The organism is Kineococcus sp. NPDC059986 (genome assembly GCF_040702905.1).
Classification (GTDB): Bacteria; Actinomycetota; Actinomycetes; order Actinomycetales; family Kineococcaceae; genus Kineococcus.
Genome location: NZ_JBFBND010000003.1, coordinates 1 through 227,056, shown reverse-complemented (window position 1 = coordinate 227,056; position 227,056 = coordinate 1). Strand labels below are relative to the sequence as shown.

Genomic DNA, 227,056 nt, shown 5'->3' with positions numbered 1-227,056 from the left:
CGACGAGGACCGCGACGACCGTGGCCACCAGCAGGGCGACGATCCCCAGCCCGATGAGCGCCCACAGCGCCTGGCGGTAGCGCGTGGCCCCGAGGTCGGAGGTGCGGTTCGCGTTGTCCACCTCCGCCTTCTGGATCCGGTCGAGGGTGGTGTTCATGCGGGCGGCCAGCGGCAGCAGGTCGCGCTCGCGGACGGTCTGGAAGCCCTGGACGTCGCCGTTCTGGGCGGCCGTGACGCCCGGTCCGCGCAACTGCCGGAACGACGCGAGGTCCGCCTGGAAGGAGTCACGGTCGGCCTGCGTCGAGACCGGGAAAGTGTCGAGGTAGCCCTTCCAGTTCTGGTCGAGCGTCGCGTCGTCCGCCGCCATCGCGGTCTGCGCGCTCGCGCGGCCCGCGGCGTCCGTCGCCAGCCCCAGCGAGGTGAGGTCGAGCCGGGTCTGGGCGACGCCGTACTTCACGAGACCGCTGTACTTCACGCCCGGCACGACGACCTCGGACATCGACGAGACCGTCGCCTGCGAGGAGTGCAGGACCTGCAGTCCGAGGCCGATCGCTGCCACCAGCAGCAGGCAGACGGTGCCGAAGCCCAGCGCGAGCTTGCGGCTGACGGAGAGGTTGCGGAGACGTGTGGCCATGCACAAGGTTTCGGACCGACCCGGGGGAAGTTGAGGCCGCAACCATTACGGTACCGAGAGTTCCCTCGTCCGGCTGCTGGACGGGCGCTCCAGGGTGCGCTCCGACCGAGACGGTGCATCATCCGCGCTCAGAGCGAGGCGCCCCCGCACACGACGACGGACTGCCCCGTCACCGACCTCCCCGCCGGCCCCAGGAGGAACCCGACGAGCTCGGCGACGTCCCCCGGATCGACGAGGGCGCCGAGCGGCGGGACCCTCACGGGGGTGCCGGCGCGGCCGGGGTCGTGCGTCATGGCGGTCTCGGTGGGCCCGGGGGCCACGACGTTCACCGTGATGCGGCGCGGGGCGAGCTCCTGCGCCCAGCTGCGGGACAGTCCGGTCAGCGCGGGCGTCGGTGTCCGCGTAGCACTGCAACGCGGTGGCGACGTCCTGGACCGTGACGGGCGACCCGTCGGAGTAGCAGGCCTCCGGACGCAGCCGGACCGTCCACCGCGTCGGCTCGGTCAGCTCGAAGCTCTCCGCGAGGACCAGCGCGGGTTCCACGTCGGTGCCGATCTCCGTGAGGGCCTGGCGGACCGCGCGCTGCACGGTGACGGCCGCGTCGAACTGGTTGAGCTTGTTGTCGAGGCTGACCAGGGACCGGTTGAGCGCCAGCGTGAGGGTGTCCGGGCCGGGGGCGCCGGTGGGACCGGCACAGGCCGTGAGCCCGCCCAGACCGCCGCCGGCGAGGCCGAGGCCCGCCCCACCGGCGAGCAGCGTGCGGCGGCTGAGCGGAGAGCGACCGGGTGGTCGGGGTGGCGCGGCGGTCATCGGTGACCCCTCATCTCGGCGGGACGGGCGGGCTCGTCCTGTGCGGCTGGTGATCGGGTGCTGGTCGGTCTGCGGGCGCCGGTGCCGGGGGTGCCGGACGGCGTCGTCCGACGAGCACTGTGCCACCACTGCTCGAAACACGCAACGATCTGGCGCGAAACGCGCAGGCTGTGGAAGCATGGCCGACGAAGCGGCACCAGAGAGCCACGAGGAGGTGACCCGTGCCCGCGCCCTCCACCGTTCCCCCCGCCCCGACGAGCACTGCTCTGCGCCGTGTGGTGGCCGACGACCTCTCCGGGGCCGCCGAGGTCGCGGGCACCCTGCTCGCCCGTGGCCGGGACTGCGAGGTCGTCCTCGACGGCCGCGCCGTCACCCCCGCGCACGACGGCCTCACCACCGTCGTCGACACCGACCACCGGGCGGTCGACCCCGCGTCGGCCCGCAGCGCCGTCCGGGCCGCCTCGGCGGCCGCGGCCGGGCCCACGCTCGTCGTCGTCAAGCTGGACTCGCTGTGGCGCGGCAACGTCACGGCCACCGTGGAAGCCCTGCACGACAGCGGCTTCCAGGTCGTCGTGGCGGGCGCGCTGCCGTCGCTGGGCCGGACCGTGCGCGAGGGGCGGCCCTTCGTCGGGGACGTCCCGCTCGCCGACACCGCACTCTGGGCCCTCGAACCGCACCCCGCGCCGCGAGCCGTGGCGGACCTGCTGGACGGGCTGCTGGACGGGCCGGTCAGCACCGTCCCCCTCGCCGTCCTGCGCGCCGGCTGGGCACTCGGCGGGCAGGAGCTGTCGGTGCTCGACGGGGAGACCGACGCGGACCTGCGGGCGGCCGCGACCGTCGCCGTGGACGCCGTGGTCAGCGGCCGTCGCGTGGCCCTCGTCGGCAGCGCCGCCCTCGTCGCCGCCGTCGCCGACACCACCTCCGCGCCACCCTCGGGCACCTCCGCGCCCGCCGTGGCCCTCGGCCACCGGCCGGTGGTCCTGGCCGTCGGCAGCGGCTCGGCCGCAGCGACTGCGCAGACCGCGCACCTGCGCGCAGCCGCCCTCGTGGACGAGCACACCCACCTGCTGACGATCGACCCGGCGGAGCCGGTCGCCGACCTCGCCCGTCGCGTCGGGCGGACGCACCCCGCCGCCGACCTCGTCCTCACGGGCGGTCAGACCGCCCGCGCCGTCCTCGACCACCTCGGCGTGCGCCGGCTGCGGCCCGTCGCCCAGCCCGAGCACGGCATCGTCGTCAGCCTGACCGACGACGGTCGCCTCGTCGCCACCAAACCCGGCAGCTTCGGGCAGGACCCGACGCTCACCGACCTCGTCCGGCTGCTGCGCGCTCTGCGCAGCGGCGTCCCCACCGCACCCCAGGAGATCCCGTGACCCCCTCGACCGCCGTCATCGACGCCCGGCCCACGATCGCCGTCACGATGGGCGACGGCGCCGGGGTCGGCCCCGAGGTCACCGTCGGAGCCCTCCTCGACCCCGCCGCCTACCGGGACGGGCGCCCCGTCGTCGTCGGGGACGCCGGGCGGCTGCGCCAGGCCGCACGGGCCCTGGGCGTCGAGGCGGACGTGGTGGTCGTCGAGGACGTCGCCGCCGCCGAGTTCACCCCCGGCCGCATCAACGTCGTCGACCCGGGTCTGCTGCCCGCGGACCTGCCGTGGGGCGAACTGTCCGCGCAGGCCGGTCACGCCGCCCACGAGTACGTGCGCATCGCCTGCGAGCTCGCGATGGCCGGTGAGGTCCAGGCCATCTGCACCGCACCCCTCAACAAGGCCGCACTGCACGCGGCCGGTCACCTCTACCCGGGGCACACCGAACTGCTGGCGCACTTCTGCGGCGTCGAGGAGGTGTCGATGATGCTGACGACTCCCCGCATCAAGGTCATCCACGTCACGACCCACATCGGGCTCCTCGACGCGGTCGCGCGCATCGAACCCGGCCTCGTCGAGCGGACCATCCGTCGCGGTGCCGAGGCGCTGCGGCGCGCGGGGAACCCGAACCCCCGCATCGGCGTCTGCGCCATCAACCCGCACGCCGGGGAGAACGGGCTGTTCGGGTACGGCGAGGAGGCCGAGAAGATCACCCCGGGCGTCGAGGCCGCGCAGGCGGCAGGCGTCGACGCGGTCGGCCCGCTGCCCGCGGACACGGCGTTCTTCCTCGGCGGTCGCGGTGACTACGATCTGATCGTCGCGATGTACCACGACCAGGGCCACGGCCCCGTGAAGGTGCTCGGGATCGAGGCCGGGGTCAACATCACCGTGGGGTTGCCCGTCATCCGCACGTCGGTCGACCACGGCACGGCGTTCGACATCGCGGGAACCGGACGGGTGGAGGTCGGCAGCATGGTCGAGGCGTTGCGGCAGGCCACGGAACTCGCGGGTGCGCCCGCCCCGGCGGGGGCGTGACCCGGGCGTGAGCGAACCCGCCACCGCGTCGGGGACCGAGGCTCGCCGCCGGGAGATCCTGCACCTGGCCAGCACCTCCGGACTGGCCAGCGTCGAGGAGCTCTCGGCACGGCTCGGCGTGACGGCGTCCACGATCCGCCGCGACCTCGCGCGGTTGCGGGACGAGGGCCTCATCACCCGCACCTACGGCGGTGCCGCCCCCTCGATCGCGCACCCCGAGCAGTCGCTGCGGCAGCGCACCGGGGAGGCGTTCGAGGCCAAGCGCGGCATCGCCCGCTGGGCCGCAGGCCAGGTCCGGCCCGGTGAGACCGTGATGCTCGACGCGGGGACGACCGTCGGCGCCCTCGCCCACGAACTCCGCCGGTGCGCCCCGCTCACCGTCGTCACGACGGGCCTCACCGTCCTGGACGAACTCGCCGACGCCGACGACGTCGAGGTCGTCTCGCTCGGAGGTTCCCTGCGCCACCTCAGCCAGGGTTTCGTCGGGCCCCTCACCGAGGCCGCCCTCGAGCGCGTCACCGCTGACGCCGTGTTCCTCGGCGCCGACGGGGTGAGCGCCGAGGACGGGATCTGCGAGGCCGACCAGCAGCAGACCCGCCTGAAGGAACTCATGGCCCGACGCGCCGACCGCGTGCACGTCCTCGCCCACGCGGCCAAGCTCAGCCGCCGCCCGTTCCACGCGTGGGCGCCGATGCCCGCCGGGTGGACCCTCGTCACCGACGCGGGTGCCGACCCCTCCGCCCTCGCCCCGTTCCACGCGGCGGGGGTGCGGGTCGTGGTGACCGGGGCGGACGGCGCCGAGGTCCCCTGAGCGGGCACGTCCGCGCTGTCCCGCACCGCGGCCGGGACACCGGTGCCACGTCTGGTCCGACCCCCGCGCGGGGTCCCGGGTCCTGCCGCACCGTCACCACCCGTGGTGGGAGGACGCAGGGACCGCGGGTGTCAGTACGTCTCCGCCGTCACCGGCCACAGCACCCCGACGAGCCACTGCGCCAGCAGCACCAGCACGACGAGGACGAGCACCAGCAACGGCCCCAGCACGCGCAGGTCCCTCACGTGGTCCCCTCCCGACTCACCCCTGACGCCGGGGATCCTCCACCACGTCCCGCCAGGAGTGCTGCGGCTCGAACCCGAGCAGGTCGCGGGCCTTGTCGATGCAGTAGAACGTCTCGTCGCGCCCCATCTCGCGCCGCACCTCGACGCCGCCGTAGAACGTGTCGATGACCTCCTGGGTCGTCGCCGCGACCGACATGTCGGCGTTCGCGACGTTGAACACCTGGAACCCGAGACCGTCGGTCTGCATGGCCTTGAGCGTCGCCTGCCCGAGGTCGCGGGTGTCGATGTAGGCGAAGACGTTGCGGCGCCGCAGCGACGGGTCCTGCAGGAACGGCGGGAACTTCTCGGCGTACTCGTGGGGTTCGATGACGTTGTTGATGCGGAACCCGTAGACGTCCGCCCCGGTGCGGGCCTGGAACGACCGCGAGACCACCTCGCCGGCCACCTTGGACATCGCGTAGGAGTCCTCCGGCACGACGGGGTGCTCCTCGTCGACGGGGACGTAGAGGGGTTTGCGCTCCCCCTGGGCGAAGCAGATCCCGTACGTCGTCTCCGAGGAGGCGAACACCACCTTGCGGATGCCGAGGCGTGTCGCCGCCTCCAGCACGTTGTAGTGCGCACGGATGTTCGTCTCGAACGTCGTCGCGTCCGGGGCCCGCAGGATCGTAGGGATGGCGGCGAAGTGGACGACGGCGTCGTAGGCCGAACCCCCGGGCGTCCGCGCCGGACCGTCGAGGTCCGCGGTCGTGGGCATCCCCGCCAGCGCCGAGTACACCTGACCGGTGTCGGTGAGGTCCACGTGCAGGTCCGTGACGTCGGGGTGGCCCAGCGGGGTGAGGTCGGCGTTCGTGACGTGGTGCCCCTGGGAGGCCAGGTAGGGCGCGACGTGGTGGCCCGCCTTGCCGCTGCCGCCGGTGAAGAAGATGCGCATGCGACCAGCCAACCACCACCGCCGGAGTTCGCCAGGCCAGAGCGGCGGGACTACGGTCGCCCCGTGGACGCAGCCCCTCTCCGACTCGGCGTCGTCGGCACGGGATTCCGGACCGGGCTGTTCCTGGACCTCGCCGCCCGGGTCCCGCACCTCGTCGAGGTGACGGGCGTCCTGGGCCGCAGCCACGCCTCCGCCGAGGCCGCGGTCGCCGGCCGCGGGGTGCGCGCCGCCGACGACCTGACCGGGCTGCTGGGGACCTCACCGGAACTCGTCCTCGTGGCGGTGCCCGTCGCCGCGGCCCCGGCGGTCGTCACGGAACTCGTGGCCCACGGCGCGCGGGTCCTCACCGAGACGCCGCCGGCTCCCGACCTCGACGGGCTGCGGGCGCTGTGGGCCGCGGTCGGCGCCACCGGCCGCGTCCAGGTCGCCGAGCAGTACCTGCTGTTCCCCCACACCGCGGCCCGGCTGCAGGTCGCGCGGGACGGCCTCCTCGGGGACGTGACGTCGGTCCAGGTCTCCTCCACCCAGACGTACCACGCGACGTCGGTGCTCCGGGGTTTCCTCGGGGTGGGCGCCCAGACGGCCCGAGTCGTCGCGACCGCCACCACCACCCCGCTGGCGGACCCCGTCGCCCGCCCGGGCTGGACCGGCGACCCGGCCCCGCGGCCGCAGACCACGACGGTGGCGACGGTCGACTTCGGGGACGGGCGCACTGGGCTCTACGACTTCACGCAGACGCAGACGCGGAACCCGTTGCGCACGCGCCGGTTGGTGGTGCGCGGCAGCCTGGGGGAACTCGTCGAGGACCGGGTCGTGCGGCTGGCGGACGCGACGACCGTCCTCACGTCGTCGCTGGAACGCCGGCAGACCGGGCACCAGCAGGACGTCCAGGGGCTCGACCTGGACCAGATCTCCTTCGAGGGGCGGGTGGTGTTCCGCAACCCCTTCGTCGGGTCGCGGCTCTCGGACGAGGAGGTCGCGCTCGCCACGCTGCTGGTGCAGGCGCGGGACTGGGCCCGCGGCGCAGGGCCGGAGCCCTACGCGTTGGCCGCCGCCGCGCAGGACCACCTGCTCGGCCTCGCGATCACCGAGGCCGCGCGCACGGGGCAGCCGGTCACGACGACGCGCGAGGCGTGGGCGGACGCGGTCGCGTGAGGGCTGTCGTCCTGGGGGTGAACGGGATGACGGGCCGCGCCGTCGCCACGGAACTCGTCGAGGCGGGCCACCAGGTCGTGGGGACCGGCCGCTCCGGGGAGCGGTTCCCCGCCGCGCTGCGCGAGCGCGGGGTGGAGTTCCTGCGTTCGGACCGCGACGACCCGGCTCAGGTCCGCGCCGCGCTCGGGCCGGGGGCGGACGTGGTCGTCGACGTCGTCGCCTACACGGCGGCGCACGCCCGCAGCGTCCTGGCCGTCTCCGCGGGCATCGGGTCGGTCGTCGTCCTGTCGAGCAAGGCGGTGTACGTCGACGCCCTCGGGCGCCACTCCAACAGCGACGACCCACCGGACTTCGGGAGGCCCGTCGTCGAGGGGAACCCCGTCCTCGCCGCGGACTTCTCGGGGGAGTACGCCTCCCGCGAGGGTTACGGGCCCCACAAGGTGGCGGTGGAAGAGGTGTACCGGTCCGCCGACGTCCCGGTGTCGGTGCTGCGCCCCTCCCGCGTCCACGGCCCGGGAGCGGCGGAACCGCGGGAGGCGTGGGTCCTGGACCGGGTCCTGGCAGGCCGGCGGGTGTTCCGGCTGCCCCACGCCGCGGACGCCGGGAACCACCCGACGGCCGCGGCGAACCTCGCGCGCCTGGTGCTGCGGTGCACGGAACGTCCGGCGCACCGTGTGCTGAACTCCGCCGACCCGGGAAACCCCACCGCGGCCGAGGTCGTGGGTGCGGTCGCCGCGGCCGCGGGGATCGAGGTGGAGGTCGTCGACGACCCCGACGGCGAGCCGTCGCCGTGGAGTTCGTGGCCGCCCTTCTTCCTCGACACGAGCGCGGCCGAGGCCCTCGGGTACCGGCCGGTCGCGACCCACCGGGAAACGGTCGGCGCGTGCGTGGACGAGCTGCTCGCCCGGCGGGCGGCGACGTCCTGACGGGTCAGGCCGTCGGCACCCAGAACCTCAGCTTGACCCCGCGCCGGTCCTGGAACAACCCGCCGTTGGCCTCGATCACCCTGCGGGAGGCCACGTTGTCGTCGTCGCACGTGACGAGCACGCACTCCAGGCCCAGCGCGTTCGCGACCGGCAACGTGGCCGCGAGGATCGCCGTCGCGTGCCCGCGGCGCCGCACGGCGGGGGCGACCCAGTAGCCGACGTGACCGCCGAGGTCGCGCAACCGCGGGGTCAGCCGGTGCCGCACCTGCACCCGGCCGAGGAACTCCGTCCCGTCCACCCACCACAGGTTGGTGGAGGGGACGAAACCCTCCGGTCGCGGTGTGCCCTCGCGGGCATCGGCGACGAGCCGGTCGGTCCAGGCGTCGAACTGCCCGTCGTCCATCCGCGCGACCCCGGTGTAGGCCGGGTGGTCGTCCCACTGCCCCGACCGCGCCGCCCGCCGGACCGAGTCCGCCACGGACGAGCGCGGGACGACGAGGGCGGGCACCTCAGGACAGGCCCTGGAGCGCCGGCGCCCCGGGCGGGTAGTAGGAGCGCATCCAGCTCGGGAACTCCTGCAGGATCCGGTCGTACAACTCCGCGTCGTCCACGGCGTCGAGGTCGTCGAGGGCGAAGAACCCCGTGTTGTCGTACTGCCGGTCGGCGAGCGTGTCGAGCTTCTCGAGGATCCCGTAGTTGCTGCGGCCGATGCCGATGAACTGCCAGAACACCGGTTCGCGCTCGACGGCCCGCAGCGCCTTCTCGGTCCCCTTGTTGTCGGTGACCCCGCCGTCGTGGAAGAACAGGACGAGGGTGGGGATGTCGAGGGGTTCCCGGGCCACGTAGCGGGCGACGTCCTCGATGACGGCCTTCTCGTTGTTCCAGCCCTCGGCCTCGGTGTACCGCTTGGCGGTGTACGTCTGCAGCCACTGCGGGAGTCCGCCGATGGTGATGTCCTCCAGGCGCTTGGCCCGGCCGCCCATCGCCCAGGCCTGCATCTCCGCCCCGTCGTCGACCTGGGCCGCGACGGGCGCCACGCGTTCGACGGCGCGGGAGAACACGCCCTTGCGGTACAGGGAACTCGTGCTGCCGGAGACGTCGAGCACCACCACGACGCGGCAGCGCAACCCCGTCATCCGGTGCTTGGTGAGGACGATCGCGACCTGCTGCTTGCGCAGGTTCAGCGCCTTGCGCATGTCGACGGGCAGCTTCTCCTCGCCCTTGGTGAACGACACCGCGGGGGCCGCGGGCGCGGCGGCAGGTGGGGCGGCAGCGGGTTCGTCGACGTCCACCCCGAAGTCGGTCGCCAGCCCCGCGAGCCCGTTGTCGTACCCCTGGCCCACGGCGCGGACCTTCCACGCCCCGCCCCGCTGGTACACCTCCGCGAGCACGACGACCGTCTCGGCGCCGAGCCGGGACGGTGTGAAGTCCAGCGTCGAGGACCCGTCCTCGACGACCAGTCGCACGGTGGTGCCCGCGAACGTGGCGCCCTCGGACTCCGGACTGGCCACGACGACGACCCGGTCGGCGCCCGGGCGCAGTGCGGAGAGGTCGAGCGCGACCTCCCGCCCGGCCAACCGCACCCCGGGCGCGGACGGCTGGTTGAAGAACACCATGTCGGCGTCGCCGCCCACCTTGCCGTCGGGGTTCACGACGAGGGCGGTCACGTCGACCGGCCCCTCGACGCGCACCCGCAGGGACGAACCGGTGAGCGGGGCGTTGCCGCCCTCGGTGAGCGTGGTCACGTCTCTGTTCTACCCGACGGCACGGCCGGTCCGGGCAGACAGGGCGGGTGCCAGGTGACAGGGTGCGGGCATGTCCACCTGGTTCATCACCGGCTGTTCGACCGGTCTGGGGCGCTCGCTCGCCGAAGCGGTCCTCGCCCGCGGCCACCGCGCCGTCGTCACCGCCCGCGACGCCTCGAGGGTCGAGGACATCGCCGCCGGGCACCCCGACTCCGCCCTGGCCCTGTCCCTCGACGTCACCTCCCCCGAGCAGGTCACCGCGGCCGTGCGCGCGGCCGAGGAACGCTTCGGCGGCATCGACGTCGTCGTCAACAACGCCGGGTACGGCTACCGCGCCGCCGTCGAGGAGGGCGTCGACGCGGACGTCGAGACGCTCTTCGCGACCCACGTCTTCGGGGCGGCGTCCGTCCTCAAGGCGGTCCTGCCGGGGATGCGCGAGCGCCGCAGCGGCACCGTCCTCAACGTCTCCTCCATCGGCGCGCACGTCTGCCCGCCCGGGTCCGGCTACTACGCCGCGGCGAAGGCGGCGCTGGAGGCGATGTCCCGGTCGCTGCGCGCCGAACTGGCCCCGCTGGGCGTCCGTGTGAGCATCGTCGCCCCCGGCGGGTTCCGGACCGACTTCGCGGGCCGCTCGCTGACGCAGTCACCCGAGCCCATCGCCGACTACGCCGACACCGCCGGCAAGCGGCGCATCGAGAACGACACCGCCCACGGCACGCAGCCGGGCGACCCGGCCAAGGCCGCGGCGGCGATGATCGCGCTGGCGGAGGCGGAGAACCCGCCGTCGGCCGTCTTCCTCGGCTCGGACGCACTCTCGGCCATCGAGCAGGTGCTCGAGCAGCGGCGCTCGGAGGTCAACGTCTGGCGCGAGCTCAGCACCAGCACCGACTTCTGAGGCGCGTCCCGTCCGGATGTCGTCCACGGCGGCCTGTGGTTGCCTGACGGCATGACACGCATCGGGACCTCTGACCTCGACGTCCGCCCGCTGAACCTTGGCGGCAACGTCTTCGGCTGGACCGCCGACGAAGCCACCTCGCACGCCGTCCTCGACGCCTTCGTCGAGGGCGGCGGCGACTTCGTCGACACCGCCGACGTGTACTCCGCCTGGTCCGACGGCGGCGCCGGGATCTCCGAGACGATCATCGGGAACTGGCTGGCCAAGACCGGCAAGCGCGACCAGGTCGTCATCGCGACGAAGGTCGCGAGCAAGGCCGACCGCAAGGGCCTGGGCGCCGAGAACATCCGCAAGGCCGTCGACGAGTCGCTGCAGCGTCTGCAGACCGACCGCATCGACCTGTACTGGGCGCACCAGGACGACCGCGAGACCCCGCTGGCCGAGACCCTCGGGGCGTTCGACGAGCTCGTCACCGCCGGCAAGGTCCGCGCCATCGGCGCCTCGAACTACACGGGCGCCCGCCTCACCGAGGCCCTGGAGACGTCCCGGCGGGAGGGCTTCGCGAGCTACGTCGCCGTCCAGAACCACTACAACCTCGTCGAGCGCGAGGAGTACGAGCGCGACGCGCTGCCCGTCGTGGAGGCCAACGGCCTGGCCTCGCTGCCGTACTTCTCGCTCGCGTCGGGCTTCCTCACCGGCAAGTACCGCCCCGGGCAGCTGGCCGAGTCGCAGCGGCAGGCCTCCGCCGCGGCCTACCTCGACTCCCCCCGCGGGCCCCGCGTCCTCGAGGCGCTGGACGCCGCGGCCGCCGCGCACGGCGTCGACGTCGCCGCGGTCGCCCTGGCGTGGTTGCGGTCGCAGCCGACGGTCGTCGCCCCGATCGCGAGCGCCCGGACCGTCGAGCAGCTGCCCCCGCTGCTGGCCTCGATGGAGCTCGAGCTGAGCACCGAGGAGATCGCCGCCCTGGACCGCGCCTCCCGCTGAGCGGGGACGCCGCACAGGAACGACACGTTCCCTGCACGTGCTGGGGTACGCACCTGCCCGACGCGTGCCCCAGAGTGGAGGGGTGAGCACGACAGCCGCACACCAGCCCTGGAGCCCACCACGTCCCGCGTCCGCCCGGCGGACCTGGTCCGTGGTGGCGCTCGGGGCGGCGTGGTGGCAGCTCGTCGCCCTCGGCGTCCTCTACGTCGTGTGCGTCCGGACCGCCACGGGCCAGCTCCGGGAGAACCGGCTGCACACCCTGGCCCTGGAGAACCGGGGCTCGGAGACGGGCTGGCTGCGAACGGCGTTCGACCTCGTGGACCGGTTGCAGCCGCACCACCTCGTCCTGGGCGTCGCCCTCGTCGGGCTCGTCGGCCTGGTCCGCGGTCGGGTCGGCGCTGCGCTCAAGGGGGTCGTCGTCGCCGCGGGCACGCTCGGCCTCACGGAGCTGCTGAAGCTCGTGCTGCTGGAACGCCCGGACCTGCTCGAGCACGGCTCCTCGGCCAACAGCCTGCCCAGCGGCCACACGTCGGCGGTGCTCGGGCTGGCCCTGGGACTGCTCGTGGCCGGACCGCGCTGGGCGCGCCTGCCGCTGGCCCTCGCGGGCGCTGTCGCCGGCGGGGCGATGGGGACGTTCGTCATCGCCGACGGCTGGCACCGCGTGAGCGACGTCCTCGCCTCCGCGCTCGTCGGCTCCGTCGTGTTCTGCCTCGTGCAGGTCCTGCCCCAGCGCGAGCACCGGCGACGGGCCGCGCTGGTGCGCCTCTCGCTCGTCGTGCCGGCGGCCGCGGCCGCCGCTCTCGTCGTCGTCTACGCGGGCGACGCCTCGCTCACGACGTCCTACCTCGTGGCCGGGGCCGTGGTGACCCTGACGGTGCTCGCGGCGACCCAGGCGCTGCCGCGGGAGGTGGCGCGCAGGGGCTGAGGGCAGGATGGGGGCATGTCCGAGCACACCCACGGCCTGCCCGAGGACCCGACCCCACCCGACGCCCCGCGTGAGACGAGCGAGGGCCCGGACCCCCGCGTCGTCGTCGTGACGCCGCAGGGCATGGGCATCGCCGAACCGCCCGAGGACGGCGAACCGGGCCCGGCGGACATGGTCTCCCAGCCCGCGAAGGTCATGCGGATCGGCAGCATGGTCAAGCAGCTCCTGGAGGAGGTGCGGTCGGCGCCGCTGGACGAGGCGGGGCGCAACCGGCTCGCCGAGATCCACGAACGGTCCCTCAGCGAGCTCGAGGACGGCCTGTCCCCCGACCTCGTCGAGGAGCTGCGGCGCATCGCCCTCCCGTTCGCCGAGGGGCAGACGCCCTCCGAGAGCGAGCTGCGCATCGCCCAGGCCCAGCTCGTCGGCTGGCTCGAAGGCCTCTTCCACGGCATCCAGACCGCGCTCGTCGCCCAGCAGATGGCGGCCCAGGCGCAGCTGCAGGAGATGCGCCGCGCGCTGCCCGGCGGCATCGCGACGGCCGGTCCGCAGGGGCGTCCCGGCGGGGACGGCATGCCGCGCGTCCAGCCCGGTGGGACGGGGCAGTACCTCTGAAGCTCGCGTTCTGGCGCCGCACGCCCGACCCCCTCGGCGAGGGGGTCTGGGCGCGCGCGGCGCACTCCGCCGACCGGGCCGTGCGCCGCGTCGAGATGGTCGTCGACGGCACCCCGCCCGGACCGGCCCGCGACGCGCTGGAGGAGTTCCTGCCCCGCGTCGACCTCGTCGCCCGCGCCGTGCGGGCGCGGTGCCTGCGCGCCCAGCAGGAGGCGCCCTCCTCGGGTGACCTGCTGGTGCCCGGCGGCCCCGACGGGGAGCACCCCGAGGTCCACCGGCGCCTGACCCGGACCGCGACGGCGTGCGCCCAGGTGGCGGAGGCCGCGGCGATGGTGCGCGTCGCCGGCGGGGACGGCGCTCCCGTGGACCCCGCGCTGCTCGCCGCGGTGGAGCGTGCCGTCGTCAAGGCCGAGACGCTCGCCGACCTGCGCTGATCCCCTGGCGAGGGAGTGGAGGCACACACGCCTTGCCCCGACGTCGCCGCGCTGGAGACCTGGAACGACTGCCGGCCAGCGTGAGCGACAGCGCGTGCAGGAGGGGCCCTCAGGCCAGGCGTTCCCGCAGGACGGTGCCCACGGGGACACCGAGTCCCGTGCAGGCGTCCCACCCCGGACCGGCGGCGTAGTCGCCGTTGTCCCCCTCGGTGATGTCGCGGAAACCCTCCGGGGCCGTCCCGGCGGCCGCCCCCGCGTAGAGGCGGGGTTGCAGCAGACCCAGCCCTGAACCCCGCGCCGCCACGAGCCGAGCCACCAGCGCCGCCCACAACGGGGCCACCGCGCTCGTCCCGCCGATGACCTGGTCCGCGCCGTCGACCCGCACGCGGTACCCCGTCGCCGGGTCCGCCACCCCCGCCACGTCCGGGACACCGCGCCCCGTCCCGCCGCCACCGGCGCGGGTCGGCACCCCGACCCCGTCCTGCCACGCGGGCAGGGGGAACGCGGCGCTGACGCCACCACCCGTCGCGCCGCGGCCGTTCCAGACGACCTCGCTGGTCACCGTGCCGTCCGCGCGCGCGTGCAGACTCGTTCCCCCGCAGGCCAGTGCGTGCGGGCTGGCGGCGGGGAAGTCGGCGTGCGCGGCACCGTCCTGGACACCGTCCGCGCTGCCGTTGTCGCCGGCCGCCACTGTGACCGTCACGCCGAGGGCCGCGGCGTCGGCCAGGGCGTCGTCGAACGCCGTGCGCGCCTGCTCGGTCCACGAGTCCTCCGGACCACCCCAGCTGATGCTGACGACGGCGGGGGTCGGGTCGGCGTGGACGGCCTCGGACAACGCGTCGAGGAAACCCCGGTCGGTGTTCGGCGCGAAGTACACGACGAGCGCCGCCCCAGGGGCCATCGCCCCGGCCACCTCGAGATCGAGCATCACCTCACCGTCGGCGCCGTCGGCCGAACCGGGGGTGTTCGCCCCACCGTCGACGCCGACCGCGCGGACGGCGGGTGTCGCCAGCCCCAGCCCGGCGAAGTACGCGTCGAGGTCCTCGGTGCGGTACCCGCCGCCGAGTTCCAGGACGGCGATCTCCGTCCCGGCCCCGTCGCCCTCGGGGAACTCGTAGACGCGGGCCAGGTCCAGGGGCGAGTAGCTCGTCGTGGGCGACGCCGCGGGGGCGAGCCGGAACTGGGCGCGGGCGGTCGGGCGGTCGTCCAGGCCGAGCACCGCCGTGACGACCCCGTCGAGCCCCTCGGGCAACGACACCGTGCCCTCGCGCTGGCGGTGCCGCACCTCCGCACCGGACGGCGCCTGCGACGTCACCTCGCGCAGGTCCACGTCGAACAGCCGCGTGACGGCGTCGACCGGTCCGCTCACCTGCACCCGGCGGCTCGCAGCGTCGACCGACGCCACCGTCAACCCCGCCCCCTCGACGACCGAGCGCACGGTCTCCACGTCCGCCGGGTCGGCGCCGAAACGCTCGCCCAGGTCGGCGCGCGTCAGGTTCTCGGACGAGGTGACCACGTCGGCCGGCAGCCCGGCGCGGCGGCGCAGCACGAGCGTCACGTCGACGACGGCGTCCGCCGCGAGGGGGACGGCGTCACGGGCGCGGGGTGCGGCGGCGCGGGTACTTCCGGCCAGCGGCCGGTGCGCGCGCGACGGGTTTCCGGACGAGGTGTGTTCCGTCATGCGCGGCACTGTGCCACCGGGCTCCGACACCCGCGCGGCGTCGCGTCCGGGCGCGCTCGACCGAGCAGGGTTCCGCGGGGAGGGGGCGTCGTCAGGGGCGCCGAGAGCCGACGAGGAACTCCACGGCGGCGGCCGTCACCTCCGCGGTCACCTCGTGGCCGCCGTCGAACGGGAACGGGGTGCACACCCCGGGGGCGAACGCGGCGACGACCTCGTCGACACCGTCGGCCGGGAACAGGGGGTCGCCCGATCCCGCGGTCAGCAGCACGCGCTGACCGGTCAGCGTCGCGGCCAGCGCCGGCAGGTCACCGGCCGGCAGCAGCCCGGGCACGAACCAGGCGGGGTTGTGCGGGATCCGGTCGCGCACGAGGGAGGCGACGGTCGCCGCACCGCAGCTGACCACCCCGGCCGTGAGCCGTGGGTCGAACGCGAGGGAGAACAGCGCCACCTGTCCGCCCAGCGAGTGGCCGATGATCCCCAGGGGGACGTCCGGGCCGACCTCCTGCTCGAGGAACGAGGTGGCGACGGCGACGTCGCGGGTGTGCTGGGCCTGCAGGCAACTCCCCTGGGCCACGCGGTGGAACGCGTCGAGACGTTCGTCGGCCACGGGGTCCGCGGTCCACCCGCGGTGTCGTTCCTCGAACCCTGCGAGGTCCGGCGCCAGGACGACGGCGCCGGCCTGCGCGAGCCGCAACCCGTAGGCCAGGTGCGGTGCACCGGCGATCCCGGCGACCTCGCTCTTGCCGCGGTCGAACTCCCCGCCGTGCTGGTGGACGGCGACGACCGCGACGCCACACGGCCGCTGCGGGGTGAGGAGCCAGCAGGGCACCTCACCGTCCGCGGTGACGAGGACGACGTGCTCGACCGCGACGTCGTCGGCACCGGGGGGCGCGGGCGCCGGGCGGCGTCGCACGTCGAGCGGGGTGTGGGTCGGAGCGGGGGCGAGGCCGAGGAGCCGCTGCACCATCGCGCGGTCGGGGGTGTCCACCATCCCCCGAGCCTTCCGTGACCGGGTCCCGGGCGGTACACCGGGGTGCCGGGTGGGGTGTCAGGCGGGGCGGAACCCCGCCTTCGGCGCCAGCCGGGGAGCCACGGGCCCCGGGGTCACGACGGTGTCGGGGGTGAGCACGCCCCCCTCACCGCCGGGTCCGGCGGGCCCGAGGGTTCCGGACGGCGTCGGCGTGGGCACCCGGTAGAGGGGCGCCACGAACTCCCGCGGGGTGGTGCTCGCGGACTGCACCGCGGGAACGGCGGAGAACGCCGGCTCCGGCGCGGACGTCCCGGCGGAACTCCCCACGAGCAGCGTCCCGGCCAGGCCGACGAGAGCGGCCACGACAGGTCGACGGTGCTTCACGGGTTCCTCCTCGTGCCGGGCGGGTGGTCTCCCATCGGCGGGACGGGGCCGTCCCTTGAGCCGTCCGGGTGACGACGGACCCCAGCCCCGCTCCCAGCGCCAGGGCGACGAGGTGCCCGACCGCGGTGAAGTCCGGGTCCACCACCAGCGCCACCAGCAGCCCCCCGGCCACCACCGCGAGGCCGGGCCGGCGCCACCGCGACGGACCCGAGGCCACGAGCAGGCCGGCGACGCACGCGAGGCCGTAGCTCACCCCGACGTCCACGGCGCTCGCGACGGACGGGTCCACCCACCCGACCCGCACCCCCGTCAGGAGGAACCCCGCCACGACGAGCGTCGCCCCGACGTGACCGAGGGCGAAGGCGCCCACCGTCGCGCGCCGGCCGAACCGTCGCTGCGCCGCGGCGAGGACGGGCACGAGCGGCAGGAGCACCAGGAGCCCGGTCCCGGTCGGCACGACGAAGGCGCTGAGCAGCAGCACGCGGAACGGGTGGACGGCCAGGTTGTCCAGGTTCGTGCTGGCCGCCAGGACGGCCGCCGCCCGCTGCCCCGCCGGCAGGAACCGCAGCACCGCGGCCACGGCCAGGACGAGTCCGGCGTGCACGAAGCCGACGTCGGCCCCCCGCAGCCGTCCCCGCCACCGCACCAGGGCGCCCGTCGCGCCGAGGGGGCGGACCAGGACGGCGGGGGCGGTCGGCGCGAGGATCGTCACGGTCCGACCGTGCTCGGCGTGCCTGTGCGGGGGCCCGGTCCCGGCTGTCGGTGTCGTTCGACCCGTCGTCAGGACGCACAGCCGGCACCTAGCCCGCATCAGGCTGGCTTCAGGTTCCGTCACCGATGGTGGTCCGGTGAGCTCGCGCACTCCTGCGTCGAGCCCGGAGGAACCCGAGGTGACCAGATGAGGGCAGCGCCGTGAGCGTGGTGCTCCCCCCGTCGGCGCGGCCCAGCGCGACCGACCCGGCCGGGACCGGACTCCCGACGACGCGGGCCCGCCGCGACGGCACCGTCCGCGCGCTGGCCGGTGCCGCGCTGTGGGGGTCGCTGCTGCTCGTCACCTACTGGTGGACCGCCGGTCGCGGTCTGCAGGACCTCGGCGGCTGGGCCACGGGCCTCACGTCCCTCGGGCGGCTGACCGGGCTGCTGGCCTCGGTCCTGCTCCTGGCCCAGGTGGTCCTCATGGCGCGCGTCCCCCTGCTGGAGAGCGCGTTCGGGCAGGACCGGCTCGCGCGGATCCACCGCTGGGTCGGGTTCTGCTCCTTCGACCTGCTGCTCGCCCACCTCGTCACGATCACCTGGGGGTACGCGTCCGGGGAACTGCACCAGGTCCCGGCGACCGCCTGGGACCTCGTCGTGGACTACCCGGGGATGCTGCTGGCCACCGCCGGCACGGTGGCCCTCGTCCTCGTGGTCGTCACCAGCGTGAAGGCCGCCCGCCGCCGGCTGCGGTACGAGTCTTGGCACCTGCTGCACCTCTACGCCTACCTGGGCGCGGGTCTCGCTCTGCCGCACCAGCTGTGGACGGGCACCGAGTTCGTCTCCTCCCCCGTCCGCACGGTGTTCTGGTGGACCCTGTGGGCCGTCGCCGTGGCGGCCGTGCTCGTCTGGCGCGTGGGACTGCCCGTCGTCCGGAACCTGCGCCATCGGGTGCAGGTCACGCGCGTCGTCCCCGAGGCACCGGGTGTCGTCTCCGTGCACCTCACCGGCCGGGACCTGCACCGGTTGCCCGTCGAGGCCGGGCAGTTCCTCGGTTTCCGGTTCCTCGACGGCCCCGGCTGGACCCGCAACCACCCCTACTCCCTCTCAGCGGCCCCCACCCCGCACGCCCTGCGGATCACGGTCCGCACCGATGGCGACGGGGGTCGCCGGCTGGCCACCGTCCGTCCCGGGACGCGCGTCCTCGTCGAGGGCCCCTACGGCCGGCTCTCCGCCCGGACCCGCACCCGTCGGGGGGTCACGTTCATCGGTGCGGGGGTGGGCGTCACCCCGCTGCGCGCGCTGGCCGAGGCCCTGCCCTACGCCCCCGGTGAGGCCGTGCTGCTGCACCGCCACCGGGACCACCCGTTGTTCGCGGCCGAGTTCTCCCGGCTGGCCGCGACCCGCGGTCTGCGGGTCGTCGACCTGCCCGGTCCCCGCCGCGGCGCGGGTTCCTGGCTGGGCCGCGGCACCCCACCCGTCGACGACGTCACCGCCCTGCGCTGGCTCGTCCCCGACGTCGCCGGGCACGACGTCTTCGTCTGCGGCCTGGGCGGGTGGGCCGCCGACGTCCGGGCCGCCGCCCTCGGTGCGGGCGTGCCCGCCGACCGCATCCACGTCGAGGAGTTCGGATGGTGAACCCCGTGTCCCCCCAGTCGCCGCACGGCCTGCCCGCCGGGAGCGCGTTCGGAACCCCCACCGGCGGCGGGGGGTCGACCCGCCGCATCGTCGTGGCCGGGATGAGCACGCTCACCGTCCTCGTGCTCCTCTTCGGCTACCACACGTCCACCGAGGGCGTCGGCACCCCCGCGACGGTCGCCGTCGCCGCGGGGAGTTCCGTCGGCAGTTCCTCGGGGAGTTCCGCCGGGGGTTCCGCGGGCACCTCGACGGGGAGTTCCGCGAGCGGCAGTTCGACGGTGACGGGGTCGGCCGCCGACACCCGCTGGGGACCGGTGCAGGTCGAAGTGACCGTGACGGACGGCAAGATCAGCGCCGTCAAGATCCTGCAGCAGCCCGACGGGAACCGCCGCGACGAGGAGATCAACGCCCAGGCCCTTCCGGTCCTCGTGCAGGAGACGCTCAGCGCGCAGAGCGCGAACATCGACATGGTGTCCGGCGCCACCGTCACGAGCACCGGGTACGTCCAGTCGCTGCAGAGCGCCCTGGACCAGGTGCACGCGTGAGGACGACGGCCCCTCCGCCCGTCCGGCGCGTCGAGGTCGTCATGGGTTTCCCCGTCAGCCTGGCCGTCCGCGGACGCCACGCCGACGACGGACCGGGCCGTTCCGCGTGGGCCGCGGTCCTGGCCGACCTGCGCCGCGTCGAGGCGGAGTTCAGCACCCGCCTCCCGGGTTCCTGGACGAGCCGTCTGGACCGCGGCGCGGTGGAACCCGAGGACTGCCCGGAACACGTCCGCGAGGTCCTGGACCTCGCCGAACGGGCCCGCCGGGAGTCCGGTGGCGCGTTCGACGTCCGCCGCCGCACCGCGGACGGTTCCGTGCGCCTCGACACCGACGGCGTCGTCAAGGGGTGGGCCCTGGAACGTGCCGCCGCCCACCTGCTCGCACTCCCCGACACCGGGTTCTGCCTGTCCGGCGGTGGGGACATGCTCTGCCACAGCGGAGACGGCGGCCCCGCGTGGCGGATCGGGATCGAGGACCCCCGCGACCCCCACCGCGTCCTCGCGACCGTTCCCGTCCGCGACGGCGCGGTCGCCACCTCGGGGACGGCCCACCGCGGGCAGCACCTCGTCGACGCCCGGACGGGGTCGCACCCCTCCCGCGTCGCGCAGGTGACGGTGGTCGCGGACTCGCTGACGTGGGCCGACGTCGACGCCACCGCCGCCTACGCCCGGGACGCCGACGCCGCGCGTTGGCTCGGCACCCGGCCCGGCCGCACCGGTCTCGTGGTGTGGGCGGACGGGACGACCGCGACGGTCGCCGGACCGCTCAGAGCAGCTTCCTGAAGTACACCGCCGACTCCTCGTACTCCAGCGCCCCGTAGAACTCCGCGGCCCGGCGGGTGGCGAGGGCGACGTACGCGGCCCCGGCGCCGCACGCCCACGCCTCAGCGGCCTCGACCAGCACGCGGCCGCACCCGGTCCCCCGGAACTCCGGGTCGACCACGACCTCCTCGACCCACCCGACGTTCCCGTTCGCGTGAAAGGCGGGGTGGACGAGGGCGTGCACGTACCCCACGACCCGCCCCTGGCCCGTCACCGCGACGAGGAGGGTGGCGGTCTCGTCCCGCAGGACGTGCGCCAGCGAGCGGGCGAACGCGGCCCGCTCGGGGACGAAGGACGTGGCGAGTTCCACGGCCAACGGCCACAGGGCCTCCTCGTCCTCCGCGAGGGCGGGGCGGACCAGGACCTGCGCGGTGTCGGTGCTCACCGGACCGTTCTCCCACGCCACACCGCGTCCGCGGAACCCCCGGGAAAACTCGTGGTCCGCGGCGCAGGCCCGTCGCTACGGTCGATGTGTCCAGTCCCCCGAGCGAGGGTGAGCCGTTGTCCATCCGGTGACGTTCCCGAGAGCTGATCACTCGCGCGCGGCCTCGTGCCGCGTGCTGCTGGTGCTGCCCACGAACTCACCGAACGGTGTTCCCCCATGCCCACCCTCACCTGGGCGGTCACGCCCACCCGCCTGCCCCTCGTCGTCCGCCGCTGCCACCGCTGCGGAGCGGAACGGTTCCGGGCCGGCGGCAGGTTCCGCGTCAACGCGAACGGCAAGCTCCTCGACGCGTGGTTGCTGGCCCACTGCACCGGCTGCGGTGACACGGCGGACCTCACGGTGTTCGAGCGGACCCACGTCCGCACCGTCGACGCGGAACTGCTCGACGGCCTGCACGGCAACGACCCCGACCTCGTGTCCGCACTGCTGCTGGACCCCGCGACCGCCCACCGGAACCGGTACGCCCTGGACTGGGACGGCGCGTGGGTGCTCGACGCCGGCACCGCACCCCCACCCCGCGCGCTCCCCGGGGAGGACCTCGAGGTCACCGTGGAGTTCCTGGCCCGCATCCCGGCGCGGCCGGTGCGGCTGCTCGCCACCGGTCTCGGGCTGCCCCGTGCGGCCGTCGAGCGCCTCGTGGTGGACGGACGCATCGTCGCCGCGGTGGACCTGCGCGCCCGGCGGTCCAGCGGGTTCGAGGTGCTCCTGGAACCGTGACCCGGGGAATCACACCCAGTTGGGGTTCAAGGTCAGGGGCGCCGACGGATCGGCCATCCAGGCGTCGAACTCGTCGACGGTGACGAACAGCGGCTGGCCGTTGAAGCAACGTGCCACCTCGGCCAGCCGCTTGAACACCTCCTCCGGTCCGGCGCAGGCGACGGCGATCAGCGCGTCGTCCAGGAGAGGGCCGACGGTGGTGCTGACGTAGGCGTTGCGTTCGGCCCCGAGCGCACCTTCGGCTTCCCCGAGCAGGATCGCCGCGGCGAGAGCGGAAGCCGCTTCGTCCTCCAGAGCGTCCAGGAGTTCCCCGTCCACGGCCTGCCCGGCGGCCTGCTCGGTGCGCAGCGCCTCAGCTGCCGCGCGCAGGCCCTGGCTGATCAGGGTCGCCGCGGCCTGCCCCACCACCGCCCCCACGAGGCCACCGACGACCGGGACGGGGATCGCCGTCTGACCCAGTCCGCTGCCGACCCCCACCAGCGTGGCGCGCAGGGCGGAGTCGCAGCAACGGGCGGCCAACTCGGCGGAGTCGATGTCCCCGCGGGCGAAGGCCAGACCGGCGGCGGTGACCTCCACGAGGGCGGCCGCCGTCGCCGAGGGGGCCGATCCTCGGCCCAGCGCCGACGGCAAGACGCCGGCCTGGGCGGCGATGCCGACGGCCTTGCCCAGTCCCGCCCCCGAGGCCGAGCGCACCGCCCCCATCGCAGCGGCCCCTGCGGCAGTGGCGGCGGCCGCGGCGGCCGAGGTCTCCCCTGCCCGGATCCGTGCGGCCTGCTGCGCGGCGGCGATCACCCCCGCGACGACGGCACCGGTGGCGGCACCGATCGCCAGGGACGCAGCGACCTCGCGGGAGGCGACGGCAGCTGCCTGCTCGGTCCCCCACCGCGAGGCGTCGCCGGAGGCGCGGTGTGCCTCCGCGGTGGACACCGGGCGGCTGGTCACGGTCGTGGCGCGGCCGGCGGCGTCGGTGGTCTCGATGTGGAGGGTGTCGGTGACGTGTGCGCGGGAGTCGACGTAGTCGTCGAACGTCAGCCCCTCGGGGTTCATCCTCAACCGACGGTCCAGCAGGTCCTGCACTCGGCGCAGCTCGTCCGCGCCGACGAGGCGCTGCATCCCCTGGTAGTCGCGGCGGGAGATTCCGCTCGCCGTGGTCGTCGCCGTCCCCATCAGCTTGGCCTGCGCCGCAGCCAGCAGGCGGCCACCCCCACCCGTCGCACCGTCGACGATGTGCAGATCGGCTGCCGCGCTCTGCGATCCGCCGACGGCCCACTCCGTGGTCGAAGCGCGGACCGCCGCCCCCTTGGCGATGGCGTCGTGGTTGAACGACGCCTCGTGCATCACCTCGAAGAGGTGTCCTGCGCGTTGAGCCGTGCCGACGTTGCGGTAGCGCTGTGCGACCTGCCGGGCGAGTTCGCGGATCCGCAGGGCCTCGACGGTCTGGGCGGCCTGCCGCCGGGTTCCCGCGTTCACCAACGCCCAGGCGGCGGACTGCACACCGGCTCTCACCGCGCCCTCTGGCACGGTCCGTGGAGTCGACTCCGCACGGACCTCACCTCCCCCGGAACGGCGCCCGCGACGGTGCCCACGCCCGGGTCCTGCAGCGTCCGCCGACGTTGCGGACGGACCGGACGCCGACGGAGAGGTTTCGGAGCGGGGTTCGGCGTTCCGTCCGGGGTCCTCGTTCACGACGCGGCTCCCGCAGCCGTCTGACCGACCGCCGCGGACGCCGGGGTACCCGCCGCCTCGGTGTCGACTGGTGCTGCGGAGAGGCCACCCTCGTCGGTGAGGTCCTGCAGACGCTCCCGGGCGTCGTCGACGACCTGCCCCGACAGGTCGGTCACCACCCCGTCCTCGTCGACCAGGGCGGTGGCCATGACCGAGATCGTCGTCGTCATCAGCGACACCGTCGTGGCCACCTGCGCCCGCTGGGCCGGGGTGCAGAGCGCGTGGTCGTCCTGGGTTTCGACGAGGGACCGCAACTGCTCGAGGTGGACGCCGGCTTCGGCCTGCAGGTCTCGGAGCAGGGTCCGGACCTGCCGGCTGCGGGCGATGACCGTGGCGGTCCTCGCCTCGGCCCGGCCCAGGTCGACGTCGGCTGCGGCGAGCGTCTCCGCCCCCTCGCGCTGACGGCGTCGCTGCCGTCGTCCCTGCCAGACGACGACCCCGACGGTGGCCAGCACCGCGGGGGCGGCGACGAGACTGCCCAGGACGAGGGTGCCGGCAGCGACCCCACCGCCACCGGCAGCCAGGGAACCGCCACCGAGCGCGGCCAGGGTGGCGCTGGTGGCTGCAGCCCCGGACAGACCCGAGATGGCGGTGCCGGTGGACGCCGCCGCGAAGGCTCCGACGGCGGCGAACGCCCCCGCCCCCGCTCCGGCGCCCACGCCGAGTCCGCCCGCGAGCGCCCCGACGGTGTGCAGCGCGCTCAACCGCACCTGTGTGACCTCCACCTCCGGGGTGTGCCCGGCGGTGGGCAGGTCGATGCCTGCGAGCTCGGCGAGGTCGACGTTCTTCATGCGGGAGAAGACGTCCCGGAAGGGCACCAGGACCTGGTCGTAGACCTCCTGGCGCCGCTGTTCCTGGGCACGGCTCTCGCGCTGTGCGCGCGTGACCAGAGCGGCGTGACGGTCCTCGAGCTCCTCGTGCCGGCTCCGGTTGGAGCGCGCCAACCGGACGGCCTCGGCCCAGGCGATGCCCACGACGTCCTCCTCGATCCTCCGGTCCCGGGACGGTCCTCCGGCGCAGACGGTCGGCCGGACAACTTCTAGAATGCGTACTGTCGCCACGGACCGCTGTCGATTCGCTCCTCCCAGTGCCCATCGGCCACGGTCCGGGGACGAGGAGCCTCCACGCGGTGCTCCGGAGGCTCGTGTCGGAGGTCGGTGACACGTTGTGTCCATCCCGGCGCACCGCCGGGTGGTGACCGCGGACGACACGACCAGGGGGAACGTCTCGTGCACATCGACAACGCTCGTGAACTGAAGGCCCGACTGCTCTCGGGGGTCGTGCAGGCCTCCTCGCTCGAGACGCCGACGGGCGTGGCGAGCGTCGGCATCAGCGTGCTGCCGCGCTCCGGTGGTGACGGACCCCGGTACGGACTGGCCGTGCGCTACTCCGGCAACCGCGGCGAGGTCCTCGCCGACAGCGCCCGCACCCTGGCCGCGGGGGCGGCCGGGGACGAGGTCGACATCCGCGAGATCGGCCTCGTGAAGGCGCTCAGCGCGCCGACCGAACCCGGGATCTGGGCACCGGAGGCGTTGCAGCGCAAGGTCCGACCGCTGCACCCGGGGTTGTCGATCGCCCAGCAGGACGTCACCGCCGGAACCCTCGGCGGGTTCGTCACCGTCGCCGGCTCCGACGGGCTGTACGTGCTGTCGAACAACCACGTCCTGGCGAACTCCGACCAGGCCGCGCTCGACGACCCGGTGCTGCAGCCCGGCCCGTACGACGGCGGGCAGGCCGGCGACCGCGTCGGGCGCCTCGCCCGCGCCGTCCCGCTCGAGGCCGGGGGCGGCAACGCCGTCGACGCGGCCATCGCGCTGCTCGAGGACGACCTCGCGGACGTCGACCTCACCTACCCCGTCGGCCGCCTCACCGGCTGGACCGAGCCGGACGACGAGGTCGCCGTGGAGAAGGTCGGCCGGACGACGGGCTGGACGAAGGGCCGGATCAGCGCCATCGAGCTCGACGACGTCGCGGTGCAGTACCCGGTCGGGGTCGTCAGCTTCGACGGCCAGATCGAGGTGACCGGTGACGCCGGGGCGTTCTCGGCCGGGGGCGACTCCGGCTCGCTGGTCTACCGGCCGGACACCCGGCAGGCCGTCGGGCTCCTCTTCGCGGGCAGTGAGCGGGGCGGCGACAACGGCGCCGGGCTGACGTTCTGCAACCCGATCGGCCTTGTGCTCAGCGCGCTCGGTGCGACACTGGTCGTCTGAGCACGCGCGGCCCCTGGTCCTCCGGCGGTCGCGGCGGACGGACCAGGGAGCCGTGAGTGAGCGACCGAGACGCTGCACGAGCCGCGAAGTCGCAGGTGCAGGACATCATCGGCGGGGATCCGCGCGTCAACGGGGTGGGCCTGACGCACGTCGGCCCGGACTGGGCCGTCAAGGTCAACGTCGTCGACGACCAGGACTACCCCGACCTGCCGGACCACGTCGAAGGGGTCCGCGTCGTCGTCCGGGGTGTCGGCGGGATCAGCGCCCACGCAAGCTGAGCAGGCGCTCCAGGACCTGGGCGACCCCGTCCTCCCCGCACGGCGGGGCGACGTCGTCGGCCGCGGCCCGCGCGTCCGGGTGGCCGTCGGCCATGCCGTAGGACCGCCCGGCCCACCGCAGCATCTCGAGGTCGTTCGGCATGTCCCCGAACGCCACGACCTGCGGGGCCTGCAGACCGCGCTGCGCGGCCACCTCGGCGAGGGTCGTCGCCTTGCTCACCCCGGCGGCCATGATCTCGATGAGCGAGTCGGCCGCGTTGGAGTGCGTGACGTTCACGATGCCGTCGAGCTCCCGCGCGGCGATCGCGACCATCTCGTCGCTCAGCACCCCCGGGCACTTGGCGAGGATCTTCACGACGGGCGGGGCGTCGACCAGGAGTTCGTCGAAGGCGGCGACGCGCTGCTCGAGCCCGCTGTCGAAGCGGGTCGCGTACTCCGGCTCTCGCCGGAACCCGACGACGGCCTCCAGGGCGAACCCGATGCCGGGCAGCACGGGCCGCAACCGCGCCACGACCTCGCGCAGCACGTCGGGGGCGATGGGGTGCTCCAGGACGACCTCGCCGGCGTCGAGGTCGTAGACGAGCGCACCGTTGGCGCACACGACCAGACCGCGCAGCCCCGCCTCGTCGGCGAGCGGGGTGACCCAGCGCGGCGGACGGCCCGTCACGGGGACGACGGGGATCCCGGCCTCGGCGCAAGCCGCGAACGCCGCGAGCGTGCGGGCGCTCACGGGACGGTCGCGGGGGATGACGGTGCCGTCGAGGTCCGTGGCGACGAGCCCCCAGCCCCGAGCGAACGCGCGTTCGGCGTCCTGCTGCGGGTTCGTGCCACCCCGGTCCACGTCGACGTCGGCCAGCGCGGGCACCTCGGGAGTCACCACCCCATCCTCGCACCCGCGCCTCGACCGCCCGGTCAGCGCGGCGCGGGCCCCTTGCGCTGCGGGAGGAACTGCTCGGCGCGGGCGACGGCCACGCCGATGCGCGGCAGGTCCGCGGTCCGGTCGAAGCAGACGAAGCGCGGCACCCAGCGCGGCTGGTACTTGGCGTTGGCCCGGTAGAGCTGCTCCAGCTGCCACGAGCGGGACAGCAGCAGCAGCGTCCGGTACCAGAGGCGCAGGACGGGACCCGCGCCGAGGCGGGACCCCCGTTCGAAGACCGAGCGGAACACCGCGAAGTTCAGGGAGATCCGCTCCAGGCCGTGTTCGGCGGCGAAGGCGACGACCCGCGTCACCGTGAGCTCGACCGTCCCGTTGGCGGCGGCCGGGTCACGGCGCATGAGGTCCAGGGAGACACCGTCGGACCCCCAGGGCACGAAGGTCAGCACCGCCGTCAGGGCCCCCTGCGCGTCCCGGCAGGTGGCGACGAGCAGGTCGGGGTCGGCCGGGTCCCCGATGCGGCCCAGCGCCATCGAGAACCCCCGTTCGGCGCCCTCGCGCCACCGCTCGGCCGCGTCCACGACCTCGGCGAGCTCGCCGGGCCCGAGGTGCGACTGCCACCGCACCGCGACGACGGAGCCGCTGCGCTGCAGGCGGTTGACGGCCTGACGGACGCCGCGGACCGACCGGCCCTCGAGGGAGAAGTCGGTGACGTCCAGCACGGCCTCGTCCCCCACCTCCAGGGCCTGCAACCCCGCGCGGTGGTAGGCGGTGGCCCCCGTCTCCGAGGCCCCCACGACCGCGGGGATCCACCCGTGCCGCCCCAACTGCTCCTGCCACGCCCCGATGGCCGCGGGCCAGGACTGCGGGTTGCCGACGGGGTCGGCGCTCGCGACGCTCACCCCGCCGATGACGCGGTGGACGACGGCGGCCCGGCCGTTCGGGGCGAAGACGGCGGTCTTGTCGCGGCGCAGGTTGAAGTAGCCGAGCGAGTCGCCGCACTCCCCGCGGGCCAGCAGGGCGCGCAGGTCGTCCTCGGCCGCCCCGAGCGCGGAGGGGTCCGCGGGCGGCCGGAACAGCAGGAAGGCGGTCGTGAGGACGGCGAGCGTGCCCGCGACGTTGAGCAGGACGTCGACCCACGTCGGGACGACGACACCGCTGGGGAAGACGACGTAGCTGTCGACGGACACGAGCATCCCCGCCCCGGCGTACCAGAGCCGTTCCAGGGCCGACCCCGACGCGGTGTCGCACACCCCGACGAGCACCGCCCCCGCCAGCAGCAGCAGCGCGGCCCCGGCCAGCCCGCCGCGCACGGCCCGGCGCACGTCGACGGGGTCGGGCAGCACCGTGAACTCGGGCCGCGCCAGGAGCAGGGCCACGGCCAGGAGCGCCTGCACGGCCAGCTCGGCCGGGGCCCAGAACCCGTCGAGGAGGTCGGAGGCCACCCCGAGGAGCAGCGAGGCGACCGCCGTGACGAGGGCCGCCCACCAGGCGGCGCGCTTGCGGCGCGCGAGGGACCGGGCGACGAGCAGCATCGCGGCGCCGTACCCCAGGCTCGGCCAGGAGGTGGCGAAGACGACGTCGGTCAGGACGTCCGGGGCGGAGGCCGCGTCGGCCAGCGGTTCGGACAGGGCCGTGAGGCACGAGAGGGCACCGGACACCACGACGGCGGCCGTGACGACCGTGGCCAGGAGGGCCCGGACGGAGTGGACCCGCGAGCGGGCGGTCCCGCCCCGACGCGGTGCGGCCTCCGACGCCGGGGAGCCCGGGCGTGTGGAGCTCGGGGGTGCGGCGTCCGGCGGGGTCGCGCTCACGGTCGTCGTCTCCGCCCGTCGGTCGTGTGGTCTGGTCGCCGGGTGCCGGGCTCGTCCCCCGACGTCGGCGCTGCCGCGACCGTCCGGCACCCGGGACCGACCTTCCGGACCCCGCCGCCCGGCCGCCCACCTCCCCCGAGGCGCGGGCCGGCCGAGCGGCGTCGATCCCGTCGGCGCCCCACCGTGGGGGCGGGTGCCGACCCCTGGATCCTGCCCGGCACGAGGCGTCCACCCCACCCGCCGAAGGTGCGGTGCACGGCCCGGGCACCCCCTCCTTCCGGAGGGGACGAGGCCTCCCGGGCGGCTGCCATCCTGGGCCGGTGCCGGTCGCGCTCCTGTCGCCCGAGCGCCGGTCCGCCGCGGCGGAGTTCCTGCGCAGCCCGTGGGGACGGGTCCTGACCCAGGTGGTCCTGCTCATCGCCTCCGCCGCCGACGCCGTGTCCAAGGGCGTCTCGTGGTCGAGCCGGACGGCGGTCGTCGTCACGCTGCTGGCCCTGGCCGGGGTGCTGCTGCGCCGCCGGTGGCCCCTCCTGGCGCTGCTGGCCTCGCTGCCCGGCGTCTGGTGGTCCACGCTGCAGGTGGCCCCGGGGGTCCTGCTGGCGAACTTCACGTACCGACGGCAGCGTTCGGCGCTGCTCGTCGTGGCGGCCATCACGGTCGCGCTGACCGTCGCCAACACCGTCATCTACTGGTACCCCGGACCCGGGTTCCTCGTCCTCAACCTGCAGTCGGCCATCTACTTCGCGGGGTACGTCGGCAGCGCCAGCCTCGTGGGGCACCTGCTGCGCGTCCGCCGCGAACAGGCCGAGCGGCTGCGGGAGCTGCAGCGCGGCCGGCACCGGGAGCGGGCCCTCGCCGAACGGGCGGCCCGGGCCGACGAGCGGGCGCAGCTGGCCCGCGAGATGCACGACGTCGTCTCCCACCAGATCTCCCTCATCGCCCTGCAGGCCGGTGTGCTGCGCGTGACCTTGCGCGGCCCGGCCCCCGTCCCCGCGGCGCTGCGCACGACGGAGACGATCCGCAGCCTCGCGGTGCAGGCGAACGACGAACTGCGGCAGGTCCTGGGGGCCCTCACGAGCGAGGAGGTCGCGGCGTCGCTGGAGGCCGTGCACACCGTCGACGACATCACGCAGCTGTGGGAACGCTCGGGGGTCCACGGCCGGCTGCAGCTGCCGGGCTCGACCGACACGGCCGACGTCCCGGCCCCGGTCCAGCGCGCGGTGTACCGGATCGCGCAGGAAGCGCTCACCAACGTCCGGCGGCACGCCGACGGGGCCGACGTCCTCGTCCGCGTCCGGCTGGACCGGGGTCGCGGGCCCGGGGTGCGGTCGGGGGTGCACGTCCAGGTCGAGAACTCCGCCCCCCGGGGGTGGGCGCCGGCGACCACCGGCCCCTGCGGGTTCTCCGGCGGCGGGGTGGGCCTGGCCGGCATCAGCGAGCGGGCGGCCGCGCTCGGCGGGTCGCTGCAGGCCGGTCCGACCCCCGATGGCGGGTTCGCCGTGACGGCGTTCCTGCCGTGCCCGGTGCTGCGGGGGGTCCCGGCCTGAAGAAGCCCCGGTCTGACGGAACCCCGGCCTGACGAGGGCGGTCAGACCGCCCGCCGGGCGCCGCCACCCGTCGACTTCGCCCGGTACATCGCGACGTCGGCGGCGTGCAGCAGCGCCTCACCCCGACCCCGACCCGCGGCCGCCGGGTCCTCGGGGGCCGTCGTGCCCGGTCCTGCGACCCCGATGCTCGCGCCGACCACGACGTGCAGGCCCTCGACCTCCCGCGGCCCGAGCTGGGCCAGCAGCTCGGCCGCGACCGCGTCGGCCCGCGCGGTGTCGACGCCGGTCAGCAGGACCACGAACTCGTCCCCGCCGAGCCGGGCCGCGAGTCCGTCCGCTCCGACGACGTCCTCGAGCCGGGCGGCCGTGTCGCGCAGGAGCAGGTCGCCCGTGCGGTGGCCGAAGCGGTCGTTGACGGCCTTGAACCCGTCGAGGTCCAGCAGCAGGACCGCGAGCGCCTCGCCCGCGGGGACGCGGTCGACCTCGGCGAAGAACGCCCGCCGGTTGGCCAGCCCCGTCAGCTCGTCGAGCAGGGACAGCCGGTGGCTGCCGAGCAGCGAGACGAGCAGGCGCGTGAGCAGGACGAGCTTGGCCGCGACCGTCGTCAGGGCCACCACCTCGAACACGAAGGCCACGGTGGACGTCGCCGGGTGCGCCGTGCGGAGCCAGGCCGCGGTCATCGTGAGGCAGAAGACGCTGATGGGGGCGGCCACCGTGGGCCAGCCCAGGTCGACCACCACGCGCGGGCCCGGACGGTGGCGCGCGACGGTCCGCAGGAGCAGGGCCACCGCCAGCACCCGCAGCCCAGCGGCCACGGCGGGGGCCACCGGACCCGTCGCCGACCCGGTGCCCAGCTGGACGAGGTGCACGAGGTCGACGAGCTCGGCGCCCAGCAGCACCGCGAACACGGCGAGGACGCCGAGCGTGCGGCGGCGGTCGCCGCGACCGACGAGCCCGCAGTTCGCGGCGGCGAAGGCGACGAGGACGAGGAGCAGGGCCGGGCGGACCGACCAGGCGAGCGCCGTCGTCGTGGTCATCCCGCGCGCGGTGAGGGCCGGGACGGCCGTCGCGGAGAGGATGGCGGCGAACCCCGCCAGGCTCGCGACGCCGTCGAACCAGGCGTTGACGTGGGGCAGGACGGAACTGCGCTGGTAGTGCAGCAGGCGCAGGTTCCCGGCGAACAGGACGGCGTAGGCCCCGACCGCGCTGAGCACCGTCACGACGAGCGGCACGAGGGTGGGGGGCGCCGACAGGGTGGGCGGCGGACCGCTCGCGGGGACGAGCAGGCTCCAGGTCCCGGGCGCACCCGTGAGCAGCAGCGCCGTCCCGCACCCGAGCCACCGCCAGGTGCGCCGGTCCGGCGACAGCCAGCGGGTCGCGACGGCCAGCAGGGCCAGGGCGGGGACGGCGAGGGCGACCACCGCACCGGCCGTGGGCCGGTGCCACACGAGGGCGGTCGTCGCGACCGCGGCGAGGACCCCCAGCGGCAGGACGCCGGCGGCACGACGGGGTGGACCACCGTCCCGGGCGGCTCCTGCCACCGGGACGGCGGGGTGGAACGAGGTCACCGACGCGGCCCCTGCGGGGACCGGAACGCCGCGACCCGGGCCCGCGCCGTGACCTGCGCGCGCAGGTAGACCTCGGCCACGTCCGCCGCGGTGTCGGGGGCGGTCTCGCCCTCGGACCCTGCGAGGACGAGCGACTCGTGGCCGCGGACGGCCGTGAGGGCAACGCCCAGCGGGCCGGCGCCGGCCACGAGGGCGTCCCGGACCGAGGGGTCGAGCGCGCACCCGCGGGTGAGTTCGACGGGGTCGAAGGCCAGCGCCTCGGCCGCCCCGGAGAGCAGCCCGACGGTGAACGCGGGTTCGGCCGCCGTGGGACGCAGGGCCCGGCAGGCCTCGGCCCGGGCGAAGATCCACGCCAGGGTCTCGTCCGGCACGCGGGCGGACCCGGAGCCGGCGAGCAGCACGAGCAGGACCCAGCCCATGAGTTCACGTCGGCCCAGCATGACGACGGCCTGGCGCAGCGAGGTGATGCCCCCGCGGGGGGCGTGCGCGGCCGAGCTCACGGTCTTCAGGACGCGCAGGCTGAGCGCGGGGTCCTGCGAGAGCAGGTCGACGACCTGGCCCACGTCGGCGTCGGTGTCGGACAGCAGGGCGACGAGCTGGACGCACGTGAGGTGCGAGGGCGTGAGGGTCTGGCGCTGCAGGACCTCCGGCCGGTGCAGCAGGTAGCCCTGGAAGAGGTCGACGCCCAGGTCGAGGCAGACGTCGAACTGCGCCTGCGTCTCGACGCGCTCGACGACGAGGACGGCCCCCGGGTTCACCCGGCGCACGAGGTCGAGGACCTCCGGCAGCCGTTCCCCCGTCACCTGCAGGTCGATCTTCACGTAGTCGGCGTGCAGCACGGCGGGGATGCGCGAGGTCTCGCCGTCGAAGTCGTCGACGGCGATGCGGAAACCCCGTCGCCGCAGGTCGACGAGCCCCGCCATGAGACGACGGTCGACGTCCACGTCCTCGAGGAGTTCCAGGACGACGGATCCCGGGGGGAACGGCAGCTGCACGCGACCGGTGAAGAACGAGCGCGTGGCGTTGAGGAACAGGGGACGACCGCCGGAGAGCTCCTCGACGCCGAACTCGCCGAAGGTGGCGGCCACGACCTGCGCGGTCGCGCGGTCGTGCTCGGCTTCCCCCGACAACCGGGCGCGGTTCACCGTGCCGGTCCGGTGCAGCAGCTCGTAGCCGAAGACCTCGCGGTCGGCCGTGTGGATGGCTTGCAGGCCGAGCGAACTCGTCGTGCCCGCGCGCGCTCCGCCCAGGTCACCGTCCACTGACACCGTCACGTCGAACTCACCCCAGGATCTCGCGGGTCACCGCGAACTGCTCCGTCAGGACACCGCCGATGACCGCCTGCGTCTGGTTGATCTCCCCCACCGCGGAACTGATCTGGGCCAGCGACGACGTCACCGCACCCACCCGCGCCTGGATCGTCGCGACCCGGCTGCCGACGCTGCTCGTCGCCCGCTCGGTCTCCCCCGACAACTCCTTGACCTCCTCGGCCACGATCGCGAAACCCCGACCCGCCTCACCGGCCCGGGCCGCCTCGATCGTCGCGTTCAGCGCCAGCAGCTTCGTCTGCGCCGCGATCGCCTGGATCGCGCGCACCACGTCGTTGATCTCCGCCGACGCCTCCTCCAGCGCGGCCACCTCGGCGTTCGCCTCCGCCGCCAGCGCCTCACCGTGCGCGGCGACACCCGTCGCGGCCACCACGTTGCGCTCCACCTCCTCGATGGAGGACAGCAGGTCACCACCGGCCTGCTGCAAGCGGTCCGCGGCGGCGAACCGCTCCATCGCCTGGCCGATGAGGAACGCCGTGTTCGCCAGCGCCGCGCGCCGGCTCTCCGACATCACCAACGTGCGGGTGGCGAAGAAGTCCATCGTCCCCACGACGCGACCACCGACGACGACGGGCAGGCACACCCCCGACTTGACCCCCGCGCGCTGCGCCACCGGCGCCCGCACGCAGTCGGTCATCTCGCCGAGGTCCTCCACGAACACCAGCTCCTGCGCCGCCCACGTGCGGCCCGACAACCCCACGCCCTTGGCGAACGAGGCCGACAGCGTCACCTGACGGAACTCCGCCCCGACGTCCCCGGACTCCAGCTCGAACCGCAGCACGTGCCCCGAGACCGGACCGGTCTCGTCCAGCCGCCAGAACGAGCCGTACTGCCAGTCGAAGTCCGCGCGGATCGTGTCCAGCGCCACCTTCAGCGCCTGCGGCTTGCTCGTCGCGCCGGTCAGCTCACGGATCAGCGTCGAGACCGCCGCCACGTCCTGGGCCGCCTTCTCCTGGCGCACCGCCTCCGACAACCGCGCCAGCGTCGAGGACACCAGCGTCGCCACGGTCCGCAGCACCGCGGACCGTCCGGCCGACAGCGTCACCCGGTCCGTCGTGAAGAAGTCCATCGTGCCGACGACCTGCCCGGAGTCCAGCACCGGGAAGCAGATCCCCGACCGGATCCCGGCCCGCTGCGCCACCGGCGCCCGCACGCAGTCCGTCAGTTCCCCCAGGTCCGCCACGTGCACCAGGTCCCGCTGGCGCCAGGCCCGACCCGACAGTCCGACGCCCACGGCGAACGACGCCGACAGCGTGACGCGGCGGAACTCCTCGCCGGCCGAACCGTCGACACGACCGCTCTCCTGCGCGAAGACGAGCACCGGGGACGACCCCGCCCCGGAGCCCGCGCGCTGCTCCAACCGCCAGTACGACCCGTACGCCCAGCCGAAGCGGGACCGGATCGTCTCCAGCGCGGTCTTCACGGCCGCCTCCGGCGTCCGCGCCTCCTGCAACCCGCGGACGAGATCGGTGACGGCCTCCAGGTCTGCCTGGGCCGCCTGGACGAAGTCGGCCGCCTGCTCGGTGGAACGGCGGGACGCGGTGGTGCGGAACATGGTTCTCCCTCTCCGTCCCGCGGCGCCCGTGGGGCCAGGGACGCCTGGTACGGCGCCGGGTCGTTCCAGCCCTGGAGTCATCGGCCGGACGGGCGGATCCCTTGACCGCTGGAGAGCAGGTCCTCGCGAGGGGGTGGGGTCAGGCGGTCGGGCCCACGGCCACGAGGCCCTCCAGCACCTGCGCCAGCCCGTCGTCGTCGACGGTCCCGGTCACCTCGTCGGCCACGGCCTGCACCTCGGCGGGGGCGTTGCCCATGGCGACCCCGCGCTCGGCCCAGCGGAGCATCTCGACGTCGTTGCGGCCGTCGCCCACGGCCAGGGTGCGGTCCGCGTCGACGTCGAGGCGCAGCCGGACCTCCTCGAGCGCGCTCGCCTTGGTGACGCCGTCGGGGGCGAGGTCGAGCCAGGCCGTCCAGCCGACGGAGTAGGCGACCCCGTGCAGGCCGACCTCGTCGACGAGGCGGGAGAACTCCGCCGACGTGTGCTCCGGGCTGCGGATGATGACGCGCATGACGGGTTCGGCGAACAGCTCGTCGAAGGGGACGATCTGCATCTCCCCGGTGAGCTCCCCGTGGGGGAAGGGCGCCGTCAGCTTGTAGCCGCGACCGAGCACCTCCACCGCGAACAGCCCCGTGGGCAGGTGCTCGCGCAGCAGCTCGGCCACGCCGGAGGGGTCGAAGGTGTGCAGCGAGACGACCCGGTAGCCCTCGGCCGCGGCGGGGTCGAGCTGGACGGTGACGGCCCCGTTGGAGCAGACCGCGAAGCCGTGGTGGAGCCCGAGGCGCTGCAGCACCGGGAGCGTGCCGTGCAGGGAGCGGCCGGTCGCGACGACGACGTGGGCCCCGGCGGCGGCGACCCGGCTCACCGCCTCGCGGACGCGGTCGGACAGCGACTCGTCCAGGTCGACGACGGTTCCGTCGACGTCGAGCGCCACGAGCACGCCCTGAAGGCCCCCACTCACGTCCGGCAGCCTACGGGGTGGGTGCGGCCCGTCGCCGCACGAGCGCCGTCAGGTCCCGCTGCGGCCCAGCCCCTCCGCGGCGGCGCGCTCGAGGTGCTCGCGCACGTCGGCGGGCAGCTCGGGCACGTCGAGGGGCACCGACCCCGAGCGCAGGGACTGCGTCGCCAGGGCGCCGGTCGCGACGGCCTCGCGGGCCGCGACCGGGGACAGGAGGGTCGGGGTGCCGTCGGCGACGTGGGCCAGGAACTCGGCCATGGTGGCGACGTCGGCGTCCTCGTGGCCGGAGGAGACGCCCCCGATCGGGTGTTCGCGGTCCCCCGTGGCCGACCACTCGTGGCGGCGGTTCCACACGCGCACCACCCCGCCGGCGGTGTCGCCGAAGTTCTCCAGCCGGCCCTCGGTGCCGATGACGGTGTAGTTGCGCCAGTAGTCGGGGGTGAAGTGGCACTGCTGGTAGCTCGCCGCGACGCCGTTGCCCAGGCGCATGAGCACCATCGACAGGTCCTCGACGTCGACGACGGGGTTCAACCCCGTCTGCGCCGCGGGTGGCCAGTTGTCCATCGAGAACCAGTCCCGCATCGTCTCCCCCGGCCGTTCGCGGCGGTCGGTGATCCCGCCGTAGACCACGAGGTCGCCCATGCCCACGACGCGGCGGGTCCAGGACCCGGCGAGGTGGTGGACCACGTCGATGTCGTGGCTCGCCTTCTGCAGCAGCAGGGATCCCGTGCGACGCCGGTCGGCGTGCCAGTCCTTGAAGTAGAAGTCGCCCCCGTGGCCGACGAAGTGGCGCACCCACACCGCGCGGACCTCGCCGATCTCGCCGCCGTCCACGACGGCCTTCATCGTCCGCACGAGCGCGGAGTGCCGGAAGTTGTGGCCGACGTACAGCGGGGTGCCGGTGGCGACGGCCGTGGCGAGCACGCGGTCGGTGTCGGGCAGCGTCGTGGCCAGGGGTTTCTCGAGGTAGACGGCGATCCCGGCCCGCAGCAGGTCGACGGCGATCTCGGCGTGCGTGTGGTCGGGGGTGGTGACGACCGCGGCGTCGACCCCGGCCTCCGCGACCAGCCGGGTGTGGTCGGGGAAGACCTGCGCGCCCGGGAACAGGGCGGCGGCGCGGTCGCGGCCCGCCGTCGTCGTGTCCGCGACGGCGGTGACCCGGGCCCCCTCCCGCACCCGTGGGACGTGCAGGCCGATGGGGGCGCGCGCCCCCGGCCCCCACGACGGCGACGGACAGCTCAGCGGGCACGGGTGCCTCCCTGCGGCGGCGCCCCCGCGAGCACCACCTCGACCCCGGCGCCGGCGAGGTCGGCGGCGAGGTCGGCGGGCACGGGGCCGTCGGTGACGAGCGTGTCGAGCCGGTCCAGCGGGAGCATCCGGGCGAACGTCGTGCGCCCCAGCTTCGTCGCGTCGGCCGCGACGACGACGCCCGCGGCGGCGGCGGCGAGGTGGCGGCTCGCGTCGGCCTCGCCCTCGTGGACGGTCGTGGCCCCCGACCGCGCCGTGAGGCCGTCGACGCCCAGCACGGCGACGTCGAGGTTCACGTCGGCCAGACCGGCCGCGACGAGGGGTCCGACGAGTTCGTAGGACCGGGACCGCGGCACCCCGCCCGTGACGACGATCTTGACGTGCTCGCGCACGGACAGCTCGTAGGCGATGTTGAGGGCGTTGGTGACGATCGTGACCCCGACGCTCCCGTGCCGGTCGCTGGCGCCGAGCGCGCGGGCGACCTCCGTCGTCGTCGTCCCGCCGTTGAGCCCCACCGCGGCACCGGGCGGCACGAGCGCGGCGACGGTCCGGGCGATGGCCAGCTTGGCCTCGGCCTGGCGCGGGATCCGGTACTGCAGGGGCAGCTCGTACCCGGACCCGAGGACCGCGGCGCCGCCGTGGGTGCGCGTCACGAGCCGCTGCTCGGCGAGGAGGTTGAGGTCGCGGCGGACGGTCGCCGTGGACACCCCGAGCGCCTGCGCGACCTCGGCGATCGAGACGTTGCCGCGGTCGGTGACGAGCTCGAGCGTGCGGTTGAGGCGGTGCTGCGCCGACACGGACGGTCCCCTCCCGCGTGGTCCTGCGCGGCGTCCCTCCGGACGGGGACGCCGACGGGGTCAGCATGGCACGATCCTGTTGACCGCTGTGCGCAGTCCTGATCGAATGAAGCTCTGAACGCGCAAGAACGATCAACGAGGGAGGCGGTGCCCGTGCCCGGCACCCGCCCGCACGTGGTCGTCGTGACCCCGAACCCGGCGCTGGACGTCACGTACACGGTCGAGGCCCGGGACGTGGCCGCACCGGGTGGCACCGTCCGGGTCGGGTCGGTGCTGCGCCGCGCGGGCGGCAAGGGCCTCAACGTCGCGCGCGTCCTGCACGTGCTCGGCCTGCCCGTCACGGCCGTGCAGCCCCTCGGCGGCGACGCCGGCGCCTGGATCCGTCGCGAGCTCGCCGACCTCGGCCTGCCCACCGACACCGTCGACGTCCCGGCTCCGACGCGCAGCACCGTGACGGTCGTGCCGACGACCCCCGACGGGTCGCCCGACGCGCACCCCACCGTCTACGCCGAACCGGGACCCGTCCTCGACGCCGCCGCGTGGGACGCCGTGTGCGTCCGGGTCGCGGCGCGGTGCCGGCCGGGGGACGTCCTCGTCGTCGCGGGGTCGCTGCCCCCGGGCGCGGCCCGGCTCGGACCGCTCGTGAGCGCGGGACGCGCGGCCGGGGCGCACGTCGTCGTCGACACCGGCGGGACCGCCCTGCTGGACGCGGCCCGCGCCGGCGCGGACACGCTGGCCCCCAACGCCGCCGAGGCCCGGAGCGCGACCGGGACGCCCACCGTCGACACCGCCGTCGCCGCCCTCCTGGACCTCGGTGCCGGCCGGGTCGTCGTCTCCGACGGCGCCGCGGGCCTGCTCGCCACCCGACGTTCCCCCGCCGGGACGGTCCGGCAGCCCGCGGTGCCCCACGTCACCGGGAACCCCACGGGCGCCGGCGACGCCGCCACCGCGGGCCTGGCCGCGGCGGTGCTGGCCGGGGCCGACGACGCGACCGCCCTGCGGTGGGCGGCCGTGCTCGGCGCGGCCGCCGTCCTGCGCCCCGGGGCCGGCGAGGTCGACCCCGCGGACCTGCCGGTGCTCGACGCCCGCCTCGACACCCGCACAGGCCGGACCCCTCGAACGGAGCCCCCGTGGTGAACGACCGTCCCGACGCCGTGACGCTGCTGCGGCACGCCCGTACCGCCCGGCAGGGGGTGGGCGCCTTCAACGTCGTCCTGCTCGAGCACGCCGAGGCCCTCGTCGACGGCGCGCAGCGGGCGGGGCGGCCCGTCGTCCTGCAGATCAGCCAGAACTGCGTCGCCTACCACGGAGCGCTGGCGCCCGCCCTCCGCGCGACGCTCGAGGTCGCCCGCACCGCAACGGTTCCCGCCGTGGTGCACCTCGACCACGCCGACGACGTGGCCCTCGTGCAGGAGGCCCTCGACCTCGGCGTCCACAGCGTCATGTTCGACGGCTCGCGGTGGCCGCACGACGAGAACGTCGCCCGCACCCGGGAGGTCGCCGGGCTGTGCCGGGCGGCCGGGGTCCCGCTGGAGGCCGAGCTCGGCGAGGTCGGCGGCAAGGACGGCGTGCACGCGCCCGGTGCGCGGACCGACCCGGCCCAGGCGGCCGCGTTCGTCGCCGCGACGGGCGTCGACAGCCTCGCCGTCGCCGTCGGGTCCTCGCACGCCATGACCGAACGCACCGCCCGCCTCGACCTCGACCTCGTGGCCGCCCTGGCCGCCGCCGTCCCCGTGCCCCTGGTGCTGCACGGGTCCTCGGGCGTTCCCGACGACCAGCTCGTCGCGGCGGTGCACGCGGGCATGACGAAGGTGAACATCGCGACCCACCTCAACGTGCTCTTCACCCGCGCGGTGCGCGAGGCCCTGACCGCCGCACCGGACCTCGTCGACCCGCGCAAGTACCTCGCCCCGGCACGCGAGGCCGTGGCCGTCGAGGTGGCCCGGCTGCTGCTCGTGCTCGCCCCGTCCGGGGAGAACCGCCCGTGAGGAGCGCCTCGGAACCCCTGGGCGCCTGGGACCGCCCGGACCTGGGCGTGGAGGAGTTCGTCGCCGCGCTCACGGCCCACCCCGGGGACGTCGCGGCCCGGTTCGCCGCGCTGGGGTTCGGCGCCGACGTCCTGGCGGACACCCTCGCCGACGTCCCCCGCAAGGTCGCGGCCTACGGCACCACCGGTGACGTCGCGATCGACGTCGGCTGGTTGCGCGGTCTCGCCCGGGCCGACGTCGTCGCGCTCGGGCGGTTGCAGTTCGAGCGGGTTCCGCACGAGGGCCGGCACGCCGTCCACGTCCCCGAGGGCGGACCGCTCACCGACGCCGACCTGGACGTCTCGTTCTCCCGCGCGCGGGACCTCCTGCGGGCGGACGGGTTCAGCTGCCACTCCTGGCTGCTGGACCCGCTGCTCACCGACCTCGGACCCGACAGCGGCGTCGTCCGGTTCGCCCGGCGGTTCACCGTCGGGCCGGTCGAGCGCGACACCGCGGCCGACCAGGCCGTCGCGAAGTTCGTGTTCCGGAGCACGCCCGACGCCGTGCGGGCGGGGGACGTGGTCCCCCGCACGCGGGTGGCGCGGCTGGTCGCCGACCACCTGCGCGCGGGCGGGCACTGGGCCCAGCCGCCTGGGTTCGGCTGACCGGTCCTCAGCGGACGGGCGTGAGCACGTCCAGCCCGAGGAACGGCTGCAGCGCAGCGGGAACGCGGATCGAACCGTCGGCCTGCTGGTGGTTCTCCAGGATGGCGACGAGCCAGCGGGTCGTGGCGAGCGTGCCGTTGAGGGTCGCCACCGGACGCGTCCCCGACCCCTCGGCGAGGCGTTCGCGCACCCCGAGGCGGCGGGCCTGGAACGTCGTGCAGTTCGACGTCGAGGTGAGTTCGCGGTAGGTCCCCTGGGTGGGGACCCACGCCTCGCAGTCGAACTTGCGGGCCGCGGAACTGCCGAGGTCCCCGGCCGCGGTGTCGATGACGCGGTACGGCACCTCGACGGCCGCGAGCATGTCCTTCTCGAAACCCAGGAGGCGCTGGTGCTCGGCCGCGGCGTCCTCGGGGCGGCAGAACGAGAACATCTCGACCTTGTGGAACTGGTGCACGCGGATGATGCCGCGGGTGTCCTTGCCGTACGACCCCGCCTCGCGGCGGTAGCAGGCCGACCAGCCGGCGTACCGCTTGGGACCGGCCGACAGGTCGAGGATCTCGTCGGCGTGGTACCCCGCGAGGGCCACCTCGCTGGTCCCCGTGAGGTAGAGGTCGTCCTCCTCGAGGTGGTACACCTCGGCCGCGTGGGCCCCGAGGAAACCGGTGCCCGCCATGACCTCCGGCTTGACCAGGGTCGGCGTGATCATCGGGCTGAACCCGTTCTCGACGGCCTTGGCCACGGCGAGGTTCAGCAGCGCCAGCTCCAGCCGCGCGCCCACCCCGGTGAGGAAGTAGAACCGCGACCCCGACACCTTGGCGCCGCGCTCGGTGTCGATCGCGCCGAGCAGCTCGCCGAGTTCGAGGTGGTCGCGCCAGGCGTCCAGACCCTCGGGCAGCTCGGGCGGGGTGCCGACCTCCTCCAGGACGACGTAGTCGTCCTCGCCGCCGGGCGGGACGCCGTCCTCGACGACGTTGGGGATGAGGCGCAGGGCGGCCTCGAACTCCTCGGCGACCGCGGCCTGCTCGGCCTCGGCCGCCTTGACCCGCTCGGAGAGTTCCTTGACCCCGGCGAGGAGCTGCTGCTTCTCCTCGCCCTTGGCGGCCGCGACGTCCTTGCCCCGGGACTTCTGCTCGGCCCGCAGCTGCTCGAACTGCGCGATGGCCGTGCGGCGCCGGGCGTCAAGGTCGAGGACGCGGTCGACGGCGCTCTCGTCCTCGCCGCGGGCCCGCTGGCTGGCGCGGACGGTGTCCGGTTCGTCCCGGAGGAGTCGCAGGTCGATCACAGCACGACACTAACGGGTCGACCCCGGCCGGTCCGACCGAGTTCCCGCCCCGTCCGCGCCCACCCGGGCGGCCCGCTAGCGTGGCCGGATGACGGTGGCGGACCTGCTCGACACCGGCGCGGTCGCCGTCGTCCTCGCGCTGGCCCTGGTGGTCGTGTTCAGCCTGTTCGCGCGCGAGCGCCGGGCGACACGACGGCTGCGCGCCGCCCAGGCCCGGTTCGCCACGCCCCACGCGCTCCCCGAGCAGCGGCGCCGGGCGGCGATCGTCGTGAACCCGACGAAGTTCGCCTCCCTCGACGAGCACTCGCTGCGGCGCCGCCAGGCCTACGTGGCCGCCGTCTTCCGTTCCCACGGGTGGGAGGACCCGGTGTGGTTCGAGACCACGCCGACCGAGCACGGCCGCTCCCAGGCGCGGCAGGCCGTCGAGCAGGGGGTCGACCTCGTGCTGGCCGCCGGTGGTGACGGCACCGTCCGCTCCGTCGCGGAGGGGCTGGCGGGGACCTCGACGCCCATGGGGCTGCTGCCGGCCGGCACCGGGAACCTGCTGGCGCGCAACCTCGACGTGCCGCACACCGACCTCGCCGCCGCCCTCGACCTCGTGTTCGCCGAGGGGGACCAGCGGGTCGACGTGGGCTGGCTGGAGGTGGACCGGACGGGCCACGACCCCGACCCCGAGCGGCACCTGTTCCTCGTCATGGCGGGGCTGGGGTTCGACGCGGCGATGATGGCCGGTGTCGAGGACCGCCTCAAGCAGCGGCTGGGCTACGGCGCCTACGTCGTCTCCGGTGCCCGGGCGCTGTGGGGTCCGCAGGCCAAGGTCCAGATCACGGTCGACGACGGGGCGCCCACGCCGTCGCGCACGCGGGCCGTCATCGTCGGCAACTGCGGCAAGCTGACGAAGCAGCTGGTCCTCATGCCGGACGCCGAGATCGACGACGGCGTGCTGGACGCCGTCGTGCTGTCCCCGCGCGGCGGGATCGGCTGGGGCGAGGTGGCGTGGGCCATCGCGACCCGGGACCGGCGCGGTCAGCGGCGGGTGCAGCACCTGCGCGGCCGGCGGTTCGAGGTGCGCTGCGCCGAACCGCAGGAGGTCGAGCTGGACGGCGACCCCATCGGGACCGCCCGGCGGATCACGCTGACCGTGGAGCCGGGAGTGCTGCTGGTGCGCTGCCCGCCGCTGCGTCCGGGGGGCTGACCGTCCGTGCCGTGAGGGCGTGCGCGGCGAAGCGGGCCGCGGCGTCCGCGGCGTCGCGCAGCACCGCCGGCAGGTCCGGCTGGGGCCGGCGCCAGCACTGCGACAGGACGTGGCGGACGCCGTCGGCGGTGACGACGGGCACGGCGAGGACGGCCGCGGCGCCCCACCGCCGGGCCAGCTCGCCGTCGACCACCGAGCTGGTGCGGACGTCGGGCACCCAGACCGGCCGGTGGGTGGCGAGCGCGCGGGCGACCGCGCTGCGGGCCCGCTCGTCGTACACGACGCCCTCGACGGCCCGGGGGGCGTCGCCGTGGTGGCCCAGCACGGCCCAGCGGCCGTCCACCGCACGGCGGCCGACGAGCACGGTGAAGTCGGGCCGGGTGAGGTCGTGGACGCGGCGGGTGAGCACGTCGACGACACCGGCCTCGTCCTCGGCGCGGTCGACCTCCGCCGTGGTCTGCAGGAGCGCGTGGACGCGGTCGAGCTGGCCGGCCGCGTCGACCCCCTCGAGGTGGTCGGCGAGGACACCCGCCAGCAGGCGCAGCTGCTCCCGTTCGGTGTCGCCGACGACGAAGGGACGCCGGTCGTAGGCGCACAGCACGCCGAGGACGCGGCCGAGGGCGTCGAGGACGGGGGCCCCGGTGTAGTGCCGGACGCCGGACGCGGCGATGTCGCCGCCGGCCGTGCGCTCGTCGTCCGCGCAGTCCAGTTCGAGCAGGTCGCGCCCCAGCACGGTCCACGCGCACGGGGTCCCGTCCCGCGGCACCCGCGTGAAGGTGTGGCCGTGCGCGGCCAGGAGGTGGACGTGCTCCTCCGTCACGACGTTGAAGCTGGCGAACTCGGTGCCGAGGAGGCGGGCGGCGAGGGCCGTCGTGCGGCGCACCAGACCGAGGGAGGCCGCCGTGGCACCCAGGACGTGGTGCGCGAGCTGGACCCGTTCGGCCTCGTCGGCCGGTCGCGGGGCCGGGACCGGGCCGTTGACCTGCCCGTCGGCCTGGGCGGGGAAGTCGACCGGGGGCCGGACGACGGTCGTGAAGACCTCCTCGGCCGGCACCGGGCGGGCGAAGTGGAAGCCCTGCAGGACGTCGGCGCCGAGCCCGCGGACGAGTTCGGCGGTGCGGGCGTCCTCGACGCCCTCGGCCACGACCTCCATGGACAGCCGGTGGGCCAGGTCGACGAGCGCGCGGACGATGGCCGCGTCCGCGGGGGCCTGCGTGGCGGCGGCGACGAAGGTGCGGTCGATCTTCAGCTCGTCGACCTCGAGCTGGCGCAGCATCGTCAGGGACGTGTAGCCGGTGCCGAAGTCGTCGATGGACACCCGGGCGCCGGCGGCGCGCAGGGCGGCGAGGACGGCCGCCGCCCCGTCCGGGTCGGCCAGCAGCGCCGTCTCGGTGACCTCGAGCGTCAGGACGCCGCGGTCGAGCCCGTGCGCGGCGATGACCCCGCGGACGGTGTCGAGGAGGGAGGGGTCCTGGACGAGCGCGGCGGACAGGTTGACCGCGACGCCGACGTCGTGACCGGCCAGCCGCCACGCGGCGCACTGGGCGGAGGCGTGCTGCAGGACCCACGTCGTGAGGGCGACCATCGTCGGGGTGCCCTCGGCGAGGGGGACGAAGGCGCCGGGGCCGAGCAAGCCGCGCTCGGGGTGCTGCCAGCGGACGAGGGCCTCGACCCCGACGACGCGGTGGGTGCCGGCCTCGACGAGGCGCTGGTAGTGGACCCGCAGCTGCCCGTCGGCGATGGCTGCGGGCAGCTCGGCCTGCAGCGCCGTCGCGGCGGGGTCGGCCGTCGGCTGCGTCGTCGGGGAGGGCGCGCTGGTCACGTCCTGTGCATCGGCGCACCGACCAGACTTCTAGATGATCCGTCCGGGTGGTCCCACGGGTGGGGGATCGTCGTCACGTCGGGCCGGTGGGTCCGGTGCTCCGCTCCGACGACCCGGAACCCCCGGGCCAGCACCCCGGACCAGCGCGTGGGGGCGGTGCGTCAGGAGGCGGCGCCGGCGCGCAGCCGCTCCAGCCAGCTGCGCGCCTCCTCGAAGTCGCTCTCGCTGGGGCCGGAGCCGGTGATCGTCCGGCCCCCGTCGGCGCGGGGGTAGCTGCCCACGAACCGGACGCTCTCGGAGACGCGGTGCAGCCCCATGAGGGCCTCGCCCACGCGGGCGTCGGTGACGTGCCCGTCGCAGTCGATGGAGAAGCAGTACCGGCCGAGCGCGTCGCCGGCGGGGCGGGACTCGATGCGGGTCAGGTTGATGCCGCGCGTGACGAACTGCTCGAGGGCCTCGACGAGAGCGCCGGGGCGTTCCTCACGCAGGAACACCACGAGCGACGTCTTGTCGTTCCCCGTGGGCGCCGGAGTGGTGCCGGCGCCGGGGCGGGACAGCAGGACGAACCGCGTCTGGGCGCCCTCACGGTCCTCGATGCCCTCGGCGAGGACCTCCAGTCCGTGCCGGACGGCGGCGAAGGGGGCGCAGATGGCGCCCTCGAAGCCGGCGGGTTCGCCGCCCGCCAGCTCGTCGGCGAGCGCCTGGGCCGAGGCGGCCGTCGACGTCGCGGGCACGTAGGCGACGCCGGGCAACTGCGTGTGCAGCCAGCGGCGGACCTGCGCGTAGGCGTGCGAGTGGGTGCTGACGCGCGTGATGTCCGCCAGCCCGACGCCGGGCTTGGCGGCGAGGACGAACGTCACGGGGATGACGACCTCGGCGACGACGACGAGCGGGTCACCGGCCGCGAGCCCGTCGAGCGTGGCCGGGACACCACCCTCGACCGAGTTCTCGATGGGCACGCACCCGACGTCGGCCGCACCGCTGCGGACGGCCTCGATGGTCGCGTCGACGCTGGCCACCGGCTCGGCGGGTGCGTCCCCGACGACGGTCCGCAGGGCGGCCTCCGAGAACGTCCCGACGGGTCCGAAGAACGCGTAGCGCAGCACGGTCCCGCACAGTAGCCGTCCCCCTCCCCCGACGGGGACGACCCGGGACCGTGCGGGGCCTCAGCCGGCCCGGCGCAGCTTCCGCTTCTCGGTGCGACCGCTCCAGATGGCGTCGCGCTGGTCCTCGGTCAGGCCTCCCCAGACCCCGTAGTTCTCGCGGTGCGACAGCACGTGCTGCCGGCACTGGCGGAGCACGGGGCACTCGGCGCAGATGGCCAGCGCCGCGGCGTCGCGGTGCTGGCGCGCTGCTCCGCGCTCCAGCTCGGGGTGGAAGAAGAGCTCGGTGTCGGCGTCCCGGCAGGCTCCGGAGAGCTGCCACTCCCAGGCGTCGACGGTGGGGCGTAGTCCCTTGCTGGTCTCACTCACGGCATTGCCCCCCTCAAGTGGTGTCACGCGGTGGTCGCGCGTGGACCTGTGATGCCCTGTGAGGGGAAAATCTAAACGCTATGCGACCGATCCGTCACTACCCGTGATTGAGTCGGGGTGTGTCGCACCCCCAGCCGCCACAGGACGACGACCGCGGCACACGCCCACCACAGGTCCCCGTTCTGCACGAACCGCGCCAGCGCCGTCGGCACGCTGCGCTCGGCGAGCAGGTTCGCGCCCCACCACGGCCACGCGATCCACAGCAGCACCAGCCCCACGACGGCGGCCACGACGCGGGCCCGCACCCGGGCGTCCGCCACGAGGGCACCGAGCACGACCACGCCCCACAGGTAGTGGTGCAGCCAGGAGACGGGCGAGACGAGGAGCGCGACGAGACCGCACGCCGCGACCTCCCCCACGAGGTCCCCGCGCCGGTGCAGCGCCCGGGACAGCGCGAACCCCGCGACCGCAGCTGCGAGCGCCAGGACGCCCCACAGCGCGGTCGTGGCCCCGTCGGACAGGTAGAGCCGCAGCAGGAAGCCGCGCAGCGACTGGTTCGACGACCCGGCGTTGGGGCCGAGGCGGTCGGAGTTCAGCAGCGCCGACGTCCAGAACTCCAGGGACCCCTCGGGGGCGATGAAGAAGGTCGCGACCGTCACCCCGATCGCAGCCAGCACGGCGTTGCGCAGCTCGCGCCACTGCTTCGTCACCGCGAAGTGGACGAGGAAGACGCCCGGCGTCAGCTTGATCGCCACGGCCACCCCCACGAGCGCCCCGCGCGGCCAGTGCACCGTGAACCGGCCGATCCGCAGGCCGTCCGTGCCCTTGACGAGGTCGAGCAGGCACAGCGTCACGAGGACGACGTTGACCTGCCCGAAGCGGATGTTCTCCCCCACCGGCGAGATCCACACGCACGCCGCCGCGACGAGGCCGTGGGCCAGGCCCGTGAAGCGGCCTGCGCGCTCCAGCAGCGGCCGGAACGCCAGCCCGACGATGACGTAGAGCAGCACGAGCTGGAACGCCGTCCACCCCCAGCCGGCCACCGACCACGGCACGAGCGCCAGCGGGATCGACAGCACCGCCGAGAACGTCGGGTAGGTGAAGGGCAGGAGCTGGGGGACCTCGGTCTCGAAGAGGTAGACCGGCCGGCCGATGAGCAGCGAGCGCCCGGCCTCGCGGTAGACCTCCAGGTCGACCTGCCACTGGTCGTCCGGGTAGGCGACGAGGTACCGGTGCACGATCGGGGCGACGGCGACGAGGACCACGAGGACGCCCAGCGCGCGCCACCACCCGGCGCGCCCCCGGCGACGCGCACCCCTCTGTCCGGCCGGCTCAGCGGTCCCCTGCGTCAGCACCCCCCGATCCTCCCCCAGCGAGGCACAGGTCCCGACCATCCCCACCCCTAGCCTGGGCGGGTGCCCCACCCGACCACCCCCCGACCCCGGGCGGAAAACACTCTTTCCGCCCTCCCCACCCCCCGTGCAGGGGCGGAAGAGATGTCCTCCGCCCCGACCGTGGTGGCGGGGGTGCTCGCCGTCGTGGCGGTCCTGGCGGTGGTCCTCGGGGCGGGCGCGGCGCCGGCGCGGGCCGCGACGACCGGGGAGGGCCGGGCGCCCCTCGTCCTCGTCGGGTTCTCCGGGGTCCGCTGGACCGACGTCTCCGCGCAGGCGACGCCCGCGCTCGCGTCCATGACGTCGGGTGCGATCGGGACGGTGGCCGTCCGCAGCGTCTTCACGGCGGCCTGCCCGGCCGACGGCTGGCTCGGGCTGTCCGCGGGCCGGCGGGCCACCGACTTCGACGGGTCGTCCTCCCAGCACGCGAGCGCCGCCTGCGCCGCCGTCCCGGACCCCCTCGTCACGGACGACGCCCTCACGGGGCCGGCGACGGTCCCCGGTTTAGAGGAGTTCCGCCGGATCGCCGACGGCGACACGTTCAGCGCCGTCCCCGGCACGCTGGGCGCGGCGCTGTCCCCGGTGAGGACCGTGGCCGTGGGCCCCGGCGCGGCGATCGCGCTGGCCGGCACGGACGGCCGGGTGCCCGACTACGTCCCCGCGACCACGCCCGCCGAGATCGGCGGGTACGTCCAGGACGCCCTCGAGAACGGCGCGCGCGTCGTCGTCGTGGACGCGGGCGTCGTCCGCGACCCCGCCGACCTGCCGTCGCAGGAGAAGGCGCCCGCGCAGTCCCGGGCGGAGCAGGTCGCGGCCGTGGACGCGAAGCTCGGCGCCGTCCAGCGGGCCGTCGCGGCCTCCACGGGCCGCGACGCCACGACGCTGCTCGCCGTCTCCCTCGCCGACGCGGGCGCCACCGCGCACCTGCAGTTCGGGGCGGCCACGGGCCCGCAGCCGGGGTCGGGCGACTACGACGGCTACCTCGGGTCCCGCTCCACCCGGCAGACGGCCATCGTGCAGACGACGGACCTGACGTCGACCGTCCTGGCGCTGGCCCTCGGCTCCGACCACGGGACCCCCGGACTCGTCGGCGCCCCCGTCACGAGCACCGACGCCGGCACGTCGGCCGCCGACCGCGAGGAGAAGGTCCGCGACCTCGACGCCGCCGCACAGGCCGTCCAGCCGCTCGTCGGACCCTTCTTCACGGTGTGGGGCGCCTCGCAGATCCTGCTCTACGGCGTCGCGACGCTCGCGCTGCGCAAGGCGTGGGGCGGCAGCGCGGGACGGCGGCGCATCCTGACGGGGCTGCGGGTCCTCACCGTCGTCTTCGGCGCCGTGTGCGCCTCGACGTTCCTGGCCAACACGATCCCGTGGTGGCGGGCGGGCGACTCGACCGGCAGCCACCTGCTCGCCGTCACGGGGGCCGTCGCGCTGTACGTCGCCGTCACCACCGCGCTCGCCCTGCTGGGCCCCTGGCGCAAGCACGCCCTCGGCCCCCTGGGGTTCGTCGGCTTCGTGACCGCGACGGTCCTCGCCGTCGACTGCGCGACGGGGTCGCGGCTCATCACCTCCAGCCTCAACGGCCTGCAACCCGTCGTCGCGGGCCGGTTCTACGGCCTGGGCAACCAGCAGTTCGCCCTGTTCGCCACGGGTGCCCTGCTCTTCACGGTCGCCGTCGCCGACTGGCTCGTGCGCACGGGCCGGCGGCGTGCGGCGGTCGTGGTCGTCGCGGTCGTGGGGTTGCTGGCGACGTACGTCGACGGGGTCCTGGGGGCCGACTTCGGCGGGCCGCCGGCGATCCTGCCCGCGTTCGGTCTGCTGGCCCTCGTCGTCGCGGGGGTGCGCATCACCGTGCGGCGCGTGGTCGTCATCCTCGGCGCGACCGTCCTCGTCCTGGCCGCGATCTCGGTGGCCGACTGGCTGCGCCCCACCGACGACCAGACGCACCTGGGCCGCTTCGTCCAGACCCTCCTGGACGGCGGTGCGTGGCAGGTCGTCGAGCGCAAGGGCGAGCAGAACCTGCGGATCCTCTACAGCAACTGGATCCTCAGCCTCGTCCTGGCGCTCGCGGCGGTGTTCATCGCCGTCGTGCTGGCCCGGCCGCGGGTGCTCGGCGTCTCGGTCCTCGAACGCGCCTACGCACGCCACCCCGTCCTCAAACCGGGGCTGGCGTGCCTGCTCGTGCTGCTGGCCATCGGCTTCGCCGTCAACGACTCCGGCGCCGCCGTCCCGGCCGTCGGGGCGATGCTCGCCGTCCCGCTGCTCATCGCGTGCATCACGCGGATCGTGGAGGACCACCCCGAACGGACCTGACCCGCCCTCCGCCATTGACAGGTTTCCTGTCGACGGGCGACGCTGTGCCCACCACCGACGGAGCCGTCGGCGGCCGGACACGGAGGTGCGACATGACGGACGCTCTACCCGCGGGCCTTTCAGGCCTGGTCATCGACGGACGGCACGTGGAGACGGCCGAACGGCTCGACGTCGTCGACCCGGCCACCGGCCGCGTCGTCGCCGACATCTCCCGCGGCGGCCCCGAGCACGTCGACGCGGCCGTCGCGGCGGCACGGGCCGCCGGGGAGGGACCGTGGGTTCGCACCACGGGCCGGGACCGCTCGAAGGTCCTGCTGCGCATCTCCGAACTCATCCGCGAGAACGCCGAGGAACTCGTCCGTCTGGAGAGCCTCGACGTCGGCAAACCCGTCGGCCTGTGCCGGCCCGTGGACGTCGAGACGGCCGCCGAGCAGTACGCCTACTGCGCCGCGCTGGCCCAGACGATGGACGGTTCCGTCCGCTCGACGCCGTTCCCCGCGCACGCCTACACGGTCCGCGAACCGGTCGGGGTCGTCGCCGCCATCACACCGTTCAACTTCCCGCTCGTCCTGTCGAGCACGAAGATCGCCCCCGCCCTCGCCGCCGGGAACACCGTCGTCCACAAACCCGCCGCGGACACCTCGCTCAGCGCGCTGTTCATGGGGCAGTTGTTCCTCGACGCGGGCGTCCCGGCCGGGGTCGTCAACGTCGTGACCGGCGCCGGGGGCGTCGTCGGGGAAGCCCTGCTGCGGCACCCCGGCGTGGACAAGGTCGCGTTCACCGGCTCGACGGAGGTCGGCCGGCACGCCGCGGCCGTCAGCGGCGAGAACCTCACCCAGGTCACGATGGAACTCGGCGGGAACGCGGCGAACATCGTCTTCGCCGACGCCGACGTGGAGTCCGCCGTCGGGGCGGCCGTGAAGGCGTTCGTCTTCAACACCGGCCAGTTCTGCATGGGCGGACCACGACTGCTCGTCGAGCGCCCGCTGTACGAGACGGTCCTCGGGATCCTCGCGCAGGCCGTCCCCGGGGTTCCCCTGGGCGACCCGCGCGATCCGGCGACCGTGGTCGGTCCCCTCGCCTCGGCCCGCCAGCGCGAGATCGTGGAGGGGTACGTCGAGCAGGCCAAGGCCTCCGGTGCCCGCGTCGTGTGCGGGGGTGGACGTCCCGACCTGCCCGGCGACCTCGCGGACGGGTTCTTCTACTCCCCCACCGTCCTCGCGGACGTGAAGAGCACCGATCCCGTCGTGGCCGAGGAGGTGTTCGGACCCGTCCTGACGGTGCAGCCGTTCGACTCCGAGGACGAGGCCGTCGAGATGGCCAACGGAACCCCTTACGGCCTGGCCGCCGGGTTGCAGACGCGCGACGTCGCCCGCGCCCACCGCGTCGCCTCCCGGCTGCGCGCCGGGATCGTCTGGGTCAACGACTGGGCCCTGCTGGACCCGGCCGTGCCGTTCGGCGGGGTCGGCGCCTCGGGGTTCGGCCGCGAGTACGGCCCGGAGGCGCTGGCCTCCTACACCCGCACCAAGTCCGTCGTCGTCTCGCTGGCCTGAGGGGGATCCGTGCCCACCACCACCGAAGCCCTCGTCGCCGAACCCGGCGGACCCTCCGGCCGGACGGTCTTCCGCACCCGCGAGGTCGACCTCGACGACCCCCGCCCCGACGAGGTGCTCGTGCGCATCGTCGCGGTCGGGGTGTGCCACACCGACCTCACGGTCGCGTCCGGGGCCCTGCCGTTCCCATTGCCGGGGGTCCTCGGCCACGAGGGCGCCGGGGTCGTCGAGGCCGTCGGGTCCGCCGTGCGGGGTTTCTCCGTCGGCGACGAGGTCCTCACGTCGTTCACGTCCTGCGGCACCTGCCGGAACTGCCGGCAGGGGCATCCCGCCTACTGCGCGACGTGGTTGCCGCTGAACCTGCTCGGCGGCCGCCGGGCCGACGGCAGCCCCACCATCACCCGCGGCGGCGAACCCCTCGGCGGGCACTTCTTCGGGCAGTCCTCCTTCGCCCGGCACGCCCTCGTCGACGAACGCAGCCTCGTGCGCGTCCCGGCCGGTTCCCCGCTGCCGACGCTCGCCCCGCTGGGCTGCGGTTTCCAGACCGGGGCGGGTGCGGTGTGGAACGCGCTGCGCCCCGGTCCGGGCGACGCGGTCGTCGTCCTCGGGGCCGGGGCCGTGGGACTGGCGGCCGTCGCGGCCGCCGCGCTGACCCCGGCCACGCGCATCGTCGCCGTCGACCGCGTGGCCCACCGGCTCGCGACCGCCCACCGGTTCGGGGCGACCCACGTCGTCGACTCCTCGGCCCTGGAGGGCGACCTCGCCGCGACCCTGCTGGACCTCACCGGCGGTGGCGCCGACGGCGTCGTCGACACCACGGGCGTCCCCGCGCTCCTGCGCGCCGGGATCGACGCGCTGGCCCCGCGCGGCACGGCGCTCGCGGTCGGGGCCCCGCCGTTCGGGACCGAGGTGCCGGTCGACGTCAACGGTTTGCTGCCGGGCCGGCGCGTCGAGGGGATCACCCTGGGCGACGGGGACGGCGCGTCCCTGGTGCCGGCCCTCGTCGACCTGGTGACCAGCGGCCGAATGCCCCTGGGCGACCTGGTGCGGACGTACTCCTTCGAGCGGTTCGACGAGGCCGTGGCCGACATGCACCGCGGGGCGACGGTGAAACCCGTGCTCGTCCCCTGACCCCGGGAGCCCTAGGGTTCCCGATTGCCGGACGGTCGGGCCACCCGTTGACTGGGCAGCACCGACCCCCAGGAGGACCGCATGTCGTCCCGCCCCCAACCCTCGGTCCTCGTCTCCGGGGCCGGCGTCGCCGGGCCGCTGCTCGCGCACTGGCTCGACCGCGCCGGGTTCACCGTCACGCTCGTCGAACGCGCCGCCGACCGGCGCGAGGAGGGGCAGAACGTCGACGTCCGGGGCGCGGCCCGCGAGGTGCTGCGCCGCACCGGCATCGAACAGGCCGCCCTCGTCGAGCACACGACGGAGGAGGGCACGGCGTTCGTCGACGAGCACGGCCGTCCCCGCGCGGCGCTGCCCGCGGCGCAGGGCGAGAGCGACGGAGCCACGGCCGAACTGGAGATCCTGCGCGGCAAGCTGTCCGGCCTCCTGCTGGACCTGCCGGCCGAGCGCACCGAACGCCTCTTCGGCGACCACGTCACCGCCCTCGACGAGCACGCGGACGGGGTCGCCGTGACCCTGGCCTCCGGGCAGCGCCGCGACGTCGACCTCGTCGTCGTCGCCGAGGGCGTGGGGTCGCGGACCCGCCGGCTGGTGTTCCCCGGCGACCCCGTCCGCCCGCTCGGCATGTACTGCGTCTACGTGACGGTCCCGCGCACCCCGCAGGACGACCGGTCCTGGCGCTGGTACAACGCGCTGGAGGGCCGCAGCGTCCACCTGCGTCCCGACAACACCGGCACGACGCGTGCGCTGCTGAACTTCCTGTCCCCCACCCGCGGCCTGGCCGACCTCGACCCCGCCGCCCAGGTCACCGTGCTGCGCAGGGTGTTCCGCGACGCGGGCTGGGAGACCGAGCGGGTCCTGGCCGCCCTCGACGACACCCCTTTCCACTTCGAGGACCTCGCCCAGGTGCACCTGGACCGGTGGAGCTCCGGCCGCGTCGTTCTGCTCGGCGACGCGGCCCACTGCGCGTCCCCGGTCAGCGGCATGGGCACGACGCTGGGCCTCACCGGCGCCTACGTCCTGGCCGGGGAACTGGCCACCGCGCACGCCCACGGCCGGCCGCTCACGGACGCGACCGCGACCTACGAACGCCGGATGCGGCCCTTCGTCACCCGGGCGCAGGACCTGCCGCCGGGAACCCCGGCGATCGCGAACCCGCGGTCGGCCTGGCACCGGCAGGCGCTGTGGACGGGGCTGCGCGTCCTGACGAGCCCGCCCGTCCGCGCGCTCGGCGGCCTCGCCGGACGGTTCACCCGACCCCCGGCGGACACGTTCACCGTCCCCGACTACCCCGCCCTGCCCACCGCGGCGGCCTGAGGGGCCCCCGGGCCCCCGGGCCCCCGGGCGCTCGGGCGCTCGGGTGGCGGCCCGGTGAGGTCCACCTACCGTTGTGCCGTGAGTCCACGGCCCGAGTCCCCGGCCGGGACGGACCGGTCGACCGACTGGACCGCTCCCGCCGCGTGGGACGACGCCGCCGTGGGACGGGCCGTGCGCGCCGGTGACGAACGCGGGCTGCGCGAGGCCTACGAACGCTTCTCCCCGCTCGTCAACGGCCTGGCCCGGCGCCGGCTCGGCGAGCAGGACGCCCAGGACGTCGTCCAGTCCGTCTTCGTCGCCGCGTGGCGCTCGCGGGAGAACTACGACCCCGACCGGTCCTCCTTCGCGGCCTGGCTCGTCGGCATCACCCGGCACCGCATCGCCGACGCCCTCGCCCAGCGCTACCGCTCCGAGGTCGTCACCGAACCGGAGCAGCTGCGCGGCGGGGACGCCGCGGTCCTGCACGAACCCCTGCCGCAGGACGCCGCCGCCGACCGCGTCGTCCTGCTCGCCGAGATCGACGAGCTCGGCGAACCGCAGCGCACCCTCGTGCGCCTGGCCTTCTTCGACGACCTCACCCACGCCCAGGTGGCGGCCCGGACGGGCCTGCCGCTGGGCACGGTCAAGAGCCACCTGCGCCGGTCCCTGCACCGGCTGCGTTCCCGGCTGGAGGCCGACCGTGCGGCCGGCTGAGGGCACCGGGGTCCCGCACCTCGACGAGGACGAGGCCGCCCTGGCGGGTCTCGGCGAACCGCTCGGCGCGGTCGCGCACCAGCACCTCGCGGACTGCGAGCGGTGCCGCGCGGAGGTCGCCGGCTGGGCGCGCCTGGGGGCCGCCCGGGCGGCCGAGGACGTCGAGGCGCTGGCCCCGCCGGCCGGGACGTGGGACCGCATCGCGCACGAGGTGGGTTTCGGCGAGGGCACCCCCACGGTCGCGGGACCGACTGTCGTGCAGACGGTTGCGGCACCGTTGGACGAGCACCGCCGCACCCGCCGTCCGGCCCGGCGGCGCCGGTTCTCCCCCGCCGTGGCCGCGGCCGCCGTCGCCGGCCTGCTCGTCGGCGGGGTGCTCGGCGTGGTCGGCGCACGGACGACCGAGGGCTCGGACCCCGTCGCCGTGCGGCCCGCCGTCGTCTCGTCGGCGACGCTGCGCCCGGTCGGGTCCGGGGGTGCGTCCGACGGACCGGGTGGGACGGCGGAGGTCGCCGACCAGGACGGCGCCGTGCGGCTGCACCTGGCCGTGCACGGGGTCCAGGCGCCGGCGCAGGGCTACCTCGAGGCGTGGCTCCTGGACGCCGACGGCGGCATGGTCTCCCTCGGCACGATGGCCGGCGACGACATGACGGTCACCGTCCCGGCGGGCATCGACCTCTCCCGCTTCGACGTCGTCGACGTCTCCCGCGAACCGCTCGACGGGAACCCGGGGCACTCCTCCGACAGCGTCCTGCGCGGCACGCTGTCCAAGGAGGCGTGAAGGTCCGGCCCCCGGGGTGGTGGTCCGGCGCGGGACGACGGGCGTACAGTTGTTGCGAATCGTTCCCATCGTCAGGAAGCCGCCGCATGCTGTCGCGCCGTTCGACCCTCGCCCTCACCTCCGCTCTGGCCGCCACCGTCGCGCTCGGCGCGTGCGGCAGCGGGGACAGCACCTCCGCGGCCGCGTCGTCCGCGGCGGGCACCGGCCTGAGCATCGTCACCTCGACCAACGTGTGGGGTTCGGTGGCCAGCGCGGTCGCCGGCGACGACGCGACCGTGACGTCGATCATCAGCGACCCCAACGCCGACCCGCACAGCTACGAGGCGAACACGCGCACGCAGCTGGAGCTGTCGAAGGCCACCGTGGTCGTCGAGAACGGCGGCGGGTACGACGACTTCGTCGACACCATGCTCAAGGCGTCCTCCGCCAAGGCCACCGTGCTCAACGCCGTCGACATCTCCGGCAAGCAGGCCGCCGCGGGCGGGGAGCTCAACGAGCACGTCTGGTACGACGTCGAGACCGTCCGCAAGGTCGCCCGGGAGATCGAGGCCACCCTCGCCAAGGCCTCCCCCGACGACGCGACGGCGTTCGAGACCAACCTCAAGACCTTCGAGGGCGGCCTCGACACCCTCGAGCAGAAGATCGCCACGGACAGGGCGACGACGCAGGGCAAGGGCGTCGCCATCACCGAACCCGTCCCCGGGTACCTGCTCCAGGCCCTCGGCGCCGAGAACAAGACGCCGGAGAAGTTCTCGGAGGCCATCGAGGAGGAGACCGACGTCCCGGTCGACGTGCTCCAGGAGACCCTGGCACTCTTCAGCGGGCACCAGGTCCAGGCGCTGGTCTACAACGAGCAGACCACCGGCCCCCAGACCGAGAAGGTCCTCGACGCCGCGAAGAGCAACGGCATCGCGGTGGTGCCCGTGACCGAGACGCTCCCCGAGGGCAAGGACTACACGACGTGGATGACCGGGAACGTCGACGCGATCACCGCGGCGCTGACGCAGAAGTGAGGGCGGGCACTCCCGCCCTCCGGCTCAGCGGCGCCTCGCTGGCCTACGGCGAGCGCCGGCTCTGGTCCGGTCTCGACCTCGACGTCGCCCCCGGCGAGTTCATCGCCGTCCTCGGTGCCAACGGCGCCGGCAAGTCCAGCCTGCTCAAGGTGGCCCTCGGCCAGCAACCTCTCGAACGCGGGACGGTCGAGGTCGTCGGCCGCCCGGTGCAGCGGGGGAACCGGCGCATCGGGTACGTGCCGCAGCAGAAGGGCCTGGACCCGGGCACGCCGCTGCGCGCCCGCGACTTCGTCCGGCTGGGGCTGGACGGCCACCGCTGGGGACCGCTGCTGCCGTCGCGGCGGGCCCGGGAGACGGTCGACCGCGTCCTGGAGGCCGTCGGGGCCACGAGCTACGCCGACGCCCCGGTGGGACGGTTGTCCGGCGGGGAGCAGCAGCGGCTGCGGGTCGCGCAGAGCATCGTCGGGGACCCCGACCTGCTGCTGGCCGACGAACCCCTGCTGTCCCTGGACCTGAACCACGCCGCCGCCGTCAGCGCGCTGTTCCACGAGTCCCGGCTGCGCACCGGTGCGGCCGTCGTCTTCGTCACCCACGACGTGAACCCCGTCCTGCCGTACGCCGACCGGGTGCTCTACCTGGCCGGCGGCCGGTTCCGCGTCGGGACCCCCGACGCCGTCATGAACTCCGCGACGCTGTCGGAGCTGTACGGCTCACCCGTCGAGGTGCTCCGCTCGGGCGGTCGCGTCCTCGTCGCCGGCGGCGCGGCCCCCAGCGAGCACCCGCACGCCCACGACCACGAGGAGGCGTCCTGATGCCCAGCTCCATCGCGTGGGACCGCATCGTCGACTTCTCCGACTACGGCGCCCTGCTGGCCCTCGTGCACAACTCCCTCTACGCCGGGGCGCTGCTCGGGCTCATCGGCGGCCTGGTCGGGGTGTTCATCGTCGCGCGCGACCTGCCGTTCGCCGTCCACGGGATCGCCGAACTCAGCTTCGCCGGGGCCGCGTTCGCGCTGCTCGTCGGGGTGAACGTCGTCCTCGGTTCCCTCGTCGGGTCGGTGCTGGCCGCCGTCCTGTTCGGGGTGCTGGGCAACCGGGCCCGCGAGCACAACTCGGCCATCGGCGTGCTCATGCCGTTCGGGTTGGGGCTCGGCGTGCTGTTCCTGGCCCTCTACCAGGGCCGGGCCGCGAACAAGTTCGGGTTGCTGACCGGGCAGATCGTCGCGGTCGACAACCCGCAGCTCGTCTCGCTCGTCGTCCTGTCGGCCGTGGTCCTCGTGGCCCTGCTGGTGATGTGGCGGCCGCTGCTGTTCGCCTCGCTCGACGCCGACGTCGCGGCGGCCCGCGGCGTGCCCGTGCGGTTGCTGTCGCCGGTGTTCATGCTCGTGCTCGGCCTCGCCGTCGCCATGAGCGTGCAGATCGTCGGCGCGCTGCTGGTGCTGGCCCTGCTCGTCACGCCCGCCGCGGCGGCGACGCGGATCAGTTCCTCGCCGTTCGTCGTGCCGCTGCTGTCGGTGGGTTTCGCGCTGACGGCCATGGTGGGCGGGATGCTGCTGGCGCTGGGCTCGTCGGTCCCGATCAGCCCCTACGTCACGACGGTCTCGTTCACGATCTACCTCGTGTGCCGGCTCGTCGCCCGGCTGCGGCGGTCCCCCGCGCGTCCGGAGGCGACGCGACCCGTCATGGCCGAGGTCGTCTGAGGCTCCGCCACCACGGTGGGACGGGCGCTGGGTAGCCTTCGGGCATGCCGCACCTGTTGCACCTGGACTCCTCCGCCGACCTCGCGACGTCGCGGTCGCGCGCCCTCACGGCGGCCTTCGCGGAGGCCTGGACCGGTCGCGGGGCCGAGTTCACCGTCACCCACCGGGACCTGCACCGCGACCCGCTCCCGCACTTCGCGACGAACGAGCAGCACTGGCCGGCGGCCGACCGCCTCCCCGGCGCACAGGTCCCCGCCGAGCAGGACGCGCTCACCGCGCAGGTCCACGCCGAACTCCTCGCCGCGGACGTCCTCCTCGTGGGCGCGCCGCTCTACAACTACACGGTGCCCTCGACGTTGAAGGTGTGGCTGGACCACGTCCACATCCCCGGCGCGCTGGCCGGGGAAGGTTCGCAGCCGCTCGCGGGCCGGCCCGCCGTCGTCGTCAGCTCACGCGGGGCGACCTACGACGCGGGCAGCCCGACCGAGGGCTGGGACCACGGTGTCCCGGTCCTGCAGATCATCCTCGGCGCCTCCCTCGCCATGGACGTCCACGTCGTCCAGACGAGCGCGACGCTGGCCGACCGGCTGGCCGACCTCGCCGACCTGCGCGAACGCGCCGACGCCGAGTTCGCGGCCGCCCGCGAGAGCGCCCGCGAGCTCGCGCTGCGCCTGTGAACCCTCCCCGACCGACGACCCGTCAGGGCAGGATCGCGTCGACGTAGCCGCCGTCCACCCGGACGGCGGCTCCCGTCGTCGCCGAGGCCAGCGGGGAGGCGAGGTAGCACACCATGTTCGCGATCTCCTCGGGTTCGATGAGCCGCTGCAGCAGCGACTGCGGGCGGAACCGCGTCATGAACTCCCGCTGCGCCTCCTCCCACGGGCCGTCCCCGACGAGTTCGCGGACGAAGTCCTCGACCCCGCCGGTGTTGGTCGGCCCGGCCAGGACGCTGTTCACCGTGACCCCGGTGCCCGCGACGGCCTTCGCGAAACCCCGGTGCACCCCGAGCAGGGCGGTCTTCGAGACGCCGTAGTGGATCATCTCGGCCGGCGTCACGACCGCGGAGTCGCTGGAGGTGCAGAGCACCCGGCCCCAGCCCTTCGCCGTCATCGCGGGCAGGTGGTGGCGGGTCAGGCGGACCGCGGTGAGGACGTTCACCTCGAAGTAGCGCCGCCACTCGTCGTCCTCGATCGTCAGCGGGTCCGCCGCACCGAAGATGCCGAGGTTGTTGACGAGGACGTCGACGGCGGGGACGGCGGCGACGAGGTCCGCGTGGCCGGCGTCGGTCGTGACGTCCCCGGCCACGGTGCGGACCGTGCCGTCGACGGTGGCGGCGGCGGCGGCGAGGCGGCCGGCGTCGCGACCGGTCAGCACCACCTCCGCCCCGCACCGCGCCAGCCCCTGCGCGATGGCGAGGCCGATGCCCGAACTGGAACCCGTGACGAGAGCCGTCCTGCCCGTGAGGTCGACGCGCACAGGGGATTCCTACCCGTCCCGCACGGTCCGTGCACACCCCCCTCGGGTGGTGGTGGCTACGGTCGGCGGGTGCTGCCGCAGGGGTTGTCGATGCTGTGGGAGTCCGGGGACGCGACCGTGGCGCTGCGCGCGCGGTTCGGGTTCGCGGACCTCGCGGCCGTCCGGACGTGGCTGGGCGTTGCGCTGCAGGACGTCTGGGACGTGCGGCTGCGCGCCTGCCCGCGCGTCGTGCTCAGCGGCGACGGTGCCGTCGCCTGGGTCGCCTCCGACGGCGGTCCGCTCGTCGTGAAGTGGTCCTGCGACGCCGACCGGTTCGCCCGGCTCGCGGCCACGACGGCGCTGCTGCCGGGCCTGGTCGCCGCGGGGATCCCCGTCGCCGCCCCGGTCGCGACCCGGGACGGCGCCCTCCGCGCGGTCCTCGCAGCCCCCCGCGGTCCGGTGTCCGTGGGGGTGTTCGCCGAGGTCGCGGGCGACTGGCTCGACGTCACGGATGCCGCCGCCGTGCGGGACGCGGGCGGCTGGCTGGCCCGGACCCACGCGGCACTCGCCCCGGCGGACGGTCTGGGGCCGCGGGCTGCGGGTTCCCTGCCCGACCGCGTCGCGGCGTGGCTCGCGGACGGCGACCCCGGGCACGTCCCCACGGCGTCGGCGCGCCTCGCCGAGCTCCTCGCCGCCGCACCCGACCTGCCCGGCGCCCCGCAGGTCGTGCACGGGGACTTCCGCGCCGCGAACCTCCTCACGCGCGGCGGCCGGGTCGTGGGGGTGCTCGACCTCGACGACGCCCACCGCGCCCACCCCGTCGAGGACCTGGCCCAGGCGAGCGTGTACCTCGCGACACGGTTCCGGGAGTGGCGGCCGACGCCGCCCGCGGTGCGTCGGGACCTGCTCGCCGGGTACTCCTCGGTGCGACCGCTCACCGCGACGGAACACCAGTGGCTGGACCTGCTCGTGCGGTGGTTCGGGCTGTGCGCGGTTCCGGAGCCGGACGACGGGGGCGGGTGGGCGGCCGCCGCCCGGGAACCGGTGCTGTGACCCCCGCCCCGCAGCTGCTGCGCCGGTACCTCCTCGCCGCCTCGTCCTGGACGCTCACGAGTTCGATGGTGGAGGTGACGCTGCCGCTCGTGGCGGTGGTCGCGCTGGGCCAGGGGTCGACGCAGGTCGGGCTCCTGACCGGGGCGGTGCTCGCGACGGCCCTCCTCGTGCAGGTGCCCGCCGGGGTGTGGAGCGACCGCCGCCGGCGGCACTCCCCGCACCTAGCCGCGCTCCGCCTCACCGACGCCGCGCTCGTCCTGCTCACCGCGGTCACGCTGTGGCTGGGGGTGCTGACGTTCCCCCTGCTGCTCGTGGCCACCGTGCTCCACGTGGTGCTGGCGACGGTCGCGGGCAGCCTCGGCTACCACCTCGTCAACCTGTTCACCGACAGCTCCACCCGCGGCCGCGCGATCGGACACCTGCAGGCCGCGCGCGAGGCGACGTCCGTTGCGGGACAGTCCTTGGGGCCGGCGCTCCTCGCCGCCTGGGGCGCCCCGGCGGCCCTCGCGAGCGCAGCGGCCGGAGCCCTCGCCTCCGCGCTCGTCGGGCTGGGGCTGGTGCGCCCGGAGTCGGCCCTGCTGCCGGTCGAGGAACCGCGGGTGGGCGGGGACCGCGGGGTCCAGCTCCGCGCCGGTCTGGGGTCCGCGGCCCGGCGGTCCGCGACCCCGCTGCTGCTCGCCGTCGGGGTTTCCGTCGCCACCTCGTTGACGGTGCCCGTGCACCTCCTGTTCCTGCTGCGCGACCTCGCGGTGCCCGTCCGCTGGACCGGTGCCGTGGTGGCCGTGGGCAGTTCGGGCGCGGTGGTGGCCGGTCTCGTCCTGGACCGCGTGCGCCGGGCCGCGGGGACGACGCGCACGTGCCAGGCGGCCGCCGTCGTCGCCGCCGCCGGACCGGCCGTGCTGCTCCTGGCGCGGCCCGGCGCCCTCGCCGCCCCGGCGGTGGGGGTCAGCGAGTTCCTGTCGGCCTTCGGCGGGGCGCTGCTCGTGGGGGCCCTGATGTCCGACCTCCAGCAGTCGGTGGACGCCCGCTCCCTGTCGACGGTGCTGTCCGCCGTGCAGGTCGCGCTGCAGGGCGGCGGGCTCGTGGGCATCGCCGTCGCGACGGGTCTGGCCACCGCGCTCACCCGGCGGCACGTGGTCGAGTTCTCACTGGGGCTGCTCGTGGCCGTCGTCGCCGCCGGCCTCCTGACGGCGGCACGGTCCCGCCCACCGCGGTGACACTCCCCCGGGGACGGGTGCAGCGCGGTCAGACCCGACGCGCCAGCAGGACCTCCAGCTCGGCGAACCACTCGCGCACCAGCCGCTCCCGGTCCGGGAGGGAGTCGTCGCGGTCCCACCGCCACGTGGTGATCATCGCCATCACCAGGACCCGGCTCGCGTGCAGGACGGCCGGGTCCAGCCCCGGGTAGTGGTCGGCCACTTCGTCGGGCGCGTGGGCGACGTCGAACTCCACCGGACCCCGGCAGCACGTCTCCAGGTCGACGAACCGCGGGCCGGCAGGGGTCGCCACGAGGTTCCCGGCGTGGGGTTCGCCGTGCAGGAGCTGCTCGCGGCGACCGGCGCGCAGGAGCGTCGTGGTCGCCCCGGCGAGGGCGTCGAGCAACACCGCCCGCTGGGCTTGCGGGAGCTCCGGGGTCCGCTCGGGATCGGAGAGGAGGCCGCGGGCGACGGCGACGCGGTCGGTGACGTGCGGCACCTCGACGGTGAGGTTCCGCGTCCCCGCGTGCAACGCGCGGAGCGCCTGCGCGTAGTCGGCCGGGAAGACCTCCCCGCCCGCGGTCGGGAGGTGCGCCCACAGCGTGACGACGAACTCGTCGTGGACGTGGGCACGGGCGGGGACCCGGGGGTCGGGGGCGCCGACGGGCGCGACCGCGGACAGGGCCAGGCCGAGGTCGAGTTCCCGCTGGGCTTGCTCGACCGGACCGACGGCGACCCGGGCCACGACGTCGCAGGGCAGCAGGCGCAGCGTGAGCGCGTTGGCGTCGTGGAGGACGTCGACGTCCTCCACCCGCAGTCCGAGCGAGGTCGCGACCGCCGTCGCCGCGTCGACCGCGCGGGCCGCCCGGTCCTGTCGCACGCATCCCCCTCGGACGTCCCGACGCTCGACGGTACGCGAGCTGGTGCGGTGCGTTCCACGAGCTTCCCGGGGTCGAGAGGTGTCGGAACGCGACGCACCAGGCGAGCCGGTCCGCGTCTCAGAACTCCTTCGCGAACCACACCTGCGCGTGCGGGTTGTCGTTGTACCGCTCGACCTCCTGGAAACCCGACGACCGGTAGAGGGTGCAGGCGGCGGTCAGGGCGGCGTGCGTGTCGAGCACCAGCCGGCTCGCGCCGCGTTCGCGGGCCCAGTCCTCGCACCAGAGGAGCAACCGGCGCCCGAGGCCGGTGCCGCGGGCGGCGGGGGTGACGAACATCCGCTTCACCTCGACGGCGCCGTCGGGCAGGGTCCGCACCCCGACGCAGCCGAGCCGTTCCCCGGCGACGACGAACGCCCCCTGCGGCGGGACGAGGGTCGTCAGGTCGACGTCGAGCGCGGCGGGGGCGAGCGGCGAACCGGTGGCGGCGGCCGCCTCGGCCCAGAACTGCTCGCGCAGGAACCGCCCGGCCGGTCCGCCGGGCGGTTCCTCGTGGAGGGCGGGGATCGTCACCCGCCCATGGTGTCAGCCCTGGCGGGCCTTCCACCGGGGGTTGCGCTTGTTGACGACGAACACCTTCCCGTGCCTCCGGACGACGATGGACCCCTCCTTCTGCTTGAGGGACTTCAGCGACCCCACGACCTTCACGTCGTCTCCTCCCGAACTCTCACCAGCTGGACTTCGTGACACCGGGCAGTTCCCCGGCGTGGGCCATCGCGCGGAACCGCACGCGCGAGACGCCGAACGTGCGGAGGAAACCCCGGGGGCGGCCGTCGGCGGCGTCGCGGTTGCGCAGCCGCGTCGGGCTCGCGTCGCGCGGCAACCGCTGCAGCGCGAGCCGGGCGGCGGCCCGCTCCTCCTCCGGTCGGTGGGGGTCCACCGCCGCGCGTTTGAGCTCGGCGCGGCGGGCGGCCCACCGCTCGACGACGACGCGACGCTGCTCGTTGCGCGCGATCTTCGACGTCTTCGCCATCAGCGCTCCTCGCGGAAGTCGACGTGCCTGCGGACCACGGGGTCGTACTTGCGGACGACCATGCGGTCCGGGTCGTTCCGGCGGTTCTTGCGGGTCACGTACGTGTACCCGGTCCCCGCGGTCGACCTCAGCTTGATCACCGGACGGACGTCGGCGGTCCTCGCCATCAGATGCGCTCCCCTCGCGCTCGGATCTGCGCCACCACGGACTCGATGCCGCGCTGGTCGATGGTCTTGATGCCCCGCGCCGACACGGTCAGCGTGACCGTGCGCCCCAGCGAGGGCACGAGGTACTTCTTGCGCTGGAGGTTGGGGTTCCAGCGCCGGGTGGTCCGGCGGTGCGAGTGCGAGACGGACTTCCCGAACCCGGGTTCCGCCCCGGTCACCTGGCATCGAGCCGACACGTCATCTCCTCTGGTCGCCGTACGGTCTGTGCAACACTACCGCTACTGACAACCATTCCCGACAAGAGCCACCAGGAGACCTCCGTGCGCCCCGCCGTCCACCCCACCTACGAGGCCGTCGTGTTCCGCGACAAGTCCGCCGGCACCGCGTTCCTCACCCGCTCGACGATCGTCGCCCGCGACCTGCCGACCGTGGAGTGGGAGGACGGGCACACGTACCCGGTGTGGGACGTCGACGTCTCCGCCGCCAGCCACCCGTTCTGGACGGGGACCGCCCGGGTGCTGGACACCGAGGGCCGCGTAGAGAAGTTCCGCCGCCGCTACGCCCGATCCTGAACGACCCGCGACCGCGCGGTTGTCCCCCCACCGCCCGCGAGGCAGGGTGGGGCCGTGCCCGCACCCGCCGTCGTCGAGGTCGACCACGTCACCCGCACGTTCGGCGCCGTGACGGCGCTCGACGACGTGAGCCTGCACGTCGAGGCCGGCGAGGCCGTCGGCGTCCTCGGCCCCAACGGCGCCGGGAAGTCGACCCTGCTGTCGCTGCTGGCCGGTCTGCGACGCCCCGACCGCGGCACCGTCCGCGTGGCCGGCGGAGACCCCCGCGAACCGCGCGCCCGCGCCCGGATCGGCGTCACCCCGCAGGCCACCGGGCTGCCGCAGACGCTCAAGGTCCGCGAGGTCGTCGACTTCGCCGGGGGACACCACCGCGACCCCGTGCCCCGGGCCGACCTGCTGGAACGGTTCGGGCTGACCGACCTCGCCGGGCGGCAGTGCGGCGGCCTGTCCGGCGGTCAGCAACGGCGCGTCGCCGTGGCACTCGCCTTCGTCGGTCGACCCCGCGTCGTGCTGCTCGACGAACCCACGACGGGCCTGGACGTCCCGGCCCGGCTCTCGCTGTGGGAGGCGGTGCGGGGGTTCGTCGCCGACGGCGGCACGCTGCTGCTGACGTCGCACCACCTCGAGGAGGTCGAGGCCCTCGCGCACCGCGTCGTCGTCGTGGACCACGGCCGGGTCGTCGTGGCCGGCACGGTCGAGGAGGTCCGCGGCCGCACGGAGGTGCGCCGGGTGCGGTTCCGGGCCCGCGACGTGCCGGACGCGCTGCTGACGGGGGCGGAGGTCCTCGTCCGCGACGGCGACCGCGTCGAACTCCTCGTCCCCGACGCCGACGGGTTCGTCCGCGACCTCGTGCGGCGCGACGTCCCCTTCCGCGACCTGGAGGTGGCGACGGCCTCCCTCGAGGAGGCGTTCCTCGCCCTCACCGGCACGCCCGGGGAGCCGTCGTGAACCGGTCCGCCGGCCCCGCGCGGCTCACCTGGCTGCACACGCGCTACCAGGTGCTCGAAACCCTGCGGGTCCCGGTCGTCGTCGTCAGCACGGCGGTGTTCCCGGCGCTCATCTTCACCGTCTTCGTCGTCCCGCAGGCGGGGGAGATGTCCCCCCTCGCCGCGACGGCCGCGACGGCGCAGCTCGCGGTGTTCTCCGCCATGAGCACGGCGCTGTTCACCCACGGCGCGGGGATCGCCGAGGACCGGGCACTGCCCTGGGACACGCACCTGCGCACCCTGCCCGTCGGCGCCACGCCGAGGTTCCTCGCGCGGGTCCTCATGGGGGCGTTCTTCACCCTGCTCGGACTCGTTCCGCTCGTGCTGCTGTCGGCGCTGCTCACCGACGCCACCGTGACGGTGCCCCGGTTCCTCGAGGGCCTCGTCGCCCTGCTCGCCGCCGGGGTTCCGTTGCTGGCGCTGGGGTTGGCGATCGGCTACTCGTTGCCCGCCAAGGCCGCACTGGCCCTGGCCCAGGTCGTGCTGCTGCCGCTCGCGTTCGCCGGCGGGTTGTTCCTGCCCCCGGAGACCATGCCGGACTGGTTGCAGTCGATCTCCGTCTGGACCCCGACCCGCGCGGGCCGCGACCTCGTGACGAGCGCCGTCACCGGCCTGGACGTCGGAACCCGGGTGGTGCCGGTCCTCGTGGGGTGGGCCGTCGTGTTCGGGGCCGTGGCGGTGTGGGCGATCCGGAGGGACCAGGGTCGCCGGTTCCGCTGAGGGACAGCTGGTTCACTGGGGTTCGTCCGCCGCCCCGCCGTCCCCGCACGTCGTCCCGTGGGCGGCCTGCACGCGGGGGTCCTCGGCGGCGAGCCCGGTGCCCACGGTCGTCCGGTCGCCGTTCTGCGCCAGCGAGTGCTCGGCGCTCACGGTCACCTCCGTGCGCGTCACCGTGAACGTGTTCCCCGACCCCGAGACGGCGTTCTCGCCGAACAGGTGGAGACCGTCGGACTGCGGTGCGCACACCAGCCCCGTGCCGTAGTCCGTGAACCCCAGGCTGAACGAGTACGGCTCCCCGGTGACGCCGCGGACGACTCCCAGGCTCGGACCCTCGACGCGGTAGACGTAGAGCTGCACCGACCGGCCCGTGTCGAGGAACACGACGGGGGCGCCGGAGGCGAGGACGGCGGCGCTCGCCGAGGCGGCCTGCGGGGCGGCGGACGTGAAGTCCACGACCGACGTCCCGTGCGACGTCGTCGTGACCCCGAGTTCCCGCCGTCCGTCGACGTCGGCCAGCCACAGCGTGTCCGGCTTCCCGTCCCCGTCGAGGTCGACCGTCGTCGCGGTCCCGGCTCCGGCGGGGATGCCCGTCGTCGCCGCACCGCCGGAGGACACCGTGGGGGGACTCGACGGAGAGGTGGACGGCGAGGGGGACGGAGGCGGGGACGACGTCGTGGGGGTTCCGCTCGTCGTCCCCGGACCGGCGGTGACGGTCGCGGTGTCCGAGCACCCCGCCACCAGCGTGAGCGTGGCCAGCACCGTCAGAGCGGCACCCCGCGTGCGCATCGTCGTCCTCCCGTGTCCTCGAGCAACCGTCTCAGTGTGCGCCCGGAGGCCCGCCTCCGGCACCCGGACACCCCTGCCCCGCGGGCGGAGAGCACACCCTCCGCCCCGGGAACGCCCCGTGCGGGGCGGAAAGCATGTTTTCCGCCCTGAAGAGGGGCCCTGCGCGGGCGGGGGGCGTGCTCTCCGCCCGCCGGGGCGGGGGTGGGAGGGTGGGCGGCGTGAGCGAAGAGCGGGTCCGGACCGAACGCCTCGTCCTGACGCGGCCGGTGCCGGCCGACCTCGACGACGTCTTCACCCTCTACTCCGACCCGGCGGTGTGGGAGCACCTCCCCAGCCGCCGGCACACCGACCCCGCGACGACGCAGCGCCTGCTGGACGTCGTCGAGGAGGGCTGGCAGCTCATGGGACTCGGCAGCTGGGTGGCGCGCGACCCCGACGGGGCGCTCGTCGGGACGGGCGGGTGCGACCTGCGCCTGGGGTTGGCGTGGAACCTGGGCTACCGGCTGGCGCGGGCGTCCTGGGGGCAGGGGTACGCGCAAGAGATCGTCCGCGCCGCTCTCGCCGCGGCGCAGCGGGTCCGGGCCGACGTCCCGGTGACGGCGTACCTCCTGGAGCACAACGTCCGCTCCAAGGCCGCGGCCGAACGCGCCGGGCTGGACCTCGTCTGGCGGGGTCCGGACGCGGGGAACCCCGACCGGGCGGCCGTCCGGCTGCTGTACGCCGACCGTCCGCTGAGCGCGATCGTCGTGCGGGAACTCACCGCGACCTGACGCGCGGGCTGCGGGGGCGCGCCTTCACGTGCATCCGTTCCCCCTGCCGCCCGAACAGGACGAGGCACTCCGTCGGCATCGTGCCCGGGTTGCTCACCCGGTGCGGCAACCGGGTGTCGAACTCCGCCGCCTCCCCGACCCCCACGACGAAGTCGTCGTCCCCCAGCCGCATCCGCAACCGTCCCGCCATGACGTACACCCACTCGTACCCCTCGTGGACGTTCAGCTCGTCGGAGTCCTCCCCCGCCCCCGGGTCGAGGACCTGCTTGTAGGCCCGCAACCCGCCCGGGGCCGCCGACAGCGGCAGGAACGTCACACCGTGGTGGGAGGTCCGGGACCGGCGACGACCGCGTTCGACGGGCGGCCGGACGAGTTCGTCGAGCCCCACCTCGAAGTGCTCGGCCAGCGGCAGCAGGAGTTCCAGCGTCACCTTCCGGCCGCCGGACTCCAACCGCGACAGGGTGCTGATCGAGATCCCCGTCGCGGCGGCGACCTCGGCCAGGGTGCGGTCGGCGTCGGTCCGCAACCGCCGCAACCGCGGGCCCACCGCGGCCACGGCCGCCCGCACGTCCACCGCTCCAGCCACGTCGTCCAGGGTTCCCGCCACCCGGGTCATCCCAGCGCTCCTTTGCCGGAACGGCAACACGGCCGGGGTCGCGAGCCGGTCCGGGGTGAGGCTGGGGACATGCCTGGAGAAACCGGAACCACCCCGCTGGACGTCCTCGTCGTCGGCGGTGGCGCGGCGGGACTCGCCGCCGCCGTCGCCCTCGGCCGGGCCCGCCGCAGCGTCACCGTCCTCGACGCCCAGAACCCGCGCAACGCCCCCGCCCACGGCGTCCACAACTTCCTGACCCGCGACGGGATCGCACCGTTGGAACTGCAGCGCAACGGGTCCGACGAGGTCCGCCGGTACGGCGGCACGGTCGTCGCCGGCACCGCGACGGGTGCAGTGCGCACCTCCGACGGAACGTTCACCGTCACCGGCTCGGCCGGGGAGTTCCGTGCGCGCCGCCTCGTCGTCGCCACCGGGCTCGTCGACGACCTGCCCGAGGTGCCCGGCCTGCGCGAGCACTGGGGCGGTGACGTCGTGCACTGCCCCTACTGCCACGGGTACGAGGTGGCCGACCGCGCCCTGGGCGTCCTGGGCACCTCCGCGCTGTCGGGCCACCAGGCGTGGTTGTTCCGGCAGTGGAGCGCCGACCTCGTGTACTTCACCCACACCGGCCCCGCCCTCGACGACCAGCGCCGCGAGGAACTGCTCGCCCGGGGTGTGCGGATCGTCGACGGCGAGGTGCGCGAGGTCCTGTCCCGCGACGGACGGCTCAGCGGGGTGCGGCTGGCCGACGGCACGGAGGTCGCCCGCGACGTCCTCGTCGTCGGCGCCCCCGTGCGCGTGTCCTCCCCCGTGCTGGACGACCTCGGGATCGTCCGCGAACCGGTCGTCGTGGGCGGCGTCGAGGTCGGCGACCGCTACCCCTCCGGCCCCGGTGGCACGACGACCGTGGCGGGCGTGCACCTGGCGGGCAACGTCACCGATCCGCAGGCGCAGGTCGTGACGGCGGCGGCCGCGGGTCTGCTGGCGGGGGCGGCCGTCAACGCCGACCTCGTCGCGGAGGACACCGCGGCCGCCGTGGCGGCCTCCCGGGCCTGAGCACCGCCCGGACGGGCTCGGGAACGCGCAAGTCCTCCACGGTCCGTTCGAGCCCGGGTTACGGTCGGGAGAGGACGTCACGGGGAGGTGCGGGGTGCGACGACGGTGGTTGCTGGCGGCCGGGGGCGCCTCGGTGCTCGGGCTGGGGACGGCCGGGGCGACGCTCCTGCCCGACCGCACCGAGGCCGCGCCGCTGCCCCGGCTGCTGTCCGGACCCGACTGGTACGACGCCGACCCGCGGGCGGAGTCGGCCTGGCTGTCCTCCGGACGCGTCCCCGGCGCCGCCGGTCCCCACGGGGGTGTGGTCCGGCGGGCGCTGCTGGACCTGCGGGCGCTGACGAGCCCCGCCGGGGCCGTCGCGGCGGGTCCGGCCCCGTCCTGGGCCTACGCCTGGCCACGGGACTCCGCCTTCGCCGCGGTCGCCCTGGCCCGCACCGGGCACCTCGAGGACGCCGACCGCGTCCTGCGCTTCCTGGCGCGCGTCCAACTGCCCGACGGTGGCTTCGAGGCGCGCTACCTCCTCGACGGCCGGGGCACGCCCGACGGTCGGCGCCGGCAGGACGACGGGGCGGGCTGGTCGTTGTGGGCCCTGCGCGCGGCCCTCGACGCCGACCCCGACAGCGCGTCCGCCCGCGACCGCGCGGAGGCCGCCCGCGACCTCCTCGACCGCGCCCTGGAGTTCGTCCTGGACCGCACGGCGGACGGCACGCGACTGCCCGACCCCTCCCCCGACTACTGGGAGCTGACGGAGGGCAGCCTGACCCTGGGGGCGGTCGCACCGCTGGTGGCGGGCCTGCGGGCCGGCGCCGCGGTGCTCTCGCGGCTGCGCGAGCGCCGTCGTGCCCGCACGGTGTCCGCCGCGGCCGGCTCGCTCGCCGACCTCGTCCGGGACCGCTTCGCCCCGGCGGGGTGGACGCGGTACGCGGGCGGTCGCGGGGACGCCGTCGACGCGGCGGTGACGTTCTGCCTGCCGCCGTTCGCGCCCCGGGCCGAGCCCTCCGTGCTGCAGGCGTTCGACGTCTACCAGCTCGCGGCGCGCCGACCGGCCGGCGGTCTGGCCCCCGGGGCCGGCTGGCGCCAGGACGGGGTCTCCTGGACCCCGGAGACCGCGCTGGTCGCCCTCGCCGCCGCCGCGTGCGGGCGCACCGCGCAGGCGCAGGCCTGGCTGACCTGGTTGAGCACGCACGCCACGCCCTGGGGCAGCCTGCCGGAGAAGGTGCTGCCCGACGGCTCCCCGGCCGGTCCGGCCCCCCTCGGCTGGACGGGCGCCTGCGTCGTGCTGGCCGTCGACACGCTCGAGCGCGGGTGACGTGCACGAGTGCTCCACGAGTGATCGAGCTGCGTGGAGGTCTTGCGCACGGTTGCACCTTGCGTGTTAGCTTCCCCACGGCTGCAGATCACCGCAGCTCCTCGATCGTTCTGAACGCCCGCGGAGTGTGATGCGGGCGTCGCGTCGGCCGGGAGACCGGTCCGGCGTGGCGTTCCACTCAGCCCGAGTCCCGCAGACGCGCGGGGCTTGACCGACTGGAAACGTGTTGGAGAAAGCATGGCTCAGGGCACCGTCAAGTGGTTCAACGCCGAGAAGGGCTACGGGTTCATCGAGCAGGATGGTGGCGGACCCGACGTCTTCGTCCACTACTCCGCCATCGGTGGCAACGGCTACCGCTCGCTGGAGGAGAACCAGCGTGTGGAGTTCGAGGTGACCCAGGGCCAGAAGGGCCCGCAGGCCGAGTCGGTCGTCCCGCTCTGACCTGCTGACGGCAGTGCACGCGAAGGGCCCTCACCCCGCTCCGGGGTGAGGGCCCTTCGTCGTGGCCGCCCCGCGCGTCAGGTCCGCGGACCGGGCCGTCCGGGGCTCACGACGAGCTCACCCGCGCCAGCACCTCGGGCGCGCGGCGGTCCAGGACGGCCCCGCCCTGGACGACGCCCACCCACGGCAGGACGATCCCCGTCGCCAGCCCGACCGGCAGGGCGATCCAGCCGACCCAGGACGGCCCGACGAGGGCGATGACGGCGGGCACGAGCGTCGGCAGGGCGACGACCGTCGTCACGGCCGACGTCCCGAACTGCACGCCCACGGTGGCGGCCGAGGCGCCCTTCGGCGTCTGGAACGGGTTGTCGCCCGGGGCGGGCGCCGGGTACGGGACGAGCGCGCTCGCCACCGACGACACCCCCAGCGACGCCCCGAAGAGCGCGAGCGCCGCACCGAGGACGGCGGGCAGCAGCTCCGGGTGACCGGCCAGCAGGCAGCCGCCGACCGAGGCCACGAGCAGCAGCGGCAGCTGCCACAGCGCCGCCGCGAGGACCCGTCCGGCGCGGTCGTCCCGACCGCGTAGCCCCGTCGCGACGTGCAGGGCGAAGGCGGAGTGGTCGTAGGCGACGTCGTTGTGCAGGGACCAGCCCATGACGAAGGCGATGGCCGGGCCGGCCGCGAGCGGCCAGGACCCGACGGACCCGCCCTGGGACAGGGGCAGGACCACGAGCAGCAGCGGGATGACGACGAGGGAGGCGGCGCTGACGAGGTAGCGCGGGTCGCGGCGCCAGTAGCGGGCGCACCGCACCGCCACGGCCGTCGCGGGCGCCCACGCCGGGGTGTCGGGCAGCCGGTCCAGGACCGGGTGGCGGCGTTCGTCGGCGGGGGCGGACGCCGCGGCCTGGCCGGCGGGGCCCGTCCCGGCCGGTCCCAGGGCCAGCGCCCAGGCCGCGAGGAGCAGCCCCAGCACGACGACCGCGAGGACGAGGCGCAGCGCCGCGAGCCCCCACCGTCCGGCGGCGGCGTCGGCGGCGGCCGCGACCGCGAACCCGGGCGGCGTCCAGCTCGCGACGCCGGCGACGCGCCGCCCCAGGTCGGCGAGCTCGGCCAGACCGGACCCAGCGCGCCCGAGGACGACGTTGAAGAGCGGCCCGAAGCAGACGAGGACCAGCCCGCCGAGGACGGCGACGGCGTCGCGGGTGCGGCGGCGACGGAGCAGAGCGGCGGCCGCGGTCGTCGTCGCCCGCGAGGCCGCCACGGCCGTCAGCACGAACACGGCGAGCGCCGGGACGCCGAAGGCCGTCGCCGCGGGCCCGCGGGAGAACGTGACGACGGCGGCGACGGCGAGCAGCGCGGTGACGAGGCCGGGCAGGCCCAGGAGGCCGGCGAGCAGGAGGCCGGGCACGAGCCGGCGGCGGGCGACCCCGAAGGTGGCGAACCGCGTGGGGTCGAGGGTCTCGTCGACGCCGAACGCCACGAGCGGCACGAGGGCCCAGCCGAGGACGAGCAGGGTTCCCCCGCCGACGACGACGGGACCGGCGACGTCGGTGCCGCTGAAGCGCAGGGCGAGCAGTCCCGACCCCACGACCCCGACGATCCCCAGGGCCCAGACGGCCCCGAGGACGAACGCGACGACCTGCCACGGGCTGCGGCGGAAGCCGTTGCGCAGCAGCGTGAGCTTGAGGCGGACGAAGGTCCCGACGCCGGGCTGCCCGGTGGTGGGGGCGACGGCGGCCCCCGTCACCGCAACCAGTCCAGACCGGTGACGTCGCGGGTGCCGCCGACGAGGTCGACGAACCGCTGCTCGAGGGTTCCTTCCCCGCGGACGGTGGTGAGGTCGCCGGCGGCCAGGACCCGCCCGCCGGCGATGACGGCGACGTGGGTGCAGAGCCGTTCGACGAGGTCCATGACGTGGCTGGACAGCACGACGGTCCCGCCGCCGCCGACGTACCCGGTGAGGATGCTGCGGATGGTCGCCCCGCTCACGGGGTCGACGGCCTCGAAGGGTTCGTCGAGGACGAGGACGCGCGGGGCGTGGACGAGCGCGCACGCGAGCGCGACCTTCTTCGTCATGCCCGCGGAGTAGTCGACGACGAGGGTGTTCCCGGCCTCGGTGAGGCCGAGCGCGTCCAGCAGTTCGCGGGAGCGTTCCTCCACGACGGCCCGGGGCATCCCCCGCAGCAACCCGGAGTACCGCACGAGCTCGAGCCCGGAGAGGCGGTCGAACAACCGGACCCCGTCGGGCAGGACGCCGAGGATCCGCTTGGCCCCCACCGGGTCGGCCCACACGTCGGCGCCGGCGACGAACGCGCGACCGGCGTCGGGCCGCAGCAACCCCGTCGCCATCGACAGGGTCGTCGTCTTGCCCGCGCCGTTCGGGCCGACGACGCCGTAGAACGACCCGGCCGGCACGTCGAGGTCGAGGTGGTCCACGGCGACCTTGGGGCCGAACCGCTTGGCGAGACCGCGCAGGGCGAGCGCGACGGGCGGGCCGGAGGGTGCCACGGGAGGCAGGGTGCCGTCGGCGGCGTTCACCGCGAACCCCCACGGGCCAGCCGGTACCGCAGGTCGGCGCGGACGGCGGGCCACTCGGCGGCGGTGATGGAGAACACGACGGTGTCGCGCAGGGAACCGTCGGGCAGGACCTGGTGGCTGCGCAGCACCCCGTCCTGGCGGGCGCCGAGCCGCGCGATCGCGGTGCGGGAGCGGTGGTTGTGCCAGTGCGTCCGGAACTCGACCGCGATGCAGCGCAGGTCCTCGAAGGCGCGCGTGAGCAGCAGGAGCTTGGTCTCGGCGTTGATCCCCGTCCGCTGCGCGCTCGGCGCGTAGAACGTCGACCCGATCTCCAGCCGCGGAACGTCGGCCTGCACGTTCATGTAGGTCGTGGCCCCGCAGACGGCGCCGGTGTCGAGCCGCCGCACGGCCCAGGGGCTCATCGTCCCCGCCCACTGCAGCCCGAGCCGGCGCTCGATCTCGGCGTCGACCCGCTCGGGCGCGGGGATGGACGTGTACCAGGTCCGGTGCAGGTCGCCCTCGGCGACGACGGCCCGCAGGCCCTCGGCGTGGGCGGCCGACAGGGGCTCCAGGGCGACGCGCTCTCCGGACAGGGGCACGGGGTTCGCGATCTCGCTCACCCCGCGACCCTACCGACGCCTCCCCGGGGCAACTACTGCGCGCGGGGCCGGTCGATCACTTGAGGAACTTGCGCAGCTTCTTGCGGTTCGCGTTGTCCCACGCCTCCTCGACGTCGTGGAACGCGACGGCGGAGCGCACCTCCTCGAGCGCGTGCAGGCGGCCCAGGACGAAGGCGCCGGTGCCGAAGTCGTCGACGAGGCCGGCGAGGAACTCCCGGGCCAGGACGGTGTCGGCGTGCTCGTCGAGCAGGTCGAGCAGGTCCTTGAGGACGTCGACGTACTCCTCGGCGGCCTCGCCGACCTTCGGGGCGACGACCCCGGCCGCGTCGCGCGCGGCGGCGACCGCGTCGCGCAGCCGGGCGAGCGCGTCGGCCGCGTCCGCGTCGTCCGCGGTGGCGTGGTCGACGTCGTGGTCGATCTCGAGGTCGGCGTCCAGGTCGAGGTCGCGGTAGGCGTCGCGGGCGGCGCGGTGGGCGTCCGCGACGAGGGGCAGCAGCACCTTGCGGGCCTCGCGGCGGGCGGCCTTGACGGTGGGCGGGTCGGCGACGAACGCCTCCAGCGCGGCGACGAGGTCGCGGTAGCGCTGGGAGTCGAGGGCCTCGACGACGGCCGCCTGGGCGGCGGCGGCCCGGTCGGTGAGGACGGCGCGGACGCGGTCGGCCACCACGGCCGGGTCACCCGTCCCGGAGCCGGCGGTGTGCCCGGCGGCCTCCTCGTCGAGGTCGTCGAGGAGCTTCTCGGACAGGACGTCGGCGTCGCGGACGGGTGCGGTGACGTCGGCGATCCAGGCGAGCTCGGCCCGCAGGTCGTCGGTGGCGCCCTCGGTGAACAGGGGGGCCGTCGTGGCCAGGACGGTGCGCAGGCGGCGCGCCGCCACGCGCAGCGACCGGACGGCGTCCGGGGCGTCGATGCGGGCCAGGGGGTCCTGCGAGAGCAGCCAGCCGACGTCCTGCGCGAGGCGGGCCGTGACGACGGCGCCGGCGCTGTCGTCCACGGACACGGCGTCGAGGCCGTCCTCGTCGTCCGGTCCGTCGAGGACGGCGCGCAGCTGGGCGGTGCGGTCGGACTCCTCGGCGCCGAGGGCCTCCCAGGCGTCGGTGACGGCGTCGAGCAGGTCGCGGCGGCCGTCGACGACCTCCACCTGCCACTCGGCCCACGTCTGCGGGGAGGAGTCCTCGGGGGCCAGTGCCCGGGCCTGGACCTCACGCGTGGTCAGCCGCGCCACGACGTCGCCGTCCGCGTCGAGCAGGTCGCGCTGACGGGCCGACGTCGACAGCTCCAGCACGGGCCCGAGCGAGCGGCCGCGGGCCGCCGCCCACGTGAGGCGTTGCAGCGCAGCGGGTGCGGTGCGGACGGCGCGTCCCAGGGCCTGCCGCACCTCGTGGGTGCGGGGGCCGCGGCCCGGCAGTTCCAGGACCCAGCCGCGCGGGGCGGGGCTCGTCCGCTCGGCCGTCTGCCGGCGCACCGAGACGCCCGCCGCGGCCAGGGCGAGGTCGCTCGTGTCGTAGTGCGTCTCCTCGCTCACCACGGCGACCTCGGGACGCACGTCGGCGACTCCGGGCAGCTCGCCACCACCGGGCGCCGACTCGAGCGAGGGCGCGAGGTAGGTGCGGGTGAGGGCCAGGCGAGGGGACGGCATGGGCAAACACCTACCACGGAGGGGTGAACGGACCACCATCGCCGCAGGTCAGCGCCTCGCCCGTGCCGGGTTCCGGAAGTCGGCGCGGGGTCAGCGCCGGTCCAGCCGCAGGACCCCGTCGCGCCAGACGCCCTCGCTGCCGTCCTCGAGGGTCGTCGTGCGCTCGAGCAGCGCCTTGCGCGCGACCGTCCACTCCTGCGCGGGGAGGGCGAGCGTGGCGAGCAGTTCGTCGGGGTCGGGCAGCGCCACGTCGGCGCCGGGGAAGTCCCCGCCCAGCGGGCCGAGCTGCTCGGGGCGGCTGACGTGCCCGACGACGAGGAGGGACCCACCGGGGGCGACGGCCTCGGCGGCCCGGCGCAGCACGGCGGCGCGGTCGAGGAAGGCGTAGGAGTGCAGGAAGGACGCCGTCACGAGGCCGAAGGTGCCCGCGGGGAAGGAGATCCCGAGGTCGTGCCGCTCGAACCGGGTGCGGTCGGCGACGCCGGCCTCCTCGGCGTGGGCGCGGGCGCGCTCGAGGGCGGTGCCCGCGACGTCGACCCCCGTGACGCGCCACCCCCGGGCGGCGAGGAAGAGGACGTCCCCGCCCTCGCCGCACCCGAGGTCGAGGGCGGTACCGGTGACGTCGGGCGTGAGGTCGGCGACGGCGTCGACGAGGGCGGCGTTCGGCCGTCCGGTCCAGACGTGGCCGCCGTGCCCGGAGTACATGCCCTCCCACAGCTCCTCGGCGTCGCGGGCGGTCGGGTCGAAACGGCTCATGCGCCGATCCTGCGGGGGGCGGCCGGCGGGCGTCGAGGGTCGTTGCCGGTCCGGCAACACCGGTACGACGTGACGCGGCTCGCGTTGACGTCCCCAGGACCCCGCGTACACTAATGATTCATGCACGAACGATCGCCTGAGCCGACTCCTCGGGACCCCCGCACCCCGGCCCGGCTGCGGCGCCCCACGTCGAAGAACAAGTGGGTCGACCTCGCCCTGGACGCCGTGTTCAGCTTCACCGGCCCGGCCCAGGTGTCGCACGAGGAGGGGCCCCAGCGGGGTCCGCGCACCGAGGCCGAGGCGCAGGCCGGGTACGCGCAGTGGGAACGCGTCACGCGCGGCGGCCACACGTACCTCGTGGAACGCCAGGACCCCCGGACCTGAGGAGGCGGTCCTCAGAGGAGGACGGCCAGCCCGAGCCCGAACGCGGCCGCCGTGACGGTCGCCGCGAACGTCCCCAGCAGGTTCACGAGGGCGAGCCGCGACGCCCCGTCCCGCGCGAGGCGCACGGTGTCGGTCAGCGCGGTGCTGAACGTCGTGAACCCGCCGCAGAACCCGACCCCCAGCACGAGCCGCCACTGCGGGTCGCCCCCCTCCAGCACCAGGCCGGTGAGGAAACCCAGGAGGAGGGACCCCAGCACGTTGACGAGCAGGATCCCCCAGGGGAACTGCGAGGGCCACCGCGTGCGGACGGCGCCGTCGAGGACGAAGCGGGCGGCCGCCCCAAGACCGCCGGCGAGCGTGACGAGAAGGATCACCGGGACCCCCGGGCGGCGAGGGCGGTGCCGGCCACGACGGCGAGCAGCCCCGCGGCGAGGGAGGCGAGCGCGTACCCGGCGGCCGTCCCGACCGACCCGGTGCTCGTGAGCCGGTCGACCTCCACCGCGAAGCTGGACCACGTCGTCAGCCCGCCGCAGAACCCCGTCCCCAGGCCGAGCCGCCACCGCCGACCGGACGGCGTCTCCGGGCCGCGGCGCGTCAGCCGTTCCAGCAGCAGCCCCAGGACGAAGGACCCCACGACGTTGACCGCCAGCGTGGCCAGCGGGAAGCCGTCGGCGGTGGGGACGACCTCGGAGACCGCCCAGCGCACCAGGGTCCCGACCGCTCCCCCGGCGGCCACCAGCAGCACCAGACGGGGATCGCGGTGGGGGGGCCTCACGCCGTCACCCTGCCACAGGCCCCGGGGACGACCGAGCCCCCTCCCGCGGGTGCGGGAGGGGGCTCGGCGAGGCGGTCCGGACGTGGCTCAGAACGGGCGGTCGGCCAGCGGCCAGCCCCCCGCGGCGAGGTGGGAGGACACACGCGCGACGTCGGCCTCGGACGGTTCGTCGAGGGTCGCCGCGTTGACGAGGCGTTCGACGTCGGCGACGGTCGTCACCTCGCCCTGCTTGGCGAGGCCGACGATCTCGGCCGCGATGTCGCGGACCTCGGTGTCGGTGAGCTTGCGGCGCAGCAGCCCGAGCAGCACGACGTAGTCCTGCTGCGGGACCCCGCTGGGGTAGCCGGCGCGCAGCCAGTCCAGGACGCGGCCGGCGAGGGTCTCGGAGGTCATCGGTGGACTCCCCTCACTTGTCGACGATGGTCGGGTAGACGTGCTCGAAGCTCAGCGCCTTGCCGAAACCGCTGGCGACGATGAAGGTGATGCCGAGGGCCACGGCCGCCACGACGACGGCGAAGCAGACGACCGCGACGGCCTTGCCCGCCGGGTGGCCCGGCGCGTGGTTCGTCTCGGCGTCACCACCCGCCCCCCACGCCATGGCCCGCACGCCGGCCGAGAACAGGACCGGCAGGCCCGCCCCCAGCACGAGGGCGACGAGCAGGATCTTCCACAGGGCGTCCCCGACGAGGACGAGGTTCTGCGTCACGGGTTTCCTCCTCGTTCGGGGTCAGACGGCGGCCGGGGTGCGCTCGGCACCCGCGGTCGCGTCCCACTCGTCGTTGACGTTGTCCGCGTGGACCGGGTTCTTGCGCGAGTGGCGCATGACGACCACCGCGAACCCGAGCAGCAGCAGGCTGATGACCAGCGCACCGACGACCCCGCCGCCGAGCGTGTGGCCGATCCACCACATGAGGGCGCCGACGAGCGCGGCGGCCGGGATCGTCGTGACCCACGCGACGACCATGCGGCCGGCGACCCGCCAGCGGACGGTCGCGCCGGGCTTGCCGAGGCCGGACCCGAGGACGGAACCCGTCGTCACGTGGGTCGTCGACAGCGCGAAGCCCAGGTGGCTGGAGATGAGGATGACCGCGCCGGAGGAGGTCTCGGCGGCCATGCCCTGGGCCGGGGAGATCTCGACCAGGCCCTTGCCGAGGGTGCGGATGATGCGCCAGCCGCCGAGGTAGGTCCCCGACGCGATGGCGAGGGCGCACGCGGCCTTGACCCAGAACGGGACCGCGGCCGTGTCGCTCCAGTGGCCCGACGCGATGAGCCCGAGGGTGATGACACCCATCGTCTTCTGCGCGTCGTTCGTGCCGTGGGCCAGCGAGACGAGGGACGCCGAGCCGATCTGGCCCCAGCGGAACCCCTGGTCGGTGAAGCGCTGCGCGACGCCGGAGACGACGCGGTGGACGAGCCAGGTGCCGACGGTGGCGACGATGCAGGCGAGGACCGGTGAGGCGATCGCGGGGATGATGACCTTCCCCACGACACCGTCGATCTTCGTGCCGTCGCCGTTCCAGTTCACGCCCGCCCAGCCGAGGCCCGCGACGGTGGCGCCGATGAGGCCACCGAACAGCGCGTGCGACGAGCTCGAGGGCAGACCGACGAGCCAGGTGAGGAGGTTCCAGACGATCGCCCCGACGAGACCGGCGAGGACGATGAGCAGCAGCGCCGAGCCGCCGCCCTCGAGCAGTGCGGGTTTGGGCGACCCGTCCTTGTTCTGGATCTTCACGACGGCGTTCGTGACGGTGAGGGCGACCTCGACCGACAGGAAGGCACCGACGAGGTTGAGGATCCCGGAGAGAGCGACGGCCGTCTTGGGCTTGAGCGCTCCGGTGGCGATGGAGGTGGCCATCGCGTTGGCGGTGTCGTGGAAGCCGTTGGTGAAGTCGAACGAGAGTGCGACCACCACGACGAGCACGAGGATGACGGTTGCGGTCTCCACGAGGAGAAGGCTGCACCCGTTCCGTGCCCCGCGGAACCAGATCGGGGGCCCTGCGGAAGAGTTCACCCCCTGTTCACCGCGCTCCAGGAACTCCCGGTGAACGGGGTGGACAGGGGGTGAGTGGGGCCTCAGAGGGCAGGCGTCTCCGGGCGGCGGTCGGTCTCCAGGATCGTGCGGGCGTGCACCACGAGCAGGGGGTCGGGCTGACCCACGACCTCGACGTCCTTGTCCGCGTAGTCGAAGCGGGCCAGGACGTGCCGCATGGCCGCGAGCCGGGCGCGCTTCTTGTCGTTCGTCTTGACGACCGTCCACGGCGCGACGTCGGTGTCGGTCCGGTCGAACATCGCCTCCTTGGCCGCGGTGTAGTCGTCCCACCGGTCCAGGCTCGCGAGGTCCATCGGGGAGAGCTTCCACTGCCGCACCGGGTCGATCTGCCGGATGAGGAACCGGGTGCGCTGCTCGGCGCGGGTCACCGAGAACCAGAACTTCACGAGGTGGATGCCGTCGTCGACGAGCATCCGTTCGAACAACGGGACCTGCGCTGTGAAGCGGTCGTACTGCTCGGACGTCGCGAACCCCATGACGCGTTCGACGCCGGCGCGGTTGTACCAGGACCGGTCGAACAGGACGAACTCGCCGGCGGCGGGCAGGTGCTGCACGTACCGCTGGAAGTACCACTGCGTCGACTCGCGCTCGCTGGGCTTCTCCAGGGCCACGACCCGCGCACCGCGCGGGTTGAGGTGTTCCATGAAGCGCTTGATGGTCCCGCCCTTGCCGGCCGCGTCCCGCCCCTCGCACAGGACGACGAGACGTTCGCCGGAGTCCTTCAGCCAGCGCTGGAGCTTCAGCAGCTCGATCTGCAGGAGCCGCTTGTCGTGCTCGTACTCGGCCCGGTCGAGCCGGGAGTCGTAGGGGTAGTCCTCGCGCCAGGTGTCGACGGCACGGCCGTCGGCCAACAGGAGTTCCGGTTCGTCCTCGTCGTCCCGGACCGTCATGCCCAGGTCAGGCGTCAGCTGCACGGCGAGCATGCAACGCCCGGCACGTCCTGCGTGGACGTCGCCCGCCCGACGGCGGGGTGAACACCGCGTGAACACCACCGGACCCCGTCGACCGGCGACCGACCAGCGGCTGACCGGAGCTCGAGCACGGTTCCCTAGACCGGGTCGGGTGGAGATCGAGGAGACCGCCGTCCGCGACGCCTACCGGCTGCGCCCCCACCGCCTCGACGACGGGCGGGGCTGGTTCGGCGAGGTCCTCCGCACCGACGTCCTCGCCCGCGGCACCGGCCACGCGTTCCGGGCCGAGCAGGTCAACTGCTCCGTTTCGCGCCGGGGCACGCTGCGCGGCCTGCACGGGGTGACCTCGCCCCCGGGGCAGGCCAAGGTGGTCCGCTGCAACCGCGGTCGGCTGTTCGACGTCGTCGTCGACGTCCGCCCCGGCTCGCCGACCTGGGGCCGGGTGGCCGGCACGGTCCTGGAGGCCGGCGGTGACGCCGTGTTCGTCGCCGAGGGCCTGGCGCACGGCTTCCTCGCCCTCGACGACGACACCGAGGTCATGTACCTGTGCTCGACGACGTACGTGCCGGGCAGCCAGGTCGACATCGACCCCTTCGACGAGACGCTCGCCGTGCCGTGGCCGGTCCTGCCCGACGGGCCGCCCGTCCTGTCCGCCAAGGACGCCGCCGCCCCGTCGCTGGCCGCCGTGCACGCGGCGGGACGGCTCGTCGAGTACGCGCACTGCCGCCGGCTGTACGCCGCGCGAGCCGGGCTCGACGTCACCTCCAGCCGCGCCGACGACGGTGGTCGCGACCGGTGCGGACCGGGGACGGCGACGGAGCGGAGACGACCGTGAACACGACCAAGGACCTCGTGCTCGACGGGGTGCGCAAGTACCACGAGGAGGCGGTCGCGGACCGCGAGTTCGTGCCCGGCGTGAGCGAGGTCCTGTCCTCGGGGGCGGTGCTCGACGCCGAGGACCGGGTGGCGATGGTGAGCGCGGCCCTCGACCTGCGGATCGCGGCCGGCGCCTCGCAGCGGCGCTTCGAATCCGAGTTCGCCCGGCGCAGCGGCGTGCGCAAGGCGCACATGACGAACTCCGGTTCGTCGGCGAACCTGCTGGCGGTGACGGCGCTGACGACCGAGGAGGCGGGGCCGGACCGGCTGCGCGCCGGCGACGAGGTCGTCACGGTGGCGGCGGGTTTCCCCACGACGGTGAACCCGATCCTGCAGAACGGCCTCGTCCCGGTGTTCGTCGACGTCGACCTCGCGACCTACAACACGACCCTCGACCGCATCGAGGCCGCCATAGGTCCGCGGACCCGGGCCGTCGTGGTGGCCCACACGCTCGGGAACCCCTTCCCCGTCGCCGACGTGGCGGCGCTGGCCGCCGACCGGGGCCTGTTCCTCGTCGAGGACAACTGCGACGCCGTGGGGTCCACCCACCGCGGGCGGCTCACGGGGACGTTCGGCCAGCTGAGCACCGTGAGCTTCTACCCGGCGCACCACCTCACGACGGGCGAGGGCGGGATGGTCCTGACCTCCGACCTCAAGCTCGCCCGGGCCGTGGAGTCCCTGCGCGACTGGGGCCGGGACTGCTGGTGCGAACCGAACGAGACCGACCGCTGCCTCAAGCGGTTCTCCTACCAGCTCGGGAACCTGCCGGCCGGGTACGACCACAAGTACATCTTCTCCCACGTCGGGTACAACCTGAAGGCCACCGACGTGCAGGCGGCGCTGGGGCTCACGCAACTGGCCAAGCTCGAAGGTTTCCACGCCGCCCGGCGACGCAACTGGAAGCACCTGCGGGAGTCCCTCGACGGGATCCCCGGCCTGCTGCTGCCCGAACCCACCCCCGACAGCGACCCGAGCTGGTTCGGTTTCGCCCTCACCGTGCACGAGGACGCGCCCTACACGCGCAAGGAACTCGTCGACCACCTCGAGGAGCGGCGCATCCGCACCCGGAGGTTGTTCGCGGGGAACCTCACGCGCCAGCCCGCCTACGTCGGGCAACCCCACCGCGTCGTCGGCGACCTGCGCAACAGCGACGTGGTCACCGACCGGACGTTCTGGATCGGCTGCTACCCCGGCATCACGGCCCCCATGCTCGACCACGTCGTCTCGACCGTCCGGGAGTTCACGGCCCGCCCCGCCACGACGCGGAGGGCCGCGTGAGGACCACGGCGGTGCCGTCGGACAGCCGACGCCTGGCGCTGTCGGCGGCGGCGGGCGAGGGGGTCACGAGCGACGCCGAGGTCCGCGCGTGGATCGACGAGCGGCGGCTGCGCGACGGACTGCACCTGGAACGCACCACCTTCGACGCCCTCCCCCGCTGGAGCACCGACCCCGCGACGGGGGACGTCAGCCACGACAGCGGGGGGTTCTTCGCCGTCCGCGGCATGGACGTGCGCCGACCCGACGGCAGCGGGTGGCAGCAACCCGTCGTCGTCCAGCCCGAGGTGGGCATCCTCGGCATGGTCGTGCGGGAGATCGACGGTCTGCTGCACTGCCTCGTGCAGGCCAAGGTCGAACCCGGGAACCCGGGCGCGGTGCAGTTGTCCCCCACCGTCCAGGCCACCCGCAGCAACTACACGCGGCTGCACCACGGGGCCACCGTCCGCCACCTCGAGCACTTCCTGCCCGGCAGCGGGGCGCGCACCGTCAGCGACTCCCTGCAGTCCGAGCACGGGACCTGGTTCTGGCGCAAGCGCAACCGGAACGTCGTCGTCGAGGTCGACCACGCGCTCGAGGACGGCGAGGACCACCGCTGGCTGACGGTCGGGCAGGTGCAGCGCTTCCTGCGCGAGGACGACACCGTCAACATGTGCACGCGCACCGTGCTGGCGGGGGCACCCCTGCGCGGCGGCGCACCGGCCCACGACGAGTTCACCGACGCCCTCGCCGCCGGGCTCGCCCCCGGTGCCCGGTCGCGCCACAGCGACGCGGAGGTCCGCGCCTGGTTCACCGCCGCCCGGGTCGAGGCGGGGATGGAGTCCCGGCTCGTCCCGCTGGGTTCGGTCCAGGACTGGGTGCGCACGCCCGAGGAGGTCTTCCACCGCGACGGCGGGCACTTCCGCGTCGTCGCCGTGGACGTGGGGTCGGCCAGCCGCGAGGTGCACCGCTGGAGCCAGCCGCTGCTCGCCCCGGTGGGGGTGGGGACGGCCGCGCTGCTGGCGCGCCCGATCGACGGGGTGCTGCACGTGCTGGCGCGCGCCGCCGTCGAACCGGGGTTCCGGGACGGCGTCGAGATCGGCCCCACCGTGCAGTTCACGCCCTGCCCGGGAACACCCGACCCGTTGTTCGCGGACGTGGTCGCGGCGGCCCCGGCCCGGGCGCGCCGCTTCGACTCCGTCCTGTCCGAGGAGGGTGGACGGTTCCTCGACGCGCGCTGCCGGTACCAGGTCGTCGAGGTCGGCGAGGAGGTGCCGCTGGCCGAACCGCCGGGGTTCTGCTGGGTCACCCCCGCGCAGCTGGCCGACCTGCTGCCGCACGCGCACTACGCCGACATCCAGGCCCGGACCCTCGTGACGTGCCTCGTGAGCCTGCTCGGTGCGGGCGCCGGCCGGGGGCGGCGGCTCCGTGCGGCGTGACCCCGCGGCCGGGGCCGACGGTTCCGTCCGGACGATCGCCGTGCTCGGCTGCGCCGACATCGCCCGGCGGCGGGTCCTGCCCGTCCTGAGCTCGGGGCGCAGCCGGTGGCGGCTCACGCACGTCGCCAGCCGCGACCCCGCGACCGCGGCCGCCCTCGCCGCCGAGCACGGGGCGCGACCGGCCTCCTACGACCAGGTCCTCGAGGACCCCGCCGTCGACGCGGTCTACCTGCCGCTGCCGAACGCCCTGCACGCCCCGTGGGCCCGGCGGGCGCTGTCGGCCGGCAAGCACGTGCTGGCCGAGAAACCCCTCACCGGGGACGCGGCGACGTCCCGCGGCCTGCTCGACCAGGCGCGGGCCGGCGGGCTGGCGCTGGAGGAGAACGTCCTGTTCGTCCACCACCGGCAGACCCGGGTCCTGCGCCGGCTGGTGCAGGCCGGGGCGGTCGGCCGGGTGCGGGCGGTGACCGCCCGGTTCTGCGTCCCGGCCCGTCCGGCCGGCGACGTCCGGCACCGCCGCGACCTCGGCGGCGGCGCGCTGCTCGACACGGGCGTGTACCCGCTGCGGGCGGCGCTCACCCTGCTCGGGCGGCGGCTGGAGGTCGTCGGGGCCGTCCTCGACGAGGCCCCCGGCGGAGTGGACCTGGGAGGCAGCGCCCTGCTCCTCGCCCCGGACGGGGCCACGGCGTCGGTCACGTTCGGCATGGCCCACGGGTACGTCTCCGACGTCGAGGTCCACGGCGAGGAGGGCCTGCTCCGGCTGGCGTCGGCCTTCACGCCGGGGCCGGACGCGGCCCCGGAGCTCGACCTGCTCCGCGGCGGGCGCCGGCGGCGGATCCGGCTGGCCCCGCACGACCACGTGCGCGCCACCCTGGACCACTTCGCCGCCGCCGTGGACCACGGGACGTCCTTGCTGGCCGACGACGTGCTCGCCGAGGCGGAACTGCTGGACGCCGTGCGCCGGCACGCCCGGCGGCCGGCCCCGTCCACCGGGAGCTGACCCCGGCTCCCGTCCGCGCCTAGGATCGCCGTCACCGTGCGTGGGCGGGGGCGACGAGGTCCGGGGGAGGGCGTGTGATCAGGATCCTGCTGGTCGAGGACATGAACATGGTCAGGGGTGCGCTCGTCGCCCTGCTCGGACTGGAACCGGACTTCGAGATCGTGGGGGACGTCACCTGCGGCGAGGACGCCGTGGCGGCCGCGACGCGGACCCGCCCGGACGTGGCCGTCGTGGACGTCGACCTGCCCGGCATGGACGGGATCGCCGTCGCCGACGCGTTGCAGTCGAGCCTGCCGGAGTGCCGGACCCTGATCCTCACCCAGCTCGCGCAACCGGGCACGCTGCGCCGGGCCCTGGCCGCGCGCATCGGCGGGTACCTGCTCAAGGACGCTCCGGCGGACGAACTGGCGGCGGCGATCCGTTCCGTCCACGCCGGCCGGCGGGTCATCGACTCGGGGTTGGCGCTCGCCGCCTGGGACACCGTCGAGTCCCCGCTGACGCCCCGCGAACGCGACGTCCTGCAGGTGGCCGCGACGGGGGCGGAGGCGACCGAGATCGGCCGGACCCTGCACCTGTCCGCCGGGACCGTCCGGAACTACCTGACGAACATCAACGTCAAGCTCAGCGCCCGCAACCGGGTCGACGCGATCCGCATCGCCCGCGAGGCCGGCTGGCTCTGAGGCTCACGCCGCCGGGACGACGACGGACAGGCGGAAACTGCCCTCGACGGTCCCGCGCCCGGCCTCGAGGGCACCCCCGAGTTCCCGGACCCGGTCGGCGAGGTTGCGCAACCCCGCCCCTCCGTGGCCGTCCTCCTCGGCGCCCTCGGGGTGCGCCCCGTCGTTGAGGATCGTCAGGGTGACGGTCCCCGCGCGGCGGGCGACGTCCAACCGCAGGGAGCACGTGCGGGCGTCGCTGTGCCGCAGCACGTTCGTCACCCCCTCGCGCACGACGGTGGCCAGCGTCGTCGTCGTGGGGGCGGGCAGGTCGACCTCGTCGTGGGCGACGTCGACGACGACCCCACCGGCCTCGAGCACCCGGCGGGCCGAGTCCAGTTCCCGCCGCAGGTCCAGGTCGCGGTAGCGGCTGGTGACGGCGCGGACGTCGCTCAGGGCCTCGCGGGAGATCGCGAGGACCTCCCCGAGTTCGGCCTGCGACCGCGGAACGTCGAACGCCACCAGGCGGGAGACGAGTTCCACCTTGAGGGTGATGGCGGACAGGCTGTAGCCCAAGAGGTCGTGCAGGTCGCGGGCGATCCGCAACCGTTCCTCGGTGACGGCCGCGTCGGTGAGCCGGCGCCGTGCCGTGACCACCGCGTCCACCACCTGCGTCAGGCGCGACAACCCGAAGACGACGGCCTCGACGTTCACGGTGCTGATGAGGGCGTAGACGGTCTGGTCGGGTGCGAAACCCGCACCGACGTACCAGGCGGCGGTCGCCAGCGGGACGAGGACCGCGACGAGGACGCGCCACCTCGCGGGCAGGACGAGCAGGGCGACCCCGCCGAAGAACCCCGCGACCCCGCTCCACGCCAGGCCGAACACGGCCAGCGGGACGAAGCTCAGCAGGCCCAGCGCCGCGAACGCCGCGACGTCCGGCCCCGTCCGCAACCGGCGACCGCGGGGGACGAACCAGCCGACGTGCAGGGACAGGAGCGCTGCGAGCAGGACGAGGAACACGACCAGCCGGTCACCGCCGATGCCCTGTTCGCGCGCCGTCAGCACCGCGACGACCGCGAACCCGAGCAGCACCGTCATGAGGACCACCCGGGACAGCCGGGGCCCCTGCGTCAGGACGTCGAGGCCCCCGAGGTCCGCCGACCGGGCGGCACCGTTCTCGCGGGCCGCGACCGCCGACGACGACAACCGCCCACCGGACCCCGTCCCCCCGAACACCCGCACGGAGGGATTCTCGGGGACACCGGCCGGAGCGTCCACCGACCCGCTCACAGGAAGAAGGGGACGGGGTTGAGGTCCGCCGGGGCGGTCGGCCGCGGGAGCAGACCGCGCCGCACCGGGACGTCGAACAACCGGCCGGGCGCGAACCGCGCCCAGGGGCTGCGCAGCCCGGGCACGACGACGCGGACGACGCAGACGCCGAGGTCGGGACGGGTCTGGTCCAGCACGAGGACCTCCAGGTCGTGGCCGCGCAGTCGTTCCACCAGCGCGTGGACGTGCTCGTCCAGGGGGGCGGGCCGGCCGTCCGACGGCAACCGCCGCACGGGTTCGGCGGGGTCGGGCAGCAGGTACGGGTTCGCCGCGACGGAACCGGAGGCCCACCAGGCGCGCAGGTCCGGGTCGCCGGCCGACGTGGCCGGGTCCAGGGCCAGGGGCATCACCTGGTTCAGTTCCGTGAGCGCGCGGCGCAGCGCCAGCGGGCCGTCCGTGTGCGCGCCGAAACCCATCGCGACCGCCTCGGGCGCACCCGGCACGACGCAGCGGGACAGGGCGGCGACGACCGGGATCCCGAGGTCGCTCGTGAGGTCGAGCGCCCAGACCTCGCGGCCCAGCTCGGCGTGGACCTGCCGCAGCTGGGTCACCCACGGGTCGCCCGTGCTGCCGAGGTCCACCGCGGGCAGGCGGAGCCGGTTGTACCACCACTGCGCCAGGGCGTCCCGCTCCACGAGTTCGAACAGGGCCTGCAGGACCGCGTCCTCGAGGCAGGTCCCGGCCGCCGTCCCGTTGGAGTCCGCGGCCGTCCCCGGCGTCGACCCGCCGTAGTAGAGGAGGTCGGTGGGCAGCAACCGGCGGCGGCCGTGGGTCAGCGACCACACCGGCGTCCAGTCCACGACGGCGTCGGGGTCGAACTGCTCGGGGATCCGGTTGAACGTGGAGTGGCTGCGGTTCCAGACGTCCCGGTCGGCGAACTGGGCCGCGTCCACCAACTGCACCGCGTCGGGGTCGACGGCCTCGGGGGCGAGGGAGGTGAGGCTCCCCCGGACCACCGTCTCGTCGCCCTGCCGGAACCCGCTGGTCCGTTCGACGGCCTCGCACAGGGCGCTGACCTGGGCCTGCACGGCCGTGACGCCCTTGCCGCCGTTGACGGAGCGCCACGCCGACCGCACGACCGGAGCGGTGCCGTCCTGCCCCGGGGAACCCGACACCCAGGTGGCGGGACCGGCGGACCAGGAGTTGAAGAAGGCGGGACCGGTGGGGACGCGGTCGAGGCGGGGCACGAGCCCCGTGACCGGACTCACCAGGTGCTGCAACCTCTCCAGGGTCGCCTCGGCCGGCTCGACCCGGTAGCCACCGCCACCGCCCACGACGACGTCGCGCGCCCGCAGGGTGACCGGTCGCGCGCCGCGCCGCGTCACGAGGTCCGGGTCACCGCACGCGGGGCACTGCGGGCGACGCGTCACCGGGTGGCGGGCGCCGGCGAGGTCCACGGTGTCCAACGTCCAGACCGCGTCCTGCGCCGAGCGGCACCCGGACAACCACTTGAGCGCCTCGTGCGCCACGAGGGCGAGCGCCGCCGTCCGGGTGGCCGCGGTGGTTAGCCGCGGCGAGGTCTGCAGCCCGGGACGCCCCAACTGCTCGGCGACGGCCAGTTCCCGGCTGCGCCGCAACCACAACCGGTGGGCGAGGCAGTGCCAGCAGGCGCCCTCGCCGGTGAACACCGGCCCCAGCCAGACGCGGCGGCCGTCGGGCCGGGCGAGCAGCCAGGGAGTTCCCGACGCCCGGTGCGCCGCGGCGACCGCGGCGAGCCGGGGGTCGAGGTAGTCGTCGGTGAGGACGACGTCGAGGTCCGTCCCCGCCGGGCCCGCGGTCCCCGACAGTTCCAGACCGGGAACCCCGGCGGCCCGCAACCCCGCGGCGACGGCGTCGGGGTCGACGTCCGCGAGGACGGTCAGCCCAGTCCGGCCGCCGTCCCGCAGCGGGGCGGTGGCCTCGGCGTCGACACCGGCCGCGTCCCAGTAGGCGAGTTCGGCTCCGGCCGCGGCGCGACCGACCGTCAGGAGGCCGTGGTCGAGCAGGGCGTCGACGAGGGCGGCCGCCCGGGGACCGTCGACAGCCGGGTGCGCGACGACCTCGTCGCGGTCCCGGGTCCCGTCGAGCAGCGGGAGCAACCGGTCGATCCCCGGCGCCCGCAGGGTTTCGACGCGACCCTCGGAGAACAGGAACAGCGTGTCGGAGACGGACTGCACGTGGAGGTGCCGACGCAGCACGAGGGGCCCCGACGACCCCCCTGCGGTGCTCACCGCACGACGTCCTCGAGGACGCCGGTGTGCAGGCAGAACGTCAGGGCCGCGGCGGAGGAGGTGCGCGGGGCCGACCACGCGTCGACGACGTCGACGTCGAGCAGGGCGGAGACCGGCGTCCCCGGGTGCGCTGCCGGGTGCACGGAGGTGGTCGGGCGGGAGGCTGCGGTGAGGGACATCGGGTTCTCCTGTCACGGGCGGTGGGCCCCGGCGCTGGTGCCGGTGGACCGGTGCCGCCCAGCCTGCACCGCCGGCGGGCCGCTCCGGTAGTGACGTCGTCACGGGTGCCGACGTGATCCGGACACGGTGACGGTCTGCCCGGGTTCACGGTCCTCAGGTGCTCAGCGGCACTGCCGCGGCGAGGGGGCCGAGGGGTTGGCTGGGAGCCGTCCGCCGGACCCGGCAGGACGCAGGAGGAACCGATCGAGGAACACGAGGAGTCGTCGTGGACGTCAAGCTGCTCGGACCGCTGGAGGCCGGTGTCGACGGGATCGGCACGGCCCCCACCGCCGCCAAACCGCGTCAGGTGCTCGCCCTGCTGGCGCTGAACCCCGGTCGCGTCGTGCCCGTCTCGACCCTCGTGGACGAGCTGTGGGGCGAACGCGTCCCGCGCAGCGCCGCCACCACGCTGCAGACGTACGTCCTGCAGCTGCGCCGCATGCTGACCGTCGCCCTGGCCCCCTGCGGCCTCGCGGCCAAGGACGTGCTCGTGACCCGGCACGCCGGCTACGGCCTGGACATCGCCCCGGGCGCGGTCGACGTGCACCGGTTCGACGAGCTGCGCACGGCGGGCCGCGCGGCCGCGGAGGCCGGGGACGCGCACGCCGCCTCCGACCTGCTGGGACGGGCCCTGGACCTGTGGCGCGGCCCCGCGCTGGTCGACGTGGAGACGGGCCCCGTGCTGAGCATCGAGGTCGCCGGCATGGAGGAGAACCGGCTGGCCGTCCTGGAGGCGCGCATCGACGCCGACCTCACCCTCGGCCGGCACGGCGCCGTCCTGGGGGAGCTCGCGGTCCTCACGGCGCGCCACCCGCTGCACGAGACGTTCTGCGCGCAGTACATGACGGCGCTGTACCGCGCGGGTCGCGCGTCCCGGGCCCTGGCCGAGTTCACCCGGCTGCGGCACACCCTGGACGAGGAGCTCGGTCTGGAGCCGACGCTCCCGCTGCGCCGCCTGCAGGAGGCCGTGCTGCGCTCGGACGAACGGCTCGACGCCGGCCGGCCGCAGACGCACGAGACGGTGCAGCTGCAGCGGGCGGGGTGAGCCGTGACGACGGCCGTCGTCCGGCCCGGACCGGACGGGGCGAGCGCGCCCGCGTCCGACGCGGTCCCCCCGGCCGCTCTCGTCCCGGAACGCTGGGGCGGGACGCTCGACGACGTGCTGGCGCTGGCGCAGGCCGGGCAGCGGCTCGCGCGGCGGGACCTCGACGCCGCCCTGCTGACCGTCGTGGGACCGCTGCGGGCGCTGGCGCCCGTGTGGACCGGCGACGACGAGGACCTCGCCGCGCGGACCGCCGTCCGCGTGCTGAGCGGCGACTGCACGGGCTCCTCCGAGCGGGACGTCGCGGACGGACGGGACCGGCCGACCGTCCTGCGCCGGGCGCTGCGCGCGGACGTCCTGGTGCGGGCGGTCGTCCCCGCGGTCCTGGCCGGGGCCGCGCAGGAGGTCGTGCGCAGCGCGGCCCGCTCCGTCGTGGACGCCCGCGCCCGCGGCCACCCCCTGACCCGGACGGCCTCGACCGTGCTCGTCCGGGCCCGGGCCGACCTGCTGACGGTCGACGCCCTCACGCGCGCCGCCTGCACCGCCGTGCGGCACGCCCCGACGTCGGCCGCCGTGCCGACGGCCGTCGCGCAGTTCGTCGGCACCGACCTGCTGCGCGAACTCCTGCTGGACCTGCTCCCCCTGACGCTGCCCCCGACGCTCCCCGGGTCGGCGGCCGGCCCGGCCCCCGACCGGTCCCCGCTGCCCGTGCTCCGCGCGCTCGCCCACGCGACGACGGCCGGGGACCTGGCGCGCCTGACCCTCGTCAGCCACCTGGCCCACCGGCCCGCCGCCGGACCGCTCCCCCACCGCCACCCCGTCCCGTGGGACCCCACCGCCGTGCGCGAGTCGCCCGACGGGACCGACGCGCTCGCCGACGCCCTCACCGGCTCGCCCGCGCCCCCCGGGGGCACCGCCCCCCTCGCGGCCCTGGCCGCGGAGTCGCGACGCCTGCGGGCGGAGGTGGCGCGCACCAGCGTCCAGCCGGCCCACCAGCGCTCGGTCGGCCTGTCGGCCCTCGCGGAGCGCCACGCGTGGCTCGACGCCGCGGGGGCGTGCCTGCTGGTCCCCGCCGCCGGGGCCGGGCCGGACGTCCTCCCGGCGCGGTCCTGGGTGCCCGTCGCGCTGCACGCCGTCGCCGCGCGGCTCGGCCTCCCCGTGCCCGCGCCGCCGCAGGAGTGCACCGACGCCCTGCTTCGAGACGTGCTCGAGCGCGCCCGCACCGGCCGCGCGTACGACGGGGGGTGACGGCGCCACCGGTGCCGTCGCAGCACCCGTCCGTCCAGGAGCGAGGCACCCGTGGTCACCCCTCGACCCACCCCCGGCAGCACCCGCGGTGCCGTCCCACCGCCGGGGCTGCCGCACCCCGGGCCCCGGCTGGTGGGGCCGCTGCGCCGGCACGGGCAGACGAACCGCTGGTCGTGGCTGCGCTCGGCCGTCGCGACCGAGGGCGCCGTCATCGCGCACGCCTCGCTCAGCGACTGGGCCCAGGACGCCCGGACCGGCGGCGACCTGCGCCGGGTGCTCGGCGCGGACTGGCCCCGCTACCGCGACCTGCGCCTGGAGGACGCGCAGCGCCGGTTCCTCGCCGGCCGGGCGTTCCTCAAGGCCGTCGCCGCCGCCGCGCTCGGGACGTCCGCGCACGCCGTCGACCTCGGCTACGCCCCGGGCGGGCGACCGCACCTGCGCGGGCACCTCGGCGTCGACGTCAACCTCAGCCACACCGGTGACCTCGTCGTCGTCGGGGTCGCCCGGCACGGGCGGATCGGGGTGGACACCGAGAGCACCGACCGCCGGTTGCGGCTCGCCGGGGTCGACCGCGCGTTCTGGACCCCGGCCGAGGTGCGGGACCTGTGCCTGCTGCCCGACCCCGAGGTGGGACGCGAGATGGTCCGCCTGTGGACGCTGAAGGAGGCGTACACGAAGGCGCTCGGGCAGGGCCTGCGCCTGGGTTTCGGCGAGTTCGGTTTCACCCTGGACCACCCGCCCACGTTGCGGCGGCCCGACGGTTCCCCCGCCCCCGACGAGGGGTGGACGTTCGGCACCACGGCGGTCGCCGACCGCTGGACGGTGTCGTGGGCCCTCACGGCCGGGGGGTGGTGGGGACGCGACCGCGCGACCGCTGCACCCGCACCACCTTCCGCCGCCCTGCAGTGGGTCCCGGAGACGGCCGTCCCGGGCGGGGACCACGTCGCCGAGGTCCTGGCGCTCCTGCGCACCGACCCCGGCGACCCCGTCCCGCCTCGAGGGGGGCTCCAGGAGCCGCGAGGACCGTCGTCGCCGGAACGCCACCGCACCGAAGAGCCCGAGAAACCCCAGCAAACCCAGGAAACCCAGCAAACCCAGGAAACCGCAGAACCGAGGAGGACACCGTGAGAGGTCTCGTGCTGTCAGGGGGGACGGGCAGCCGGCTGCACCCCCTGACCCGCTGGATGCCCAAGCAACTCATCCCCGTCGCGGGCGTCCCGGTCCTCGGACGGGTCCTGCGGGGCCTGGCCGACATCGGCGTCGTCGAGGTGGCCGTCGTCGTCGGGGACCAGGAGCAGCAGGTCCGCGACGCCCTCGGGGACGGTTCCCGCTACGGCGTCGAGGTGACCCTGGTCCGCCAGGACGCCGCCCGCGGACTCGCCCACGCGCTCGCCGTGGCCCGGCCCTTCCTGCAGGACGAGGACGTGGCGATGGTGCTGGGCGACAACGTCCTGCTCGGCGGCCTGCACGGCGCCGCCGCGCAGTTCCTCGCCGGCCGGCCCGCGGCCCACCTGCTCCTGCACGAGGTCGAGGACCCGCGCCGCTTCGGGGTGGCCCAGGTCAGCGCCACGGGCCGCGTCCTCGACGTCGTGGAGAAACCCCGCGACCCCGTGGGGAACCTGGCCCTCACGGGCGTGTACTTCTTCTCCCCGCAGGTCCACGCCGCCGTCGACCGCCTGCGGCCCAGCGCCCGGGGCGAACTCGAGATCACCGACGCGATCAAGCTCCTCGTCGAGGACGGGGCGGCCGTCACCTCCACGCGGCACCGCGGGTACTGGAAGGACGTGGGGACACCGCTCGACGTCGTCGAGTGCAACCGCGACCTCCTGCCGGGTCTGGTGGCCCGGGTCTCGGGGTCCGTGGACACGGCGACCCGCGTCGTCGGGCACGTCGTCGTCGAGGCCGGCGCCCGGGTGGAACGGTCGCTGCTGCACGGCCCCGTCCTCGTCCGGGCCGGAGCGGTGGTGCGGGACAGCACGATCGGGCCCGGCACGACCGTGGGGGCGCACTGCCTCGTCGACTCCTCGACCGTCCGGGACTCCGTCGTCCTCGACGGGTCGCGGCTGCACCGCGGCACGGACCTGCGGGGGTGCGTCGTCGGTCACGGCGAGGTCCTGCGGACCGTCGAGGCCGGCACGCAGGCGGCGCGGGCGGTCGCCGCGTGAGGCGCCGCGTCGTCATCACCGGTCTCGGTGCCCTGGCCCCCGGCGGCCCCGGGCTCAAGGGCTTCTGGGACACGTTGACCTCGGGCCGCACCGCGACCCGCACCATCACGGCCTACGACCCCTCGCCGTTCCGCTCCCGGGTGGGGGCCGAGGTGGACCTCGACCCGCTGGCCGCCGGGCTCAGCGCGCAGGACGTCGCGCGGCTGGACCGGCTGGCGCAGTTCGCGGTACTCTCCACGGCCGAGGGCGTCGCCGACGCCGGACTGCTGGTCGACCGCGAGGACCCCACCCGCATCGCCACCGTCCTCGGGAACGCCGTCGGCTGCACGACGAGCCTGGAACGCGAGTTCGCCCGCGTCAGCCGGGGCGGCCGGGACTGGCTCGTGGACCACCGGCTCGCCTCCCCGTGGTTGCACGACCACTTCGTGCCGAGTTCGGTCGTGGCGGAGGTCGCGCGACGCACCGGGGCCCTGGGACCGGCCGCCGTGGTCTCGACGGGGTGCACGTCGGGCCTGGACGCCGTCGGGCACGCCGCCGAACTCGTCCGCGAGGGCAGCGCCGACGTCGTCGTCACGACGACGGCGGAGGCACCCATCTCCCCCATCACCTCGGCCTGCTTCGACGCCATCCACGCCACGACCGCCCGCAACGACGACCCCGCCACGGCGAGCCGCCCCTTCGACCGGACCCGCGACGGGCTCGTGCTCGGCGAGGGGTCCGCCACCCTCGTCCTGGAGGAGTTCGAGCACGCCCGTGCCCGCGGCGCGCACGTCTACGCCGAGGTGGTCGGGTACGCCTCCCGCGCCAACGCCCACCACATGACCGGGCTCACCGCGCACGGCACCGAGATGGCGGCCGCGATCGACGCGGCCCTGGCCGAGGCGCGCTTGTCCCCCGAGGCCGTCGACTACGTCAACGCCCACGGATCGGGGACGACCATGAACGACCGCCACGAGACCGCCGCGTTCAAGCTGAGCCTGGGCGAGCACGCGTACCGCGTCCCGGTGAGTTCCATCAAGTCGATGATCGGACACTCCCTCGGTGCGGTCGGCGGTCTGGAGGCCGCCGCGTGCGCCCTGGCCATCGAGCACGGCGTCGTCCCGCCCACGGCGAACCTGCACGAACCGGACCCCCTCTGCGACCTCGACTACGTCCCGCTGGAGGCCCGGGACCACCGGACCGGCGTCGCGCTCAGCGTCGGCAGCGGTTTCGGGGGTTTCCAGACGGCCCTCCTCCTGGCCCGGCCCACCGGCGGTGCCCGGTGACCCCGACGACGACGACCGCGACGACCACGACGACGACGGAGGCGTTGCCCCGCAGCGCGAGTGACCCGACCTGGACGGAACTCCTCGACCCGGTGGTCACCGGCGTCGGCGTCGCGTCCCCCACCGGCCTCGGGCTGGAGGAGTTCTGGGCGGCGACCGTGGCGGGTTCCAGCGGGCTCGGTCCCGTGACCCGGTTCGACGCGAGCGGCTACCCCTGCGGTGTCGCCGGCGAGGTCCCGGGTTTCGACGCCGCGGCCCACGTGCCCAGCCGGTTGCTGCCCCAGACAGACCACATGACGCGCCTGGCGCTCGCGGTGGCGACCGAGGCCCTCGACGACGCCGCGGTCGACCCGGCCGACCTGTCCACGTACGCCGCGGGGGTCGTGACGGCGGCCTCGGGCGGTGGGGTGGACTTCGGCCAGCGCGAACTGCAGAACCTGCACGCCCACGGGGCCGACCACGTCAGCGCGTACCAGTCGTTCGCGTGGTTCTACGCCGTGAACACCGGGCAGGTGTCCATCCGGAACCGCCTGCGCGGACCCTGCGCCGTCCTCGTCACCGAACAGGCCGGCGGTCTGGACTCACTGGGGCAGGCACGCCGGACGATCCGCCGCGGAACCCCCCTCGTCGTCGGCGGCGGGGTGGACAGCGGCCTGAGCCCGTGGGGCTGGGCGGCGCAGCTCGCGACCGGCCGCACGAGCACGGGACACGACCCCGCGCAGGCCTACCTACCGTTCGCGCCGGGGGCGGCGGGGTCGGTCCCCGGGGAGGGCGGGGCCCTGCTGGTCCTGGAGGACCCGGCGGCGGCCGCGGCGCGCGGAGCCCGGGTCCACGCCACGCTCGCCGGCTACGCCGCGACGTTCGACCCCGCCGGTGGCTCACGGCCCGACGGACTGCGCCGGGCCGTCGACCTCGCCCTCGCCGACGCCGGGCTCGCCCCGCACGACGTGGACGTGGTCTTCGCCGACGGCGCGGCGCTGCCCGCCGAGGACCGGTCCGAGGCGGAGGTCCTGGTCGACGTCTTCGGACCCCGCGGGGTCCCCGTCACCGTGCCCAAGGCCGGGACCGGGCGGCTCGCCGCCGGGGGCGGCGCGCTGGACGTCGCCACCGCGGTGCTGGCCCTGGAGCACGGGACCGTCCCGCCGACGCCCGGCGTCGCGGCCGCCGACCCCCGGCACCGGCTCGACCTCGTGACGGGCCGGGCGCGCGAACTGCCGCTGCGCACCGCCCTCGTCCTGGCCCGGGGCACCGGCGGGTTCCACTCCGCCGTCGTCCTGCGCCGCGCCTGAACCGCACGACCGCCCCGATCCGACGGAACGACCCGACCCGAACCCCCTGGAGGACGACGTGACCACCGTGACCCCCGACCCCACCCCGGCGACCAGCACCACCCTGACCCCGCCCCGGACGCAGACCCTGACCCTCACCGACCTGACCGCCCTCCTGCGCGAGTGCGCGGGTGAGGAGGAGGGCGTCGACCTCGACGGCGACGTCCTCGACGTCGACTTCGCCGACCTGGGCTACGACTCCCTCGCGCTGCTGCAGGTCATCAGCCGCATCAAGCGCGACTTCGGGGTGAGCGTCCCGGACGACGCCGCGGCGACCGCCGACACGCCCCGGGCCCTGCTGGACCTCGTCGCCCTCGACCGGTGACGTCCGTGACCCCCGGACCCAGCGGACCACCCGACCGGCTGCCGCTCGCGCTGCTGCTGCCCGGCCAGGGCGCCCAGCACGCCGCCATGGCCCTCGGGCTCGTGCGCACCGAACCCGTCGTCGCCGACGTCGTGGACGAGGTCCTGGACCTCTTCGGTGCCGAGGGCGCCCGCATCCGCCGGGACTGGTGGGCCGGGGCCCCGGTCGACGACGTCACCCGCGCGCAGCCGCTGCTGTTCGCCGTCGACCTCGCCCTCGGCCGGCTCCTGGCCTCCCGCGGCGTCCGGCCCGACGTGCTGGTCGGGCACAGCGCCGGGGAGTGGGCGGCCGCCGTCCTCGCCGGTGTCGTCGCGCTGCCCGACGCCGTGCGGCTGCTCGCCGAACGCGTCGAGGTGCTGGCCGGTGAACCGCCGGGCGGGATGGTCGCGGTCGCCGCCGACGCCCTGACCGTCGAGGCCCACCTCGGCGGGCACGAGGGGGTGGTCGTCGGTGCCGTCAACGCCCGCGACCAGGTCCTCGTCACCGGTCCCCACCCGCAGCTGCGGCGGGCCGCCGACGCGCTGGCGGCCGCCGGACTCACGGTGCTCGCCGCCCGCTCGACGGTGGGTTTCCACAGCCCGTCGCTGGCCGCCGCGTGCGCCCGGACGCTCCCGTCGTTCGCCCGCACCCGGTTCGCCCCGCCGACGGTGGAGGTGCTGTCCCCCTTCGTCGGTGGGCCGCTGGGTGCCGAGCAGGCCTGCGACCCCGGCTTCTGGGCCGCACAGCCGGCCGCGCCCGTCCTCTTCGGTCCCGTCGTCGACCAGCTCCTGGCCCGCGGACCGCACGTGGTCGTCGAGTGCGGACCCGGCCGCAGCCTCGGGACGCTGCTGCGGCGCCACCCGGCGCGCGGTCGCACCGTCGTCACCGGTCTGCTGCCCGCCCGGCCGGGCGGTGCCGCGGCCGACGTCGAGGCGCTGCACCGGGCCCTCGACGTCCTGGCCGGCACCGGCCACCTGCCCGTCCCCCGTCCCCACCTGGAGGCGACACCGTGAGAGTCCTGGTCACCGGCGGCGCCGGCTTCATCGGGTCCGCGTACGTCCGCGCCCTGCTCGAGGGCACGCTGCCCGGCAGCGAGGGGGTCCGGGTCACCGTCCTGGACGCCTTCGGGTACGCGGGGCGCCGCGACAACCTGCCCGCGGCGGCCGAGCACCCGGACCGCCTCGAGGTCGTCGCGGGGGACGTCTGCGACGGCGCGCTGCTGGCCGAGGTGCTGCCCGGCCACGACGCCGTCGTCCACTTCGCCGCGGAGTCCCACGTCGACCGGTCGCTGCACGACCCGGCCGCCTTCGTGCGCAGCAACGTCCTGGGCACCCAGACGCTCGTCGACGCGTGCCGGGCGGCCGGGACGGGCCGCTTCGTGCACGTCTCGACCGACGAGGTCTACGGCTCGACGGACGAGGGCCGCTGGACGGAGGACTCCCCGCTGCTGCCGAACTCGCCGTACGCGGCCTCCAAGGCGGCCTCGGACCTCGTCGTCCGCGCGGCGGTCCGCACGCACGGGCTCGACGCCTCCACGACGCGCTGCTCGAACAACTACGGCCCGCGCCAGCACGTGGAGAAGCTCGTGCCGCACTTCACGACCCGGCTCCTGCAGGGGCGGACCGTGCCCGTCTACGGCGACGGCGGGAACGTCCGCGAGTGGCTGCACGTGTCCGACCACTGCCGTGCGCTGCAGCTCGTCCTCCTCGGGGGCCGGGCCGGCCGGGTCTACAACGTGGGCGGCGGCCAGGAGGCCACGAACCTCGACCTCACCGGCCGGCTCCTGGACCTGTGCGGGGCCGGGCCGCACCTGGTCCGGCACGTCGCCGACCGCCTCGGCCACGACCGCCGGTACGCCCTCGACGACCGCCGGATCCGGACCGAACTCGGCTGGGAACCCCTCGTGGACTTCGCGACGGGTCTGGCGGACGTCGTCGCCTGGTACCGCGAGCACACCGCCTGGTGGGCCGGACCCGCGGCGGCGTGATCCCGGCCCCGGCGGACCCGGGGAACGTCGAGACCACCCGAACTCCCGGAGGGAGACGTCCGTGCGCGTCCTCGTCACCACCGCCCCGCTGGAGGGGCACCTGCACCCCCTGGTCGCCCAGGCCTGGGCCCTGCGCACCGCGGGGAACGACGTCCTCGTCGCGGCGCCCGAGCAGTTCGGCGACGTCGTCACCGCCACCGGCCTGACGTTCGCCGCCGACTGCGGCCCGCTGGGTTTCGAGGAGTTCATGCGCCGGGACCGGGACGGTCGGCCCGTCGAGCCGATCGCCGACCCGCGGGCCCGGCGGCGCCAGAGCGGACGGGCCTGGGGCCGACTGGCGGCCCGCACCCTGCCCGGGGTGCTGGAACTCCTCGACCGGTGGGAACCCGACCTGCTGCTCTGCGACCCGCTCGAACCCGCCGGCCCCGTCGCCGCCACCGTGCGGTCGGTGCCGTGGGTGGAACCCGGCGTGAACTTCCGCGGCGCCGCCGGGGCCCGGGACCTGCTGGAGGCCGCCACCGAGGAACTCACCCCCGAACTCCAGGCGCTCGGGACGACCGGCCCGCGGTCGGCCGACCTCGTGCTCGACGTCTGCCCGCCGAGCATGCGGCTCCCCGTCTCCCACCCCGCGAACCGTCCGGCGGGACTGGCCGTGCGCTACGTGCCGCACGCCGGGTCCGTGCCCCGCCCCCTCTCCCGGCCCCTCTCCCGACCCCTGTCCCGGCCCCGCGCCACGGGTCGCCCGCGCGTCCTGCTGACGTTCGGAACCCTGCTGCCGACGCACTCGGCGCTCGACGTGGGAACCCGGCTGCGCGCCACGGCCCGGGCTCTGGCGGAGCGGGGGACCGACGTGCACATCGCCGTCGACGACACCGTCGCCGCCCGCTGGGGCGACCTGCCCGACGGGATCTCGGCGGGCCGGGTCCCGCTGCCGGAGGCGTTGCAGCACAGCGACGTCCTGGTCAGCCACGCGGGTCCGGGGTCGGTGCTGGCGGGGCTGGTGCACGGAACTGCCCAGCTCTGCCTGCCCTTCACCTCCGACCAGTTCGACAACACCGAGCACGTCGTCGCGCGCGGAGGAGGTCGGGGTCTGCAGCCCGCGGAGGCGACCCCGGACGCCGTGGCCGCCGCGGTCGAGGAACTCCTCACCACCCCCCGGTACCGGCGCGCCGCGGCGGAGGTCGCCGCGGAGGTCGCCGCGTCACCCTCGCCCGCCGACGTCGTCCCGGCCCTGGAACGGCTCGCCGTGTCGGCCGTCGGGGTGGGCTGAGGCGGTGGACGTCGTGGGCGACGGTTTCCTCGCGGGGCGGTTGGCGCCGCTGCGGCCGCGGCACGACCGGGCCGTGGTCCTGGCCGCCGGGGTCTCGTGGGCCGCCGGGACCGACGCGGCGGCCTTCGCCCGCGAGGAGCGGCTCGTGCGCCGGCACGCCGACCGGGCCCGCGCCGAGGGCCGCGTCCTGGTGTTCTTCTCGACCGCCTCCAGCGGTCTCTACGGCGCGGGACCCGGTGTCGAGGACGGGCCCGTCACCGCCTGCACGCCCTACGCCCGGCACAAGCACCGGCTCGAGCAGGTCGTGGCCGCCTCCGGGGCCGAGCACCTCGTGCTGCGGCTGTCGCACGTCGTCGGTCCGGGCAACCCCGGGCACCAGCTGATGCCGTCGCTGGCCCGGCAGGTGCGGGCCGGCCGGGTCGTCCTGCACCGGGACGCCACCCGTGACCTGGTGGGCGTCGACGAGGTCGTCGACGCGCTCGACCGGTTGCTGGCGGCCGGCGCGAGCGGCGGGGTGGTGAACGAGGTGGTGAACGTGGCGTCCGGCACCTCCGTCCCCGTGGCGTTGCTCGTCGACCTCCTCGAGGCCCGCCTCGGCGTCCGCGCCGAGCGGCGGGAGGTGGTCGTCGCGAACCCCCGGCACCGGGTGGACGTGGTCAAGCTGCGGCGGCTCGTGGGGGAGCTGCCGGCCTTCTCGACCGACCCCCTGCACCGGCTCGCCCCGGCGCTCGACGACCTGACCGCGGGAGGTGGACCGTGCGCGTCCTCGTCGTGACCGCGGTCGTCGCCTCCCACTTCGGCCCCTGCGCACCCCTCGCGTGGGCGCTGCGCAGCGCGGGCCACGACGTCGTCGTCGCCGCGGACCCGGCGACGGCCGCCGCGGTCGCGGGGGCCGGGCTCCCCACCCGCGCGGCCGGGACCGACGCACGGTTCGCGGCCCGCTACCGGGACCAGTGCGGGGGCGACCCCAAGGCGCTGTTCTGCGCGGTCGCCGCGGCGATGTGCGAGGAGGTCCTCCCCTGGGCGCGGTGGTGGCGACCCGACGTCGTCGTCCACGACCCGACGGCGTTCGCCGGTCCCGTCGTCGCGGCCGCCACCGGCGCGCTCGCGGTGCGCGCGTCGTGGGGACCGGACCTCGTCCTGCGCGGCCGGGGCCCGGCCGGCTACCCGGACGCGCTCGAGGACCTCGCCGGCCGGCACGGCGTCAGCGTGCGGCAGTCCCCGCCGGGTCCCGACCTCGACCCCACCCCGGCCCTGGCCCAGCTCCCCGACCTGCCCGGCCGCGTGGCCGTCCGGCCGCTGCCGTGGACCGGTGCCACCCGGATCCCCGTCGGGGGGTCGGCCGTCCTCGCCGCGCCGGGACCGGCCCGGCGGGTGGTGGTGTGCCTGGGGCGCAGCCGGGACGACCTCGGCAGCGACGGCGACGTCGAGCGCGTGCTCGCCGGGGTCGACGCCCTCGTCGGCGACGGCGTCGAGGTCGTCGTGGCCGCCACCGGCGGCCAGGCCGCGGCGGTGCGCCGCAGCGCACCGCACGCCCGGACCCTCGTCGAGGCGCCGCTGGACCGGCTGCTGCCGGGCGCCGCCCTGCTGGTCCACCACGGGGGTGCCGGGTCGGCGTCGGCCGGCGCCGTCGCCGGCGTCCCGCAGCTGGCCGTCCCGGACGCGCCGGAGAACCGCTTCTCGGCCGGCCGGTACGCCCTCACCGGCGCCACCCGCGTGCTGCCCGAGGGGGCCGACGTGACCGCCGCCTGCCGGGCGCTCCTGGACGACGCGGGAGCCCGCGCCGCGGCCGACCGGGTGCGGGCCGAACTGCTCGCGGCGCCGCCGCCCGCGCGCGTCGCGCACGACCTCGTCCACCACCACCTCCCAGGAGCCGTCCGATGACACGTCCAGGACCGGAGTTCGGCCTCATGTTCTTCGCCGCCGACGGGGACGGCGCCGGGACCCACCGCTGCCTGCTGGAGGCGGCCCGGCGGGCCGACGAGCTGGGGTTCTCCTTCGTCTCCACGCCCGAACGGCACTTCCACCGCTTCGGGGGCGCGTTCCCGAACCCCGCCGTGACGTCCGCCGCGGTGGCCGCCGTGACGCGCCGGGTGCAGGTGCGGGCCGGCAGCCTCGTCAGCCCCCTGCACGAACCCGCCCGCGTGGTCGAGGACTTCGCCGTCGTCGACGCGATCTCCGGCGGACGCGTCGGGATCGCGCTGGCCTCGGGGTGGAACGTCAACGACTTCGCGCTGGCGCCGGAGGGCTACGACGGCCGCCGCGACCGGGTCCTGCAGGACGTGGGGACGTTGCGGCGGTTGTGGCGCGAGGGGTCCTGGCCTGCGCGCACCCCCACCGGGTCCGACGTCGTCCTGCCCCTGCACCCGAGGCCCGTGCAGCCCGAACTGCCCCTGTGGCTCACGGTCTCCCGGACCCCGGCCACGTTCGCGGCCGCGGGGACGTTGGGGACCGGTGTCCTCACCCACCTCGAGAACCAGGACCTCGACACCCTGGCCGAGAACGTCGCCACGTACCGGCGCGCCCGCGCCGCCGCGGGGCACGGTGCCGGCCGGGTCACGGTGATGGTCCACACCCACGTCGCACCGACCCGGCAGGAGGCCCTCGACCGGGCGGTGCCGGGGCTGCAGGCCTACCTGGAGTCCGCGGTGGACCTCGACGCCGGGTCCGTCGCGGCCGGCGGGACCCTCAGCGGCCGGCGCGACAGCCGCGGCGTCCTGGCGCACCGGGACACCGTGCACCGGCTCGCCCGGCTCGGCGTGCAGCGCTACCTCGACGGGCTGTCCCTCATCGGGTCCGTGGCGGACGCCGAGGCCGTGGCGCTCCGGCTCGCGGCGGTCGGGGTGGACGAGATCGCCTGCCTCGTCGACTTCGTCCCGGACACCGCCGCCGTGCTCGACGGTCTCGAGCACCTCGACGCGGTGCGGCGGCGCTGCGCCGCTCCCCCGGTCCTCGCCGTCGGCTAGACCCCCCGGGCATGCGAAGACCCCGTGCCAGCGCTGCCGCCATCCTGCGACACGCCGACGACACGCCGTCCTGCGGCGGTCCCGGGGCCGATGGCTGCAGCGCTGGCACGGGGTCGGCCGCGCGCGGGTGCGGTCCAGCAGGTCGATGTCAGCCGGTGCGGCGGCGGGTGAGCGCGACGCCCAGCAGGGCCCCCGTGAACAGGGGCAGCCCGTGGACGTCGCGCAGGGCGACGCTGACGGCGGCCGCGGCCAGCGTCGCCACCGCGAAGAAGCGCACCCTCGGCACCAGCACGGGCGGCAGGGCGCGCCGGGCCGCGGCGGACAGCGACCACGCGACGAGGATCCCGAGCAGCCCGGCGGCGCCGACGGAGGAGCCGGCGCCGTACGGCGACCACGCGTACCCGGCGGCCTCACCGACGAGGCCCGCACACAGGAACCCCGCGACGACGGCGCGGGACCCGGCGAACCGCTCCACGAGCGTCCCGAGCACGAGCGTCGCCGGCGCCAGCACCGCCCACTGCCACGGGGGGTCCTGCACCACCAGGGGCGTCACCACGCGCCACCACTGCCCGGCCGCCAGGGCCGACGGGTCGCGCCGGAGCACCTCGAGGAGGGCGGGGTGGGCCAGCTGCGCCACCCACGTCCCGGTGACGGGGACCACGAGCGCGACGGTGGCGACGGGGAAGCGGCGCCGGCGGCGCCGGTCGGCCCGCGCGGAACCGGTCCCGCCCGACGTGAGCGTCCTGGTCATCCCTGCTCCTCCCGCCGGGCCACGAGCAACCGCAGCGGCAGCCCCGGTCGCCCCACGAGGTCGGCGCGCCCGAACCCCGCCGCCGCCAGCATGCGCCGGTGGTCGGCGGTGCTGTGCAGCCGCCCCCCGTCGGTCCAGGACAGGACGAGCAGACCCAGCATGGCCGCGTGCACCTCGGTGGCGGCGGGCGCGTCGCCCGCGGTGAAGCCGAGGACGACGAGGCGGCCCCCGGGCGCGAGGGAGGCCGCGGCCCGGGCCACGAGGCGCTGGGCCTGCTCGGCGGAGAAGTGGAAGAGGAGGTTCCCCAGGACGACGAGGTCGTAGGGGCCGCCCAGCGGCGCCGTGCGGCCGTCGCCGGCCAGGGTGCCGAACCTCGCCTCGACGCCCGCGGCCTGCGCGTTGCGGCGGGCGACGGGCAGCACGGAGGGCCAGTCCAGCACCGTGAGGTGGGCCTGCGGGCACCGCGCGAGCAGGTCCAGGCAGGTGAGTCCGTGTCCCGCACCGAGGTCCAGGACGCGCAGCGACGGACGTCGCGAGCCCCAGGGGGCGAGCGTGTCGGCCAGCAGCTCCGCCGCGCGCCGCGTCCCGAACGTCGTGTGGGTGGCGAAGTCGGACCAGTAGGCGAAGTCGGGGGCGAGGGCGTCCACCCCGGGCACGGGCCCGCCGTCGCGGACGGTCCGCGCGAGCTCGCCCAGGGTCGCCCACTCGAGGTCCCCCGCGACGACGTCGCTCACCCCACCGCACCACTGCGGGCTCGTGGTGACGAGCAGCTCGGCGGCGCCGGGGGCCAGCGCGAACTCCCGGCCACCGTCCTCGCCGGGCAGGGGCTCCCGGGCGGTCAGCAGCTCCAGACCCGCCAGGGCCGCCAGCAGGGCCGCGATGCCGCGGTCGTCGGTGCCCATCCGCCGCGCGCAGTCGGCGGCGGTCGCCGGCCCCGCGGCGAGCACGTCGAAGACGCGCAGACGGACCGCGGCGCGCAGGACGGCGGTCGCCTTGTAGCCGCTCATGAGCTCGAACAGCCGCCCCGCCGTGACGGGGGCGGAGGGGGTCGCGCCGGCGAGGGTCACGGTGGGGATCACGGTGGGGGTCACGGTGGGGGGTCGGGTCTCGGTCACGGTCGTGGTCAACGGTCGCCTCCTGGCTCGGACGGTCCTGCCCAGGCTGGACCGCCGCGGCGGAGCACCCCTCGAGCCGCCCTCGAGCCGCCCCCGCGCGGTGGAGCTCGTCGTCCCCACCGCGGCTCCAGCCCGGTCGGCCACCGTCCGGGCATGCGCATCCTCGTCACGGTGTCGGCCTGGCCCGGTCACTGGTACCCCCTGGTCCCCTCCGCCCGGGCCCTGCAGGACGCCGGCCACGACGTGCTCGTGGCCTGCGCCCCGTCGCAGGAGCCGGGGCTGCGCGCCGCCGGACTGCCCACGGCGGCCGTCCTCGGCGCGGTGGACATCGGCTTCCTCGGTCGGCTGCAGTCGGTCTGGAACGCCCAGGCAGGTCGCTGGCCGTACCCCCAGCCGCCCCTGCACCCGGTGACGGCGGCCCCGATGGGGTCGCTCGCGGAGTTCACGTTCGCGCAGTTCCGGCAGGCCGTGGACGAGCGGGTGACGCGCCCCACGGTGGCCGCCCAGGACGCCGCGGTCGCCCTGGCCCGGCGCTGGCGGCCCGACCTCGTCGTGCACGAGCTCCTGAGCCTGGAAGGCCTGCTCGCCGCCGAGGTGGTGGGCGTTCCGGCGCTGCTGCACCTGTGGGGTCCGGTCGGGACGCGGGAGGACGAGCCGGGTCTGCACCTCACCCCCGCCGACCCCACGGGCGCGTTCGTCCGGCACGGCCTGCCCGCCTTCACCGCCGACCGGGTGCGGCACGTCGTCGACCCCTGCCCCGAACCGCTGCGGCCGCCCGTGGACGGGACCCGGCACCCCGTGCGGTACGAGCCGTACAACGGGCCGGGCACGGGGTCCGCCGCACCGGCACCGGTCGGTCCGCGCCCGCGCGTGGCGGTCGTCTGGGGTGGCTCGGCGGGGACGGTCGTGGGCCGGCAGGCCTTCGTCCTGCCGGACGTCGTCCGCGCGCTCGCCGCCCTGGGCCTGGACGGCGTCGTCACGGCCGGGGCCGCCGACGTCGCGCTGCTGCGGGAACTGCTCGGCCCGGACGGACCGCCCCCCGGTGTCGAGGTGCGCACGGCCGCACCCCTGCGCGACGTCCTGCCGGGCTGCTCGGCCGTCGTCCACCACGGCGGCGCCGGCGTCTCGATGACCTCGGTCGACGCCGGCGTCCCCCAGCTCCTCGTGCCGTGCGCCGTGGACCAGCCCGTCGTGGCCCGGCGGATCGCCGCGACCGGCGCCGGGGTGGTCCTGCCCGCCCACGCGGCGGACGGGGACGCGCTGACGGCGACCCTGGCGGACCTGCTCGCCGACGGGGGCCGGGCCACGGCCGCCCTCGACCTGCGTCGCGCCGCGCACGCCCTGCCCGCCGCCCGCGACGCCGTCGCGGACTGGACGGCGCTCGCCTCCTGAACCACCGCGCACGACAGCACCCGACCGGGGAACCGGTCGGGTGCTGTCGTGGGGGGTCGGTCCGGCGGCGGTCGGGTCAGACGCGGACCTCGTCCCGGCGGTACAGCCAGGCCGCGGCGACGGCGAACACGATCAGGTACCCGGCCAGCACGACGACGTCGGACACCGCCGGCGCCTGGCCCAGCTGCGTGCTGTGCCCGAGCTGGGCGAGGTGGTACGTCGGGGTGGCCTGCGCCACCACCTGGGCCCACCCCGGGAACGTGCTCGTCGGCCAGAACAACCCGCCCACCATGGAGAACCCCAGGTTCACGACCATGAGCCCGATCGTGATGGACGTGGAGTTGAACAGGTAGCCGAGCAGGATGCTGAGCGTGCAGAACACGAGGCTGCCGGCCCAGATCGCGACCCCGGAACCGATCCAGTGCGACCACGGCATGCTGACGCCCTTGGCGAGCCGCCCGACGAGGAACAGGGCGACGGTGGCCGCGAGGCTGACGGTCGAGGCCGTGAGGACCTTCACCGCGATGTACCCGGTGCTCGACATCGACGTCAGCCGCAACTGCCGGGTCCACCCCACCTCGCGTTCGGCGCTGATCCGGGGGCCACCCGCGTTGAGGGCGGCACCAATGGCGCTGAACACCGCCATCGACACGAGCAGGTACCGCGTCACGGACGTCCCGCCGACGGACGACGTCGACCCGTTCGTCGTGAGCAGGTAGATGACGACCGGCATCCCGATCGTGAACACGATGAAGCGCCAGTCCTTGAACGCGCGCTTCACCTCCAGTTCCAGCAGCACACCCATCAGTGCTCTCCTCCCGGGGTCGCGGTGATGCTCAGGTAGGCCTGTTCCAGACCCAGTCCGGTGACCTCCAGGTCCCGGGGTTCCCAGCCGCCGACGACGAGCGCGTGGACGGTCGCGTCGGAGTCGTCGCTGACGAGGGCCGCGGTGCCCGCGTGCTGCTGCACCTCGACGACCCCGGGCAGGCGGGACAACTCCCCCGGGTGGGTGGTGGAGAACGTGAGGCGCCGCCGTCCGGTGCGCGACTTCAGCTGCGCCGGAGTTGAATCGGCGAGCAGCCGTCCCTCGTGCAGGACGAGGACGCGGTCGGCGGCCCCGTCGGCCTCCTCCATGTAGTGCGTCGCGAACAACAAGGTTCGCCCCCGGTGCGCCTGGGCCCGCATCGTCTCCCAGAACCGGTGCCGGGCGGCGACGTCCATGCCGGCCGTGGGTTCGTCCAGGACGACGAGTTCGGGGTCCTCGACGATCGCGAGCGCCAACCGCATCCGCTGGCGCTGCCCACCGGACAGCTTGTCGACGCGGTGGCGGGCGATGTCGGCGATGTCGGCCTGCCGCACCACCTCCTCCACGGGCAGGGGGTGCCGGGCCAGGCGGTGCGCCAACCGGAGCAGGTCGCGGACCCGCACCTCGGGCATGAGACCGCCGGACTGGAGCATGGCTCCCACCTGTCCGGACCGGATGGCGTCGGCGGGTCGCTGCCCGAACAGCCGGACGCTGCCGGCGTCGGGGTGGACGAGGCCGAGGAGCATGTCGAGGGTCGTCGACTTGCCGGCCCCGTTGGGCCCGAGGAGGGCGACGACCTCACCGCGGCCGACCTCGCACGTCACGCCGCGCACGGCCTGCACGTGCCCGTAGCTCTTGACGATCCCCTCGACACGGATGGCCGGGGGCGGCTGGGCGGAGAACCCCTCCTGCTGGGGCAGGAGGGTGCTCGAACGACTGGGGAGTGGCACTGGTGTTTCCCTTCTCGTGACGTTCCGGCCGCCGGGCCCGTCCTGGCGGTCTCAGTGCGCGGCGACCGGGACGCTGCCCGACCACCAGGGTTCGTCGAGGACCTCGACGACGGCCGCGCTCCAGGTGAAACCCGCACCGGCGCCGACGAGCAGCACCCGCTGCCCGGCGCGCAGGGACCCGTCCTGGGCCAGGCGGTCCAGGCCGGCGAACTGGTCCGCCGCCCCGAGGTGACCCACGGAGCGGAACCAGGACCAGGTGGTGCGTTCGACGGGGATGCCGAAGGCCTCGAGGTAGACGGCGTCGAGGCGGCGCCGTCCGAAGTGCGGGACGAGGAACCAGTCCACGTCGCCGAACTCCACGCCGGCCTCCGCCAGCGCCCGTTCGACGGCGCGGCGCTGTCCCGACGCGGTCCGCGTGACGGCCTGCGCCACGGGCACCGTGCTGAGGTACGCGCGCTGGCAGGTCTTGACGTCGAGGGGTTCGCGGGCGCTGAAGGGGGCGGGTCCGAACGCGTCGAGGCCCCGGTGCATCCCCTCCAGCCCCGGGTCCGCGACGGTGACGACGCTGCGCAGGCGCGCGAAACCCGTGGTGCTGCTCAGGACGAGCGCCGCGGCGCCGTCGCCGAACACGGTGCCCGGGTCGCTGGCCCACCGGTCGATGCCCGGCAGGCAGAACCGGTCGCCGGCGGCGACGACGACGGTGGTCGGGCGCCGCGCGGCGTCGAGCTCGACGGCCGCGAGTTCCAGGGCCGCCATCCCGCCGTTGGACATCTGCCGCAGTTCGACGGCGCTGGCCCGGGCCCCCAGCGCCTCGCGCTGGACGTAGGACGCGGGCGCCCACATGTCGTGGCCCTGGTAGTAGACGTCGGCGTACAGGAGCCGGTCGACGGTGTCGGGGTCGACGAAGGCGCGCGCGACGGCCTCGCGGACGGCGAGCGCCGCCATCTGCGGGGCCGCGAGGTCGGCCGAGACGGTGGCCCCGGTCATCTGCGTGCCCGCGACGGCCCGGGCCGTGCAGGACCCGTCGGCGACGGCGTCGGCGACCGTGCGCACTGGGGGCAGCCAGCGGCCGGTGCCGGCCAGGAACACGTCCTCGCAGCGCATGCGGTCCTCCTCCGGGTGGCGTCGGGTTCCGGTCAGGGTCGAGCGTCGCGCTCGGCGCTCGACGCGGTCTCGACGGAGGCTGGAGCCGTGGTCGGGTCGGCGGCGGTGCCCGGGACCCTCGGCCGCCGGTCCCCGGCCACACCCCCGACGGGGAAGCACGCCTCGAGCCCCGCGCGCACGGCCGGCGGGAGGTCCCGGTGCGCTGCGGCGCAGGCGGTCCGCAGGTGCGCGGGTCGCACCGTCCCCACGAGCGCCACGACGTCCCGGGCACCGTCCCCGGCGCCGAGGACCCAGGCGAGGGCCGCGGCCGCGGGGTCCCAACCGGCGGCGGCGGCGAGGGCGGCGGCCCGGCGCGCCAGCCGGTTGTTGCCCGGGAGGTTGCCGGGGGCGAAGCGCGGGTGGTTGCGGCGGTAGTCGCCCTCGCCCGGTTCCGGGACGCCGCCGCCGAGCAGCCCGCGCGCGAGCGGGCTGCAGGCCACGATTACGACGCCGAGCGCGCGGGCCACGGGCACGACGTCGGCCTCCACGTCGCGGCTCACGAGCGACCACTCGCTGGCCACCGCGGCGACGGGGCCCACGGCGCAGGCGCGTCGCAGCTCCTCCCCGGTCACCTCCGACAGCCCGACGTGGCGGACCAGGCCGGCCCGCACGAGGTCGTGCAACGCACCGACGCTCTCCTCCAGGGGAACCCGCGGGTCGACCCTGGCGAGGCTGTAGAGGTCGAGGTGGTCGGTGCGCAGCCGGCGCAACGACGCCTCGCACGCCCGGCGCAGGTGGGCCGGGGAGCCGTCGATCCGGCGCGGCCGTCCCGGCCCGTCGACCACGGCACCGCCCCGGCCGGCCAGGACGACGTCGTCGCGGCGGTGACCGAGGGTGCGGCCGAGCTGCTCCTCGACGGCGCCCGCCCCGTAGAAGTCGGCCGTGTCGACCAGCGGGGGCGCCTGGCCACCGGCGAGCACGACGTCCAGGAGCCGGCCCACGAGCTCGTCGGTGCGACCCCCCGGGGCTGCGCCGTACCCGCCGGTGAGCGGCAGGGTCCCCCACCCGACGGGGGCGACGACGAGGTCGCCCAGCCGGTGCGGGGCGTGCACCCGGGGGTCGGTGGCGAGGTCGGTGTCGGTGTCGGGGTCGGGGTCGGCGGGAGGGGCCAGGGGTCCGGTCACGGTGCCAGCCGAGTCCGCGCGGCTCGTGCCGGTCCGGACCAGCCGTCCTCCAGGCCCGGTGCGGAGGCTGCCGACACGGCGCTCCGCACCGTGCCCGTGCCGTCGAGAGGAGTCCCCCGTGACCACCACCGAACCGTTGTCGACCTCCTGCAGCACCGTCGTCGACGCCCCCGCCGACGTGGTCCACGCGGTCGTCGCGGACGTCGCCGCGTGGCCGCAGCTGACCACCGGCGTCGTGCACGTCGACGTCCACCCCGACGCCACCCGGCCGGGGTCGCCGGTCACCACGGACACGGTCCAGGTGTGGTCCCTCGGCGGGCCCGGCACCGTGCGGGCCTGGACGTCGGCCCGCCGGGTGGACCCCGTCGCGCGCACCGTCGACTTCCGCACCACCTGCCCCGGAGGCCCGGCCCGGCCCGGTGGCCGCTGGTCGGTGCGCGAGGACGGACCGGACCGCAGCGTCCTCACCGTCGAGCACCACGTCGACCCCGCCGGCTGGGGCGACCGCTCCGCCTTCGAGCTCGCGGTCGGGCGCCTGCGGACGCACGCCCGCACCCAGCTGGAGGAGCTGGCCCGCGCGGCCGAACGCCACGACGACCTCGCCGAGCTCACCGTCTCCTTCGAGGACACCGTCGCCGTCGCCGGGGACGTCGAGGACGTCTGGGAGGTCCTCTACCGGGCCGACCGCTGGCCGTCCCGGTTCCCGCACGTCACGAGCCTCGACCTCGTCGAGGACGTGCCCGGCGTGCAGTTCTTCACCATGGGCACGCTCACCCCCGACGGTCGCGCCCACTCGACCGACTCCGTGCGGGTCTGCCTGCCGACCGACCTCATCGTCTACAAGCAGACGACCCTGGCGCCCCTGCTGTCGGCGCACACCGGCCACTGGCGGTTCGTCACCACCCCCGAGGGGGTCCTCGCGAGCGCGCGCCACACCGCGACGATCCGCCGCGAGAACCTCCACCTCCTCGCCCCCGGCGCGACCGTCGAGGACGCCCGGACCTACCTGCGCCGCTCCTTGAGCGCGAACAGCGTCGCGAACCTGCAGTTCGCCCGCCGGTACGCCGAGGACCTCGCCGCGGACCGCGCGCGCCGCCGGGTGCCCCGCCCGCTGGGGCAGGTCGTCGGTGCCTGAGACCGGTTGCGTCGCAACCGTGTCCGACCGTCCCGCGTGGAGCCCGCCGCTGCTGCGCCTCGACGACCTCGTGCGCCGGGCCGCCGGTCGCTGGCCCTCCCGGGCCGCGCTCGTCGACGCCCGCACCGGGGCCGTCACGACCTTCGCGGCGCTCGACGCCGCGGTCGACAGGGCGGCCGCCGCCACCGCTGCGAGCGTCCCGGCCGGGTCCGTCGTCGCGGTGGCGACGGTCCCCGGCGCCCCCTTCGCCGCCGTGCACCACGGCGTCGTCCGCGCCGGGGGGACCGTCGTGACCCTCAACCCGCTGCTGCCGCCGCCGGCCCTCGTCGGGGTGCTGCGGGCGGCGGGCGCGCGGCTCGCCGTCGTCCCGGACGAGCTGGCGGACCCCCTGCGGGAGGCGCAGGGGCCCTCCCCCGCCGCGACCGTCGTGACGTTCTCGCAGTTCGCCGACCGCGCAGCGGCCGCCCCCGCCCCGGTCCCCCCGACGGGGGACCTGACGAGGGACCTGACGGCGACCGCCGTGGTGCACGTGACGTCGGGCACCACCGGCCCGCCCAAGACGGTGCGGCTCAGCCACGCCGCCCTCGTCGCCAACGCCGCCCAGACCGCTGCGGCGCAAGGCCTCGACGCGACGAGCGTGACGCTCAACCAGTTGCCCGTGTTCCACGTCATGCACCTGGGCTCGGCGTTGTGGGCCGGGGCGACCCAGGTCATGGCACCCGGCCCGGACGTGCGGGCGGCCGTCGCGGCGGCCGACCGGTACCGCGCCACGCACTGGTTCGGCATCCCGTTCCGGCTCACCCAGCTCGCGGACGACCCGGACCTGGCGGACGTGCGCCCCGCGACGGTGCGCGCCGTCCTGTGCGGCGGGTCCGCCCTGCCCGCCCGCACCGCCCGGCGGTTGAGCGCGCGCTGGGGGGTTCCCGTCGTCCAGGGCTACGGCCTCGCGGAGGCCTCCCCGCTGGTGACGCTGGACCCCGTCGCCGACCCCCGGCCCGGATCGGTGGGCCTGCCGCTGCCCGGGACGCAGGTGCGCGTGGTGGACCTGCGGACGCGGACCCCGCTGGGGCCGGGCGGCCGCGGCGAGGTGGAGGTCCACGGACCCCAGCTGATGACCGGGTACACCGATCCCTCGCTGCCGCAACCCTTCACGGCCGACGGCTGGCTCGTCACCGGGGACGTCGGGCACCTCGACGTCGACGGTCGCCTGCACCTGCTGGACCGCGTGGCGGACGTCTTCGTCCGCGCGGGCACCGTCGTCGCCCCCGGTGAGGTCGAGGCCGTGCTGCGCCGCGAGGACGGGATCGCCGACGCCGTCGTGTTCGGCGCGCTGCCCGACGCCGAGGGCGCGCGGGCCTGCGCCCTCGTCGTCGCCGCGCACGGCAGCGAACCGGACGACGGGCTGCGCGCCCGGGTCGACCGCGACCTGCCGCCCACCCACCGGCTGGCCTCCCTGCGCTGGGTGGACCGCCTGCCCCGCACCGCCGGCGGCAAGCTCCGCCGCGGCGCTCTGACCCCCTGAACCCACCCCACCCCCACACCGAGGAGTTTCCGTGTCCGCTACCTTCGTCAACGAACTGCACGTCACCGGCGACCTGGAGGAGTTCCACCGCATCAGCGACGGCCTCTCGGCCTACATGCGGCGCCAGCCGGGCTACCTCGGGCACCGGATGCTGCGCTCGCTGCACCGGCCCGACGTCTACCTGGAGATCGCCGAGTGGTACGACGCGGACAGCCACCTCGCCGCCGTGCGCAGCGAGGGCTTCCGCTCCCGCGTGGTCGAGATGGTCAGCGTCGTCGACAAGCCCACCCCCGACGTCTACGAGCTGGTCGGGCAGGGCCACCCCGGTGAGGAGGCCGTCGCGTGACCGTCCTGGACGCGGGGACCCGCACGCCCCCCGCACCGACCCCCACGCCGACCCCCACGCCGAGCCCCGCGCCGACCCCTCGGCAGCCCGGTCCCGACGTCCTGGTCGTCGGCGCCGGTCCGGTCGGGCTGACGGCCGCCCTCGACCTCGTCCGGCGCGGCCTGCGGGTGCGCGTCGTCGACGCCGCGGCCGGGCCCGCGAGCACGAGCCGCGCGATCGCCGTGCACCCGCGGACGCTGGAGACCTTCGACCAGCTGGGCGTCGTCGAGGAGGTCCTGGCCCGGTCGCGCCACATCACGGCGTTCACGATCGTCGCCGACGGCGCCGTCCTCGCCCGCCTCGACGCCGACTACGGCGGCTCCCCCACGCGCTTCCCCTTCACCGTGACGATCGAGCAGGTGGCCACCGAGGCCGTGCTCCGGGCGGCGCTCGCGGACCGGGGCGTGACGGTGGAGTGGGGCGTCCGCCTGGTCGACCTCGACCCCGTCGAGGACGGTCCCGGGGTCCCGGTCCGGTTGCGGCACACCACGGGTGAGGTGGACGACGAGGTGGAACTCGTCGTCCCGGCGTGGGTCGTGGGGGCCGACGGCGGCCACAGCACGGTGCGCAAGGTCCTGGGGTTCGGCCTGACCGGCACCACCGCCCAGACGTGGCTGCTCGCCGACGCCCGGGTCCGGACCGAGCTGTCCCCGGACAGCATCCACCTCGTGCGGGCGTGCGGGCAGACGCTGATGATGGCGCCGCTGCCCGGTCGCGACCGCTGGCGACTGCTCGACACCGTCGACGTCGACCACGGCGACGACCCGGAGGAGGTGGCCCGACGCTTCGCCGCCAAGCTGTCGGCCGGCACCGGCCACGACGTGCACGTCGAGCGCCCGGAGTGGGTCTCGGTCTTCACCGCGCAGCAGCGCATGGTCGCCGACGTCCGCCGCGGCCGGGTGTTCCTCGTCGGGGACGCGGCACACGTGCACTCCCCGGCCTCCGGCCAGGGCATGAACACCGGGATCCAGGAGGCCTTCAACCTCGCGTGGAAGATCGCCGAGGTGCACCGGGGGCTGGCCGGGCCCGACCTGCTCGACACCTTCGCCACCGAGCGCCTCCCCGTCGGACGGCGACTGCTGGACTCCACGCACCGCACCACCGTCCTCGTGACGGTCCGCTCCGCCCTCGCCGCCCGGGCCCTGCCGCTGCTGGCCGGCGTCGTCCGGCGGATGCCCGCGGTGCGGACCCGGGTCCAGCGGGCGGCGCTCGGCCGGGTCTCGGGGCTGGGCGTCGCCTACCCCGACAGCGCCCTGACCCGGCCGTGCGCCCCCCACCTGCCGGGGCCGCGACCGGGGACGCGGGTCGTCGCCGTCGACCCCGGACGCGCCAGCCGGCCCGGGTGGCGCCACCTCGTCGCCCTGGTGCGCGGCACGCGGTGGAGCCTGCTCGTGCACCCCGCGGGTGCGGAGGTCGCGGCCGCGGCCGCCGACCTCACGCGCCGCCGGGGACCCCGCGTCGACGTCCGCCTCCTCACCGACGGGCCCACCTCCCCGGCGGGCGACCTGCCCGGTCTCGGCGTGCTGCCCGACCCCGACCAGGCGCTGCGGACCGACCTCGGCCTCCTCCCCGGGGCGTGGCTGCTCGTGCGTCCCGACGGGTACGTCGCGGCCCGCGGCTCGTACCTGACCGTCGCGGCCGTCGAGGCCGCGCTCGTCCCGCGCCGGACCACCACCACCGGTACCGACACCGACGCGGACACGACCGTCGTGTTCGCGGGTGCGCGGCCGTGAGCGGGACCACCCGCGGCCTGCGCACGGACGTCTGCGTCGTCGGCGCCGGGCCCGCGGGGCTCGCGACGGCGCTGCTGCTGCTGCGGTCCGGGATCGGGGTGACCGTCGTCGAACGGGCCGGCGACCTGCACCGGGAGTTCCGCGGCGACGTCCTGCAACCCGGTGGCGCCCTCGTCCTGGACCGCCTCGGCGCCCTCGCCGGCGCCCGGGACCGGGGGTGCCGGGAACTGGGCAGGTTCTGCGTCACGGGAGACCGCGGGGTGCTGCTCGACGTCGACTACCGGCGCACGGGCGGCCCCCACGACCACCTCCTGAGCATCCCGCAGCCGCACGTCCTGGCCGAACTCCTGGCGCACTGCCGGGAACTGCCGGGGTTCGACCTCGTCGGCGGTCACAGCGTCCGCTCGCTCCTGCGCGACACCCCGGACGGCCCCGTGCGCGGGGTCCGGGCCACCGGTGCGGGCGGGGCGGTCGAGGTCGAGGCGCGGGTCGTCGTCGGCGCCGACGGGCGGTTCTCCAAGGTCCGCGCCCTCGCCGGGATCGACGCACCGCGCCAGCACGTCTTCGACAGCGACGTGCTGTGGTTCCGCGTGCCCTGGCCGGACGGGCCGACCGGGACCGCCCGCATCCACCGCGGGGCCGGGGGCGCCGTCATCACCTACGACGTGCACCCCGGGGAACTCCAGGTGGGCTGGTCGCTGCCGCACGGCAGCTACCGCGACCTCGCCCGGCAGGGGGTGGAGCACGTGCGGGACCTCGTCGGCCAGGCCCTGCCCGAACTGGCCGACGTCGTCGCGGGCCGGGTCCGGTCGCTGCAGGACCTCACCCTCCTGGACGTGTTCGGCGCCCGCGCCGACCGCTGGGTCGACGACGGTCTCGTGCTCGTCGGCGACAGCGCCCACACCCACAGTCCGCTGGGCGCGCAGGGGATCAACCTCGCGCTCCAGGACGCGGCCGTCCTGCACCCCGTCCTGCACGCCGCCCTGGGGTCGGGCCGTTGCGACCGCTCCGCGCTGGCGGGGTACGAACGGGAACGGCGACCGGCCGTCGAGGCCGCCTTCCGCTTCCAGGTGGCGCAGAGCCGGATGCTGTTCGGCCGGCGGCGCCTCGCGCGCGTGCTGCGGCCGGTGGTCGCCCGGGCCGTCGTCGGCGGCCCGCTCGGACCGCGCCTCACCCACCGCGTCGCCCACGGGTCGCGTCCCGTGGTCGTGCGCGCCGACCTGTTCGGGACGGGCGCCGTCCCGCAACCCGCCTGACCACCCTCCCCGGGGGAACTCCCCGGGGAACCACGACCCGACGGAGGAACCGTGCGCTTCATCGACCTGTCCACCCCCATCGACGCCTCGCAGTGGGAACCCGAACCCGTGACGCACGAGGTCGTCACCCCCGCCCAGGGCGCGGCCCACATGGCCGAGGAGATGGCCCGGGAGTTCGGGCTGCAGTTCGACCCGGCCGACCTTCCGGACGGTGAACTCCTCTCCATCGACAACATGACGCTCAACACCCACACCGGCACCCACGTCGACGCGCCGTCCCACTACGGCACGCGCGCCGGCTACGGCTCGGGCCGGCCGCGGGACATCGACGAGATGCCGCTGGAGTGGTTCCACCAGCAGGCGTTCGTGCTCGACCTGACGGCCGAACCGACCGGCAGCGTCGACGCGTTCGTCGTCGAACGCGCCCTCAAGCGCATCGACCACACCCCCGAACCCGGCCAGATCGCCCTGCTCAACACGGGTGCGTGGCGACGGGCCGGCACGATGGAGTACTTCACCGACTTCGTCGGCCTGGACGCCTCCGCGGTCGGCCTGCTCCTGGACGCGGGCATCACCGTCATCGGCACCGACGCGTTCAGCCTCGACGCCCCCTTCGGGCACATGCTGCGCCGGTTCGCCGAGACCGGTGACCGCAGTGTCCTGTGGCCCGCGCACTTCGCCGGTCGTGACCGCGAGTACTGCCAGATCGAACGGCTGGCGAACCTGGACGAGCTGCCGGACAAGGGGTTCGTGCTGTCCTGCTTCCCCGTCCGCATCGCCGGTGCGGGGGCCGGCTGGGCCCGCGCCGTCGCCCTCCTCGACGACTGAGCCCCACCGGTCCCCGAAACCCCCGAAACCCCCGAGAACCCGAGGAGAGACGTGTCCACCCTCACCCTTCCCCCGACGCAGGTCGGTTCCGAACGCGCCCTCGCGGCGCAGCTGCACGCCGAGGTCGAGCAGTTCTACGCCCACCACTTCCACCTGCTCGACGCCGGCGACGCCGTCGGCTGGTCCGAGACGTTCACCCCGGACGGTTCCTTCCACCCGCAGGTGCTGCCCGAACCGGTCCGCGGCCGGGCGGCCCTGGCCGAGGGGGTCGCCCTCGAACAGGCGCGGTTGCGCGCCGAAGGCGTCCAGCGCCGCCACTGGCACGGCATGGTGGCGGTCACCGCCCGGCCGGGGGCGCAGGTGCTCGACGTCCGCTGCTACGCCCAGATCCTGTCCACCCCGCACGGCGGGACGACGACCCTGCGGATGTCGTGCGTGTGCGAGGACGTCCTCGTGCTGAGCGGGGACCGGTGGCTCGTCGCCGAGCGCAGGGTCACCCGCGACGACCTCACCGCCCCGGTGCCGGCCACCCGCGGCGTCTGACAGACCCCCCGGTCCCGGTGTCGCCGGCGCCGCGCCTCTGCAACGCTCACGTCGTGCCCGCCGCCGAGCCGACCGACCACCTCCTCGAGCGGGCGCAGCGCCTCGGCGACCACGTCAACGGACACCCCGACCGCGTCGCGGCCACCGTCCCCCGGCTGGTCGACGTCCTCACCGCCACCGGCGACCCGCGCGTGGTGCAGGTCGCGGTCGAGGCCCTGGGACACGCCTGGCACCCCTCGGCGACCACCGCCCTGCTCGACCACGTCGCCCCCGACCACCCCGACCCGGGGGTCCGTCTCGCCCTGGCGCAGGCCCTGCCCGGGGGCGTCGAGGCCTTCGGGGACCTGCGGGACCGCGTCGTCGACGTCCTGGTCCCCCTGACCCGCGATCCCGAACCCCGTGTGCGGGACTGGGCCGCCTTCGGGTTGGGACAGCTGCAGGTCCGGTCGGGGCCGGCCCTCGACGCGCTGGCCGACCTGCTCGCCGACACCGACGACGACACCGACGACGACATCGACGACGACACCCGCGGCGAAGCCCTGCTCGCCCTGGCCGGCGCCGGCGACGTGCGTGCCCTGCCGGTCCTGCGATCGCGCCTCGAGGACGGCGACGACGTGTCCCGGACCGACCTCGAGGCCGCCGCCGCGCTGGCCGCTCCCGAACTCCGTCCCGCGCTGCAGCACCTGGCCGAGGACTGGGCCGGGGACCAGGACGAGTTCACCGACCTGCTGGCCACGGCCCTGGCGCGGTGCGCGCCAGCCGAAGACGGTCACGCGTCGAGCGCCGCCAGTGCTGGACCCAGCGACTCGGGGAGCACCGCCGCCACCTCGACCCGTGCGCCGGAGACGGTGACCACCTCGACGACACGGGCATCGGTCCCGGCGCGCAGCGACTCCCGGAACGTGGAGTCGCGCGGTCGGGAATGACCGGCCACGGCGAGGGTGACGGTCGCCCGGGACCGTCGCCGGAACGGGACGCGACCGGGGACGAAGTCGAGGCGGCCGCTCACCACGCTCGCCGTCCCCAGCGTCCACCCGGTCCCCAGCCCCGGCACCGTGCCCTCGACGACACGCAGGCCCGTCCGGACCCGGCCGCGGTTCGTCTCCCAGCGGGACCGCCGGCGGCGGACCCACGGGGTCGTCAGGGCGATGAGCGTCATCGTCGTGGCCACACCCACCGCACGGCCCCAACGGTCCGCCGGCGGCGCCCCGAACAGGGCGGCGACGACCCACCCCACCCCCAGGCCGCAGACGGCCGTCACCAGGGCCGTGGCGACGGTCGCCACCGCCGTCGTCGTCCGGCCGTCCCGGCCTTCGTCGCCACTCACCCGCACATGCTGACCTGTGCCCGGTCCGGCTGCGCGGCAACCGGTCGAACAGGGGACCACGTTCACCCCGACCCACGCCGACGTCGTCGCCAGGGGCGAGTCCCGTCCGCGGCCGGCACGAGGCGATCGAGGTGGTTCGCGGAGTTGCGGAACCCGTGAGCCACCCAGACCCAGCAGGTGGTCGTCGACGGCGCACGCACCCACGACCTCCCGCCAGGGAGGGCTCGCTGCGTGACCGCACCAACCCGCCTCACACCGCGCAGTGGTGTGGACCAGTGCCAGTCCCTCCGAACTGGCCGGCGCGGTCGATCCGCGCTGGAGCGGTACGTTCCACCCCACTCGTGAGCATCGAACGGCCTGCAACGCACCACTTCCGCGGTGCGGCGCCGCCGTCGATGGGATCGAGTCCACCGCCAACGGGGACTCCTGAGGGAGCGGACCGCGGACTACCGGCTGATCCGCCGCACGAAGCTGCGGCACGCGGCGAACCCCAGGACCGCGACGAGGCCGACCTGCACGGCCAGCACGACGGGGACCGGCAGGTGCGGAACCTGCGGGGTCAGCGCGGCGCGCAACCCCTCCCCCATGTAGACGACGGGGTTCAGCAACGTCAGCCACTGCAGCCACGGCACGACCGACAGGCTCGACCAGGGGAAGTAGACGCACCCGAGCATCGTCAGCGGCGTGACGACGGCGGCGAAGAGGTACTGCACCTTCACGGCCTCGAACACGGTGCCCAGCAACAACCCGAGGCAGCCGGCGACGAGGCTGGCGAGCACGAGGACCACGACGAGCAGGGGCCAGTCCGCGACGTGCACGTGGGGCCGGTTCCCGGGGGCGTGGACGAGCAGCACGACGGGGAAGACGACGAGACCGCAGACCAGGGCCTGCACCGCACCCGAGAGGATCTTCTGCACCCCCAGGACCCACAGCGGAGCCGGGACCAGGGCCCGGTCCTCGATCTGCTGCGTGTACGTCATCTCCATGAGCAGCGGGCTCAGCACCGCCGAGATCCCCTGCACCGCGATGGTGATGGCCACCAGACCGGGCACCAGGACGGTGGAGTACGACCCGCCCGTCCCGTGACCCGCCGCCCCCCAACCGATCGAGGGCAGGACGTAGGCGAAGCCGAACGTGAAGGCCAGCGGTTGAAGGACCGCCCGCAACGCCAGCGGCCCGAGCTGTCCGCGCAGCACCCACGCGTCCCGGCCGAGCATCGTCGTCAGGACCGCCCAGCCGGCGTGCCGCCCGGCGGGCCGTTCGGGCAGCACGACCGGGACGGCGTTCGTCCGGGTGGGCGCGGAGTTCCGGGAGTCGGGGGTGTCGAGGACCGTCATGCGCTGTAGCTCCGTCCGGTGAGGTTGAGGAACGCGTTCTCGAGGCTGGGTGGGGTGCTGGTGACCGTGCGGATGCCCGGCCCGGTGACGGCGAGCGCCTGCAGGACGTCGCCCACCAAGTCCTCGCCCACCCCGTCCTCACCCGCCCCGGCCTCACCCACCCCGGCCGCGCCGCGCGGGACGGCGTGCACGCGGACGGACCGCAGGTCGACCTCCACGGCACGCACCCCGGGGATCCGGCGCAGACCCTCCTGCACCAACGCGGTGTCGGGAGTTCCTGCGAGCCCGACCTCGACGACGTGGTCCGCGCCGGAGCGGCGCTTGATCCCGGCGACGGTGTCGCAGGCGAGGACCCGGCCGTGGTCGAGGACCGCGACGCGGTCGCACAACGCCTCGGCCTCCTCGAGGTGGTGGGTGGTGAGCAGCACGGTCTGACCATCGCGGTGCAGGGCCCGCAGGAGGTCCCACAGGTCGCGGCGGGACTGCGGGTCGACCGCCGCCGTGGGTTCGTCGAGGAACAGGACGTCGGGGCGGTGGACGACGGCGCGCGCGATCATCGCCCGCTTCGACTGACCTCCGGAGACGTGGTCGTCCAGGCGGTCCGCGACGTCGGCGAGGCCGAACTGCGCCAGCAGGTCCGCGCTGCGGCGGCGGGCCGAGCGCCGGTCCAGCCCGAACACGCGGCACCGCAGTTCCAGGTTCTGCGCCAGGGTGACCGCGCGGTCCAGGGTGTTGGCCTGCGTCACGACACCGATGCTGCGCCGCACCCGCACGGGGTCGCGCCGGACGTCGTGACCGGCGACGGTCGCCGTCCCCCCGGTCGGGGTGGTGCGGGTCGTGAGCATCCCGACCGTCGTCGACTTGCCGGACCCGTTGGGCCCCAGCACGCCGAAGAACTCCCCCCGCCGCACCTGCAGGTCCAGACCGTCGACGGCCGGGACCTCGGTGCCGCGGACCCGGTACGCCTTGCGCAGGCCGCGGGCGTGGACGGCGAGGTCCTCGGGCTCCTGGTCCTGCACCTCCCCCGCACCGGGGGCGCCGGTCCGCGCCCCGCCACCCGATCCACCCGAACCCGCTGCTCCACGCGTCATGCGGGCGACCGTGCGGGCCGCGGGTGGAGCCGAACTGGACCAGGTCGGGTCGACCTGCACCCCCGGCGGCCGCGAGGGGCGACCCCGAGGGTCGGGACGACGCCGGCACCCGCCGGGGGACGGAGGTCGGAACGTGCGCGCGTTGTTCGTCGTGTCCGGATGGACGGGTCACTGGGCCCCGCTCGTCCCGCTCGGCTGGGGTCTGGGCGCGGCCGGGCACGAGGTGCGCGTGGTCTGCCGACCCGACCAGCAGGAAGCGGTCGGCCGCGCCGGCCTGGTCGCGGCACCCCTCCTGCGCGGTCTGGACATGGTCCTGCAGACGCGGTTGGCCTACCTGTGGCAGGCGCGCGCGGGCCGCCGTGACTGCCCCTGGCCCCTGCTGCACCCGGTGACCGGCGCCGAGCTCGACTCCCCCGACGACTTCGACGAGGCCGCGTGGATGCGCGAGGAACGGCCGCGCATCGCGCGGGACGTCGTGGACAGCCACGACCGCACGGTCGCGTTCGCCCGCACCTGGCGGCCGGACCTCGTCGTCTCGGACCCGATGGGTCTCGAGGGACTGCTCGCGGCCCGGGTGCTCGGGGTCCCGCACGCCGTCCACACGTGGGGGCCCGTGGGTCCCGCCGAGGACGACGTCGACCTGCGGCTGCTGCCCCCCGACCCCGCCCGCGCCTTCCCGCGGCACGGGCTGGGCCCGCTGGGTCCCCACCTCCTCGACCTGGTGCTGGACTGCGCGCCGCGTCCCGCCGAGGGCGCGCTCGCGGTGCGCTACGTCCCGTGGGCCGGGGGCCGCGCCCCCGCGGGGGACCTGCCGGCCCCCGGCGGGCTGCCGCGGGTGTGCGTCGTCTGGGGCACCTCCCCGACCGTCATGTCCGGACCCCGCTCCTTCGTCCTGCCCGACGTCCTGCGGGCCCTGGCCGACCTGCCCGTCGAGGTGGTCCTCACCGCCTCCGCCGCCGACGTCGAAAGGCTCGGCCGGCTGCCGAGGGCGCTGCGGGCCGCGGGGAGCGCGCTGCACGTCGTCCAGGACCACCCCCTCGGCGCGGCGCTCGCGGGGTGCGACGCCGTCGTCCACCACGGCGGCGCCGGGTGCGTGATGACCTCGCTGGTGGCGGGCGTGCCGCAGCTCGCGCTGACCCTCGCCCCCGAGCAGGCGGCGAACGGCCGCCGGCTGGCGGAGCTGGGGGCCGGGCTGCAGCTCCCGGCGCACGAGACCGCCGCGACCGTCCGGGCCGCCGTGGCCCGCCTCCTCGACGACCCCTCGTTCGGGGCCGCCGCGCGCCGCCTGCGGGCCGCGAACGCCGCGCGCCCGGCGCCCGCGGACGTGGTCCGCCGGCTCGAGCAGGTCGTCGCCGCGCGCCGCGGCGCAGGGGGACCCGACGCGAGGCCCGACGCGGGGTTCGACGGCGGGTTCGAGGGCGGGTTCGAGGTCGGGTTCGAGGTGGGGGCGACGTGCGCTGCCTCGTGACGGTGTCGGACTGGCCGGCCCACTGGCTGCCCGGTGTCCCCCTCCTGCGCGCCCTGCGCGACGCCGGCCACGACGTCATCGTCGCGTGCGCGGCGTCCCAGGAGAGCGCGCTGAGGGCCACCGGTCTGCCCGTCGCGGGCGTGCTCGGGGACCTGGACATGATGTTCCTCGCCCGGCTCGCCGTCGTGACGGCCGCAGCCCGGGGGGACGGCGGCGACCGGGAGCTCCTCGACCCCCTCGACGGGTGCCCGCTGCCGCCGTCGACGGGACCGGAGGACCTGCGGGACGTCGTGCGCCGCGGCCGGTTGCACATCGTCCGCGAGACCGCGCGCGGGGCGCAGGCCGTCCTGGACCTGGCCGCGCGGACGGACCCGGACCTCGTGCTGCACGACCGGCTGAGCCTCGACGGGATCCTCGTGGGCCGGTACCGCAGCGTCCCGCACGTGGCCTGGTTGTGGGGGCCGGTGGGCACCGCGGAGACCGACCCGCGGCTGACCCCGCTGCCGGTGGACCACACCGGCGTCTTCGCCCGCCACGGGCTGCCTCCCCTGCACCCCGACCTCGTCGAGCACGTCCTCGACCCGTGCCCGGCCGACCTGGCCCCGCCGACGCGCGCGCACCGGACGGCGGTGCGGTACGAACCGTGCTGGACCGCCGGCCCGGGCGCTGAGCCGGAGCCCCTGCCCGCCGACGGCGAGGGCCGCTGGGTCTGCGTGGTGTGGAGCGACTCGGTGCGCCGCAGCCACGGGACGCGCGCGCACCCGGTCGCGCGGGTGGTCGAGGCGGCCGGCCGGGTGCCCGGGGCCCGGGTGCTGCTGCTGGGCGATCCCGGGGACGTGCTCCCCGGTCCCCTCCCGCCGTGGGTGCACGCGGCCGGCCGGCGTCCGCTGGCCGACGTCCTGCCGCACTGCGCCGCCGTCGTCCACCACGGGGGTGCGGGCGTCACCATGACGTCGGTCGTCGCGGGTGTGCCCCAGCTGGCGGTCACGTCGGGCGCCGAGGAGGACGCGGACGGACGACGCCTGGCCGCCACGGGCGCCGGGCGGCACGTGCGCACGCGCCCGGACCTGCCCGGCGGGGTCGACGTCCCCGACCTCGTCGACGCGCTGACCCGGCTCCTGCACGACCCGGCCCACACCCGGGCCGCACGACGGCTCCGGCGGCAGGCCCTGGACCGGCCCGCGCCCGCCGACGTCGTCCCGCGGCTCGAGGAGATCGCCACCGGCTCGCGGGTGCCCGCGTGAACCCCGGCCGCGTTGTGGTGCTCGGCGCCCGGGGCTTCGTCGGGCGGCACGTGGCCGACGCCCTCGTCCTGGCGGGGCACCACGTCTGGAACGCCTCCCGCCGCGCTCCGACGGGCCCCGACCTCGGCGTCCGGATCGACGTCCTGGACCGTCCGGAGGCCGCCCGCGCGGTGCTGCTCGACCTCCGTCCGACGGCCGTCGTCAACGCGACCGGGGCGGTGTGGGACGTCACCGCCGACGACCTGCGCCGGGTCAACGTCGACCTCGTCGACGGCCTCGTCGACCTGCTGGCCGGGTTGCCCGAACCCCCGCGCCTGGTCCAGCTCGGGTCGGTGCACGAGGTGGCCCCCTCCCCCGGCGCCTACGGCCGCAGCAAGGCCGCGGGCAGCGGCGCCGTCCTGGGGGCGGCCCGCGCCGGGCGCCTCGACGCCGTCGTCCTGCGCCTGTCCAACGCGGTCGGCCCCGGCCAGCCGCGGGCGAGCCTGCTCGGCGCCGTGGCCGCGCAGCTGCGCGAGGCCGCGCGGACCGGTGCGCCCGCCACGCTGCGCGTGACGCGGCCACCGGCCGCACGCGACTTCGTCGACGTCCGCGACGTCGCCACCGCCGTCGCGACCGCGGCGACGACCCGGTGGTCCACGGCCGGCCCGCCCCCCGACCTCACGCTCGCCCGGGGCGAGTCCGTCGCCCTGGCCGACGTCGTCGGTGAACTCGTCCTCCTCAGCGGTGCGCCCGCGGTCGTGCAGCGCGTCGACCCGCCCGGGGACGCGGACGTCCCCGTCCGGTCGACCTGGGCCGCAGCGCGGACGCACCTGGGCTGGGCGCCGCGGCGGCACCGCGAGGAGTCGCTGCGCGACCTGTGGGACCAGGTCCGCTGGGCCGAGCGCCGCTCCAGCGCGCCTGCAGCGCACCGGAGCACCGTCGCAACCCCCGCCCCGCCACCGAAGGAGCCCCTCGCGTGAAGTGGACGAACCTGCACCTGGCCGGTCTCGGCAGCTGGCTGGGTCCGCGCGTGCCGGTGGCCGAGGCCGTCGCCGCGGGCCACCTCACCGCCGAGCGCGCCGTCGCCCGCGGGTACGACGCGGTGTGCGTCGCCGAGGACGTCGCCCCGCCCGACATGGCGGTCCGCGCCGCGCAGTCCGCGCTGGCGCAGGCCGGGACCGACGAACGGGACACCGCGGTGCTGCTGCACGCGAGCACCTGGTTCCAGGGCCGGGACGTGTGGGCGACCGCGTCGTACGTCGCCGCCCGCTCGGTCGGCCGCACGGTGCCCGCGCTCGACGTCCAGCAGCGGTGCAACGGGGGTCTCCTCGCCTGGGAACTGGCCGGTGCCCACCTGCAGGCCGGGCTGGCCCGTGGCGGCAGCGCGGTGGTCACGACCGCCGACCGCTTCGCCGCCCCGGAACTGGACCGCTGGAACCTGCACGACACGAACGTCTACGGCGACGGTGGGACCGCCGTCGTCCTGTCCCGCCGCAGGGGTTTCGCCCGCGTCCTGTCCAGCGTCACGGTCGCGGACAACAGCCTGGAGGCCGTGACGCGGGGCGAGGCGCCCTTGGCCCGCAGCAGCCGGGAGGACACGCCCCCGGACCTGCGCGAGCGCGGCAGGTGGAGCGGTGAGCTCGACCGGACGCAGGCGGAACTGCGGACGGCGCGGGTGTTCTCCACCGCCCGCAACGCCGCGCTGGCCGACGCCCGGGTGCGGTTGGGCGACCTGCGGCGCATCGTCGTCGGGGCGACGGGACTGTTCGACGGTGGGTACCACCACCACCACCTGCTCGGTGTCCCCGCCGACGTGACGACCTGGGAGTTCGGCCGCACGACGGGCCACGTGGGAACCGGCGACTGGGCCGCCGGGCTGGAGTGGTTGCTGCGCAGCGGCGCACTCGACCCGGGCGACCACGTGATGCTGTTCGGCGGGGGCGCGGGTTTCAGCTGCACCGCGGTCGTGCTGCAGGTCGAGGCGGTGCCGACGTGGTGAGCACCGACGTGGTGAGCCCCGACGTGGTGAGTCCCGACGTGGTGAGTCCTGGTGGCGTCGTCGACCGCGTGGAGGACCTGCTCTCCGCGGCGGTCGCCGCCCGGCCGGACGCGCGGGCGGTCTCCGATCCCGACGGCTCGTGGACCTACGCCGACCTGGACACCGCCTGCCGGAGCTGGACGGAGTGGTTGCGGCGCAACGGTGTCGAGGCGGGTGACCGGGTCGTGCTGCGGATGCGGAACTGCCGCGACCTGGCCGCCGTCGTCTTCGCTGTGCTGCGCCGGGGTGCCGTGGTGGTCCCCCTCAGCACCGCGACCCGACCGTTCCAGCTGGCCCACGTCCTGCGCACGACGGCCCCGCGGGTGGTGCTCGCGCACGACGGCGACGCCGACCACGTGCGCGACCTCGTCCCCGGGATCCCCGTGCACGACGTGGACCGGGGCCCGCACTCCGCGCCCACCCCGGTCGCGTCCCGTGCGCGGTCGCGCGAGGACGGACCGGCACCGGCGTTCCTCGTCCACACCTCCGGCAGCACCGCGATGCCGAAGGGGGTCGTGAGTCCCCACGCCGCAGTGCTCTTCGTCACCCGGGCCATCGCGCACCGGCTGCGCTACCGCGGCGACGACGTCGTGCTCGGCACGGTTCCGGCCTCCTTCGACTACGGCCTCTACCAACTCCTGCTGAGCGTGCACGCGACCGCGGAACTCGCCTTCGCCGACCCCTCGCCCGTGCGGTTGCTCGCCGAGGTGCACCGGACCGGGGCGACGGTCCTGCCGCTCGTCCCCTCGGCCGGACAACTGCTCGTGCGGCTGGCCGGCCGGGACCCACGGGAGCCGAACGCGGTCCGGATGGTGACGAGCACCGGGGAGGCGCTGCCGCCGGCACTGGTGCGGGAACTGTCCCGGGTCCTGCCCCGGGCCACGGTGGTGCCCATGTACGGCACGACCGAGTGCAAGCGCATCTGCGTCGACGACCCGCTCGACCCGTCCCCGGTCGGGTCGGTGGGACGGGCGCTGCCGGGAACCGTCGTCGAGGTCGTCGACGAGTCCGGCGTCCCCCTGCCCCCCGGCACGCAGGGGGAGATCGTGGTCCGCGGTCCGCACGTCATGGCCGGGTACTGGCGCAGTCCGCAGGCCACCGTCCAGCGCTTCCGCTGCGGGACAGTCGGCGTCGTGCTGCACACCGGTGACCTCGGCCACGTCGACGACGCCGGGAACGTGTACGTCTCCGGTCGGCGCGACGGGGTCTTCAAACGGCACGGGGTGCGGACGAGCGCCGCGGAGGTCGAGGCGGCGGCGCGGGACGTGCCGGGGGTCGCCGCGGCCGCCGTCCTGCCGCCGGACGAGACGCACGACGCCGCGGTGTTCGCCCTGCGCCGTCCCGGGGAACGGCTGGACGACGACTCCCTGCGTGCCGGGCTGGCCGCCCGCCTCGAACCCGCCAAGGTTCCGCCCTCCTGCCACGTGGTCGAGGAGTTCCCCCTCACCGCGCACGGGAAGACGGACCTGGCGCGCCTGGCCGCCGGACTGCGGGGACCCACCCCGCAGGACACCGGACCCGACGGGAAACCCCTGCACACCGACCCGCTGACCCGAGACCACCGAGGAGACCACCGTGACGCAGCTCGACCTGACCCCGCTCGACCGGACGCGGCAGCTGGACCGTCCCACCGCAGTGACGCCGCCTGAGACCCCGGCCGCACCGGCCTGGGACGGGCGGTTCGAGGACGTCCTGCGCGACGTCGTCCCGGGTGCTGGGCCCCTCGTGCCGGGGACCCGGCTGGGCGACCGCGGGCTGGACTCGATGGCCTCCGTGGCCCTCCTGCTGCGCCTGGAGGAGGCCTACGACGTCCGGTTCCCCGACGAGCACCTGTCCGCGGCGACGTTCGCGACGGCCGGGTCCCTCTGGTCGGTCGTGAGCGCGTTGCGGACGCAGCGGTGACGGTCGGGCCCCGGCCGGCGCCCGCGCGCCCCCGCCTCGACCCCGAGCGGCTCAGCGGCCGGGTCGCCCTCGTCACCGGCGCGGCCGGCGGGCAGGGCGCCGCCACCGCGCGCGCCTTCGCCGCCCAGGGGGCGGCCGTCGTCCTGGCCGACGTCGAGGACGGACCCACCGTCGCCCTCGCCGACGAACTCGACGGCCTCGCCGTGCACCTCGACGTCCGGCGCCCCGAGGACTGGGCGCGGGCCGTCACCGCGGCCGAGGACCGGTTCGGGCACCTCGACGCGCTCGTCAACAACGCCGGGGTGGTGAGTGCCGGTCTACTGGGGGACGTGGAACCCCAGGAGTTCCTGCGCGTCGTCGAGGTCAACCAGCTGGGCGTCTTCCTCGGCATGCAGGCCGTGCTGCCGGCGCTGCGCCGCGCGGGCGGGGGGACCATCGTCAACACCTCCTCCGTCGACGGGCTCATGGGCGTCAAGCACCTGACCGCCTACTGCGCGTCGAAGTTCGCCGTCGTCGGCATGACGCGCGTGGCGGCCATGGAACTGGGTCCGGAGGGGATCCGCGTGAACTGCGTCTGCCCGGGCGTGGTGCGGACGGCCATGACCGAGGACCTGCACGAGATGCAGGTCGCCTGGTTGCACCGGACCCTCCCGCTGCGCCGCTTCGCCGACCCCGCGGAGGTCGCGGCGGTCACGAGCTTCCTGACCTCGGCCGAGTCGGGGTACGTCACCGGCACCGAGGTCGTCGTCGACGGCGGCTGGCTGGCTGGCCACCTCACCCCCTGAACCAGGAACCCACGACCCGTTGCGAGAGAGGACGTCCCCGTGCGCGTGCTGTTCACCGTGTCGGACTGGCCGACGCACTGGTACCCCCTGGTGCCCCTGGCCTGGGCCTTGCAGGCCGCCGGGGAGGAGGTCCTCGTGGTGTGCCCACCGGGCCAGGCGGAGGGGATCCGCGCCGCCGGCCTGACCCCGGCCCCCACGGTCGCCCCGGCCCTCGACCTCATGGCGCAGGCCCGGTTGTCGGACCTGCGGGAGGTCCTCGCCGGACGCGGCGTCCCCGGCCGCGCGGTGCTGGACCCGCTGTCGGGGGAAACCCTGGTGGACCCGGCGGAGTTCGACGTGGCGGGTTTCCGGGCGACGTGGCGGCCGCACCTGCTGCGCACCACGGCGGCGGCGCTCGAGGCCGCGGTGGAGACCGGGACCACGTGGCGCCCGGACCTCGTGGTGCACGAACGCATGAGCCTGGAGGGTCCTCTCGTCGCGGGGGTGCTCGGCGTCCCGGCCGTGCTGCACTCCTGGGGTCCGGTGGGGACCGCCGAGGCCGACCCGCGGCTGCGACTGGCCCCGGGGGACGCGACCGGCGCCTTCGCCCGGCACGGGCTCGCCCCCTGGCGCCCCGACCGCGTGACCGACGTGCTCGACCCCTGCCCGGCCCCCCTGGAGCCCCCGGTGCACGGACGACGGTGGCGCGTGCGGCCGGTGCCGTACGACGGGGGCGGTGTGGTGCCGGACCTGCCCGCTCCCCGGCGGCCCCGCGTCTGCGTGGTCTGGGGCCGGTCGATGACCCCTCTGACGGGGTCGGGCACCCCGGTGCTGTCCGCGGTCGTGGACGCGGTGCAGGCCGTGGGTGGGGAGGCCGTCCTCCTCGGCGCCGACGACGTCGAGGCGCCGTCGACGGCGGTGCGCCTCGGCACCGCTCCCCTGGCGCCCGTGCTCGCCGGCTGCGCGGCCGTCGTCCACGGAGGCGGCAACGGGTCCACGATGACGTCGATCGCCTGCGGGGTGCCGCAGGTCGCGCTGCCGCACCAGGTCGAGACCCGGGTGCTGTCGGAGCGGGTGGCGACGACAGGGGCGTCCACGGTCCTGTCGCCCGAGGGCAGCGAGCTCACCGCCCGCTGCCGCGACGCCCTGCAGCACGTGCTGTCCGACCCGGCCCCCACGCTCGCCGCGACGGCGCTGCAGCGCGCCGGGCGGGAACGGCCGACCCCGGCAGACCTGGTGCCCCGGCTGCGGGACCTCGCCCGCCGTGACGCGGCGGTGGCGGCGTGACCGCCCCGGTGGACGTCGAGGCGCCGGTGGGCACGGCCTCGCCGGTGCTCCTCCCCCGCGGACCCGTGGCACCCGCCGCGACGGGGGAGGGACCCGAGGTCCTCGACGGCTGGCGGTGCGGTCTGGTCCGGCTCGCGGCGGGGTTCGGGGTCGCGGCGGCATGAGGCGCTCCCCCCCCGCAGGGAGCCGTCCCCCACCGTCCTGTTCCTGGAACCCACCGACCCAGGCCACGGGGACCACCACGCCGACGGGACGCTCTTCGGCGGGGGCCTGCTGCGCTGGATCGACGAGGAGGCCGCGCTCCACGCGACTCTCCGGCTCGGCATCGGCGAGGTCGTCACGAACCTCCGCGACCGACGTCGTCTCCTCCGCCCGCCAGGGTGACCTCGTCGAGAGGGGGCTGCGGGCCACCCGGTTCGGCCGGACGTCGCTGACGATGCGCGCCGAGGGTGCGCCGAGGTGCGCCCCACGATGAGGCGGAAGAGCGTCCTGACGATCGAGGGGGTCGTCTTCGTGAACCCCGGCCCGGACGGCCAGCCCCTCCCGCGCGGGTGCTCGACCACACCGACGACCGGGACCGGATCCCGGGCACGATGTCGACGAGCTGACCGCCGGTCCCCCACCCGGTCCCACAGCCGGTTCGACGTCGGGCCGGGCATGGGAACGGGCGTCGGGCCGGGCGTGGGAACACCCGTGGGTGTCCGCCCGGCGTCGCCAGGACGACGCGCTCGGGACACCCACGGCTCACTCCACGTGGGTGTCCCCGTGGGTGTCCCCGTCGGTGTCCCCGTGGGTGTCCCGTCGTCACCGCTCCGGCTCGACGCCCGGCACCCCCGCCCCGACGACGGCGACCCCGCGGCTGCGCAGGCCGAGGCGGTCGGCCTCGAGGTGGGCGAGGAGGCGGTCGCGGGTGCCGCGCGCGTGCTCGCGGACGAGGGTGGTGGCGCGGTCGGCGTCGCGGTCGCGGACGGCGGCGAGGATCGCGAGGTGCTCCGTGCGGGCCTGCTCGCGGGAGGCTCCGCTGCGCACCTCCAGCCACCGCGTCCGGGACAGCCGGGTCAGGGCGCCCTCGACGGCGTCGGCGAGGAAGACGTTGCGGGACAGGCCGGCCAGCGCGACGTGGAACCGCTCGCCCCCGCGCAGCCCGGTCTCGGCGTCCTCGGCGGGTGACTGCGCGAGCTCCTGCAGGAGGTCGAGCTCCGCGGCGGTGGCGCGGTCGACGGCGAGGGCGACGGCCCCGCACTCGACGACCTCCCGGTGCTCCAGGACGGCGCGCACCTCGTCGAGGTCGAGGGGTGCCACCCGCCAGCCGCGACCGTCCCGGACGGTGAGGCCCTCGTGCGCAAGCTGCACCAGGGCGGCGCGGACAGGGGTCCGGGAGGCGCCGGCGAGGGACTCCAGCCCGCGTTCGCTGAGCGGCTGCCCCGGGAGGAGCTCCATCGTCAGCACGGCGCGCCGGATGGCGTCGTACGCGTCACCCACAGGACCCTCCGAAGTGGTATACCAACTTGGCATGCCAACCTACACCGACGCCGCCGTCCCGCGGGCCGCGTGGCGGATGCTCGCCCTCGGCGTCGCCGCGCAGGCCGCCGGGACCTTCCTCGTGAGCACGCCGGTGTACCTCATCCCGCTCCTGCACGAGCGCGACGGCCTGTCGCTGTCGCGGGCCGGGACGCTCGCGGCGGCCCCGACCTTCGGCATGGTCCTGACGCTCGTGGCCTGGGGCGCCCTCGCCGACCGGTTCGGCGAGCGCTGGGTCATCGCGGGCGGGCTGGCGCTCACCGCGGGCGCCGCGTTCGCCGCCGCACCCGCGCACGACCTCGTCCTGCTGGGGGTCCTGCTCGGTCTCGGCGGGGCCGCGGCGGCGAGCACGAACGCCGCGAGCGGGCGGGTCGTCGTCGGCTGGTTCCCGGCCCGGCGCCGGGGGCTGGCGATGGGCGTGCGGCAGGTCTCCCAGCCGCTCGGCGTCGCGGTCGCCGCGGTCGTCGTGCCCCCGCTGGCCGCCCGCCACGGCACCGGGGCGCCGCTCCTGCTGGCGGGCGCCGGGCTCCTCGTCCTGGCCGTGGCGTGCGCGGTGGGCGTCCGGAACCCGCCGCGACCGGCGGCGCGGGCCGCGGCCGGGGAGGCCGTGAACCCCTACCGCCGCGACGGGTTCCTGTGGCGCGTGCACGCCGTGTCGCTGCTGCTCGTCGTGCCGCAGTTCACGCTCTCGACGTTCGGGCTGGTCTGGCTGACCGTCGGTCTGGGGTGGAACGCCACCGTGGCCGGTGTCCTCGTCGGTGGTGCGCAGTTCGTCGGCGCCGTGGGGCGGATCGCCGTCGGGGCCCTCAGCGACCGGGTCGGCAGCCGGGTGCGGGTCCTGCGCTGGGTCGCGGTCGCCGGGGTGCTCGCCCTCGTCGCGCTCGCGCTGAGCGGCGCCGGTCACCTCCCCGTCCTCACGGGGGCCGTGCTGCTGCTCGCGACGACGGTCTCGGTGGCGGACAACGGCCTCGCCTTCACCTCCGTCGCCGAGGCGGCCGGGTCGCACTGGTCCGGCCGCGCCCTCGGCGTGCAGAACACCGGGCAGTTCCTCGCGGCCTCGGCCGTGGGCCCCGGCATCGGCGCCCTCGTCCCCCTCGTGGGGTTCGGCGGCGCGGTGGCCCTCGTCGCCCTGGCCCCGCTCGCCGCGCTGCCCCTCGTCCCCCGGCGCGACCTGCACGCCTGAGCGCCGTGGGCGTCGGGGAGGATGGACGGGTGGAACTCCTCGGTGACGCCGTCCTGCACGGCGGGGACCGCGCGACGCTGCGGCTGGCGCGCGAGTACCCGCACTCCGTCGCGACGCTGTGGACGGCGCTGACGGACCGCACGCTCACCCGGCTGTGGTGGGCCGACCTGCGCGCGGATCTCCGACCGGGCGGTGAGTTCTCGCTCGAGTGGCTCACCGGTCCGCCGGGTGAGCTGGAGTGGTGGCCCGGGCAGATCACGGAGTTCGACCCACCGCGGCTGCTGGAGCACACGAACTCCGAGCACGGGCTGCTGCGCTGGGAACTCGAACCCCTCGACGCGGGGGCCCTGCGCGCCCGCACCCGGCTGCGGCTGACGAACGACCTCGAGGGTGAGGACGCCTGGGTGCCCATGTCGCTGGCCGCCTGGCACCTGCACCTCGAGCAGCTCGAGGTCGCGCTCGACGGGGGTTCGGTCGACTGGAGCGCGTGGGCGACGGCGACGAACCTGCGGCTGCGGGAACTGCGCGCGGCCTACGCCGCGCACCTGCCGCGCTGACCCGTCAGCGGTGCTCCACGAGGTGCCGCAGCGCAGCCCGGTGGGCGCGGACCCCGGCGGCGACGACCAGCCCGACAGCGAGGACGTAGGCGCCCCCGACCATCGACGGCACCAGGGCCGGGTCCCGGTCGGAGCGTGCGCTCCCGAGCACCCAGACCACGACTCCCGGCGCCACCCCGAGGAGGAGCGTGAGCACGCCACCCCACCGCATCAACGGTTCCGCCGCGACGTGCCCGGCGCGCCAACTGCCGTCGGTGGCCATCGTGGCAGGGGTCCGCAGGCCCAGCAGGGAGTTCCGTTCCAGCGAACCGGAGCGGACGAGGGCGGCGACGGCGACCAGCAGGACCCCGAGGACCACCAGCCCGGCGCCTCCCGTGGCGGCCAGGGCCGCTGAGTCCGACACGCGCACCCCCTCGACCTCCCGCGCGTCGACGTCGCGCGCAGCGGAGTTCAGTGCACCAGCTTCAGCCCCACGACGCACCCCACGAGACCGAGGATCAGCAGCACCTTCACGAGGGAGACGGCTTCGACACCCGTCGCCATCGCGTAGCCGACGGTGAGGGCGGCGCCGATGCCGACCCAGACCGCGTAGGCGGTGCCCGTCGGGATGGACCGCATGGCGAACGCGAGCCCGACCATGCTGAGGACGACGGTGACCCCGAACACCACGGTCGGGACGGGCCGGCTGAAACCCTCCGAGCGGCCGAGGGCGGTGGCCCAGACGGCTTCCAGCACACCGGAGACGACGAGAACGATCCAGGACACGGGGTGATCCTCCCCCACCGTCTTGTCGCGGACCGGGTACGGCGGGCTCGTCCGGGCACCGGAGACCGGCGCTGGCCCCAGGTTCTCCCGGGAGGACGGACGGGTCAAGCCGGGCACAGGCTCAGCCCGCGAACTCCGCCGTCCGCACCCGGTGCTCGAGGAGGAACTCCCGGTCGACGTCGACCCCGAGCCCGGGGACCCCGGCGACCCGCACCACCCCGCGGTCCGCCGTCACGGGTGTCGTGACGTCGCGCGCGTAGTACTTCTCCGACGCCGAGACGTCCGAGGGCAGCGTGAAACCCGGCAGGCTCGACAGCGCGACGTTCGCGGCGCGTCCCACCCCGAACTCGTGCATCCCCCCCACCCAGGCCGGCCAGCCGAGTTCCACGGCCAGGTCGTGCGCGGCGCGCGCCGTCGTCAGACCGCCCATGCGGGAGACCTTCACGTTGAGGACGCGACCGGCCCCCAGGGCGTCGGCCGTGCGCAGGTCGTCGAGGGTGTCGATCGACTCGTCGAGGCAGACCGGGGTCACGACGTCCCGCTGGAACGCCGCGGACGTGGTGAACGCCCGCGGCGCGAACGGCTGCTCGAGCATCGTCAACCCGAACTCGTCGAGACGGCGCAGGGCCCGCAGGTGCTCGGGGTCGTCGGTGTAGGCGCCGTTGGCGTCGACGTGCAGGAGCAGCGCGTCCCCGAACGCCGCACGGACGGCCCGCACGGGTTCGACGTCCCACCCCGGCTGCACCTTGAGCTTGACCCGCGGGTACCCGTGCTCGACGTGGTGGAACTGCACCTGGGCCAGCAGGTCATCGACCGTCGGTTCGATGCCGAGGGACACCCCGGCGACCACCTCCGCGCGCGTCCCCCCGAGAGCCTGGGCCAACGGGACCCCCTGCAGCGCAGTCCACAGCGACCAGGCGGCCGTGTCCACGCCGGCGCCGGCGAAGCGGTGCCCCCGGACACGGGCGTACGCGTCCGCCACCTGCGAGGGGTGCTCGGCCGACGTGCCCACGACGGCCGGCAGCAGGTACCGGGTCGCGACGAGCCAACTCGTCTCCACGGTGTCCGGGGCGTAGAACGGGTCGCTCGGGCAGGCGACCTCGCCCCAGCCGGTGGCACCGTCGGCGTCGGTGAGTTCGACGAGCAGGTGTTCCAGGAAACCCTTGCGGTGCGAACTGGTCTGGAACTCGTGGACCAGCGGCAACCGGACCTGGTGCAGCGCAGCGCGCACGATCCTCACGACGACTCCCCCGCCCGGGCGAAGCCCCAGACCGCGCCGCCGTCCGCGCGGGCGCAGGTCACCGCGACGAACCCGTCGTCGAGCAGCCGGTGGAACTCCTCCCGCGGGGGGCCGTCCGGCGTGACCTCCAGCCGGGCGACGACCTCGGTGGGCCCGGCCGGGGCGCCACCGTCGGGCGCGAGGTCCCACTCCACGACGACCCGGTCCGTCCCGGGCCGGCGGTAGAAGTCGTCGACGTACCAGCGGCCGCGCGCGCCGAGGACGTCGAGGTTGAAGTGGGCGTTGCGCCCCTTGCCCGGGTCGAAGGCCCACCGCATCCGGTGGGTTCCCGTGGCCCGCACGACGTCCGCCTGCGCCTGCTTGAGGCGGCGCCCGAGACCGCGGCCCTGGGCGTCGGCCGCGACGGCCGCGCTCTGGGACCAGTGGTACTCCCCGGACCCGTCGCGGGCGGGGAACCCGTAGGCGAAGGCCACCAGCCGGTCCTCCTCGCGGAGTCCGACGACGCTCCCGCCGTTGCGGCCCAGGGCGGCCAGCAGCCGCGGGTTCAGCTCCACCCCCGGTTCACCCGCGGCGAGGACCTCCCGGTAGAGCGCGCACGCGGCGTCGACCAGTTCGGCGGTGTCCAGCACCACGGCCTCGGGTTCCACCCCGCCATCCTGCCCGTGCCTCCCGCCTGGCGTCCTGCCCGCCGTCCTGCCCGGCGTCCCCCGCTCCCGCCTGCCACGATCACTGGGTGAGCGTCCTGCACCTGCGCGTCGTGACCCCCACCCGTTCCGCGGACGACGTCCTGGCCGTCCTGCGCGCCGACGCCGGCGTCGTCAACCTCGTGCTGCACCGCGGGGTCGTCGTCCCGACGTCCCCGGGTGCCGGGGTCGCGGACCTCGTCGAGGCCGACGTCGCCCGCGAGGCCGTCGACGACGTCGTCGACGGGCTGCAGGCCCTGGACCTCGAACGGACCGGCTCGATCGTGCTGGAGTCGGTCGACACCGCGCTGGGCGACGCCGTCGCGCGGGCGGAGGAGGCCGCCCCGGGCGAGGGCGACGACGCGCTCATCTGGGAGCAGGTCGAACGCGCCGCCGACGGGGGCGCCACGGCGTCCGCGACGTTCTACGCGTTCCTCGTGCTCGCCACGCTCATCGCCGCGGTGGGGCTGCTCACCGACTCCCAGGTCCTCATCGTCGGCGCCATGGTCCTCGGGCCGGAGTTCGGGCCGCTGGCCGCGCTCGCGGTGGCCACGGTGCGTCGGCGGCGGGACCTGGTCGCCGGCCCGTTGCGGGCCCTCGGGCTGGGGTTCCCGCTGGCGATGGTCGTGACCGCCGCCGGCGTCGCGGCCCTGGACGCGGTCGGTCTCGTCCCGCAGGAGTTCCTCGACGGCCGCCGGCCGCTGACGTCGTTCGTCGCCTCCCCGGACGTGTTCTCCGTCGTCGTCGCCCTGCTCGCGGGGATCGCCGGGACGCTGTCGCTGACGTCGGCGAAGTCCGGTCCGCTCGTGGGGGTCTTCATCAGCGTGACGACGGTGCCCGCCGCGGCCGACTTCGCGGCGGGCGTCGTCACGGCGCAGTACGGCACGGCCCTCGGCGCGCTCGGACAGCTCGTCCTGAACCTCGCGTGCATCCTGCTCGCCGCCGTCGCGACGTTGCGGGTGCAGCACGCGGTCTGGCGGCGGGTGCGCGGATCCGCCCGGGCGGCCTGAGGCCCGGGCTACCGCACCGACCGGGCCAGCTGGACGAGGGAGTCGGGCGCGTCGTCGCGGGGCAGGAACAGTTCGACGAAGTGCGCGTGCCCCCCACCGGAGTCGCGGTCCGCGCGCACCTTGGCGAGGACCTCGACGAGGTCGGCGGGGGTGCGGACCTGGAACACGGGGGTCCCCGGCGCGCCGAGGGCCGCGGGCAGCCGGGTCCAGTCCCACTCCACGACGTCCTGGTACGGCGCCTCGGGGCTGCGGATGGCGCGCTCCACCGTGTAGCCGGAGTTGTTGACGAGCAGCACGGTCGGGGTGAGGCCCGTCGTCAGCAGACGCCCCAGTTCCTGGATCGTGAGCTGGGCGGAACCGTCACCGATGACGAGGACCGTCTCCCGCTCCGGCGCCGCGAGCATCGCCCCGAGGGTGGCGGGCAGCGTGTAGCCGATCGAGCTCCAGACGGGCTGGCCCAGCAGGTCGCAGCCGTCGGGCAGCGTGAGTTCCAGCGCCCCGTAGAAGGACGTCCCGGCCTCGGCGACGACGAGCGTGCCGGGCGTGAGCCAGTCCTGCAGCAGGGGCCACAGGTCGGCGTGGGTGAGCGGGCCGTCGGGTGCGGCGGGCACGTGCGCCTCGGTGGGTGCCACGGCCCGGCGCGGGAGCGGCGCGGGTCGCGGGGAGCGCGCCTCCAGCACCTCCTCGAGGATCCGCAGCGACTCCTCCAGGAACAGGCCGTAGAACGCCGCCCCCGCGATGCGCGCGTGGTCGAGGTGCAGGTCGACGGCGGCCTCGGGGTCGAAGTCGTGGGTGAAGGACCCCGTGAGGAAGTCGGTCATGACGACGCCCGCCAGGACGAGCGGGTGCGCCCCGTCGACCCGGCGGCGGGTCTCGGGGTCGCGGGTGAAGGTGCCGGCGTAGACGCCGAGGTTCGCCGGGTGGGACTCGTCGAGCATCGCCTTCGACGCCGACTGCGTCGCGATGCGCACCCCGTTCTGGGCGGCGAGCGCGCGGACGCGGTCCTCGAGGTGGCGGCGGTGCAGCCGCGGTCCGGCGAGGACGGTGACCTCCTTCGCCCCGCCGAGGAACTCCGCGAGGGCGGTCCGGAAGTCCTCGGCGGCGGTGGGGTCGCTGCGCAGGACCCGCAGGGGCCGGGCCAGCGGGGCGGCGGAGACCTGCGCGACGGCGACGTCGGCCGGGACGCCGAGGTAGACGGGCTGGGAGGAGCCGACCGCGGTGAGCAGGGCCCGGTCGATGGCGGTGCCGGCGTTCTGCGCCCGGACGACGACGGCGCTCGCGCTGACCTCGGCGGCGATGCGGACGAAGTGGCCGAAGTCGCCGTCGGCGAGGGAGTGGTGCAGGAGGGCGCCGTCGGCCATGGCCCGCGTCGCCGGGAGCCCCACGACGTGGACGACGGGGACGTCCTCGGCCCGGCTGCCGGCCGTCGCGTTGACCGCCGACAGCTCGCCGACACCGAACGTCGTCACGAAGGCGGCCGGCCCCCGTCGCAACCGAGCGTGACCGTCGGCGGTGTAGCCGGCGTTGAGCTCGTTGCTCGACCCGACCCACTGCAACGCCGATCCGCCGAGCATCTCGTCGAGCAGTCCGAGGTTGAAGTCGCCCGGCAGACCGAAGAGGTGGCGCAGTCCGAGCTGCTCCAGCCGGCGGGCGAGGTAGGTGCCGACGGTGACGGTGGGAGTCATGGGACCGATGACACGACAGCCGGTCGGAACGCACAAGAGAGACGCGTCACGTTGGTCGTTCCGACCAGTCCAGCACGGGATCATGCACCTACGCTGGTCGACGTGACCACCCTCGACGACACGGACCGGCGCATCCTCCTCGCGCTGGACCGCGATCCCCGGGCGACCGTGGCCCAGCTCGCACTGACCCTGGGACTGGCCCGGGGCACCGTGCACAGCCGTCTGGAACGCCTCGCCGCCGAGCGGGTCCTCCGGGCGAACTCGACGCGTCTGGACCCCGGTCGGATCGGTCTGCCCATGCGGGCGTTGGTCACAGCGGGTGTCGAACAGAGCGAGTTCACCGGGCTCATCGAGGACATCGCCCGCATCCCCGAGGTGGTCGAGTGCCTCGGCATCTCGGGCGACTCCGACCTCATGATCCAGATCGCGGCGCGCGACGCCGACCACGTCTACGACATCACCCAGCGGATCATGCGCTGCCGGGGCATCCGGCGGACGTCCACGTCCATCGTCCTGCGCGAGCTGCTGGGCTACCGGATGGACCACCTGCTCGGCTGAGCGCGCCGTCGGAGCGTGCCGCTCGGGGCACCCACCGTGCACCCGGTGTTCGCGGTGAGTTCGCCCGCCATTTCCGGGGCCCTGTCAGCTTGTGCCTGCCCCCGGAGCCGGCGCCTCGCGCCGGAACACCCTGACGAGAGGTACTTCGTGTCCGACACGCAGAACACCCCGAACGAGGACGGTGCGCAGGAACGGCGCGGGTTCTTCACGCGCCGCGGCCTGCTCGGCACGGGCGGTCTCGCGACCGCCGTCGTCTTCGGCAAGGGCCTGGTCGACGCCTCGTCGGCGTCCGCCGCGCCGGCGTACGTCCCGGCCCAGCTCAACGTCAAGGACGCGCACTACGGCACCACCGTCCGCCGCATCGCGCTGGCGGCCACCACCGGCACCGCCGTGCGGATCCTGCCCATCGACCGGGCGAAGTTCCAGGTCGGCGCGACCTTCGACCTGCGCATCGAGGCCACCGGCGTCGACCCCGAGACGACGAAGATCGTCGTCAAGGTCAGCGACGGCAGCGGACCCGCCCCGCTGCTCAGCCCCGCTCCCGTCCGCACCAGCTCGGCGCCGGACTCGGTCGAGGTCACCTTCAAGAACCTCATCTACCCCGCCGCGGGCACCTACCGCATCGCCGCCGCCGTGACGTCCTCGAAGGGGTCGGCCTCCCAGGAGGTCGTGCACGAGGTCGTCCTGTCGAAGGCGAAGGGCAAGGCGGCGAAGAACGTCATCTTCCTGCTGGGCGACGGCATGGGGCAGGCCGCCATCACCGGCGCGCGGATCCTGTCCAAGGGGATCGTGGAGGGCAAGTACAAGGCCCTGCTCGAGATGGACACCATGGACCACCGCGGGAACGTCACGACGTCGGGGTGCGACTCCATCGCCACCGACTCCGCGAACTCGATGTCCGCGTACATGACGGGCCACAAGTCCGCCGTCAACGCCATGGGCGTGTACCCCGGGAACTCCGAGGACCCCGCCGCGAGCCCGCACGTCGAGACGATGGCCGAGGTCCTCAAGCGGGCCCGCGGGATGTCCGTCGGCATCGTCACCACGGCCGAGGTGCAGGACGCCACCCCGGCCGCGGTGTTCGCGCACACGCGTCGCCGGTCCGAGTACGTCAGCATCATGGACCAGGCCCTCGAGCCCGGGCAGATGCCCGACGTCTTCATGGGCGGCGGCCGCGCGACCTTCCTGCCCCAGTCGCAGAAGGGTTCCAAGCGCAAGGACGACCGGAACCTCATCGAGGAGTTCAAGGACAAGGGCTTCGCCTACGCCGGCACCCGGACCGAACTCGCCGCCGTCATGGCGGCCGGGACCCCGGACAAGCTGCTGGGCACCTTCACCATGAGCCACCTCAACGTCTACATCGACCGCCAGGTCACGCCGAACCCGAAGGTCCTGGGCGACTTCCCCGACCAGCCGGGTCTCGTCGAGATGACGAAGGCCGCGCTGAAGGTGCTGGAGAAGAACGACAAGGGCTTCTTCCTCATGGTGGAGGGCGCCTCCATCGACAAGTCCGAGCACCCGCTCGACGGTCCCCGCGCGGTCTACGACACGATCGAGCTCGACCAGGCCCTCGCCGCCGCCAAGGAGTGGGCGAAGGACCGCGACGACACCCTCATCGTCATCACCGCGGACCACAACCACGCCATGAGCATCGCCGGGACGCACACCCTGTCCAAGCCGGGTTCGCCTGCGCGCCAGCAGAACGGCGTGTACGCCGACGCCGGGTTCCCGACCTACGTCGACTCCAACGGCGACGGGTTCCCCGACGACCCGAACCCCGACGTCCAGCTGTTCTTCGGCTGGTCCAACCACCCGGACCACCCGGACGACTTCGCGCACAACGCCGTCCTGGAGCAGCCGGCACTGGAGGACCCGGTGACCGAGCGGGCCTACCCGAACCCCGCGCGCGACCCGGGGTCGGTCGTCCAGATCGGCAACCTGCCGCTCGACGAGACGAACTGCGTGCACACCGTCGAGGACGTCTTCATCGGCGCCTCGGGCCCGGGGTCGGAGGGCTTCGCGAAGCTGCTCGACAACACCGAGGTGTTCCACACGATCTGCCAGGCGATCGGTCTGCAGATCCCGACGTACTCGCTCAAGAGCACCGCCGGGAAGCTCGCCGAGACCGAGGTCGCCGCGACCGCCGCGCCGGCGTCGACCCCCGCCGCGACGACGGGTGCGCTCGTCAGCTGACGCACCACCGTTCCGTCGGGGCCTCGTCGCCTCCACGAGGTCGATCACCGTCCCCGTGGAGGCGACGAGGCCCTTCCGCGTGGGACCGGGCAGGCTGGTCCCGTGGCCACCGCGTTCCTCCTCGTCGGGCTCCCCGCCGCCGGCAAGACGACCCGCGCCCGCGTCCTGGAACGGGAGCGGCCCGCGCTGCGCCTGACGACCGACGCGTGGGTCCTGCGCCTGTTCGGCGGGGAGAACCCCGGTCCGCAGCGCGACGCCGTCGAGGGTCTGCTGCTCACGACCGGTCTGCGCGCCGCCGCGCTCGGGGTCGACGTCGTCCTCGACTTCGGCTTCTGGTCGCGCGCCGAACGTGACGCGCTGCGCCACGTCTTCGGGGCGGCCGGGGTGACCTGCGTCGTGGAGCACCTCGACGTCGCGCCCGACGACCAGCGCGAGCGGGTGGCCCGGCGGTGGGACGAGCGCCCCCAGGACACCTTCCCCATCTCGGGCGACGAGCTGACGGCCTGGCGGGCCGTCTTCGAGGCTCCCGACGCGGCCGAGCTGCGCGGCGGGCCGGTCGCCGCTGCGCCGCCGGCAGCCTCCTCGTGGGCAGCGTGGGCGACCGAGCGCTGGCCCGGTTTCGACCCGTCGGCCGCGACGTCGCTGTGTGTGACCCAGGACACGTCTGGGTGCGTGTAACGATCCCGGGCGGCGCAGCGATGTCGCGGGTGAGTCCGGGGGGCGTGTCCAGGTCGGGGGGGCCCGACGGCACGACGGACTCGGGGGGAAACGCAGTGCGCAAGAACTGAGTCCTACGGTCGGGGGGTCGACCGGAGGACGGCTCGGCCCGGGAGTCCGGGGGGTGTGTCTCGACCGGGGGGTCGGAGAGGACGCATCGGGCTCGCGGGAGTTCGGGGTGACAGCCTGGTGGCCGGGGGGTCGGCCACCAGGCAACCCCCCCTCGCAACCCTCCTCCCTGCGTTCAGTCCGGCAGGTAGAGGCAGAAGACGTGGCCGTGGGGGTCACGCAGCACCCGGACCGTCTCCTGCGGCTGGAACTCCTCCAGCACGGCGCCACCGGCGACCGCGTGGTCCACCGCGGCGGCCAGGTCGTCGACGGCGATGTCGAGGTGGTCCTGCACCTGCTGCCCGCCCCCGGTCGCGGGCCACTGCGGCCGCACGTAGCTCGTCTCGCGCTGGAACGACAGCCCCGTCCCACCCGGTCCCCGCAGGACCACCCAGTCCGGTTCCTCCGACACCGTCTCGAAGCCGAGCAGGTGCCGGTAGAACCTCGCCAGGCTCGGCGGGTCCGGGGTGTCGAGGACGGTCGCGGTCAGCCGGAGCGTCGTCACCGCCCCAGCGTCGACCGTCACCGCCGCACACGCACCTTGCGCCAGACGTCGCGCAGTCCCCACGGCAGGACGATGGCGGTCCACATCACGAAGAACATCGCCCCGCCGAGTTGGAAGAACCACCAGAAGAGCGGCCCGGTGCCCATGAGCGCGAGGGACGCCGCGATGCGGCCGGCGGGTCCGAAGGAGACGCTCGTGCGCTGCCAGCGCGAGTAGCGGAGCTCGACGGGGACGACGGGGACCGGGTCGTCGGAGCGGCGCGTCGAGGACGGGCCGCGGAACGTCGGCAGCGGGGCCGGGGCGAAGCACTGCGGGCACCACGTGTCCACCCGTCGCAGCGCGCGAGCGCAGTGCGGGCAGTCCGGGCCGGGCGCCTCGGGGCCCGCGGGGTCCACGACGGGTTCCACTCCCTCCCATCGTGCGCCTCCGGCCTGTCCTTGAGCCTCGGGTCTGGTCGGGACGAGCGCCCGGGCGCAGACTGGGCCCCCGACCACCCGAGGAGGACCCCGTGGCACGACCGAGGATCTTCGGCGTGCCCTTCGCCGACATCCACCCCCTCTACGTGGCGAAGGTCGAGCGCAAGGGCCGGGACCCGCAGGACGTCGACCGTGTCGTGTCCTGGCTCACCGGGTACGACGACGACGGCCTGCGCAGTGCGATCGCCGACCGCGTCGACCTCGAGACGTTCTTCGCCCGGGCACCGCGCATGAACCCGGACGCGACGCTCATCACCGGCCTCATCTGCGGGCACCGCGTGGAGGAGATCGAAGACCCTGTGATGCAACGGATCCGGTGGATGGACAAGCTCGTCGACGAGGTCGCCCGCGGGAAGCGGATGACGTCCGTCCTGCGCGGGGGCGACCCCGTCACCGCCCCACCTGCGCGGGCGGGAAGGTGATGGTCCACCATCGTGCCGTGATCGACTCCGCGGAGCCGTCCTCCCTGGACCTGGAACGCGACCGACGGGCCGTCGCCCGCGCCCGCGCGTTCGTCCGGGACCACTGCGCCCAGTCCCAGGTCGCCGAGGGCGTCTGCGACACCGCGGTGCTCCTCGTCAGCGAGCTCGTGACCAACGCGGTCGAGCACGCCCGCAGCCGCGTGCGCCTCGCCGTGGCCGTCAGCACCCGTCGCGTGCACGTCGAGGTCGGCGACCAGAACGCGGCCCTGCCCGCCGTCCGCCACCCCGACGCCGCCGCCGTCCACGGTCGGGGCATGGCCATCGTCGACGGACTCGCGGAGGACTGGGGCGTGCGGCCGGACGGGCGCGGCAAGACGATCTGGTTCGACCTCCCGCGGTAGGGGCGGAGCTCGACCCCCACCCCTCCTCCGGTTCAGCGACGGGGGGCCATCGCCAGGTGGACGAGGTGGGGGGAACCACTCTCGTCCTGGCCGGGGACGGGTTCGGCGTAGCGGCGGACGAGGTCGGCGAGTTCGCGTTGGAGAGCCTTGGCGCGCGTCCGGTCCAGGTGGAGCTCCGCGTACTGGTCCCAGACGGCCGGGGAGCGGTCGGCGAGGACCTGCGGCCAGAAGCCGTCGGAGTCGAGGAGCCCGCGCGGCACGAAGTCGCGGTTCACGGCCCCGCCCCTCGTCCGGTAGAGGTGGGTCCCCCAGCCGGCCTCGGCTCCCAACTGCAGCCAGGCGTGCTGTGCCGCGGCCGCCAGGTCGTCGGCCGCGTCGGCACGGCTGCTGCGGAAGACCTCCGCCAGGGACTCGGCCGTCGTCAGGACCAGCGGCACGAAGACCGCGTCCGCCACCGACCGGTAGTGGCGCACCGGACGACCGGCCCTCGGGGTGGTGCGCGTGTGCGCGAGGAGGTCGAGGTCGAGCATGCGGCGGATCCGGTAGGTCACGGAGCCGATGTCGACGCCCAGGTCACGGGCCACCTGCCCGGCCGTGGTCTCCCGGGCCAGGAAGGGCGCGAAGTACCTGAGCGAGCCCGGCGTGCTGAGGAAGCGTGCCGCGACCTCGGACCGGACCGTCCGGGCCCGAGCGCCGGGGTCACGTCTACTGAAGGGTTCGCCTTCCACCTTCAGCAGGCTAGCCACGAGCGTGCCGCCATGGTGTTCCGCGGTCGACAGTCGGTCCGGAGGCGGCGTCGGCCGCACGGCCCCCGGGCCTCGTGGCGACAGTGGGGGCCTGCCTTCACGGTGCTGTGGTCGGCCAACCTCCTCACCAGCTCGGCCGGCTGGTCGACGGGGCTGGTCGTCTCCATCCACGTCTACTCGCTCACCGGATCGGCGACGGCCGCCGGAGTCCTCCTCGTCGCGACGACCGCGCCCGCAGTCCTGCTCGGCGGTGTCACCGGCGCCCTCGCAGACCGGTACGACCGCCGGGCCACACTGGCGGCGGCGAGCGCTGCCCGCGTACCGGTCCTCGTGGGCCTCGCGCTCGCTGCCGGAAGCACGTCCGCAGAGGGGTGGTGGCCCGTCCTGGTCCTCGTCCTGGTCGACGCCGTGGCGCGGCAGGTGGGCGTCCCGGCGGAACAGGGTCTGGTGGCCGACCTCGCGGGTCCCCACCTCCCGGCCGCCGCTGCCGCGAACTCCACCGCCACCAACCTGGCGCGGCTGACGGCCCCGGCTGCTGCTGGCTTCCTCTACGCTGCAACGGGTCCGAGCACCACGCTGTGGACCCTGACCGTCTGCCAGGGAATCGCTGCCCTCCTGCTGGCGGGCCTCGCGCTCTGGCGGCGCGACCGGCGTGGGGTACCCGAGCCGACGCGTTCCCCGCCGCGCTGGACACCCGGGGTGGGGATCCCCCTGGTGTGGAGGAACCGGCACCTGCGCGCCGTCACCGTCCTGTACGTCCTCGACGGCGTGAAGGAAGGCGCCCTCAGCAGCCTCTTCACGCCGTTCATGCTGAGCGTCGTCCGCGTCGGTCCGGACTGGATCGGCGTCACCAACGGGGCGTTCGCGGTCGGCGCACTGCTCGCCGCTCCGTGGGTGCCCGTCGCGGTCAGGCGGTGCGGCCGCCGACGGACCGTCGCAGTGGGGGCGTCCTGCAGCGCCCTCGCCCTCCTTCCCCTCCTCCTCGCACCGTCGGGCCCGACCGCCGTGGTCGCGTTCGTCCTCGCGGGAGCACCGTTCACCCTGTCGTGGGTCGTGGCCGGCACCACCGTGCTCGAGCACGCCCCCGCGGCACGGCGTTCCACCGCCGTGGGGACCACCGGTGGCGTGTGGGCGGGGGCGATGCTCTCCAGCGCCCTCGTGTCCGGCCCGACGGCCGACGTCGTCGGCCCCACAGCTGTCCTCCTGGTGGTGACCCTCGCGCACGTCGCAGCGGGACCCGCCTACCTCCTCCTGTGTCCGAGCGACGCCCCGCACACCGGAGGGCGACGGTGAGGAGGTGACGGGTTCACCGCGGCCGCACCGCTGTGACGAACAGCCGGTCGCTCCTCCCGCCGACCCCGGGAGCGGTCCGCACCTCAGCGAGGCCCGCGGTCTCGAGGCGGTCCCGGAGTTCCTCGGCCGTCCATGGACGCATGCGGAACACGAAGTCCCGCACCACCGGTTCCCGCCCGCTGCTCCGCACGTCGTGCTGCTCGTCCACGACGAGCAGACCGTCCTCCCAGCGGCTGCGACTGGTGAAGGTGGCGAGGCCTCCGCCCGCCAAGGCAACCGTCCTCGTGCGAGCCGTCCAGTCTGCCCGCTCCTTCGCGCGCCGGGCCTCCCGGACGTCGAGCGCCAGCAGACCGCCGGGGCGGAGCAGGCGCGCGAAACTGCCCGCGACGGCATCTCGCTCCGCGTCCTCCACGAGGTCGTTGAGGACCCCGCGGCAGGCGATGCCGTCGAAGGGGCCGGCCAGCACCGGGTCGCAGAGGTCGTCGTGGTGCGCCGGGCTGCCGGGGCACCGGACGGCGGCGATGGCGAGCAGTTCCGCCGACGCGTCGAGGAGGGTCACCCGGTACCCGAGGTCGGTGAACGCGGCCGCGTGGCGGCCGGTGCCGCAGCCGGCGTCCAGCAGCGTTCCCCGCTCGGCCGCGCGATCGACCAGCGCGCGGTGCACGGCCGTCACCCAGGGTGCGACCGCGTCCGGGACGAACTCGTCGTAGAAGGTGGCGAAGGCGTCGTAGAAGGGACGTTCTCCCGCCGTGCCGAACGATGCCGAACTCACCCACCGATGGTGTCAGGCCGGTCCGGACCCTGGCGAGGTGCGTGCGCGGAGGTGAGGGGGTTCGCATTCCTCTCGACGAACGCGCGTTGCATCCCTAGAGTCGGAGGAGCGGCGCCCACGAGAGTGACGACCTCCGAGCCGCTCGCCTGGTCCGCGTCACCGGACGGTCGAGGTCGGCCCGGTCCGGGTCGACGAAGGTGTGGTGGCACCGCGAGCAACCCGATCGCCCACACCTCCCGGGGTAGGAACTCCTGGAGGTGACCGTGAGACGCACCACGAGACGAACGATGAACGCGACCCTGCCCACCCACGCCGGAGAGGCCGTGCGCGTCGAGGGCTGGATCCACCGCCGCCGCACGTTCGCGGGACTGACCTTCCTCGTCCTGCGCGACCGCTCGGGACTGACCCAGGCCGTCGTCACCGACGGATCGACCCGCCGGCAGGTCGAGGACCTGCCCGAGGAGACCGTGGTCCGGGTCGAGGGAACCGTCCGGGCGAACCCGAAGGCGCCCGGAGGCGTCGAGGTGATCGCTCCCGTGGTCACCCCGCTGAGTCCGCCCGCGTCCCCCTCACCGGTGGAACTGTGGCGTCCCCGACTGGACGCCGCTCTGCCGACGCTGCTGGACCACGGTGCGATCTCCTGGCGGCACCCGGCGCAGAACGCCGTCTGGCAGGTGGCCGCGGCGTCCCTGCGGGGTTTCCGGCAGACCCTGGACGCCGCCGGGTTCACGGAGGTCGCGACGCCCAAGGTCACGGCCACGGCGTCGGAGTCGGGCGCCGACGTCTTCTCAGTCGACTGGTTCGGGCGGCCGGCGTTCCTCGCCCAGTCGCCGCAGTTGCACAAGCAGGTGCTCGTCGGGGTCTTCGAACGCGTCTACGAGACCGGCCCGGTGTTCCGCGCCGAACCTCACGACACCGCCCGCCACCTCGCCCAGTACACGTCCCTCGACGTGGAACTAGGGTTCCTCGAGGACCACCACGACGTGCTCGCGGTGCTCCGCGACGTGCTCGCCGGGATGGCGGCCGCGGTCGCGGAGCAGGTCGGAGGAGGAACGCGGCCACCGGGGCTGGAACTGCCCGTCGTTCCCGCGGTGGTCCCCGTGCTGCACTTCCGTGACGCGCTCCGCCTCGTCGGCGCCGACCCGGAGGAACCCGACCTCGCCCCGGAGCACGAACGTGCCCTCAGCCGGTGGGCGCTGCGCGAACACGGCAGCGAGTTCCTCGCCGTCGAGGGGTACCCGGCGGCCAAGCGCCCGTTCTACACCCACCCGCAGCCGGACGACCCCCGTTGGACGAACTCCTTCGACCTGCTGTTCCGGGGGCTGGAACTCGTCACGGGCGGGCAGCGCCTGCACCGGCACGCCGACTACGTCCGCGCCCTGACCGCCCGAGGGGAGGACCCCGAGAGGTACCGCAGCTACCTGGACGTCTTCGCGCACGGCATGCCCCCGCACGGGGGTTTCGCGATCGGGCTGGAACGGTGGGTGGCCCGGTTGACCGGGCTCGACAACGTCCGCCGCAGCACCCTGTTCCCGCGCGACCTCCACCGGTTGACGCCGTGACGCTCCTGGACCACGCGACTGCCGAGCGCCTCTGCAGCACCGCTCTCGGGCAGCCGGTGCAGGTGGACCACCTGCGCCGGCTGCGCGGTGGGACGAAGAAGGGGGTGTTCCGGGTCGGCACCACGGACGGGCGGTCGGTCGTCCTGTACGTCTGGCACCCGGAGGAGGACTGGTGGCACGGGTCGCAGGACCCGGCCGCGGACGTCGAACCCTTCACCGCGGCGAACGGGCTGCACCTGCTGACGGGTGCGCACGCCGTGCTCACCGCGGTGGGCGTCCGCGTCCCGCGTGTGCTCTCCACGGAGGAGGGAGGGCGGAGCGGAGTGCCGGACACGGCCGTCGTCGAGGACGTCCCCGGAGCATCGCTCGCGGACCTCCTGGACAGCGATCGTGTGGCCACCGGGGTCCTCGCCGACCTCAGGGGGCACCTGCACCGACTCGCCGCGACGAGGAACCCGCGCTGGGGGAAGGTGGGGCGTCCCGGGGTCGGCCCGGACGCCCAGCCGCAGGTCCCCTTCCACGAGGTGGTGCTCACTCGCGCGGAGCGGCACCTGCAGGCCGCCGCGGCCCGGGAAGCCCGGCTGGACCGAGTGACCGGGAGCGTAGGAGCTGCCCTGCGGGACCGCGCCGCCGCCGTCCGTCCCCGGGACCAGGCCGGCTACGGGCTGGTCCACGGCGAACTCGGCCCGGACCACGTCCTGCTCGACCGCGAGCACCGGCCCGTCCTCGTGGACCTGGAGGGCGTCATGTGGGCGGACGTCGAATGGGAGCACGCCTTCCTGGCACTCCGCTTCGGGGATCACTACGAGGCCCTGCGCCTCCCCGGGCTCGACCCCGCTCGCCTGGGCCTGTACCGCTTGGCGCTGCACCTCTCCCTCGTCGAGGGACCGCTCCGGCTGATCGACCAGGGGCTCGCGAACAGCGGGTTCATGGCCGAGATCGCCGAGCACAACCTGCACGAGGTCCTCGCCGCCGTCTCCGGCTGAGATCCTCGACGAGTGAGCGCTCCCCCGACCTGGATCCGTCGTCTCGAGGGGGCCGGCTGGGTCGTGCTGACCGTCTCCGCAGGTTTCCTCAGCGTCGCGAACGCGGTCGACGGCGACCGGGTGCGCTCGGTCCTGTACCTCGTCGCCAGCGCCGTCGGGGTGCGCAGCCTCTGGCGGTTCGTGCGGAGCGGTCCGCGGAGCAGGGTCGACCAGGGGCCGGACGAGGCGGCGGCCGTGCGGGAGTGGCCCGCCGCGCGCGTCCGCGGGCTCGCCCGGGACCTCGGGGTGGGCACCGGGACGTCGGACGACCGGATCGCCCTCGTCAAGGGGATCCGGGAGGCAGACCCGCGTCTCGGGCTCGTCGCCGCGAAAGGGTTGGTGGACGACCTCGTGGACTAGAGGCCCCGCACCCACCGGTCCGCCTCGCGGCGCGTGCGCAGGCGCACGACCGGCAGGTCGGGACGCTCTCGCAGGACCCCGCGAACCCGGTCGGCGTTGCTGCGGTGGGTCCGCCAGGACCACCGGACGACGTGGTCGGGGTCGGTGATCAGCGTCCGGAACGGGGGTTCGACGTTCCCGTTCCACAGGAGCTCCCGCCGCACCCGGCGCACCACCGTCCGGCGCACGAGCTGCCGCTGGACGACCCACCGCGGCAGGTCGAGCCAGACGAGGAGGTCCGCCCGCCCGAGCAGGTGGGGTCGCACGGTGCCGTACTGCCACTCGGTCACCCACGCGGGGTCCGCGGTGAACCGGTGGACGTCCTGCTCGAACTCGGGGCGAGGCACCCACCCCGGCCCGTGGTAGAGCCCGTCCAGCTCGACGTGGGGCACGCCGAGCACCGCGGAGACCCGGCCCGCCAGCGTGGTCTTCCCCGCCCCGGAGGCCCCGGCCACGAGGACCCGGGCAGGACGGCGGGGCAGCGCGTCGTCGGGACCCAGCAGCGGCACGCAGCGACGCTAACCCCCGTCGTCGGCGACGTCCCGGAAACCCCCTGTCGGTCGGCGCCGCAGGTTCCTAGGGTGGGTCGGTGGCCAGCATCCTCAGCGTCAACGTCGGCGAGCGCCGGTCCATCGCCGCGAAGTCGGGGACGAGCGGCATCGACAAGCGTCCGGCCGAGGGGCCCGTGCAGGTGCGGGCACCCGGGCCGAAGGGTGTCGGCGGCAGCGGCCTCGTCGGGGACCACATCAGCGACACCGCGAACCACGGCGGGGACGACCAGGCCGTCTACGCCTACGCCCGCGAGGACCTCGACGCCTGGGAACGCGACCTCGGCCGTCCGTTGGCGAACGGCACCTTCGGGGAGAACCTCACCACGGCGGGCGTCGACGTCAACGGCGCCGTCATCGGCGAGCGGTGGGTCGTCGGCGACGTCGTGCTGCAGGTCTCCTGCCCGCGGATCCCGTGCGTGACCTTCGCGGTGTGGGTGGGCGAGCAGAAGTGGCTGCCGCGGTTCACCCGGGCCCGTGTCCCCGGTGCGTACCTGCGGGTGCTGACGCCCGGGACCCTCACCGCGGGGGCCGAGGTCCGGGTCGCGGACGTCCCGGCCCACGGCGTGACCGTCGCGACGGCGTTCGCCGCGTTCACCACCGAACCCGAGCTCCTGCCGCTGCTGCAGGGAGTTCCGGAGTTGCCGCGCGAGGACTCCGAGGCGGTGGCCCGCCGGCTCGCGAAGCACTGACGGACGCGCCGCGTGCAAGGGTGGCCCGCGTGACCTGGCTGGTGCCCCTCGTCCTCGCGGCCGCCGCGTCCGGGTGGACGGGCCTCGCCGTGTCGCGGGCGAAACCCGGTGAGCGGGTGCGGTGGTGGGGTCCGTCGGTCGGCCGTTCGTGGGGTCAGCTCCTCCCGCGGCTCGTGACCCTGGTGTTCGGGGTGGCCGCAGCCTCCGAGGGCCGTCACGCGGTCGGCGACCGCAGTTGGTTCCTGGCGCTGTGCGCCATGGTCGTCCCCTTCGAGCTGGCGGTGGCGTGGCACAACGCCCGGCTCGGGCGGACCGGCTGAGCCCCGGGGTTCACTCGTCGCGCAGGTCGCGCAGCACCTCCCGCGCCAGCGCGTCGCCGCCGGCCGCCCCGGTCCTCAGGTGCTCCTCCGCCTCGGCGTCCCGCCCCTGCTCCAGCAGCAGCATCGCGAGGTTGTGGTGGCAGTGCAGGTCCCCGGCGGCGATGCCCGCGCGGTACGCCTCCTCCGCCGCGACCTCGTCGACCTCGTCCCTCACCGCCCCGGACCGGTCGTCGAGGTCGTCACCGCACAGCAGGTTCCCCAGCGGCAACCAGCACGCGGTGTGGCCGAGCTTGGCGCCGAGTTCCAGCTCGGCGCGGGCCTGCGTCCGCCGCCCCGTGCTGAGGAGGAGTTCGGCGAACGCGGCCCGGGTGTCGCCGTCGACGGCCGAACCGGTGCGCAGGTCCTCCTCGAGCGCCGGGTCGCGGGTGCGTTCCCAGCGCCAGCGGGCCAGGAGCGCCGCGACCTCCGCGTCGCTCGGGTCGCGTCCGGAACCCCGGGCGACCGCCTGCGCCAACCACGCCTCGGCCTCCGGGCGGCGGTCCTGTTCGTCGAGCAGGTGGGCCAGGTTCAGGCAGCCCACCGCCTGGCCGGCCCCCTCCCACGCCCCCGTGTAGGCACGCTCGGCCCCCGCGTGGTCCCCGAGGAACTCCAGGACGATGCCCAGGTTGAGCCACGCGGCCGGCTCACCGGCGGCGACGGCGTGTTCGTAGGCGTCGACCGCCTCCTCCGCACGGTCCAGGTCCCGCAGGGTGTTCCCGACGTTGAACCAGCTCAGGGCGTCCCCGAGGGCCACCGCGCGCTCGAAGCAGACGAGCGCCTCGGCGTGGCGGTCCACGTCGGCCAGGTCGCAGCCGACGTCGACCAGCTCGACGACGTCGTCGCCGGCGAGCGCGGCCGCCGCGCGGTCGCTCAGCCCGCTGCTCACCCCACGCTCCCCGGCGGAGCCGGGAGGTGCCGCGCGAGCGCCGACGAGGGACTGAGGAACCGTTGCGGCAGAGCGGCTCGGGTGCGCAGGGCGGCATAGCGCCCCAGCGGGTGGTCGCAGGGTTCGACGACCCAGTCGCGGTCCTCGTGGGCGTGCGCGAACCCGTCGACCTCGGCGGGGGCGTCCAGCAGGTAGACCCCACCGGCGCCGAGCTCGAGCTCGACGTCGTGCACCTCCAGCAGGACCACCGCCCAGGGCGCCCCGGGGGCGGCGAGGAGGGCGGAGTCCCGGTCCGGCTGCCAGAGCACCGTGAACCCGCTGCGCTCGAACCCCGTCAGCGCCTGCCGCAGGTTCGTCACCGGGTGCTTCTCGAACCCCAACCGCACCGCGCGTCCCCCGTCCGTCTCGCGTCGCCCGCGCGTCACCCTCGACGCGCGCGGCCATCCTGCCCCACGGTGCGGCGATGAGTTCCGACACCTCCGCAGGTCGAGACGACATGACCACCCCGATGACGCCCCCGGTGACGCCCCCGGTGACCACGCCCCCGCACAGCACGCTGCGCCGCGACCCCGTCGTGGCCGACCGCCCGCCCGTCCCCTACGTCGGTTCCCGCCGCACCGTCACGATGACGACGATGGGGCTCGTGGCCGACCGGATCGGCGCCCTCGTCGAGCTGGTCCTGGCGCGCGGCCACGTGCCGGCGGGCCCGGTGTTCCTGCGCTACGAGGTCATCGACATGGCCGCCGAGCTGGTCGTCGAGGCGGGCGTGCCCGTCGGTGAGGGGGTGGCCGAGGACGTCACCGCTCACGGCGGCCAGGACGTGCACCACGGCGTCCTGCCGGCCGGGCGCTACGCCACGGTGGTGCACCGCGGCCACCCCGACACCCTCGTCGGGGCGACGGCCGACCTCCTGGCCTGGGCGGACGCGGCGGGTCTGCGCTTCGACGTCCGCCCCTCCCCCGCAGGCGACGTGTGGGGGTGCCGCCTCGAGAACTACCTCACCGATCCGCGCGAGGAACCGCGCCTGGACCGGTGGGAGACCGAACTGGCGTTCCGGCTCGCGGACTGAGCGGTCCCGTCAGCAGCGGGCCGTCTGGGGCAGCTCGACCGGCCCGACGACGCGGTTGCGGCCGGCGCGTTTGGCGTCGTAGAGGCGCTCGTCGGCGCGGGCCATGAGCTCGGACCACGACGCGCCGCCCTCCTCGGTGCTCGCGTACCCGAGGCTGACGGTGACCGGCAGGCCGGTCGTGCAGCTGTACCAGTCGTGCTCGGCGACGAGCCCGCGCAGGGTCTCGGCGGAGGTGGCGACGGAGGGCAGGCTCCACCCGTCCCAGACGACGACGAACTCCTCGCCGCCGAGCCGCGCGACGAACTTGCCCGGCGACCCGAGGACGAAGTCGGTGAGGACCTGCCCCAGGTCGCGCAGGACGGCGTCGCCCGCGTCGTGGGAGCGCTCGTCGTTGATGCGTTTGAAGTGGTCGAGGTCGACGATGGCGACGGCCACCGGACCCGGCCCCTCCAGCACCTCCCGGGCGTGGTCCTCGACGGCGCGGCGGTTGGGCAGGCCCGTGAGGGAGTCGGTGAAGGCGAGCGTGCGGAACCGGTCCCGGTCGCGACGGGCCGTCGAGTTGTCGAACTGGGCCTGAGCGAGCATGGACCGGGCCGCGTCCTGGCGCTTCTGCAGCCGGACGTGCTCCTCGTGGAAGCGCACGTGGGCGCGGTAGGCACCCTCCCAGTCCCCCTGCGAGGCGCGGTAGGCCGCGTCGGCCTCCTCGATCTCGACGAGGACACCGGCGAGCTGGCGCTGCGTCCCGACGCCCCGCGCGGTCTCGAGCTGCTCCAGGGCCTCCTGCGGACGGTCGAGGCCGATGAGGATGCGGAACGCGGTGAGGCGCACGATCGGTTCGTGGTCGGCACCGACGTCGGGGGTGTCGGGCAGGAACGCCTGGCTGATCGTCTCGAGGGCGTCCTCGAGACGACCGTCGTGCATCTCGATCCACGCGATGGTGTCGAGGTCGGCGCTGCGCAGCCGCAGGCCGTGCTGGGCGCAGACGCGGCGCATCCGCGCGACCAGCCGGACGGCCTCGTCGAGGAACCCGCGGTCGGCGTGGTCCCAGGCGGAGTTGTTCAGCGCGAACAGCTCCAGCCGGTGGTCCTCCTCGACCGCCGCGATGGCGAGGACCTCGTCGATGAGGGTGTCGTAGGAGTCGGTCGAACGGTCCAGGACGACGCTGAGGCCCAGCAGGTGCTCCGCGCGCAGCCACCCGGGGGCGTCCGCGGGCAGTTCCTCCAGCGACCGCACCCCGTGCCAGCGCGCCTCGGAGGGGTCACCGGCCTGCAGGTGCATGAGGGAGCGGATGAAGTGGGTGCGGGCGAGCAGTTCGGCGTCGCCGGCCTCCTCGGCGATGCGCAGCGCGGCGTTGACGAGGAGGCTGGCCCGGTCGAGAGCCCCGGCGGAGCAGGCCATGTCCGCGCGGACGAGGCTCGCGCGCGCAGCCGTGACCTGGTCACCGACCGCGAGCGCCCGCTCCTCGAGGTGGAGGGCGGCAGGACCCTGGTCGAGGAGGTCGTACCCGCGGGCACGCTCGAGGGCGCGCACCTGGTCCAGGAGCGCGCTCCCGGACCCAGGACGCGTCATCTAGAACGCATCGGTCGCAGCGGGCGGGATCTTGAGAGGGCTCACCCGCTCGCCGCGACCCGGATCACCAGCGGGCGTGCACGTGCTCCGCGACGAGGTCGCGGTAGACCTCCTCGACGGCGTCGAGCTGCGCGGCGGTGGGCGCGGGGAGGTCGGCCGCGGCAGCGTTGACCCGGGCCTGCTCGGGCGACCGGGCGCCGGGGATGACGACGCTGACGCCGGGCTGCTCGACGATCCAGCGCAGCGTGAACGCCGCGAGCGGGGTGTCCCCCGCGACGTCGGCCAGCCGCTTCGCCGCGGCGACACCTGCGTGCAGCGGGACGCCCGCGAACGTCTCGCCCACGTCGAAGCTCTCCCCGTTGCGGTTGAAGTTCCGGTGGTCGTCGGCGGGGAAGGTCGTCGACTCGTCGATCCGCCCCGTCAGGAGCCCCGACGCCAGCGGCACCCGCACGACGACGCCCACGCCGGCCTCGGCCGCCGCCGGGAGGAACTCGGTGACCGGCTTGAGGCGCAACGGGTTGAGGATGATCTGCACGCTCGCCACGTGCGGTCGGGCGACGGCGGCCAGGCCCTCGGCCACCGTCTCGACCGAGACGCCGTAGGCGCGGGTCCGGCCCTCCTGCACGAGCGTGTCGAGCGCGTCGAAGACCGCGTCGGTGTGCAGGACGTCGCTCGGCGGGCAGTGCAGCTGGACGAGGTCCAGCGTGTCGACGCCGAGGTTCTCGCGGCTGCGGTCGTTCCAGGCGCGGAACGCGTCGAGCGTGTACGCCGCCGCGACGTGCGGGTCGGCCCGGCGGCCCATCTTCGTCGCCACGACGACGCCGTCCGGCGCCGTCGGCAGGAAACGGCCCAGGAGCTGCTCGCTGCGGCCGTCGCCGTAGACGTCGGCGGTGTCGAAGAACGTCACCCCGGCGTCGGCCGCGGCCTGCAACGTCCCCAGCGCGGCGTCCTCGTCGACCGTGCCCCAGCTGCCGCCGATCTGCCAGCAACCCATCCCGACGACGCCGACGTCGCGGCCCGTCCTGCCCAGAGTCCTCGTCATCACGGGTCCGACCCTACGAGCGCTCAGTCCGCGTCGCGCGACCACGCCACGAGGGCGGGGACGCAGCGCTGCGCGAAGTCGGCGTAGTCGTCGAGGGTGTTGTAGGCGTGCGCGGACAACCGCAGGAACGCGTCGTCGCCGAAGCCCGTGAACGCGCACTCGACGGCGAACTCGGCCAGGACCCGGTCGCGCAGGGCGTTGCCGCCGCCGGGACCGGACCCGAGGGGGCCCGGCAGGCGGACGAGCCGGAACGGCACGGCGGGCGTCCCGACGTCCACGCGGTGGTCCTCGCCCGTGAGCTCGGCGAACGCACCGGCGACGAGGTCGGTGGCCCGTTCCACGAGGTCGGTCGCGTCCCGGCGGACGCGGTCCCAGCCGATCTCCCGCTCGACGGCGTCGAGGGCGTCGGGCGCGGCGAGCCAGCTCGTGAAGTCCTGCGTGCCCTGCTCGTCGAAGTTCACCGGGAACGGTTTCCCGGTGCCCCAGGAGTCGACGAGCGGGCACAGCTGCTCGCGCACCGGTCCCCGCGCGACGAGGACACCCGAACCGCGCGGGGCGCAGCCGAACTTGTGGAGGTTCCCGACCCACACGTCGCAGTCCACGCCCGCGAGGGGGTCGGCCAGCATGAGCGGGACGTGCGCGCCGTCGACGAGGACGGGGATCCCGCGGGCGCGGGCCGCCGCGCTCACGCGGTCCACGGGCAGGAACCGGCCCGTCGGGGACGTGACGTGGTCGACGACGACGAGGACCGTGCGGTCGGAGAACTCCGCCGTGATCGCGTCCGCCGCCTCCTCCGGACCCGCGGCGAGCGGGACGTGCGCCGTCCGGACCGTGCACCCCCAGCGCCGCGCGAACCGCTGCGCGCCCATCGTGACGGCGCCGTAGCCGTGGTCGGTGACGACGACCTCACCACCCGGTTCGGCCCGCAGCGAGGAGAACACGACGGTGGCCCCGGCGCTGGCGTTGGGGACGAACGCGACGTCGTCGGCGGTGAGGCCGAGGTGCGGAGCGACGCGCGCCCGTGCCGCCGCGATGCGCTCGGGGACCCCGACGAACCACCGGACCGGCGCACCCTCCATGAGCGCGCGGTACGCGCTCTGCGCGTCGAGCGCCGGCTGCGGGACGGCGCCGAACGAACCGTGGTTCAGGTGCCGGACGGTCGGGTCGAGGGCCCAGGTGAGCGTCACGTTCCGCAGTCAACCAGGCCCTTCGCGGGGGCCGGGGGTGGGGATCGTTGTCCCCCACCGCACCCGCCCCGCGGTGACGCAGGGTGAGGGGCGGGTGGGTCAGAGGCGGAGGAGGCCCGCGACGCGCAGGACGGCGGTGCCGGCCTCGTCGGAGGCGTCGAGGTCCACCTCGGCGACGATCCCCCAGTCGCGGTCGCCCGCCGGGTCCTCGAGCACCTGGCGCACGTACCAGTTCCGCGGCGACCCCTTGGGTTCGGGGCCCGACCCGTCGTCGACCTGCAGCAGGTGCGGGCCGCGGGCGTCGGGACCGGTCCCGATCGTCTCGTGCTCCTCGTAGTACGCGTCGAGCTGGTCGGCCCACGTGTCCTCGTCGGGGGACCCCTCGAGCGCGGCGAGGGCGGCGGGACGGTCGAGGGCGCAGAGTTCGACGAACCGGAACACCGCGTTGCGCACGAGGACGCGGAACGCGCGGGTGTTCGCGGTGACGGGCGGGGTCTCCTCCTCCTGCGGCGCGACGACGTTCTCGACGTCGGCGGGGTCGACGCCGTCGCGCAGCGCCTCCCACTCGGCGAGAAGCGAGGAGTCGGTCTGCCGCACCACTTCCCCGAGCCACTCGACGAGGTCGATGAGTTCCTCGGTGCGCGCGTCGTCCGGGACGGTCTGCTTCAGCGCCTTGTAGGCGTCCGAGAGGTAGCGCAGCACGAGACCCTCGGAGCGGGCGAGCTGGTAGTACTGGACGAAGTCGCCGAACGTCATGGCCCGCTCGTACATGTCGCGCACGACGGACTTGGGCCGCACCTCGTAGTCGCCGACCCACGGGTTCCCGCTGCGGTACGTCTCGTACGCGGCGCGCAGCTCCTCGGCCAGCGGTTGCGGCCACTCGACGTCCTCGAGGAGTTCCATGCGCTCCTCGTACTCGATGCCGTCGGCCTTCATGCGCTGCACGGCCTCGCCCTTGGCCTTGGACCGCTGGGCGAGCAGCACCTTCATGGGCTCGTCGAGCGTCGACTCGATGACGGAGACGACGTCGAGCGCGTACGTGAGGGACGCCGGGTCCAGCAGGTCGTCGACGACGGCGAGCGCGAACGGCGACAACGGCTGGTTGAGGGCGAAGTCGAGCTGCAGGTCGCCGACGAGCCGCACCTGCCGGCCGTCGGGCAGCGGTTCGGGGAGCGTCTCCACGATGCCCGCGTCGAGCAGCGCCCGGAACAGCTCGACCGCGCGGCGCACGTGCTTGAGCTGGTTCTTGCGGGGTTCGTGGTTGTCCAGCAGCAGGTGGCGCATGGCCTCCACGGGGTTCCCGGGGCGCTGCAGGACGTTGAGCAACATCGACGTCGTCACGCGGAAGTGCGAGGTGAGCTGCTCGGGTTCACCCGTGACGAGCTTGTCCATCGTCTGCTGGGACCAGGAGATGAAACCCTCGGGCGCCTTGACCCGCTGGACGCGCTTCTGCTTCTTCGGGTCGTCGCCCGCCTTGGCGACGCGGCGCGCGTTCTCGACCTCGTGCTCGGGTGCCTGCACGACGACGGTCCCGGCGGTGTCGAACCCGGCACGCCCGGCACGGCCGGCGATCTGGTGGAACTCCCGGACCCGGTAGTGCCGGTTGCGGCGGCCGTCGAACTTGGTCAGGCCGCCGAAGAGCACGGTGCGGATGGGGACGTTGATCCCGACGCCGAGGGTGTCGGTGCCGCAGATGACCTTGAGCAGCCCGGCCTGCGCGAGGGTCTCCACGAGCCGGCGGTACTTCGGCAGCATCCCGGCGTGGTGGACGCCGACGCCCATCCGCAGCAGGCGCGAGAGGACCTTGCCGAACCCCGCGGCGAACCGGAACGCGCCGATGGCCTCGGCGATCGCATCGCGCTGCTCGCGGGTCGCGATCTTCGCGCTCGTGAGGGCCTGCGCCTGCTCGACGGCGGCGGCCTGGGTGGCGTGCACGACGTAGACGGGGGCGCGGTCGGTGTGCAGCAGTTCCTCGACCGTCTCCTGCAGCGGCGTCGTCGCGTAGGAGTAGTGCAGCGGGACGGGTCGCTCGACGGACGTGACGAGCGCGGTCGATCGGCCGGTGCGGCGGCTGAGGTCGTCGCGCAGCGCGGTGACGTCGCCGAGGGTCGCGGACATGAGGAGGAACTGCGCCTGGGGCAGTTCGACCAGCGGGACCTGCCAGGCCCACCCGCGGTCGGGGTCGGCGTAGAAGTGGAACTCGTCCATGACGACCTGGCCGACGTCGGCGAAGGCGCCCGAGCGCAGGGCGAGGTTGGCCAGGACCTCGGCCGTGCAGCAGACGATGGGCGCGCCCGGGTTCACCGACGCGTCCCCCGTCATCATCCCGACGTTCTGTGCGCCGAACACCTCGATGAGCGAGAAGAACTTCTCGCTGACGAGGGCCTTGAGCGGGGCCGTGTAGAAGGACCGGATGCCCTCCGCGAGCGCCGCGGCGTGGGCCCCCGCGGCGACGAGGGACTTGCCGGACCCCGTCGGGGTGGCGAGGACGACGTTGGACCCGGAGACCACCTCGAGCAGGGCCTCCTCCTGCGCGGGGTAGAGCGTGATGCCGCGCCCCGTGACCCACTCGGTGAAGGCCGCGAGCACCGCGTCGGGGTCGGCGGCGCCGTCGGCGGCGGAGGGCAGGAGGTCGGGGAGCGTGGGCGCGGAGACGGATGTCGACGAGGTCATGGCCCCCCCATGCTCCCACCGGGGGACGCGTGTCACCCGAACGCACGAACCTCGGGCCCTCAAGGCCCCGTCCGCTCCGGCCGACCACCACAGTGCTTCTAGAAGTCTTCTAGTCATGGAGGTGGTCCCGTGGTCGTCGTCCCCGTCGTTCCGCGGGCCTCCGCCCGGCGCACGCTGCAGCCGCTCGGTCGGGCGCTGCTGTCGACCGTCCAGGTCGGTCTGCTGGTGCTCGCCACCGCTCTCGTGTGCGTGCACCTCGTCACCGGCCTGACGCTGCACGCGGTCCTGTCGAACTCGATGCAGCCCAGCTTCTCCGCCGGCGACCACGTGGTCACCGTCGACCGGGACGCGCTCTCGCTGCGCGCCGGTCAGGTGCCGCTGCTGTCGTTCGCCGACGGCACCACCCGCGCGCACCGGATCGTCCAGGTCCTGCCCGAGCGCGGCACCGTCCGCGTCCTCACCCGCGGTGACGCCAACGCCACCCCGGACATGTGGACGGCGGTCGACGCGGAGGCTCCCGTGCCCGTCGTCATCGGGACGACCCCGCCCGTCCCGCCCGCCGTCACCGCCGGCGTCCGCTCCCTGCACGCCAACCCGTTCCCGGCCGCCCTTGTCGTCGCGCTCGCCGGCGTGGGGCTGACCGCGTGGGCGGTCCGCCGCCAGGTCGTCCGCCTGCGCGACTGCTCCTGCGACCACTGCCGCGAACGGCAGGACCGCACCGGTACGACCCACGACGTCCCCCTGACCGAGGAGATCCGATGAGCAAGAAGCAGACCGCCGGTTCGGCCGCGGCCCGGGGCACCCGTCACGCCGGTGTCCTGAAGACCGTCGCCGGCATCGCGGCCACCGCGGTCGCGGGCATCGCCATCACGTCCAGCGGCGTCTACGCGCTGCTCAAGGCGGAGGCGTACAACGGCACCGCCGAGCAGGTCACCAGCGGCACCCTGCTCATGACCCTCGGTTCCACGGGCACCAGCGCCGGCTTCTCCCAGATCGTCGACAAGCTCGCCCCCGGGGACGTCGTGACGCGCTTCGTCCAGGTCGCCAACACCGGGACGCTCGACGGCGCCAACCTCACCCTGGCCCTGTCGGACCAGGCGGCCGTGACCGCCCTGACCAGCGACGCGGTCAAGGGGCTGCAGGTCACCGTCCAGTCGTGCACGGCGGCCTGGACGTGGACCACCACCGGGACACCGGCGTGCGGCGGCACGACCGGAGCCGCGGTCGCCCAGCCCGCCGCGACCTTCAAGGCCACCGCCCAGACCCTCGCCCCCACCTTCGCCTCGGGCGGTACGCAGTTCTACAAGGTCTCCCTGGGGCTGCCGGCGAGCAACACCGAGATCTCGACCAACGGCGTCGTCCCGGTCGGGACGATCCAGGGGCTGTCGTCCTCGCTGCGGTGGACCTTCACCATGGACCAGCGCGCGGCCGTCCCGGTCTTCAACAACTGACCCGTCGTGGCCGCCACCCGCCGACGGTGGGCGGCCGCCGCCGGCGCGGTGCTGGCCCTGCTCGCCGCCGCGCCGGCGTCGGCGGCCTCGTCCGCCCGCGCGCAGAACACGCCCGCTCAGCTCGTGACCGCGGCCAACTGGGCGGTCGTCGTCGTCTCCGGGACGTCGCCGGCCACGACCCCCGGTCCACCGGCCACGTTCACCTCGGCTGTGGGCATCCCCGCCTACCTCACGCTGACGAACCTCGGGAACGTCGTCCCCGGCACGATGACGCTCACCGGCCGCGCCGGACTGACCCTCCTCGGCAACGTGCAGATCTGCCTCGACCCGTGGAGCGGCGGGACGTGCTCCCGGCAGCTCACGTGGACCAGCGCGGTCTTCACCGCGAACGGGTCGCCCGCACCGCCCGACCCGGGGCAGAGCTGGTACCTCAAGACCAGTGGGCTCGTCGTGGTCGGCGGCACGATGTCCGCGGTCACCGCACCCCCGGCTGCGCGCACGGTGAACTCGTGACGTTCACCGTGGTGCGAGAGCGCTCTCTAGTCCATCCTGTGCGCAGGGTGAGAGCGTCCAACGGGGGTGGGTCCGATCAGCGACGACGACAGCCTGTCGCGCGAGCACCACGTCCGGCGACGGGCGGAGCAGGTGCGCTCCGACCTGCGCGACCTGTGGGGTGACGAACCGCCTCCCGGCCCGGATCCCGAGATGACGTCGCTGGTCGACAGCCTCGCCCTCGACGACGACCACGGCCGCCAGCTCGGCCTCCTCGTCCAGGCAGACGCCGTCCCCTTCCACGTCCTCGTGCGGCTGCTGCTGACCAGCCCCCTCGGGCAGGCGGTGCTCCCGGACCTGCCGGCGGTCGTCCGCGCGCGCATCGACCTCGCGGCCGCCACCGTCGACCCCGTCGCCTTCCGCGCCTGGACGGCGACGCGGGGGCTGCCCCAGACCCCCTCGGGCGCGTTCGCCATGCACACGTCCCCCCAGGTCGTGGACCTCGACGAACGGGTCAGCGGCCTGCTCGGGTTCCCCGCCCGCCAGCACCGCCTGTCCTGGGAGGAGACGCTGCGGCACGTCCACCCCGAGGACCAGGAGCGCGTCTCCAAGACCACGCGGGAGGCCTTCGCCAAGGCGTCCTCGTTGAGCCTGCGCTTCCGGGTGGTCCAGCCCGACGGTGCGGTGCGGTGGCTGAGCACCGTCGGGCACGCCCTCACCGGGGAGGACGGCGACACGGAGCAGGTGGTCGGCTTCACGATGCCGAGCCCGTGAGCGCGCCAGCGGGGAACAGACGGGTGCCCGCCGAGCTGGCCCGCGGAGACCGGCAGCTGCTTGCCCTCGCGCGCTACGGACGGACGCTGCGTGGCGTGTCCTTCGCCGGCCAGGACTTGACGTCGATCGGCACCCCCGGGTTGGTGTGGTTCGACCGGTGCTGCTTCGACGGCGCGGACCTCCGGCAAGCCACGGCACACGGATGGCACCTGAAGTTCTGCAGCCTGCGCACCGTCGACCTCCGGGGTGCGTCGCTGCGGGGAGCTTCGTTCGCGGGCTGTGACCTGACGGACGCCGATCTCCGCGGCGCCGATCTGTCCGGGGCACGGTTCTCCGCGGTGAACACCGGCGACGACAGTGGGCGCACCGTCCTGACGGGGGCGCGACTCGACCCGGACGCGCTGGTCGGGGCCACCCTCGATCCCGGCACCGTCCTGCCGTGAGGCGCGGTGTCCCCCCACGCCCCCGTCGGGCCGGCGGGTCAGCGTCCGAACCGCCACCACCGACGACGCGGTGCCGCCGGAACAGGCGGCTTCCCGTACGCCGCGACGACGTCACCGACGCTGCGCCCCAGCACCTTCCGGAACCACTCGACGTCCTCGACGCGCTGCTGCTGCCCGAGTTCCTGGCGAGCCTCGACCGTGCGGGTGACCGACCAGAGTCCGGGCGAGGCACGGACCTCCGAGGGCACGAGGGGTTCGGTGAACGCCTCGTACCCCTCCCGCTCCCGCGCGAGGGCGGCGACGAGCCAGACCTGGGCGACCGCCACGGGCCGCAGGCTCCCCCGGCGCCCCCGCGGGTCGTCGACCAACGTCATGCTGTCGATGCGGCGGGCGACCCACCGCCCGTCACCGACGACGAACCGGCAGACGGTGTCCGTGTGCAGGTCGACGACCGCGCCGAACCGTTCCAGCGCGGCGACCGTCTCGGCGTCGAGCAGCCGGGCGGCGACCGACCGTTCCCGCTCGCGCAGTTCCCGTTCGCGGCGGACGGCGGCGATCGGCGCCCACTGCGCCTCCAGCGTCCGCCGGTCGAGGGGTTCACCGGCACGCAGGCGTTCGAGCAACCAGTCCGAGTCCACCTGCGTCCAGTAGGCGTGGAACAGTTCCGGTTCCCCCGGTCCGGTCGGCAGGTCGGCCACGGTGCGGTACCGCTCGTCCCAGACCCGGGTGCCGCGGCCGGAGGAGTGGACGGCGAACGGGACGCCGTTCCAGTGGCAGACCCACGTCCACGTGTCGGGGGCTGCGAGGTCCGGAGGTGCCAGCCGCAGCAGTTCCACGACGGTCGCGTCGTCGGGAACCTCCACGGTCCGGCGGTGGGAGACGGCGTCGTCGCCCATGGCGACGCTGTCGCGGTCGACGGTCAGGAGCACGGGCCCCATCCTGTCCGGTCCAGCGCGCACCCAGCGAGTGCGGGGAGGCTGAGGCTGTGACCGCGTCTCAACCGGTGTCCCGGAACCGTCGCCGTCTGGCCACGGTCTGCTGGAGCATCGTCTTCCCCGTCGGTGTCCTGCAGGCCGTCCTGGGGTGGCGCGAAGGCGACCACGTCCGCGGGTTCTTCGGTGCGCTCCAGGCCCTGAGCGCGCTGGGCCTGCTGGTGCTCCGGATCAGCGAGGAACGCCACCGGCGCAACGCCGCACGGGAACCGCACGGCCACGACGGCCCCTGAGCCTTCCCCAGGAGCGGTCAGTCGGATTCGTGGAGGATCACCGGCGGCGCGATGAGTTCGATGAGCCCTCCCTGTGGACCCTCGAGGTAGGTGATCCTCGTCCCCGCACGCGCACCGGTGCTCATCAGGTGCGGAGGTCCGACGGTGCGCCAGCCGTGCCGCTCACAGGAGGTGACGGCCGCCTCGAGGTCGTCGACGACGAGGGCGATGTGGACGGCGCCGGTTCGGGCAGGGTCGCTCGACCCGGTGCGCGGGTGCGGTGGGCTGTACTGCAGGAGCTCGATGCGATGACCGTTCAGGGTCACCGTCGCCGCGCGGATCGTCGATCCCCGAACGCCTGTGGTGCCCTGCGTGACGGTTTCGTCGAGCGTGAACGAACGTTCGAGCGTGAACCCGAGATCGTCGCACCACAGGGCGAGGGCGTCATCGAGGTCGGGAACCGTCATGCCGGCGTGCGCGACGTCGGTGACCGGACCGGAACGGTGCATGTCGCCAGTGTCGACGAGGTTCGTGGAACCGGCACTTCTCCCGGGAAGTGCCCCCTGGCGGCGGGACGGTGGTCAACCTCGGGCAGCAAACCCTCAGGGGATGAAACCCTGACCTCCGGCGCGGCCGTTGTCGATCTGCCGGCTGAGTTCCCGCGCGACGGCGGCCCGTTCGCCGCTGCCCTGGCCCGAGCGGTACAGCCGCACGGTGACGTCCCACCTCCAGGCCAGGACGAGCACGACCACCAGCACGACGCCGACCGCCATCCAGATCACCTGGCGACAGTAGTCCTGGGGCAACTGACCCGCCAGCCCCTGCGATCACGACCCGTCGAGCTCCGCACCTCACGGGAACGGTGGGGTCACCACACCCACGGCAGGTGGACGACGGGATCAGGCCTCACCCCGTCGACCAGACGCAGCAGCAGTTCCGGTAGCGAGGGTGGGTGCACCCTCTCCCCGCTCCGTTGCAGGTCCGCGACGTGCCACCAGCGGAACCCGACCAGGGCCTTCCGCTCACGCGCCGTCTGCCGTGAGGGGTCCACTTCGTGGTGGTCGACGGTCAGCAGGAAGAAGTCGTCGCGGACCAGACCTCGGATCCAGTCCGCGGCAGCGTGGCCGCTGGTGGTGGCCACGAGGTGCAGGTCCTCCGGAACGACGACGAGGCCGACCTCCTCGTGCAGTTCGCGGACCGCGGCCTGCTCGGGGGTTTCACCGGTCTCGAGCCCACCGCCGGGCGTCCACCACTCGACTCACGTCGTCGCGTCGGCCGGGACGTTCCGGACCCGGAGCAGGAGGACCCGGCGTCGGGCGTCCAGCACGATCACCCGTGCCGTCCGTCGCGCGTACCCCTCGAGGGGGTTCACCTCGACACACCTCTGGGCAGCCGGCGGACCCTGACGCTGAACGTCACGACGGGCCCGCCCACTCGACCCTGCGGTCCACCGCCGCGAGGAGCCGCTCCGCCGTCGCCGCTGCGTCGAGGTCGTCGGTGTCGAGCACGACGTCCGCGACCTCGGCCGCGTCGAGCTGCTGCTGCGACGCGAGGGCCCGGTCCAGGACGTCGCGCACCCCGTCCGCGTCCAGCCCGACGAGGGTGTCCCCGGCGAGGGCCGGGCCGAGGCCGAGGGTCCGTTCGCGGATCCGCGCGAGCAGCGCGGACCGCCCGGCGCGCACCCGGCACACCAGGAGCGGCACGTCCCCCAGGGCGGCGCGGAGGTGCCGGACGTCGGCCGGTGTCGCCACGTGCCCGACGAGCACGAGCGTCCGTGCCCCGGCCGCGCGGTGCTGACGCCACACGTCGGCGACGCACGCGGCCGTGAGCCGGGACCCGTCCGGGTCGTCCACGGGAGCGGGCAGGTCGCGCCACAGGCTGAGCTGGGCGAGGTCCAGGAAGCTGCTGGGCCGCTCCCGGTCGAGCAGCGCCGAGAAGAGCGCGAACCCCGCGGTGGACGTGCCGACGGCGGTGGTCCCGCAGACGAGCACGGCGACGGCGGGGCCCTCGACGAAGGGCGCGGCCGGAGCGGGCCCCGTGCCCACGGTCGCGTCCGCGGACTCCAGGAGCTGCCGGACCCGCCGGGCGACCTCGGCGGGCCCGTCCGCCCCGGCGTCGAGCACCGGGTTGCCGTCCGCCCGCGCGTCCGCCGCCCGGGCCTCCTCGAGGGCCCGCTCCACGTCCGCCGGGTCGTAGCGGGCGCGCAGCCGGCGTGCCAGCTCCTGCTCCCCGACGCGCAGCCGGCAGGAGGTCACGGCGATCCCCGGGGTCTCCTGCGTGCGGAGCGCGTGCAGCGACCGCGGGTCCAGGACACCGGAGACGACGACGGTCCGCGCCCCCACGGACGCCAGCCGCCGCACGAGCGCGCCGGCCGCACGGGTCTTGAGGACGTGCCGGCCCGGGTCGTCGGAACGCTCGGGGTAGCTCATGCCGACCTGGTCGACGTCGACGTGCGCGCGCGGACCGGTGAGCAGGTGCTCGTGCAGGTGCCAGGCCGCCGACGACTTCCCGGCACAGGGCGGGCCGTACAGCCACCACAGTCGCGCAGCTCCGTCGGGCACGTCCGCCACCGTAGGGTGCGCGCCCCCGCCGCCGCCTGGCCCCTGCCGGGGGCGGCCCACACGACGAAGGCCCCCGGAGCGCGCTCCGGGGGCCTCGCAGTGCTGGGTCAGCTCAGGAGATGAGCCCGTCCTGGCGGGCCACCGCAGCGGCTGCGGCGGAGGAGCGCACGCCGTACTTGCGGCGGACGGAGGCCAGGTGCTGGGCCACCGTGTTGGGGGCCAGGCCCAGGCGCTCGGCGACGACGGAGCCGGGGCAGCCGTCGGCGATCATCTGCAGGATCTCCTGCTCGCGGGCCGTGAGGCTGACACCCGGGCGGGAGGGGGCCTGGCCGCGCTCGGCCTCTTCCAGCGCGCGGTAGCGCGCCTCGGACACGAGCACGAAGCGGTTGCCGGCGGCGTCCTCGACGATCATCCGGCGGTCGCCGTCGGAGACGGTGCGCAGGACGTCACCCCACCAGTCGTTGGGGACCTGGACCCGATTGCCGTCCACGACCGCCACGTTGTGCTCCATGTGCGCTCTGACCTCTCAACCTCTGCTCGACGCGTTCAGTGCGAGACCGGTGTCCCGCTCTCCGTACGTGGTTCGGGGTGTTGCTAGAGGTTCTTGACCGTTCCACTAGAACACCACCCGACCGGATGAACCGTTCAAGACCGGGCATCACCCGGTGTTGTCAGGCCATCATCCCCACACGAGCCCGGAGCCACCCCCGACGCGCGGGTACTGGTTGAGCCCTCACTCGAGGATGCCACACAGTCACGTGGACGCGACTGAGCGTCGCCGCCAGGCACCGAGCACCACGACCGCGACGAGGGCCGCCCACGCCACCCACGGCCCGACCTCCCGGCGGTAACCGAGCGTCACGGCTTGGACGGCGGGGCTCATGCCGTCGACGAGACCGGGCACGTAGGACAGCCCGAGCAGGGTCAGCCGCGCCGCCAGCACCCCGACGAGCCACCGCGCCGCGGGGAGGGCCGTCCCGACCGCGAGCGCCAGCGGCCCCCACAGCAGGAGGTCGTACCAGGGCAACTCGTACGCGGCGCCCAGCAGGTACCCGGCGGCGACGACGGCGCTCGCACCGGCGGCCCGTTCCAGCTGCCCGCCCCGGACCAGCACGGGCCACCACAGGACGGCGACGACGAGGACGACGAGCGCGGTCCCCGGCAGCAGCACCCCCCGCGGCACCCCGGCCTCGACGAGGGGCCGCCACACCGTGGCCAGGGACACGTACCGGCTCGCCGTCCGCGTCTGGTCGTAGACGTGGGCACCGGCCCACAGGTGCGCGGGGACGAGCACGACGAGCGCGGGCACCACCCCGCGCAGCAGCCAGCCCGCCGTGAGGCGCCGGGCGGCGACGGCGGCCACGACGATCCCCAGCGCCACGACACCGTAGGGCAGCTTGGTCCCGACGGCGACGGCGAGCGCCAGCCCGGCCGCCACCGGCACCCGGTGGGCGAGCAGCAGCGCCACGACGGCCGCGGCGCCGGCGAGGACGTCGGCGTGCGCCCCGCCGAGCGCGACGGTGAGCAGGAGCGGGTTCGCGGTCGACAGGACGGCGAACCAGGCCCGGTGCCCGGGGTCGCGCAGCACGCGGTGGCCGACGACGGCGGCGACGGCCCACGCGAGCAGCAGCAGGAGCTGCCAGGCCCAGACCGTCGCCCGCACGGAGTCGCCGCCCACCAGCGAGCACATCGCCATGAGGAGACCACCGACCGGTCCGTACACCGACGTCGTCGACCGCCAGGGGTCGCGCACGGCGGAGACGACGGGATCGGTCCCCCCGGCGAAGGCGTCGGGCGGCTGGCTGTAGGGGTCGCCACCGAGGGCGGCGATGCGCCCGTAGGCGGCGTAGCTGAGGTGGTCGGCCGACCCCACCGGCGGGACGAGGACCAGCAGCACCGCCCCGACGCCGGCCAGCAGGAGGAAGCGCCGCGGTTGCCACCCGCGCGCCACGGCCAGCGCCCCGCCGGCCAGCCCGGCGCCCCCCGCGAGGACGGAGAGGGCCATGAGGACGCTGACGGTCGCCGAGGAGGGGTGCAGGCCCAGGTCGAACGGCAGCGGACCGGCCCCCAGGTCCGGCACCGCGGCCGAGGGCCCGAGCACCGCGACGACGAGCCAGGTCAGCAGGCAGACGACGGTTCCGGTGACGGCCCAGCGGACCGGTCGCCGCTCCGCGGCCGCCGGGGAGGCGGAGGTCACGGTCAGCGGGTCAGGCGACGCAGGACGTCCTGCGCACGGCGGCGGCCCAGGGCACGGGCGACGTCGCGGAACTGCGCGGCCCGGTGCAGCTGGCTGCGCAGGTCCCTGCCGGACACGCGGTGCTGCAGGTCGCAGGGCACCTCACGGACGCGGAACCCGGCGCGCAGCAGGTCGATCGTCAAGGCCGTCTCGACGCCCCAGCCGGGCGCGAGGGGCAGCGCCGCCTCGAACGCCGCGCGGGTCAGGCAGCGCATGCCCGACAGGGGCTGCTCCGGGGACCACCCGGTGGCCGCGACCGTGCCGCGCCGGGACAGCCCGACGACGAACCCGTGGCCGCCGCCGGCGGTCGCCTGCCGGGGCAGGACGGCGATCGTCATGTCCGCCTCACCGGCCAGGACGGGCAGGGTCAGGGGGGCGACGGCGACGGCGCTGTCGGCGAGGTCGGCGTCGACGAACAGCAGCGGCCGGGGCCGCACGCCCGCTCGGGGTCGGGTGCGTTCCCAGTCCGCGACGGCGCGCGCCCCCGTCTGCAGCGCGGCGGCCTTGCCCCGGTTGCGGTGGTGGGCGACGACCACGGCCCCGGCGTCGCGCGCGACCTTCGACGTCAGGTCGGTGGACCCGTCGTCCACGACCACCACGACGTCGACGACGGGCAGGGCCGCGACCGCACGCACGGTCGCCGCGATCCGCTCCTGCTCGTCCTTGGCCGGGACGACGACCGCGACGGTCGAGGACGGTTGCAGCGCAGGCACGCGGCGACGCTAGCGCAGGCGCACCGCGAGGACCGTGACGTCGTCGTCCACGCCTCCCCCACCGCCGCTCCCGTCACCGTCGCCGACCATGCGGTCGACGAGCGTCCCCACGATCTCGGCGGGCGTCCCGCGCGCGGTCTCACGGAAGTGCTCCAGCACCTGCGCCAGACCCTCCTCGAGGGAGCGGGTGCGCGTCTCGACGAGACCGTCGGAGAAGACGACGAGGGCGCTGCCCGGGTCCAGCTGCACGTCGACGACCTCGGTGCGGGGGTCGCCCTCGACACCGACGGGGACCCCCGGGGGCACGTCGAGGTAGTGCGGCCCCGTGCTGCACGTCAGCGGCGGCAGGTGCCCGGCGCTGGCGGCGAGCAACCGGCCGTCCCGGCCCAGGACGCCGTAGAAGATCGTCACGAGGTCGTCCCCGCCGCCGGCGCGGGCGAGCGCGTCGAGCCCGCGCAGGACCGCGGTCGGGTGCGGGTCGACGTGGGCGAGCGTGCGGACCTGGGTGCGGACCTCCCCCATGACGGTGGCCGCGCGGGCCCCCCGTCCCATGACGTCCCCGAGCACGACGGCGACGCGGTCCTGCTCGTCGGGGTGGGCCCCGGGCGGCAGCGGGATGAGCTCGGCCCAGTCGCCGCCGACCTCGACACCGGCGCTCGTCTGCGCGACCCGGTGCGTCACGAGCCAGTCCACCGCGGGCAGCGGGCCGGGGCGCAGGGCCTCGGCGAGCACGGTGGCCGTGCTGCGCTGCTGCTCCAGCAGCTGCATGCGCTCCACGGCGGTCGCGGCCTGCCGGGCGAAGGTGAGGAGGAACTCGCGGTCCTCGTCCTCGCGGCCGTCGGCTGTCTGCTCGGCGGGGTCGTCCCCGGCGGAGAACGCGAGGACGAGCGTGCCGAGGCGACGGGTCCGCGCGGCCAGTGGCAGCACGGCCCACGACGTCTCCCCCGCCCCGGCCCCGGCCTCGAAGTACGGTCGGACCTGCGGGGGCACCGACGCGATCCCCTCCGCACCGGCGGGGAACGTGCCGCGCTCGCCCGCGAACGCCGTCACCTCCTCGCGCCGCATGTCCGGCAGCTGCGTGCGGGTGCGCCGGCGGTCCCGCCCCATCCGGTGCGCGACGAGCCCGGGCTCACCGTGACCCTCGGCGACGGTGAGGATCGCACGCGTCGCACCGGCCCCGTCGAGGCAGGCGCGCAGCACCGCGTCGAGGACCTGCTCGTAACCCCCCGCGGCCGCCAGCGCGGCGGTGAGGGCGTGCAGGGTCTGCGTCTGCCGGCGGGTGCGGGTCCGCTCGGTGACGTCGTCGAGGGAGCCGACCCACTCCACGATCTCGGACGTCGCGTCGGTGGGGTCGGCCAGCACGGGCACCGCGACGGCGGCGATCGTGCGCCAGCCCCGCAGCCCCCGGACGCGGAACCGGAAGCGCGCCGTGGAGCGCTCGCGCACGGAGGCGTAGAAGCGGTCGAGCACCTCGGGCAGGTCGTCGGGGTGCACGTCGGCCTGCCAGGCGCGACCCCTCACGTCGACGCGCCCCGTCAGCGCCCGCCAGCCCGGAAGGTCGCTCGTCATGCCCTGTCCGGGCCGGGCGGTGAAGACGTCGAGCGAGCCGACCTCGGCCAGGGTGCGGTAGCGGTGGGCGGCGTGCCGGGCGTCCTCGAGCAGCCGCGCGCGCTCGACGGCGAGCGCGCACTGGTCGGCGAGGGTGGCGGCGAAGAGCTGCTCCTCGGCGTCCAGCGACCCCTCGCGCAGCATCCCGAAGCGCAGGACGCCGACCAGCCGGCCGCGGGCGACGAGGGGGTACATGGCCCAGGAGTGCTCACCGAGGGCGAGGACCGTGGCGTTCAGCCCGCGGCCCGGTCCCTCGCCGAAGCGGGCGGCGAGCTCGACCCGGTTGCGGAGCAGCACGGGCCGCAGGGTGCGGGCCGCCTCGGCGCTGGGGGTGGCGGAGTCGAGCGGGACGGGCAGTCCCGTGCCGAGCCCGACCAGGGCACCTCCGTCCCGCGGGAGGGAGGGCACCAGCAGGCGACCGCTGTCGTCGAGGAGGGCCACGCCGCAGGTGTTGGTGCCCACGACGTCCCGGCCCGCGTGCAGGACCGAGGTGACGGCGTCGCGCACGTCGAGGGCGGCCGCCAGTTCGGCCGCGGTGCGGTGCAGCAGTTCCAGCGGCGGGGGCGCCGTGGGCGAGTCCACGCTGCCGCCTCCCGCCGGGTTCCACGGTTCCGCACCGTGCGGATCCGTGGACAGACCGTATCCGACCGGACGCGCGCTGTGGTGGGCCTCGGCAGACCCGGGCGACTGAACGGGTGAGGCGTCCTGGTCGGTCAGGACCGGGCCGGTGGTCAGTGGGGGTGGTGCCGCGTCGGCCCCCCGAAGGACGCCCAGACCGTGCGGGAGAGGTTGTCGAGGTCCTCCACGACGCCCCACTCGTGGGCGAGCCCGTCCACGATGAACAGACCGCGCCCGCCCGTGTCGGAGTCGCCCGCCGTGCGCTGGGAGACCACCGACCCCGGCGAACCGCCGTCGGTGACGGAGATCTCCACGTGCGGGGAGGCGTCGGGCACGACCTCGCACTGGACGTGGATCTCGCCGTCCACCAGGGGCCGGGCGTGACGGATGGCGTTGCCGACGATCTCCGACAGCACGATCTCGATCTCGGCCGTCGTCATCTCGTCCAGACCGGCCCCGTCGAGCACCATGCGCACCACGTGCCGCGCCCGGGGGACGGACGCCGCGTCGTGGGCGAAGGTCGCCCAGTGGGTGGCCGGCACCGGCCGTGCTCCCGTCGGCATGTTCCTCCACTCCTCGTGCGGACCCCCTGCGGATCGGCCGGACGTTGGGTACCCCGGCCTCGCCGGGGTCAAACCTGCCTGCGCGCCGGACTCACCCGACCGGCCGCGGAACCTGCCGGACAAGCGGCGGCAACGTGCACGAAACGTGGGCGGGGGCGGGACCGGCCCCGTGTTGCACGGGCGTGAACTCTCTCTCCCGCTGTGGTCCTGCGCGCGTCCCGCGTGCCACGGTGACCGGGAACGAGCGAGCGAACCGGACGACGGACCGGGCCACGCCGCGCGCCGACGTCGACGACGCAGGACCGGAGGACCGAGTGAAGCTGCCCGTGCAGGCCTGGTTCGGCAGGTCCACGTCCCGAGCACGGGACTGGCCCCTGGAGCGGCTGCGCCGCCAGAAGGCCGGCACCCGGGTCAGCGTCGTCCTCCCCGCGCTCGACGAGGAGGCCACGGTCGGCGGTGTCGTCACCATGGTCCGCCGCCTCGCGGACGCCACCGGGCTCGTCGACGAGATCGTCGTCATGGACTCCGGGTCCACCGACGGCACCGCGCGGATCGCCGAGGCCGCCGGCGCCGTCGTCCACCACCGCGACGACGTCCTCCCCGAGACGGGGTCGCGCCCCGGCAAGGGCGAGGTGCTGTGGAAGTCGCTCGCCGTCACGACCGGCGACGTCGTCGTCTTCGTCGACAGCGACCTCGTCGACCCCCAGCCCCAGCTCGTCACGGGACTGCTCGGCCCCCTGCTCACCGACCCCGGCGTCGAGCTCGTCAAGGGCTGCTACGACCGACCCCTCGAGGGCGCCGGCAGCACGTCGGGCGGCCGGGTCACCGAACTCGTCGCGCGGCCCCTCATCAGCCGCTTCTACCCCGACCTCGCCGGGGTCGTGCAGCCGCTCGCCGGGGAGTACGCGGGCCGCCGCCGGCTGCTCGAGGCCATCCCCTTCGTCGGCGGCTACGGCGTCGAGATCGCCATGCTCATCGACACCCTGGAGCTGCGGGGGCTCTCCGCCATCGCCCAGGTCGACCTCGGCCGGCGCGGTCACAGCCACCAGGACACCGCGGCCCTGGGGCGGATGGCGGCCGAGATCACCCACGTCGTGCACCAGCGCGCCGCGGGGGCCGAGCTCGGCCGGCCGCCGTCGATCACCCAGTTCGCCCGGGACGGGTACGGGCACTACGCCCCCGTGACGCACGTGCTGGCGCTCGAGGAGCGTCCCCCGATGCTGACGGTCGAGGGCTACCGCGACCGTCCCGCGAAGGTGTCCTGACCGCCGGGGTCAGCGGACGAACGGCTCCTGACCGCTCTCGGAGACCATCTCGCGACCGGCCTCGGCCCAGGCGGACATGCCGCCGTCGACGTTGACCACGTCGTAGCCGTTGCGCTGCAACCACTCCGCCGTGCGGCGCGACCGGCCACCGGAACGGCACACGACGTTCAGCTGACCCTCCGGCAGCTCGGACAGCCGCTGCGGGACCTGGCCCATCGGGATGTGCAGGGCCGTCGGGGCGTGGCCCGCGGCCCACTCGTCGTCCTCGCGCACATCGATGATCGTCGCGTCCTGGGGCAGGTCGGTGACCGCGGTGGTGGGCACGCCGTCGACGTCGAAGGTCCGGGACTCGCTCATGGCGCCGAGCGTACGGCCCGGCCGCGGCCGGCGTCCCGCTAGCGTGGCGCCCCGTGCCAGCCACCCCGCGAGAGATCGCCGTGTTCAGCGGATCCGCCCACCCCGAGCTCGCCGCCGCGGTCGCCGCGGAGATGGGGGTGGAGCTGTCCCCCACCCGCGTCAGCCGCTTCTCCAACGACTGCATCGAGGTCCAGCTGCAGGCCAACTGCCGCCAGCGGGACGTCTACGTCGTCCAGCCGCTCGTCCCGCCGGTGCAGGAGGCGCTCGTCGAGCTGCTGCTCATGCTCGACGCGGCCAAGCACGCGTCCGCGGCGCGTGTGACGGCCGTCGTCCCGCACTACTCCTACGCACGGTCGGACAAGAAGGACACCGGTCGCATCTCGATCGGGGGCCGCCTCGTCGCCGACCTGCTGGAGACGGCCGGCGCCGACCACGTCCTCGTCATGACGCTGCACTCCCCGCAGGTCCACGGGTTCTTCCGGGTCCCCGTCGACCACCTGCACGCCCTCACCCAGCTCGCGACGCACTTCGAGGGCGAGGACCTGTCCAACGCCGTCGTCGTCTCCCCCGACCTCGGCAACGCCAAACCCGCCGCGGCCTTCGCCCGGATGCTGGGCTGCGGCATCGCGACGGGCGCCAAGCAGCGCTTCCCCGACGACCGGGTCGTCATCGCCAACGTCATCGGCGACGTCACCGGCAAGGACGTCATCGTGCTCGACGACGAGATCGCCAAGGGCAGCACGGTCTTCGAACTCACCGACCGCCTGACGGAGCTGAAGGCCCGCAGCATCCGCGTCGTCTGCACCCACGGGATCTTCGCCGGGGACGCCCTGGACCGGCTGATCGCCCACCCCGACATCGACGAGGTCGTCTGCACCGACACGGTGCCCCTGCGCGGCGGACCGCGCGAGGGGTTGTCCGTCATCTCCGTGGCGCCGGCGCTCGCCGCCGCCATCACGCGCATCCACGAGGGGGAATCGGTCAGCGCGTTGTTCGAGCACTGACCCCAGGGTGGGTGGTCACCCCTGGGCGAGAGGTCTGAACCCGAGGGAGAGGTACAGCGCACGCGCCTCGACGGCCGCGTCGTCGACCCGGAGGCCGATCCGGGTCGGGGTCGCGTGCCGGGCCGCCTGCACGAGTGCGCGCCCGACGCCGTGACGTCGCACCCGGGGCAGGACGACGAGGTCGATGACGGCCCTCAGACCCCGGCGAGTTCGGCGGGCAGGTCCTCGCGGTGCAGCACGACCATCTCGGTCACCGCCCGCGTCAGGCTGACGTAGAGCCGCCGCAACCCCGTCCGCTCGTCGGGCTCCCCGGCCACCACGGCCGCGGGTTCCACGACGACGACGCGGTCGAACTCCAGACCCTTGACGAGCTGGGCGGGCACGAGGGAGACCCGTTGCTGCTCGGGGTCCGGGTCGTCGAGCCGGGAGAACTGCACGCCCTGCGCGGTCAGTTCCCGGGCCACGTCCTCGACCGCGGCAGCCGCCACGACGACCCCCACGGAGCCCTCGAGGTCGGCGAGCCCACGGGCCGTCCGGGCCGCGGCGACGACGGGGTCCTCGACCCGGAGCACCTCCAGCAGACCGGGGTCGGTGCGCACGGACCTCGGGACGGTGAGTTCCGGGGCGATCCGCGGCAGCAGCCGGGCCGCGTAGTCGATGACGGCCGACGGGACGCGGAACCCCCGGTCGAGCACCTCGAGGTCCCCGTCGGGTTTGCCGAGGTGGACCAGGACGTCGTCCCAGCTGCGCGCCGACCACGGGGTGGTGCCCTGGGCGATGTCCCCCAGGACCGTCGCGGCCCCCGTGCTGCACCGCCGCCCCACGGCCCGCAACTGCATGGCCGACAGGTCCTGCGCCTCGTCGAGGACGACGTGGGCGCGCGACGGCGTGCGCTGCAACTGGTCCCGGACCTCGTCGAGGAGGACGGCGTCGGCGGGCGTCCACTTCGCCGAACCCGCCGCGCGCGGCGGGACGGGCCAGCGCAGGAGGTCGCGTTCGGGATCGGTGAGGACGTCCTCGGAGCAGGAGCGCAGGAACTCCGCGTCGGACAGGAGCCGGTGCAGCACCTTGGCCGGGTCCTGCACGGGCATGAGCGCCTTGACCGCGCGCCGGACCTCGGCGCTGCGGGCCACGGCGTCCTGCACGACGTCGTCCGGTGAGTCCCCGGCGGCCTCCAGCAGTTGCAGGACCGCGTGGGCCAGGCGCTGCGGCAACAGGTTGCGGGCCGCCTCGTACCGGATCCCCCGGGTCGTGAGCTCGGTGAGCAGGTCCCGGACGAGGTACCCGGGCACGCGCCAGCGGCGGGAACCCCGGGTGACGACGACGGCCCCGGACTCCAGCACCTGCGCCGGCTCGCCGACGGCCGACCACACCGCGCGGCGGACGACCTCGGCCATCCGCCCGTCGCCCTTGAGGGTGGCGACGACGGCGGGTTCGGTGCCGCGGACACGCACCTCCTTGCGCCCCTCCCCGGCCACCGTCAGGAGTTCGTCGACCGTGCGCTGCTCGACCTCGACCTCGCCGAGCGCGGGCAGGACGGCGGAGATGTGCTGCAGGAACGCGCGGTTCGGCCCGATGACGAGGACGCCCTGGCGGGTGAGCCGTTCCCGGTGCGCGTAGAGCAGCCACGCGGCGCGGTGCAGACCCACCGCCGTCTTCCCGGTCCCGGGGGCGCCCTGCACGCACACCGTCGTCTGCGCGTCGGCGCGCACGAGGGCGTCCTGCTCGGGCTGGATGGTGGCGACGATGTCGCGCATCGGGCCGGACCGGGGGCGTTCGATCTCCCGGGCCAGGATCTGCGAGGACGAGTCCACCTCGTCCTCGTCGGTGAGGTGCTCGTCCTCGTAGGCCGTCAGCCGGCCCTGCTCGACCCCGAACCGGCGGCGCAGGCGCAGCCCGGCCCGGTCGTCACGCGTCGCGCGGTAGAACCCGCGGGAGACGTCGGCCCGCCAGTCGATGACGACGGGGTCGCCGGCGGAGTCGGTGACGTGCCGGCGGCCGATGTGCAGGGACTGGCCGTCGTCGTGGTCGGTGCGGCCGAAGAACAGCGTGGTGGACGGGTCGTCGACGAGGCTGGCGGCGCGGCGGTGCAGCGTCCAGCCGAGGGCCTCGTCGGCGCCGGCGTCGCCGGCGTGGCCGGGGGCGAGGGAGTCGACGAGGGACAGGGTGTGGGCCCGCATGCGGGCGAGTTCGGCGCGGGCGTGGTCGAGGTGCCGCTGCTCAGCGGCCAGCACCTCGTCCGGGGCGTGCTCGGACACGGTTCCTCCATCGGATCGACCGTTGATTCTGCCGGAACCGCTGCACGACAACAACGTTGCGATCACGAGGCCCACCGCGGGACGATGTCCGTGGTGACGTCGAGTGGAACCCGATCGAGCGAAATGCACACCGTATCCCGGCAGGCCTCGCCCTGTCACCCCGTTCGGGACGATCCGACGGGAACCGTCGCGGGGGCGCGGGCGTCGTAGTCCCGTGACCGTACGCAGGACCGTCCAGCGCAGCGCCCGCACCGGCGCCACCGCCCTCGCGGTGGTGGGGCTCGGCCTGCTCGGCGCCTGCGGTGACCAGCAGGCAGGAGCACCGGTGACCAGCACCAGCCCCACGAGCACCCCGTCCGGGAGCGCCCAGGCGACCGCCGGCGACGAGCTCACGGTCGTCGTCGACGACGGCACCGGCGCCACGACCACCTGGACCCTCACGTGCACCGCCGACGGTGTCGCGGGCGGCGACCACCCCGACGGCCCGAACGCCTGCACCGCGATCGCCGCAGCGAAGGCCCCGTGGGGTCCCGTGCCCAAGGACATGGCGTGCACGCAGGTCTACGGCGGCGCCCAGACCGCGACGGTGACGGGCACCTGGCGCGGGGAAGGGGTCGACGCCCGTTTCGCGCGCAACAACGGCTGTGAGATCGCCCGGTGGGACCGGATCGCGCCCCTGCTGCAGCCGGGCACCCCGGTGACGACGAGGTCTCGCGGCGCTGTGTGACCACCCAACCACGCTGAGTAGACGGATCGTGATCGGCAGGGCAGGCTGATCACGGTTCGTCCGAAGAATTGCGATCTCGCCCCATCCAGGGGGCCGACCGCTCCGAACACCGGGCGTCCGATCACGACGACGTGACACCTGCCGCGTCGAGCACCGGCGTCGAACCCTTGGCGCCCAGACCTCAAAGGCTGCCCATGTTCAAGAAGACCCTCCTCGTCGACATGATCACCCGCAGTTCCGAGACCCCCGCCGACCGCAGGAACTTCCTGCGCGGCATGGGCCTGCTGTCCGCCGGCGCCGTTGGTGCCGGGCTCGTGGGGGCCTCCACGGCCGAGTCCGCCTCGGCGGCGACCCCCAGCGAGGGCAGCGTCCTCAACTTCGCCTTGAACCTCGAGTACCTCGAAGCAGAGTTCTACTGCTACGCCGCCTACGGCCACGGCCTCGCCGACGCCCTCGCCACGGGCACCGGCACGCAGGGCGGGGTCACCGGCGGGCACCGCGTCCCCTTCAAGTCCAAGGCGATGCGGTACTACGCCGAGGAGATCGCCAACGACGAGATCAACCACGTGAAGTTCCTGCGCACCGCCCTCGGGTCGGCCGCCGTCTCGCGTCCGGCCATCAACCTGCAGGACTCCTTCACCGGGGCAGCCGTCGCGGCCGGTGTCATCAAGCAGGGTGAAACGTTCGACCCGTTCTCCTCCGAGGCGTTCTTCCTGCTCGGCGCGTTCCTCTTCGAGGACGTCGGGGTCACCGCGTACAAGGGTGCCGCCCCGCTCATCACCACCCCCGCCTACCTCGAGGCCGCGGCCGGCATCCTCGCCGTCGAGGCCTACCACTCCGGCATCGTGCGCACCCTGCTCTACGAGAACGGGTTGAGCGCTCCCACGAACCTCATCTCCGACGCCCGCGACGCCCTCGACGGCGCGGGTTCGGACAAGGACCAGGGCATCACCGTCGGTTCCGGTGGCCGCGCGAACCTCGTCCCGACCGACGCCAACAGCATCGCGTTCAGCCGGTCCCCCCAGGAAGTCCTCAACATCGTGTACCTCACGCCGGGTACCGGGGTCACCAAGGGCGGGTTCTACCCCGCCGGCCTCAACGGCGAGATCGCCACCAGCTGACCCGCGCGGAAAACAGGAGAACACGATGAAGAAGACCCTCGCCACCGCTGCCGGTGTCGCCCTGCTCGTCGGTCTCGGCTCCGCGCTCCCCGCGCAGGCCGCCACCGGTTTCAAGTTCAGCGACCGCATCTCGGGGTCCGACCGCTTCGCCACGGCCGTCGCCGCGTCCAAGCTGCTCGAACCCGTCGACGGGTCGGCCACCGACGTCGTGATCGTCAACGGGTACGCCACCGTCGACGGCCTCACGGCCTCGTACCTGGCCGGCCTGAAGTCCGCGCCCATCCTCTACACCGACACCAACGCCGTCCCGGCCGTCACGGCGGCCGAGATCACCCGCCTCGGCGCGGACGACGTCTGGATCGTCGGCGGCACGAACCGCGTGTCGCAGGCCCAGGAGGACGCGTGGAAGGCGGCGGGCAAGACCGTCCACCGCCTCGCCGGTGCCGACCGGTACGCGACCGCGGCGCTCGTCGCCGAGGCCGACGACTCCGGCGACGCCCCCGAGCAGGTGTTCATCGCCAGCGGCACCAGCACGGCCGACGCCCTGGCCGCCGGGCCCGTCGCGTGGGCCCGGAACTACCCGATCCTGCTGACGGAGTCCGGGTCGCTCCCGACCGCCACCAAGGACGCGCTGACGAAGCTCGGCACGACCAACCGGGTCGTCCTGGGCAGCTCCACGTCGGTCTCGGACGCCGTCTACAGCCAGGCCGGCGGCACCGAACGCATCGCCGGCGCCAACCGCCAGGAGACGGCGTCGAAGATCGCCGACGACGCCATCGCCAACGAGAACTTCGACAGCCAGAGCGTGGCGCTCGTGGGCGGGACCGACGCGACCGCGGCGGACGCCCTGGCCGCGGCCCCGGTGGCGGGCAGCCAGGGTGTCCCCCTGCTGTTCACCGACTTCGACGGTTCCCTGGGCGCCAGCACGTCGGCGTACCTGACGGCCAAGAAGGCGAACTACACCACCTCGGGCACCGGGTGGATCTTCGGCGGACTGCCGTCGGTCCCGCAGGCGACGGCCGACGCCGCCACCGCCCTGGTGCAGTGATCCGGGGCTGAGGGCGGCCCCGCGGCGGAGGACCTCCTCCGCCGCGGGGTCAGGCTCCCACCCTCAGGCGGCGTTGCCGGTGGCGGTCCCCCGCTGCCGGCGACGTTCGTCGAGCCGCACCACCTCGGCGCCCCGGAGGTCCTCCTGCGCCCTCGCGAGCACGAGGTCCGTGGCGTCCCCGAAGCGGGCGCCGCGCGGCGCCACGAGCAGGTGCCCGTCCTCCCGGCCCTGGCGGGCGAACCGGCCCGCCGCAGCGGCCACGACGACGAGCACGGCGCCGACCACGCCGACGACCCCCACCAGCACACCCACCAGACCGACCAGCACGACGTCCCCCACCCCACAGTTCCCGAACCCGATCCCGACCCTTCGAGGATCGCCCGGTGGGCCGGTGCGGCGCGTCGTGCCCGGGGTGGAACCGGGGTCTCATCCCACGGGAGGACCTCAGCCCCGGAGCTGCTCCCGGGCGAGGACCCCGAGGTCCGGAGCATCGGTGAAGAACCCGTCGACCCCGGTCGCGAGCAACTGCGCCGCGTAGTCCAGGACCCGTCCCCAGTCGGCCGGGTCGTCCCCCGTGCGGAACTCCTCGGGCAGGAAGTCGTTCTCCGGCCGCAGCGTGTACGGGACCACCTGCAGCCCCGCCGCGTGCGCGTCGTCGACGAGGTCGGCGCTCACCTGCACCAGCGAGGGACCGATCTGGTCGACGTGCCGCGCGAGGTCGCGCAGCGAGGACGGGACGAGCAGGTCGGCGTAGTCGCGGGGGTCCCCCGCGGCGACGAGGTCGGCGGGCGCCCCCGTCTCGGACGTGAGGAAGACCGTCGGCGTCCGCAACCCGTACCGCGTCCGCAGCTGCACGAGGTTCGTCAGCTCGAAGGACTGCACCACGACCGGGGCGGCCGGGGAGTTCAGCCGGCGCGCGCGCAGGATCCGGACGACCTCGGCCTCGAGGTCGAACCCGAGGGACCGGAAGTACGTGCTGTGCTTGATCTCCGGGATGATCCCGATCGTCCGGCCGAGCTCGCGCGACAGCCGCTGCCGGGTGTCGAGCGCCTCCTCGAACGTCGGGACGCACCAGAGCCCGTCGTGGACGGTGTTGTGCTGGCGCAGTTCCGGCAGCCGTTCGACCGCCCGCAGCGTGCGCAGTTCCGCGAAGGTCAGGTCCTCGGTGAACCACCCGGTGTACGCGACGCCGTCGATGGTCTTCGTCGTGCGCCGGTCGGCGAACTCCGGGTGGGCCGCGACGTCCGTGGTGCCGGAGATCTCCGGTTCGTGCCGGCAGACGAGCACGCCGTCCTTGGTCGGGACGAGGTCGGGTTCCACGACGTCGGCGCCGAGCCGGGCGGCCAGTTCCCACGACGCGACGGTGTGCTCGGGCCGGTAGGCCGACGCGCCGCGGTGCCCCACGACGAACGGCGAGGCCCAGCCGTGGCCCGGTCGGCGCGGCGGGGTGGCCGAGGACGGTGCGGCGGTGAGGGGCACCGACGCGAGACCGCCGAGGACGGCGGTCGCGGACAGGACGGTGCGGCGGGAGGGACGGAGGTCGGCGCTGATCTCGTTCACGGGCGCAGTGAACTCCTCCCGGCGCCTCCCCGCCAAGGGGGTGCACAGCAGGTTCTGCGCGGGTTCACTTCAACAGGCGCGACAACCGGCGATCCGCGAGGGGTTTGCCGCCCGTCTGGCACGTGGCGCAGTACTGCATCGAGCGGTCGGCGAACGAGACCTCCCGCACGACGTCCCCGCAGACGGGGCAGGGCTGCCCCGTCCGGCCGTGGACGCGCATCCCGGCCCGCTTGGCGTCCTTGAGCTCCTTGGCGGGTTTCCCGCTGGCCGCCGCGACGGCGCCCGTGAGCGTCGTCCGCAACGCGTCGTAGAGCCGTTCGACGTCCGCCGCGGGCAGTTTGCCGGCCGCGGCGTAGGGCGAGAGCTTCGCGACGTGCAGGACCTCGTCGGAGTAGGCGTTCCCGACACCGGCGAGCACGGACTGCTCGCGCAGCAACCCCTTCACCTGCTGGCGCGACCCTGCCAGGAGGGCCCGGAAGGCGTCGAGGTCGAAGGAGTCGTCGAGGGGGTCCGGACCCAGCGAGGCGATGCCGGGGACCTGCGCGACGTCCTTGACGACGTGGACGGCGAGCCGCTTCTGCGTCCCGGCCTCGGTGAGGTCGAAGCCGGGCGGGGTGTCGGCGTCCTCCCCGTCCTCGGGAGCGAGCCGCATGCGCAGCGCGACCGGGTTCTTCCCGCTGGGGCGCAACGGCGCCTTGGGCAGGGCGTCGGACCAGCGCAGCCAGCCGGCCCGGGACAGGTGGATCGCGAGGTGCAGGCCGTCGACGTCGACGTCGAGCCACTTCCCGTGCCGCTGCACCCCCGTGACGAGGAGCCCCTGCAGCGCGGTGGGCGGCGGGTCGTACGTCTTGAGGACGTTGATGGCGCCGACCTCGACCTTCGCCACGACGCGTCCTGTCATGCGCTCGCGCAGGAACGCGGCGAGCGCTTCGACCTCGGGGAGTTCCGGCACGCCGACCAGTCTGGGGCACCCGGTGCACCCGAACCAGGTGTTCGGCCCACCGAACGCGAGTGCTGGAGCTGTCGTGGCCCACCCCCGGTGTGCTGGCATGGCCCGCGGCCCAGCGACGCGCCCCGCCCCCGTCCCGTCGTGAAGGAGCCGCACCCACCGTGGACCTCGCCGTCCTGGCCGCCAGCTTCCTGCCGATCCTGCTGCTGGAGCTGCCCGACAAGACGTTCATCGCGACGCTCGTCCTGGCCACCCGCTTCAAGCCGCTGACCGCCTGGATCGGCGTGGGCCTCGCCTTCGCCGTGCAGTGCCTCATCGCGGTCGTCGCGGGGCGGCTCCTGGCGCAGCTGCCGGAACGGCCCGTCGCGGCCGTCGCCGCCGTCCTCTTCGCCGTCGGTGCCGTGACGCTGTTCCGGGGTGCGGCCAAGGCGAAGCAGGCGGGGCAGGAGGCCCGCAGCGAGTACGAGGCGAAGGTCGGCGCGGGACGGTCGGGGTGGCGCGGCGTCCTCACGTGCTTCGGTGTCGTCTTCCTCGCCGAGTGGGGCGACCTGTCGCAGCTCTTCACGGCCGGGCTGGCCGCGCGCTACGACGACCCGGTCTCGGTCTTCGTCGGGTCCTGGGCGGCGCTGCTCGTCGTGGCGGGTCTGGCGGCGGCGCTCGGGAGCACGATCGTGCGCCGGCTCAGCGTCGCGACGGTGAGCCGGATCGGCGGTGTCGTGTGCGCGGCGCTGGCCGTCCTGACGGCGCTGGAGGTGGTCGGGGTGCCCCTGCCGGTGTGACGGCTGGGGCGGGCGTGACCGGTCCCGGAATCCGCCTGCGTGCGGACAAGCGGCGGGCCGAGTGATTGACTGTGAGTCACGCGTTGATGACTGTGCTCACACGCGGTGGGTGGTGCACGCCGTGGAGACGCCGCGGGGTCCGAGTCGCAGTCGGGGGAGGTCGAGGACCGTTGTTCCAGGTGGTCCTCCCGCCCAGCCCACGGTCCGTGGGCGTCGCCCGCTGGCTCATCAGCGAGTGGTGCGCGGCCTGGGTGGCCTCGGCGGAGCTCCAGGAGGACACCGTCGAGGCCGCTCTGCTGCTGGCCAGCGAAGTCGTGACGAACGCCGTCGTGCACGGCGACGGCATGGTCCAGCTCGCCGTCCGGCGCGTCAACGGCGCCTCGCTGCGCGTGGAGGTCTCCGACGACGGCGGCGGGATGCCCCTCATCGGCGCCCAGCGCGCCGACGCCGAGAGCGGCCGCGGGATGGCCATGGTCGAGATGCTCTCGACGCGCTGGGGCACCGACCTCGCGGTGGGACCGCTGGGCAAGACGGTGTGGTTCGAGCTGACGGACGAGTCCGTCCGGCACTGAGCCCTAGCGGTCGCCGTCTCGTCCCGCGACTCCCTCGACGACGCCCTCGACGACGGCGTCGCGGTGGGCCGTCCACGCCGGGACGAGCTGGACGACCGCGACGACGGCGAGCGCCGCGAGCGGCACCACCCAGCCCCCGGTCCCCTCGTGCAGGGCCCCGAAGACGACCGGCCCCACCGCGGCCGCGAGGTACCCGACCGCCTGCGCCATGCCGGACAGCGCGGCGGCCGTCGGGCCGTCCGCGGCGCGCGCCGAGATGGCGGCCAGCGCCAGGACGACGGTGCCGCCACCACCCAGGCCGATGAACCCCACCGCGACGACGGCGAGCGAGGGTGCGAGCAGGAGCAGGACGATCCCGGCGGCGGAGCTGAGCGTCGCCGCGACGGCCACCCACCGCGTCCGGCGCACGGACCGGCCGGCCAGGGCGGGCACCAGGAGAGACCCGACGACCCCGAGGACCTGGAGCTCCGACAGCAGGACGCCGGACGTCGTGGCGTCCAGCCCCGACCGGTCCCGCGCGATCGTGGCCAGCCACGAGAGCAGGACGTAGAAGAGCATCGACTGCGTCCCCATGAAGGCCGTGACGGCCCAGGCCAGCGGGGAGCGCCACGGTGTGCGGGTCCGCGGGGCCGCCTGCCCGGCGCCGCCACGGCCGCGCACCAGCGGCAGCCACAGCACCGCGGCCAGGAGGGCCGGGGCGGCCCACACGACGAGGGCCGTCCGCCACCCGCCCGCCGCGCTCTGCGCGAGCGGGACGGTGGTCCCGGAGGCCAGGCTGCCCGCGACCTGCATGAGGACGACGTAGCCGCTCGTGAGCAGCGGGATCCGGCCCGGGAACTCGGCGCGGATGAGGGCGGGCATGAGGACGTTCGCCACCGCGATGGCGATGCCCAGCAGCGCCGTCCCCGCGAACAGCGGGACGACCCCCGGGACCCACCGCACGGCCGATCCGGCAGTGAGCAGCAGCATCGCCAGCACCAAGGTGGCGCGGGCACCGAGCCGCGCCGCGACCCGCGGGACGACGAGGGAGCTGGCGGCGAAGGCGACCAGCGGCAGCGACGTCAGCGCCCCGGCCGCGGCGGCCGACAGGCGCAGGTCGTCCTGCAGCAGGGGCAGGACGGGACCCACCCCGGTGATCGGGGACCGCATCGAGCAGGCCACGAGCAGCAGCCCGGCGAGCAGCAGGACGGCGGTGCGGCGCGGGGCCGGGACGGGAGACGCAGACGAGTTCGACATGTCCCGGTCATCGTCGCGCACGCCGGCCCCGCACCGGACTCCACCTGGCGCCACAGGGAGAACCTCCTGCGGGTACCGGGAACCGGTCTTTGACCTCTGCCCGGTGCGGGCGTTGCCTGGAGGGGTCGGCCCCCGACCGGGGGTCGCGCACCGCACCTCGAGGAGGACCCCGTGCGTCTGCAGGACGTCACCGGGACGACGACCACGCCGCTGGGAGCGCCCGCGTTCCCGGCACCGCCGTACCGCTTCACCGACCGCGAGTACTTCACCATCACGTACCGCTCCGACCTCGACGCCGTGCGCGCCGTCGTTCCCGAGCCGCTGCAGGTCACCGACCCGCTGGTGCGGTTCGAGGTCATGCGCATGCCGGACGTCACGGGTCTGGGCGACTACACCGAAGCCGGTCAGGCCCTGCGGGTCGAGCTCGACGGCGAACCCGGCGAGTACCTGCACACCATGCACGTCGACAACCACCCGGCCATCGCCAGCGGCCGCGAGATGGGCGCCTACCCCAAGGTCTGGGGTTCGCCCCGGTTGCACGTCGACTCCGACACCCTCGTGGGGACCCTCGACCACGGCAGCCTGCGCGTGGCCACCGCGACGATGGGCTACAAGCACGCCGCCCTGGACCTCGCCGCGGCAGAGCGCGAGATCGGCGTCCCCACCTACATGCTCAAGGTCCTTCCGGGGTACGACGGCCGCCCCCGCATCTGCGAACTCGTCCGCACCCGCACCACGGACCTGACGGTGAAGGGCGCCTGGACCGGACCGGCCCGGTTGCAGCTCTTCGAGCACGCCCTCGCCCCGCTGGCCGACCTGCCCGTGCGCCGGGTCCTGTCCGCCTCGTACCAGTCGCCGACGAGCGCGACCCCGGCACCGGCGAGGACGAGCGGGATGGCAGCGCCGACGCGCGGGGTGCTGACCCGGGCGTGCCAACTGCTGCCGGCGGCGACCTGGCCGGCGGCCTCGAGGGCGTCCCGGACGGCCCGTCGGGCCGACCCGCCGTGCAGCAGGGCGACGAGGGGGTGCGCGCGCAGGTCGTCGAGGGTGACCGGGCCCGGCGGCAGGTCCGTGCCGGGCGGGAACGCCGCGTGCACGTGCTGCCGCCCGAGCTCGCGGACCACCAGCGCCGGGTGCTCCGGCAGCGGCAGGTGCACGAGCGCGAGGTCGACGTCCCCGGCCGCGAGACGGCCCACGAGGGCGTCGTCGTCGCGCGCGTCCTCCACCACGACGTCGACCCCCGGGTGTCGCCGGCGGAACTCGCCCACCGCCGCGGCCAGCGGGTCCGCGGCGACCGAGGCGTGGGCCACGAGGCGCAGGGTCCCGGCCCGGACGGCCACCACGTCGGCGACGGCCTCGCGTCCCGCGCCGGCTCGTTCCAGCACGGCCCGCGCGACGGGCACCAGCGCCCTCCCGGCCGCCGTCGGGACGGTCCCCCGCGGCGTCCGCTCGAACAGGTCCCGCCCCGTGCGCCGTTCCAGGACGCGAACCGCCTGCGACAGCGACGGTTGCGCCACGAACAGCGTCGCCGCGGCCGCGGTGACGCCGCCCTCGTCGACGACGGCGAGGAAGAACCGCGCGTCGCGCTCGGTCTCGAACGGCGAGGTCACGGCTGCGCACTCCGCAGCAGCGCCGCGACGACGGGTGAGGCCGCCCCGTGGTGGACGAGGCCGACCTCCAGACGCAGCGGCGGGTCGAGCCGACGCACCACGGCCCCCTGCTGTTCCGCCCAGCGACAGGCAGCGCCCGCCGTGAACGCGACCCCGGCACCGGCGAGGACCAGCGGCACCACGGCCTCGCGGTGCACCGTGCGGACCGCGACCCGCCAGCCCGCACCTCCCGTCGTCCCCCCGTGCAGCCGGGCGCGCACGACCTCCCGCCACCGGCTGCCGGGCACGTCGACGACGTCGCGCCCGCCGAGCCGCTCGAGGGCCACGGGGTCGGGCAGGTCCTGCGGTCCCGGGGGCAGCACGAGGTGCAGCTCCTGCCACCCCAGCGAGAGGACCTCGGCACGACGGGGGTGCACGCCGTCCGGAGCCGCTTCGAGGGGCAGGTACGTCAAGGCCACCTCGGCACGCCCGTCGGCGAGGTGGTGCTGCACCTCCGCCGCGTCGTCGGGCACGTCGAAGCGGACGCGGACGTCCGGGTGCGCCCGGCGGAACCTGGCCAGCAGTGCGGCCCCGGGATCGACGGCCAGCACCGGGTCGGCGACGAGGTCGAGGTCTCCGTGCAGGTGCTCGCCGCCGGCCGGGTCCGTGACGACGTCGGCCGACAGGGTCCGCAGCGTCGCCCGCGCGTGCGGGGCGAAGGCGACCCCCGCCCCCGTCGGCACGGTCCCGTGCGGGAGCCGGTGCACGAGCTCGGCCCCCACCTCGCGTTCGAGGGCCGTCAGGGACTGGGCGAGGCTCGCCGCCGCCGTCCCCGTGGCCGCAGCCGCCCGCGCCAGGCTGCCGTGCTCGAGCACGGCGAGGAACTGCTGGAGCTGGCGGCGGGTCACCGCGGCACCGTGCCACGAGGCGGCGTCTCCCCGCACGGGGAGGGCGGTTCGGGCACCGGACGCTCTCACGCACCGGTCGCGGCCAGGACCCGCGCCAGGGTCCGCTCCGCCTCGGCGGTCGCCCGACGGGCGCCCTCGGCGAGGACGTCCCGCAGGTGGTCCTGCGCCCCCGCGAGATCCCGGCGCCGGCGGCGCAGGGGACGCAGGTGCTCGTTGACCGCCTCGGTGACGACGGCCTTGAGCCGAGCCGCGCCGCCTGCTCCGACCTGCTCGGCGAGCGACTCCGGTGTGGTGCCCGAGCACAGCGCCCCCATCAGCAGCAGGTTCGAGACCTCGGGGCGGCGGGCGGGGTCGTAGGTGATGCGCCGCTCGGAGTCGGTCGTCGCCGACCGGATCAGCCGGGCCGTCTCGTCCTCCCCCGCGCGCAGGGTGATCGCGTTGCCGCCGCTCTTGCTCATCTTCCGGCCGTCGGTCCCCAGGAGCAGGGGCGCCGCCGACAACAACGCCTCCGGTTCGGTCAGGAGCGGTTCACCGGCCCCGTACCGGTCGTTGAACCGTCGTGCGACGGTCCGCGCCAGCTCCAGGTGCGGCAACTGGTCCTGCCCGACGGGGACGAGGTTCGCGCCGCAGGACAGGACGTCGGCGGCCTGGTGCACGGGGTAGGTGAGCAGCAGACCGCTCACACCCCTGCGGGTACCGCGTTCCCTGGCGGCGGCCGCCTCGGCCCGGACCGTGGGGTTGCGCTGCAGTTCCCCGACGGTGACGAGCGCCAGGAACGGCAGCAGCAGTTCGTTGAGGGCCGGGACGGCACTGTGGACGAAGACCGGCGCACCGCCGTCGCCGGAGCTCGTCGCCGGTTCCAGACCGGCCGCGAGGTTGTCGAGCAGGACCTCGCGGACGTTCCCGCGGACGTCCCCGGGATCGTCACGGTCGGTGCTGACCTGGAGGTCGGCGATCACCACGAAAACCTCGACCCCGCTGCGCTGCAGCGCGACTCGGGTCGTGAGGGTTCCCAGCAGGTGGCCGAGGTGGAGCGGGCCGGTGGGCCGGTCGCCGGTCACGACGCGGAACCGGCCGGGGTCGGCGTGGACCTCGGCCTGGAGTTCCGCACTGCGCCGCAGGGCGATCTGGAGAGGGATGGACGGGTGGGACACGGGATTCTCCCAGGGGTGGCGGACGCCGCCCACCGTCCGTCCCGGGACGTCGCACGTACCCGGAGCCGCCGTGGGCGGCTGGGGACAGGTGGACGTCGCAGCCGCTGCTACAGCGACTGCCACCAGGTGCACGGGATCGTCAGCACGCTCCGACGGTACCTGCGGCCGGCCAGTCCGTCGAGGAGTTCCACTCCACCGGCTCAGGGGGCCGGGTCGCGGCGCAGGAACACGTCCACGGGGTCCTCGTGGTCGAGGACGAAACCGTGGCGCTCGTAGAGGCGACGGGCGTCGCTGCCGCGCAGGACGTCCAGCCGCAGGACCGTCCCGCTCCGGTCGGCGTGTGCCGTGACGGCCCGCAGGACCCGCGTCCCCAGCCCCCGTCCCTGCAGGTCCGGGGCCAGGTAGAAGTGCTCCAGCCACAGACCGTCGTCGGCCGGGCGCAGCGCGAGGGACCCCACGGCACCGCTCGGCCCGTCCAGGACCCCCGTGCGCTCGGGGGCCCACGTCGACAGGAACCGGTGGCGAACACGGTCGTCGTCGTACCGGTCGAGGCGCTCCAGGCTCGGTCGCAGGACGACGGCCCGCAGCTCGGCGAGGACCGCCCCGTCCTCCGCTCGGGCGGACCGCCACGTGACGGGCGCGTCGGACGGGAGCGTGGGGAAGGTCGGGGCGTGGGGCACGCGACCATCCCAGCAGACGGCGACCCGTGCACGACCGCAGGTTTCAGCGCGCGCACCCGCCGAGGCGTTCGTAGCGTCGAGCACGGCGACGGGGACACCCGCACCGACGCCACCCCCGTCTGGAGGAACCAGGATGACCGAGGTCACGGCCCACCACGGACTGTTCAAGGACACGAACCTGCACGTCGACGACACCGGGGGGAGCGGACGGCCCGTCGTGCTCATCCACGGGTGGCCGCTGTCCGGCGCGTCCTGGTCCGAGCAGGTCCCCGCGCTCACCGCCGCCGGCCACCGCGTCGTCACCTACGACCGCCGCGGCTTCGGTCGCAGCGACAAGACGCGCAGCGGGTACGACTACGACACCCTCGCCGACGACCTGCACGCCCTGCTGGAGCAGCTCGACCTGCGCGACGTCACCCTCGTCGGGTTCTCGATGGGCGGCGGCGAGGTCGCGCGGTACGTGGGCAGGCACGGCACCGAGCGCCTGCACAGCGTCGTCTTCGCGGGCGCCGTCCCGCCGTACATGGCCAAGACCGACGACAACCCGCAGGGCCCGCTGACGAAGGAGGCCGCCGACGAGATGGAGGCCGGACTCGAGGCCGACGAGGAGTCGTTCTACGACGGTTTCGTCACGAACTTCTTCTCCGTCGACGGTGTGCTGAAGGTGACCGAGGCGCAGCGCCAGGAGGCCGTCGCCCTGACGCAGCAGGCCGACCACAAGGCTGCGCTCAAGGCGATGGAGTCGTTCGGCACCACCGACTTCCGCGAGGACCTGCCGACGATCGACGTGCCGACGCTCGTCCTGCACGGCGGCTCGGACGCGATCGTCCCGTTCGAGGGGTCGGGTGCGCTCACGCACGCCGCGGTCCCGGGCAGCCGTCTGCACGTCGTCGCCGGGGCGCCGCACGGGTTCAACGTCAGCCACGCCGAGGAGTTCAACCGGGTCCTGATCGAGTTCCTGGCCTCCTGACACCGGCACGTCCACCAGCACGACCGGCACCACCACACCTCCAGCAGCGGGGCGTCGCCCGGGAACACCGGGTGGCGCCCCGCCGCCACGACCACGATCCACCTGAGGAGAAAACCCGTGAAGGCACTCGTCTACAACGGCGCGTTCGACGTCTCGGTGCAGGACGTCCCCGACGCCCGCATCGAGCGGCCGACCGACGCCGTCGTCCGCATCACGTCCACGAACATCTGCGGGTCGGACCTGCACATGTACGAGGGCCGCACCGACATGGAGACCGGGCGCGTGCTCGGCCACGAGAACATGGGCATCGTCGAGGCCGTCGGACCCGGCGTGGACCGCCTCAAGGTCGGCGACCGCGTCAGCCTGCCGTTCAACATCGGCTGCGGCAGCTGCGAGAACTGCGTCGCCGGGAAGACCGGGTTCTGCCTGCGGGCCAACCAGGCCGGGACGGCCGGGGCGGCCTTCGGGTTCGCCTCGATGGGTGAGTACGCCGGCGGCCAGGCCGAACTCCTGCGCGTCCCGTGGGCGGACTTCAACGCGCTCGTGCTCCCGGCGGGCACCGAGAAGGAACTCGACTACACGATGCTGTCGGACATCTTCCCGACCGGCTGGCACGGGGTGGAGCTGTCCGGGTTCCAGCCCGGCGACTCCGTCGTCGTGTGGGGTGCCGGCCCCGTCGGCCTCATGGCCGCGCACTCGGCCCGCATCCGCGGTGCCGCCGAGGTGTTCGTCGTCGACCGCCAGCCCGACCGCCTCGCGCTGGTGCGCAAGGCCGGGGCCACGCCGGTCGACTACTCCGCCGGCGACCCCGTCGAGCAGATCATGGACGCGACGGGTGGCCGGGGTGTCGACCGCGGGGTCGAGGCCATCGGGTACCAGGCGCACGACGCCTCCGGGAACGAGGACGCGTCGATGGTCCTCAACCAGCTGGTCCAGGTCGTCAAGGCCACGGGCGGGATCGGCGTCGTCGGCGTGTACCTGCCGCAGGACCCCGGCGCGAAGGACGAACTGTCGCAGCAGGGGAAGATCGCCTTCGACTACGGGACGTTCTGGTTCAAGGGCCAGTCGATGGGCACCGGGCAGTGCAACGTCAAGGCCTACAACGTGAAGCTGCGCAACCTCATCACCGCCGGCGTCGCGACCCCGGGCTTCATCGTGAGCCACGAGCTCGACCTCACGCAGGCGGCGTCCGCGTACGGGACGTTCGACCGGCGCGAGGACGGCTGGACCAAGGTCGTGCTGCACCCCGGGGAGCTCGCCACCGCGCACTGACGCGGAATCCCGTGGTGGACGGGGGCGTCCGGCCCGTACGGTGCCGGCGTGCTCACCGTCGACACCGTCCGCGAGCTCGTGGCCCGGCACTGGTCCGTGGGTCCCGTCGAGGTCGTGCCGCTGCCCGGCGGCATGAACTCGGCGACCTGGACGGTGACCGGGCCCCGCGGCCGCTGGGTCGCGAAGGCCGTCGCGCCGGCGGACGAAGCCGGGTTCGTCCGGGGCCTGCGGGCCGCGCAGGTCGTGGACGCGGCGGGGATCCCGGCCGGTGCACCCGAACCCACGCGCGGGGGTGACCTGCACGTCGGGACGCTGGCTCTCCTGCGCCGGGTGGGGGGAACCCCGCTGACGGGTGCGGAGCCGTCCGCGCAGAGCATCATCGGTGCGACGCTCGGCCGTGCCCACCGGGTCCTCGCCCTCCCCGGTCCGGCGGGCACGTTCCCGGAGTGGGTCGACCCCGGCGCCGCGCACCTCGACGTCGAACCGTGGGTCCGGCCCGCGGTGCACGCAGCCCTCGTCCGCCACGCCGACCTCCTCGCCACCGGCGCTCCGCTCACGTGCGGTGTCCTGCACGCCGATCCCGAACCCGGAGCCTTCCTCGCCTCCGGGGACGGCTGCGGTCTCATCGACTGGTCCAGCGCGGAACCCGGCCCGCTGCTGTACGACCTCGCGAGCGCCGCCTTCTACCTCGGCGGTCCCGCCCGGGCCACCGCGCTCGTCGAGGCGTACGTCGCGACCGGCGCCCTCGCACCGGAGGAGGTCGACCGCGGCCTCGACGTCCTCCACGAGCTGCGGTGGGCGGTGCAGGCCGACTACTTCGCGCGGCGCGTCATCACCGACGACCGGACGGGGATCGAGGACCCGCGGGAGAACACGAAGGGCCTGCACGACGCCCGCGAGTTCTTCGCGGCCCGCGGCTGACTCAGGGGACCCGGAGGTTCTCCAGCGCCGCCGCCTGCCGCACCCGGCCCGCCAGCAGCCGGGCCAGGAGTTCGCACGCCACCGTCGCGACGAGCCCCACGACGACGACCACGCCGACCGGGAGCGGGATGAACGGCGACCAGTGGCCGCTGCCGGCGGCCTCGAGGACCAGACCGAACGTGGTGGGGGCCGCGGCGACGAACGCGCCGAGGACGGTGGCCGGTACCGCGGTGCGCCGCAACGCCACCGCCTGGACGCGCACGAGGCGCCGCGTCTCCACACCGAGGGCCGCCACGGACGCGACGGCCCGTCGGTTCCCCAGGAGTTCGTCGGTGAGGCTCAGCAGGAGCGCCGCGACCGCGACCACCGCCCCGACGACCCCCACGGCGGCGACGAGACCGAAACCTGTGAGGTAGAACCCGAGGTCGCTCTGCTCGTACTCAGGGCTGCCGAGGCGTTCCACCAGGAGCTGGGCGGCCATCGAGGACGCGACGCCGAAGGACAACCCGCAGACGAAGAGGACGCCGGCGGTCCCGGTGATGGCCGCCGTGCTGCCGCGACGCTGCGCGGCGGCGAGGAGGTGGACCGTGACGTCCCGCCGCCGGTGCCGACGGGGGACCGAGCGCGGCGCCGCCACCGGGGCACCGACGGGCGGTTGCGGGCGCCGCACGGTCGCGGCCGCGGACCGCGCCGCACCCCCACCGGCGGCCAGCAGGAAGAGGACCACGCCGAGGACGAGGAGGGCCGGGTACACCCGCTCGACGCGCGCGACCACCGGCAGGACGACGACGAGCGCCACTCCGCCGAGGGCGGTCAGGGCGACGAAGGTCCGCGACGGGACCCCCTCCCCGGCCCCGCCCCACGTGAGCCGTTCCTCGCGGCGGAAGCCCAGCACGGCGAGCACCTGGGCCGCCACGGCGAGGACCCCGACGACGGCGAGCCAGGCCGCGAGCATGGCGGGGTGCAGCGGCGGCAGGAGCCGCGATCCCGCCGGCAGCGCCCACCCCAGGACGAGCCAGAGCAGCAGGTAGAGCGGTCCGGCCAGCAGGCCGCCGCGGACGAACGCGGCGCGGGTGCGGGCGGTGCGCAGCGTCCGGACGTCCGCCCACGTCGCCCCCGCCAGGAGGAGCCGCCGGCTGCGCCGCTCGTCGACGACCCGGCCGACGCGGACCGCCTGGACGGCCAGGGCGAGGAAGGGCAGCACGAGCAGGACGGCCGCGATGGTGAACCCCGGGCGCAACCCCGGTTCGGCCAGGAACGGGGCCAGCCCGCCCGAGGCCTGGACCATGGTCTCGGTGGTCTCGACCCCGTCCGGGCCGGTGGAGGTCCACGACCCGACGACCAGGTCGTCGCGGACCGTCGCCACCGAGGCCGCGATGAGCAGCGCGACGCCCGTTCCGGCCGCCGCCGCAGCCGTGGCGCGGGACCGCACGCGGTCGGTGTGCGAGCGCACGGCCGTCATCGACCGCACCGCGGCGGGACGGAGCCGGGAGACGCGGTCACGGCGTCGCGGCGCGAGGGTCGCGCTCACCGGAGCACCGACTCGCGGTCGACCCGGCCGTCGCGCAACCGCACCTCGCGGTCGGCCATCGCGGCGACGAGGTTGTCGTGGGTGACGAGCACGACGGCTCCCCCGTCCCGGCGGGCGACCGACAGCATGAGCTCCAGGGCGTCCTGCGCGGCGACGGCGTCGAGGCTGGCGACGGGTTCGTCGGCGAGGAGGACCTTCGGCGAGGTGATGAGGGCCCGCGCGATCGCGGCGCGCTGCGCCTGCCCCCCGGACAGTTCCTCGGGCACGGCCTGCCCGGCCCGCTCGAGCCCCACGCGCACCAGCGCGTCCCGGGCGGCCGTGCGGGACGCGGCGAGCTCGCCGCCCTCCAGCAGGAGCGGCAGCGCCACGTTGTCCTCCAGCGTCATGTCCGGGACCAGCTGGCCGTACTGCAGGACGATCCCGACGTCCCGGCGCCGCAGCACCGCGCGCGCCGTCTCGTCCAGGCCGGCCAGGTCGACGCCGAGGAGCTCGGCCGACCCGGCCTGCGGCACGAGCAACCCCGCGGCGACGTGCAGCAGCGTGGACTTCCCGCAGCCGCTGGGTCCGGTGACGGCGACGACCTCGCCGGGCCGGACGGTCAGGGAGACCTCGCGCAGCGCCGGGGTCCGGGAGTAGGCGTGGCTGACGGCGCGCAGCGTCAGCGCCGCACCGGGACCGGTCGTCTCGTGGGGGCGGGAGTTCATCGGGGACCCTCCGGTTCGTGTCGGGGACGGGACTCGAGCGCGGTCGCGGCCTCGTCGAGCCAGCGCAGGTCGGCGTCCAGGTGCAGGGCGGCGTAGCGACGGGCGAGGCGGGAGCCGAGGTCGTCGGCGTCGGCACCGGGGTCGTGGTCGGCGAGGGAGCGCATGCGGCGCAGGTGCGCCACGCGCTGGTCGGCGACGAAGGCGCTCGCGGGTCGCTCCGGGTCCCCGGTGCGCAAGGCGACGACGGCCTTGCGCACCAGGTCCTCCGTGCCGGAGACCGCGGGAGGGGCCGGCTCGGCCAGCCACTCCCGCACCCTCTGCCGGCCCGCGTCGGTGACCGTGTAGACGGTTCGTTCCGGCCCCCCCTCGGAGCGCGTCTCGACCACCTCGGCCAGTCCGTCGCGGACCAGTCGCCCGAGCGTCGCGTACACCTGCCCGAAGGGCAGCGGCTTGGCGTCGGGGAACCACGCGTCGTACGCCCTCTTGAGGTCGTACCCGTGCGCGGGACCCTGCGACAGGAGCGCGAGGTGCAGCTCGACGAGCGACATGACGGGAACGTACACCAGGTGTATGTACTGAGTGAATAGCTGCGACGGACGACTCACCGGACGCCGCAGGCGACCTCCACCGCGGCCTGCGGCCCCCGCCGCGTCAGCAGGTCCAGGCGCACCGCGGCGCCGCCCCGGACGACGTCCCAGCTGACGAGCACGGGACCGGACAGGTCCGCCTGGACGCAGAACACCACCCCGTCGACGGTCACGACGGTGGAGTCCGCCGTCCCCGGCTCGCCGCGACCGGCGACCCGGCGGGGCCCGTCGGCGTCGGCGCGGACGTCGAGCAGCGAACCGCCCGCGAGCAGGGCGGACCACACCGACCCCCGCTCCCAGGACGTGCCAGCGGGCAGGTGCGCCACCCGCAGACGCAGCGGTTCCGCGCCGCGGGGGACGGCCACGACCTCGGCGCCACCGGGGACGCGCAGTGCGGGGACCGCGGGCAGGGACCCGCCGAGCAGGCGCTCGGCCTCGTCGGTGGTGACGGCCTCGTGGTGGCGGGGCAACGGGACGCGCCGCCGGGTCAGCGCCTCGCGCAGCGCGTCCCGCGGGACGAGACCGACGAGGGCGGCCGTCACCTCAGGCCGCAGCGCGAGCCGCTCGCGACTCCCGCCGCAGGTAGACCAGCCCCAGGACGGGCAGGACCAGCGGGATGAAGACGTAGCCGGACCCGTACCCGGACCACACGGTGGAGCGCGGGAACGCCTGCGCGTCGGCGAGGCTCAGCGTGCCGACGGTGAGGACGCCGAGGAGCTCGACGCTGCACGCGACCCAGGCCACGCGTCGCCAGCGCGGGCCGGAGCGCCCGAGGCCCAGGGTGGCGAGCACGTAGACGACACCCGCGAAGGCCGACAGAAGGTACGCCAGCGGCGCCGTGGAGAAGTCGGTGGCGATCTGGACGCCGGCGCGGGAGACGGCCGCGATCGCGAAGACGGCGTAGAGCGCGACGAGGACGCGGCCCAGACCGGTCGTCCGGCGCGGCGCCTGGCCCGGCGCGCTCACCGCGTCACCGCGAAGAGGAGGAGCGCCCGGTAGGCGATGACGACGACGGCGAAGCAGGCCACGGCGAGCACGAGCGTGCTCGGCCGGGACCGGTCGGCGAGGGCCCAGAAGGTGCCGGCGGGCAGGATGAACGGGGCCACGACGAGGTAGGCGATGGACGTCGCGAGCTCGACGGGGCGGGTCCCGGTCGCCAGGGCGACGAAGCCGTCGACGACGGTCACCAGCACCGACAGCTCGACGACGGCCAGAGCGACCAGGAGCGCCCGGCCGACACGGCGGTCGCGGGCGACGGTGAGGACCGCCCAGACGCCTCCGACCAGGCACAGCGCGCAGGTGATCGCGACGAGGACACCGGACACGAGGGTGAACTCTACGGGGGCGGGAAGACGGACCGCGGTCCGGTTGTTGCAGCTGCACATGGATCTGTTCTCGACTGTCGCCCTGGGCGACCTCACCCTGCCCAACCGCCTCGTGATGGCCCCCTTGACGCGCACCCGCGCGGGCGCCGAGGGCATCCCCAACGAGCTGCTGGTCGAGCACTACTCCCAGCGCGCCAGCCTGGGCCTCCTCGTCTCCGAGGGCACCTACCCGAGCCACGAGTCGCGCTCCTACCCCGGCCAGCCCGGTCTCGTGACCGACGAGCAGCAGGAGGGGTGGCGCAAGGTCGCCGAGGGCGTGCACGCCGCCGGCGGGCGCATCGTCGTGCAGGTCATGCACGGCGGGCGCGTCTCGCACACCGACATCACCGGTACCGACCGCATCGTGGCCCCCAGCGCGATCGCCGTCTCCGGCGAGGCGCACACCCCGCTGGGCAAGAAGCCCTACCCCGTCCCGCACGCGCTGACCGCTGCCGAGATCGACGACGTGGTCGCCGACTTCGTGGCCGCGTCGCGTCGCGCGGTGGACGCCGGCATCGACGGTGTCGAGATCCACAGCGCCAACGGCTACCTCCTGCACGAGTTCCTCGCCCCGGGCGCCAACCAGCGCACCGACGAGTACGGCGGGTCCCCGGAGAACCGTGCGCGGCTGACCGTCCGCGTCGCGCAGGCCGTGGCCGCGGAGATCGGCGCCGGTCGCGTCGGCGTCCGCATCTCCCCCGCGCACAACATCCAGGACGCCTGGGAGAAGGACCCCGCCGACGTCGAGGCGACCTACACCCACCTCGTGGAGCAGCTGCAGCCGTTGGGGTTGGCCTACCTCAGCGTCCTGCACGCCGAGCCGTCCGGGGAGTTCGTCCAGGGTCTGCGCAAGCACTTCGGCGGCCCGCTCATGGTGAACACCGGTTTCGCCCAGGTGACGACCCGCGAGGAGGCCACGGGCTACCTCGCCGACGGCGTCGCGGACGTCGTGGCCGTGGGCCGCGCCGTCATGGCCAACCCGGACCTGCTGGCCCGCTGGCAGGGCGGCCACCCGGAGAACGCCCTCGACGCGACGACGTCCTACGGCACCGGCCCCGAGGGCTACACGGACTACCCGTTCCTGCCGGAGACGCGCGCCTGAGACCAGGCCCCTCTCACGACGCCGCGAGGTCGGTGCAGGACCGCAGGGACTCCTTGTGCTGCACCGCCTCTGCGGCGTCGTCGCCCGTCAGGGGGACGGGGACGCCGGAGCGGATCGTCGCCGGCACCCAGTGCGCCGCGGACACCCCGCCGGTCCCCGGCAGCGTGAGTTCGAGGACGCCCGTCTCCACGGCCGCCGCCTTCTTGGCGTAGAACACGAAGTTCCCCAGGCCGTAGTCGACGAAACCCTTCCGACCTCCGGCCTGCAGGTACCCCTGCCCGAGCTGCACGTGCGCGTGCGAGCCCACGACCGCGTCCGCCCCGGCTGCGACGAGGTCGTGGGCGATCGTCTGCTGCGCGTCGGTGGGGCAGTCCTGCTGCTCCTTGCCCCAGTGCAGGACGACGACGACGGAGTCGCTGCGGGACCGTTCGGCCTTCACCGCCGCGACGAGCCGGGACGCCCCGGAGGAGGTCTGCACCGACGCCAGCCCCGGCTGCGCGTCCGTCGCCGTCCACGCCTTCGCGAGCGAGGAGTCGAGGACCTGGGTCGCGTCGAACACCGCGATCCGGTTGTCGTGCACCGTGACACGGTGCGGGGCGAAGGCGCTGTCGGCGTCCTCGCCCAGCCCGACGACCGGCAGGCCCTGCGCCTTGCCGGCGGCGATCGTGTCCTTCAACCCGGTGCGACCGTAGTCGAGGCTGTGGTTGTTCGCCATCGCCGCGACGTCGACCCCGGCGTCCTCCAGGGCGCCCAGCGCCCGCGGGGGCGCACGGAACGTGTACTGCTTGCCCGCCGCGTCGCCGCGGTCGGTGATGGCCGTCTCGACGTTGACGACCGCGAGGTCCGCGCGCGACAGGACGGGCGCGATCGCGTCCAGTCCGCCGGGGTCCAGCGCCTTCTCGCTCGTGCCGTCGAAGTGGACGTCGCCCGCGACGGCGATCGTCACCGGGCGGGGGGTGGGCGCCTCGGGCTCGCCCGAGCACCCCGCGGCCACGAGGCCCGTCACCACCAGGACCGCGCCCCACCGCTTCCGCACCCCGGCACTCTAGGTGCCCGTCGACCCGCCGTCGGGGAGCGCGAGCGCGGCGGCTCGGTTACGTTCCGCGGGTGCCCGAACTCCCCGAGGTCGAATCGGCCCGCCAGGTCGTCGAGGCGGGCGGCCTGCACCGCGAGATCGCGGACGTCGACGACAACGACACCTACGAGTGCCGACCCCACCAGCCCGGCGACCTGCGCACGGCCCTCGTCGGCCGCTCGCTCACCGCGGCGCACCGCCAGGGCAAGTCGATGTGGTGCGACACCTCCGACGACGGTCCGGCCCTCGGCATCCACCTCGGCATGAGCGGGCGCATCGTCATCACCTCCGCCGAGGGCGAGCGCGTCGTCGGCGGCGACTACGAGGGAACGCCGAAGCTGCCGCGCGTGGCGAAGGACGAGTGGTACCGGTTCACGCTGACGTTCGCCGACGGCGGGACGTTGCGGTTGCTCGACAAGCGCCGGCTGGGCCGGGTGCGCCTCGACCCCGACCTGTCGGCGCTGGGCCCGGACGCCGAGCACGTCGAGCGCGAGGAGTTCCGGGAACGGGTGGGTCGCGGGACGGCGCCGCTCAAGGCACGGCTGCTCGACCAGTCCGTCGTCGCGGGCATCGGGAACCTGCTGGCCGACGAGGTGCTCTGGCGGGCGCACCTCGACCCGCGTCGTCCGGCCGGGGACCTGCGCACGGAGGAACTCGACGAACTCCGGCGCCAGCTGCGGGCGGGCATCCGGCACGCCGTGAAGCACGGCGGCGTCCACACCGGCGAGGTGATCCCGCACCGGACGTCCGGCGGGCACTGCCCACGCTGCGGCGCGTCGATGGTGCGGGCCACCGTCGGCGGACGGACGACGTGGTGGTGCTCGAAGGAACAGGGCGCCGCCTGAAGCGTCACCTCCTCGTCAGGCCACCGATGATCGTGGCGAGGGCGAAGTCGCGCCGGGCCGCCGCGTCCGGCCCGGTGAGCGCGGCGGCCGCGCGCACCACCCGGGGGAAGCGCTCGGCGTCGGCGGACTCGTAGGCGGAGCGCACGTCGACCGGTCGGAGCGCCGTGGAGGACGGGTCGCCACGTTCGACCGCGGTCGCCGCGGCGAACTGGGCGAGGAGGTCCACCGCGAGGGCGGCCCGCGGGGCGGGCACGCCCCCCACCTCCATGAGCCCGAGTTCGTGGTCGGCGAGCCGGAGCGCCCCCGGCAGCACGGGCACCGACCCCAGCGCGACCGACCCCAGCCCGGGGAGTTCCTGCAGGGCGTCGACCGTGTTCACGACCGTGGCCGCGAGCGCGTCGCGCCACGTCCGGCGGTCCCCGTCGACGAGGTCGACCCGCGCGTAGGCGTCGTCGAGCACGTGCGCGAGCAGCTGCTCGCGGTTCTCGAAGTACGCGTAGAGCGACGCCGGTCCGGTCTCGAGCCGGGTCGCCACCCGCCGCAGGCTGACGGCGGCGAGGCCGTCCTCCCGCGCGAGCTCGGTCGTCGCCTCGACGATCGCCCGCCGCGACAACGGAGCCTTGGCGGGTCCCCCGCGACGTGAGACGGGTTCCGGACGCACGGTCAGACCCTACCCGCTTGACGCGATCGACATTCTCGACGAACACTGTTCGCGAACGGTGTTCGTCAATGGTGTTCGTCAATGGAGGAGGTCCTGGTGTCGGTTCTCGTGGTGGGTGCCCGTGGGGCGGTCGGCGGTGGGGTCGTCCGCGGCCTCCTGGAACGCGGCGTCGAGGTCGTGGCGACCTCGCGCCGCCCGGAGCAGCTGGACCTGCCGGCCTCCGTGCGCACGGCCGCCGCCGACCACGACGAGCCCACGTCGCTCACCCCCGCCCTCGTCGGCGTGGACCGGGTGTTCCTCTACGCCGACACGTCCGACCCGGAGGGGCTGCTCGCGGTCGTGGCCGCCGCCGGCGTGCGGCACGTCGTCCTGCTGTCGTCCTCGGCCGTCACCTTCCCCGGGGCGCACGACGACTTCAACGGGGCGCGGTTCCTGCGCGTGGAGGCCGCGGCGCGGGCCTCGGGGCTGGAGCACACGTTCCTGCGGCCCGGCGCCTTCGCCGCCAACGCCGCCCACTGGAGCTGGTCCGTGCGCCGCGGAACTCCCGTCCCGTTGCCGTACCCCGACGCCGTGCAGGCTCCGGTCCACGAGCGGGACGTCGCCGACGTCGCCGTCGCCGCGCTGACCGGGGACTCCCTCACCGGTTGCGCCCCGGTCCTCACGGGGCCCGAACGGTTGACGCTGCGGCAGCAGGTCGACGTCCTCGGCCAGGTCGTGGGGCGCCCCACCGGCGTCCACGAGCAGACCGAGGAGGAGGCGTTCGCCCTGCTCTCGCAGCACGTCCCGGAGGTGTGGGCCCGTCAGCTCATCGGGGACTGGCGACGCGCGGTGGGGACGGCACCGGCCCTCTCGGCCGAGTACGAACGGATCACCGGCCGGCGTCCGCGCCCGTTCAGGACGTGGGTGGAGGACAACGTGGCGCTGTTCCGCTGACACCCCCACCTGCGCCCCTGCCCTCGACCGCAGTGGACGTCAAGGCGCCGTCAGGGTCCGGCGAGAACTCCTCGACGCACGCCGGTGGCCAGCCAGCCGCCGTCCCGAGAACGCAGCGCTCCGCGCTGAGACCGTTGCCAGCGCTGCACCAATCCGACGACACGCCGACGACACGCCGTGCCGGGAGGCCCCTGACGGCGATGGCTGCAGCGCTGGGGGGTCCGTCCGTCAACCCCGCGCGAAACCCCGCCGCGACGTCTCGACGTGCTTGACCATCGCCTGCCCGGCCTTCGCCTCGTCCCCCGTCGCGATGGCGGCGACGATCCGGCGGTGCTCGGTCCAGGCCCGGTGGCCCTGCTGCGGGACGGTCGTGGCGTAGGCCCACTGGATCTGCTCGCTCACCCGGCGCAGCACGAGGGTCATGCTGTGCGAACCGGACAACCGCGCCACGCTGCCGTGGAACCGCGAGTTCAGCTCCGCTCCGAGCACGGGGTCGCCGGAGTCGAGGGCGGCGAACCCCGCCTCGACGATCTCCGTGAGCTCCTCGACCACGGCGGTCTCCCCCGCCGCGACCCGGCGGGCGCAGCGGCTCGCGGTGATCTCCTCCACGACGCAGCGGACCGAGTACAGGTCGGCGAGGTCGTCGACGGGGACCTCGGCGACGCGGGCGCCGGCGTTGGGGCGCAGGTCGACGAACCCCTCACCGGCCAGCGCCCGCAGCGCCTCGCGCACGGGGACCCGCGAGGTCCCGTACCGGTCCACGAGGGCCGTCTCCGTCAGCCGCGTCCCCGGCGGGAAGAACCCGCCGAGGACGTCGCGCCGCAACTGCTCGACGACCCGCTCCGCCGACGCCCCCACCCTCAGGCCGCCAAGCGGCCGGGGATCGCCGACAGCAGCTGGGCGGTGTACTCCTCGCGGGGGTGGTCGAACACGTCCCCGATCATGCCTTGTTCCACGACGCGGCCGGAACGCATCACCAGCACCTGGTGGGCCAGGTGCCGCGCGACGGCGAGGTCGTGCGTGATGAACAGGTACGTCAGGCCGAGGTCCTCCTGCAGCCGCTCGAGGAGCCCGAGGACCTGCTGCTGCACGAGGACGTCCAGCGCCGATGTCGCCTCGTCGAGCACGACGACCTTCGGGTTGAGGGCCAGCGCCCGCGCGATGGCGACGCGCTGGCGCTGCCCACCGGACAGTTCCGACGGGCGGCGCTGGGCCAGCGTGCGGCTCAACGAGACCTGGTCGAGGAGCTCACCGACCCGGGCGCGACGGCTGCGGGGGTCGCCGGCGCGGGCGATCCGCAGGGGTTCGTCGATGAGGCGTTCGAGGGTCATCGTCGGGTCCAGCGAACCGAACGGGTCCTGGAACACCGGCTGCACGTCGCGGCGTCCGCCGTCGACGGCGATCGTCCCGCTCGTCGGGTCCTCGAGCCCGAGCACGAGCCGGGCCGTCGTCGTCTTGCCCGACCCCGACTCCCCCACGACGGCCGTCGTCGTCCCGACCGGGACGCTGAACGACACCCCGTCCACCGCCCGCAGCTTCTCCCGCTGCCCGCGGATCCGGTACTCCTTCACGAGGTCCTGCACGACGAGGACGTCGTCCCGGGTCCGCTCGGGCAGTTCCCGCGGAGCGGTGCGCCCCGCTGTCGCCGGGGCGGCGGCGACGAGCGCGCGGGAGTACTCCGCCGTCGGCGCCCGCAGCACCTGAGCCGCCGGACCCGTCTCGACGACCCGGCCCTCGGACATCACCACGACGTCGTCGCAGCGGTCGGCCGCCAGCGCCAGGTCGTGCGTCACGAGCAGCAGCGACGCCCCACGCGCGGCGGTCAGCCGGTCGAGGTGGTCGAGGATCTGCCGCTGGACGGTGACGTCGAGCGCCGACGTGGGTTCGTCGGCGATGAGGAGTTCCGGTTCGGCGGCCAGCGCCATCGCGATGAGCACACGCTGGCGCATCCCGCCGGAGAACTCGTGCGGGTACTGCCGGGACCGCTTCCCCGCGTCGGGGATGCCCGCCTCCTCCAGCAGTTCCACGGCCCGGTCCCGCGCGGCGGAACCCTTCGCCAGCCCGTGCATGACGAGCGTCTCGGCCACCTGCCGGCCGACGCGGGCCGACGGGTTGAGGTTCGACATCGGGTCCTGCGGCACGAGTCCGATCTGCCGCCCGCGCAGGCGCCGCAGGCGGTTCTCGTCCCGGCCGCGCAGGGCGGCGGTGATGTCGTCCCCGGCCACGACGACCCGGCCACCCGTGACGCGACCGGCGCCCTGGAGCAACCCGAGGACAGCGGCAGCGGTCGTCGACTTGCCGGATCCGGACGCGCCGACGACCGCGACGCGGTGACCGCGGCGGACCGTCACGTCGACGCCGTGCAGGACCTCGGTGGCGCCGTAGGCGACCTCGAGGCCCTCGACCTCCAGCAGGTTCGTCACGTCGCTCACCGCCCCACCGCGTAGCCCTGGGCGCCGCGGGAGTTCGCGGCGGCGTGCAGCACACCCGTCTCGGGGTCGCGCCCCGCGCACGAGAGCCGGCCCAGCGACCAGTCGCCCGACCGCGTCACGACGTGGCCGCGTTCCTCGAGACCGGCGATGACGTCGTCCCCGAGCCGGCCCTCGACGACGGCGCCGCCCGGCGTCCACGTCCGCGGCCAGAACGACCCGGGCATGGACGTGGTGTGCAGGGCGGGCGCGTCGATCGCCTGCTGGGGGTCGTACCCGCCGACGAGGGTGCGCAGCAGGTAGAGGAGCTGCCACTGGTCCTGCTGGTCGCCGCCGGGGGTTCCCAGCGCCTCGACGGGAACTCCGTCGCGGAGCAGGAGCGTCGGCGTCAAGGTCGTCCGGGGCCGTTCCCCCGGCCGCAGCGCGGACGGCGACTCCTCGTCGAGCCACGTCATCTGCAACCGCGAACCGAGGCAGAACCCGAGTTCGGGGACCGTCGGCGAGGACTGCAACCAGCCGCCGGACGGCGTGGCCGACACGACGTTCCCCCACCGGTCGACGACGTCGACGTGGCAGGTGTCGCCGCGGGTGGTGCCCGTGCGCTCGACGGTGGGTTCGCCGATCGTCGGTTCACCGACGCCGACCGCCGAGGGGGCGTCGGTGCGCAGCGGCGGCACGTGCGGTTCCCGGCCGCCGACGGCCCCGGGGCGGAACTCGTGGGAGGCGCGGTCGGTGATGAGCGCGCGTCGGGCGGCCGCGTACTCCTCCGAGAGCAGTTCCCGGAGGACGTCCGGGTCCGCGGCCGAGCCGTACCAGGCGTCGCGGTCGGCGAGGGCGAGCTTGAGCGCCTCGATGACGGTGTGCGCGCCACGGACGGTCGAGGGGTCCAGGTCGGCGTCCTCGAACCCGTCGAGGATCCGCAGCGCCTGCAGCAGCACGGGGCCCTGGCCGAACGGGCCGGTCTTGGCGACCGTCGTCCCGCGGAACTCGACCGTCGCGGCGGTCTCGTACCCGGCCGAGAACGCGGCCCAGTCCGCGACCTCGAGGACGCCCGCGTGGTCGGTGCCGGAGGAGTGCCGGTGCGGGGTGCGGAGGAACTCCACGGCCTCGCGGGCGACGAACCCCTCGCGCCACTCGGTGCGGAACGCCTCGATCCGCTCCACCCGCGACCCGGCGTCCTTGCCCACCTCGACGAGGCGCTCCAGCGTCCGCGCCCAGGCCGGGTTCGTGATGACGTCGCCGTGCGCCGGGATGCGCCCCTCCGGCATCCACAACGCCGCCGAACTCGGCCAGTGCTCGCGGAACAGGTCGGCGACCGAGGCGATGGTCGTCCCGACCCGGCCGACGACGGGGTGGCCGTCGCGGGCGTACCCGATGGCCGGTTCGAGGACGTCGGCCAGTTCCCACGTCCCGTGGTCGCGCAGCAGCACCATCCACGCGTCGACCGCACCGGGCACGGCGGCCGCGAGCCCGCCCGCACCGGGCACGAGGTCGAGCCCCTCGGCGCGGTAGTGCTCGATCGTCGCCGCGGCGGGCGCCGGGCCCTGACCGTTGAGGACGACGGGCGTCGAGTCCTGCGCGGTGGCGAAGACCCCCGTCATGTCGCCGCCGGGGCCGTTGAGGTGCGGTTCGACGACGTGCAGCACGAACGCGGCGGCCACGGCGGCGTCGAAGGCGTTCCCGCCGCGCTCCAGGACCGACTGGCCGGTCGCGGAGGCGAGCCAGTGCGTGGAGGCCGTCATGCCGAACGTGCCGCGCAACGTGGGTCGCGTGGTGTGGTCGGTCGGGGGCGTGAAGCTCACCGGTGGTCTCCGCTCGGGTCGAGGGCGTCGCGCAGGGCGTCGCCGAACAGGTTGAAGGCCAGGCAGACGAGCACGATCGCCAGGCCCGGGAAGAGCGCCGCCGTCGGCGCCCGGAAGATGTACTGCTGGGCGTCGGACAGCATGATGCCCAGGCTCGGGGTCGGCGGCTGGATGCCGAGCCCGAGGAACGACAGCAGCGCCTCGCCGATGACGACGGCCGGCACGATGACCGTGGCCTGCACGACGATCGAGGGCACCGCGTTCGGCAGGACGTGGGTGGCGAGGATCCGGACCCCGGAGGCGTCCATCGTCTTGGCCGCCAGCACGTACTCCGCCCCGCGCAGCCGCAGCGTCTCGGCGCGCACCACGCGGATGACCTGCGGCACGTGCGCGATGCCCAGGGCGATCGCGGCGTTGCCGAGGCTCGCGCCACGGATGGCGGCCAGCCCGACGGCCAGCACGAGGAACGGGAACGCCAGGACGACGTCCGTCACGCGCGACACGACGGCGTCGAGCCCGCGCCAGTACCCGGCGGCGAGGCCGAGCGGGGTGCCGACGACGATCGAGAGCACGACGGCCAGCAGCGCCACCTGCAGCGAGGCCCGCAGGCCGAAGAGGATGCGGGACAGCACGTCACGACCGAGGTCGTCGGTGCCCAGCCAGAACCCGACGGTGCGCGGCACCTGGAACGGCGTCTCGAAGTGCACCTGCGTCGGAGAGTAGGGCGCGAGGACGGGGGCGAGCAGGGCGGCGAGGACGACGAGCGCGGCCAGCACCATCCCCACCACGCCGGAGGGGTTGCGCAGCATGCGCCGCAGCACGACGCCGCGGCTGGACCCGAGGTCGACCTCGAGCCGGTCGGCGGCCTGGACGGTCTGGCTCATCGGGAACCTCCGGCGACGCGGATGCGCGGGTCGAGGACGGTGTAGAGCACGTCGACCACCAGGTTGATGGCGACGTAGGCGAGGGTCACGACGAGGACGACACCCTCGATGACGGGGTAGTCCCGGCTGAACACCGAGTCCAGCGTCAGCTTGCCGAACCCCGGGAGGCCGAAGATGCGCTCGGTCACGACGGCGCCGGAGATGAGCCCGCCGAGCTGCAACCCGACGAGCGTCACGACGACGACGAGGGAGTTGCGCAGCGCGAACCGCAGGACGACGGCCGACCGGGAGGCGCCCTTGGCGCGGGCCGTGCGGACGTAGTCGGCCGAGAGGTTCTGCAGCATCGAGGCGCGGGTCTGCCGCATGACGACGGCGGCGATCCCGGCGCCGAGGATGACCGCGGGCAGCGTCAGGTGGTGCAGCGCCCGCAGCGGGTCCTCCCCCGGCGAGACGTACCCGGAGGCCGGGAACCACCCCAGCCCGACGGCGAGGTAGAGGATCGCCAGCAACCCCAGCCAGAAGCTCGGCACCGACAACCCCAGCAGCGAGAGCCCGTTGACACCGGCCTCGGCCCAGGTGCCGCGGCGCACGGCCGCGACGACACCCATGGCGAGGCCGAACACGACGGCGAAGAGCATGGCGTAGACCGACAGCCAGACCGTCACCGGCAACGTGGCGCCGATGAGCTCGGTGACGGGGGTTCCGGTGCGGACCGAGGTCCCGAGGTCACCCGTCAGCGCGTTGGTGACGAACTTCCAGTACTGGACCCACACGGGTTGGTCCAGGCCGAGGTCGGCCCGGACGGCCGCGAGGGCGGCGGGGGTCGCCTCCTCGCCGGCGACGGCGAGCGCCGGGTCCCCCGGGAGGGCGCGGACCCCGGCGAAGACGACCATCGAGGCGAGCACGAGCGTCACGGCGCTCTGCCACAGCCGGGACAGCAGGAAACGTCCCATCACTCACTCTCCTGGAGGAAGGCGGCGCGTCCGAGGCGGACGACACCGTCGGCGAAGGTCTCGACACCGGCGACGGAGCCCTCGCCGGAATCGACGTACCCGGTGATGCTGCGCACGCGGTAGAGGTAGACGATCGGGTTGTCCCGCTGGACGATCGTCACGACCTGTCCGTAGAGGTCGGCGCGCGTGGCCGGGTCGGTGCTCTGCGCGGCCCGCTTGAGCAGCGTGTCGACCTCGGGGTTCGAGTAGCCCGAGTAGTTGTTGCCGGCGCCGGTGGTGAGGAAGCTCGAGGAGTTCCCGTGCGGGTCGACGCGGCCGGACCAGCCGAGCTGGACGGCCTCGAAGTCCCCCGAGGACTGCTGGTCGAGCAGGGTCGAGTACTCGACGGGTTCGATCTCCAGCCGGAACCCGGCCTCCAGGACGCTGGCCTGCAGGGCCTGGGAGAGCCGGAGGGTGTCGGCGCTGTTCGAGGCCGACACCTTGATCGTGTACGGCAACGGCACGCCGGCCTCGGTGAGCAGCTGCTTGGCCCGCGCGGGGTCGTGCGGCGGGCACGCGTTCGAGGCGTCGGTCGCGTAGGTGCTGTCCGGGGAGATGAACGAGCAGGCCGGTTCGTACCAGTCGTTGAACACGGAGTTCACGAGGGCCTGCCGGTCGACGGCGAGCGAGAACGCCTCGCGGATGCGGGGGTCCGTCGCGAGCGGGGTGTCGATGCGGCCCGGGGGTTTCCCGACGCCGTCGGTGTTCCCGAGGTTGAAGGTGACGCCCTGGTAGCCGAAGGACCCGGTCTGCAGCAGGCCGATGCCCTTCTCCCGCTGCAGGGCGTCGACGTCCTGCGGCGAGAGGCTGTCGGCGACCTGGACGTCACCGGAGCGCAGGTTCGCGGCGCGGATGTTGGCGTCCGTCATGATCCGGTACGTGATGCTGTCGAGGTGGACCTGGTCCGCCGCGTAGTAGTTCGGGTCGCGCTCGACGGTGATCGACGTCTGCGGCACCCGGTCCACGAACTTGAACGGCCCGACGCACGTCGGGTGGTCGCCGAAGTCCTTGCCCCGTTCCGCCAGCGCCTTCGGGGACATGACCATCCCGGCGCGGTCGGCGAGGGAGGCCGTGAGCGGCGCGAACGGCGTCTTGTAGCGGACGACGACGGTCGCGGGGTCGACGGCCTCGACGTCGCTGACGGGGCCGAGTTCGCTCTTGCGCGTGCTCGTCTCGAGGGTGAGGTTCCGTTCGAGGGTCGTGACCACGGCCGCGGCGTCGAGCGGGGTGCCGTCGGCGAACCGGATGCCGGAGCGGACGGGGATCGTGACGGTGAGGCCGTCCGGGGAGGTCGTCGGCAGCGCGGCGGCGAGCTGCGGGACGAGGTTCCCGTCGGCGTCGATGTCGTAGAGCTTCTCGCAGATCGCGTTCATGACGTAGCGCGTGTAGAGCGAGGACGACGTCGTGGGGTCGAGCCGGTCGGGTTCGGCCGACAGGGCCATGACGAGGTCGCCGCCGTCGCGGACGGGACGGTCACCGATCGCGACGCCCGTGACGTCCTCGCGCTCGGGGGCCTGGCCGACGGGCTGCACGGGGACGCACGCCGCGAGGCCGAGCAGCGGCACGAGCAGCGCGGCGGGCAGCACCCGGGGCAGTGCACCGGGCAGGGCGTGGGGAAGGCGTCGGAGCAGGGCTGGTCGAGCAGTCATCGCGAACCTCTCGCAGGTCGGATTCAGCGGCCGAACGTATACAATCCGAGCACCGTACTCTTCCTGTGTTTCCCCGGTGTTTCAAGAGGCCCCGGGGTTCGGATCCCGCCGAGCAGGAGAACGCGATGCCCCCCGAGGTCACCCCTGGGAAGACCACCGAGCCGTCCACCGCGAAGGGGTCCGGTCCGCACCGGGCGTCCTGGCACCTCGCGCTGATGCTCGTGCTGACGTTCTCGACCGGCATCGTCGACGCGGTCGGCTACCTGGGCCTGGACCGCGTCTTCACGGCGAACATGACGGGCAACGTCGTGATCCTCGGGATGGCGCTCACGGGGTCGGAGAACCTGCCGATCGTCGGGCCCGTGCTCGCCCTCTTCGGCTTCCTCGCCGGCGCCGCCCTCGTGGGCCGGGTGCTGCGCACGGCCGCCACGGGGTGGACGACCGCTTCGACGTGGGTCTTCGTCGTCGTCGGGGTCGTGCTGGCCGGTCTCGCTGCCGTGACGTCGGTCATGGACGGGCTGCCCGTCCCGGCGGGGACGACCCCGCCGCCGGCCGCGCTGGCCGTGACCACCGTGCTGGGCATCGCGATGGGCGGTCAGGCCGCCGCCGCGCGCCGGCTCGCGGTCAAGGACGTCACGACCGTCGTCGTCACGTCCACGCTGACGGGCCTGGCCGCCGACTCCCGCCTGGCCGGCGGCAACGGCGACGGGTGGCGACGCCGTCTCGGCGCCGTGGTGCTCATCCTCGCCGGGGCGGCCGCCGGGGCCGCGCTGCTGCGCTGGCACGTCGGCGCCGGCCTCGGCACCGCGGCCGCCATCTCCCTCGTCGCCGCCGTCCTCGGGCACCTCCGGGCGCACGCCACCCGCTGACGCACACGCGCCTCACACGGGGAAGGTGACCCCCGTCAGCTCCTCCGAGACCGTCCACAACCGCCGCTGGACGGCGAGGTCGTGCGACTGGTCGCTGCTGGCGACCTGGCGGGGGTACCCCCGCGCCTCCCCCGCACCGGACGGGCCGAAGTACTGCCCACCGAGGACGGCGGGGTCGGTCGCGGCCCGCAGGGTCGGCAGCGCCCCCATCGCCGCGGGCTGGGTCAGGACGTTCCCGAGCCGGTCCATGAGCGCGCGCACGGGCGCCGGGGTGTGCCGGACGAGCTCGGTGTTCGAGATCCCCGGGTGGGCCGCGACGGCGATCGTGCTCGTCGCGTGCGCCGCGAGACGGCGCTGCAGCTCGTACGTGAAGAGCAGGTTCGCCAGCTTGGACTGCCCGTACGCGGCGACCTTGGAGTAGGACCGCTCCCACTGCAGGTCGTCGAAGTGGATCGCGGCGCGGACCCGGTGCGCGACGCTGCTGACCACCACCACCCGCGACCCGGGCACGGGCAGGAGCGCGTCGAGCAGCAGACCCGTGAAGGCGAAGTGCCCCAGGTGGTTCGTGCCGAACTGCAGCTCGAACCCGTCCTGCGTCGTCCGGCGCGGGGTGTACATGACGCCGGCGTTGTCGACGAGCAGGTCGATGCGGGGGTGCCGGCCGCGCACCGCCTCGGCCGCCTCCCGCACCGACGTCAGCGACGACAGGTCCAGCCGCTGGACGGAGACGTCCCCACCCATCCGGGACGCGGCCGCCGCCCCCTTCTCCACGTCGCGCACGGCCAGGACGACCGCCGCGCCCCGCGCGGCGAGGACCTTCGCGGTCTCGAACCCCAGCCCCGTGTTGGCGCCGGTGACGACCGCCACCCGTCCGTGCTGGTCGGGCACGTCGCCCGCCGTCCACCGCGTGCTGCTCACGTCGACTCCCCGCCTCGCGCGCACCCGGGACGGTGCGACCACAGGGCGATCATGCGCCTGGTGCCCGCGCGCTGCGCCCTCAGTCCGGCGACCCGGCCAGCCGGCGCGCGTCCCGCTCCTCCTCGGCCGTGAACCCCTCCCAGTCGCGGGTGCGGTGGGCGTCGGCCTGCCCCTGGATCCACGCCTGGTGCGCCTCCCACGCACTCTGCTTGGTGACGCCGGTGGCCGCGGCGATCTGCGACCACGACGCCCCCGCCGCGCGCGCCGCCCGGACGGCGAGCTGTCGGCCGTAGGAGGCCTTGCGGGACAGCACTTCCCCCAGGGCCAGCAGTTCCAGGGCCTCGTCCTCAGGCAGGTGCGCGCGCTCGTGGTCGGTGTCGGTGTCGGTGTCGGATCCGAGCAGCGTGTGCCGCAGCCGCAGGTCGTCGTAGCGGTGGGCCGCGGTGAGCAGGGTGTGCTCGCGCTCGAGTGCGTCGACGGTCGTCTGGACGGTCATGGTCGCCTCCCGGTCGTTCGTCAGGCCAGCCTGACGCTCGGGTGGACCGGACGCAAGACCTTGCCGGTGGGAGCGCGGCCCCACGACGATGCCGGGGTGCACCGCGAGGGGACGACGAGCTGGGAGGTCCGCGAGGACCTCGACCAGACTCTGCTGCTGGCCCTCTACGTGCGGGACGCCGCAGGACTCGCGCCCTTCGTCGTCGGCGAGCCCGACGTCGGCCCCCTGGATCCCGCGCCCTCCGCCGCCGCAGCTGCCCCTTCCTCGGCCGCGGTCCGAGAGTGGGGCATCTGGTGGCGGCGCACGCTCAGCGAGCAGCAGCAGGTCACGCCCTCACCGCCGGACTGGGACGGTCTCGAGCACCTGCCGACCGTGCGGGCCCTGGCGGAACGGCACCACCGGGCGTGCTGGCGGTGGATCGACGACCGGAAGCGGGAACAGGCCGACCGGTTCCGGCAGGACGATCCCCTGCACGTGACCCGCTGGGTGAACGGCTACGAGCGCCGGCTCGGACGCCCGGTGCGACCGTTCCGGCTCACCGTCCGACTGCTGCCGCTCACCGAGCCCGTCGGGTGGGTGCTGTCCGGGGACGACGTCCTGGTCAGCACCGCCCTGCGGCGCGACGCCCGCGCCTTCGAGGAGTTCCTCGCCCCCGTCGTCGACGCGCTGGCCTGACCCGCCTCACCACGGCACGACGCCCCGCCGGTCGACGAACGTCCCGGTCGGCCCGTCGTCGGGCAGCGTCGCGAGGTGGACGACGGCATCCGTTCCCTCGGTGACGGTCTGCACGCCGTCGCCGCCGTTGAGGTCGGTGCGCGTGTAGCCGGGGTCGGCCGCGTTCACGAGGACACCCGGCAGGGCGCGGGCGAACTTCAGGGTCAGCATCGTCACGGCGCTCTTCGACACCGCGTACGCCGGCGGCGTGATCCGCCAGTCGAAGAGGTCCATCTCCAGCGTGCGGGCGAAGGAGCCCACGGTCGAGGAGACCATGACGACCCGCGGGTGCGCGGACGCGCGCAGCAGCGGACTGAAGGCGTTCGTGACGCGCAGGACGCCCAGCAGGTTCACGTCGAGCAGCGTGGCGAGGGCGTCGGCGCTCAACTCCTCGACCGGGGCCACGGCGCTGTTGACGCCGGCGTTGTTGACCAGGACGTCGAGGCGGCCGTGCTCACGGCGGACCTCCTCGGCTGCGGCGTCGACACCGGCCTGGTCGGTGACGTCGAGCGGCAGCCACGTGACCCCGAGGTCGTGGGCCGCGGCCCGTCCGCGCTCGGGGTCGCGCGCGCCGAGGAGGACGGTGTGCCCGAGGGCCGCCAGCCGTCGGCAGGTCTCGAGGCCCAGGCCCTTGTTCCCACCGGTGACGAGGGTGACGGGCGGTGTGGTGGTCATGGCGACCACCCTGCGGGCGGGCCACCGGCCGGGGAAGGCGACGTCGGTCGGGGGGACCGTCAGCACCACCCGGGGCAGGATGAAGCCGTGACGACCACCACGCCCGGGACGACGCGTGCGCTGGGCGGCCTGCTGCGCGAGTTCCGGCGCGGCTGCCCGCTGGAGGGGACCGGCTTCGCGCGCGGCGCCCGGCGCACCCCGGGGCTGCGGCGTGAGGAGCTCGCGCTGCTGGCGGGCGTCTCGGTCGACTACCTCGTCCAGCTCGAGCAGGGCCGGGCGGCTCGGCCCTCGGCGCCCGTCGTCGCCGCGCTGTCCCGCGCCCTGCGCCTGACCGACGAGGACACCGCCCTCCTGCACCGCGCCGCAGGCCTCGCCGCGCCCACGGGTGCGGTGCGACGTGACGTGCCCGTCGCCGCCGAGCGGCTGGTCGAACGGCTCGGCCCGCTGCCGGCCGCGGTCTACTCCGCGGACTGGTGGGTGCTGCGCTGGAACCCCGCGTGGACCGCACTGCTGGGCGACCCCCTGCTGAAGCGGGGACGCGAACGGAACGTCGTCTGGTACGAACTGGTCGAACCGAACCCGCGGGTCTGGGTGGATCCGGCCGAGGACGAGGTGTTCCGCGACGCGATCGTCGGGGACCTGCGGGTGGCGCTGCTGGAGCACCCCGACGACGCCGAACTGGCCGACCTCGTCGCGGCGCTGACCGAGCGGAGCCCCGAGTTCGTCGAGCGCTGGACGTCGGCGCGACCTGCGCGCTACCTCGGCATGCGCAAGCGGGTGGACCACGCCGAGGTCGGGCCCATGACGCTCGACGGCGACGTGCTCGAGGTCCCCGGCAGCGACGTCCGGGTCGTCGTGTACTCCGCTGCGCCGGGCTCCGTCGACGCCGAACGCCTTGCTCGGCTGGGCGGGGCGGGGGGTGGTGGCGGGGTCGCCACCGGCGGTGCAGGATCATCGGCACGCACCATGCGAGCCTGACCAGCCGGAGCCCAGGAGTGACGAGGAAGCCATGACGAACCCCCGCGCAGGACAGCACGCCCAACCCTCGGACCTCATCGACGTCGCGCACGTCGTCACGGCCTACTACGCCACCAAGCCCGACCCGTCCGACGTCGGCCAGCGCGTGGCCTTCGGCACGTCGGGGCACCGCGGGTCGAGCCTGGACGCGGCCTTCAACGAGGACCACATCCTCGCCACCACCCAGGCGATCGTCGACTACCGCCGCGAGCAGGGTTACGACGGCCCGCTGTTCATCGGCCGCGACACCCACGCGCTGTCCGAACCCGCCTGGGTCTCCGCCCTGGAGGTCCTCGGCGCGAACGACGTCACCGTCCTCGTCGACGACCGCGACTCCTGGACGCCGACGCCGGCCGTCTCGCACGCGATCCTCGCCGCCAACCGCGACGGCCGCACGATCCGCACGACGGGTTCCGGTCTGGCCGACGGCATCGTCGTGACGCCCTCGCACAACCCGCCCCGCGACGGCGGGTTCAAGTACAACCCGCCGAACGGCGGCCCGGCCGACACCGACGCCACCGGCTGGATCGCGGCGAAGGCGAACGCCTACCTCGAGGCCGGTCTCGACGGCGTCCGCCGGATCCCGTTCGCGAAGGCCCGCGCCGCCGCGCAGGGCTACGACTTCCTCGGCACCTACGTCGACGACCTGCCCAACGTGCTGGACATCGACGCGATCCGCGACGCGGGCATCCGCATCGGCGCCGACCCGCTCGGCGGCGCGAGCGTGGAGTTCTGGCAGGCCATCGCCGACCGGCACCGCATCGACCTCACCGTCGTCAACCCCCTCGTCGACCCGACCTGGCGCTTCATGACGCTGGACTGGGACGGCAAGATCCGGATGGACTGCTCCTCCCCGTCGGCGATGCACTCGGTCATCGACCGGCGCTCGGAGTTCCAGATCGCCACCGGGAACGACGCCGACTCCGACCGGCACGGCATCGTCACCCCCGACGCCGGGCTCATGAACCCGAACCACTACCTCGCCGTGGCGATCCAGTACCTGTTCTCCTCCCGCAAGGACTGGCCGGCCGGCGCCGCGATCGGCAAGACGCTGGTGTCGAGCTCGATGATCGACCGGGTCGCGCAGTCGCTGGGCCGCACGCTCCTCGAGGTCCCCGTCGGGTTCAAGTGGTTCGTCCCTGGCCTGCTCGACGCCTCGGTCGGGTTCGGCGGCGAGGAGTCCGCGGGCGCCTCGTTCCTTCGCAAGGACGGCTCGGTGTGGAGCACCGACAAGGACGGCATCCTGCTGGCCCTGCTCGCCTCGGAGATCACCGCGGTCACCGGTCGCACGCCCAGCCAGCACTACGGCGACCTCGTCGAGAGGTTCGGTCGCCCGCAGTACGTCCGCTCCGACGCCGCCGCGACGCGCGAGCAGAAGGCCACGCTGTCGAAGCTGTCGGCCGACCAGGTGTCCGCGACGGAACTCGCCGGGGAACCCATCGTGAGCAAGCTCACGGAGGCGCCGGGCAACGGTGCGGGGATCGGCGGGTTGAAGGTCGTGACGGAGTCGGCGTGGTTCGCCGCCCGCCCGTCCGGCACCGAGGACGTCTACAAGATCTACGCCGAGTCCTTCAAGGGCGCCGACCACCTGCGCCACGTCCAGCACGAGGCCCAGGAACTGGTCGACGGCGTGCTGTCCGGGAAGTAGCCGTCCCAGCAGTCGCACAGGAGTCGCATGACGAGGATCGACGCGTGGACGTGGGCGGTCCGGCTCTACAAGAGCCGGTCGCTCGCGTCCGCCGCGGTGAAGGCCGGGCACGTGCGGGTGAACGACGAGCGGGCGAAACCCGCGACGAGCGTCCACGTCGGGGACGTCGTGCGCGTCCGGGCCGAGGGCTACGAGAAGGTCTTCGAAGTCGTCCGGTTGCTGGACAAGCGCGTGAGTGCTCCCCTGGCTCAGGCGGCGTACGTCGACCACTCCCCACCCCCGCCGCCCCGGGACGAGTTCTTCGGCGCCTTCGGCACGCGCGAGCGTGGCGCGGGCCGGCCGACGAAGCGCGACCGGCGGGAGATGGACGAACTGCGAGGACGACGGTGACGCACGACCTGCCCACGCCGGAGGACCTGACCGCCGCCCAGCGGCGCGGAGACGACCTCGCCGACGCGGTGGCCGACGCCGTGCTCGACGACCCCGCGGTCCGGGGCGAGTTCGCCCTGGCGCTGCGGGAGGGCTCCTCGGCGGCGCAGCACCCCGCCGTCCGGGCGTTCGTCGCCGAGCAGGAACGGCTGGCGGACTCGGGTGACCCCGACCTCGTCGCCGCCGGTGCCCGTGCGACGTTCACGGCGCCGTTGGCCGTGCACGTGTTCGACGTCGGCGCGGGTGCGCTCATCAGCTCGTACCGCCCGCCGGGTCCGGCGGCGGTCCTCACGGGCACCGGACGGCTCGTGCACGGCACGCAGCACCGGCTGACCGAGACCGCGCGCTGGTTGTCGGCGGCCTCGCTGCCCGACGGCCTCGTCCGCGGCGCCGAGGGCTGGGTCATGACGTCGTGGGTCCGCCTGGGGCACGCGATGGTCCGCCGTGGGGTGCTGCGGGCCGGGGCGAGCGCCGACGGCGTGCTGCCGATCAGCCAGATGGACTCCGTGCGGACGTGGCTGGACTTCACGGTCGTCGCCCCGCGGTCCGCGCACCGGCTCGGCTTCGAGGTCACCGACTCCGAGTACGCCCAGTTCCTCGCGTACTGGCGGTTCCTCGGCGGACTGCTGGGGGTGGAACCCCAGCTCATCGCCGGCGCCGTCGACCGCCCTTCCGCCGCGGACCTGCTGCGCCGCGTCGACGCGCTCACCGGGCCGCCGTCGGAGGACTCGCGGGTGCTCACCGAGGCCGGGATCGAGGCCCTCGCCGGCGGACTGCGCGACCTCGTCCGCGTGCCGATGGGCCCGGGCCGCCTCGCCGCCCGCACCGTGGCCCGGCACCTGCAGGGACCCGACCTCGGCCGCGCCCTCGGTCTCGGTGACCCGGCCCCGCACGACCGGCTCGTCCCCGTCGCGGCCGCCGTGAACCGGGTCGGGTTGTCCGTGCTGCGCCGCTCCGACCGCGTCTGGAACGCCGTGGTCGAGCTGAACATCTGGACCAACCGGCGGTTCCTGCGCGAGAGCGCCGAGCTCGTCGCGTGAGGGTCGAGGGCCTCCCCAAGGCCGAACTGCACGTCCACCTCGAGGGCACGCTGGAGGCCGACCACCTCCTCGACCTCGCGCGGAAGCACGACGTGGACCTGCCCTGGCGCACCGTCGAGGAGGTCCGGGCCGCGTACGCGTTCACCGACCTGCAGTCGTTCCTCGACGTGTTCTTCGTCGGTTGCCGGGTGCTGCGCGAACGGCAGGACTTCGCCGACCTCGCCCACCGGTACCTGGTGCGCGCCGCCGCGGACGGGGTCGTGCGGGCCGAGGTGTTCTTCGGCGTGCAGACGTTCCTGGCCCTCGGGGTGCCGCTCGCCGACCAGCTCGACGGGATCCTCGACGGGTTCGCCCGCGCGCGGGACGAGACCGGCATCGACGCGGCGCTCATCACGTCGGCGCAGCGGCACCGCACCGAGGACGACGCGCTCGCCATGGTCGACGCCGTCATGCCCTGGGCGGACCGCATCGTGGGTTTCGGGCTGGGCTCCACCGAGCTCGGGAACCCGCCCTCGAGGTTCGCGCGGTACTTCGCCACGGTCCGCGACCGGGGTTTCCACGCCACCGCGCACGCCGGTGAGGAGGGGGGACCGGAGTACGTCCGGGAGGCCCTCGACGTGGGTGTGCAGCGCATCGACCACGGGGTCCGGTCCGTCGAGGACCCCGACCTCGTCGCCCTGCTGGCCCGCGACCAGGTCCCCCTGACGATGTGCCCGCTGTCGAACCAACGCCTGCAGGTCACCCCCGACCTGGCGACCCACCCGCTCCGGACGTTGCTCGACGCCGGCGTCCTCGTCACCGTGAACTCCGACGACCCCGGCTACTTCGGGGGCTACGTCGCCGACAACTACCGCGCCGTCCAGGATGCCCTGGACCTGTCCGACGACGACCTGGACCAGTTGGCGCGCAACAGCCTCAGCGCGACCTGGGCAGGTCCGCCAGCCACGACCTGACCTCCGCGAGAGTGAGGACGGGGCCAGCGGCACCGAACGCGATGCGCGCGTCCTTCTCCCCCGGCTTGCCGCTGGTGAGCAGGTACCCGGGGTGCCGGTTCGTCGGCGCCTCCAACGTCCACCCCTTGCGGGACGCCTCGCGGCGCAGGGCGTCGAACTCCTCGTCCGAACCGCCGGCGCTCACGACGCCACCGCGCAGCGGGCCGGCGCCGACGGGTCCGCGCGGTAGGCCTGCCCGGCGCGGATGACGTCGTCGAGCTTGTCCCGCGTGGCGGTCAGCTCCTCCAGCTGCGCCTGGACGCGCGCCCGCTCCGCCAGGAGCCGGTCCTGCATCTCGTCGGTCAGGACGCCGTGGTCCATGCACGGCAGGATCCGCAGGACGGCCTTGCTGCCGAGCCCGGCGGCGTAGAGGTTCTGGATGAACCGGACCCGGTCGACGGCCGCGTCGGCGTAGTGGCGCTGCCCGCCCGGGCTGCGTTCGGAGTGCAGGAGACCCTGCTCCTCGTAGTACCGCAGCGCCCGCACGCTGACCCCCGACCGCTGAGCGACCTCACCGATGCGCACCGCGCCCACCCCTCCCGAACTCGTCCGTCTCAGGACTTGACCCTGACGTCGGCGTCAGGTCCTAGCGTAGCGGCCATGACCACCTGGAACACCACCACCGCCCTCGTCACCGGCGCCAACCGCGGCATCGGCCGCCACTTCGCCACGGAACTGCTGGCCCGGGGCGCCACCGTCTACGCGGCGGCCCGCCGTCCGGAGACGATCGACCTGCCGGGTGTCACCCCCGTCGCGCTCGACATCACCGACCCCGCCTCGGTGGCGGCCGCAGCCGCACTGGCGTCCGACGTCGACCTGCTGGTGAACAACGCCGGGATCTCCGCCGGCGGGACGCTCCTCGGCGACCTGGACGCCGTCCGCACCGACATGGACGTGAACTTCTGGGGGACCCTGTCGATGGTCCGCGCCTTCGCCCCCGTGCTCGCGGCCAACGGCGGCGGCACGGTCGTCAACGTGGCCTCCGCGCTGTCGTGGTTCGCCTTCCCCGGGGCGGGTGCGTACGCGGTGTCGAAGGCCGCGAACTGGAACATGAGCAACGCCCTGCGCTTCGAACTGGCCGGTCAGGGCACGAACGTCGTGTCCGTCCACCTCGGGGCAGCCGACACCGAGATGGCCCGCGGTCTCGAGGGCCCCAAGACCGACCCCGCCGACGTCGCGCAACGGACCCTCGACGCCGTCGCCGCGGGGGCGTTCGAGGTCGTCGTCGACGACTGGAGCGAGATGGTCAAGGCGTCCCTGGCGAAGGACCCGCGAGAGTTCTACGAACGGTTCCTCAAGGCCTGACCGTTCGCCCGGAGTTGTCCCGCGGGTCACCTGGCCGGCGCACAGCCGGACCACACTCCGGGCATGGCCACCCGCACCGACCGACGCACGTTCCTCGCCGCGACGGGTGCCGTCGCCGGGCTCGCCGCCGCCACCGGCGCGGGGGTGAGCCCCGCGGACGCGAGCAGCGGCCGGCACCGCGACGACGACCCGTTCACCCTGGGCGTCGCGTCCGGCGACCCCACGGCCGACGGCGTCGTGCTGTGGACGCGACTGGCCCCGGACCCCTTCGCCGCCGACGGCGGCATGGGCGGTCGCGCGGTCCCCGTGGAGTGGCGCGTCTGCACCGACGAGGCCATGCGGTGCGAGGTCGCCCGGGGCCGCGCACTGGCCGCCCCCGAACTCGCGCACTCGGTCCACGTCGAGGTCACCGGGTTGCGACCCGACCGGGAGCACCACTACCAGTTCCGGTACCGCCGGGCCGTCTCCCCCGTCGGCCGGACGCGCACCCTTCCCGACCCGCGGACATGCCCGCCGGAACTGCGCTTCGCGTTCGTCTCGTGCCAGGACTTCGCCTCCGGGTACTACCCGTCCTACGCGGACATCGCCGCGCAGGACCTGGGGTTCGTCCTGCACCTGGGCGACTACGTCTACGAGGGGGAGGTCGACGCCCGCGGCGGGTACCGGAACTCCCCCGTCCCCGAACCCGCCCGTGCCGCCCCCCGCACGCTGGAGCAGTGGCGCGCGCGGTACGCCCTCTACAAGAGCGACCCCCTGCTGCAGGCCGCCCACGCCCGGCACCCGTTCGTCGTGACGTGGGACGACCACGAGGTCGCCGACGACTACGCCGGGACGGCCGCCGAGGGGCAGCCCGACCTCGCGGCCGTGCGGGCGGCCGCCTACCAGGCGTACTACGAGCACCAGCCGTTGCGTCGCGCCTCCATCCCCCGCCCCGACGGAGGGCTGCGGCTGTACCGCGGAGTGGAGTTCGGGACCCTCGCCTCGCTGAGCGTCCTCGACGGGCGCCAGTACCGGACCGTCCCCGCCGGGACGTGGGGGGAGGGACCCGAGGTGCGGGACCCGGCCGCGACGATGCTCGGGCGGGAGCAGGAGCGGTGGCTGGACCGCCGGCTGCACTCCTCCCGGGCCCGCTGGAACGTGCTGGGGAACAACGTGATGGTCGCCGGTCTCGACCACGACGGGCCGACCGGCGACGTCGTCTGGCACGACTCCTGGGACGGGTACCCCGTCGCCCGCGAACGCCTGTTCCGGTCGTTGGAGAGTTCCCGCGCGTCGAACCCGGTCTTCGTCACGGGCGACTGGCACTCGACGTTCGTCAGCGACGTGCACCGCCAGGTGGAACGCCCCGCCGACTCGCCCGTCATCGCCACCGAGTTCGTCGGGACGTCGATCTCCTCCAACGGGGACCGCGAGGTCTACGGGCCCTACTACGGCCCCATGATCGCGTACAACCCCCAGGTGAGGTTCTTCGACGGCGACCGCCGCGGGTACGTCCTGTGCACCGTGACGCCCGGCCAGTGGCGGACGGAACTGCGCATGACACCGACCGTGTCCACGCCGGACGCGCCGTCGGCGACCTGGCGCGAGTTCGTGGTCGAGGACGGCCGACCGGGCGCCGTCGAGGTCTGACCTCAGGCCGGCCGGAACCCGCGCTCGCCCAGCACGGCCAGCAGGTGCCGCGCGTTCTCCTCCGGCGGGGTCGAGGTCGTGTCGATCGTCACGGCCTCCTCCGCCGGGGGCTGGAACAGCCGCGTCGTCTGCGTGTACCGCCGGTACCCCTCGGGGTCGGCGCCCTTGCGCGCGGCGATGCGGTCGGGGTTGTCGATGCGGCTGACCTGCTCGTCGAGGTCGCACGTCAGCACGACCGCGAGGAAGAGCGAACCCCGGCGGTGGGCGAGGGACCGCACCACGCCGTACTGCTCCGGGGCGTCCGGACCGTCCTCGACCACGTTCGTGAAGACGTAGCTGTTCGACGCCGGCGCGATCTCCTCGATCGCCCGGACCACCGCGTCCCGGATCGGGACGACGTGGTCCCACACCTGCGGGGGCAGCGGGAACACCCCGTCCCAGCGGAACAGTTCCAGGACCGGCCGGCTCACGAGGGCGTTGTCGACGAGGACCCCGTCGAGCAGCCCGGCGAGGTGCCGGCCGACCGTGCGCTTGCCCATGCCCGGGTACCCGAGCATGAACACGACGCAGGTCTCGAAGGAGGGGCCGGTCACGGGGTCAGCCCGTTCCCGTCGGGGAGCCTTCGCACCGGTCGTCGCGCGCCACCCTCGAGGACGGCCTCGATCCGCCTCACCTGCCCCTCGACCAGCACGAGGTCAGTGGTCCCCAACCCTCCGTGGTGGGTCTCGGCGAGGCGGCTCGTCCCGTCGTCACCGCTCACCCGTGCGCACCGGAACGAGACCCGTTGGCTCCGCTCGACGGCGTCACCGCAGCACTCGTGCTCCCAGCCGCCCACCTCGACCTCGACGTCCACCCCGACGTCCACCTCACCCTCCACCCGGGCACCGTAGGCACGTCCGGTCGACCGGGGCGAGGGGATTCCCGCGGCGTCCGTCGGGCTGGGCTCACCCCCACGGCAGCGCGCTGCGCGTCGCCCAGTACGTCCCCGGCGCCTCGACGACCCCGTCCGGGACGGCGGCCGGGGGCCGCGCGGCGAGGTTCTGCGCCAGCTGCTCCCGCGTGACGGCGCCGCTGAGGACGACGTCGACGAAGGGCTGGGCCAGGGCCGCGCCGAGGGCGAACGCGTCGACGGTCTGCCCGTCGACGCCGGCCAGGGCGCTGATCGCCGGGTCCGCGCCGTGGGCCGCGAGGCGTCCGTTGGCGACGCCCTCCTTGACCACGACGAGCCAGCCGGCGTCGTGCGCCTCGGCGAGGGCCGGCCCGACGGAACGCTCGAGGAGGTTCCACGTCGACTGCACCGCTGTGAAGGGCGTGGACAGCGACAGCGCGCGCTCCAGGACCGCCCCCTGCGCCGGCCCGCTCGTCGAGATCCCGACCCGCACGCCCGTCGCGGCGAGGTCGGTGAGGGCGCGCAGCAGGAGTTCGTCGTCGAGGGCGCCGGAGTCGGGGGTGACGGAGTGGACGAGGTACACGTCGGGCGGGCCGCCGAGGGCGTCCACCGTCTCGGGCCACTGCCGCTCGAAGACGGCGAGGGAGTGGTCCTTGCGCTCGTGGACGTCGGCGACGAGGGACCAGCCGCCGACGTACTCGTACCCCCACTTCGACCCGACCGTCAGCTGCTCCCGACGACCCGGGTGGGCGGCGAGCCAGGCGCCGAGGAAGCGCTCGGCGTAGCCGTACGAGCGGGCCACGTCGACGTACCGGACGCCGGCGTCCCACGCCGCGTCGAGCAGGTCGTGGCACCGGGCCTGCAGCTCCTCGACGGAGCGTGCCGCGGCTAGGTCCTGCTCGCGGCCGAGTGTGATGTAGGCCGGTCGACCGACCGCGGCCAGGCCCAGTCCGAGCCGGTGCACCCAGGGAGTGGTGTTCGTCACGCGGGTAGGTTAGGCGCGGGTCCCACCACGGGGCCCGTCTGCGAGTCCCCCCACGAGTCTCGAGTGGAGACGCATGAACAACGCGCTGGGCGCCACCACGAGCGCCGGCCCCACCGTCTTCGTCGTCTACGGCGCCAGCGGTGACCTGGCCAAGCGGCTCGTCATGCCGGGCTTCGCGGCCCTGGCCGCCGCCGACCTGCTGCCCGAACGCTGGGTCCTCATCGGCAGCGGCCGCCGCGCGACGCCCGACGACACGTACCGCGACAACGTCCGCGACGGCCTGCAGGAGTTCGCCCGCGGCAAGAACGGCGTGACCGACGAGGTCATCGAGTCGATCCTGCCCGGTCTGCGCTTCGCGGGCGGCGGCTTCACCGCCGAGGACCCGGGCGAGCTGCTCGACGCGATCGCCGCGGCGAAGGAGGAGGTCGGACAGGACGCGCAGGTCGTCCACTACCTCGCCCTGCCGCCCTCGACGTTCGAGTCGTACACGAAGGCCATCGCTGCGCACGGCCTCGCCGACGGCACCCGCGTCGTCTACGAGAAGCCCTACGGCACGTCGCCGCAGTCCTTCGAGGAGCTCGACCAGCTCGTCCTGTCGGTCTTCGACGAGCAGCAGGTCTTCCGCATCGACCACTTCCTCGGCAAGGAGGCGACGCAGCAGCTGCACGTCATCCGGTTCGCCAACCGGATGATCGAGCAACTGTGGTCCAACGAGCACGTCGCCCAGGTCCAGATCGACGTCCCCGAGGTCCTCGGCGTCGACGACCGGGCCACCTTCTACGACGAGACCGGCGCGACGCTGGACATGCTCGTCACGCACCTGCTGCAGGTGGCCGCCGAGGTCGCCCTCGACCCGCCCGCCGACTGGACGTCGGACGCCCTCGCCAGCGCGCGCGAGGCGGTCCTGGCGAAGTTCCGTCCCATGGACCCGGCCGAGGTCATTCTCGGGCAGGGCACGGGCTACCGGGAGATCAAGGACGTCCGCGAGGGCTCGACGACGGACACGTTCGTCGCGGCCCGGGTGTGGGTGGACACCGAGCGCTGGCAAGGCGTGCCCTTCGTCCTGCGCACCGGCAAGAAGCTCGCCGAAAGCCACCAGCACGTGACCCTCGTCTTCAAGCGCCCGCTGAACTCGCCCCTGAAGGACGACGAGGCGGCCCCCGAGACGCTCACGTTCACCTTGTCGGGCAACGGTTCCCTCTTCGCCGGGGTCACGGCCCGCCGCCCGGGTGTGTCCGACGACCTGGTCCCGGGCAAGCTCTACCTCGACCTGGCCGAGCTGCCGAACGCCGAGCCGCTCCCGCCGTACGCCGCGCTGCTGCGCGACGTGCTCATCGGCGACCGCGCGCTCTTCACGACGTCGGCCGGGCTGCGCGACGCGTGGCGGGTCGCCGCGCCGATGCTGGACCACCGTCCCGAGCTGCACCCCTACGAACCCGGCTCGTGGGGCCCGGAGGCCGCCGAGGCCATCGCCGCCCCCTACGGCTGGCTGACGGAGAAGCGCGCCTGACGCAGGACCCGTCCGTGCGCCGTCGTCCCCCGGGGCGGCGGCGCACTGTCGTCCCCGACCTCGACGGCACTCTCGCCCCCGGTGACGCCTTCGGCGCGTTCCTGCTCCGGAGGTGGCTGCGCTCACCGCTGCGCCTCCTGGCGGCCCTCACCCTCGCGCCCCTGGTCCTGCTGCGCCGCCGCGCCGAGCTGCTCGTCGTCGCGACGGCCACCGTGGGGACGACGGACGCCGCGCTGCACCAGCAGTGGCGTGAGCTCGCGCTGCGGCACACGCGTGGGGGCGGCGTCCGCGAAGCGCTCGACCGGTTCGCCGCCCACCGGGCGGCCGGTGACCGGGTCGTCGTCGCCACCGCCTGCGCCGAGCCGCTGGCCCGGCTCGTCCTCGACGCCCTCGGGGTGGGCGACGTCGAGCTCGTGGCCACCGCCCACGAGCACCGACGGTGGCGGACTCCGCGGGCGAGCCCGATCCGTGGGGAGGCGAAGGTCGAGGCGCTGCGCCGGGCGGGCGTCGACCTGCCCGTGGACGAGGCCTACAGCGACAGCCTCCGCGACCTCCCGCTGCTGCGAGCGGCGCGGACGCCGCACCTCGTCCGGCCGCGACGGCGCGACCTCGTCCGCTGGCACGCCCACCTGGGTGCGGTGGAGGTCCTGGGTCCACCACGGTGAGGGGTCACCCCCCGCGACGGCGTTGCTCCGACCGGCGGGTACCGGGTGCCACCCCGTTCGGTGGGGGTGCGAACGCGCCGATGGAGAGGGGTGCCGCGCACGCGCCGACCGGCCACCCCCTTCGCGGGGTGGACCGGTGCCCTGGTCCGATCGCTGAGCCCGCGCGATGCGCGCGCCGCTCAGCGGTGGGCGTGCGCCACGATCGTGTCGGCGATGCTGACGAGCTTCGTCGTGCAGGGGCTGACGTCCCCCGACGGGACGAACGCGGCCGCCGTCGGTTCCACGGCCCTCGTCCTCGGGGTGGCGGCCCTCGTCCTGCGCCTGCCCGCCGGCGTCGTCGCACCGTGGGTGGTGTGCGTCCCGCTCCTCGGGATCGCGCTCATCGTCAAGCTCGACCTGCCCAGCGGGGATGCGGGGGTGACGGGACAGGTGTTCTTCATCGTGCCGGTCATCTGGGCCGCGACGCACCTGCGCTGGGGCGGTACCGCGCTGGTGGCGGCCGCCACCGTCGCCGGGGAGGCGGTCGTCGTCGTCCTGTTGCTGCCCTGGGAGCAGGCGCTGGTCGACGGGACCGCGCTCTCCGGTCTCGTCGTGGTCATCGCCGTGGTCCTGGGTCGGGCCGCGGCGAACCGGGAGCGGCTCGTCGAGCAGCTCGCCGCGCACGCGGGCGTGGACCCCCTCACGGGGTTGGTGACACGCCGCGTCCTGGACGACGCCACCTCCCGGCTGCGGGCGGTGCCGAGGGTCCAGGCCGCGCTCGTGCTGCTCGACCTCGACCGCTTCAAGGACATCAACGACACCCACGGCCACCTCGGTGGCGACGCGGCGCTCGTCCACGTGGCGGCCGTCCTGCGCGGGTGCTGCCGGCCCGGCGACGTCGTCGCGCGGATGGGCGGCGACGAGCTCGCGGTCCTGCTCGTCGACACGTCGGCACAGGCCGCCGCCGGGCGGGCCGAACAGTTCGTCGACGCGGTCCGCCGGTCTCCGCTGCGCCTGCCCGACGGCAGCGTCGTCCCGTTGTCCGTCAGCGCCGGAGCGGCTCCACTGACCCCCGCGTCCGGCGGAACCGACCCGTACGCGGTGGCCGACGCCGCGCTCTACGCCGCCAAGCGCGCAGGACGCGACCGCGTCGTCGCCGTCGGCGTCAGTGCGTGAGGCGGTACTTCAGCAGCGCCGCACCCCAGCCGAGAGCCGCCAGGACGAGCCCGGCGGCGAACGTCCGGACGGACGGTCGCCGCCCTCGGACGCGGCCGACGACCCAGCCGAGCGCCGCGAGGCGCAGGACGGTCACGGCGACGGCCAGGTCCAGCGCGAGCGACGTGCTCCAGGTCCCCGTGAGGGCGGGGACCATCAACAACGCCGGACCGACGGCCGCGGAGACGATGGGGAGGGCGTCGCGCACCTCGTGCAGGAGGACGCCCCGGGTGACGTGGCCGGAGCGGATGCTCAGCCCGAGCGCGTCGGCGAGGACGTGGGCGACGAACGTCGAGACGGCCGTGCCGAGGACGTAGGTGACGCCCTTGGCCCGGGTCAGGTCGGCCGGGGCGAGGGCGATGAGCGCCGCGAGCACGAGGACGTCCCCGTAGAGGTAGGCCGACACCCGGGCGGCCGCCCGGTCCCGGGCGTCGTGCACGGCTGGGCTGTCCTGCGCTGGCTGCACGCCGGGGACGCTACCGCCGGGTCGCGGGGTCCCCGCCGGGAACCCTGCGAGGTCCGGCCGTCAGGCGGAGCGGGCCGTCTGGTCCTCGGTGGGGACGGTGACGGCGCCGGTCATGATGGCCACACCCTCACCCATCGTGTGCGACTGCGGAGTGATCACCGCCGCCCGACGACCCAACCGCTGCACATGGATCCG

The 227,056-nt window shown here is 74.9% G+C and carries 236 protein-coding genes, 7 pseudogenes and 1 riboswitch (1 of these 244 cut by a window edge); of the genes and pseudogenes, 125 read left to right on the top strand and 118 right to left on the bottom strand.

What is annotated here, in order from left to right; translation table 11 throughout:
- The 3 genes and pseudogenes from AB0637_RS04580 to AB0637_RS04570 all read right to left on the bottom strand — a co-directional run.
- Window positions 1-634 carry the beginning of a methyl-accepting chemotaxis protein gene (locus AB0637_RS04580; RefSeq protein WP_366169982.1) on the bottom strand. Its footprint begins 953 nt before the window's first position, so the window shows 634 of its 1,587 coding nt (coding positions 1-634); it begins with the start codon at window positions 632-634; its stop codon lies off the left edge, out of view.
- A 128-nt stretch (window positions 635-762) separates the two neighbouring features.
- Window positions 763-1,044 (bottom strand): annotated as a pseudogene (locus tag AB0637_RS04575) (SDR family oxidoreductase); the annotation flags it as partial.
- Window positions 1,037-1,444: pseudogene (locus AB0637_RS04570) on the bottom strand (ABC transporter substrate-binding protein); the annotation flags it as partial. The pseudogenes AB0637_RS04575 and AB0637_RS04570, both read right to left, overlap by 8 nt.
- A gap of 221 nt (window positions 1,445-1,665) precedes the next feature.
- Between AB0637_RS04570 and AB0637_RS04565 the strand changes: the two are divergent.
- The 3 genes from AB0637_RS04565 to AB0637_RS04555 are packed head-to-tail and all read left to right on the top strand — an operon-like array spanning window position 1,666 to window position 4,656.
- Window positions 1,666-2,817 (top strand): four-carbon acid sugar kinase family protein, encoded by a 1,152-nt coding sequence (locus AB0637_RS04565; protein ID WP_366169981.1) that lies wholly within the window; start codon window positions 1,666-1,668, stop codon window positions 2,815-2,817.
- Window positions 2,814-3,845 (top strand): 4-hydroxythreonine-4-phosphate dehydrogenase PdxA, encoded by a 1,032-nt coding sequence (gene pdxA / locus AB0637_RS04560; RefSeq protein WP_366169980.1) that lies wholly within the window; start codon window positions 2,814-2,816, stop codon window positions 3,843-3,845. The genes AB0637_RS04565 and pdxA overlap by 4 nt, the downstream gene beginning before the upstream one ends.
- Before the next feature lie 7 nt (window positions 3,846-3,852).
- The gene (locus AB0637_RS04555; RefSeq protein ID WP_366169979.1) at window positions 3,853-4,656 is read left to right on the top strand and encodes a DeoR/GlpR family DNA-binding transcription regulator; all 804 of its coding nucleotides are present in this window, start codon (window positions 3,853-3,855) and stop codon (window positions 4,654-4,656) included.
- A gap of 261 nt (window positions 4,657-4,917) precedes the next feature.
- On the opposite strand, the gene AB0637_RS04550 is transcribed toward AB0637_RS04555, so the two are convergent.
- Window positions 4,918-5,832, bottom strand: a complete 915-nt coding sequence (locus tag AB0637_RS04550) for an NAD(P)-dependent oxidoreductase (protein ID WP_366169978.1) — start codon at window positions 5,830-5,832, stop codon at window positions 4,918-4,920.
- A 63-nt stretch (window positions 5,833-5,895) separates the two neighbouring features.
- On the opposite strand from AB0637_RS04550, the gene AB0637_RS04545 reads away from it, so the two are divergent.
- Together AB0637_RS04545 and AB0637_RS04540 are read left to right on the top strand one after the other, a co-directional pair.
- Entirely contained in the window at window positions 5,896-6,987 is a 1,092-nt protein-coding gene (locus tag AB0637_RS04545; protein WP_366169977.1) for a Gfo/Idh/MocA family oxidoreductase, read from the top strand.
- The gene (locus AB0637_RS04540) at window positions 6,984-7,913 is read left to right on the top strand and encodes an NAD-dependent epimerase/dehydratase family protein (protein ID WP_366169976.1); all 930 of its coding nucleotides are present in this window, start codon (window positions 6,984-6,986) and stop codon (window positions 7,911-7,913) included. Before AB0637_RS04545 ends, AB0637_RS04540 begins: the two co-directional genes overlap by 4 nt.
- Before the next feature lie 4 nt (window positions 7,914-7,917).
- On the opposite strand, the gene AB0637_RS04535 is transcribed toward AB0637_RS04540, so the two are convergent.
- Together AB0637_RS04535 and AB0637_RS04530 are read right to left on the bottom strand one after the other, a co-directional pair.
- Complete coding sequence (locus tag AB0637_RS04535; protein ID WP_366169975.1) at window positions 7,918-8,421, bottom strand: GNAT family N-acetyltransferase; 504 nt, start codon at window positions 8,419-8,421, stop codon at window positions 7,918-7,920.
- Between the two features lies 1 nt (window position 8,422).
- Window positions 8,423-9,658 (bottom strand): VWA domain-containing protein, encoded by a 1,236-nt coding sequence (locus AB0637_RS04530; RefSeq protein ID WP_366169974.1) that lies wholly within the window; start codon window positions 9,656-9,658, stop codon window positions 8,423-8,425.
- Between the two features lie 70 nt (window positions 9,659-9,728).
- Here AB0637_RS04530 and AB0637_RS04525 point away from each other — a divergent pair, with 70 nt between their 5' ends.
- The 5 genes from AB0637_RS04525 (at window position 9,729) to AB0637_RS04505 (ending at window position 13,508) form a co-directional block, all read left to right on the top strand.
- Entirely contained in the window at window positions 9,729-10,553 is an 825-nt protein-coding gene (locus tag AB0637_RS04525) for an oxidoreductase (RefSeq protein ID WP_366169973.1), read from the top strand.
- Between the two features lie 51 nt (window positions 10,554-10,604).
- Window positions 10,605-11,537 (top strand): aldo/keto reductase, encoded by a 933-nt coding sequence (locus AB0637_RS04520; protein ID WP_366169972.1) that lies wholly within the window; start codon window positions 10,605-10,607, stop codon window positions 11,535-11,537.
- An 82-nt stretch (window positions 11,538-11,619) separates the two neighbouring features.
- A complete protein-coding gene (locus AB0637_RS04515) occupies window positions 11,620-12,462 on the top strand; it encodes a phosphatase PAP2 family protein (RefSeq protein WP_366169971.1) in 843 nt (280 codons plus the stop codon).
- Window positions 12,463-12,477: 15 nt separating this feature from the next.
- Window positions 12,478-13,074 (top strand): bacterial proteasome activator family protein, encoded by a 597-nt coding sequence (locus AB0637_RS04510; protein ID WP_366169970.1) that lies wholly within the window; start codon window positions 12,478-12,480, stop codon window positions 13,072-13,074.
- An 80-nt stretch (window positions 13,075-13,154) separates the two neighbouring features.
- The gene (locus AB0637_RS04505; protein ID WP_366169969.1) at window positions 13,155-13,508 is read left to right on the top strand and encodes a hypothetical protein; all 354 of its coding nucleotides are present in this window, start codon (window positions 13,155-13,157) and stop codon (window positions 13,506-13,508) included.
- A gap of 109 nt (window positions 13,509-13,617) precedes the next feature.
- Here the strand turns inward: AB0637_RS04505 and AB0637_RS04500 are convergent, their stop codons facing one another.
- The 3 genes from AB0637_RS04500 to AB0637_RS04490 form a co-directional block, all read right to left on the bottom strand.
- Entirely contained in the window at window positions 13,618-15,189 is a 1,572-nt protein-coding gene (locus tag AB0637_RS04500) for a S53 family peptidase (RefSeq protein WP_366169968.1), read from the bottom strand.
- 91 nt (window positions 15,190-15,280) lie between these two features.
- Window positions 15,281-16,180 (bottom strand): alpha/beta fold hydrolase, encoded by a 900-nt coding sequence (locus AB0637_RS04495; RefSeq protein WP_366169967.1) that lies wholly within the window; start codon window positions 16,178-16,180, stop codon window positions 15,281-15,283.
- A 145-nt stretch (window positions 16,181-16,325) separates the two neighbouring features.
- The gene (locus tag AB0637_RS04490; protein WP_366169966.1) at window positions 16,326-17,255 is read right to left on the bottom strand and encodes a rhomboid-like protein; all 930 of its coding nucleotides are present in this window, start codon (window positions 17,253-17,255) and stop codon (window positions 16,326-16,328) included.
- Between the two features lie 200 nt (window positions 17,256-17,455).
- Between AB0637_RS04490 and AB0637_RS04485 the strand changes: the two genes are divergently transcribed.
- From AB0637_RS04485 to AB0637_RS04475, 3 genes are read left to right on the top strand one after another with little or no spacing between them, the layout of a single operon-like run.
- Entirely contained in the window at window positions 17,456-18,874 is a 1,419-nt protein-coding gene (locus tag AB0637_RS04485; protein ID WP_366169965.1) for a ferric reductase-like transmembrane domain-containing protein, read from the top strand.
- A gap of 5 nt (window positions 18,875-18,879) precedes the next feature.
- Window positions 18,880-19,419: an FMN-binding protein gene (locus AB0637_RS04480; protein WP_366169964.1), complete on the top strand. Its 540-nt coding sequence runs from the start codon at window positions 18,880-18,882 to the stop codon at window positions 19,417-19,419.
- Window positions 19,416-20,201: an FAD:protein FMN transferase gene (locus AB0637_RS04475; protein WP_366169963.1), complete on the top strand. Its 786-nt coding sequence runs from the start codon at window positions 19,416-19,418 to the stop codon at window positions 20,199-20,201. The genes AB0637_RS04480 and AB0637_RS04475 overlap by 4 nt, the downstream gene beginning before the upstream one ends.
- Here the strand turns inward: AB0637_RS04475 and AB0637_RS04470 are convergent.
- Window positions 20,185-20,625, bottom strand: a complete 441-nt coding sequence (locus AB0637_RS04470; protein WP_366169962.1) for a GNAT family N-acetyltransferase — start codon at window positions 20,623-20,625, stop codon at window positions 20,185-20,187. The genes AB0637_RS04475 and AB0637_RS04470 overlap by 17 nt on opposite strands.
- Before the next feature lie 216 nt (window positions 20,626-20,841).
- Between AB0637_RS04470 and AB0637_RS04465 the strand changes: the two genes are divergently transcribed.
- Window positions 20,842-21,402 (top strand): DUF1062 domain-containing protein, encoded by a 561-nt coding sequence (locus AB0637_RS04465; protein ID WP_366169961.1) that lies wholly within the window; start codon window positions 20,842-20,844, stop codon window positions 21,400-21,402.
- Between the two features lie 9 nt (window positions 21,403-21,411).
- Here the strand turns inward: AB0637_RS04465 and AB0637_RS04460 are convergent, their stop codons facing one another.
- On the bottom strand, window positions 21,412-22,896 hold the full coding sequence (locus AB0637_RS04460) for a hypothetical protein (RefSeq protein ID WP_366169960.1): 1,485 nt from the start codon (window positions 22,894-22,896) through the stop codon (window positions 21,412-21,414).
- 188 nt (window positions 22,897-23,084) lie between these two features.
- Window positions 23,085-24,101 (bottom strand): hypothetical protein, encoded by a 1,017-nt coding sequence (locus AB0637_RS04455; RefSeq protein ID WP_366169959.1) that lies wholly within the window; start codon window positions 24,099-24,101, stop codon window positions 23,085-23,087.
- A 255-nt stretch (window positions 24,102-24,356) separates the two neighbouring features.
- On the opposite strand from AB0637_RS04455, the gene AB0637_RS04450 reads away from it, so the two are divergent.
- Together AB0637_RS04450 and AB0637_RS04445 are read left to right on the top strand one after the other, a co-directional pair.
- Window positions 24,357-25,337, top strand: coding sequence for a hypothetical protein (locus tag AB0637_RS04450; RefSeq protein WP_366169958.1), 981 nt, complete (start codon window positions 24,357-24,359; stop codon window positions 25,335-25,337).
- A gap of 56 nt (window positions 25,338-25,393) precedes the next feature.
- A complete protein-coding gene (locus tag AB0637_RS04445; protein ID WP_366169957.1) occupies window positions 25,394-25,615 on the top strand; it encodes a hypothetical protein in 222 nt (73 codons plus the stop codon).
- Here the strand turns inward: AB0637_RS04445 and AB0637_RS04440 are convergent.
- Window positions 25,596-26,492 (bottom strand): HAD family hydrolase, encoded by an 897-nt coding sequence (locus AB0637_RS04440; protein ID WP_366169956.1) that lies wholly within the window; start codon window positions 26,490-26,492, stop codon window positions 25,596-25,598. The two genes, AB0637_RS04445 and AB0637_RS04440, sit on opposite strands and share 20 nt — an antisense overlap.
- 35 nt (window positions 26,493-26,527) lie before the next feature.
- Entirely contained in the window at window positions 26,528-28,303 is a 1,776-nt protein-coding gene (locus tag AB0637_RS04435) for a phosphatidylglycerol lysyltransferase domain-containing protein (RefSeq protein ID WP_366169955.1), read from the bottom strand.
- A gap of 320 nt (window positions 28,304-28,623) precedes the next feature.
- Between AB0637_RS04435 and AB0637_RS04430 the strand changes: the two genes are divergently transcribed.
- Entirely contained in the window at window positions 28,624-29,850 is a 1,227-nt protein-coding gene (locus AB0637_RS04430; protein ID WP_366169954.1) for a histidine kinase, read from the top strand.
- Between the two features lie 41 nt (window positions 29,851-29,891).
- On the opposite strand, the gene AB0637_RS04425 is transcribed toward AB0637_RS04430, so the two are convergent.
- From AB0637_RS04425 to AB0637_RS04400, 6 genes are all read right to left on the bottom strand, one after another.
- The gene (locus tag AB0637_RS04425; RefSeq protein ID WP_366169953.1) at window positions 29,892-31,418 is read right to left on the bottom strand and encodes a GGDEF domain-containing protein; all 1,527 of its coding nucleotides are present in this window, start codon (window positions 31,416-31,418) and stop codon (window positions 29,892-29,894) included.
- Window positions 31,415-32,692, bottom strand: a complete 1,278-nt coding sequence (locus tag AB0637_RS04420) for an EAL domain-containing protein (protein ID WP_366169952.1) — start codon at window positions 32,690-32,692, stop codon at window positions 31,415-31,417. The genes AB0637_RS04425 and AB0637_RS04420 overlap by 4 nt, the downstream gene beginning before the upstream one ends.
- Window positions 32,693-32,699: 7 nt before the next feature.
- Window positions 32,700-34,301 carry a GAF domain-containing protein gene (locus AB0637_RS04415; protein ID WP_366169951.1) on the bottom strand — a complete coding sequence of 534 codons (1,602 nt, stop codon included), beginning with the start codon at window positions 34,299-34,301 and terminating at the stop codon, window positions 32,700-32,702.
- A 139-nt stretch (window positions 34,302-34,440) separates the two neighbouring features.
- The gene (locus AB0637_RS04410) at window positions 34,441-35,262 is read right to left on the bottom strand and encodes an HAD hydrolase family protein (RefSeq protein WP_366169950.1); all 822 of its coding nucleotides are present in this window, start codon (window positions 35,260-35,262) and stop codon (window positions 34,441-34,443) included.
- Window positions 35,263-35,310: 48 nt separating this feature from the next.
- Window positions 35,311-36,435, bottom strand: a complete 1,125-nt coding sequence (locus AB0637_RS04405; RefSeq protein WP_366169949.1) for a Gfo/Idh/MocA family oxidoreductase — start codon at window positions 36,433-36,435, stop codon at window positions 35,311-35,313.
- A gap of 62 nt (window positions 36,436-36,497) precedes the next feature.
- The gene (locus tag AB0637_RS04400) at window positions 36,498-37,304 is read right to left on the bottom strand and encodes a DeoR/GlpR family DNA-binding transcription regulator (RefSeq protein WP_366169948.1); all 807 of its coding nucleotides are present in this window, start codon (window positions 37,302-37,304) and stop codon (window positions 36,498-36,500) included.
- A gap of 153 nt (window positions 37,305-37,457) precedes the next feature.
- Between AB0637_RS04400 and AB0637_RS04395 the strand changes: the two genes are divergently transcribed.
- From AB0637_RS04395 to AB0637_RS04385, 3 genes are read left to right on the top strand one after another with little or no spacing between them, the layout of a single operon-like run.
- On the top strand, window positions 37,458-38,441 hold the full coding sequence (locus AB0637_RS04395; RefSeq protein ID WP_366169947.1) for a PfkB family carbohydrate kinase: 984 nt from the start codon (window positions 37,458-37,460) through the stop codon (window positions 38,439-38,441).
- Window positions 38,438-39,292: a class II fructose-bisphosphate aldolase gene (locus tag AB0637_RS04390; RefSeq protein ID WP_366170043.1), complete on the top strand. Its 855-nt coding sequence runs from the start codon at window positions 38,438-38,440 to the stop codon at window positions 39,290-39,292. The genes AB0637_RS04395 and AB0637_RS04390 overlap by 4 nt, the downstream gene beginning before the upstream one ends.
- The gene (locus tag AB0637_RS04385) at window positions 39,289-39,936 is read left to right on the top strand and encodes a hypothetical protein (protein WP_366169946.1); all 648 of its coding nucleotides are present in this window, start codon (window positions 39,289-39,291) and stop codon (window positions 39,934-39,936) included. The genes AB0637_RS04390 and AB0637_RS04385 overlap by 4 nt, the downstream gene beginning before the upstream one ends.
- 7 nt (window positions 39,937-39,943) lie before the next feature.
- Here AB0637_RS04385 and serS read toward each other — a convergent pair whose 3' ends face one another.
- Window positions 39,944-41,218 (bottom strand): serine--tRNA ligase, encoded by a 1,275-nt coding sequence (serS, locus tag AB0637_RS04380; protein ID WP_366169945.1) that lies wholly within the window; start codon window positions 41,216-41,218, stop codon window positions 39,944-39,946.
- Between the two features lie 88 nt (window positions 41,219-41,306).
- Between serS and AB0637_RS04375 the strand changes: the two genes are divergently transcribed.
- A complete protein-coding gene (locus AB0637_RS04375; RefSeq protein WP_366169944.1) occupies window positions 41,307-42,413 on the top strand; it encodes a diacylglycerol kinase family protein in 1,107 nt (368 codons plus the stop codon).
- On the opposite strand, the gene AB0637_RS04370 is transcribed toward AB0637_RS04375, so the two are convergent.
- The 4 genes from AB0637_RS04370 to AB0637_RS04355 all read right to left on the bottom strand — a co-directional run bounded on the left by AB0637_RS04370 (window position 42,349) and on the right by AB0637_RS04355 (window position 47,062).
- A complete protein-coding gene (locus tag AB0637_RS04370; RefSeq protein WP_366169943.1) occupies window positions 42,349-44,235 on the bottom strand; it encodes an EAL domain-containing protein in 1,887 nt (628 codons plus the stop codon). The two genes, AB0637_RS04375 and AB0637_RS04370, sit on opposite strands and share 65 nt — an antisense overlap.
- A 161-nt stretch (window positions 44,236-44,396) precedes the next feature.
- A complete protein-coding gene (gene pheA, locus AB0637_RS04365) occupies window positions 44,397-45,341 on the bottom strand; it encodes a prephenate dehydratase (RefSeq protein WP_366169942.1) in 945 nt (314 codons plus the stop codon).
- Between the two features lie 60 nt (window positions 45,342-45,401).
- Entirely contained in the window at window positions 45,402-45,707 is a 306-nt protein-coding gene (locus tag AB0637_RS04360; RefSeq protein WP_366169941.1) for a WhiB family transcriptional regulator, read from the bottom strand.
- 71 nt (window positions 45,708-45,778) lie between these two features.
- Complete coding sequence (locus tag AB0637_RS04355) at window positions 45,779-47,062, bottom strand: glycosyltransferase 87 family protein (protein ID WP_366169940.1); 1,284 nt, start codon at window positions 47,060-47,062, stop codon at window positions 45,779-45,781.
- A gap of 141 nt (window positions 47,063-47,203) precedes the next feature.
- Between AB0637_RS04355 and AB0637_RS04350 the strand changes: the two genes are divergently transcribed.
- The 10 genes from AB0637_RS04350 (at window position 47,204) to AB0637_RS04305 (ending at window position 58,272) form a co-directional block, all read left to right on the top strand.
- A complete protein-coding gene (locus AB0637_RS04350; protein WP_366169939.1) occupies window positions 47,204-49,411 on the top strand; it encodes a hypothetical protein in 2,208 nt (735 codons plus the stop codon).
- 92 nt (window positions 49,412-49,503) lie between these two features.
- The gene (locus tag AB0637_RS04345; RefSeq protein ID WP_366169938.1) at window positions 49,504-50,964 is read left to right on the top strand and encodes an aldehyde dehydrogenase family protein; all 1,461 of its coding nucleotides are present in this window, start codon (window positions 49,504-49,506) and stop codon (window positions 50,962-50,964) included.
- Between the two features lie 9 nt (window positions 50,965-50,973).
- Window positions 50,974-52,095, top strand: coding sequence for an NAD(P)-dependent alcohol dehydrogenase (locus AB0637_RS04340; protein WP_366169937.1), 1,122 nt, complete (start codon window positions 50,974-50,976; stop codon window positions 52,093-52,095).
- 81 nt (window positions 52,096-52,176) lie between these two features.
- Window positions 52,177-53,409 carry an FAD-dependent monooxygenase gene (locus AB0637_RS04335; protein WP_366169936.1) on the top strand — a complete coding sequence of 411 codons (1,233 nt, stop codon included), beginning with the start codon at window positions 52,177-52,179 and terminating at the stop codon, window positions 53,407-53,409.
- A 78-nt stretch (window positions 53,410-53,487) separates the two neighbouring features.
- Complete coding sequence (locus AB0637_RS04330) at window positions 53,488-54,102, top strand: sigma-70 family RNA polymerase sigma factor (RefSeq protein WP_366169935.1); 615 nt, start codon at window positions 53,488-53,490, stop codon at window positions 54,100-54,102.
- Window positions 54,089-54,883, top strand: a complete 795-nt coding sequence (locus AB0637_RS04325) for an anti-sigma factor (protein WP_366169934.1) — start codon at window positions 54,089-54,091, stop codon at window positions 54,881-54,883. The genes AB0637_RS04330 and AB0637_RS04325 overlap by 14 nt, the downstream gene beginning before the upstream one ends.
- Before the next feature lie 86 nt (window positions 54,884-54,969).
- Entirely contained in the window at window positions 54,970-55,896 is a 927-nt protein-coding gene (locus AB0637_RS04320; RefSeq protein WP_366169933.1) for a zinc ABC transporter substrate-binding protein, read from the top strand.
- Complete coding sequence (locus AB0637_RS04315; protein ID WP_366169932.1) at window positions 55,893-56,708, top strand: ABC transporter ATP-binding protein; 816 nt, start codon at window positions 55,893-55,895, stop codon at window positions 56,706-56,708. Before AB0637_RS04320 ends, AB0637_RS04315 begins: the two co-directional genes overlap by 4 nt.
- Window positions 56,708-57,595: a metal ABC transporter permease gene (locus tag AB0637_RS04310; protein ID WP_366169931.1), complete on the top strand. Its 888-nt coding sequence runs from the start codon at window positions 56,708-56,710 to the stop codon at window positions 57,593-57,595. Before AB0637_RS04315 ends, AB0637_RS04310 begins: the two co-directional genes overlap by 1 nt.
- Before the next feature lie 44 nt (window positions 57,596-57,639).
- Window positions 57,640-58,272: an NAD(P)H-dependent oxidoreductase gene (locus AB0637_RS04305; RefSeq protein ID WP_366169930.1), complete on the top strand. Its 633-nt coding sequence runs from the start codon at window positions 57,640-57,642 to the stop codon at window positions 58,270-58,272.
- Between the two features lie 22 nt (window positions 58,273-58,294).
- On the opposite strand, the gene AB0637_RS04300 is transcribed toward AB0637_RS04305, so the two are convergent.
- Window positions 58,295-59,071 (bottom strand): SDR family oxidoreductase, encoded by a 777-nt coding sequence (locus AB0637_RS04300; protein ID WP_366169929.1) that lies wholly within the window; start codon window positions 59,069-59,071, stop codon window positions 58,295-58,297.
- Between the two features lie 69 nt (window positions 59,072-59,140).
- On the opposite strand from AB0637_RS04300, the gene AB0637_RS04295 reads away from it, so the two are divergent.
- Both AB0637_RS04295 and AB0637_RS04290 read left to right on the top strand, forming a co-directional pair.
- Complete coding sequence (locus AB0637_RS04295; protein ID WP_366169928.1) at window positions 59,141-60,103, top strand: phosphotransferase; 963 nt, start codon at window positions 59,141-59,143, stop codon at window positions 60,101-60,103.
- Window positions 60,100-61,320 (top strand): MFS transporter, encoded by a 1,221-nt coding sequence (locus AB0637_RS04290; protein ID WP_366169927.1) that lies wholly within the window; start codon window positions 60,100-60,102, stop codon window positions 61,318-61,320. The genes AB0637_RS04295 and AB0637_RS04290 overlap by 4 nt, the downstream gene beginning before the upstream one ends.
- 28 nt (window positions 61,321-61,348) lie before the next feature.
- Here AB0637_RS04290 and AB0637_RS04285 read toward each other — a convergent pair whose 3' ends face one another.
- The 6 genes from AB0637_RS04285 to rpmB all read right to left on the bottom strand — a co-directional run bounded on the left by AB0637_RS04285 (window position 61,349) and on the right by rpmB (window position 63,613).
- Entirely contained in the window at window positions 61,349-62,179 is an 831-nt protein-coding gene (locus tag AB0637_RS04285) for a phosphotransferase (RefSeq protein ID WP_366169926.1), read from the bottom strand.
- Between the two features lie 118 nt (window positions 62,180-62,297).
- Window positions 62,298-62,750, bottom strand: coding sequence for a GNAT family N-acetyltransferase (locus AB0637_RS04280; protein WP_366169925.1), 453 nt, complete (start codon window positions 62,748-62,750; stop codon window positions 62,298-62,300).
- 12 nt (window positions 62,751-62,762) lie between these two features.
- Window positions 62,763-62,885 carry a type B 50S ribosomal protein L36 gene (ykgO, locus tag AB0637_RS04275; protein ID WP_366169924.1) on the bottom strand — a complete coding sequence of 41 codons (123 nt, stop codon included), beginning with the start codon at window positions 62,883-62,885 and terminating at the stop codon, window positions 62,763-62,765.
- A 19-nt stretch (window positions 62,886-62,904) separates the two neighbouring features.
- On the bottom strand, window positions 62,905-63,210 hold the full coding sequence (rpsN, locus tag AB0637_RS04270) for a 30S ribosomal protein S14 (protein WP_366169923.1): 306 nt from the start codon (window positions 63,208-63,210) through the stop codon (window positions 62,905-62,907).
- A complete protein-coding gene (gene rpmG / locus AB0637_RS04265) occupies window positions 63,210-63,377 on the bottom strand; it encodes a 50S ribosomal protein L33 (protein ID WP_366169922.1) in 168 nt (55 codons plus the stop codon). The genes rpsN and rpmG overlap by 1 nt, the downstream gene beginning before the upstream one ends.
- Window positions 63,377-63,613: a 50S ribosomal protein L28 gene (rpmB, locus tag AB0637_RS04260; protein ID WP_366169921.1), complete on the bottom strand. Its 237-nt coding sequence runs from the start codon at window positions 63,611-63,613 to the stop codon at window positions 63,377-63,379. The genes rpmG and rpmB overlap by 1 nt, the downstream gene beginning before the upstream one ends.
- A gap of 84 nt (window positions 63,614-63,697) precedes the next feature.
- Here rpmB and AB0637_RS04255 point away from each other — a divergent pair, with 84 nt between their 5' ends.
- Genes AB0637_RS04255 through AB0637_RS04245 form a run of 3 tightly spaced genes read left to right on the top strand, consistent with a single transcriptional unit; the run spans window position 63,698 to window position 65,655 of the window.
- Window positions 63,698-63,949: a type B 50S ribosomal protein L31 gene (locus AB0637_RS04255; protein ID WP_366169920.1), complete on the top strand. Its 252-nt coding sequence runs from the start codon at window positions 63,698-63,700 to the stop codon at window positions 63,947-63,949.
- 54 nt (window positions 63,950-64,003) lie between these two features.
- Complete coding sequence (locus AB0637_RS04250) at window positions 64,004-64,897, top strand: ABC transporter ATP-binding protein (RefSeq protein ID WP_366169919.1); 894 nt, start codon at window positions 64,004-64,006, stop codon at window positions 64,895-64,897.
- Window positions 64,894-65,655 carry an ABC transporter permease gene (locus AB0637_RS04245; protein ID WP_366169918.1) on the top strand — a complete coding sequence of 254 codons (762 nt, stop codon included), beginning with the start codon at window positions 64,894-64,896 and terminating at the stop codon, window positions 65,653-65,655. The genes AB0637_RS04250 and AB0637_RS04245 overlap by 4 nt, the downstream gene beginning before the upstream one ends.
- 12 nt (window positions 65,656-65,667) lie before the next feature.
- On the opposite strand, the gene AB0637_RS04240 is transcribed toward AB0637_RS04245, so the two are convergent.
- The gene (locus tag AB0637_RS04240) at window positions 65,668-66,441 is read right to left on the bottom strand and encodes a hypothetical protein (RefSeq protein WP_366169917.1); all 774 of its coding nucleotides are present in this window, start codon (window positions 66,439-66,441) and stop codon (window positions 65,668-65,670) included.
- A 218-nt stretch (window positions 66,442-66,659) separates the two neighbouring features.
- Between AB0637_RS04240 and AB0637_RS04235 the strand changes: the two genes are divergently transcribed.
- Window positions 66,660-67,211 (top strand): GNAT family N-acetyltransferase, encoded by a 552-nt coding sequence (locus AB0637_RS04235; RefSeq protein ID WP_366169916.1) that lies wholly within the window; start codon window positions 66,660-66,662, stop codon window positions 67,209-67,211.
- Here AB0637_RS04235 and AB0637_RS04230 read toward each other — a convergent pair.
- Window positions 67,198-67,827 carry an XRE family transcriptional regulator gene (locus AB0637_RS04230; RefSeq protein ID WP_366169915.1) on the bottom strand — a complete coding sequence of 210 codons (630 nt, stop codon included), beginning with the start codon at window positions 67,825-67,827 and terminating at the stop codon, window positions 67,198-67,200. The genes AB0637_RS04235 and AB0637_RS04230 overlap by 14 nt on opposite strands.
- 69 nt (window positions 67,828-67,896) lie before the next feature.
- On the opposite strand from AB0637_RS04230, the gene AB0637_RS04225 reads away from it, so the two are divergent.
- From AB0637_RS04225 to AB0637_RS04215, 3 genes are all read left to right on the top strand, one after another.
- Entirely contained in the window at window positions 67,897-68,862 is a 966-nt protein-coding gene (locus AB0637_RS04225; RefSeq protein ID WP_366169914.1) for an NAD(P)/FAD-dependent oxidoreductase, read from the top strand.
- A 94-nt stretch (window positions 68,863-68,956) separates the two neighbouring features.
- Window positions 68,957-70,171, top strand: coding sequence for a glycoside hydrolase family 15 protein (locus tag AB0637_RS04220; RefSeq protein ID WP_366169913.1), 1,215 nt, complete (start codon window positions 68,957-68,959; stop codon window positions 70,169-70,171).
- A 237-nt stretch (window positions 70,172-70,408) separates the two neighbouring features.
- Entirely contained in the window at window positions 70,409-70,612 is a 204-nt protein-coding gene (locus AB0637_RS04215; protein WP_366169912.1) for a cold-shock protein, read from the top strand.
- Window positions 70,613-70,718: 106 nt separating this feature from the next.
- Here the strand turns inward: AB0637_RS04215 and AB0637_RS04210 are convergent, their stop codons facing one another.
- From AB0637_RS04210 to AB0637_RS04190, 5 genes are all read right to left on the bottom strand, one after another.
- Window positions 70,719-72,359, bottom strand: a complete 1,641-nt coding sequence (locus AB0637_RS04210; protein ID WP_366169911.1) for a transporter — start codon at window positions 72,357-72,359, stop codon at window positions 70,719-70,721.
- Window positions 72,356-73,120 (bottom strand): ABC transporter ATP-binding protein, encoded by a 765-nt coding sequence (locus AB0637_RS04205; RefSeq protein WP_366169910.1) that lies wholly within the window; start codon window positions 73,118-73,120, stop codon window positions 72,356-72,358. Before AB0637_RS04205 ends, AB0637_RS04210 begins: the two co-directional genes overlap by 4 nt.
- Before the next feature lie 26 nt (window positions 73,121-73,146).
- A complete protein-coding gene (locus AB0637_RS04200) occupies window positions 73,147-73,749 on the bottom strand; it encodes a GNAT family protein (RefSeq protein WP_366169909.1) in 603 nt (200 codons plus the stop codon).
- 55 nt (window positions 73,750-73,804) lie between these two features.
- On the bottom strand, window positions 73,805-75,388 hold the full coding sequence (locus tag AB0637_RS04195) for a CYTH and CHAD domain-containing protein (RefSeq protein ID WP_366169908.1): 1,584 nt from the start codon (window positions 75,386-75,388) through the stop codon (window positions 73,805-73,807).
- 90 nt (window positions 75,389-75,478) lie between these two features.
- On the bottom strand, window positions 75,479-76,144 hold the full coding sequence (locus AB0637_RS04190) for a class I SAM-dependent methyltransferase (protein ID WP_366169907.1): 666 nt from the start codon (window positions 76,142-76,144) through the stop codon (window positions 75,479-75,481).
- A 120-nt stretch (window positions 76,145-76,264) separates the two neighbouring features.
- Here AB0637_RS04190 and AB0637_RS04185 point away from each other — a divergent pair, with 120 nt between their 5' ends.
- Window positions 76,265-76,528 carry a hypothetical protein gene (locus AB0637_RS04185; RefSeq protein WP_366169906.1) on the top strand — a complete coding sequence of 88 codons (264 nt, stop codon included), beginning with the start codon at window positions 76,265-76,267 and terminating at the stop codon, window positions 76,526-76,528.
- Window positions 76,529-76,539: 11 nt separating this feature from the next.
- Here the strand turns inward: AB0637_RS04185 and AB0637_RS04180 are convergent, their stop codons facing one another.
- The 6 genes from AB0637_RS04180 to ppk2 form a co-directional block, all read right to left on the bottom strand.
- Window positions 76,540-76,902 (bottom strand): CrcB family protein, encoded by a 363-nt coding sequence (locus AB0637_RS04180; protein WP_366169905.1) that lies wholly within the window; start codon window positions 76,900-76,902, stop codon window positions 76,540-76,542.
- The gene (gene crcB / locus AB0637_RS04175) at window positions 76,899-77,303 is read right to left on the bottom strand and encodes a fluoride efflux transporter CrcB (protein WP_366169904.1); all 405 of its coding nucleotides are present in this window, start codon (window positions 77,301-77,303) and stop codon (window positions 76,899-76,901) included. Before crcB ends, AB0637_RS04180 begins: the two co-directional genes overlap by 4 nt.
- A gap of 87 nt (window positions 77,304-77,390) precedes the next feature.
- Window positions 77,391-77,696, bottom strand: coding sequence for a DUF3349 domain-containing protein (locus AB0637_RS04170; protein ID WP_366169903.1), 306 nt, complete (start codon window positions 77,694-77,696; stop codon window positions 77,391-77,393).
- A 13-nt stretch (window positions 77,697-77,709) separates the two neighbouring features.
- Entirely contained in the window at window positions 77,710-78,009 is a 300-nt protein-coding gene (locus tag AB0637_RS04165) for a hypothetical protein (protein WP_366169902.1), read from the bottom strand.
- 21 nt (window positions 78,010-78,030) lie between these two features.
- Entirely contained in the window at window positions 78,031-79,248 is a 1,218-nt protein-coding gene (locus AB0637_RS04160; protein WP_366169901.1) for an inorganic phosphate transporter, read from the bottom strand.
- Between the two features lie 128 nt (window positions 79,249-79,376).
- Complete coding sequence (gene ppk2, locus AB0637_RS04155; protein WP_366169900.1) at window positions 79,377-80,276, bottom strand: polyphosphate kinase 2; 900 nt, start codon at window positions 80,274-80,276, stop codon at window positions 79,377-79,379.
- Between the two features lie 139 nt (window positions 80,277-80,415).
- Between ppk2 and AB0637_RS04150 the strand changes: the two genes are divergently transcribed.
- The 5 genes from AB0637_RS04150 (at window position 80,416) to AB0637_RS04130 (ending at window position 85,513) form a co-directional block, all read left to right on the top strand.
- Window positions 80,416-81,099 (top strand): dTDP-4-dehydrorhamnose 3,5-epimerase family protein, encoded by a 684-nt coding sequence (locus tag AB0637_RS04150; RefSeq protein ID WP_366169899.1) that lies wholly within the window; start codon window positions 80,416-80,418, stop codon window positions 81,097-81,099.
- Window positions 81,096-82,418 (top strand): lipopolysaccharide biosynthesis protein RfbH, encoded by a 1,323-nt coding sequence (rfbH, locus tag AB0637_RS04145; protein WP_366169898.1) that lies wholly within the window; start codon window positions 81,096-81,098, stop codon window positions 82,416-82,418. The genes AB0637_RS04150 and rfbH overlap by 4 nt, the downstream gene beginning before the upstream one ends.
- A complete protein-coding gene (locus AB0637_RS04140; RefSeq protein WP_366169897.1) occupies window positions 82,415-83,833 on the top strand; it encodes an NDP-hexose 2,3-dehydratase family protein in 1,419 nt (472 codons plus the stop codon). Before rfbH ends, AB0637_RS04140 begins: the two co-directional genes overlap by 4 nt.
- Complete coding sequence (locus AB0637_RS04135; RefSeq protein WP_366169896.1) at window positions 83,823-84,833, top strand: Gfo/Idh/MocA family oxidoreductase; 1,011 nt, start codon at window positions 83,823-83,825, stop codon at window positions 84,831-84,833. Before AB0637_RS04140 ends, AB0637_RS04135 begins: the two co-directional genes overlap by 11 nt.
- Window positions 84,834-84,907: 74 nt before the next feature.
- Window positions 84,908-85,513 (top strand): response regulator transcription factor, encoded by a 606-nt coding sequence (locus AB0637_RS04130; protein WP_366169895.1) that lies wholly within the window; start codon window positions 84,908-84,910, stop codon window positions 85,511-85,513.
- Window positions 85,514-85,516: 3 nt separating this feature from the next.
- Here AB0637_RS04130 and AB0637_RS04125 read toward each other — a convergent pair whose 3' ends face one another.
- Genes AB0637_RS04125 through AB0637_RS04115 form a run of 3 tightly spaced genes read right to left on the bottom strand, consistent with a single transcriptional unit; the run spans window position 85,517 to window position 89,210 of the window.
- Window positions 85,517-86,734 carry a histidine kinase gene (locus tag AB0637_RS04125; protein ID WP_366169894.1) on the bottom strand — a complete coding sequence of 406 codons (1,218 nt, stop codon included), beginning with the start codon at window positions 86,732-86,734 and terminating at the stop codon, window positions 85,517-85,519.
- 44 nt (window positions 86,735-86,778) lie between these two features.
- Complete coding sequence (locus AB0637_RS04120; protein ID WP_366169893.1) at window positions 86,779-89,031, bottom strand: TOMM precursor leader peptide-binding protein; 2,253 nt, start codon at window positions 89,029-89,031, stop codon at window positions 86,779-86,781.
- A complete protein-coding gene (locus AB0637_RS04115) occupies window positions 89,028-89,210 on the bottom strand; it encodes a hypothetical protein (RefSeq protein WP_366169892.1) in 183 nt (60 codons plus the stop codon). Before AB0637_RS04115 ends, AB0637_RS04120 begins: the two co-directional genes overlap by 4 nt.
- 266 nt (window positions 89,211-89,476) lie before the next feature.
- Here AB0637_RS04115 and AB0637_RS04110 point away from each other — a divergent pair, with 266 nt between their 5' ends.
- From AB0637_RS04110 to AB0637_RS04050, 13 genes are all read left to right on the top strand, one after another.
- On the top strand, window positions 89,477-90,295 hold the full coding sequence (locus tag AB0637_RS04110) for an AfsR/SARP family transcriptional regulator (RefSeq protein WP_366169891.1): 819 nt from the start codon (window positions 89,477-89,479) through the stop codon (window positions 90,293-90,295).
- A gap of 3 nt (window positions 90,296-90,298) precedes the next feature.
- Entirely contained in the window at window positions 90,299-91,540 is a 1,242-nt protein-coding gene (locus tag AB0637_RS04105; RefSeq protein ID WP_366169890.1) for a hypothetical protein, read from the top strand.
- 51 nt (window positions 91,541-91,591) lie between these two features.
- Entirely contained in the window at window positions 91,592-92,668 is a 1,077-nt protein-coding gene (locus AB0637_RS04100) for a 4'-phosphopantetheinyl transferase superfamily protein (protein WP_366169889.1), read from the top strand.
- Window positions 92,665-93,705 carry a glucose-1-phosphate thymidylyltransferase gene (locus AB0637_RS04095; RefSeq protein WP_366169888.1) on the top strand — a complete coding sequence of 347 codons (1,041 nt, stop codon included), beginning with the start codon at window positions 92,665-92,667 and terminating at the stop codon, window positions 93,703-93,705. The genes AB0637_RS04100 and AB0637_RS04095 overlap by 4 nt, the downstream gene beginning before the upstream one ends.
- A complete protein-coding gene (locus AB0637_RS04090) occupies window positions 93,702-94,970 on the top strand; it encodes a beta-ketoacyl-[acyl-carrier-protein] synthase family protein (RefSeq protein ID WP_366169887.1) in 1,269 nt (422 codons plus the stop codon). Before AB0637_RS04095 ends, AB0637_RS04090 begins: the two co-directional genes overlap by 4 nt.
- Before the next feature lie 44 nt (window positions 94,971-95,014).
- The gene (locus AB0637_RS04085; RefSeq protein ID WP_366170042.1) at window positions 95,015-96,259 is read left to right on the top strand and encodes a ketosynthase chain-length factor; all 1,245 of its coding nucleotides are present in this window, start codon (window positions 95,015-95,017) and stop codon (window positions 96,257-96,259) included.
- A 67-nt stretch (window positions 96,260-96,326) separates the two neighbouring features.
- Window positions 96,327-96,623, top strand: coding sequence for an acyl carrier protein (locus AB0637_RS04080; protein ID WP_366170041.1), 297 nt, complete (start codon window positions 96,327-96,329; stop codon window positions 96,621-96,623).
- Window positions 96,624-96,628: 5 nt separating this feature from the next.
- Window positions 96,629-97,654, top strand: a complete 1,026-nt coding sequence (locus tag AB0637_RS04075) for an acyltransferase domain-containing protein (RefSeq protein ID WP_366169886.1) — start codon at window positions 96,629-96,631, stop codon at window positions 97,652-97,654.
- A complete protein-coding gene (gene rfbB, locus AB0637_RS04070) occupies window positions 97,651-98,628 on the top strand; it encodes a dTDP-glucose 4,6-dehydratase (RefSeq protein ID WP_366169885.1) in 978 nt (325 codons plus the stop codon). The genes AB0637_RS04075 and rfbB overlap by 4 nt, the downstream gene beginning before the upstream one ends.
- 61 nt (window positions 98,629-98,689) lie before the next feature.
- Complete coding sequence (locus AB0637_RS04065; RefSeq protein ID WP_366169884.1) at window positions 98,690-99,898, top strand: glycosyltransferase; 1,209 nt, start codon at window positions 98,690-98,692, stop codon at window positions 99,896-99,898.
- A 4-nt stretch (window positions 99,899-99,902) separates the two neighbouring features.
- Complete coding sequence (locus AB0637_RS04060; RefSeq protein ID WP_366169883.1) at window positions 99,903-100,673, top strand: NAD-dependent epimerase/dehydratase family protein; 771 nt, start codon at window positions 99,903-99,905, stop codon at window positions 100,671-100,673.
- Window positions 100,655-101,782, top strand: coding sequence for a nucleotide disphospho-sugar-binding domain-containing protein (locus AB0637_RS04055; protein WP_366169882.1), 1,128 nt, complete (start codon window positions 100,655-100,657; stop codon window positions 101,780-101,782). The genes AB0637_RS04060 and AB0637_RS04055 overlap by 19 nt, the downstream gene beginning before the upstream one ends.
- Window positions 101,779-102,864: a MupA/Atu3671 family FMN-dependent luciferase-like monooxygenase gene (locus AB0637_RS04050; protein ID WP_366169881.1), complete on the top strand. Its 1,086-nt coding sequence runs from the start codon at window positions 101,779-101,781 to the stop codon at window positions 102,862-102,864. Before AB0637_RS04055 ends, AB0637_RS04050 begins: the two co-directional genes overlap by 4 nt.
- Before the next feature lie 148 nt (window positions 102,865-103,012).
- Here the strand turns inward: AB0637_RS04050 and AB0637_RS04045 are convergent, their stop codons facing one another.
- Complete coding sequence (locus tag AB0637_RS04045; protein ID WP_366169880.1) at window positions 103,013-103,615, bottom strand: rhomboid family intramembrane serine protease; 603 nt, start codon at window positions 103,613-103,615, stop codon at window positions 103,013-103,015.
- Window positions 103,612-104,694: a class I SAM-dependent methyltransferase gene (locus AB0637_RS04040; RefSeq protein ID WP_366169879.1), complete on the bottom strand. Its 1,083-nt coding sequence runs from the start codon at window positions 104,692-104,694 to the stop codon at window positions 103,612-103,614. Before AB0637_RS04040 ends, AB0637_RS04045 begins: the two co-directional genes overlap by 4 nt.
- Window positions 104,695-104,883: 189 nt before the next feature.
- Between AB0637_RS04040 and AB0637_RS04035 the strand changes: the two genes are divergently transcribed.
- Complete coding sequence (locus tag AB0637_RS04035; RefSeq protein WP_366169878.1) at window positions 104,884-106,122, top strand: glycosyltransferase; 1,239 nt, start codon at window positions 104,884-104,886, stop codon at window positions 106,120-106,122.
- 76 nt (window positions 106,123-106,198) lie between these two features.
- Here AB0637_RS04035 and AB0637_RS04030 read toward each other — a convergent pair whose 3' ends face one another.
- The 4 genes from AB0637_RS04030 to AB0637_RS04015 all read right to left on the bottom strand — a co-directional run bounded on the left by AB0637_RS04030 (window position 106,199) and on the right by AB0637_RS04015 (window position 110,144).
- On the bottom strand, window positions 106,199-106,927 hold the full coding sequence (locus tag AB0637_RS04030; RefSeq protein ID WP_366169877.1) for an ABC transporter permease: 729 nt from the start codon (window positions 106,925-106,927) through the stop codon (window positions 106,199-106,201).
- The gene (locus tag AB0637_RS04025) at window positions 106,927-107,805 is read right to left on the bottom strand and encodes an ABC transporter ATP-binding protein (protein ID WP_366170040.1); all 879 of its coding nucleotides are present in this window, start codon (window positions 107,803-107,805) and stop codon (window positions 106,927-106,929) included. Before AB0637_RS04025 ends, AB0637_RS04030 begins: the two co-directional genes overlap by 1 nt.
- Before the next feature lie 123 nt (window positions 107,806-107,928).
- Window positions 107,929-108,981 (bottom strand): ketoacyl-ACP synthase III family protein, encoded by a 1,053-nt coding sequence (locus AB0637_RS04020; protein WP_366169876.1) that lies wholly within the window; start codon window positions 108,979-108,981, stop codon window positions 107,929-107,931.
- A 32-nt stretch (window positions 108,982-109,013) separates the two neighbouring features.
- Window positions 109,014-110,144 carry an aldo/keto reductase gene (locus tag AB0637_RS04015; RefSeq protein ID WP_366169875.1) on the bottom strand — a complete coding sequence of 377 codons (1,131 nt, stop codon included), beginning with the start codon at window positions 110,142-110,144 and terminating at the stop codon, window positions 109,014-109,016.
- 118 nt (window positions 110,145-110,262) lie between these two features.
- Between AB0637_RS04015 and AB0637_RS04010 the strand changes: the two genes are divergently transcribed.
- Genes AB0637_RS04010 through AB0637_RS03975 form a run of 8 tightly spaced genes read left to right on the top strand, consistent with a single transcriptional unit; the run spans window position 110,263 to window position 118,472 of the window.
- Entirely contained in the window at window positions 110,263-111,279 is a 1,017-nt protein-coding gene (locus AB0637_RS04010) for an SRPBCC family protein (RefSeq protein WP_366169874.1), read from the top strand.
- 19 nt (window positions 111,280-111,298) lie between these two features.
- Complete coding sequence (locus AB0637_RS04005; RefSeq protein ID WP_366169873.1) at window positions 111,299-112,801, top strand: fatty acid--CoA ligase family protein; 1,503 nt, start codon at window positions 111,299-111,301, stop codon at window positions 112,799-112,801.
- A 31-nt stretch (window positions 112,802-112,832) separates the two neighbouring features.
- The gene (locus AB0637_RS04000) at window positions 112,833-113,147 is read left to right on the top strand and encodes an antibiotic biosynthesis monooxygenase family protein (protein WP_366169872.1); all 315 of its coding nucleotides are present in this window, start codon (window positions 112,833-112,835) and stop codon (window positions 113,145-113,147) included.
- Window positions 113,144-114,919 (top strand): FAD-dependent oxidoreductase, encoded by a 1,776-nt coding sequence (locus AB0637_RS03995; RefSeq protein WP_366169871.1) that lies wholly within the window; start codon window positions 113,144-113,146, stop codon window positions 114,917-114,919. Before AB0637_RS04000 ends, AB0637_RS03995 begins: the two co-directional genes overlap by 4 nt.
- The gene (locus AB0637_RS03990) at window positions 114,916-116,175 is read left to right on the top strand and encodes an FAD-dependent monooxygenase (RefSeq protein ID WP_366169870.1); all 1,260 of its coding nucleotides are present in this window, start codon (window positions 114,916-114,918) and stop codon (window positions 116,173-116,175) included. Before AB0637_RS03995 ends, AB0637_RS03990 begins: the two co-directional genes overlap by 4 nt.
- A gap of 51 nt (window positions 116,176-116,226) precedes the next feature.
- The gene (locus AB0637_RS03985; protein ID WP_366169869.1) at window positions 116,227-117,003 is read left to right on the top strand and encodes a cyclase family protein; all 777 of its coding nucleotides are present in this window, start codon (window positions 116,227-116,229) and stop codon (window positions 117,001-117,003) included.
- Window positions 117,004-117,054: 51 nt separating this feature from the next.
- On the top strand, window positions 117,055-117,546 hold the full coding sequence (locus tag AB0637_RS03980) for a nuclear transport factor 2 family protein (RefSeq protein ID WP_366169868.1): 492 nt from the start codon (window positions 117,055-117,057) through the stop codon (window positions 117,544-117,546).
- A 53-nt stretch (window positions 117,547-117,599) separates the two neighbouring features.
- The gene (locus AB0637_RS03975; RefSeq protein ID WP_366169867.1) at window positions 117,600-118,472 is read left to right on the top strand and encodes a HEAT repeat domain-containing protein; all 873 of its coding nucleotides are present in this window, start codon (window positions 117,600-117,602) and stop codon (window positions 118,470-118,472) included.
- Window positions 118,473-119,319: 847 nt separating this feature from the next.
- Here AB0637_RS03975 and AB0637_RS03970 read toward each other — a convergent pair.
- On the bottom strand, window positions 119,320-120,210 hold the full coding sequence (locus AB0637_RS03970; protein ID WP_366169866.1) for an ABC transporter permease: 891 nt from the start codon (window positions 120,208-120,210) through the stop codon (window positions 119,320-119,322).
- A complete protein-coding gene (locus AB0637_RS03965) occupies window positions 120,207-121,301 on the bottom strand; it encodes an ABC transporter ATP-binding protein (protein ID WP_366169865.1) in 1,095 nt (364 codons plus the stop codon). Before AB0637_RS03965 ends, AB0637_RS03970 begins: the two co-directional genes overlap by 4 nt.
- A 133-nt stretch (window positions 121,302-121,434) precedes the next feature.
- On the opposite strand from AB0637_RS03965, the gene AB0637_RS03960 reads away from it, so the two are divergent.
- The 10 genes and pseudogenes from AB0637_RS03960 (at window position 121,435) to AB0637_RS03915 (ending at window position 130,591) form a co-directional block, all read left to right on the top strand.
- Window positions 121,435-122,769 carry a nucleotide disphospho-sugar-binding domain-containing protein gene (locus AB0637_RS03960; protein WP_366169864.1) on the top strand — a complete coding sequence of 445 codons (1,335 nt, stop codon included), beginning with the start codon at window positions 121,435-121,437 and terminating at the stop codon, window positions 122,767-122,769.
- On the top strand, window positions 122,754-124,013 hold the full coding sequence (locus tag AB0637_RS03955; protein WP_366169863.1) for a glycosyltransferase: 1,260 nt from the start codon (window positions 122,754-122,756) through the stop codon (window positions 124,011-124,013). The genes AB0637_RS03960 and AB0637_RS03955 overlap by 16 nt, the downstream gene beginning before the upstream one ends.
- The gene (locus tag AB0637_RS03950; protein WP_366169862.1) at window positions 124,010-124,972 is read left to right on the top strand and encodes an NAD(P)-dependent oxidoreductase; all 963 of its coding nucleotides are present in this window, start codon (window positions 124,010-124,012) and stop codon (window positions 124,970-124,972) included. The genes AB0637_RS03955 and AB0637_RS03950 overlap by 4 nt, the downstream gene beginning before the upstream one ends.
- Window positions 124,969-125,991: a ketoacyl-ACP synthase III family protein gene (locus AB0637_RS03945; protein WP_366169861.1), complete on the top strand. Its 1,023-nt coding sequence runs from the start codon at window positions 124,969-124,971 to the stop codon at window positions 125,989-125,991. The genes AB0637_RS03950 and AB0637_RS03945 overlap by 4 nt, the downstream gene beginning before the upstream one ends.
- Window positions 125,985-127,679: a class I adenylate-forming enzyme family protein gene (locus AB0637_RS03940; protein WP_366169860.1), complete on the top strand. Its 1,695-nt coding sequence runs from the start codon at window positions 125,985-125,987 to the stop codon at window positions 127,677-127,679. The genes AB0637_RS03945 and AB0637_RS03940 overlap by 7 nt, the downstream gene beginning before the upstream one ends.
- Complete coding sequence (locus AB0637_RS03935; protein ID WP_366169859.1) at window positions 127,666-127,932, top strand: phosphopantetheine-binding protein; 267 nt, start codon at window positions 127,666-127,668, stop codon at window positions 127,930-127,932. The genes AB0637_RS03940 and AB0637_RS03935 overlap by 14 nt, the downstream gene beginning before the upstream one ends.
- Window positions 127,929-128,717: an SDR family NAD(P)-dependent oxidoreductase gene (locus tag AB0637_RS03930; RefSeq protein ID WP_366169858.1), complete on the top strand. Its 789-nt coding sequence runs from the start codon at window positions 127,929-127,931 to the stop codon at window positions 128,715-128,717. The genes AB0637_RS03935 and AB0637_RS03930 overlap by 4 nt, the downstream gene beginning before the upstream one ends.
- Before the next feature lie 39 nt (window positions 128,718-128,756).
- Entirely contained in the window at window positions 128,757-129,983 is a 1,227-nt protein-coding gene (locus AB0637_RS03925; protein WP_366169857.1) for a nucleotide disphospho-sugar-binding domain-containing protein, read from the top strand.
- The gene (locus AB0637_RS03920; RefSeq protein ID WP_366169856.1) at window positions 129,980-130,147 is read left to right on the top strand and encodes a hypothetical protein; all 168 of its coding nucleotides are present in this window, start codon (window positions 129,980-129,982) and stop codon (window positions 130,145-130,147) included. Before AB0637_RS03925 ends, AB0637_RS03920 begins: the two co-directional genes overlap by 4 nt.
- A 37-nt stretch (window positions 130,148-130,184) precedes the next feature.
- Window positions 130,185-130,591 (top strand): annotated as a pseudogene (locus AB0637_RS03915) (hotdog domain-containing protein).
- A gap of 196 nt (window positions 130,592-130,787) precedes the next feature.
- Here AB0637_RS03915 and AB0637_RS03910 read toward each other — a convergent pair.
- Window positions 130,788-131,465, bottom strand: coding sequence for a GntR family transcriptional regulator (locus AB0637_RS03910; protein ID WP_366169855.1), 678 nt, complete (start codon window positions 131,463-131,465; stop codon window positions 130,788-130,790).
- Between the two features lie 31 nt (window positions 131,466-131,496).
- On the opposite strand from AB0637_RS03910, the gene AB0637_RS03905 reads away from it, so the two are divergent.
- The gene (locus tag AB0637_RS03905; protein ID WP_366169854.1) at window positions 131,497-132,687 is read left to right on the top strand and encodes an MFS transporter; all 1,191 of its coding nucleotides are present in this window, start codon (window positions 131,497-131,499) and stop codon (window positions 132,685-132,687) included.
- 29 nt (window positions 132,688-132,716) lie between these two features.
- On the top strand, window positions 132,717-133,244 hold the full coding sequence (locus AB0637_RS03900) for an SRPBCC domain-containing protein (protein ID WP_366169853.1): 528 nt from the start codon (window positions 132,717-132,719) through the stop codon (window positions 133,242-133,244).
- 4 nt (window positions 133,245-133,248) lie between these two features.
- On the opposite strand, the gene AB0637_RS03895 is transcribed toward AB0637_RS03900, so the two are convergent.
- The 4 genes from AB0637_RS03895 to AB0637_RS03880 form a co-directional block, all read right to left on the bottom strand.
- On the bottom strand, window positions 133,249-133,647 hold the full coding sequence (locus AB0637_RS03895) for an SdpI family protein (protein ID WP_366169852.1): 399 nt from the start codon (window positions 133,645-133,647) through the stop codon (window positions 133,249-133,251).
- Between the two features lie 47 nt (window positions 133,648-133,694).
- Entirely contained in the window at window positions 133,695-134,009 is a 315-nt protein-coding gene (locus AB0637_RS03890; RefSeq protein ID WP_366169851.1) for a multidrug efflux SMR transporter, read from the bottom strand.
- 11 nt (window positions 134,010-134,020) lie between these two features.
- A riboswitch (guanidine-III (ykkC-III) riboswitch) is annotated at window positions 134,021-134,085 on the bottom strand.
- Window positions 134,086-134,130: 45 nt separating this feature from the next.
- The gene (menC, locus tag AB0637_RS03885) at window positions 134,131-135,249 is read right to left on the bottom strand and encodes an o-succinylbenzoate synthase (RefSeq protein ID WP_366169850.1); all 1,119 of its coding nucleotides are present in this window, start codon (window positions 135,247-135,249) and stop codon (window positions 134,131-134,133) included.
- The gene (locus tag AB0637_RS03880; protein ID WP_366169849.1) at window positions 135,246-135,896 is read right to left on the bottom strand and encodes a GNAT family N-acetyltransferase; all 651 of its coding nucleotides are present in this window, start codon (window positions 135,894-135,896) and stop codon (window positions 135,246-135,248) included. Before AB0637_RS03880 ends, menC begins: the two co-directional genes overlap by 4 nt.
- Window positions 135,897-135,982: 86 nt before the next feature.
- Between AB0637_RS03880 and AB0637_RS03875 the strand changes: the two genes are divergently transcribed.
- Window positions 135,983-136,942 (top strand): DUF389 domain-containing protein, encoded by a 960-nt coding sequence (locus tag AB0637_RS03875; RefSeq protein ID WP_366169848.1) that lies wholly within the window; start codon window positions 135,983-135,985, stop codon window positions 136,940-136,942.
- 8 nt (window positions 136,943-136,950) lie between these two features.
- Here AB0637_RS03875 and AB0637_RS03870 read toward each other — a convergent pair whose 3' ends face one another.
- Window positions 136,951-138,627 (bottom strand): thiamine pyrophosphate-binding protein, encoded by a 1,677-nt coding sequence (locus AB0637_RS03870; RefSeq protein ID WP_366169847.1) that lies wholly within the window; start codon window positions 138,625-138,627, stop codon window positions 136,951-136,953.
- A gap of 102 nt (window positions 138,628-138,729) precedes the next feature.
- On the opposite strand from AB0637_RS03870, the gene AB0637_RS03865 reads away from it, so the two are divergent.
- From AB0637_RS03865 to AB0637_RS03855, 3 genes are all read left to right on the top strand, one after another.
- Window positions 138,730-139,185 (top strand): Lrp/AsnC family transcriptional regulator, encoded by a 456-nt coding sequence (locus AB0637_RS03865; RefSeq protein WP_366169846.1) that lies wholly within the window; start codon window positions 138,730-138,732, stop codon window positions 139,183-139,185.
- A 147-nt stretch (window positions 139,186-139,332) separates the two neighbouring features.
- The gene (locus AB0637_RS03860) at window positions 139,333-141,378 is read left to right on the top strand and encodes an alkaline phosphatase (protein ID WP_366169845.1); all 2,046 of its coding nucleotides are present in this window, start codon (window positions 139,333-139,335) and stop codon (window positions 141,376-141,378) included.
- Between the two features lie 102 nt (window positions 141,379-141,480).
- Window positions 141,481-142,056, top strand: a complete 576-nt coding sequence (locus AB0637_RS03855; RefSeq protein ID WP_366169844.1) for an ATP-binding protein — start codon at window positions 141,481-141,483, stop codon at window positions 142,054-142,056.
- 283 nt (window positions 142,057-142,339) lie between these two features.
- On the opposite strand, the gene AB0637_RS03850 is transcribed toward AB0637_RS03855, so the two are convergent.
- Window positions 142,340-142,708 (bottom strand): VOC family protein, encoded by a 369-nt coding sequence (locus tag AB0637_RS03850; protein ID WP_366169843.1) that lies wholly within the window; start codon window positions 142,706-142,708, stop codon window positions 142,340-142,342.
- Window positions 142,709-142,725: 17 nt separating this feature from the next.
- Window positions 142,726-143,115 carry a hypothetical protein gene (locus AB0637_RS03845; RefSeq protein ID WP_366169842.1) on the bottom strand — a complete coding sequence of 130 codons (390 nt, stop codon included), beginning with the start codon at window positions 143,113-143,115 and terminating at the stop codon, window positions 142,726-142,728.
- 101 nt (window positions 143,116-143,216) lie between these two features.
- Here AB0637_RS03845 and AB0637_RS03840 point away from each other — a divergent pair, with 101 nt between their 5' ends.
- Together AB0637_RS03840 and AB0637_RS03835 are read left to right on the top strand one after the other, a co-directional pair.
- The gene (locus AB0637_RS03840) at window positions 143,217-143,606 is read left to right on the top strand and encodes a DUF2200 domain-containing protein (protein ID WP_366169841.1); all 390 of its coding nucleotides are present in this window, start codon (window positions 143,217-143,219) and stop codon (window positions 143,604-143,606) included.
- Window positions 143,607-143,623: 17 nt separating this feature from the next.
- Complete coding sequence (locus AB0637_RS03835) at window positions 143,624-144,007, top strand: ATP-binding protein (RefSeq protein ID WP_366169840.1); 384 nt, start codon at window positions 143,624-143,626, stop codon at window positions 144,005-144,007.
- Window positions 144,008-144,039: 32 nt separating this feature from the next.
- Here AB0637_RS03835 and AB0637_RS03830 read toward each other — a convergent pair whose 3' ends face one another.
- The gene (locus AB0637_RS03830) at window positions 144,040-144,735 is read right to left on the bottom strand and encodes a hypothetical protein (protein WP_366169839.1); all 696 of its coding nucleotides are present in this window, start codon (window positions 144,733-144,735) and stop codon (window positions 144,040-144,042) included.
- A 120-nt stretch (window positions 144,736-144,855) separates the two neighbouring features.
- Here AB0637_RS03830 and AB0637_RS03825 point away from each other — a divergent pair, with 120 nt between their 5' ends.
- Window positions 144,856-146,046 carry an MFS transporter gene (locus AB0637_RS03825; RefSeq protein WP_366169838.1) on the top strand — a complete coding sequence of 397 codons (1,191 nt, stop codon included), beginning with the start codon at window positions 144,856-144,858 and terminating at the stop codon, window positions 146,044-146,046.
- A gap of 13 nt (window positions 146,047-146,059) precedes the next feature.
- Here the strand turns inward: AB0637_RS03825 and AB0637_RS03820 are convergent, their stop codons facing one another.
- Complete coding sequence (locus AB0637_RS03820; RefSeq protein ID WP_366169837.1) at window positions 146,060-146,818, bottom strand: class I SAM-dependent methyltransferase; 759 nt, start codon at window positions 146,816-146,818, stop codon at window positions 146,060-146,062.
- A 287-nt stretch (window positions 146,819-147,105) separates the two neighbouring features.
- Here AB0637_RS03820 and aspS point away from each other — a divergent pair, with 287 nt between their 5' ends.
- The 3 genes from aspS to AB0637_RS03805 are packed head-to-tail and all read left to right on the top strand — an operon-like array spanning window position 147,106 to window position 149,765.
- Window positions 147,106-148,380, top strand: a complete 1,275-nt coding sequence (gene aspS, locus AB0637_RS03815; protein ID WP_366169836.1) for an aspartate--tRNA(Asn) ligase — start codon at window positions 147,106-147,108, stop codon at window positions 148,378-148,380.
- A complete protein-coding gene (locus AB0637_RS03810) occupies window positions 148,377-149,366 on the top strand; it encodes a phosphotransferase (protein WP_366169835.1) in 990 nt (329 codons plus the stop codon). The genes aspS and AB0637_RS03810 overlap by 4 nt, the downstream gene beginning before the upstream one ends.
- Before the next feature lie 12 nt (window positions 149,367-149,378).
- Window positions 149,379-149,765 (top strand): hypothetical protein, encoded by a 387-nt coding sequence (locus tag AB0637_RS03805; RefSeq protein WP_366169834.1) that lies wholly within the window; start codon window positions 149,379-149,381, stop codon window positions 149,763-149,765.
- Here the strand turns inward: AB0637_RS03805 and AB0637_RS03800 are convergent.
- Window positions 149,762-150,313 carry an AAA family ATPase gene (locus AB0637_RS03800; RefSeq protein WP_366169833.1) on the bottom strand — a complete coding sequence of 184 codons (552 nt, stop codon included), beginning with the start codon at window positions 150,311-150,313 and terminating at the stop codon, window positions 149,762-149,764. The two genes, AB0637_RS03805 and AB0637_RS03800, sit on opposite strands and share 4 nt — an antisense overlap.
- A gap of 89 nt (window positions 150,314-150,402) precedes the next feature.
- Between AB0637_RS03800 and AB0637_RS03795 the strand changes: the two genes are divergently transcribed.
- Entirely contained in the window at window positions 150,403-151,044 is a 642-nt protein-coding gene (locus AB0637_RS03795) for an MOSC domain-containing protein (protein WP_366170039.1), read from the top strand.
- A 29-nt stretch (window positions 151,045-151,073) separates the two neighbouring features.
- Window positions 151,074-151,364 (top strand): hypothetical protein, encoded by a 291-nt coding sequence (locus AB0637_RS03790; protein ID WP_366169832.1) that lies wholly within the window; start codon window positions 151,074-151,076, stop codon window positions 151,362-151,364.
- A 10-nt stretch (window positions 151,365-151,374) separates the two neighbouring features.
- On the opposite strand, the gene AB0637_RS03785 is transcribed toward AB0637_RS03790, so the two are convergent.
- Window positions 151,375-152,289 (bottom strand): tetratricopeptide repeat protein, encoded by a 915-nt coding sequence (locus tag AB0637_RS03785; RefSeq protein ID WP_366169831.1) that lies wholly within the window; start codon window positions 152,287-152,289, stop codon window positions 151,375-151,377.
- Entirely contained in the window at window positions 152,286-152,675 is a 390-nt protein-coding gene (locus AB0637_RS03780; protein WP_366169830.1) for a hypothetical protein, read from the bottom strand. The genes AB0637_RS03785 and AB0637_RS03780 overlap by 4 nt, the downstream gene beginning before the upstream one ends.
- Window positions 152,676-152,785: 110 nt before the next feature.
- Here AB0637_RS03780 and AB0637_RS03775 point away from each other — a divergent pair, with 110 nt between their 5' ends.
- Window positions 152,786-153,358 carry a GyrI-like domain-containing protein gene (locus AB0637_RS03775; protein WP_366169829.1) on the top strand — a complete coding sequence of 191 codons (573 nt, stop codon included), beginning with the start codon at window positions 152,786-152,788 and terminating at the stop codon, window positions 153,356-153,358.
- Window positions 153,359-153,367: 9 nt separating this feature from the next.
- On the opposite strand, the gene AB0637_RS03770 is transcribed toward AB0637_RS03775, so the two are convergent.
- The 4 genes from AB0637_RS03770 to AB0637_RS03755 all read right to left on the bottom strand — a co-directional run bounded on the left by AB0637_RS03770 (window position 153,368) and on the right by AB0637_RS03755 (window position 159,829).
- On the bottom strand, window positions 153,368-154,927 hold the full coding sequence (locus tag AB0637_RS03770) for a GGDEF domain-containing protein (RefSeq protein WP_366169828.1): 1,560 nt from the start codon (window positions 154,925-154,927) through the stop codon (window positions 153,368-153,370).
- A gap of 64 nt (window positions 154,928-154,991) precedes the next feature.
- Window positions 154,992-155,972 (bottom strand): aldo/keto reductase, encoded by a 981-nt coding sequence (locus AB0637_RS03765; RefSeq protein ID WP_366169827.1) that lies wholly within the window; start codon window positions 155,970-155,972, stop codon window positions 154,992-154,994.
- 20 nt (window positions 155,973-155,992) lie between these two features.
- Window positions 155,993-157,156: an aminotransferase class V-fold PLP-dependent enzyme gene (locus tag AB0637_RS03760; protein WP_366169826.1), complete on the bottom strand. Its 1,164-nt coding sequence runs from the start codon at window positions 157,154-157,156 to the stop codon at window positions 155,993-155,995.
- Between the two features lie 99 nt (window positions 157,157-157,255).
- The gene (locus tag AB0637_RS03755) at window positions 157,256-159,829 is read right to left on the bottom strand and encodes a DUF3516 domain-containing protein (RefSeq protein ID WP_366169825.1); all 2,574 of its coding nucleotides are present in this window, start codon (window positions 159,827-159,829) and stop codon (window positions 157,256-157,258) included.
- 129 nt (window positions 159,830-159,958) lie between these two features.
- Here AB0637_RS03755 and AB0637_RS03750 point away from each other — a divergent pair, with 129 nt between their 5' ends.
- From AB0637_RS03750 to AB0637_RS03730, 5 genes are all read left to right on the top strand, one after another.
- On the top strand, window positions 159,959-160,591 hold the full coding sequence (locus AB0637_RS03750) for a hypothetical protein (RefSeq protein ID WP_366169824.1): 633 nt from the start codon (window positions 159,959-159,961) through the stop codon (window positions 160,589-160,591).
- Window positions 160,588-161,280 carry a TasA family protein gene (locus tag AB0637_RS03745; RefSeq protein ID WP_366169823.1) on the top strand — a complete coding sequence of 231 codons (693 nt, stop codon included), beginning with the start codon at window positions 160,588-160,590 and terminating at the stop codon, window positions 161,278-161,280. The genes AB0637_RS03750 and AB0637_RS03745 overlap by 4 nt, the downstream gene beginning before the upstream one ends.
- A 6-nt stretch (window positions 161,281-161,286) precedes the next feature.
- Window positions 161,287-161,793, top strand: coding sequence for a hypothetical protein (locus AB0637_RS03740; protein ID WP_366169822.1), 507 nt, complete (start codon window positions 161,287-161,289; stop codon window positions 161,791-161,793).
- A 66-nt stretch (window positions 161,794-161,859) separates the two neighbouring features.
- Window positions 161,860-162,546 carry a PAS domain-containing protein gene (locus AB0637_RS03735; protein ID WP_366169821.1) on the top strand — a complete coding sequence of 229 codons (687 nt, stop codon included), beginning with the start codon at window positions 161,860-161,862 and terminating at the stop codon, window positions 162,544-162,546.
- 23 nt (window positions 162,547-162,569) lie between these two features.
- Complete coding sequence (locus AB0637_RS03730) at window positions 162,570-162,989, top strand: pentapeptide repeat-containing protein (protein WP_366169820.1); 420 nt, start codon at window positions 162,570-162,572, stop codon at window positions 162,987-162,989.
- 38 nt (window positions 162,990-163,027) lie between these two features.
- Here AB0637_RS03730 and AB0637_RS03725 read toward each other — a convergent pair whose 3' ends face one another.
- On the bottom strand, window positions 163,028-163,918 hold the full coding sequence (locus AB0637_RS03725) for a hypothetical protein (protein ID WP_366169819.1): 891 nt from the start codon (window positions 163,916-163,918) through the stop codon (window positions 163,028-163,030).
- A gap of 56 nt (window positions 163,919-163,974) precedes the next feature.
- On the opposite strand from AB0637_RS03725, the gene AB0637_RS03720 reads away from it, so the two are divergent.
- On the top strand, window positions 163,975-164,214 hold the full coding sequence (locus tag AB0637_RS03720) for a hypothetical protein (RefSeq protein ID WP_366169818.1): 240 nt from the start codon (window positions 163,975-163,977) through the stop codon (window positions 164,212-164,214).
- Between the two features lie 17 nt (window positions 164,215-164,231).
- Here AB0637_RS03720 and AB0637_RS03715 read toward each other — a convergent pair whose 3' ends face one another.
- The 9 genes and pseudogenes from AB0637_RS03715 to AB0637_RS03675 form a co-directional block, all read right to left on the bottom strand.
- On the bottom strand, window positions 164,232-164,702 hold the full coding sequence (locus tag AB0637_RS03715; RefSeq protein WP_366169817.1) for a VOC family protein: 471 nt from the start codon (window positions 164,700-164,702) through the stop codon (window positions 164,232-164,234).
- 93 nt (window positions 164,703-164,795) lie between these two features.
- On the bottom strand, window positions 164,796-164,975 hold the full coding sequence (locus AB0637_RS03710) for a hypothetical protein (protein ID WP_366169816.1): 180 nt from the start codon (window positions 164,973-164,975) through the stop codon (window positions 164,796-164,798).
- Window positions 164,976-165,061: 86 nt separating this feature from the next.
- Window positions 165,062-165,433, bottom strand: a pseudogene (locus AB0637_RS03705) (NUDIX domain-containing protein); the annotation flags it as partial.
- A gap of 175 nt (window positions 165,434-165,608) precedes the next feature.
- On the bottom strand, window positions 165,609-166,754 hold the full coding sequence (locus AB0637_RS03700; RefSeq protein WP_366169815.1) for a hypothetical protein: 1,146 nt from the start codon (window positions 166,752-166,754) through the stop codon (window positions 165,609-165,611).
- Between the two features lie 112 nt (window positions 166,755-166,866).
- On the bottom strand, window positions 166,867-167,265 hold the full coding sequence (locus tag AB0637_RS03695; protein WP_366169814.1) for a helix-turn-helix transcriptional regulator: 399 nt from the start codon (window positions 167,263-167,265) through the stop codon (window positions 166,867-166,869).
- A 243-nt stretch (window positions 167,266-167,508) separates the two neighbouring features.
- On the bottom strand, window positions 167,509-168,951 hold the full coding sequence (locus AB0637_RS03690; protein WP_366169813.1) for a hypothetical protein: 1,443 nt from the start codon (window positions 168,949-168,951) through the stop codon (window positions 167,509-167,511).
- 2 nt (window positions 168,952-168,953) lie between these two features.
- A complete protein-coding gene (locus AB0637_RS03685) occupies window positions 168,954-169,703 on the bottom strand; it encodes a glycosyltransferase (protein ID WP_366169812.1) in 750 nt (249 codons plus the stop codon).
- A 9-nt stretch (window positions 169,704-169,712) separates the two neighbouring features.
- A complete protein-coding gene (locus AB0637_RS03680; protein WP_366169811.1) occupies window positions 169,713-171,893 on the bottom strand; it encodes a SpoIIE family protein phosphatase in 2,181 nt (726 codons plus the stop codon).
- Window positions 171,894-172,042: 149 nt separating this feature from the next.
- Complete coding sequence (locus AB0637_RS03675; protein ID WP_366169810.1) at window positions 172,043-172,492, bottom strand: ATP-binding protein; 450 nt, start codon at window positions 172,490-172,492, stop codon at window positions 172,043-172,045.
- 314 nt (window positions 172,493-172,806) lie between these two features.
- Here AB0637_RS03675 and AB0637_RS03670 point away from each other — a divergent pair, with 314 nt between their 5' ends.
- Complete coding sequence (locus AB0637_RS03670) at window positions 172,807-173,757, top strand: glucosyl-3-phosphoglycerate synthase (RefSeq protein ID WP_366169809.1); 951 nt, start codon at window positions 172,807-172,809, stop codon at window positions 173,755-173,757.
- A 9-nt stretch (window positions 173,758-173,766) separates the two neighbouring features.
- On the opposite strand, the gene AB0637_RS03665 is transcribed toward AB0637_RS03670, so the two are convergent.
- Window positions 173,767-174,114 (bottom strand): rhodanese-like domain-containing protein, encoded by a 348-nt coding sequence (locus AB0637_RS03665; RefSeq protein ID WP_366169808.1) that lies wholly within the window; start codon window positions 174,112-174,114, stop codon window positions 173,767-173,769.
- 53 nt (window positions 174,115-174,167) lie between these two features.
- Here AB0637_RS03665 and AB0637_RS03660 point away from each other — a divergent pair, with 53 nt between their 5' ends.
- Window positions 174,168-175,118 (top strand): ribose-phosphate pyrophosphokinase, encoded by a 951-nt coding sequence (locus tag AB0637_RS03660; protein ID WP_366169807.1) that lies wholly within the window; start codon window positions 174,168-174,170, stop codon window positions 175,116-175,118.
- A 15-nt stretch (window positions 175,119-175,133) separates the two neighbouring features.
- On the opposite strand, the gene AB0637_RS03655 is transcribed toward AB0637_RS03660, so the two are convergent.
- Both AB0637_RS03655 and AB0637_RS03650 read right to left on the bottom strand, forming a co-directional pair.
- On the bottom strand, window positions 175,134-175,304 hold the full coding sequence (locus tag AB0637_RS03655; RefSeq protein WP_366170038.1) for a GNAT family N-acetyltransferase: 171 nt from the start codon (window positions 175,302-175,304) through the stop codon (window positions 175,134-175,136).
- Between the two features lie 8 nt (window positions 175,305-175,312).
- On the bottom strand, window positions 175,313-177,376 hold the full coding sequence (locus AB0637_RS03650) for an AAA family ATPase (RefSeq protein WP_366169806.1): 2,064 nt from the start codon (window positions 177,374-177,376) through the stop codon (window positions 175,313-175,315).
- Between the two features lie 214 nt (window positions 177,377-177,590).
- Between AB0637_RS03650 and AB0637_RS03645 the strand changes: the two genes are divergently transcribed.
- From AB0637_RS03645 to AB0637_RS03635, 3 genes are all read left to right on the top strand, one after another.
- Window positions 177,591-178,103, top strand: a complete 513-nt coding sequence (locus AB0637_RS03645) for an SSI family serine proteinase inhibitor (protein ID WP_366169805.1) — start codon at window positions 177,591-177,593, stop codon at window positions 178,101-178,103.
- Window positions 178,104-178,297: 194 nt separating this feature from the next.
- Window positions 178,298-179,224, top strand: a complete 927-nt coding sequence (locus AB0637_RS03640) for a ferritin-like domain-containing protein (RefSeq protein WP_366169804.1) — start codon at window positions 178,298-178,300, stop codon at window positions 179,222-179,224.
- Window positions 179,225-179,249: 25 nt separating this feature from the next.
- Window positions 179,250-180,272 carry a cell wall-binding repeat-containing protein gene (locus AB0637_RS03635; RefSeq protein WP_366169803.1) on the top strand — a complete coding sequence of 341 codons (1,023 nt, stop codon included), beginning with the start codon at window positions 179,250-179,252 and terminating at the stop codon, window positions 180,270-180,272.
- Window positions 180,273-180,335: 63 nt separating this feature from the next.
- On the opposite strand, the gene AB0637_RS03630 is transcribed toward AB0637_RS03635, so the two are convergent.
- The 3 genes from AB0637_RS03630 to AB0637_RS03620 form a co-directional block, all read right to left on the bottom strand.
- Entirely contained in the window at window positions 180,336-180,611 is a 276-nt protein-coding gene (locus AB0637_RS03630) for a hypothetical protein (RefSeq protein WP_366169802.1), read from the bottom strand.
- Window positions 180,612-180,716: 105 nt separating this feature from the next.
- The gene (locus AB0637_RS03625) at window positions 180,717-181,832 is read right to left on the bottom strand and encodes a glycerophosphodiester phosphodiesterase family protein (RefSeq protein ID WP_366169801.1); all 1,116 of its coding nucleotides are present in this window, start codon (window positions 181,830-181,832) and stop codon (window positions 180,717-180,719) included.
- A gap of 64 nt (window positions 181,833-181,896) precedes the next feature.
- On the bottom strand, window positions 181,897-182,784 hold the full coding sequence (locus AB0637_RS03620) for a DNA-formamidopyrimidine glycosylase family protein (RefSeq protein ID WP_366169800.1): 888 nt from the start codon (window positions 182,782-182,784) through the stop codon (window positions 181,897-181,899).
- Window positions 182,785-182,942: 158 nt separating this feature from the next.
- Between AB0637_RS03620 and AB0637_RS03615 the strand changes: the two genes are divergently transcribed.
- The gene (locus tag AB0637_RS03615; protein ID WP_366169799.1) at window positions 182,943-183,560 is read left to right on the top strand and encodes a TMEM165/GDT1 family protein; all 618 of its coding nucleotides are present in this window, start codon (window positions 182,943-182,945) and stop codon (window positions 183,558-183,560) included.
- 206 nt (window positions 183,561-183,766) lie between these two features.
- On the top strand, window positions 183,767-184,132 hold the full coding sequence (locus tag AB0637_RS03610) for an ATP-binding protein (protein ID WP_366169798.1): 366 nt from the start codon (window positions 183,767-183,769) through the stop codon (window positions 184,130-184,132).
- Between the two features lie 3 nt (window positions 184,133-184,135).
- On the opposite strand, the gene AB0637_RS03605 is transcribed toward AB0637_RS03610, so the two are convergent.
- A complete protein-coding gene (locus AB0637_RS03605; protein ID WP_366169797.1) occupies window positions 184,136-185,368 on the bottom strand; it encodes an MFS transporter in 1,233 nt (410 codons plus the stop codon).
- 171 nt (window positions 185,369-185,539) lie between these two features.
- Here AB0637_RS03605 and AB0637_RS03600 point away from each other — a divergent pair.
- Window positions 185,540-186,217, top strand: a pseudogene (locus AB0637_RS03600) (acetoacetate decarboxylase); the annotation flags it as partial.
- Window positions 186,218-186,273: 56 nt separating this feature from the next.
- Here the strand turns inward: AB0637_RS03600 and AB0637_RS03595 are convergent.
- From AB0637_RS03595 to AB0637_RS03580, 4 genes and pseudogenes are all read right to left on the bottom strand, one after another.
- A pseudogene (locus tag AB0637_RS03595) lies at window positions 186,274-186,978 on the bottom strand (LysR family transcriptional regulator); the annotation flags it as partial.
- The gene (locus AB0637_RS03590; protein WP_366169796.1) at window positions 186,975-187,865 is read right to left on the bottom strand and encodes a LysR family transcriptional regulator; all 891 of its coding nucleotides are present in this window, start codon (window positions 187,863-187,865) and stop codon (window positions 186,975-186,977) included. The gene AB0637_RS03590 and the pseudogene AB0637_RS03595, both read right to left, overlap by 4 nt.
- A gap of 65 nt (window positions 187,866-187,930) precedes the next feature.
- Window positions 187,931-189,019, bottom strand: a complete 1,089-nt coding sequence (gene trpS / locus AB0637_RS03585; protein ID WP_366169795.1) for a tryptophan--tRNA ligase — start codon at window positions 189,017-189,019, stop codon at window positions 187,931-187,933.
- Window positions 189,020-189,219: 200 nt separating this feature from the next.
- Window positions 189,220-189,606, bottom strand: a complete 387-nt coding sequence (locus AB0637_RS03580) for a GNAT family N-acetyltransferase (RefSeq protein WP_366170037.1) — start codon at window positions 189,604-189,606, stop codon at window positions 189,220-189,222.
- A gap of 226 nt (window positions 189,607-189,832) precedes the next feature.
- On the opposite strand from AB0637_RS03580, the gene AB0637_RS03575 reads away from it, so the two are divergent.
- From AB0637_RS03575 to AB0637_RS03565, 3 genes are all read left to right on the top strand, one after another.
- Window positions 189,833-190,669: an alpha/beta hydrolase gene (locus tag AB0637_RS03575; protein WP_366169794.1), complete on the top strand. Its 837-nt coding sequence runs from the start codon at window positions 189,833-189,835 to the stop codon at window positions 190,667-190,669.
- A gap of 117 nt (window positions 190,670-190,786) precedes the next feature.
- Window positions 190,787-191,941, top strand: coding sequence for a glutathione-independent formaldehyde dehydrogenase (locus AB0637_RS03570; RefSeq protein WP_366169793.1), 1,155 nt, complete (start codon window positions 190,787-190,789; stop codon window positions 191,939-191,941).
- 48 nt (window positions 191,942-191,989) lie between these two features.
- Complete coding sequence (locus tag AB0637_RS03565) at window positions 191,990-192,862, top strand: phosphotransferase (RefSeq protein ID WP_366169792.1); 873 nt, start codon at window positions 191,990-191,992, stop codon at window positions 192,860-192,862.
- A 1-nt stretch (window position 192,863) separates the two neighbouring features.
- Here the strand turns inward: AB0637_RS03565 and AB0637_RS03560 are convergent, their stop codons facing one another.
- The 6 genes from AB0637_RS03560 to AB0637_RS03535 are packed head-to-tail and all read right to left on the bottom strand — an operon-like array spanning window position 192,864 to window position 197,009.
- Window positions 192,864-194,393 carry a hypothetical protein gene (locus tag AB0637_RS03560; protein WP_366169791.1) on the bottom strand — a complete coding sequence of 510 codons (1,530 nt, stop codon included), beginning with the start codon at window positions 194,391-194,393 and terminating at the stop codon, window positions 192,864-192,866.
- Window positions 194,390-195,097 (bottom strand): ABC transporter ATP-binding protein, encoded by a 708-nt coding sequence (locus tag AB0637_RS03555; protein ID WP_366169790.1) that lies wholly within the window; start codon window positions 195,095-195,097, stop codon window positions 194,390-194,392. The genes AB0637_RS03560 and AB0637_RS03555 overlap by 4 nt, the downstream gene beginning before the upstream one ends.
- Window positions 195,094-195,645, bottom strand: coding sequence for a PadR family transcriptional regulator (locus AB0637_RS03550; RefSeq protein WP_366169789.1), 552 nt, complete (start codon window positions 195,643-195,645; stop codon window positions 195,094-195,096). Before AB0637_RS03550 ends, AB0637_RS03555 begins: the two co-directional genes overlap by 4 nt.
- 53 nt (window positions 195,646-195,698) lie before the next feature.
- Entirely contained in the window at window positions 195,699-196,226 is a 528-nt protein-coding gene (locus AB0637_RS03545; protein ID WP_366169788.1) for a hypothetical protein, read from the bottom strand.
- Between the two features lies 1 nt (window position 196,227).
- Window positions 196,228-196,650 carry a hypothetical protein gene (locus tag AB0637_RS03540; protein ID WP_366169787.1) on the bottom strand — a complete coding sequence of 141 codons (423 nt, stop codon included), beginning with the start codon at window positions 196,648-196,650 and terminating at the stop codon, window positions 196,228-196,230.
- Window positions 196,647-197,009 carry a hypothetical protein gene (locus tag AB0637_RS03535; protein ID WP_366169786.1) on the bottom strand — a complete coding sequence of 121 codons (363 nt, stop codon included), beginning with the start codon at window positions 197,007-197,009 and terminating at the stop codon, window positions 196,647-196,649. Before AB0637_RS03535 ends, AB0637_RS03540 begins: the two co-directional genes overlap by 4 nt.
- 58 nt (window positions 197,010-197,067) lie before the next feature.
- On the opposite strand from AB0637_RS03535, the gene AB0637_RS03530 reads away from it, so the two are divergent.
- Window positions 197,068-198,150 (top strand): alkene reductase, encoded by a 1,083-nt coding sequence (locus tag AB0637_RS03530; protein WP_366169785.1) that lies wholly within the window; start codon window positions 197,068-197,070, stop codon window positions 198,148-198,150.
- A 13-nt stretch (window positions 198,151-198,163) separates the two neighbouring features.
- On the opposite strand, the gene AB0637_RS03525 is transcribed toward AB0637_RS03530, so the two are convergent.
- Window positions 198,164-199,186: a CapA family protein gene (locus tag AB0637_RS03525; protein ID WP_366169784.1), complete on the bottom strand. Its 1,023-nt coding sequence runs from the start codon at window positions 199,184-199,186 to the stop codon at window positions 198,164-198,166.
- 71 nt (window positions 199,187-199,257) lie between these two features.
- On the opposite strand from AB0637_RS03525, the gene AB0637_RS03520 reads away from it, so the two are divergent.
- Entirely contained in the window at window positions 199,258-200,070 is an 813-nt protein-coding gene (locus AB0637_RS03520; protein WP_366169783.1) for a DNA-formamidopyrimidine glycosylase family protein, read from the top strand.
- 4 nt (window positions 200,071-200,074) lie between these two features.
- On the opposite strand, the gene AB0637_RS03515 is transcribed toward AB0637_RS03520, so the two are convergent.
- Window positions 200,075-200,731 (bottom strand): TetR/AcrR family transcriptional regulator, encoded by a 657-nt coding sequence (locus AB0637_RS03515; RefSeq protein WP_366169782.1) that lies wholly within the window; start codon window positions 200,729-200,731, stop codon window positions 200,075-200,077.
- A 96-nt stretch (window positions 200,732-200,827) separates the two neighbouring features.
- Here AB0637_RS03515 and AB0637_RS03510 point away from each other — a divergent pair, with 96 nt between their 5' ends.
- Complete coding sequence (locus AB0637_RS03510) at window positions 200,828-201,664, top strand: NAD(P)H-binding protein (RefSeq protein ID WP_366169781.1); 837 nt, start codon at window positions 200,828-200,830, stop codon at window positions 201,662-201,664.
- Between the two features lie 228 nt (window positions 201,665-201,892).
- Here the strand turns inward: AB0637_RS03510 and AB0637_RS03505 are convergent, their stop codons facing one another.
- Genes AB0637_RS03505 through AB0637_RS03480 form a run of 6 tightly spaced genes read right to left on the bottom strand, consistent with a single transcriptional unit; the run spans window position 201,893 to window position 209,420 of the window.
- Window positions 201,893-202,522 (bottom strand): GntR family transcriptional regulator, encoded by a 630-nt coding sequence (locus tag AB0637_RS03505; RefSeq protein ID WP_366169780.1) that lies wholly within the window; start codon window positions 202,520-202,522, stop codon window positions 201,893-201,895.
- A gap of 2 nt (window positions 202,523-202,524) precedes the next feature.
- Complete coding sequence (locus AB0637_RS03500; protein ID WP_366170036.1) at window positions 202,525-204,087, bottom strand: ABC transporter ATP-binding protein; 1,563 nt, start codon at window positions 204,085-204,087, stop codon at window positions 202,525-202,527.
- Window positions 204,088-204,092: 5 nt separating this feature from the next.
- Window positions 204,093-205,835, bottom strand: a complete 1,743-nt coding sequence (locus AB0637_RS03495; protein ID WP_366170035.1) for a gamma-glutamyltransferase — start codon at window positions 205,833-205,835, stop codon at window positions 204,093-204,095.
- Window positions 205,836-205,891: 56 nt separating this feature from the next.
- On the bottom strand, window positions 205,892-206,779 hold the full coding sequence (locus AB0637_RS03490; RefSeq protein WP_366169779.1) for an ABC transporter permease: 888 nt from the start codon (window positions 206,777-206,779) through the stop codon (window positions 205,892-205,894).
- The gene (locus tag AB0637_RS03485) at window positions 206,776-207,732 is read right to left on the bottom strand and encodes an ABC transporter permease (protein WP_366170034.1); all 957 of its coding nucleotides are present in this window, start codon (window positions 207,730-207,732) and stop codon (window positions 206,776-206,778) included. Before AB0637_RS03485 ends, AB0637_RS03490 begins: the two co-directional genes overlap by 4 nt.
- Window positions 207,732-209,420, bottom strand: coding sequence for an ABC transporter substrate-binding protein (locus AB0637_RS03480; protein ID WP_366169778.1), 1,689 nt, complete (start codon window positions 209,418-209,420; stop codon window positions 207,732-207,734). The genes AB0637_RS03485 and AB0637_RS03480 overlap by 1 nt, the downstream gene beginning before the upstream one ends.
- 215 nt (window positions 209,421-209,635) lie before the next feature.
- Here AB0637_RS03480 and AB0637_RS03475 point away from each other — a divergent pair, with 215 nt between their 5' ends.
- Window positions 209,636-210,289 (top strand): YoaK family protein, encoded by a 654-nt coding sequence (locus AB0637_RS03475; protein WP_366170033.1) that lies wholly within the window; start codon window positions 209,636-209,638, stop codon window positions 210,287-210,289.
- Window positions 210,290-210,301: 12 nt separating this feature from the next.
- On the opposite strand, the gene AB0637_RS03470 is transcribed toward AB0637_RS03475, so the two are convergent.
- Together AB0637_RS03470 and AB0637_RS03465 are read right to left on the bottom strand one after the other, a co-directional pair.
- Complete coding sequence (locus tag AB0637_RS03470) at window positions 210,302-211,207, bottom strand: SDR family NAD(P)-dependent oxidoreductase (protein ID WP_366169777.1); 906 nt, start codon at window positions 211,205-211,207, stop codon at window positions 210,302-210,304.
- Between the two features lie 79 nt (window positions 211,208-211,286).
- Window positions 211,287-211,703, bottom strand: coding sequence for a hypothetical protein (locus tag AB0637_RS03465; protein ID WP_366169776.1), 417 nt, complete (start codon window positions 211,701-211,703; stop codon window positions 211,287-211,289).
- Between the two features lie 96 nt (window positions 211,704-211,799).
- Here AB0637_RS03465 and AB0637_RS03460 point away from each other — a divergent pair, with 96 nt between their 5' ends.
- Complete coding sequence (locus AB0637_RS03460; protein WP_366169775.1) at window positions 211,800-212,378, top strand: hypothetical protein; 579 nt, start codon at window positions 211,800-211,802, stop codon at window positions 212,376-212,378.
- Between the two features lie 6 nt (window positions 212,379-212,384).
- On the opposite strand, the gene AB0637_RS03455 is transcribed toward AB0637_RS03460, so the two are convergent.
- Window positions 212,385-213,092 carry an SDR family NAD(P)-dependent oxidoreductase gene (locus AB0637_RS03455; protein WP_366169774.1) on the bottom strand — a complete coding sequence of 236 codons (708 nt, stop codon included), beginning with the start codon at window positions 213,090-213,092 and terminating at the stop codon, window positions 212,385-212,387.
- 87 nt (window positions 213,093-213,179) lie between these two features.
- On the opposite strand from AB0637_RS03455, the gene AB0637_RS03450 reads away from it, so the two are divergent.
- From AB0637_RS03450 to AB0637_RS03430, 5 genes are read left to right on the top strand one after another with little or no spacing between them, the layout of a single operon-like run.
- Window positions 213,180-214,070 (top strand): helix-turn-helix transcriptional regulator, encoded by an 891-nt coding sequence (locus tag AB0637_RS03450; RefSeq protein WP_366169773.1) that lies wholly within the window; start codon window positions 213,180-213,182, stop codon window positions 214,068-214,070.
- A 31-nt stretch (window positions 214,071-214,101) separates the two neighbouring features.
- On the top strand, window positions 214,102-215,757 hold the full coding sequence (pgm, locus tag AB0637_RS03445; protein ID WP_366169772.1) for a phosphoglucomutase (alpha-D-glucose-1,6-bisphosphate-dependent): 1,656 nt from the start codon (window positions 214,102-214,104) through the stop codon (window positions 215,755-215,757).
- Window positions 215,758-215,784: 27 nt separating this feature from the next.
- Entirely contained in the window at window positions 215,785-216,147 is a 363-nt protein-coding gene (locus AB0637_RS03440; protein WP_366169771.1) for an RNA-binding S4 domain-containing protein, read from the top strand.
- A complete protein-coding gene (locus AB0637_RS03435; protein ID WP_366169770.1) occupies window positions 216,144-217,226 on the top strand; it encodes an oxygenase MpaB family protein in 1,083 nt (360 codons plus the stop codon). Before AB0637_RS03440 ends, AB0637_RS03435 begins: the two co-directional genes overlap by 4 nt.
- Window positions 217,223-218,179: an adenosine deaminase gene (locus AB0637_RS03430; RefSeq protein ID WP_366169769.1), complete on the top strand. Its 957-nt coding sequence runs from the start codon at window positions 217,223-217,225 to the stop codon at window positions 218,177-218,179. The genes AB0637_RS03435 and AB0637_RS03430 overlap by 4 nt, the downstream gene beginning before the upstream one ends.
- Here the strand turns inward: AB0637_RS03430 and AB0637_RS03425 are convergent.
- Both AB0637_RS03425 and AB0637_RS03420 read right to left on the bottom strand, forming a co-directional pair.
- On the bottom strand, window positions 218,142-218,363 hold the full coding sequence (locus tag AB0637_RS03425; RefSeq protein ID WP_366169768.1) for a hypothetical protein: 222 nt from the start codon (window positions 218,361-218,363) through the stop codon (window positions 218,142-218,144). The two genes, AB0637_RS03430 and AB0637_RS03425, sit on opposite strands and share 38 nt — an antisense overlap.
- Window positions 218,360-218,743, bottom strand: a complete 384-nt coding sequence (locus tag AB0637_RS03420) for a MerR family transcriptional regulator (RefSeq protein ID WP_366169767.1) — start codon at window positions 218,741-218,743, stop codon at window positions 218,360-218,362. Before AB0637_RS03420 ends, AB0637_RS03425 begins: the two co-directional genes overlap by 4 nt.
- A gap of 75 nt (window positions 218,744-218,818) precedes the next feature.
- Here AB0637_RS03420 and AB0637_RS03415 point away from each other — a divergent pair, with 75 nt between their 5' ends.
- Together AB0637_RS03415 and AB0637_RS03410 are read left to right on the top strand one after the other, a co-directional pair.
- Window positions 218,819-219,523 (top strand): SDR family oxidoreductase, encoded by a 705-nt coding sequence (locus AB0637_RS03415; protein ID WP_366169766.1) that lies wholly within the window; start codon window positions 218,819-218,821, stop codon window positions 219,521-219,523.
- 63 nt (window positions 219,524-219,586) lie between these two features.
- Entirely contained in the window at window positions 219,587-221,152 is a 1,566-nt protein-coding gene (locus tag AB0637_RS03410) for an alkaline phosphatase D family protein (protein ID WP_366169765.1), read from the top strand.
- A gap of 2 nt (window positions 221,153-221,154) precedes the next feature.
- Here the strand turns inward: AB0637_RS03410 and AB0637_RS03405 are convergent, their stop codons facing one another.
- From AB0637_RS03405 to AB0637_RS03395, 3 genes are all read right to left on the bottom strand, one after another.
- Entirely contained in the window at window positions 221,155-221,745 is a 591-nt protein-coding gene (locus AB0637_RS03405; RefSeq protein ID WP_366169764.1) for a hypothetical protein, read from the bottom strand.
- Entirely contained in the window at window positions 221,742-222,029 is a 288-nt protein-coding gene (locus tag AB0637_RS03400) for a DUF6578 domain-containing protein (RefSeq protein ID WP_366169763.1), read from the bottom strand. Before AB0637_RS03400 ends, AB0637_RS03405 begins: the two co-directional genes overlap by 4 nt.
- A 67-nt stretch (window positions 222,030-222,096) precedes the next feature.
- Complete coding sequence (locus tag AB0637_RS03395) at window positions 222,097-223,026, bottom strand: aldo/keto reductase (RefSeq protein WP_366169762.1); 930 nt, start codon at window positions 223,024-223,026, stop codon at window positions 222,097-222,099.
- 73 nt (window positions 223,027-223,099) lie between these two features.
- Between AB0637_RS03395 and AB0637_RS03390 the strand changes: the two genes are divergently transcribed.
- The 3 genes from AB0637_RS03390 to AB0637_RS03380 all read left to right on the top strand — a co-directional run bounded on the left by AB0637_RS03390 (window position 223,100) and on the right by AB0637_RS03380 (window position 226,356).
- A complete protein-coding gene (locus AB0637_RS03390; RefSeq protein ID WP_366169761.1) occupies window positions 223,100-224,536 on the top strand; it encodes a glucose-6-phosphate dehydrogenase in 1,437 nt (478 codons plus the stop codon).
- A 14-nt stretch (window positions 224,537-224,550) separates the two neighbouring features.
- Window positions 224,551-225,201 (top strand): haloacid dehalogenase-like hydrolase, encoded by a 651-nt coding sequence (locus AB0637_RS03385; RefSeq protein WP_366169760.1) that lies wholly within the window; start codon window positions 224,551-224,553, stop codon window positions 225,199-225,201.
- 90 nt (window positions 225,202-225,291) lie between these two features.
- Complete coding sequence (locus AB0637_RS03380) at window positions 225,292-226,356, top strand: GGDEF domain-containing protein (protein ID WP_366169759.1); 1,065 nt, start codon at window positions 225,292-225,294, stop codon at window positions 226,354-226,356.
- On the opposite strand, the gene AB0637_RS03375 is transcribed toward AB0637_RS03380, so the two are convergent.
- Window positions 226,346-226,861, bottom strand: coding sequence for a hypothetical protein (locus tag AB0637_RS03375; RefSeq protein ID WP_366169758.1), 516 nt, complete (start codon window positions 226,859-226,861; stop codon window positions 226,346-226,348). The two genes, AB0637_RS03380 and AB0637_RS03375, sit on opposite strands and share 11 nt — an antisense overlap.
- Before the next feature lie 60 nt (window positions 226,862-226,921).
- Window positions 226,922-227,056 (bottom strand): annotated as a pseudogene (locus tag AB0637_RS03370) (sugar ABC transporter ATP-binding protein); the annotation flags it as partial.

Bases quoted from the DNA above. Each gene is read 5' to 3' on its own strand.
- AB0637_RS04550 (WP_366169978.1), bottom strand. From the start codon at position 5,832: ATGCGCATCTTCTTCACCGGCGGCAGCGGCAAGGCGGGCCACCACGTC.
- AB0637_RS04525 (WP_366169973.1), top strand. From the start codon at position 9,729: ATGTCCACCTGGTTCATCACCGGCTGTTCGACCGGTCTGGGGCGCTCG.
- AB0637_RS04520 (WP_366169972.1), top strand. From the start codon at position 10,605: ATGACACGCATCGGGACCTCTGACCTCGACGTCCGCCCGCTGAACCTT.
- AB0637_RS04510 (WP_366169970.1), top strand. From the start codon at position 12,478: ATGTCCGAGCACACCCACGGCCTGCCCGAGGACCCGACCCCACCCGAC.
- AB0637_RS04500 (WP_366169968.1), bottom strand. From the start codon at position 15,189: ATGACGGAACACACCTCGTCCGGAAACCCGTCGCGCGCGCACCGGCCG.
- AB0637_RS04495 (WP_366169967.1), bottom strand. From the start codon at position 16,180: ATGGTGGACACCCCCGACCGCGCGATGGTGCAGCGGCTCCTCGGCCTC.
- AB0637_RS04465 (WP_366169961.1), top strand. From the start codon at position 20,842: ATGCCCACCCTCACCTGGGCGGTCACGCCCACCCGCCTGCCCCTCGTC.
- AB0637_RS04415 (WP_366169951.1), bottom strand. From the start codon at position 34,301: ATGTTCCGCACCACCGCGTCCCGCCGTTCCACCGAGCAGGCGGCCGAC.
- AB0637_RS04375 (WP_366169944.1), top strand. From the start codon at position 41,307: ATGACGGTGGCGGACCTGCTCGACACCGGCGCGGTCGCCGTCGTCCTC.
- AB0637_RS04350 (WP_366169939.1), top strand. From the start codon at position 47,204: ATGTCCTCCGCCCCGACCGTGGTGGCGGGGGTGCTCGCCGTCGTGGCG.
- AB0637_RS04345 (WP_366169938.1), top strand. From the start codon at position 49,504: ATGACGGACGCTCTACCCGCGGGCCTTTCAGGCCTGGTCATCGACGGA.
- AB0637_RS04335 (WP_366169936.1), top strand. From the start codon at position 52,177: ATGTCGTCCCGCCCCCAACCCTCGGTCCTCGTCTCCGGGGCCGGCGTC.
- AB0637_RS04320 (WP_366169933.1), top strand. From the start codon at position 54,970: ATGCTGTCGCGCCGTTCGACCCTCGCCCTCACCTCCGCTCTGGCCGCC.
- AB0637_RS04310 (WP_366169931.1), top strand. From the start codon at position 56,708: ATGCCCAGCTCCATCGCGTGGGACCGCATCGTCGACTTCTCCGACTAC.
- AB0637_RS04305 (WP_366169930.1), top strand. From the start codon at position 57,640: ATGCCGCACCTGTTGCACCTGGACTCCTCCGCCGACCTCGCGACGTCG.
- rpsN (WP_366169923.1), bottom strand. From the start codon at position 63,210: ATGGCGAAGACGTCGAAGATCGCGCGCAACGAGCAGCGTCGCGTCGTC.
- rpmG (WP_366169922.1), bottom strand. From the start codon at position 63,377: ATGGCGAGGACCGCCGACGTCCGTCCGGTGATCAAGCTGAGGTCGACC.
- AB0637_RS04240 (WP_366169917.1), bottom strand. From the start codon at position 66,441: ATGCGCACGCGGGGTGCCGCTCTGACGGTGCTGGCCACGCTCACGCTG.
- AB0637_RS04230 (WP_366169915.1), bottom strand. From the start codon at position 67,827: ATGACCCGGGTGGCGGGAACCCTGGACGACGTGGCTGGAGCGGTGGAC.
- AB0637_RS04225 (WP_366169914.1), top strand. From the start codon at position 67,897: ATGCCTGGAGAAACCGGAACCACCCCGCTGGACGTCCTCGTCGTCGGC.
- AB0637_RS04215 (WP_366169912.1), top strand. From the start codon at position 70,409: ATGGCTCAGGGCACCGTCAAGTGGTTCAACGCCGAGAAGGGCTACGGG.
- AB0637_RS04195 (WP_366169908.1), bottom strand. From the start codon at position 75,388: ATGCCGTCCCCTCGCCTGGCCCTCACCCGCACCTACCTCGCGCCCTCG.
- AB0637_RS04190 (WP_366169907.1), bottom strand. From the start codon at position 76,144: ATGAGCCGTTTCGACCCGACCGCCCGCGACGCCGAGGAGCTGTGGGAG.
- AB0637_RS04185 (WP_366169906.1), top strand. From the start codon at position 76,265: ATGCACGAACGATCGCCTGAGCCGACTCCTCGGGACCCCCGCACCCCG.
- AB0637_RS04170 (WP_366169903.1), bottom strand. From the start codon at position 77,696: ATGACCTCCGAGACCCTCGCCGGCCGCGTCCTGGACTGGCTGCGCGCC.
- ppk2 (WP_366169900.1), bottom strand. From the start codon at position 80,276: ATGCTCGCCGTGCAGCTGACGCCTGACCTGGGCATGACGGTCCGGGAC.
- AB0637_RS04115 (WP_366169892.1), bottom strand. From the start codon at position 89,210: ATGTCCCTCACCGCAGCCTCCCGCCCGACCACCTCCGTGCACCCGGCA.
- AB0637_RS04050 (WP_366169881.1), top strand. From the start codon at position 101,779: ATGACACGTCCAGGACCGGAGTTCGGCCTCATGTTCTTCGCCGCCGAC.
- AB0637_RS04045 (WP_366169880.1), bottom strand. From the start codon at position 103,615: ATGACCAGGACGCTCACGTCGGGCGGGACCGGTTCCGCGCGGGCCGAC.
- AB0637_RS04035 (WP_366169878.1), top strand. From the start codon at position 104,884: ATGCGCATCCTCGTCACGGTGTCGGCCTGGCCCGGTCACTGGTACCCC.
- AB0637_RS04030 (WP_366169877.1), bottom strand. From the start codon at position 106,927: ATGGGTGTGCTGCTGGAACTGGAGGTGAAGCGCGCGTTCAAGGACTGG.
- AB0637_RS04020 (WP_366169876.1), bottom strand. From the start codon at position 108,981: ATGCGCTGCGAGGACGTGTTCCTGGCCGGCACCGGCCGCTGGCTGCCC.
- AB0637_RS03970 (WP_366169866.1), bottom strand. From the start codon at position 120,210: ATGACGGTCCTCGACACCCCCGACTCCCGGAACTCCGCGCCCACCCGG.
- AB0637_RS03965 (WP_366169865.1), bottom strand. From the start codon at position 121,301: ATGACGCGTGGAGCAGCGGGTTCGGGTGGATCGGGTGGCGGGGCGCGG.
- AB0637_RS03905 (WP_366169854.1), top strand. From the start codon at position 131,497: ATGCCAACCTACACCGACGCCGCCGTCCCGCGGGCCGCGTGGCGGATG.
- AB0637_RS03870 (WP_366169847.1), bottom strand. From the start codon at position 138,627: ATGACTCCCACCGTCACCGTCGGCACCTACCTCGCCCGCCGGCTGGAG.
- aspS (WP_366169836.1), top strand. From the start codon at position 147,106: ATGAACGCGACCCTGCCCACCCACGCCGGAGAGGCCGTGCGCGTCGAG.
- AB0637_RS03775 (WP_366169829.1), top strand. From the start codon at position 152,786: ATGACCACCCCGATGACGCCCCCGGTGACGCCCCCGGTGACCACGCCC.
- AB0637_RS03770 (WP_366169828.1), bottom strand. From the start codon at position 154,927: ATGACGCGTCCTGGGTCCGGGAGCGCGCTCCTGGACCAGGTGCGCGCC.
- AB0637_RS03755 (WP_366169825.1), bottom strand. From the start codon at position 159,829: ATGACCTCGTCGACATCCGTCTCCGCGCCCACGCTCCCCGACCTCCTG.
- AB0637_RS03745 (WP_366169823.1), top strand. From the start codon at position 160,588: ATGAGCAAGAAGCAGACCGCCGGTTCGGCCGCGGCCCGGGGCACCCGT.
- AB0637_RS03715 (WP_366169817.1), bottom strand. From the start codon at position 164,702: ATGCACCGTTCCGGTCCGGTCACCGACGTCGCGCACGCCGGCATGACG.
- AB0637_RS03695 (WP_366169814.1), bottom strand. From the start codon at position 167,265: ATGGAGCACAACGTGGCGGTCGTGGACGGCAATCGGGTCCAGGTCCCC.
- AB0637_RS03675 (WP_366169810.1), bottom strand. From the start codon at position 172,492: ATGCCGACGGGAGCACGGCCGGTGCCGGCCACCCACTGGGCGACCTTC.
- AB0637_RS03665 (WP_366169808.1), bottom strand. From the start codon at position 174,114: ATGAGCGAGTCCCGGACCTTCGACGTCGACGGCGTGCCCACCACCGCG.
- AB0637_RS03640 (WP_366169804.1), top strand. From the start codon at position 178,298: ATGTTCAAGAAGACCCTCCTCGTCGACATGATCACCCGCAGTTCCGAG.
- AB0637_RS03635 (WP_366169803.1), top strand. From the start codon at position 179,250: ATGAAGAAGACCCTCGCCACCGCTGCCGGTGTCGCCCTGCTCGTCGGT.
- AB0637_RS03605 (WP_366169797.1), bottom strand. From the start codon at position 185,368: ATGTCGAACTCGTCTGCGTCTCCCGTCCCGGCCCCGCGCCGCACCGCC.
- AB0637_RS03575 (WP_366169794.1), top strand. From the start codon at position 189,833: ATGACCGAGGTCACGGCCCACCACGGACTGTTCAAGGACACGAACCTG.
- AB0637_RS03555 (WP_366169790.1), bottom strand. From the start codon at position 195,097: ATGAACTCCCGCCCCCACGAGACGACCGGTCCCGGTGCGGCGCTGACG.
- AB0637_RS03550 (WP_366169789.1), bottom strand. From the start codon at position 195,645: ATGTCGCTCGTCGAGCTGCACCTCGCGCTCCTGTCGCAGGGTCCCGCG.
- AB0637_RS03530 (WP_366169785.1), top strand. From the start codon at position 197,068: ATGGATCTGTTCTCGACTGTCGCCCTGGGCGACCTCACCCTGCCCAAC.
- AB0637_RS03495 (WP_366170035.1), bottom strand. From the start codon at position 205,835: ATGACGGCCTCCACGCACTGGCTCGCCTCCGCGACCGGCCAGTCGGTC.
- AB0637_RS03490 (WP_366169779.1), bottom strand. From the start codon at position 206,779: ATGAGCCAGACCGTCCAGGCCGCCGACCGGCTCGAGGTCGACCTCGGG.
- AB0637_RS03485 (WP_366170034.1), bottom strand. From the start codon at position 207,732: ATGGGACGTTTCCTGCTGTCCCGGCTGTGGCAGAGCGCCGTGACGCTC.
- AB0637_RS03480 (WP_366169778.1), bottom strand. From the start codon at position 209,420: ATGACTGCTCGACCAGCCCTGCTCCGACGCCTTCCCCACGCCCTGCCC.
- AB0637_RS03475 (WP_366170033.1), top strand. From the start codon at position 209,636: ATGCTCGTGCTGACGTTCTCGACCGGCATCGTCGACGCGGTCGGCTAC.
- AB0637_RS03465 (WP_366169776.1), bottom strand. From the start codon at position 211,703: ATGACCGTCCAGACGACCGTCGACGCACTCGAGCGCGAGCACACCCTG.
- AB0637_RS03455 (WP_366169774.1), bottom strand. From the start codon at position 213,092: ATGACCACCACACCGCCCGTCACCCTCGTCACCGGTGGGAACAAGGGC.
- pgm (WP_366169772.1), top strand. From the start codon at position 214,102: ATGACGAACCCCCGCGCAGGACAGCACGCCCAACCCTCGGACCTCATC.
- AB0637_RS03440 (WP_366169771.1), top strand. From the start codon at position 215,785: ATGACGAGGATCGACGCGTGGACGTGGGCGGTCCGGCTCTACAAGAGC.
- AB0637_RS03415 (WP_366169766.1), top strand. From the start codon at position 218,819: ATGACCACCTGGAACACCACCACCGCCCTCGTCACCGGCGCCAACCGC.
- AB0637_RS03410 (WP_366169765.1), top strand. From the start codon at position 219,587: ATGGCCACCCGCACCGACCGACGCACGTTCCTCGCCGCGACGGGTGCC.
- AB0637_RS03390 (WP_366169761.1), top strand. From the start codon at position 223,100: ATGAACAACGCGCTGGGCGCCACCACGAGCGCCGGCCCCACCGTCTTC.